At 67.7% G+C, this 220,017-nt stretch carries 225 protein-coding genes, 1 tRNA gene, 4 pseudogenes and 1 riboswitch (1 of these 231 only partly in view); of the genes and pseudogenes, 111 read left to right on the top strand and 119 right to left on the bottom strand.

Features of this window, described 5'->3' with window-relative positions; all coding sequences use genetic code 11:
- A partial coding sequence (locus tag ILP92_RS18320) for a hypothetical protein (RefSeq protein WP_214650023.1) occupies positions 1-185 on the top strand: 185 nt, incomplete at its 5' end.
- Positions 186-830: 645 nt separating this feature from the next.
- Here the strand turns inward: ILP92_RS18320 and ILP92_RS10200 are convergent.
- On the bottom strand, positions 831-1,340 hold the full coding sequence (locus tag ILP92_RS10200) for an NAD(P)H-dependent oxidoreductase (RefSeq protein ID WP_198916295.1): 510 nt from the start codon (positions 1,338-1,340) through the stop codon (positions 831-833).
- Between ILP92_RS10200 and ILP92_RS18840 the strand changes: the two are divergent.
- Both ILP92_RS18840 and ILP92_RS18520 read left to right on the top strand, forming a co-directional pair.
- Positions 1,305-1,397: pseudogene (locus ILP92_RS18840) on the top strand (helix-turn-helix domain-containing protein); the annotation flags it as partial. The gene ILP92_RS10200 and the pseudogene ILP92_RS18840 overlap by 36 nt on opposite strands.
- A 218-nt stretch (positions 1,398-1,615) precedes the next feature.
- Positions 1,616-2,050 (top strand): annotated as a pseudogene (locus ILP92_RS18520) (LysR substrate-binding domain-containing protein); the annotation flags it as partial.
- Between the two features lie 169 nt (positions 2,051-2,219).
- On the opposite strand, the gene ILP92_RS10210 reads toward ILP92_RS18520, so the two are convergent.
- Positions 2,220-2,774 carry a L,D-transpeptidase gene (locus tag ILP92_RS10210; protein WP_198916296.1) on the bottom strand — a complete coding sequence of 185 codons (555 nt, stop codon included), beginning with the start codon at positions 2,772-2,774 and terminating at the stop codon, positions 2,220-2,222.
- A gap of 224 nt (positions 2,775-2,998) precedes the next feature.
- On the opposite strand from ILP92_RS10210, the gene ILP92_RS10215 reads away from it, so the two are divergent.
- From ILP92_RS10215 to ILP92_RS10235, 5 genes are all read left to right on the top strand, one after another.
- Positions 2,999-3,565, top strand: a complete 567-nt coding sequence (locus ILP92_RS10215) for a L,D-transpeptidase (protein WP_198916297.1) — start codon at positions 2,999-3,001, stop codon at positions 3,563-3,565.
- 5 nt (positions 3,566-3,570) lie between these two features.
- A complete protein-coding gene (locus ILP92_RS10220; RefSeq protein WP_198916298.1) occupies positions 3,571-4,560 on the top strand; it encodes a stealth family protein in 990 nt (329 codons plus the stop codon).
- Between the two features lie 77 nt (positions 4,561-4,637).
- Positions 4,638-6,068, top strand: a complete 1,431-nt coding sequence (locus ILP92_RS10225; protein WP_198916299.1) for a cytochrome ubiquinol oxidase subunit I — start codon at positions 4,638-4,640, stop codon at positions 6,066-6,068.
- A gap of 6 nt (positions 6,069-6,074) precedes the next feature.
- Positions 6,075-7,094: a cytochrome d ubiquinol oxidase subunit II gene (gene cydB, locus ILP92_RS10230; RefSeq protein ID WP_214650024.1), complete on the top strand. Its 1,020-nt coding sequence runs from the start codon at positions 6,075-6,077 to the stop codon at positions 7,092-7,094.
- Positions 7,094-7,189 carry a DUF2474 family protein gene (locus ILP92_RS10235; protein WP_198916529.1) on the top strand — a complete coding sequence of 32 codons (96 nt, stop codon included), beginning with the start codon at positions 7,094-7,096 and terminating at the stop codon, positions 7,187-7,189. The genes cydB and ILP92_RS10235 overlap by 1 nt, the downstream gene beginning before the upstream one ends.
- 459 nt (positions 7,190-7,648) lie before the next feature.
- Here ILP92_RS10235 and ILP92_RS18845 read toward each other — a convergent pair.
- Together ILP92_RS18845 and ILP92_RS10245 are read right to left on the bottom strand one after the other, a co-directional pair.
- Positions 7,649-8,080 (bottom strand): annotated as a pseudogene (locus tag ILP92_RS18845) (EamA family transporter); the annotation flags it as partial.
- Between the two features lie 170 nt (positions 8,081-8,250).
- Complete coding sequence (locus ILP92_RS10245; protein ID WP_198916300.1) at positions 8,251-8,910, bottom strand: peroxiredoxin; 660 nt, start codon at positions 8,908-8,910, stop codon at positions 8,251-8,253.
- A 255-nt stretch (positions 8,911-9,165) separates the two neighbouring features.
- On the opposite strand from ILP92_RS10245, the gene ILP92_RS10250 reads away from it, so the two are divergent.
- Both ILP92_RS10250 and ILP92_RS10255 read left to right on the top strand, forming a co-directional pair.
- Entirely contained in the window at positions 9,166-10,092 is a 927-nt protein-coding gene (locus ILP92_RS10250) for a VOC family protein (RefSeq protein WP_198916301.1), read from the top strand.
- Positions 10,093-10,096: 4 nt separating this feature from the next.
- Entirely contained in the window at positions 10,097-10,687 is a 591-nt protein-coding gene (locus ILP92_RS10255) for an alpha/beta hydrolase (protein WP_198916302.1), read from the top strand.
- A 9-nt stretch (positions 10,688-10,696) separates the two neighbouring features.
- Here ILP92_RS10255 and ILP92_RS10260 read toward each other — a convergent pair whose 3' ends face one another.
- From ILP92_RS10260 to ILP92_RS10270, 3 genes are all read right to left on the bottom strand, one after another.
- A complete protein-coding gene (locus ILP92_RS10260) occupies positions 10,697-11,329 on the bottom strand; it encodes an RluA family pseudouridine synthase (protein WP_368667871.1) in 633 nt (210 codons plus the stop codon).
- A complete protein-coding gene (locus ILP92_RS10265; RefSeq protein WP_198916304.1) occupies positions 11,322-11,774 on the bottom strand; it encodes a GAF domain-containing protein in 453 nt (150 codons plus the stop codon). The genes ILP92_RS10260 and ILP92_RS10265 overlap by 8 nt, the downstream gene beginning before the upstream one ends.
- A gap of 74 nt (positions 11,775-11,848) precedes the next feature.
- Entirely contained in the window at positions 11,849-13,006 is a 1,158-nt protein-coding gene (locus ILP92_RS10270) for an acetyl-CoA C-acyltransferase (RefSeq protein ID WP_198916305.1), read from the bottom strand.
- A gap of 84 nt (positions 13,007-13,090) precedes the next feature.
- Between ILP92_RS10270 and ILP92_RS10275 the strand changes: the two genes are divergently transcribed.
- The 4 genes from ILP92_RS10275 (at position 13,091) to ILP92_RS10290 (ending at position 16,013) form a co-directional block, all read left to right on the top strand.
- The gene (locus ILP92_RS10275; protein ID WP_198916306.1) at positions 13,091-13,453 is read left to right on the top strand and encodes an STAS domain-containing protein; all 363 of its coding nucleotides are present in this window, start codon (positions 13,091-13,093) and stop codon (positions 13,451-13,453) included.
- On the top strand, positions 13,443-13,946 hold the full coding sequence (locus ILP92_RS10280; RefSeq protein WP_198916307.1) for an ATP-binding protein: 504 nt from the start codon (positions 13,443-13,445) through the stop codon (positions 13,944-13,946). The genes ILP92_RS10275 and ILP92_RS10280 overlap by 11 nt, the downstream gene beginning before the upstream one ends.
- Before the next feature lie 91 nt (positions 13,947-14,037).
- Complete coding sequence (locus tag ILP92_RS10285; RefSeq protein WP_198916308.1) at positions 14,038-15,615, top strand: gamma-glutamyltransferase family protein; 1,578 nt, start codon at positions 14,038-14,040, stop codon at positions 15,613-15,615.
- 11 nt (positions 15,616-15,626) lie between these two features.
- Positions 15,627-16,013, top strand: a complete 387-nt coding sequence (locus ILP92_RS10290; RefSeq protein WP_198916309.1) for a rhodanese-like domain-containing protein — start codon at positions 15,627-15,629, stop codon at positions 16,011-16,013.
- On the opposite strand, the gene hspQ is transcribed toward ILP92_RS10290, so the two are convergent.
- Positions 16,010-16,336 carry a heat shock protein HspQ gene (gene hspQ, locus ILP92_RS10295; RefSeq protein ID WP_198916310.1) on the bottom strand — a complete coding sequence of 109 codons (327 nt, stop codon included), beginning with the start codon at positions 16,334-16,336 and terminating at the stop codon, positions 16,010-16,012. The two genes, ILP92_RS10290 and hspQ, sit on opposite strands and share 4 nt — an antisense overlap.
- A 67-nt stretch (positions 16,337-16,403) precedes the next feature.
- On the opposite strand from hspQ, the gene ILP92_RS10300 reads away from it, so the two are divergent.
- Together ILP92_RS10300 and ILP92_RS10305 are read left to right on the top strand one after the other, a co-directional pair.
- A complete protein-coding gene (locus ILP92_RS10300; RefSeq protein WP_198916311.1) occupies positions 16,404-17,285 on the top strand; it encodes an AEC family transporter in 882 nt (293 codons plus the stop codon).
- 77 nt (positions 17,286-17,362) lie between these two features.
- Positions 17,363-17,947, top strand: coding sequence for a transglycosylase SLT domain-containing protein (locus ILP92_RS10305; protein ID WP_198916312.1), 585 nt, complete (start codon positions 17,363-17,365; stop codon positions 17,945-17,947).
- A 60-nt stretch (positions 17,948-18,007) separates the two neighbouring features.
- Here ILP92_RS10305 and ILP92_RS10310 read toward each other — a convergent pair whose 3' ends face one another.
- Positions 18,008-18,610 carry a LolA family protein gene (locus ILP92_RS10310; protein ID WP_198916313.1) on the bottom strand — a complete coding sequence of 201 codons (603 nt, stop codon included), beginning with the start codon at positions 18,608-18,610 and terminating at the stop codon, positions 18,008-18,010.
- A 146-nt stretch (positions 18,611-18,756) separates the two neighbouring features.
- Between ILP92_RS10310 and dps the strand changes: the two genes are divergently transcribed.
- The gene (gene dps / locus ILP92_RS10315; protein ID WP_198916314.1) at positions 18,757-19,236 is read left to right on the top strand and encodes a DNA starvation/stationary phase protection protein Dps; all 480 of its coding nucleotides are present in this window, start codon (positions 18,757-18,759) and stop codon (positions 19,234-19,236) included.
- 81 nt (positions 19,237-19,317) lie between these two features.
- Here dps and ILP92_RS10320 read toward each other — a convergent pair whose 3' ends face one another.
- From ILP92_RS10320 to ILP92_RS10330, 3 genes are all read right to left on the bottom strand, one after another.
- The gene (locus ILP92_RS10320) at positions 19,318-22,152 is read right to left on the bottom strand and encodes a DNA translocase FtsK (protein WP_198916315.1); all 2,835 of its coding nucleotides are present in this window, start codon (positions 22,150-22,152) and stop codon (positions 19,318-19,320) included.
- Positions 22,153-22,165: 13 nt separating this feature from the next.
- Positions 22,166-23,347 carry an aminotransferase class I/II-fold pyridoxal phosphate-dependent enzyme gene (locus ILP92_RS10325; RefSeq protein WP_198916316.1) on the bottom strand — a complete coding sequence of 394 codons (1,182 nt, stop codon included), beginning with the start codon at positions 23,345-23,347 and terminating at the stop codon, positions 22,166-22,168.
- Between the two features lie 116 nt (positions 23,348-23,463).
- On the bottom strand, positions 23,464-24,792 hold the full coding sequence (locus ILP92_RS10330) for an amidase (RefSeq protein ID WP_198916317.1): 1,329 nt from the start codon (positions 24,790-24,792) through the stop codon (positions 23,464-23,466).
- A 49-nt stretch (positions 24,793-24,841) separates the two neighbouring features.
- On the opposite strand from ILP92_RS10330, the gene ILP92_RS10335 reads away from it, so the two are divergent.
- Positions 24,842-26,098: a UbiH/UbiF/VisC/COQ6 family ubiquinone biosynthesis hydroxylase gene (locus ILP92_RS10335; RefSeq protein ID WP_198916530.1), complete on the top strand. Its 1,257-nt coding sequence runs from the start codon at positions 24,842-24,844 to the stop codon at positions 26,096-26,098.
- Here the strand turns inward: ILP92_RS10335 and ILP92_RS10340 are convergent.
- The 4 genes from ILP92_RS10340 to ILP92_RS10355 form a co-directional block, all read right to left on the bottom strand.
- On the bottom strand, positions 26,095-26,286 hold the full coding sequence (locus ILP92_RS10340) for a Trm112 family protein (protein WP_198916318.1): 192 nt from the start codon (positions 26,284-26,286) through the stop codon (positions 26,095-26,097). The two genes, ILP92_RS10335 and ILP92_RS10340, sit on opposite strands and share 4 nt — an antisense overlap.
- Positions 26,283-26,924: an LON peptidase substrate-binding domain-containing protein gene (locus ILP92_RS10345; RefSeq protein ID WP_198916319.1), complete on the bottom strand. Its 642-nt coding sequence runs from the start codon at positions 26,922-26,924 to the stop codon at positions 26,283-26,285. The genes ILP92_RS10340 and ILP92_RS10345 overlap by 4 nt, the downstream gene beginning before the upstream one ends.
- 26 nt (positions 26,925-26,950) lie before the next feature.
- On the bottom strand, positions 26,951-27,874 hold the full coding sequence (gene trxA, locus ILP92_RS10350; RefSeq protein ID WP_198916320.1) for a thioredoxin: 924 nt from the start codon (positions 27,872-27,874) through the stop codon (positions 26,951-26,953).
- Between the two features lie 63 nt (positions 27,875-27,937).
- Complete coding sequence (locus tag ILP92_RS10355) at positions 27,938-28,744, bottom strand: glutaredoxin family protein (protein ID WP_198916321.1); 807 nt, start codon at positions 28,742-28,744, stop codon at positions 27,938-27,940.
- Between the two features lie 136 nt (positions 28,745-28,880).
- Here ILP92_RS10355 and kynU point away from each other — a divergent pair, with 136 nt between their 5' ends.
- The 4 genes from kynU to pcaG are packed head-to-tail and all read left to right on the top strand — an operon-like array spanning position 28,881 to position 31,818.
- Entirely contained in the window at positions 28,881-30,071 is a 1,191-nt protein-coding gene (gene kynU / locus ILP92_RS10360; RefSeq protein ID WP_198916322.1) for a kynureninase, read from the top strand.
- A gap of 51 nt (positions 30,072-30,122) precedes the next feature.
- Complete coding sequence (gene pcaC, locus ILP92_RS10365) at positions 30,123-30,503, top strand: 4-carboxymuconolactone decarboxylase (RefSeq protein WP_198916323.1); 381 nt, start codon at positions 30,123-30,125, stop codon at positions 30,501-30,503.
- Positions 30,500-31,216, top strand: a complete 717-nt coding sequence (gene pcaH / locus ILP92_RS10370) for a protocatechuate 3,4-dioxygenase subunit beta (RefSeq protein WP_198916324.1) — start codon at positions 30,500-30,502, stop codon at positions 31,214-31,216. The genes pcaC and pcaH overlap by 4 nt, the downstream gene beginning before the upstream one ends.
- The gene (pcaG, locus tag ILP92_RS10375) at positions 31,216-31,818 is read left to right on the top strand and encodes a protocatechuate 3,4-dioxygenase subunit alpha (RefSeq protein ID WP_198916325.1); all 603 of its coding nucleotides are present in this window, start codon (positions 31,216-31,218) and stop codon (positions 31,816-31,818) included. The genes pcaH and pcaG overlap by 1 nt, the downstream gene beginning before the upstream one ends.
- 9 nt (positions 31,819-31,827) lie before the next feature.
- Here pcaG and gyrB read toward each other — a convergent pair whose 3' ends face one another.
- Both gyrB and ILP92_RS10385 read right to left on the bottom strand, forming a co-directional pair.
- Positions 31,828-34,245, bottom strand: a complete 2,418-nt coding sequence (gene gyrB / locus ILP92_RS10380) for a DNA topoisomerase (ATP-hydrolyzing) subunit B (protein ID WP_198916326.1) — start codon at positions 34,243-34,245, stop codon at positions 31,828-31,830.
- 78 nt (positions 34,246-34,323) lie between these two features.
- The gene (locus ILP92_RS10385) at positions 34,324-34,944 is read right to left on the bottom strand and encodes a LysE family translocator (protein WP_198916327.1); all 621 of its coding nucleotides are present in this window, start codon (positions 34,942-34,944) and stop codon (positions 34,324-34,326) included.
- 140 nt (positions 34,945-35,084) lie between these two features.
- Between ILP92_RS10385 and ILP92_RS10390 the strand changes: the two genes are divergently transcribed.
- Positions 35,085-35,528 (top strand): pyridoxamine 5'-phosphate oxidase family protein, encoded by a 444-nt coding sequence (locus tag ILP92_RS10390; protein ID WP_198916328.1) that lies wholly within the window; start codon positions 35,085-35,087, stop codon positions 35,526-35,528.
- On the opposite strand, the gene recF is transcribed toward ILP92_RS10390, so the two are convergent.
- The 6 genes from recF to mutM form a co-directional block, all read right to left on the bottom strand.
- A complete protein-coding gene (gene recF / locus ILP92_RS10395; RefSeq protein ID WP_198916329.1) occupies positions 35,507-36,592 on the bottom strand; it encodes a DNA replication/repair protein RecF in 1,086 nt (361 codons plus the stop codon). The genes ILP92_RS10390 and recF overlap by 22 nt on opposite strands.
- Positions 36,593-36,671: 79 nt before the next feature.
- Positions 36,672-37,790: a DNA polymerase III subunit beta gene (gene dnaN / locus ILP92_RS10400; protein ID WP_198916330.1), complete on the bottom strand. Its 1,119-nt coding sequence runs from the start codon at positions 37,788-37,790 to the stop codon at positions 36,672-36,674.
- 111 nt (positions 37,791-37,901) lie between these two features.
- Entirely contained in the window at positions 37,902-39,296 is a 1,395-nt protein-coding gene (gene dnaA / locus ILP92_RS10405; protein ID WP_198916331.1) for a chromosomal replication initiator protein DnaA, read from the bottom strand.
- A gap of 555 nt (positions 39,297-39,851) precedes the next feature.
- Positions 39,852-40,115: a 30S ribosomal protein S20 gene (gene rpsT / locus ILP92_RS10410; RefSeq protein WP_198916332.1), complete on the bottom strand. Its 264-nt coding sequence runs from the start codon at positions 40,113-40,115 to the stop codon at positions 39,852-39,854.
- Between the two features lie 149 nt (positions 40,116-40,264).
- On the bottom strand, positions 40,265-41,041 hold the full coding sequence (locus ILP92_RS10415) for an enoyl-CoA hydratase (RefSeq protein WP_198916333.1): 777 nt from the start codon (positions 41,039-41,041) through the stop codon (positions 40,265-40,267).
- Between the two features lie 62 nt (positions 41,042-41,103).
- Positions 41,104-41,955, bottom strand: coding sequence for a bifunctional DNA-formamidopyrimidine glycosylase/DNA-(apurinic or apyrimidinic site) lyase (gene mutM, locus ILP92_RS10420; RefSeq protein WP_198916334.1), 852 nt, complete (start codon positions 41,953-41,955; stop codon positions 41,104-41,106).
- A gap of 83 nt (positions 41,956-42,038) precedes the next feature.
- Here mutM and ubiE point away from each other — a divergent pair, with 83 nt between their 5' ends.
- Positions 42,039-42,794, top strand: coding sequence for a bifunctional demethylmenaquinone methyltransferase/2-methoxy-6-polyprenyl-1,4-benzoquinol methylase UbiE (ubiE, locus tag ILP92_RS10425; protein WP_198916335.1), 756 nt, complete (start codon positions 42,039-42,041; stop codon positions 42,792-42,794).
- Between the two features lies 1 nt (position 42,795).
- Positions 42,796-44,325 (top strand): 2-polyprenylphenol 6-hydroxylase, encoded by a 1,530-nt coding sequence (ubiB, locus tag ILP92_RS10430; protein ID WP_198916336.1) that lies wholly within the window; start codon positions 42,796-42,798, stop codon positions 44,323-44,325.
- On the opposite strand, the gene ILP92_RS10435 is transcribed toward ubiB, so the two are convergent.
- From ILP92_RS10435 to ILP92_RS10445, 3 genes are all read right to left on the bottom strand, one after another.
- Positions 44,305-45,174, bottom strand: a complete 870-nt coding sequence (locus ILP92_RS10435; RefSeq protein ID WP_198916337.1) for a phosphotransferase family protein — start codon at positions 45,172-45,174, stop codon at positions 44,305-44,307. The genes ubiB and ILP92_RS10435 overlap by 21 nt on opposite strands.
- Before the next feature lie 75 nt (positions 45,175-45,249).
- The gene (locus ILP92_RS10440) at positions 45,250-45,936 is read right to left on the bottom strand and encodes a flagellar hook capping FlgD N-terminal domain-containing protein (RefSeq protein ID WP_198916338.1); all 687 of its coding nucleotides are present in this window, start codon (positions 45,934-45,936) and stop codon (positions 45,250-45,252) included.
- Positions 45,937-45,946: 10 nt separating this feature from the next.
- The gene (locus tag ILP92_RS10445; protein WP_198916339.1) at positions 45,947-47,656 is read right to left on the bottom strand and encodes a flagellar hook-length control protein FliK; all 1,710 of its coding nucleotides are present in this window, start codon (positions 47,654-47,656) and stop codon (positions 45,947-45,949) included.
- A gap of 99 nt (positions 47,657-47,755) precedes the next feature.
- On the opposite strand from ILP92_RS10445, the gene ILP92_RS10450 reads away from it, so the two are divergent.
- The 10 genes from ILP92_RS10450 to ILP92_RS10495 all read left to right on the top strand — a co-directional run bounded on the left by ILP92_RS10450 (position 47,756) and on the right by ILP92_RS10495 (position 55,818).
- A complete protein-coding gene (locus ILP92_RS10450; RefSeq protein ID WP_198916340.1) occupies positions 47,756-48,040 on the top strand; it encodes a rod-binding protein in 285 nt (94 codons plus the stop codon).
- The gene (locus ILP92_RS10455; protein ID WP_198916341.1) at positions 48,037-48,375 is read left to right on the top strand and encodes a hypothetical protein; all 339 of its coding nucleotides are present in this window, start codon (positions 48,037-48,039) and stop codon (positions 48,373-48,375) included. Before ILP92_RS10450 ends, ILP92_RS10455 begins: the two co-directional genes overlap by 4 nt.
- Positions 48,376-48,477: 102 nt before the next feature.
- The gene (locus ILP92_RS10460; RefSeq protein WP_198916342.1) at positions 48,478-49,086 is read left to right on the top strand and encodes a CDP-alcohol phosphatidyltransferase family protein; all 609 of its coding nucleotides are present in this window, start codon (positions 48,478-48,480) and stop codon (positions 49,084-49,086) included.
- Positions 49,087-49,096: 10 nt separating this feature from the next.
- Entirely contained in the window at positions 49,097-50,281 is a 1,185-nt protein-coding gene (locus ILP92_RS10465; protein WP_198916343.1) for an ABC transporter substrate-binding protein, read from the top strand.
- Between the two features lie 7 nt (positions 50,282-50,288).
- Positions 50,289-51,974 (top strand): ABC transporter permease, encoded by a 1,686-nt coding sequence (locus ILP92_RS10470; RefSeq protein WP_198916344.1) that lies wholly within the window; start codon positions 50,289-50,291, stop codon positions 51,972-51,974.
- Positions 51,967-52,626 (top strand): ATP-binding cassette domain-containing protein, encoded by a 660-nt coding sequence (locus ILP92_RS10475; RefSeq protein WP_198916345.1) that lies wholly within the window; start codon positions 51,967-51,969, stop codon positions 52,624-52,626. Before ILP92_RS10470 ends, ILP92_RS10475 begins: the two co-directional genes overlap by 8 nt.
- A 165-nt stretch (positions 52,627-52,791) precedes the next feature.
- Positions 52,792-54,150 carry a flagellin N-terminal helical domain-containing protein gene (locus tag ILP92_RS10480; protein ID WP_198916346.1) on the top strand — a complete coding sequence of 453 codons (1,359 nt, stop codon included), beginning with the start codon at positions 52,792-52,794 and terminating at the stop codon, positions 54,148-54,150.
- Positions 54,151-54,245: 95 nt separating this feature from the next.
- Positions 54,246-54,608 carry a flagellar biosynthesis regulator FlaF gene (flaF, locus tag ILP92_RS10485; protein WP_198916347.1) on the top strand — a complete coding sequence of 121 codons (363 nt, stop codon included), beginning with the start codon at positions 54,246-54,248 and terminating at the stop codon, positions 54,606-54,608.
- Entirely contained in the window at positions 54,605-55,009 is a 405-nt protein-coding gene (flbT, locus tag ILP92_RS10490; protein WP_198916348.1) for a flagellar biosynthesis repressor FlbT, read from the top strand. The genes flaF and flbT overlap by 4 nt, the downstream gene beginning before the upstream one ends.
- Positions 55,006-55,818 carry a DUF1217 domain-containing protein gene (locus ILP92_RS10495; RefSeq protein WP_198916349.1) on the top strand — a complete coding sequence of 271 codons (813 nt, stop codon included), beginning with the start codon at positions 55,006-55,008 and terminating at the stop codon, positions 55,816-55,818. The genes flbT and ILP92_RS10495 overlap by 4 nt, the downstream gene beginning before the upstream one ends.
- Here ILP92_RS10495 and ILP92_RS10500 read toward each other — a convergent pair.
- A complete protein-coding gene (locus ILP92_RS10500) occupies positions 55,808-57,172 on the bottom strand; it encodes a FliI/YscN family ATPase (protein ID WP_198916350.1) in 1,365 nt (454 codons plus the stop codon). The genes ILP92_RS10495 and ILP92_RS10500 overlap by 11 nt on opposite strands.
- A gap of 87 nt (positions 57,173-57,259) precedes the next feature.
- Here ILP92_RS10500 and ILP92_RS10505 point away from each other — a divergent pair, with 87 nt between their 5' ends.
- Genes ILP92_RS10505 through ILP92_RS10545 form a run of 9 tightly spaced genes read left to right on the top strand, consistent with a single transcriptional unit; the run spans position 57,260 to position 61,818 of the window.
- Positions 57,260-57,637, top strand: a complete 378-nt coding sequence (locus tag ILP92_RS10505; RefSeq protein WP_198916351.1) for a FlgB family protein — start codon at positions 57,260-57,262, stop codon at positions 57,635-57,637.
- A 15-nt stretch (positions 57,638-57,652) separates the two neighbouring features.
- Positions 57,653-58,033, top strand: a complete 381-nt coding sequence (flgC, locus tag ILP92_RS10510; RefSeq protein WP_198916352.1) for a flagellar basal body rod protein FlgC — start codon at positions 57,653-57,655, stop codon at positions 58,031-58,033.
- Between the two features lie 29 nt (positions 58,034-58,062).
- Positions 58,063-58,341, top strand: coding sequence for a flagellar hook-basal body complex protein FliE (gene fliE / locus ILP92_RS10515; protein ID WP_198916353.1), 279 nt, complete (start codon positions 58,063-58,065; stop codon positions 58,339-58,341).
- A gap of 6 nt (positions 58,342-58,347) precedes the next feature.
- Positions 58,348-58,617 (top strand): flagellar biosynthetic protein FliQ, encoded by a 270-nt coding sequence (locus tag ILP92_RS10520; protein ID WP_198916354.1) that lies wholly within the window; start codon positions 58,348-58,350, stop codon positions 58,615-58,617.
- Between the two features lies 1 nt (position 58,618).
- Positions 58,619-59,335, top strand: a complete 717-nt coding sequence (locus ILP92_RS10525) for a flagellar hook-basal body complex protein (protein ID WP_198916355.1) — start codon at positions 58,619-58,621, stop codon at positions 59,333-59,335.
- A 15-nt stretch (positions 59,336-59,350) separates the two neighbouring features.
- Positions 59,351-60,136 (top strand): flagellar basal-body rod protein FlgG, encoded by a 786-nt coding sequence (gene flgG, locus ILP92_RS10530; RefSeq protein ID WP_198916356.1) that lies wholly within the window; start codon positions 59,351-59,353, stop codon positions 60,134-60,136.
- Positions 60,133-60,558: a flagellar basal body P-ring formation chaperone FlgA gene (gene flgA, locus ILP92_RS10535; protein ID WP_198916357.1), complete on the top strand. Its 426-nt coding sequence runs from the start codon at positions 60,133-60,135 to the stop codon at positions 60,556-60,558. Before flgG ends, flgA begins: the two co-directional genes overlap by 4 nt.
- Entirely contained in the window at positions 60,555-61,292 is a 738-nt protein-coding gene (gene flgH, locus ILP92_RS10540) for a flagellar basal body L-ring protein FlgH (protein WP_198916358.1), read from the top strand. The genes flgA and flgH overlap by 4 nt, the downstream gene beginning before the upstream one ends.
- Positions 61,293-61,305: 13 nt before the next feature.
- Positions 61,306-61,818 (top strand): flagellar basal body-associated FliL family protein, encoded by a 513-nt coding sequence (locus ILP92_RS10545; protein WP_198916359.1) that lies wholly within the window; start codon positions 61,306-61,308, stop codon positions 61,816-61,818.
- 3 nt (positions 61,819-61,821) lie between these two features.
- Here the strand turns inward: ILP92_RS10545 and ILP92_RS10550 are convergent, their stop codons facing one another.
- The 9 genes from ILP92_RS10550 to ILP92_RS10590 form a co-directional block, all read right to left on the bottom strand.
- Positions 61,822-62,178: a hypothetical protein gene (locus ILP92_RS10550; protein WP_198916360.1), complete on the bottom strand. Its 357-nt coding sequence runs from the start codon at positions 62,176-62,178 to the stop codon at positions 61,822-61,824.
- On the bottom strand, positions 62,175-63,266 hold the full coding sequence (locus tag ILP92_RS10555) for an EscU/YscU/HrcU family type III secretion system export apparatus switch protein (protein WP_198916361.1): 1,092 nt from the start codon (positions 63,264-63,266) through the stop codon (positions 62,175-62,177). The genes ILP92_RS10550 and ILP92_RS10555 overlap by 4 nt, the downstream gene beginning before the upstream one ends.
- Positions 63,263-64,015: a flagellar biosynthetic protein FliR gene (locus ILP92_RS10560; RefSeq protein ID WP_235971333.1), complete on the bottom strand. Its 753-nt coding sequence runs from the start codon at positions 64,013-64,015 to the stop codon at positions 63,263-63,265. Before ILP92_RS10560 ends, ILP92_RS10555 begins: the two co-directional genes overlap by 4 nt.
- 11 nt (positions 64,016-64,026) lie before the next feature.
- A complete protein-coding gene (flhA, locus tag ILP92_RS10565; protein ID WP_235971351.1) occupies positions 64,027-66,051 on the bottom strand; it encodes a flagellar biosynthesis protein FlhA in 2,025 nt (674 codons plus the stop codon).
- A 216-nt stretch (positions 66,052-66,267) separates the two neighbouring features.
- Entirely contained in the window at positions 66,268-68,310 is a 2,043-nt protein-coding gene (locus tag ILP92_RS10570; RefSeq protein ID WP_198916364.1) for a hypothetical protein, read from the bottom strand.
- Positions 68,307-69,170, bottom strand: a complete 864-nt coding sequence (gene motA, locus ILP92_RS10575) for a flagellar motor stator protein MotA (protein ID WP_198916365.1) — start codon at positions 69,168-69,170, stop codon at positions 68,307-68,309. Before motA ends, ILP92_RS10570 begins: the two co-directional genes overlap by 4 nt.
- A 33-nt stretch (positions 69,171-69,203) precedes the next feature.
- Entirely contained in the window at positions 69,204-69,809 is a 606-nt protein-coding gene (locus ILP92_RS10580) for a MotE family protein (protein WP_198916366.1), read from the bottom strand.
- On the bottom strand, positions 69,809-70,237 hold the full coding sequence (locus ILP92_RS10585) for a DUF6468 domain-containing protein (RefSeq protein ID WP_198916367.1): 429 nt from the start codon (positions 70,235-70,237) through the stop codon (positions 69,809-69,811). The genes ILP92_RS10580 and ILP92_RS10585 overlap by 1 nt, the downstream gene beginning before the upstream one ends.
- Positions 70,238-70,247: 10 nt before the next feature.
- Positions 70,248-70,751 (bottom strand): flagellar basal body-associated FliL family protein, encoded by a 504-nt coding sequence (locus tag ILP92_RS10590; RefSeq protein WP_198916368.1) that lies wholly within the window; start codon positions 70,749-70,751, stop codon positions 70,248-70,250.
- 134 nt (positions 70,752-70,885) lie between these two features.
- Between ILP92_RS10590 and fliF the strand changes: the two genes are divergently transcribed.
- The 4 genes from fliF (at position 70,886) to fliP (ending at position 74,098) form a co-directional block, all read left to right on the top strand.
- Positions 70,886-72,466 (top strand): flagellar basal-body MS-ring/collar protein FliF, encoded by a 1,581-nt coding sequence (gene fliF, locus ILP92_RS10595; RefSeq protein WP_198916369.1) that lies wholly within the window; start codon positions 70,886-70,888, stop codon positions 72,464-72,466.
- Entirely contained in the window at positions 72,463-73,062 is a 600-nt protein-coding gene (locus ILP92_RS10600) for a FliH/SctL family protein (protein WP_198916370.1), read from the top strand. Before fliF ends, ILP92_RS10600 begins: the two co-directional genes overlap by 4 nt.
- Positions 73,055-73,363 carry a FliM/FliN family flagellar motor switch protein gene (locus tag ILP92_RS10605; protein WP_198916371.1) on the top strand — a complete coding sequence of 103 codons (309 nt, stop codon included), beginning with the start codon at positions 73,055-73,057 and terminating at the stop codon, positions 73,361-73,363. The genes ILP92_RS10600 and ILP92_RS10605 overlap by 8 nt, the downstream gene beginning before the upstream one ends.
- Before the next feature lie 66 nt (positions 73,364-73,429).
- Positions 73,430-74,098, top strand: coding sequence for a flagellar type III secretion system pore protein FliP (gene fliP, locus ILP92_RS10610; protein ID WP_368667866.1), 669 nt, complete (start codon positions 73,430-73,432; stop codon positions 74,096-74,098).
- Positions 74,099-74,162: 64 nt separating this feature from the next.
- Here fliP and ILP92_RS10615 read toward each other — a convergent pair whose 3' ends face one another.
- The 15 genes from ILP92_RS10615 to bchF all read right to left on the bottom strand — a co-directional run bounded on the left by ILP92_RS10615 (position 74,163) and on the right by bchF (position 90,256).
- Positions 74,163-74,630 carry a c-type cytochrome gene (locus ILP92_RS10615; RefSeq protein ID WP_198916372.1) on the bottom strand — a complete coding sequence of 156 codons (468 nt, stop codon included), beginning with the start codon at positions 74,628-74,630 and terminating at the stop codon, positions 74,163-74,165.
- A gap of 103 nt (positions 74,631-74,733) precedes the next feature.
- A complete protein-coding gene (hemA, locus tag ILP92_RS10620; RefSeq protein WP_198916373.1) occupies positions 74,734-75,942 on the bottom strand; it encodes a 5-aminolevulinate synthase in 1,209 nt (402 codons plus the stop codon).
- A complete protein-coding gene (gene puhE / locus ILP92_RS10625; RefSeq protein ID WP_198916374.1) occupies positions 75,932-76,735 on the bottom strand; it encodes a putative photosynthetic complex assembly protein PuhE in 804 nt (267 codons plus the stop codon). Before puhE ends, hemA begins: the two co-directional genes overlap by 11 nt.
- Before the next feature lie 48 nt (positions 76,736-76,783).
- A complete protein-coding gene (acsF, locus tag ILP92_RS10630; protein ID WP_198916375.1) occupies positions 76,784-77,911 on the bottom strand; it encodes a magnesium-protoporphyrin IX monomethyl ester (oxidative) cyclase in 1,128 nt (375 codons plus the stop codon).
- A complete protein-coding gene (locus tag ILP92_RS10635) occupies positions 77,908-78,228 on the bottom strand; it encodes an O2-dependent cyclase accessory protein (protein WP_198916376.1) in 321 nt (106 codons plus the stop codon). Before ILP92_RS10635 ends, acsF begins: the two co-directional genes overlap by 4 nt.
- A 14-nt stretch (positions 78,229-78,242) precedes the next feature.
- Positions 78,243-78,722 carry a photosynthetic complex assembly protein PuhC gene (puhC, locus tag ILP92_RS10640; protein ID WP_235971335.1) on the bottom strand — a complete coding sequence of 160 codons (480 nt, stop codon included), beginning with the start codon at positions 78,720-78,722 and terminating at the stop codon, positions 78,243-78,245.
- An 11-nt stretch (positions 78,723-78,733) separates the two neighbouring features.
- The gene (puhB, locus tag ILP92_RS10645; RefSeq protein WP_198916377.1) at positions 78,734-79,384 is read right to left on the bottom strand and encodes a photosynthetic complex putative assembly protein PuhB; all 651 of its coding nucleotides are present in this window, start codon (positions 79,382-79,384) and stop codon (positions 78,734-78,736) included.
- Positions 79,385-79,456: 72 nt separating this feature from the next.
- On the bottom strand, positions 79,457-80,212 hold the full coding sequence (puhA, locus tag ILP92_RS10650; RefSeq protein ID WP_198916378.1) for a photosynthetic reaction center subunit H: 756 nt from the start codon (positions 80,210-80,212) through the stop codon (positions 79,457-79,459).
- A 12-nt stretch (positions 80,213-80,224) separates the two neighbouring features.
- On the bottom strand, positions 80,225-81,652 hold the full coding sequence (locus ILP92_RS10655) for a PucC family protein (protein ID WP_198916379.1): 1,428 nt from the start codon (positions 81,650-81,652) through the stop codon (positions 80,225-80,227).
- Positions 81,649-82,311 carry a magnesium protoporphyrin IX methyltransferase gene (gene bchM, locus ILP92_RS10660; protein WP_198916380.1) on the bottom strand — a complete coding sequence of 221 codons (663 nt, stop codon included), beginning with the start codon at positions 82,309-82,311 and terminating at the stop codon, positions 81,649-81,651. Before bchM ends, ILP92_RS10655 begins: the two co-directional genes overlap by 4 nt.
- A complete protein-coding gene (gene bchL, locus ILP92_RS10665; protein WP_198916381.1) occupies positions 82,311-83,231 on the bottom strand; it encodes a ferredoxin:protochlorophyllide reductase (ATP-dependent) iron-sulfur ATP-binding protein in 921 nt (306 codons plus the stop codon). The genes bchM and bchL overlap by 1 nt, the downstream gene beginning before the upstream one ends.
- A 103-nt stretch (positions 83,232-83,334) precedes the next feature.
- Positions 83,335-86,883, bottom strand: coding sequence for a magnesium chelatase subunit H (locus tag ILP92_RS10670; protein WP_198916382.1), 3,549 nt, complete (start codon positions 86,881-86,883; stop codon positions 83,335-83,337).
- A complete protein-coding gene (gene bchB, locus ILP92_RS10675) occupies positions 86,873-88,429 on the bottom strand; it encodes a ferredoxin:protochlorophyllide reductase (ATP-dependent) subunit B (RefSeq protein ID WP_198916383.1) in 1,557 nt (518 codons plus the stop codon). The genes ILP92_RS10670 and bchB overlap by 11 nt, the downstream gene beginning before the upstream one ends.
- 64 nt (positions 88,430-88,493) lie before the next feature.
- Positions 88,494-89,777, bottom strand: a complete 1,284-nt coding sequence (locus ILP92_RS10680; protein ID WP_198916384.1) for a ferredoxin:protochlorophyllide reductase (ATP-dependent) subunit N — start codon at positions 89,775-89,777, stop codon at positions 88,494-88,496.
- The gene (gene bchF, locus ILP92_RS10685; protein WP_198916385.1) at positions 89,774-90,256 is read right to left on the bottom strand and encodes a 2-vinyl bacteriochlorophyllide hydratase; all 483 of its coding nucleotides are present in this window, start codon (positions 90,254-90,256) and stop codon (positions 89,774-89,776) included. Before bchF ends, ILP92_RS10680 begins: the two co-directional genes overlap by 4 nt.
- Positions 90,257-90,553: 297 nt before the next feature.
- On the opposite strand from bchF, the gene ILP92_RS10690 reads away from it, so the two are divergent.
- From ILP92_RS10690 to ILP92_RS10700, 3 genes are read left to right on the top strand one after another with little or no spacing between them, the layout of a single operon-like run.
- Positions 90,554-91,267, top strand: a complete 714-nt coding sequence (locus ILP92_RS10690) for a cobalamin B12-binding domain-containing protein (protein WP_198916386.1) — start codon at positions 90,554-90,556, stop codon at positions 91,265-91,267.
- Between the two features lie 31 nt (positions 91,268-91,298).
- A complete protein-coding gene (ppsR, locus tag ILP92_RS10695) occupies positions 91,299-92,717 on the top strand; it encodes a transcriptional regulator PpsR (protein ID WP_198916387.1) in 1,419 nt (472 codons plus the stop codon).
- 28 nt (positions 92,718-92,745) lie between these two features.
- Positions 92,746-93,780, top strand: coding sequence for an NADP-dependent oxidoreductase (locus tag ILP92_RS10700; RefSeq protein WP_198916388.1), 1,035 nt, complete (start codon positions 92,746-92,748; stop codon positions 93,778-93,780).
- A 16-nt stretch (positions 93,781-93,796) separates the two neighbouring features.
- On the opposite strand, the gene ILP92_RS10705 is transcribed toward ILP92_RS10700, so the two are convergent.
- Both ILP92_RS10705 and ILP92_RS10710 read right to left on the bottom strand, forming a co-directional pair.
- Positions 93,797-94,912, bottom strand: a complete 1,116-nt coding sequence (locus tag ILP92_RS10705; protein WP_198916389.1) for an alkane 1-monooxygenase — start codon at positions 94,910-94,912, stop codon at positions 93,797-93,799.
- A 56-nt stretch (positions 94,913-94,968) separates the two neighbouring features.
- On the bottom strand, positions 94,969-95,970 hold the full coding sequence (locus ILP92_RS10710; protein ID WP_235971353.1) for an A/G-specific adenine glycosylase: 1,002 nt from the start codon (positions 95,968-95,970) through the stop codon (positions 94,969-94,971).
- A 125-nt stretch (positions 95,971-96,095) separates the two neighbouring features.
- Between ILP92_RS10710 and ILP92_RS10715 the strand changes: the two genes are divergently transcribed.
- Together ILP92_RS10715 and ILP92_RS10720 are read left to right on the top strand one after the other, a co-directional pair.
- Positions 96,096-96,620 carry a DUF721 domain-containing protein gene (locus ILP92_RS10715; protein ID WP_198916390.1) on the top strand — a complete coding sequence of 175 codons (525 nt, stop codon included), beginning with the start codon at positions 96,096-96,098 and terminating at the stop codon, positions 96,618-96,620.
- A gap of 5 nt (positions 96,621-96,625) precedes the next feature.
- On the top strand, positions 96,626-97,288 hold the full coding sequence (locus ILP92_RS10720; RefSeq protein ID WP_198916391.1) for a DsbA family protein: 663 nt from the start codon (positions 96,626-96,628) through the stop codon (positions 97,286-97,288).
- Here ILP92_RS10720 and lpxK read toward each other — a convergent pair.
- The 6 genes from lpxK to ILP92_RS10750 form a co-directional block, all read right to left on the bottom strand.
- Positions 97,285-98,271: a tetraacyldisaccharide 4'-kinase gene (gene lpxK, locus ILP92_RS10725; RefSeq protein ID WP_198916392.1), complete on the bottom strand. Its 987-nt coding sequence runs from the start codon at positions 98,269-98,271 to the stop codon at positions 97,285-97,287. The two genes, ILP92_RS10720 and lpxK, sit on opposite strands and share 4 nt — an antisense overlap.
- Positions 98,271-99,422, bottom strand: a complete 1,152-nt coding sequence (locus ILP92_RS10730) for a 3-deoxy-D-manno-octulosonic acid transferase (RefSeq protein ID WP_198916393.1) — start codon at positions 99,420-99,422, stop codon at positions 98,271-98,273. Before ILP92_RS10730 ends, lpxK begins: the two co-directional genes overlap by 1 nt.
- Before the next feature lie 12 nt (positions 99,423-99,434).
- The gene (locus tag ILP92_RS10735) at positions 99,435-99,680 is read right to left on the bottom strand and encodes a DUF4170 domain-containing protein (RefSeq protein ID WP_198916394.1); all 246 of its coding nucleotides are present in this window, start codon (positions 99,678-99,680) and stop codon (positions 99,435-99,437) included.
- A gap of 98 nt (positions 99,681-99,778) precedes the next feature.
- Positions 99,779-100,549 (bottom strand): 3'(2'),5'-bisphosphate nucleotidase CysQ, encoded by a 771-nt coding sequence (locus ILP92_RS10740; protein ID WP_198916395.1) that lies wholly within the window; start codon positions 100,547-100,549, stop codon positions 99,779-99,781.
- On the bottom strand, positions 100,536-101,882 hold the full coding sequence (locus tag ILP92_RS10745) for a TldD/PmbA family protein (protein ID WP_198916396.1): 1,347 nt from the start codon (positions 101,880-101,882) through the stop codon (positions 100,536-100,538). The genes ILP92_RS10740 and ILP92_RS10745 overlap by 14 nt, the downstream gene beginning before the upstream one ends.
- Before the next feature lie 78 nt (positions 101,883-101,960).
- Positions 101,961-103,385 carry a DUF2125 domain-containing protein gene (locus ILP92_RS10750; protein ID WP_198916397.1) on the bottom strand — a complete coding sequence of 475 codons (1,425 nt, stop codon included), beginning with the start codon at positions 103,383-103,385 and terminating at the stop codon, positions 101,961-101,963.
- A gap of 118 nt (positions 103,386-103,503) precedes the next feature.
- Here ILP92_RS10750 and ILP92_RS10755 point away from each other — a divergent pair, with 118 nt between their 5' ends.
- Together ILP92_RS10755 and ILP92_RS10760 are read left to right on the top strand one after the other, a co-directional pair.
- Entirely contained in the window at positions 103,504-104,262 is a 759-nt protein-coding gene (locus ILP92_RS10755) for an SDR family oxidoreductase (RefSeq protein ID WP_198916398.1), read from the top strand.
- Between the two features lie 25 nt (positions 104,263-104,287).
- Complete coding sequence (locus ILP92_RS10760) at positions 104,288-104,908, top strand: enoyl-CoA hydratase/isomerase family protein (protein ID WP_198916399.1); 621 nt, start codon at positions 104,288-104,290, stop codon at positions 104,906-104,908.
- Here the strand turns inward: ILP92_RS10760 and ILP92_RS10765 are convergent.
- Together ILP92_RS10765 and betA are read right to left on the bottom strand one after the other, a co-directional pair.
- On the bottom strand, positions 104,905-105,210 hold the full coding sequence (locus ILP92_RS10765) for an HNH endonuclease family protein (protein WP_198916400.1): 306 nt from the start codon (positions 105,208-105,210) through the stop codon (positions 104,905-104,907). The two genes, ILP92_RS10760 and ILP92_RS10765, sit on opposite strands and share 4 nt — an antisense overlap.
- 85 nt (positions 105,211-105,295) lie before the next feature.
- Positions 105,296-106,891 carry a choline dehydrogenase gene (betA, locus tag ILP92_RS10770; RefSeq protein WP_198916401.1) on the bottom strand — a complete coding sequence of 532 codons (1,596 nt, stop codon included), beginning with the start codon at positions 106,889-106,891 and terminating at the stop codon, positions 105,296-105,298.
- Positions 106,892-106,972: 81 nt separating this feature from the next.
- Here betA and ILP92_RS10775 point away from each other — a divergent pair, with 81 nt between their 5' ends.
- Together ILP92_RS10775 and ILP92_RS10780 are read left to right on the top strand one after the other, a co-directional pair.
- Positions 106,973-107,908 (top strand): DMT family transporter, encoded by a 936-nt coding sequence (locus tag ILP92_RS10775; protein WP_198916402.1) that lies wholly within the window; start codon positions 106,973-106,975, stop codon positions 107,906-107,908.
- A complete protein-coding gene (locus ILP92_RS10780) occupies positions 107,905-108,342 on the top strand; it encodes an EVE domain-containing protein (protein ID WP_198916403.1) in 438 nt (145 codons plus the stop codon). The genes ILP92_RS10775 and ILP92_RS10780 overlap by 4 nt, the downstream gene beginning before the upstream one ends.
- Positions 108,343-108,394: 52 nt before the next feature.
- Here the strand turns inward: ILP92_RS10780 and ILP92_RS10785 are convergent, their stop codons facing one another.
- The 3 genes from ILP92_RS10785 to ILP92_RS10795 all read right to left on the bottom strand — a co-directional run bounded on the left by ILP92_RS10785 (position 108,395) and on the right by ILP92_RS10795 (position 111,343).
- Positions 108,395-109,180 (bottom strand): ATP-binding cassette domain-containing protein, encoded by a 786-nt coding sequence (locus ILP92_RS10785; protein ID WP_198916404.1) that lies wholly within the window; start codon positions 109,178-109,180, stop codon positions 108,395-108,397.
- Complete coding sequence (locus ILP92_RS10790) at positions 109,177-110,244, bottom strand: ABC transporter permease (RefSeq protein WP_198916405.1); 1,068 nt, start codon at positions 110,242-110,244, stop codon at positions 109,177-109,179. Before ILP92_RS10790 ends, ILP92_RS10785 begins: the two co-directional genes overlap by 4 nt.
- Positions 110,245-110,320: 76 nt before the next feature.
- Entirely contained in the window at positions 110,321-111,343 is a 1,023-nt protein-coding gene (locus tag ILP92_RS10795) for a sugar ABC transporter substrate-binding protein (protein WP_198916406.1), read from the bottom strand.
- A 161-nt stretch (positions 111,344-111,504) separates the two neighbouring features.
- Here ILP92_RS10795 and ILP92_RS10800 point away from each other — a divergent pair, with 161 nt between their 5' ends.
- The 7 genes from ILP92_RS10800 to ILP92_RS10830 all read left to right on the top strand — a co-directional run bounded on the left by ILP92_RS10800 (position 111,505) and on the right by ILP92_RS10830 (position 119,032).
- Positions 111,505-112,719, top strand: coding sequence for an ROK family transcriptional regulator (locus ILP92_RS10800; RefSeq protein WP_198916407.1), 1,215 nt, complete (start codon positions 111,505-111,507; stop codon positions 112,717-112,719).
- Positions 112,720-113,042: 323 nt separating this feature from the next.
- Positions 113,043-115,895 (top strand): monovalent cation/H+ antiporter subunit A, encoded by a 2,853-nt coding sequence (locus ILP92_RS10805; protein ID WP_198916408.1) that lies wholly within the window; start codon positions 113,043-113,045, stop codon positions 115,893-115,895.
- 3 nt (positions 115,896-115,898) lie between these two features.
- Positions 115,899-116,276, top strand: a complete 378-nt coding sequence (locus tag ILP92_RS10810) for a Na+/H+ antiporter subunit C (protein ID WP_198916409.1) — start codon at positions 115,899-115,901, stop codon at positions 116,274-116,276.
- Positions 116,273-117,919 (top strand): monovalent cation/H+ antiporter subunit D, encoded by a 1,647-nt coding sequence (locus ILP92_RS10815; protein WP_198916410.1) that lies wholly within the window; start codon positions 116,273-116,275, stop codon positions 117,917-117,919. Before ILP92_RS10810 ends, ILP92_RS10815 begins: the two co-directional genes overlap by 4 nt.
- Positions 117,919-118,407, top strand: a complete 489-nt coding sequence (locus ILP92_RS10820) for a Na+/H+ antiporter subunit E (RefSeq protein WP_198916411.1) — start codon at positions 117,919-117,921, stop codon at positions 118,405-118,407. Before ILP92_RS10815 ends, ILP92_RS10820 begins: the two co-directional genes overlap by 1 nt.
- Positions 118,404-118,673, top strand: a complete 270-nt coding sequence (locus ILP92_RS10825) for a K+/H+ antiporter subunit F (RefSeq protein ID WP_198916412.1) — start codon at positions 118,404-118,406, stop codon at positions 118,671-118,673. The genes ILP92_RS10820 and ILP92_RS10825 overlap by 4 nt, the downstream gene beginning before the upstream one ends.
- Positions 118,670-119,032 carry a Na+/H+ antiporter subunit G gene (locus ILP92_RS10830; RefSeq protein ID WP_198916413.1) on the top strand — a complete coding sequence of 121 codons (363 nt, stop codon included), beginning with the start codon at positions 118,670-118,672 and terminating at the stop codon, positions 119,030-119,032. The genes ILP92_RS10825 and ILP92_RS10830 overlap by 4 nt, the downstream gene beginning before the upstream one ends.
- Here the strand turns inward: ILP92_RS10830 and ILP92_RS10835 are convergent.
- Entirely contained in the window at positions 119,029-119,811 is a 783-nt protein-coding gene (locus ILP92_RS10835; protein WP_198916414.1) for an exodeoxyribonuclease III, read from the bottom strand. The genes ILP92_RS10830 and ILP92_RS10835 overlap by 4 nt on opposite strands.
- 125 nt (positions 119,812-119,936) lie before the next feature.
- Between ILP92_RS10835 and ILP92_RS10840 the strand changes: the two genes are divergently transcribed.
- Positions 119,937-120,449 carry a hypothetical protein gene (locus tag ILP92_RS10840; RefSeq protein ID WP_198916415.1) on the top strand — a complete coding sequence of 171 codons (513 nt, stop codon included), beginning with the start codon at positions 119,937-119,939 and terminating at the stop codon, positions 120,447-120,449.
- Between the two features lie 48 nt (positions 120,450-120,497).
- On the opposite strand, the gene ILP92_RS10845 is transcribed toward ILP92_RS10840, so the two are convergent.
- Complete coding sequence (locus tag ILP92_RS10845; protein WP_198916416.1) at positions 120,498-121,184, bottom strand: response regulator transcription factor; 687 nt, start codon at positions 121,182-121,184, stop codon at positions 120,498-120,500.
- A 141-nt stretch (positions 121,185-121,325) separates the two neighbouring features.
- On the opposite strand from ILP92_RS10845, the gene ribA reads away from it, so the two are divergent.
- Entirely contained in the window at positions 121,326-122,405 is a 1,080-nt protein-coding gene (gene ribA / locus ILP92_RS10850; RefSeq protein WP_198916417.1) for a GTP cyclohydrolase II, read from the top strand.
- Positions 122,402-122,896 carry a L,D-transpeptidase family protein gene (locus tag ILP92_RS10855; protein WP_198916418.1) on the top strand — a complete coding sequence of 165 codons (495 nt, stop codon included), beginning with the start codon at positions 122,402-122,404 and terminating at the stop codon, positions 122,894-122,896. The genes ribA and ILP92_RS10855 overlap by 4 nt, the downstream gene beginning before the upstream one ends.
- On the opposite strand, the gene ILP92_RS10860 is transcribed toward ILP92_RS10855, so the two are convergent.
- Together ILP92_RS10860 and ILP92_RS10865 are read right to left on the bottom strand one after the other, a co-directional pair.
- Positions 122,893-123,546, bottom strand: a complete 654-nt coding sequence (locus ILP92_RS10860; RefSeq protein ID WP_198916419.1) for a YggS family pyridoxal phosphate-dependent enzyme — start codon at positions 123,544-123,546, stop codon at positions 122,893-122,895. The genes ILP92_RS10855 and ILP92_RS10860 overlap by 4 nt on opposite strands.
- 106 nt (positions 123,547-123,652) lie before the next feature.
- The gene (locus ILP92_RS10865) at positions 123,653-124,729 is read right to left on the bottom strand and encodes a porin (RefSeq protein ID WP_198916420.1); all 1,077 of its coding nucleotides are present in this window, start codon (positions 124,727-124,729) and stop codon (positions 123,653-123,655) included.
- Positions 124,730-125,237: 508 nt separating this feature from the next.
- Here ILP92_RS10865 and ILP92_RS10870 point away from each other — a divergent pair.
- On the top strand, positions 125,238-125,741 hold the full coding sequence (locus tag ILP92_RS10870) for a DUF3576 domain-containing protein (RefSeq protein WP_198916421.1): 504 nt from the start codon (positions 125,238-125,240) through the stop codon (positions 125,739-125,741).
- Here ILP92_RS10870 and ILP92_RS10875 read toward each other — a convergent pair.
- Positions 125,738-126,982 (bottom strand): glycosyltransferase, encoded by a 1,245-nt coding sequence (locus ILP92_RS10875; RefSeq protein ID WP_198916422.1) that lies wholly within the window; start codon positions 126,980-126,982, stop codon positions 125,738-125,740. The genes ILP92_RS10870 and ILP92_RS10875 overlap by 4 nt on opposite strands.
- A 148-nt stretch (positions 126,983-127,130) precedes the next feature.
- Here ILP92_RS10875 and leuS point away from each other — a divergent pair, with 148 nt between their 5' ends.
- The 5 genes from leuS to ILP92_RS10900 all read left to right on the top strand — a co-directional run bounded on the left by leuS (position 127,131) and on the right by ILP92_RS10900 (position 133,002).
- Positions 127,131-129,851, top strand: a complete 2,721-nt coding sequence (gene leuS, locus ILP92_RS10880; RefSeq protein ID WP_198916423.1) for a leucine--tRNA ligase — start codon at positions 127,131-127,133, stop codon at positions 129,849-129,851.
- Positions 129,838-130,377, top strand: coding sequence for an LPS assembly lipoprotein LptE (gene lptE, locus ILP92_RS10885; RefSeq protein ID WP_198916424.1), 540 nt, complete (start codon positions 129,838-129,840; stop codon positions 130,375-130,377). The genes leuS and lptE overlap by 14 nt, the downstream gene beginning before the upstream one ends.
- Entirely contained in the window at positions 130,374-131,396 is a 1,023-nt protein-coding gene (gene holA / locus ILP92_RS10890; protein ID WP_198916425.1) for a DNA polymerase III subunit delta, read from the top strand. Before lptE ends, holA begins: the two co-directional genes overlap by 4 nt.
- A complete protein-coding gene (locus ILP92_RS10895; protein ID WP_198916426.1) occupies positions 131,396-131,983 on the top strand; it encodes a glutathione S-transferase family protein in 588 nt (195 codons plus the stop codon). The genes holA and ILP92_RS10895 overlap by 1 nt, the downstream gene beginning before the upstream one ends.
- 62 nt (positions 131,984-132,045) lie before the next feature.
- Positions 132,046-133,002, top strand: coding sequence for an SDR family oxidoreductase (locus ILP92_RS10900; RefSeq protein WP_198916427.1), 957 nt, complete (start codon positions 132,046-132,048; stop codon positions 133,000-133,002).
- Here ILP92_RS10900 and ILP92_RS10905 read toward each other — a convergent pair.
- From ILP92_RS10905 to mbfA, 9 genes are all read right to left on the bottom strand, one after another.
- On the bottom strand, positions 132,999-134,531 hold the full coding sequence (locus tag ILP92_RS10905; RefSeq protein WP_198916428.1) for an alpha-amylase family glycosyl hydrolase: 1,533 nt from the start codon (positions 134,529-134,531) through the stop codon (positions 132,999-133,001). The genes ILP92_RS10900 and ILP92_RS10905 overlap by 4 nt on opposite strands.
- Entirely contained in the window at positions 134,521-135,378 is an 858-nt protein-coding gene (locus ILP92_RS10910) for a glucose 1-dehydrogenase (RefSeq protein ID WP_198916429.1), read from the bottom strand. Before ILP92_RS10910 ends, ILP92_RS10905 begins: the two co-directional genes overlap by 11 nt.
- A gap of 11 nt (positions 135,379-135,389) precedes the next feature.
- Entirely contained in the window at positions 135,390-136,184 is a 795-nt protein-coding gene (locus ILP92_RS10915) for an SDR family NAD(P)-dependent oxidoreductase (RefSeq protein ID WP_198916430.1), read from the bottom strand.
- A 65-nt stretch (positions 136,185-136,249) separates the two neighbouring features.
- Positions 136,250-137,143 carry an ornithine cyclodeaminase family protein gene (locus tag ILP92_RS10920; protein ID WP_198916431.1) on the bottom strand — a complete coding sequence of 298 codons (894 nt, stop codon included), beginning with the start codon at positions 137,141-137,143 and terminating at the stop codon, positions 136,250-136,252.
- Positions 137,140-137,763 (bottom strand): HAD family hydrolase, encoded by a 624-nt coding sequence (locus ILP92_RS10925; RefSeq protein ID WP_198916432.1) that lies wholly within the window; start codon positions 137,761-137,763, stop codon positions 137,140-137,142. Before ILP92_RS10925 ends, ILP92_RS10920 begins: the two co-directional genes overlap by 4 nt.
- On the bottom strand, positions 137,753-138,214 hold the full coding sequence (locus tag ILP92_RS10930; protein ID WP_438361552.1) for a YaiI/YqxD family protein: 462 nt from the start codon (positions 138,212-138,214) through the stop codon (positions 137,753-137,755). The genes ILP92_RS10925 and ILP92_RS10930 overlap by 11 nt, the downstream gene beginning before the upstream one ends.
- Positions 138,211-139,041, bottom strand: coding sequence for an S-formylglutathione hydrolase (gene fghA / locus ILP92_RS10935; RefSeq protein ID WP_198916434.1), 831 nt, complete (start codon positions 139,039-139,041; stop codon positions 138,211-138,213). The genes ILP92_RS10930 and fghA overlap by 4 nt, the downstream gene beginning before the upstream one ends.
- Before the next feature lie 59 nt (positions 139,042-139,100).
- Positions 139,101-140,021, bottom strand: coding sequence for an AEC family transporter (locus ILP92_RS10940; protein WP_198916435.1), 921 nt, complete (start codon positions 140,019-140,021; stop codon positions 139,101-139,103).
- Positions 140,022-140,203: 182 nt separating this feature from the next.
- Positions 140,204-141,181, bottom strand: coding sequence for an iron exporter MbfA (gene mbfA, locus ILP92_RS10945; RefSeq protein ID WP_198916436.1), 978 nt, complete (start codon positions 141,179-141,181; stop codon positions 140,204-140,206).
- 203 nt (positions 141,182-141,384) lie between these two features.
- Here mbfA and ILP92_RS10950 point away from each other — a divergent pair, with 203 nt between their 5' ends.
- The gene (locus tag ILP92_RS10950; protein WP_368667868.1) at positions 141,385-141,999 is read left to right on the top strand and encodes a TetR/AcrR family transcriptional regulator; all 615 of its coding nucleotides are present in this window, start codon (positions 141,385-141,387) and stop codon (positions 141,997-141,999) included.
- Between the two features lie 9 nt (positions 142,000-142,008).
- Here ILP92_RS10950 and ILP92_RS10955 read toward each other — a convergent pair whose 3' ends face one another.
- From ILP92_RS10955 to ILP92_RS10965, 3 genes are read right to left on the bottom strand one after another with little or no spacing between them, the layout of a single operon-like run.
- The gene (locus ILP92_RS10955) at positions 142,009-142,734 is read right to left on the bottom strand and encodes an NYN domain-containing protein (RefSeq protein WP_198916437.1); all 726 of its coding nucleotides are present in this window, start codon (positions 142,732-142,734) and stop codon (positions 142,009-142,011) included.
- Positions 142,735-142,742: 8 nt separating this feature from the next.
- Entirely contained in the window at positions 142,743-143,216 is a 474-nt protein-coding gene (locus tag ILP92_RS10960; RefSeq protein ID WP_198916438.1) for a GNAT family N-acetyltransferase, read from the bottom strand.
- A gap of 57 nt (positions 143,217-143,273) precedes the next feature.
- Positions 143,274-144,386, bottom strand: coding sequence for an S-(hydroxymethyl)glutathione dehydrogenase/class III alcohol dehydrogenase (locus ILP92_RS10965; protein ID WP_198916439.1), 1,113 nt, complete (start codon positions 144,384-144,386; stop codon positions 143,274-143,276).
- Between ILP92_RS10965 and ILP92_RS10970 the strand changes: the two genes are divergently transcribed.
- Positions 144,385-145,149: a DUF3108 domain-containing protein gene (locus ILP92_RS10970; protein ID WP_198916440.1), complete on the top strand. Its 765-nt coding sequence runs from the start codon at positions 144,385-144,387 to the stop codon at positions 145,147-145,149. The genes ILP92_RS10965 and ILP92_RS10970 overlap by 2 nt on opposite strands.
- A 19-nt stretch (positions 145,150-145,168) precedes the next feature.
- Positions 145,169-145,450, top strand: a complete 282-nt coding sequence (locus ILP92_RS10975) for an I78 family peptidase inhibitor (protein ID WP_198916441.1) — start codon at positions 145,169-145,171, stop codon at positions 145,448-145,450.
- Positions 145,451-145,572: 122 nt separating this feature from the next.
- Here ILP92_RS10975 and ILP92_RS10980 read toward each other — a convergent pair whose 3' ends face one another.
- The gene (locus ILP92_RS10980; protein WP_235971338.1) at positions 145,573-146,205 is read right to left on the bottom strand and encodes a glutathione S-transferase family protein; all 633 of its coding nucleotides are present in this window, start codon (positions 146,203-146,205) and stop codon (positions 145,573-145,575) included.
- Positions 146,206-146,328: 123 nt separating this feature from the next.
- Here ILP92_RS10980 and ILP92_RS10985 point away from each other — a divergent pair, with 123 nt between their 5' ends.
- Together ILP92_RS10985 and ILP92_RS10990 are read left to right on the top strand one after the other, a co-directional pair.
- A complete protein-coding gene (locus ILP92_RS10985; RefSeq protein WP_198916443.1) occupies positions 146,329-147,981 on the top strand; it encodes a Y-family DNA polymerase in 1,653 nt (550 codons plus the stop codon).
- A gap of 203 nt (positions 147,982-148,184) precedes the next feature.
- Complete coding sequence (locus ILP92_RS10990) at positions 148,185-148,529, top strand: DUF2794 domain-containing protein (protein WP_198916444.1); 345 nt, start codon at positions 148,185-148,187, stop codon at positions 148,527-148,529.
- Positions 148,530-148,604: 75 nt separating this feature from the next.
- On the opposite strand, the gene ILP92_RS10995 is transcribed toward ILP92_RS10990, so the two are convergent.
- The 3 genes from ILP92_RS10995 to ILP92_RS11005 all read right to left on the bottom strand — a co-directional run bounded on the left by ILP92_RS10995 (position 148,605) and on the right by ILP92_RS11005 (position 151,315).
- Entirely contained in the window at positions 148,605-149,444 is an 840-nt protein-coding gene (locus ILP92_RS10995) for a C40 family peptidase (protein ID WP_198916445.1), read from the bottom strand.
- Positions 149,441-150,832: a leucyl aminopeptidase family protein gene (locus ILP92_RS11000; protein ID WP_438361553.1), complete on the bottom strand. Its 1,392-nt coding sequence runs from the start codon at positions 150,830-150,832 to the stop codon at positions 149,441-149,443. Before ILP92_RS11000 ends, ILP92_RS10995 begins: the two co-directional genes overlap by 4 nt.
- Positions 150,833-150,928: 96 nt before the next feature.
- Positions 150,929-151,315 (bottom strand): hypothetical protein, encoded by a 387-nt coding sequence (locus tag ILP92_RS11005; RefSeq protein ID WP_198916447.1) that lies wholly within the window; start codon positions 151,313-151,315, stop codon positions 150,929-150,931.
- A 136-nt stretch (positions 151,316-151,451) separates the two neighbouring features.
- Here ILP92_RS11005 and ILP92_RS11010 point away from each other — a divergent pair, with 136 nt between their 5' ends.
- Entirely contained in the window at positions 151,452-152,099 is a 648-nt protein-coding gene (locus ILP92_RS11010; RefSeq protein WP_198916448.1) for a carbonic anhydrase, read from the top strand.
- Between the two features lie 223 nt (positions 152,100-152,322).
- Here the strand turns inward: ILP92_RS11010 and ILP92_RS11015 are convergent, their stop codons facing one another.
- The 3 genes from ILP92_RS11015 to ILP92_RS11025 form a co-directional block, all read right to left on the bottom strand.
- Positions 152,323-152,517, bottom strand: coding sequence for a hypothetical protein (locus ILP92_RS11015; RefSeq protein ID WP_198916449.1), 195 nt, complete (start codon positions 152,515-152,517; stop codon positions 152,323-152,325).
- 26 nt (positions 152,518-152,543) lie between these two features.
- Positions 152,544-152,699 carry a hypothetical protein gene (locus ILP92_RS11020; RefSeq protein ID WP_198916450.1) on the bottom strand — a complete coding sequence of 52 codons (156 nt, stop codon included), beginning with the start codon at positions 152,697-152,699 and terminating at the stop codon, positions 152,544-152,546.
- A 361-nt stretch (positions 152,700-153,060) separates the two neighbouring features.
- On the bottom strand, positions 153,061-154,083 hold the full coding sequence (locus ILP92_RS11025) for an aspartate-semialdehyde dehydrogenase (RefSeq protein WP_198916451.1): 1,023 nt from the start codon (positions 154,081-154,083) through the stop codon (positions 153,061-153,063).
- 209 nt (positions 154,084-154,292) lie between these two features.
- On the opposite strand from ILP92_RS11025, the gene ILP92_RS11030 reads away from it, so the two are divergent.
- Positions 154,293-154,493 carry a hypothetical protein gene (locus ILP92_RS11030; protein ID WP_198916452.1) on the top strand — a complete coding sequence of 67 codons (201 nt, stop codon included), beginning with the start codon at positions 154,293-154,295 and terminating at the stop codon, positions 154,491-154,493.
- Here the strand turns inward: ILP92_RS11030 and ILP92_RS11035 are convergent.
- The 3 genes from ILP92_RS11035 to ILP92_RS11045 all read right to left on the bottom strand — a co-directional run bounded on the left by ILP92_RS11035 (position 154,471) and on the right by ILP92_RS11045 (position 158,228).
- Positions 154,471-155,271, bottom strand: a complete 801-nt coding sequence (locus ILP92_RS11035) for a metallophosphoesterase (RefSeq protein WP_198916453.1) — start codon at positions 155,269-155,271, stop codon at positions 154,471-154,473. The genes ILP92_RS11030 and ILP92_RS11035 overlap by 23 nt on opposite strands.
- Before the next feature lie 105 nt (positions 155,272-155,376).
- Entirely contained in the window at positions 155,377-156,972 is a 1,596-nt protein-coding gene (serA, locus tag ILP92_RS11040; protein ID WP_198916454.1) for a phosphoglycerate dehydrogenase, read from the bottom strand.
- Positions 156,973-157,076: 104 nt separating this feature from the next.
- Positions 157,077-158,228, bottom strand: coding sequence for a phosphoserine transaminase (locus tag ILP92_RS11045; RefSeq protein WP_198916455.1), 1,152 nt, complete (start codon positions 158,226-158,228; stop codon positions 157,077-157,079).
- A 160-nt stretch (positions 158,229-158,388) separates the two neighbouring features.
- Here ILP92_RS11045 and serB point away from each other — a divergent pair, with 160 nt between their 5' ends.
- Positions 158,389-159,252, top strand: coding sequence for a phosphoserine phosphatase SerB (gene serB / locus ILP92_RS11050; RefSeq protein ID WP_198916456.1), 864 nt, complete (start codon positions 158,389-158,391; stop codon positions 159,250-159,252).
- A 49-nt stretch (positions 159,253-159,301) separates the two neighbouring features.
- Here serB and ILP92_RS11055 read toward each other — a convergent pair whose 3' ends face one another.
- Positions 159,302-160,288, bottom strand: coding sequence for an asparaginase (locus ILP92_RS11055; RefSeq protein ID WP_198916457.1), 987 nt, complete (start codon positions 160,286-160,288; stop codon positions 159,302-159,304).
- Between the two features lie 177 nt (positions 160,289-160,465).
- On the opposite strand from ILP92_RS11055, the gene ILP92_RS11060 reads away from it, so the two are divergent.
- From ILP92_RS11060 to ILP92_RS11070, 3 genes are all read left to right on the top strand, one after another.
- Complete coding sequence (locus ILP92_RS11060) at positions 160,466-160,984, top strand: invasion associated locus B family protein (RefSeq protein WP_198916458.1); 519 nt, start codon at positions 160,466-160,468, stop codon at positions 160,982-160,984.
- Between the two features lie 177 nt (positions 160,985-161,161).
- The gene (rlmN, locus tag ILP92_RS11065; RefSeq protein ID WP_198916459.1) at positions 161,162-162,349 is read left to right on the top strand and encodes a dual-specificity RNA methyltransferase RlmN; all 1,188 of its coding nucleotides are present in this window, start codon (positions 161,162-161,164) and stop codon (positions 162,347-162,349) included.
- A 176-nt stretch (positions 162,350-162,525) separates the two neighbouring features.
- The gene (locus ILP92_RS11070) at positions 162,526-162,744 is read left to right on the top strand and encodes a hypervirulence associated TUDOR domain-containing protein (protein WP_198916460.1); all 219 of its coding nucleotides are present in this window, start codon (positions 162,526-162,528) and stop codon (positions 162,742-162,744) included.
- A 10-nt stretch (positions 162,745-162,754) separates the two neighbouring features.
- Here ILP92_RS11070 and ILP92_RS11075 read toward each other — a convergent pair whose 3' ends face one another.
- Complete coding sequence (locus ILP92_RS11075; RefSeq protein ID WP_198916461.1) at positions 162,755-163,600, bottom strand: LOG family protein; 846 nt, start codon at positions 163,598-163,600, stop codon at positions 162,755-162,757.
- 57 nt (positions 163,601-163,657) lie between these two features.
- Positions 163,658-164,557, bottom strand: coding sequence for an endonuclease/exonuclease/phosphatase family protein (locus ILP92_RS11080; RefSeq protein ID WP_368667869.1), 900 nt, complete (start codon positions 164,555-164,557; stop codon positions 163,658-163,660).
- Positions 164,558-164,646: 89 nt separating this feature from the next.
- Here ILP92_RS11080 and dapD point away from each other — a divergent pair, with 89 nt between their 5' ends.
- The gene (gene dapD / locus ILP92_RS11085) at positions 164,647-165,471 is read left to right on the top strand and encodes a 2,3,4,5-tetrahydropyridine-2,6-dicarboxylate N-succinyltransferase (RefSeq protein WP_198916462.1); all 825 of its coding nucleotides are present in this window, start codon (positions 164,647-164,649) and stop codon (positions 165,469-165,471) included.
- 61 nt (positions 165,472-165,532) lie between these two features.
- Here the strand turns inward: dapD and ILP92_RS11090 are convergent, their stop codons facing one another.
- Positions 165,533-165,760 (bottom strand): N-(5'-phosphoribosyl)anthranilate isomerase, encoded by a 228-nt coding sequence (locus ILP92_RS11090; protein ID WP_198916463.1) that lies wholly within the window; start codon positions 165,758-165,760, stop codon positions 165,533-165,535.
- 87 nt (positions 165,761-165,847) lie between these two features.
- Here ILP92_RS11090 and ILP92_RS11095 point away from each other — a divergent pair, with 87 nt between their 5' ends.
- From ILP92_RS11095 to rnr, 6 genes are all read left to right on the top strand, one after another.
- Positions 165,848-166,876, top strand: a complete 1,029-nt coding sequence (locus ILP92_RS11095; protein WP_198916464.1) for a sodium:calcium antiporter — start codon at positions 165,848-165,850, stop codon at positions 166,874-166,876.
- 74 nt (positions 166,877-166,950) lie between these two features.
- Positions 166,951-167,205, top strand: coding sequence for a GlsB/YeaQ/YmgE family stress response membrane protein (locus ILP92_RS11100; RefSeq protein WP_198916465.1), 255 nt, complete (start codon positions 166,951-166,953; stop codon positions 167,203-167,205).
- A gap of 38 nt (positions 167,206-167,243) precedes the next feature.
- The gene (locus ILP92_RS11105) at positions 167,244-167,591 is read left to right on the top strand and encodes a DUF8846 family protein (protein WP_198916466.1); all 348 of its coding nucleotides are present in this window, start codon (positions 167,244-167,246) and stop codon (positions 167,589-167,591) included.
- A gap of 52 nt (positions 167,592-167,643) precedes the next feature.
- Complete coding sequence (gene dapE, locus ILP92_RS11110; RefSeq protein WP_198916467.1) at positions 167,644-168,777, top strand: succinyl-diaminopimelate desuccinylase; 1,134 nt, start codon at positions 167,644-167,646, stop codon at positions 168,775-168,777.
- Positions 168,774-169,193, top strand: coding sequence for a GNAT family N-acetyltransferase (locus ILP92_RS11115; protein ID WP_198916468.1), 420 nt, complete (start codon positions 168,774-168,776; stop codon positions 169,191-169,193). Before dapE ends, ILP92_RS11115 begins: the two co-directional genes overlap by 4 nt.
- Before the next feature lie 91 nt (positions 169,194-169,284).
- On the top strand, positions 169,285-171,540 hold the full coding sequence (gene rnr / locus ILP92_RS11120; RefSeq protein WP_198916469.1) for a ribonuclease R: 2,256 nt from the start codon (positions 169,285-169,287) through the stop codon (positions 171,538-171,540).
- A 66-nt stretch (positions 171,541-171,606) separates the two neighbouring features.
- Here the strand turns inward: rnr and arsJ are convergent, their stop codons facing one another.
- Genes arsJ through trhO form a run of 3 tightly spaced genes read right to left on the bottom strand, consistent with a single transcriptional unit; the run spans position 171,607 to position 174,835 of the window.
- The gene (gene arsJ, locus ILP92_RS11125; protein ID WP_198916470.1) at positions 171,607-172,872 is read right to left on the bottom strand and encodes an organoarsenical effux MFS transporter ArsJ; all 1,266 of its coding nucleotides are present in this window, start codon (positions 172,870-172,872) and stop codon (positions 171,607-171,609) included.
- Positions 172,873-172,885: 13 nt separating this feature from the next.
- Positions 172,886-173,878 (bottom strand): ArsJ-associated glyceraldehyde-3-phosphate dehydrogenase, encoded by a 993-nt coding sequence (locus tag ILP92_RS11130; protein ID WP_198916471.1) that lies wholly within the window; start codon positions 173,876-173,878, stop codon positions 172,886-172,888.
- A 27-nt stretch (positions 173,879-173,905) separates the two neighbouring features.
- On the bottom strand, positions 173,906-174,835 hold the full coding sequence (gene trhO / locus ILP92_RS11135; RefSeq protein ID WP_198916536.1) for an oxygen-dependent tRNA uridine(34) hydroxylase TrhO: 930 nt from the start codon (positions 174,833-174,835) through the stop codon (positions 173,906-173,908).
- Between the two features lie 206 nt (positions 174,836-175,041).
- On the opposite strand from trhO, the gene pncA reads away from it, so the two are divergent.
- Genes pncA through ILP92_RS11160 form a run of 5 tightly spaced genes read left to right on the top strand, consistent with a single transcriptional unit; the run spans position 175,042 to position 179,389 of the window.
- Entirely contained in the window at positions 175,042-175,644 is a 603-nt protein-coding gene (gene pncA / locus ILP92_RS11140) for a bifunctional nicotinamidase/pyrazinamidase (RefSeq protein WP_198916472.1), read from the top strand.
- The gene (locus ILP92_RS11145; RefSeq protein WP_198916473.1) at positions 175,644-176,516 is read left to right on the top strand and encodes a DMT family transporter; all 873 of its coding nucleotides are present in this window, start codon (positions 175,644-175,646) and stop codon (positions 176,514-176,516) included. The genes pncA and ILP92_RS11145 overlap by 1 nt, the downstream gene beginning before the upstream one ends.
- Positions 176,517-176,547: 31 nt before the next feature.
- Positions 176,548-177,570 (top strand): pyridoxal-phosphate dependent enzyme, encoded by a 1,023-nt coding sequence (locus ILP92_RS11150; RefSeq protein ID WP_198916474.1) that lies wholly within the window; start codon positions 176,548-176,550, stop codon positions 177,568-177,570.
- Complete coding sequence (locus ILP92_RS11155) at positions 177,567-178,697, top strand: M24 family metallopeptidase (protein ID WP_198916475.1); 1,131 nt, start codon at positions 177,567-177,569, stop codon at positions 178,695-178,697. The genes ILP92_RS11150 and ILP92_RS11155 overlap by 4 nt, the downstream gene beginning before the upstream one ends.
- The gene (locus tag ILP92_RS11160; RefSeq protein ID WP_198916476.1) at positions 178,694-179,389 is read left to right on the top strand and encodes a maleate cis-trans isomerase family protein; all 696 of its coding nucleotides are present in this window, start codon (positions 178,694-178,696) and stop codon (positions 179,387-179,389) included. The genes ILP92_RS11155 and ILP92_RS11160 overlap by 4 nt, the downstream gene beginning before the upstream one ends.
- 77 nt (positions 179,390-179,466) lie before the next feature.
- On the opposite strand, the gene ILP92_RS11165 is transcribed toward ILP92_RS11160, so the two are convergent.
- The 4 genes from ILP92_RS11165 to ILP92_RS11180 all read right to left on the bottom strand — a co-directional run bounded on the left by ILP92_RS11165 (position 179,467) and on the right by ILP92_RS11180 (position 181,604).
- Positions 179,467-180,024, bottom strand: coding sequence for a VOC family protein (locus ILP92_RS11165; RefSeq protein ID WP_198916477.1), 558 nt, complete (start codon positions 180,022-180,024; stop codon positions 179,467-179,469).
- A gap of 74 nt (positions 180,025-180,098) precedes the next feature.
- Entirely contained in the window at positions 180,099-180,776 is a 678-nt protein-coding gene (locus ILP92_RS11170) for a hypothetical protein (RefSeq protein ID WP_198916478.1), read from the bottom strand.
- Between the two features lie 257 nt (positions 180,777-181,033).
- Positions 181,034-181,240, bottom strand: a complete 207-nt coding sequence (locus ILP92_RS11175; RefSeq protein ID WP_198916479.1) for a cold-shock protein — start codon at positions 181,238-181,240, stop codon at positions 181,034-181,036.
- A 288-nt stretch (positions 181,241-181,528) separates the two neighbouring features.
- Positions 181,529-181,604, bottom strand: a tRNA-Lys gene (locus tag ILP92_RS11180).
- A gap of 135 nt (positions 181,605-181,739) precedes the next feature.
- Here ILP92_RS11180 and dapF point away from each other — a divergent pair.
- The 6 genes from dapF to ILP92_RS11210 all read left to right on the top strand — a co-directional run bounded on the left by dapF (position 181,740) and on the right by ILP92_RS11210 (position 187,446).
- Positions 181,740-182,540, top strand: a complete 801-nt coding sequence (dapF, locus tag ILP92_RS11185; protein WP_198916480.1) for a diaminopimelate epimerase — start codon at positions 181,740-181,742, stop codon at positions 182,538-182,540.
- The gene (gene mtaB, locus ILP92_RS11190) at positions 182,537-183,790 is read left to right on the top strand and encodes a tRNA (N(6)-L-threonylcarbamoyladenosine(37)-C(2))-methylthiotransferase MtaB (protein WP_198916481.1); all 1,254 of its coding nucleotides are present in this window, start codon (positions 182,537-182,539) and stop codon (positions 183,788-183,790) included. Before dapF ends, mtaB begins: the two co-directional genes overlap by 4 nt.
- 131 nt (positions 183,791-183,921) lie before the next feature.
- Positions 183,922-184,518 (top strand): glutathione S-transferase family protein, encoded by a 597-nt coding sequence (locus ILP92_RS11195; RefSeq protein WP_198916482.1) that lies wholly within the window; start codon positions 183,922-183,924, stop codon positions 184,516-184,518.
- Positions 184,519-184,686: 168 nt separating this feature from the next.
- Complete coding sequence (gene petA, locus ILP92_RS11200) at positions 184,687-185,262, top strand: ubiquinol-cytochrome c reductase iron-sulfur subunit (RefSeq protein WP_198916483.1); 576 nt, start codon at positions 184,687-184,689, stop codon at positions 185,260-185,262.
- A gap of 12 nt (positions 185,263-185,274) precedes the next feature.
- Positions 185,275-186,618, top strand: a complete 1,344-nt coding sequence (locus ILP92_RS11205) for a cytochrome b (RefSeq protein ID WP_198916484.1) — start codon at positions 185,275-185,277, stop codon at positions 186,616-186,618.
- A gap of 12 nt (positions 186,619-186,630) precedes the next feature.
- Positions 186,631-187,446, top strand: a complete 816-nt coding sequence (locus ILP92_RS11210; protein WP_198916485.1) for a cytochrome c1 — start codon at positions 186,631-186,633, stop codon at positions 187,444-187,446.
- Positions 187,447-187,535: 89 nt separating this feature from the next.
- Here ILP92_RS11210 and ILP92_RS11215 read toward each other — a convergent pair whose 3' ends face one another.
- Genes ILP92_RS11215 through thiB form a run of 3 tightly spaced genes read right to left on the bottom strand, consistent with a single transcriptional unit; the run spans position 187,536 to position 190,742 of the window.
- The gene (locus ILP92_RS11215) at positions 187,536-188,231 is read right to left on the bottom strand and encodes a thiamine ABC transporter ATP-binding protein (protein WP_198916486.1); all 696 of its coding nucleotides are present in this window, start codon (positions 188,229-188,231) and stop codon (positions 187,536-187,538) included.
- Positions 188,218-189,783 (bottom strand): ABC transporter permease subunit, encoded by a 1,566-nt coding sequence (locus ILP92_RS11220; protein WP_198916487.1) that lies wholly within the window; start codon positions 189,781-189,783, stop codon positions 188,218-188,220. The genes ILP92_RS11215 and ILP92_RS11220 overlap by 14 nt, the downstream gene beginning before the upstream one ends.
- Positions 189,759-190,742 (bottom strand): thiamine ABC transporter substrate binding subunit, encoded by a 984-nt coding sequence (gene thiB / locus ILP92_RS11225; protein WP_198916488.1) that lies wholly within the window; start codon positions 190,740-190,742, stop codon positions 189,759-189,761. Before thiB ends, ILP92_RS11220 begins: the two co-directional genes overlap by 25 nt.
- Before the next feature lie 32 nt (positions 190,743-190,774).
- Positions 190,775-190,875: riboswitch (TPP riboswitch) on the bottom strand.
- Between the two features lie 283 nt (positions 190,876-191,158).
- Between thiB and aroC the strand changes: the two genes are divergently transcribed.
- Positions 191,159-192,262, top strand: coding sequence for a chorismate synthase (gene aroC, locus ILP92_RS11230; RefSeq protein WP_198916489.1), 1,104 nt, complete (start codon positions 191,159-191,161; stop codon positions 192,260-192,262).
- Positions 192,263-192,382: 120 nt separating this feature from the next.
- Positions 192,383-192,772 (top strand): SH3 domain-containing protein, encoded by a 390-nt coding sequence (locus tag ILP92_RS11235; protein ID WP_198916490.1) that lies wholly within the window; start codon positions 192,383-192,385, stop codon positions 192,770-192,772.
- Positions 192,773-192,779: 7 nt separating this feature from the next.
- On the opposite strand, the gene ILP92_RS11240 is transcribed toward ILP92_RS11235, so the two are convergent.
- Entirely contained in the window at positions 192,780-194,129 is a 1,350-nt protein-coding gene (locus ILP92_RS11240) for a lytic murein transglycosylase (protein ID WP_198916491.1), read from the bottom strand.
- Positions 194,130-194,321: 192 nt separating this feature from the next.
- Between ILP92_RS11240 and ILP92_RS11245 the strand changes: the two genes are divergently transcribed.
- Complete coding sequence (locus ILP92_RS11245) at positions 194,322-194,783, top strand: CreA family protein (protein WP_198916492.1); 462 nt, start codon at positions 194,322-194,324, stop codon at positions 194,781-194,783.
- 55 nt (positions 194,784-194,838) lie between these two features.
- Here the strand turns inward: ILP92_RS11245 and yghX are convergent, their stop codons facing one another.
- On the bottom strand, positions 194,839-195,726 hold the full coding sequence (gene yghX / locus ILP92_RS11250) for a YghX family hydrolase (RefSeq protein ID WP_198916493.1): 888 nt from the start codon (positions 195,724-195,726) through the stop codon (positions 194,839-194,841).
- Positions 195,727-195,852: 126 nt separating this feature from the next.
- Here yghX and ILP92_RS11255 point away from each other — a divergent pair, with 126 nt between their 5' ends.
- The gene (locus ILP92_RS11255) at positions 195,853-197,028 is read left to right on the top strand and encodes an acetyl-CoA C-acyltransferase family protein (protein WP_198916494.1); all 1,176 of its coding nucleotides are present in this window, start codon (positions 195,853-195,855) and stop codon (positions 197,026-197,028) included.
- A 10-nt stretch (positions 197,029-197,038) separates the two neighbouring features.
- Here the strand turns inward: ILP92_RS11255 and pbpC are convergent, their stop codons facing one another.
- Both pbpC and ILP92_RS11265 read right to left on the bottom strand, forming a co-directional pair.
- A complete protein-coding gene (pbpC, locus tag ILP92_RS11260) occupies positions 197,039-198,976 on the bottom strand; it encodes a penicillin-binding protein 1C (RefSeq protein ID WP_198916495.1) in 1,938 nt (645 codons plus the stop codon).
- A complete protein-coding gene (locus ILP92_RS11265; RefSeq protein ID WP_198916496.1) occupies positions 198,973-204,354 on the bottom strand; it encodes an alpha-2-macroglobulin family protein in 5,382 nt (1,793 codons plus the stop codon). Before ILP92_RS11265 ends, pbpC begins: the two co-directional genes overlap by 4 nt.
- A gap of 135 nt (positions 204,355-204,489) precedes the next feature.
- Here ILP92_RS11265 and ILP92_RS11270 point away from each other — a divergent pair, with 135 nt between their 5' ends.
- Positions 204,490-206,991, top strand: a complete 2,502-nt coding sequence (locus ILP92_RS11270; protein ID WP_198916497.1) for a hybrid sensor histidine kinase/response regulator — start codon at positions 204,490-204,492, stop codon at positions 206,989-206,991.
- Between the two features lie 72 nt (positions 206,992-207,063).
- On the opposite strand, the gene ccoS is transcribed toward ILP92_RS11270, so the two are convergent.
- The 9 genes and pseudogenes from ccoS to fnrL form a co-directional block, all read right to left on the bottom strand.
- Positions 207,064-207,279: a cbb3-type cytochrome oxidase assembly protein CcoS gene (gene ccoS / locus ILP92_RS11275; RefSeq protein ID WP_198916498.1), complete on the bottom strand. Its 216-nt coding sequence runs from the start codon at positions 207,277-207,279 to the stop codon at positions 207,064-207,066.
- Positions 207,276-209,387, bottom strand: a complete 2,112-nt coding sequence (locus ILP92_RS11280) for a heavy metal translocating P-type ATPase (protein WP_198916499.1) — start codon at positions 209,385-209,387, stop codon at positions 207,276-207,278. Before ILP92_RS11280 ends, ccoS begins: the two co-directional genes overlap by 4 nt.
- Positions 209,384-209,860: a FixH family protein gene (locus ILP92_RS11285; protein WP_198916500.1), complete on the bottom strand. Its 477-nt coding sequence runs from the start codon at positions 209,858-209,860 to the stop codon at positions 209,384-209,386. The genes ILP92_RS11280 and ILP92_RS11285 overlap by 4 nt, the downstream gene beginning before the upstream one ends.
- Positions 209,857-211,568: pseudogene (gene ccoG / locus ILP92_RS18935) on the bottom strand (cytochrome c oxidase accessory protein CcoG). The gene ILP92_RS11285 and the pseudogene ccoG overlap by 4 nt, the downstream one beginning before the upstream one ends.
- Before the next feature lie 171 nt (positions 211,569-211,739).
- Positions 211,740-212,651, bottom strand: coding sequence for a cytochrome-c oxidase, cbb3-type subunit III (ccoP, locus tag ILP92_RS11295; protein ID WP_198916501.1), 912 nt, complete (start codon positions 212,649-212,651; stop codon positions 211,740-211,742).
- Positions 212,644-212,880 carry a cbb3-type cytochrome c oxidase subunit 3 gene (locus ILP92_RS18525; RefSeq protein ID WP_235971340.1) on the bottom strand — a complete coding sequence of 79 codons (237 nt, stop codon included), beginning with the start codon at positions 212,878-212,880 and terminating at the stop codon, positions 212,644-212,646. Before ILP92_RS18525 ends, ccoP begins: the two co-directional genes overlap by 8 nt.
- Before the next feature lie 10 nt (positions 212,881-212,890).
- Complete coding sequence (gene ccoO / locus ILP92_RS11305; protein WP_198916502.1) at positions 212,891-213,661, bottom strand: cytochrome-c oxidase, cbb3-type subunit II; 771 nt, start codon at positions 213,659-213,661, stop codon at positions 212,891-212,893.
- Between the two features lie 4 nt (positions 213,662-213,665).
- Positions 213,666-215,270: a cytochrome-c oxidase, cbb3-type subunit I gene (gene ccoN, locus ILP92_RS11310; protein WP_198916503.1), complete on the bottom strand. Its 1,605-nt coding sequence runs from the start codon at positions 215,268-215,270 to the stop codon at positions 213,666-213,668.
- Between the two features lie 80 nt (positions 215,271-215,350).
- A complete protein-coding gene (fnrL, locus tag ILP92_RS11315; RefSeq protein ID WP_198916504.1) occupies positions 215,351-216,082 on the bottom strand; it encodes a transcriptional regulator FnrL in 732 nt (243 codons plus the stop codon).
- A 70-nt stretch (positions 216,083-216,152) separates the two neighbouring features.
- On the opposite strand from fnrL, the gene hemN reads away from it, so the two are divergent.
- The 4 genes from hemN to ILP92_RS11335 all read left to right on the top strand — a co-directional run.
- Entirely contained in the window at positions 216,153-217,496 is a 1,344-nt protein-coding gene (hemN, locus tag ILP92_RS11320) for an oxygen-independent coproporphyrinogen III oxidase (RefSeq protein WP_198916505.1), read from the top strand.
- A gap of 31 nt (positions 217,497-217,527) precedes the next feature.
- Positions 217,528-217,926, top strand: coding sequence for a c-type cytochrome (locus ILP92_RS11325; RefSeq protein ID WP_198916506.1), 399 nt, complete (start codon positions 217,528-217,530; stop codon positions 217,924-217,926).
- 117 nt (positions 217,927-218,043) lie between these two features.
- The gene (gene pgsB, locus ILP92_RS11330) at positions 218,044-219,306 is read left to right on the top strand and encodes a poly-gamma-glutamate synthase PgsB (RefSeq protein WP_198916507.1); all 1,263 of its coding nucleotides are present in this window, start codon (positions 218,044-218,046) and stop codon (positions 219,304-219,306) included.
- Positions 219,306-220,017 carry the 5' portion of a poly-gamma-glutamate biosynthesis protein PgsC/CapC gene (locus ILP92_RS11335; protein ID WP_198916508.1) on the top strand. Its footprint extends 431 nt past the window's final position, so the window shows 712 of its 1,143 coding nt (coding positions 1-712); it begins with the start codon at positions 219,306-219,308; the stop codon falls past the right edge of the window. The genes pgsB and ILP92_RS11335 overlap by 1 nt, the downstream gene beginning before the upstream one ends.

Genomic DNA, 220,017 nt, shown 5'->3' on the forward strand with positions numbered 1-220,017 from the left:
TCAGGGCTCTCCGCTCGTTCCGCCAACCGAGCAATGTTGGCCCGGCACGTCTTCTGCGAAGAAGGAACCCGGAAAATCGCGCAAAATGCGGCGAGATGGCGAAAAAGCTAAGCCAAGTCAGCGCCTTGCGATATTATCTGCTTTTTCTCGTGGAAAAGCGGGATGTGTTTCATCTGCCTCGATGATCCCGGAAAAGGCCGTCTCTTCGCCCTGGCCGATGATCTATACCACCAGCATCCGCCATCGCCAGACCGTGTATTTATCGAGCCCAAGCTATCCCGCTAGCTTTCGCACCGACCGCGGCGCCGCAGTGCCCAGAATATCCCGATGCGCAACCATGAACAGGTCAGGTCTGTGGATACGGTCTATAACGGAGCTAGTCCGGTCCGAGTAGGTTTTCCCGAATCCCTGGCACCGGTAACGTTGAACACCGGTGCGCGTTCTTCCCCAATTCTATCGGTCGACGATACCGCAGAGCGGTCAAGGTGCTTCGTGGCTTGCGCGCGCTTCAATCCCAGAGATCATCTCCGTCTTTCGTCGGAGATCCATGATCTTCATTTGCGCATGCTCGGTCTGAGCAGGGTTCAGATCTTCCAGTGCATCCAGGAGACGTCGAAAATCGTGGTGTTGCAACGGGTGTCCTCCGTGGGCTTCACGGAAGAAGGTTGGCCGTTTTGCGCGAAGCCGAAGCGCGCCAACACAGAGCGCGGACCACCCTTTTTATTTGGGCGCATCGTTACGCCTGTTACGCGCACACAACCTATATGCGCCGATCATGAGTCTGCTGCCCTGCCCCGCCTCCCGCCGTGCTGCACGTGCCAACGGCAATGTTATCCGGTCGCACTGCCGTCCGGGTTCCAATCGGACCAGTCGGGAAACGACAGGGGCGCGACCTTCTCCAGCCCGGACAGGTGCGAGGTCCACGCCGCCAGGTTTCCCCTCAATCGCTCGTCCACGCGGCCCTGGTCCTCGTGGCTGTTGCCGTACCCTTGCACGCCATAGGACACGAAAGGCGGCAGTACCCAGAAGCCCATGTAGTGCATCGAATAGTTAAGGGGGCACAGCATCGTGTCGAAGTCGCCACCCCGGCAGCCGGGGCCGAACGCGGCGCGCGGCGCGCCCGTGGTCACGGAAACGATGGCGCGTCGCCCCCGGAAGTAGCCAGTGCCGTAGCGCATCCGGCTGGTGTAAAGGCCCCCGCTCACGAAGACCCGGTCCATCCAGCCTTTCAGGATCGCTGGCGGGCCGTGCCACCACAGCGGGAACTGAAGCTCGACTGGAACGACTACCAGACCGTCCTTCGGATCGCCGAGGCGGGGTCGCTTTCCGCGGCGGCCCATCGGATCGGGTCAAGCCACCCGACCCTGTTTCGCAGGATCAACGCGGTGGAACAGAAGCTGGCGGTGCGGCAATTCGAAAGGCTCCGCACAGGCTGTCGGCTGACGCCCGCGGGGGAAAAGGTCGCCGCGACCGCACGCGAGATGGAAGAGCTCACCAACGCGACCGAAAGGCGCGTGGAAGGCCGCGACCTGCGGCCTTCGGGCGTCGTGCGGGTGGGGCGACGAAGTATACTCATTTCTGGGGATTGCTGGCCCACGGGGTTGCTCGCCTTCGGGTGGCGGAGCCCGACAACACGCTCGATTTCGGCGTGTCGAACGAGATCTCCGACCTGTCGTTCCGCGAGGCGGATATCGCGATCCGTCCCGCTGCGGCCCCCGAAGAGCATCCTGTCGGACGCCGCATGGGCCGCATCCGGCAGGCCGTCTATGCGTCACGGACGTTCGAACTGGGCGACGTCGGTCAACGGGACTGGGCGGCGCTCCCTTGGATCGGCCCGAGCCCTTTCATGCCCTACCCCCAGCTCCACGCATGGATGCGCGGCATGGGCTTGGATCCTGCCTGCGTCTGCAAGACGGACAGTGTTCTGAGCATGCTTGCGGCTGTTCGGGCCGGTGTCGGCGTCGCACTTCTTCCCAGCTACCTGGCCGGGCAGGATGCCGACCTGCAACGCCTTGGGGCGACTACCGACGCGCTTGACGTGGACCTGTGGATGCTCACGCACCCGGATCTGCGCCGGACCGCCCGGGCGCGCGCCGTTCTGGATTTATTCGGCGGCACAGGTCGGGCGTTGCTGCCCGAGGGCGACGGCACCGACGAGCTGACACCTGCGGCGGCAAGAAGACCTGGAATGACCGGCGTGGCGCGGACCTGTGCCTGCGTCAGACGACCCACACCCGCGTGCCCACCGGCACCCGTTCGTAGAGATCCACGATCCAGTCGTTATGCGTCCTCACGCAGCCCGATCCCTGCGCGCGGCCCAGCGTCCAGGGCTGCGGCGTACCGTGGATGCGATACATCGTGTCGCGATCGCCGCGGTAGAGATACAGCGCCCGGGCGCCCATCGGGTTCATCTCGTGCCCGCCGGGCAGGCCCGACGCGTACTTGGAATAGATATGCGGCTCCATCCGGATCATGTTGCGGGTCGGGATCCACGACGGCCATTCGGCCTTGCGCCCCACCCGCGCCTCGCCCTTCAGGTTGCGCCCCGCGGCCCCCACGGCGATGCCGTAACGCCGCGCGCGCCCGCCCCCGAGCGTCCAGTACATGAACCGCTGCTCGGTCATCACGTAGACGCGGCCCGCGGGCAGCTCGGGCTGCACGTCCACCTCCTGCGGCATGAAGGCGCGCGGCAGGCGCACCACGCGCCGTTGCGCCAGCGCGGGCGTCGCCAGAAGACTTGCCGCGCACGCGGCGATGAAGTGTCGTCTTTCCATGTCATTGCCCCTTTTTGCCGCGATTTTAGCGATCCAGCGGCTTGTGTCGCGGTTGCCAAGCCGATACGCGACGATCGCGCCACAAATGCGGCACCGATGCCGCAGGCGCGCGTTTCGACCGTGCGAATCGGGGCGCGATCCGGTCAAATCGCCGTGAGCGCCGGGGAAAAGCGACGCGCTTTGCGTTACCCCCCGGATTGGGGACGACTTTTGGAGACGAGAAGATGAACAGACGCGATTTCATGATGACTGGATTGGCCGCCTTCGGTCTGAGCGCGACGGGGATGCGCGCCGAAGCACAGGCCGCGGCCATCCCGCCGCCCACGCTGGTGCAGATGCGCGTGCCGCTGCCCGCGGGCCAGATTCACGTCTTTCCCGACCATTTCAAGCTGTACCACACCCGGCCCGACGGCCTGGCGGTGCGCTATGCCTGCCGCGTGGGCCGCGACAGCCTGTACGAGCCGGGCAAATATTTCGTCGGCGCCAAGAAGGTGAACCCGTCCTGGAAGCCGACCCCCGGCATGATCGAGCGCGAGCCCGAGAAATATGCCCAGTACGAAGAAGACGGCATTCCCGGCGGTCCCGCCAACCCGCTGGGCGTCCGGGCGCTGTATCTGTTCCAGCCGGGCCGCGGCGACACGTTCCTGCGCATCCATGGCACCAACGAGCCGGGCACCATCGGTCGCGCGGTGTCGAACGGCTGCGCGGGCCTGACGAACGAGCACATCCAGGTTCTCTACGAACAGGTCCCGCTGCAGACGCCGGTGACGCTCTATCCCAAGATGGGCTGACGCCCTTGCAGATCGACGCCGTCATCGCCTGGGTCGACGGCGCCGATCCGGCCCACCGCGCCAAGCGCGCGGCCTTCGGCGACGCGGGCAAATCGGGCAGCGACCAGCGCTTCGTCGAGACGGGTGAGATCTATGTCGCCCTGGCGTCGATCCTGGAACACGCGCCTTTCGTGCGCCGGATCCACATCGTCACCGACGATCAGCGCCCCGCCCTGCTGCCCCATTTCGCGCAGGCGGGTCTCTGCGCACCGGACCGGATCCGCGTGGTCGATCATGACGCGATCTTCGCCGGACTGCCCGCCGCGCGCCCGAATTTCAACTCGCGCGCCATCGAAGCCGCGCTGCACCGGATCCCCGATCTTTCCGAGCGGTTCGTCTATCTCAATGACGACATGTTCTTCAACGGCCCCTGCGCGCCGGGCGACCTGTTCGACCCGGACGGGCGGCCCCTGCTCAGCGGTCGCATGGTGGCGTTTTCGGACAGACGGCCCGCCGCGCGGCTGAAATCCCTGGCCCGGCGGCTGATCGGCCGCCCTGACACGCGCCCCAGCCACCTTGTCGCCCAGGAAACCGCGGCGCGGCTGGCCGGGTTTCGGCGGACCTTCCTCAGGGTGCCGCACCGGCCCCATCCGCTGCGCGTCTCGACGATCCGGCGCGCGCTCGCGGCGCATCCCGGCCTGCTCGAACGTCAAGTCGGCTACCGGTTCCGCGACCGGGCGCAATACCTGCCCGTCGCCCTTGCCAACCACGCCGAGATCGCGGGCGGCGCCGAGCCCCGCCTGCGCGACGACGTGGCCTATCTGCGGGACCGGATGTCGGGCGATGTCGAGCCCGTGCTGTCCCAGATCCGCGACGGCTACACCCCCTTCGCCTGTGTCCAGGGTCTCGAATCCATGCCGCCCGCGTCCCGGGACCGGGTCCTGGCCGTTCTGGTCGACAAATTCGGCGACCATCTGCCCCCGGCGATCCGCACGGCGCTGATGGATCCCGCCTGAGCAAGTCATTGGGTCGCAGTGGAATTGTCGGGGCTTCGGCTTATTTGACGTGAAACACGATCATATGAGGGCTCGCAATGGATCTGTCTTTCGGTCTGGACGCCACGCTTTTGGCGCGCATTCAATTCGGCTTCACCGTTGCGTTCCACTTCATCTTCCCGGCGTTTTCGATCGGCCTTGCGAGCTACCTTGCGGTGCTGAACGGCCTGTATCTCTGGTCCCGGGACGAAGCGTATTTGCGGCTCTTCCGCTACTGGATCAAGATCTTCGCGATCTCGTTCGCCATGGGCGTCGTGTCGGGCATCGTCATGTCCTACCAGTTCGGCACCAACTGGTCCGTCTTCTCGGATCTGGCGGGCCCCGTGGTCGGGCCGCTCATGGCCTACGAGGTGCTGACCGCCTTCTTCCTCGAGGCCGGTTTCCTCGGCATCATGCTCTTCGGGCGCCAGAAGGTCGGCGACAAGCTGCACATGTTCGCCTGTCTCATGGTCGCGGGCGGCACGGCGGTGTCGGCCACTTGGATCCTGTCGGTCAACAGCTGGATGCACACGCCCGCGGGCTTCGTCATGGGCGAAAACGGCCAATTCCTGCCCGACGATTGGTGGGCCATCGTGTTCAACCCGTCCTTCCCCTACCGCCTGTGGCACACCCTGACCGCCGCCTACCTGACCACCGCCTTCATCGTCGGTGGCGTGGGCGCGTGGCACCTGCTGAAAGGTCGGCTCGAGAACCGCGGCGTCAAGATCATGTTCTCCATGGCCATGTGGATGGCCGCCATTGTGGCCCCCCTGCAGATCGTCGCGGGCCACGAGCAGGGGCTGAACACCTACGAATACCAGCCCACCAAGGTGCTGGCGATGGAGGGGCACTTCGAATCCCACGATGACGGCATCCCGCTGATCCTGTTCGGCATTCCGAACCAGGCAGAGCAACGCATGGATTACGAGATCTCGATCCCGCGTCTCGGCGGCCCGATCCTTGAAAAGGGGCTCGATGCGTCGATGGACGGGCTCGACACGGTGCCTATCGACCAGCAGCCGCCCGTGGCCATCGTGTTCTGGAGCTTCCGCATCATGGTCGCCATCGGCCTTGCCATGATGGGCGTGGGCCTCTGGTCGCTCTGGTCGCGCTGGCGCGGCAACCTCTACTACGACACCTGGCTGCACCGCGCGGCGCTGGTCATGGGTCCGTCGGGACTGGTCGCCGTGATCGCCGGTTGGATCACCACGGAAGTCGGTCGCCAGCCCTACGTCGTCTACGGCGAGCTTCTGACCGCCGACGCCGTGTCCCCGCTGGGCGCCAGTGCCGTGGGCGCGTCGCTGCTGGCCTTCATCGTGATCTACTTCGCCATATTCGGCGCGGGCATCGTCTATCTGCTGAAGCTCATGCGTAAGCCGCCCGAAACCTTCGAGCGGGGATACGAATCCGAGCCGGGTCCGACCCGTACCCAAGGCCTCACCCCCGCCGCGGTCGAGACGCCCGACGCCGACGTTCAACCCGCGGAGTAACCGGCCATGGATATCAGCTTCGATCTCACCGTCGCCTGGGCCGTCCTGCTGGCTTTCGCCGTCTATATCTACGTCGTGCTGGATGGCTTCGACCTGGGGATCGGGATTCTCTATCCCTTCTTCCCGGAAAAGGAAGACCGCGACCTGATGATGAACACGGTCGCACCCGTCTGGGACGGCAACGAGACGTGGCTGATCCTGGGCGGCGGCGGCCTGTTCGCGGCCTTTCCCATGGCCTACGCGATCATCATGCCCGCGGTCTATCCGCTGATCATCGCCATGCTGCTGGGGCTGATCTTCCGCGGGGTGGCGTTCGAGTTTCGCTGGCGCGCGGGCAAGACGTTTTCCAAGTTCTTCTGGGACTGGGCCTTCATCGGCGGCTCGGTCACCGCCGCCCTGACCCAAGGCATGATCCTGGGCACGCTTCTGCAGGGGATCGAGGTCGACGGCCGCGCCTATGGCGGCGGCTGGCTGGACTGGCTGACCCCCTTCACCCTGCTCTGCGGCGTCGCGGTCGTGTTCGGCTACGCGCTTCTGGGGGCCTGCTGGCTCAACTGGCGGATCGAAGGCCCCATGCAGCACAAGGTGCGCGTCCTGGCCCGGATCCTGGGCTTTGCGACGCTGGGCTTCATCGGCGCCGTCAGCCTGGCCACGCCATTCCTGGAACCCGCCTATTTCGATCGCTGGTTCGCGTGGCCGCAGATCCTGGAAGTCTCGCCCATCCCCATCGCCGTGATCGGGCTGACCTTCTGGCTCGCCAAGGAGCTCTTCGACGAGCGCAACGACTGGGCTCCTTTCGTCATCACGCTGGGCCTTTTCGGCCTGTGCTTCCTGGGCCTCGGCGTGTGCATGTGGCCCTACGTGATCCCGACCGAAGTCACGCTCTGGGATGCGGCGAGCCCCTATAAGTCACAGCTTTTCATGTTCGTGGGCGCGGTCGTCCTGGTGCCCGTGATCCTTGCCTATACCTGCTACGCCTACTGGGTGTTCCGCGGCAAGATGAAGGTCGGCGACGGATATCACTGATGCTCAAGCGGATTGGCTGGTTCGTCCTGATCTGGACCCTGAGCGTATCGGCGCTGGGGATCGTGGCCTACGGCATCCGGCTGATGATCCTGTGATCCCTTGCGGCGCCGGTGGTTCAGATAGACCGCCAGCGCCGCCACCACGATTCCGCCGCCCACGATGCCTTGGATCGGCACCGCCTCGCCCAGAGCCGCCCAGACGAAAACGGGGCCCAGCACCGTCTCGAGCAGCAGGAACAGGCTGACATTCGCACCGCTCGTGTGCCGCGACGCACTGGACAGCAGGAAGAAGGACAGGGGCAATATCACCAGACCCGTGAGCGAAATCGCCGCAAGCCGCGCGCCGCCCACGGCCAGCGTGTCGGACAGCGCGTATCCCACGCCCCCCGCGATGCCCGCGCCGATGCCCACGGCCAACAGGATCGGCAGGTCGGGGCGCGCGCGATAGATGTTGAAGCTGCCCGCCAGCGACACCGCGACCGCCAGCCCGCACAGCGCGCCGATCGCGGCATTGCCCCCGCCGCCGCCATGGGCGCCGCCGGTGACCGACAGGCCGATCCCGACCAGGACCGCCGCGCAGGTGGCCGCCGTCGCCCGGCCCACGCTGTCGCCCAGGAAGACCCAGCCCATGATCGCCGCCCAGATCGGGGTCGTGGCCACCGCGAACAGCACGACCGCCACCGGCGCCGCGGCGATGCCGGTCACGAACAGGATCGCGTTGAGCGCCTGCAACACGATCGCCAACCCGCCCGCCCCGCTGGCCAGCGCGCGCAGATCCGTCCTGCGATCGGTCGTGAACAGCACCCAGACCAGCACCATGACCGCGCCCATCAAAAGCCCGCGCCACGCCAACATCTGCACGCCGCTCAGGCCCGAGATCCGCATCAGCAGCGTGTCGGGCGACAGCAGAAGCGACGCGCCCAGCGCCAGCGCCAGCCCGTAAAGCGGATGCGTTCGCACGCGTGTCGGGATCAAGCGGTCGCCCATGCGCCGGACCCTGCCAGCACCGCCCGCAAATGTCCCGCGGGAAGTGACGGCGCGCCCGCCCCCTCTGCCGGAACGCGAAGGGGCCGCGCCCGATCCCCTCGCGCGCGGCCCCTTGCATCACTGGTCTTCAAATACCCGGCGCACCGCCCGCAGGGCAGCCCGGCGCCCGGTCACGACGTGGGCTGCTTCGTCGTCCGCAGATAGGGCAGCTTCTTGTCGAACCCGCCGAACTTCTCGTTCGCCTCTTCATCCGACACCGCCGCCGTCACGATCACGTCGCCGCCCTGGTTCCAGCCCGCGGGCGTCGCCACCTTGTGCTCGGCCGTCAGCTTGATCGAATCCAGAGCGCGCAGGATCTCGTCGAAATTGCGCCCGGTGGTCATCGGGTAGGTGAGCGACAGCTTCACCTTCTTGTCGGGCCCGATGATGAAGACCGTGCGCACCGTCTGGTTGTCGGCGGGCGTGCGGTTGGCAGGATCCCCCGACGCCTCTGCGGGCAGCATGTCGTAGAGCTTGGCCACCGTCATGTCCGGATCGCCGATCATCGGGTAGTCGACGCGGTTGCCGGTATAGCTGGCGATATCGTCCTTCCAGCGGACGTGATCCTCGACCGGATCGACCGAGATGCCGATGATCTTGGCGTTCCGCTTGGCGAACTCGTCGGCCATGCCCGCCATCATGCCCAGTTCGGTGGTGCAGACGGGGGTGAAATCCTTGGGGTGGCTGAACAGGATCGCGTAGCCATCGCCGATCCAGTCGTGGAAATTGATCTCGCCCTCGGTCGTGTTCGCGGTGAAGTCGGGTGCAGTGTCGCCGATACGCAGGGCCATGGTCGTCTCCTCCAATGTTGAACTCATGCCCCTCAATTAAACCCGATCGGCCCCTTTGCGAAGGGTGTGCCGACAATAAGTCCGCCCGTCTCGCGTCCGTGCGCGGCCTGTGATGTCCGTCCAGCACGGGCCGTGCCGCAGGGACGGCGTTCCGTGGTCCCTGTTCGATTCCGCACATGATCTGCGGGATGCGGGGCCTTCTGCGCGGCCCGCCGGGGCGCTATCTAACCTGCAGTCAATTTACCGGAGGCCGCCATGCTCGACCAAATCAAGGGCTTGCACCACATCACCTCGCTCGCGTCGGACGCGCGCACCAACAACGCCTTCTTCACGGATGCGCTGGGATTGCGGCGCGTGAAGAAGACCGTGAATTTCGACGCGCCCGATGTCTATCACCTCTATTACGGCGACGCGACGGGCGCGCCCGGCAGCGTGATGACCTATTTCCCGTTCCCCCACGCCGCCCCCGGCAGGCCCGGCGCGGGCGAGGTCGGCACGACCGCCTTCGCCATCCCGGCAGGCAGCGCCGACTGGTGGGGCGAGCGGCTCGCATTGCTTGGCGCCCGCGCGACCGCCGAAGACGACCCGTTCGGCGCGCGCCGTCTCGCCTTCGCTGGCCCCGACGGCGACGCCTTCGCCCTGGTCGAGGACGCGCACGACACCCGCGCCCCCTGGTCCACCGACGCGGTGCCCGAAGCCCATGCCATCCGCGGCTTCCACTCGGCAAGCCTGCGGGTCCGCGACCCCGGTGCCACGCGCGAGTTGCTGGGCTTCATGGGCTACGAGCCCGCCGAAACGCGCGACGGCACAATGCGCATGGTCCGACCCGGCGGCACCGCGAACGTCATCGACATCGACGTCCAGCCCGGCGCGCCCGATCCCCGTCCCGGCGCGGGATCGGTGCACCACATCGCCTTCGCGGTCGACAACCGCGCGCGCCAGCTGGAGGTGCGCGAGGCGCTGATGGATACCGGCTACCAAGTCACCCCGGTCATCGACCGCGACTATTTCTGGGCGATCTACTTCCGCACCCCCGACGGCATCCTGTTCGAAATCGCCACCAACGAGCCCGGCTTCGACCGCGACGAGGACCCGGCGCATCTGGGCGAAGCCTTGAAACTGCCCGCCCAACATGAACACCTGCGTGCAAAGCTGCAAAGCCACCTGCAACCGATCGAGTAAGCCCATGACCTACGACGCGAAACGCACCGACGGCACCGATCACCGGCTGGTGCTGACCTTCCACGGCACCGGCGGCACCGCCGCGCAGTTCCACGGCGCGGCCGAGGCGATGCTGCCCGGCGCCCATATCGTGTCGCCCGAAGGCGACGTGTCCGAGAACGGAGCCCAGCGCTTCTTCCGGCGCAAGGCCGAAGGGGTCTACGACATGGACGACCTCGCGCAGCGCACCGCGGCGATGGCGGCGTTCGTGGAAGGCGAAATCGCCCGGACCGGGTCGACCCACGTCACGGGCATCGGCTATTCGAACGGCGCGAACATCTTGGCCTCGGTCGCCATGGTGAAGCCCGATCTCTTCGACGCGCTGGCGCTCATGCACCCGCTCATCCCCTGGGTGCCCGAACCGCAGCCGGGCCTTGCCATGACCCGCGTGCTGATCACCGGCGGCAAGCAGGACCCGATCTGCCCGCCAGAACTGACCGAGGCGCTGGCTGCGTGGTTCGTCGCCCAGAAGGCGGATGTCACGACCGCCTGGCACCCCGGCGGCCACGAAATCCCGCAATCGGAAGTGGGCGCCCTGACCGAATTCCTGGTCTGATCGCATCGCTCAGAACGGGCACGGCGCCCGGAATGAAAGCACGGCACCCCCGGTCGGATGTCGCAAGCCAAGTTCCTCGGCATGCAGCATCATCCGCGCGGCCGCCCTGGTGCCGTAAAGCTGATCCCCCAGGATCGGGTGGCCCAGCGCCAGAAGATGCACCCGCAACTGGTGCGACCGCCCGGTTTCTGGCCAAAGCGCCACGCGGGTCACGTCGCCGTCGACCGCAAGGCGCTGCCACCGCGTCACCGCCCGCCTGCCATCCTCATGCACCATCTGCCGGGGCCTGTTGGGCCAATCCGCCATCATCGGCAGCGTGACCGTGCCGCCCGGTTCGGCCATCGCCCCGGCTACCAGCGCCACGTAGCGCTTCGTCACGTAGCGTTTTTCGAATTGCAGACCCAGGTGCCGCTGCGCCGCCCGGTTGCGCGCGAAGACCATGATCCCCGACGTGTCCCGGTCCAGCCGGTGCACCAGCAGGACCTGCGGATCGGCGGCGCGCAGGCGCGTCTCCAGGCAATCGGCCAGCTCTGGCGCCTTGCCCGGCACCGACAGCAGCCCCTCGGGCTTCACGACGATCAGCAGGTCGTCGTCGCGATGCAGAACCTCCGGCGGCGCATCCGGCGGCGCGTAGTCACAGATGGCCAAAAACGTCGTCCAGGATCGCCCGCATCCCGTCCGCATCCTTCCGCGTGAAGGCCGCGGGGCGGTCGCTGTCGATATCGAACACCGCGATCACCGTTCCCGCGGCGTCGAAGACCGGCAGCACCAGTTCCGAGCGGGTCGAGGACGCGCAGGCGATGTGGCCGGGAAAGGCGTCCACGTCATCCACCAGCTGCACCTGCCCCGTGCGCGCCGCGGCGCCGCAGACCCCGCGCGAGAACGGGATGGTCAGGCAGCCATGCCCGCCCTGGTAGGGACCGATCTTCATCAGCTCCGGGGCGACGACGCGATAGAACCCGGTCCAGTCGAAGCGCGCATCGGCGTGATGCACCTCGCAGGCGACCGTCGCCATCAGCGCGACCGGATTCGTCTCGCCCTCGCACAGGGCACGGATCGTCTTCGACGTGGACGCGTAGTCAATCATCTGAAGTTCTCCCCACGTGGGACGGCGGGCGGGGCGGCGTCGGCCGAAGGCCGACCAGCGCCGCGCGACCGGCCCTAGACCCGCTCTATGGCAATCGCCGTGGCCTCACCACCGCCAATGCAGATCGCCGCGACCCCGCGCGTCACGTCGCGGGCTTCCATGGCGTAGAGCAGCGTGCAGATGATCCGCGCGCCCGACGCCCCGATGGGATGGCCCAGCGCGCAGGCGCCTCCATTCACGTTCAGCCGGTCGTGCGCGACGCCCACCTCGTGCATGAATGCCATGGGCACCACGGCGAACGCCTCGTTCACCTCCCACAAATCCACGTCCCCCACGGCCCAGCCGACCCGCTCCAGAAGCTTGCGCACCGCCGGGACCGGTGCGGTCGTGAACCAGCCGGGCGCCTGCGCGTGGCTTGCATATCCGCGGATATAAGCGCGCCCCGCGGCACCGGGATCCCCCGAAATCACCAGCGCGGCCGCACCGTCCGAGATCGACGACGCGTTCGCGGCCGTCACCGTGCCGCCATCGCGGAAGGCGGGCTTGAGGTGCGGGATCCTGTCGGGCCGCGCCTTCAACGGCTGCTCGTCCCGCGCGACCACCGTATCGCCCGTGCGATCCTTGACGGTGACGGGCACGATTTCGCGCGCGAACGCGCCGCCCTCGCCAGCCGCAAGGGCCCGGTCCAGCGACGCCAACGCGAAGGCGTCCTGGGCGTCGCGGGTGAACTGGTAATGCGCGGCGCAATCCTCGGCGAACGTGCCCATCAGGCGCCCCTTGTCATACGCGTCCTCGAGCCCGTCCAGGAACATCGAATCCAGGACCCGCCCGTGCCCCAGCCGCGCGCCGCCGCGCATCTTCGGCAGCAGGTAGGGTGCTCCGGTCATGCTCTCCATGCCGCCCGCGACGACTGTCGTCGACTGGCCCGCAGCGATCCGGTCGAACGCCATCATCGCCGCCGCCATGCCCGAGCCGCACATCTTGTTCAGCGTTGTGGCAGGCACGTCTTCGCCCAGGCCCGCCGCGAAGCCCGCCTGGCGCGCGGGTGCCTGGCCCTGACCCGCGGGCAGAACGCAGCCCATGACCACCTCATCCACCGCCACGCCGGGTGCGTCGTCCAGCGCGGCCCTGATCGCGGCACCGCCCAGATCGCTTGCCGACAACGACGCGAAGTCGCCCTGCAACCCGCCCATCGGCGTGCGGCGCGCGGCCAGGATCGCGATATCCTTCATCTGATGTCCTTTCGCCGGGTCGCATTTACACATGCTTAAGAGCGGAGCGTTAATCTGGACCCAGAGCTATCATAGGACAAGACCATGCAAATCGAAACGACACGCACCGGGTCCGCATTGATCATCCGCATCCTGAGCGCGCGCGTCGACGCGGCCGAAGCCGTCCGGTTCAAGGACGTGATCCGCGATGCCGCCCTGGACGGTCCGGACAGGGTGATCCTGGACATGGGGGCGGTGACGTTCCTGGACAGTTCGGGTCTTGGCGCGGTGATCGGGACGATGAAGCAACTCATGCCCGACCAACAGCTGGAACTGGCCAACCTGACGCCTGCCGTGTCGAAAGTCTTTCGTCTGACCCGCATGGATTCGGTGATGCCGATCCATGACGCCCTGCCCCCGTGCGATGCCGCGCGGAACGGGGCCGTGGGCCAGGCCCATGCGGTCTGACCCGGATGCAGACCCGCGGGGCGAACCCTCGCACGTTATCCGGGAAAGCTGGCGCAACGAGCTGCGGATCCTGTTCCCGTCCGGTGCCCTTGCCGTGCGCGATGCGCTCGCCTCGACCATGGACGGGCTGCGCCATCTCAGGCTCGACCCCGAGGATCGCAGCACCATCGAGCTGGTCCTGGCCGAAGTCCTGAACAACATCGTCGAGCATGGCTATCCCGACAATGCGCCGGGCATGATCGAGCTGTACATCACCCACGATCCCGGCGGCCTGTCCTGTGTGGCGCTCGACAGCGGCCGCGCCATGCCCGGCAAGCGCCTGCCGATCCCGCACCCCCCCGATCCCGACCAGCCCCCGCCATCGCTGTCCGAAGGCGGGTTCGGATGGTTCCTGATCCGCGAGCTGAGCAGCGACCTGAGCTACCAGCGCGTAGGCAACCGCAACCGGCTTTCCTTTCGCCTGGACCTGACGCACCGGATCCAGAGCTGCTGACCGACGCCCCGTCGCCGGGCTTGCGCGAAGCCGGATTGCCTTCCGGGGGATTACCACTAGGCTCCTGCATCATTGCGATGAAGGACAAACCGTGCGCGATTATCACCTACCCGGACGCTCCGCCGTTTATGCCACCTATGGGATGTGCGCCACATCCCACCCGCTCGGCGCGAAGGTCGCGATCCAGATCCTCGAGGCGGGCGGCAACGCGGTCGATGCGGCCATCGCGGGCGCGGTCCTGCTGGGCATCGCCGAGCCGCAGATGACCGGGATCGGCGGCGACCTGTTCGCCCTGGTGAAGCCCGCGGGCCGCGAGGATATCATCGCGCTGAACGGCTCGGGCCGGGCGCCCGCCGGACTGGACGCCGCGGTCTTGCGGGCCGAGGGGCACGCCACCATCGCCCCGACCAGCCCCCACGCCGTGACCGTGCCCGGCGCAGTCGACGCCTTTTGCCGCCTGTCGCGCGATCACGGCCGCGCCGGTCTGGCCACGGCGCTGGCCCCCGCGATCCATTACGCCGACGCCGGTGTGCCCGTGGCCCCGCGCGTGGCCTTCGACTGGGCGCTGGCCACCGACACGTTGCAGGGCGCCGCGCGCGATTTCTACCTGCTGGACGGTGCGGCCCCGAAGCCGGGCCAGCTGTTCCGCGCGCCCGCCCAGGCCGAGGTGCTGCGCCGCATCGCGGCCGAGGGGCGCGACGCCTTCTACGAGGGCGAGATCGCCGAGGACATGGTCGACAGCCTGCGCGCGGCGGGCGGTAGTCACACGCTGGACGATTTTGCCGCCACGGCCTGCGACTACGTCGAGCCGATCCGGGGCAGCTACAAGGGCTACGAACTGGTCGAGCACCCGCCGAACGGCCAGGGCGCCTGCGCCATGCTGCTGGCCAACATCCTGGACGAATTCGACGTGGCCGCCATGGACCCGTGGGGCGCGGACCGCGCGCACCTGGAAGCCGAGGCCACGAAGCTGGCCTACGACGCGCGCAATCGCTTCGTCGCCGACCCGGCCCATATGACCCGGCTCGACCACATGCTGTCGCGCGACACCGCAAGGCGGCTTGCGGGTCTGATCGACATGGGCCGCGCCATGGAAAATCCCGCCGAGCTGAGCGAAACGGTCCACAAGGACACGATCTATATCACCGTCGTGGACCGCGACCGGATGGCCGTGTCGCTGATCTATTCGATCTTCAACAGCTTCGGGTCGGGCATCGCGTCGACCAAGTACGGCATCCTGATGCAGAACCGCGGATCCGGCTTCACCCTGCAGAAGAGCCACCCGAACGAAGCCGGGGGCGGCAAGCGGCCCATGCATACGATCATTCCCGGCATGCTGCGCGCGGGCGGCAAGCTGGTCATGCCCTTCGGCGTCATGGGCGGCTCGTACCAGTCCACCGGGCACGCGCGGTTCCTGTCCAACGTCGCCGATTTCGGGCTGGACCCGCAATCGGCCATCGACGCGCCGCGCAGCTTCTTCGACCAGGGCGAGCTGCGCGTCGAGCGCGGCTATCCCGACGCCGTGCGGGCCGATCTGTCCGCGCGGGGCCACAAGGTCGTCATCCCCGACACCGCCATCGGCGGGGCCCAGGCGATCCGCATCGACGGCGACGGCCTGCTGGAAGGCGCGTCGGACCCGCGCAAGGATGGCTGCGCGCTGGGCTATTGAAAGGACCGACCATGCCGATCACGCCCGTGTCGAAACTGGTGGCCGATGCCAAGGAGCAGATCACGACGCTGCCGCTCGACGATGCGCGCCGGGCGAGCGACGAGGCCCGCGCCCTGCTGGTGGACATCCGCGATATCCGCGAGCTGCAGAAGACGGGGCGCATTCCCGGCGCGATCCACGCGCCGCGCGGCATGCTGGAATTCTGGGTCGATCCGGAAAGCCCGTATCACAGGCAAGCCTTCGCCACCGACCGCACGATCGTGCTGTTCTGCGCGTCGGCCTGGCGCTCGGCGCTGGCGGTCAAGACGCTGCAGGACATGGGCATGGAAAATGTCGCCGAAATGTCGGGCGGGTTCTCGGCCTGGGAGCAAGCCGGATACCCGGTCGAGCGGAACTAGTTCATCTGGAATTGAAGCGGGTAGGTGCCGTCTTCGATCTCGCCGAACAGGTCGGGCAGATCGGGATGGCCCACAGGCTCGCCAGAGTAATCCGCGATCAGGTTCTGCTCGGACACGTAGGCCACGTAATAGCTTTGCTCGTTTTCGGCCAGCAGGTGATAGAACGGCTGGTTCTTGGCCGGACGCGCCTCTTCCGGGATCGATTCGTACCATTCGTCGGTATTGTTGAACTTCGCGTCGACATCGAACACCACACCGCGAAACGGATGCTTGCGATGGCGGACGATCTGTCCAAGATGGTATCTGGCGCGCGATTTGAGCATAGCCTCATCTTAATTCGAAGGCTCCGCCAACGCAATGAAACTTCACCAGAAATGATGGAAACACACTGTGAACCTGATCCTGACAGTGGGCGAAGTGGTCGCGCCCGTTTTCATCCTGGCGCTGGTGGGCTTTGCCTGGGTGCGCGCGGGCTTTGCCTACCAGATCGAATTCGTGACCCGCATGGCCATGACCCTGTCGATCCCGTGCCTGATCTTCGTGGCGCTGATGCAGACCGAGATTCCGCCCGCCGCGCTGACCACGCTGTCGGTGGCCACGGTCGCGACCTACGCGCTGGTGACGGTGGCGATGGTGGGGCTGGCGGGCGTCTTCGGGCTCGAGATGCGCACCTACCTGGCGCCGCTGATCTTCGGCAATACGGGCAATCTGGGCCTGCCGCTGGCGCTGTTCGCCTTCGGGGACGAAGGGCTGGGTTATGCCGTGGTCGTCTTCGCGATCATGGCGATCTATTCGTTCACCATCGGCATCTGGATGGTGTCGGGCGGCGGCTCGCCGCTGAAAGCGCTGCGCGAGCCCTTGGTCTGGGGCACGCTTCTGGGGGCTTTGTTCCTGTGGCAAGGCTGGCAGACGCCCACCTGGATCACCAACACGGTCGAGCTGATCGGGCAGATGGCGATCCCGCTGATGCTGATCACGCTGGGCGTGGCCGTGGCGCGGCTGTCGCCCAAGGGATTGCTGGCGCCACTGGCCTTGGGCGGCGTCAAGGTGGTGATCTGCGTGGCATTGGCCTGGGCCGTGGGGCTTTGGTTCGACATGCCCCCGGTGGCCTTCGCGGTGCTGGTCCTGCAGGTGGCGACGCCCGTCGCGGTCACGAGCTACCTGCTGGCCGAGAAATACGGCGCCGATGCGGATGCCGTGGCGGGGCTGGTGGTGGCGTCGACCACTCTGAGCGTCGTGTCCTTGCCGCTGATCCTTGCATTCGTGATCTGAACGGGCGTCATTGACGGTTTATCGAAAGCCCGAATTGGGCTACGCTCTCCGCAAAACAATAAACATATGAGCGGCAGATGAGCAGAACCTTCCGCGCTTTCGTCCTTTTGGTATTTGTCGCGGGATGCGGCAGCAGCGAACGGACCGCGCCCCGAAACCTAGAAAACGCGTGCGCCATCGTGGACGAGCGCCCGCAATACCTGAAAGCCATGCGCCGGACCGAGCGGCGTTACGGCATCCCCATCCCGGTGCAGATGGCGACCATCCACCAGGAGAGCAAGTTCATCGGCAATGCCCGCACACCGCTGCGCTACGCGCTGGGCGTGATCCCCATGGGGCGGCAAAGCTCGGCCTACGGCTATAGCCAGGCGTTGGACGGGACCTGGGACGAGTACCGCGAGCAGACCGGCAAGCGCCGCGCCAAGCGCGACGACATCGACGACGCCACCGATTTCATGGGCTGGTACATGGACCAGACCACCAAGCGGCTGGGCATCAGCCGCGGTGACGCGCGTAACCAGTACCTGGCCTACCACGAGGGGCGGACGGGCTATTCGCGCGGCAGCTACCAGTCGAAGCCGTGGCTGATCGATGTGTCGGGGCGCGTGGCCAGCCGCGCGGCGCGCTACGAAAGCCAACTGCGCGCCTGCCGGAAACTCTAGGACGGCCGAAATTCTCGAGAATTTCGTGACGATTTTCTCGAGAAAATCGGCCGCGGCGGGTCAGCCGCGCCGCGTGATTTCCTGCTGGATCGAGAAATAGCGCGACGGGAAATTGCCGCCCGTCTTCAGATCACCCAGCACCACCGTGGTGCGCTGGCCCTGTCCGTCCACGATCACCCATTGCCGCAGCTGCGTGGGGGCGGCGGTGAAGACCAGCTCGATCCGACCGTATTCAGGATGCGCGGGATCCTGTGCAACCACGATGGTCTTCACGCCGTCCTGGCGGTGTCCGACGACCATGTTGCGTTGTGCCAGGTTCACGTTGCGCTCGAGGATTATCTTCAGCGGCGTGCGCGCCAGCGGGTATTGCTCGGGCCGGTTGGTGTTGGACTTGCCGTCGAACACGGCCACCTGCCCGCCGCCCGCCATGACCAGCGTCTGCTCGGGCGGGTTGTAGTCGAAGCGCACCCGTCCGGGCCGCTGGATGTAGATCCGGCCGGTCGCGATCGTGCCGTCGGGATTGATCTGGGTGAACTCGGCCTCGGCCGTGCGCATCTGGTTCAGATAGGCCGACAAGGTGTTCAGCGGGATCGGCGCGGCCAAGGCGGGCGTTGCGATCAGCGCCGCGGCACCGGTGGCGAGGAACTGGCGTTTGCTCAGCATGGGGAACCTTTCCGTCTGCTAGGTTGGCAGTGATATAGTCAGCCTGCCCGCCAATCCCAATGTCAGACAATATCACGCACCCGTCATGGGGGAACAATCGGCGGGCACCTGCTGTTGTCGGGGCGACAGACTGAAGGAGAATACCCATGCCCGAAGCATTCGTTTCCGGAATAGACGATCAGAGCCGCCACAAGGTCATCGACCTTCTGAACGCGCGGCTGGCAGACATGACCGCGCTGACGCTGGCGGTGAAGCAGGCGCACTGGAACCTGAAGGGTCCCGGCTTCATCGGCGTGCACGAGCTTCTGGACGACGTGGCCGACCGGCTGCGGGACGGCCAGGACACGATCGCCGAGCGCTGCACCATCCTGGGAGGCCAGGCCAAGGGCACCGTGGAAGTGGCGGCGTCCGAAAGCTCGATGGAGCCCTATCCGACCGACATGGAAGCCATCGAGGACCATATCGTCGCGCTGAAGGACCGCTTCCTGAAAGTCGGCGAGATGATCCGCAAGGCCGCCGAGACGGCGGACGAGGCCGGCGATCCCGATACCGAGGACTTGTTCGTCGAGATCAGCCGCCAGATCGACAAGGATTGCTGGTTCATCGGCGCCAACGGCAAGCAGTAGCCCGGCCCACCGGCTCTTGAAACGGCCCGCCAATCGGCGGGCCTTTTTCGTGCGCCCCCATTCCTGGGAACGGATCTGGCGCTATTGCGGCTCGGGCACCAGGATTTCGCGCTTGCCGACGTGGTTGGCGGACGACACGACGCCCTCGTCTTCCATCTGCTCGACCAGCCGCGCGGCCTTGTTGTAGCCGATGGCCAGCTTGCGCTGGATGTAGGATGTCGAGCATTTGCGGTCGTGGATCGCGATCTTCACCGCGCGGTCGTAAAGCTCGTCTTCGGAATTGCCGTCGCCGCCCAGGCCCAGCACCGCGTCGATGTCGCTGCCCTTGTCGTCGGCCGGGCCTTCCACCACGCCCGACATGTATTCGGGCGGACCGAAGCCCTTGAGGTAGGTGACGATCTCCTCGACCTCTTCGTCGGAACAGAACGGCCCGTGGACGCGGGTGATCTTCGAGCCGCCCGCCATGTAGAGCATGTCGCCCATGCCCAGAAGCTGCTCGGCGCCCTGTTCGCCCAGGATGGTGCGGCTGTCGATCTTCGAGGTCACGCTGAAGCTGATCCGCGTCGGGAAGTTGGCCTTGATCGTGCCGGTGATGACATCCACCGACGGGCGCTGCGTCGCCATGATCAGGTGGATGCCGCTGGCCCGCGCCATCTGGGCGAGGCGCTGGATGCAGGCTTCGATCTCTTTGCCCGCGACCATCATCAGGTCGGCCATCTCGTCCACCACCACGACGATGAAGGGCAGGATCTCGGGCACGGTTTCTTCCGTCTCGAAGATCGGCTCGCCGGTGTCGTCGTCGAAACCGGTCTGCACCGTGCGCTCGAAAAGCTCGCCCTTCGACAGCGCCTCGCGCACGCGGCCGTTGAAGCCTTCGATGTTGCGCACACCCATCTTGGACATCTTGCGGTAGCGGTCTTCCATCTCGCCCACGACCCATTTCAGCGCGACGACGGCCTTCTTGGGGTCGGTGACGACGGGCGACAGCAGGTGCGGGATGCCGTCATAGACGGAAAGTTCCAGCATCTTCGGATCGATCATGATCATCCGGCATTCTTCCGGCGTCAGCTTGTAGAGCAGCGACAGGATCATCGTGTTGATCGCCACCGACTTGCCCGAGCCGGTCGTGCCCGCGATCAGCAGGTGGGGCATCTTGGCCAGGTTCGCCACCACCGGGTCGCCGCCGATATCCTTGCCCAGCGCCAGAGGCAGGCGCTGGTTGCCGTCGCCGAAATCGCTGCTCGACAGGATCTCGCGCAGGACGCACATCTCGCGGTGCTCGTTGGGCAGCTCGATGCCGATGACGCTGCGACCGGGCACGGTGCTGACCCGCGCCGACAGGGCCGACATCGACCGCGCGATGTCGTCGGCGAGGCCGATGACGCGGGATGCCTTCAGGCCGGGCGCCGGTTCCAACTCGTACATGGTGACGACGGGGCCGGGGCGGACCGACACGATTTCACCCTTCACGCCGTAATCATCCAGCACGTTTTCCAGCATCCGCGCGTTTTCTTCCAGCGCCTCGTCGGACAGGACGTGGCGGGTGATCGTCTCGGGGCTGGCCAGCAGCGACAAGGGCGGCGTTTCATACGCGGTCGAGCTGTCGTCGAAGGCCAAAGCGGGCTGCGCTTCGGCCTGCGCCTGGGCGGAGGGCTTGATGGGCTTGCGGATGTTGTTCTGCACCACCGGCTTGGCGATGGGGCGCTGGGTGGCGAAGCTTGCGGGCGGGGTCGGCTCGGGGGCGACCAGCTCGGGCTCGGGCATCTGCTGCGGCTCGGGGGCGGCGCTCAGGGGCGGCACGGCGTCGATGCGCAGGGGCTGGGGGCCGCGGGGGTGGCGGCCCGTCACGCGCGGTTCGGTGCGCGTCGCGCCGATCGTCAGGATCGGCTGGGCGCGGGCGCGCGACTTGATCGCGTCGCTGATCTTCGAGCTGATGCGGTCGTCGCCTTCCCCGTGGGTCACACCGGGCAGCGGCGGCATGTGACCCGCGGGCTCGGACGTGCGCAGGGCGCCGGTCAGGCGCCCCAGGAAGGACGGGCGCGGCTCGGCCACCGCGTCGTCCTCGTCCCAGGCCGGACCCGGCTGCGGGGCGGGCACGGACGCGGCGCGGCGGACCTGCGGCTGGAGCGCGGGATCTTCGGGCTCGAGCAGCGCGGCGTCGCGCTCGGCCCGCTGGGCCGCGGCCCGCAGGGCGCGCTTCTCGGCCCGGGCGGCGCGGGCGCTTGCGGCCCCGCGCGCGCTGGTCTCGAGACCCTGAAACAGCGCGGTCTTCACAAGGGCGAGTGCCGACAGGATCGTCGCATAGACCATGATCGTGCCGCGCAGCAGCCACGCCACGATCTGGCGCAGCTCGACGCGGGTCAGTCCCAGCACGAAGCCGCCCATGACCAGCGACGCGGCCATCAGGAACAGGGCCGTCACCTTCAGCCCGAAGGCCCCGCTGACCGACAGGACGCCCAGAAGCGTGCCCAGCGCCGTGTCGCCGAACAGACCGCCCAGGCCGAACGAGTGACCCCATTCCGCGCCCGGCACGTGGGTCGAGGCATAGATCGAGAAGATCGCGATGGCGATCGGCGCGAAGACGGCGCGGCTGATCGCGCGGTCGTCGCCGAAATGGAACAGGAAGCGCCCGCCCCAGACCAGGAAGGTCAGCGCGAAGCCCCACGCGCCCCAGCCGACGATGACGTAAAGCGGCGACGCGATGGAGGCGCCCATGCGGCCCAGCATGTTGCGCGCGGGTTCGGACGTGGCGGACAGCCAGCTTGGATCGTCGGGCTGGTAGCTGCCCAGCATCAGAGCGACCGTGATCCCAAGCCCGATCAGGACCATGCCGAACAGTTCGCGCCCGCGTTTTTCCAGCGCCGCCTGGGTGGTGCTGTCGAACAGGGGATCGCGCCCGCGTGTCTGATAAGCCATTGTTACCTCGTCCTCATTTATACAGGCTGTCGCGGATCAATCGCAGTCCGCGCGCCATTTCTTCTTCATCCGCCACCATCGCCACGCGGATGTATCCCTTGCCCGGATTGCCCGCTGGCGTATCGCGCGACAGGTAGGCGCCCGGCAGCACCCGCACGCCCGTTTCCTGCCACAGCTTCAGTGCCGCCGCTTCGCCGTCATCGACCGGCAGCCACAAAAAAAACCCCGCATCCGGCGCGGCACAGCCGGGGATGCCCCGGAACACCCGGTCGGCGATCTCGTATTTCGCGACGTATCGCGCGCGGCTGGCCTCCACATGCGCCTCGTCCGCCCAGGCGCGCGTGGCGACGGCCTGCAGCGGCGTGGGCAGTGGCGCGCCCGCGTAGTTGCGCAGGGTTTTCAGCGCGGTGATGCTTTGCACGCCCCCAGCCGCGAAGCCCGAGCGCAGGCCCGCCAGGTTGGACCGCTTGGACAGCGAATGGAAGATCACCAGCCGTTCCGGGTCGGCCCCCATATGCGACGCGACCTGCATGGCGCCGGGGGGCGGCGTGCCGCAGTAGATCTCGGAATAGCATTCGTCGGCGAAGATGCGGAAATCGTGCTTTTCGGCCAGCTCGAACAGTCTGCGCCAATACGCTTCGTCGGCCACCGCGCCCTGCGGGTTCGAGGGCGAGCAAATATAGGCGATGGCGGTCCGGTCCAGCACGTCCGCGGGCAGCCCGGCATAATCCGGCAGGAACCCGGTCTGCGCCGTGGCGGGCACGTAATGCGGGGTGGCGCCCATGGCAAGTGCTGCCACGGCATAGACCTGGTAGAAGGGGTTCGGCGTCAGCACCAAGGGCACGCGACCGTGTTTTTGCTCGGGGCAGAGTGCCACGGCGGCGTTGAACAGCCCCTCGCGCGTGCCGTTCAGCGGCAGGATCTGCGTCTCGGGCGCGACCTCGACCCCGTAGCGCCGCTTGAGCCACCCGGCGATGGACTGGCGCAGCGCCGGGGTGCCGTCGTTCTGGGGATAGTTGGCGAAGCTGGCCGCGTGGACCGCGATCTCGTCCATGACGAAAGGCGGCGGGTCGTGGCGCGGGTCGCCGATGGTCATGTGGATAATGTCGCCACCCGGCGCGTGCACGTCCAGAAGCCCCCGCAAACGCGGGAACGCGTAGTCCGGCAGGGTCTGAAACCGCGCTGGGAGCTGCATCTATCGCCTCAAATCAGGGGTCTTTTGCCCCATTTGCCAAGAGCGTAGCCGATGGGCGGGCGTCCGGTCCAGTGGCGCGTCGGGGTTTTTCGGGGCGGTGGCGGGCGCTGTGGCTTTTAGGCCAGCGCCCGTTCCGCCGCGTGCGCCAGGCGCAAGAGCTTGCTTTCATGGCCCTTTTGCACCTGCATCAGGATCCCGGTCGAGGGCACGCCGGTGGGCAGACTGATCGCCGCAAGCCCCAGCAGGTTGCCGATCCGGGTGTTGCGCAGGGTCATTAGGTTCTTCTCGACGTAATAGTCCCGGTCGTCCTGCAGCCGTGCGCGTTTCGGCGGCAGGATCGGGCAGGACGGCAGTATCACCGCGTCGAACCCCGCCGTCGCGGCGGAATAGTCGCGCCGCGCGTCTTCGAGCACCTGCCAGGCCGCGACGAAATCGGGGGCCGAGACATCCGCGCCAGCCCGGAAGCGGGTCAGGATCTGGTGGTACATGGCGTCGGGATCGGCCTCGATCGTGTCCTTCCAGAGGCCGTAGGCTTCGGGCGCGAAGACCAGCCCGCTCTGGTCTAGCGCGGTCGCGACGCAGGGGATGTCCCGCCGCTCGATCCTCGCGCCTGCGTCTTCCAGCGCCGCGACCGCGCGCGCGAACCCGTCCGCCACCTGCGGCGCCAGGTCCTGCATGGCGCCCGTCTCCAACAGCATCAACCGCCTGCCCGCCAGCGATGTCCCGCGCAGATCGGGCGCGCGCCAGCCGCCGAGCGCGGCGCAGACTTGGCCCGCGTCCTCGACCGAGCGGGCAAGCGGGCCGAGCGTGTCGAAGCTGGGACAAAGCGGCACCACGCGGCCCATGGGCAGCGCGCCGTGGCCGGGCTTGAAGCCCACCAGGTCGTTCCACGCCGAGGGCAGCCGGATCGACCCGCCGGTATCCGACCCGATGCCGCAGGGCGCCAGCCCGAACGCCACCGACGCCGCCGCCCCCGAGGACGAGCCGCCGGACACCGCGTCCGGGTCGTTCACGCAAGGCGGCGTCGCGGTGGACGGGTTCAGGCCCAGGCCCGAAAAGGCGAGCTCGCTCATATGCGTCTTGCCCAGGCACACCAGCCCCGCCGCCGTGGCGCGGCGCAGCACCTGGGCGTCGCGTTCGGGCACCCGCCCCGAAAGCAGGGCGCTTCCTGCTTCCGTCGCGACGCCCGCGCTGTCGAAAAGGTCTTTCCACGACAGCGGCACGCCGTCCAGAAGTCCCTTGCGCGTCCCGGCACGGGCGCGGGACGCGGCGGCTTCGGCTTCGGCCAGCGCGCGGGTTTCGGTGAGCCGCGCGTAGATGCGCGCGCTCAGCGGATGGGATTTCGCCGCGTCCAGGTAGCTTTCCGTGACCGTTACCGGATCAAGATCGCCCGCGCCGATCGCGCGCCCCAGGTCGCAGGCCGTCGCCGAAAGAATGTCGTCCATGAAAGACCCCGCGAAACCGAATGGCCTGACGGTAGCGGCACCGCGGCGCATGGACAACGCCCGCCCGAGCACCGATATCTGGCGCATGGATTACGATGTCATCATCGCGGGCGGCGGTCTGAACGGCTGCGCCCTGTCTTTGGCCCTGGCCCAGGGCGGCCTGTCGGTCGCGCTGGTCGATCCGGTGGCGCAGACCACGCGCGGCGCGGGCGGGTTCGACGGCCGGTCCTATGCCCTTTCAGTCGCCAGCAAGGCGATGCTGGGCGCGCTGGGGCTGTGGGCCGAGCTCAAGGCCGGTGCGCAGCCGATCCTGGACATCCGCATCACCGACGGGCGCGTGGGACAGGGGCCATCGCCGCTGATGCTGGAATTCGACCATGCCGAGATCGAGGAAGGCCCGATGGGCTTCATGGTCGAGGATCGCAACCTGCGGCCCGTTCTGCTTGCCGCCGTGCAGGCGAATGCGCGCATCACGGCGATCGACGGCGCGCGGGTGGTGGCGCAACAGCCCGCGGCGGACGGGATCACGGTTACGCTGGACACGGGCGACACGCTGAACGCCGCGCTGCTGGTGGGCTGCGACGGGCGCGGATCCGGCGTCGCCCGGCGCGCGGGGATCAAGCGGATGGGCTGGGAATACGGCCAGAACGCGCTGGTCGCCGCGATCCGGCACGAGCGTGACCACCACGGCGTCGCCCACCAGTTCTTCATGCCCGAAGGCCCGCTGGCGATCCTGCCGCTGCAGGACAATCGCAGCTCGATCGTCTGGACCGAGCAGCGCGCCCGGGCGCAGGCGCTGACCGACCTGCCCGACGACGCCTATCTGGACGTGCTCCGGCCCCGGTTCGGGGATTTCCTGGGGAAGATCTCGCTGGCGGGGAAGCGCTATACCTATCCGCTGGCTCTGAGCATCGCGCAACGCTTCTACGCAGACCGCACCGCGCTGGTGGGCGACGCGGCGCACGCGATCCATCCCATCGCGGGCCAGGGACTGAACGCGGGGCTGAAGGACGTGGCCAGTCTTGCCGAAGTCCTGACGCTGGCGCGGCGCCGGGGCGAGAATATCGGCACCGAAGCCGTGCTGGCCCGGTACGAGCAGTGGAGGCGCTTCGACGTGAACGCGCTGGCGCTGGCGACCGACGGGTTCAACCGCCTGTTTTCCAACGACAACCCGCTGCTGCGCGCGGCGCGTGACGCGGGGCTTGGCCTGGTGAACGCGCTGCCCGGCCTTCGCCGCCGGTTCATCCGCGAAGCCGCCGGTCTGACCGGGGATCGCCCGAAACTGCTTGGCGGTCGGCGGGTCTAATCCTCGAGCGAGCGGGCCTCGTCGATCAGCATGATCGGGATGCCGCCGCGGATCGGATAGGCCAGGTGCGCGGCCTTCGACACCAGCTCCTGCCGTTCGGGGTCGTAATGCAGCGGCGCCTGGGTCTGCGGGCAGACCAGCGCTTCGAGCATCTTGCGGTCGTGGCCGGTGTGGGGCGCGTCGGTCATTGGGGGCGGTCTTCGTCCCCGCCGCGCAGCGCGAATTCGATCAGCGTGACCAGGGTTTCGCGCCGGGTCGCAAGGGTCGGGGCCTCCAGCAGCGCCTGCTTGTCCTCGGGCTCGAACGGGCACAGCATCGACAAGGCGTTGATCAGCAGCTCGTCCTCGGCCTCGGTCAGCGACCCCCAATCGGTTTTCAGCTCTTCGGCACTGAAATACCGATCGAGAAGCTCCAGGAACTTGTCGCGGCGAAAGCCGGGATCGCGTTCGGGCTGGCCCAGGTCGCGCTCGAACCCGTCCCACGACACGTCGCACCGCATGTAGGGCTCGAAGCCTTCGACTTCGGCCTTGATGCGGAAGCGCGACATGCCCGACAGCGTGATCATGTAGCGTCCGTCGTCGGTCTCGGAAAATCCGCTGAGCCGACCCGCGCAGCCGATCGCGTGCAGCCGACGGGCGGCCCCTTCGGGAACGTCGCGGGGCTGCACCATGCCGATCAGGCGATGCGGGGTCTTCATGCAATCTTCGACCATCGCCAGGTAGCGCGGCTCGAATATGTGAAGGGGCAGCTTGCCGCGCGGCAGCAGCAAGGCTCCGGGCAGCGGAAAGACGGCCAGGGTCTGGGGCAGGTCTGCGGCATTGAACATGACCTTGAACTAGGCCGCGTCAGACCTCAGGCAAATATCATCGACGACAGCTTCCTGCGCCCTTTCAGCGCAATGGGATCCTGGGGCGGAAGTGCGTCGAAGATGGTGAAAAGCTGCGCCCGCGCGGCGCCGTCATTCCAGTCGCGGTCGCGGCGGAAAAGCTCGAGCAGCTGGTCCACGGCCTCTTCGGTCTGGCCGTGCGCGTGCAGCGCCTGCGCCAGCTCCAGCCGGGCCTGGTGATCGTCGGCATCGGCGTCGACGGCGGCGCGCAGATCGTCCACCGGACCGGCGCCTTCGGCCTGGCGGGCCAGTTGCAGCTGGGCGTGGGCGGCTTCCAGCTCGGGCGCGTGGCTGATGTCGGCATCGACGCCGTTCAGGATCGCCTCTGCCTGGTCGAGCTGGCCCATGGCGATATGCGCGCGCACCATGCCCGCATGGGCGGCGGCGTTCTTGGGGTCTTCGCCCAGGATCGCGGCGTAGGTCTGGGCGGCGTCCACGGCCTCGCCCGCCTCGAGCATTTCGTCGGCGGCGGCCACGGCTTCGGCCAGGCCGTCATCGCCGCCCCCCTGGGCGCCGCCCGATTGCTGCACCAGGCGATCCACGAAGGCCTTGATCTCGGATTGCGGGACAGCGCCCTGGAAGCCGTCGACGGGCTGGCCCTGGAAGAAGGCATAGACGGTCGGGATCGACTGGATCTGCAATTGCTGGGCGATGGATTGCGCCTGGTCCACGTTGATCTTGACCATCTTGACCGCGCCCTTGGCGGCGGTCACCGCCTGCTCGAGCATCGGGCCCAGCGTCTTGCAGGGCCCGCACCACGGCGCCCAGAAATCCACGATCACCGGGACCTGCTGGCTGGCCTCGACCACGTCTGCCATGAAGGTGGCTTCCGAGCCGTCCTTGATAAGGTCGGTGGCGGGGGCGGCGGTGCCCTGTCCCAGTTCGATCATGTCACATCCTCACGCACTTCGTTTGGGGCCTACATGGCGCCGCTCGGGGCCGGTTGCAAGCCGTCAGCCCGCGGCCCAAGCGCCCAGCATCCACAGCGCCATGCCCGCCATCGCCAGGTTTTCGCTGAGCGAAATGAAGCCCAGCGGCACGTTCGAGCCGCCGCCGACGCAGGCGCAGGTCAGCTCGCGCCGGTCGATATAGACCGCCTTGATCACGCTGATCGCACCGATCGTGCCGATGAAGAGGCCCACGGGCGCCACCAGCCAGATCAGCGGACTGCCGGTGCCGATCAAGGCCATCATGCCGATGCCGGTCCAGGCCTCGGCGAAGGGATAGACATAGCCGTAGGGCACGTAGCGCCGCGCCAGCAGGTCGTAGCCCAGGAAACCGTTCACGAAGCCTTCCACGTCCTGCAGCTTCTGGATCGCCAGCGCCACCATGGACAGGGCGAAGAACCACTTGAGCCATGTCAGGATCGGCAAGCCGTCGTACAGGTTCAGGACGATCGCCAACGCGGCCAGGGCCGTGGTGGCGAAGATGGCGATCACCGGGCGATAGGTGGTGTCGCCCTTGCCCAGCACGCGGTAGCCGAAATGCGCCTTCAGCTCGGTATAGCCGCCGATGCGCTGCCCGCCGATGAAGGTCTGCGGCGTGGTCGCCACGTCGTGCTCGGCCTTGAAGGCGTCGATCTGTTCGCGGGTTTCCAGCAGGTTGTCGTCGACGGTGAAGCCCCACCGCTCAAGCATGGATTTCGATTTCAGCCCGAACGGGCACAGGTGCCCCGGACGCGCCATCCGGTAGAGCGCCGCGCGCTTGCCGTCGCCGTGGCTTTTGTCCAAAGCGGTCTCGATGCTGTCGGCCGTTGCCATGATCCGTCCCCAGTGTTTTTCCGCACCTCAAGTGGCGCTTCGGGGCGGGAATTTCAACACCGGCGCCCCGGCGCGGCTGGCATCGCGTCCCGGCGCCGCATAGGGAGGTGGGAACGCTCAGCCAAGGGAACGCACCATGACATCACTGCCGCGCAAGGACCTGTTCGACCTTCCGCCGGGCGTGATCTACCTGGACGGCAATTCGCTGGGCCCCCTGCCCCGCGCGGCGGGCGCACGGGCGGCCCGCGTGCTGCAGGACGAATGGGGCACCCAGCTGATCCGGGCGTGGAACAGCGCGGGCTGGATGGACCTGCCCGCCCGCGTGGGCAACCGGATCGCGGGGCTGATCGGCGCGGCGCCGGGCTCGGTGGCGACCGGGGACACCCTGTCGATCAAGGTTTATCAGGCGCTGGACGCCGCGCTGAAGATGCGCCCCGAGCGCAAGGTGATCCTGTCGGACAGCGGCAACTTCCCGACCGATCTTTACATGGCGCAGGGCCTGATCGACACCATGGGTCGCGGCCACCGGATCGTCACGCCCGCGTCGCAGGACGTGGTGTCCGCGATCACGGACGACGTGGCGGTGGTGATGCTGACGCAGGTCGATTACCGCACGGGGCGTGTTCACGACATGCAGGCGGTGACCGAAGCGGCCCACGCGGCGGGCGCGGTGATGATCTGGGACCTGGCCCACAGCGCGGGCGCGATACCGGTGGACCTGACCGCAAGCGCCGCCGAGTTCGCCGTGGGCTGCACCTACAAGTATCTCAACGGCGGGCCCGGCGCGCCCGCCTTCATCTACGCGCGGCCCGACGTCATCGACGGCGTGGCGCCCGCGCTGGCGGGTTGGATGGGCCACGCCGAGCCCTTCGCCATGGCGCGGGACTACACGCCCGCCATGTCCACCGAACGGCTGCGGGTGGGCACCCCGCCGGTGATCCAGCTGTCGATCCTCGATGCCGCGCTTGACGCGTTCGACGGGCTGTCCATGGACGACATCCGCGCCGCATCCGTGGCACTCAGCGACCGCTTCATCGCCGAGGTCGAGCGGCGCTGCCCCATGCTGCGCCTTGTCTCGCCCCGCGACGCGGGGCAGCGCGGCTCGCAGGTGTCCTTCGCACACGAGCAGGGCTACGCCGCGATCCAGGCGCTGATCGCCCAAGGCGTGATCGGCGATTTTCGACCGCCCGACATCATGCGCTTCGGGATCACGCCGCTTTACCTGGACGAAGCCGATATCGTCGCCGCGGCCGAGCGGATCGAAGCGGTGTTCCGCGACGAGACGTGGCGCGCGCCGGAATTCAACGTCAGATCGCGCGTGACCTGACCCGTGGCCCTGGCGTAGTCTGAGCGCATCGACGCAAGGGACCCCTGCCAGATGAGCGACCGACACGACACCGGCATGAAGGTCCGCCGCGCGGTCCTGGGCGATGCCCACGTGGACCGCGCCGAGGCTGCGCGGACCGATCTGGACGCGCCCTTCCAGGACATGATCACCGAAGCCGCCTGGGGCACGGTCTGGGCATCGGACGCCATCAGCCGCCGCGAGCGGTCCATGCTGACCATCGCGCTGCTGGCGGCGACCGGTAACTTCGATGAAATCGCCATGCATATCCGCGCCACGGCCAACACAGGCGCGTCCCCGCGCGACGTGGCCGAGGCGCTGCAACACGTCGCCATCTACGCGGGCGTGCCGCGCGCCAACCACGCGCTGAAGATCGCCCGCGACACCTTTGCCGAGATGGGGATCGAGGTGTGAGCGCGCCCTACATCCCGCGCGATCGCCGCTGGCACCCCCCGGCCCATACGCCCGACTACAAGACGTCCGTAACCCGCAGTCCGCGCCTTCCGCTGCTGTCGGTCGAGCAATCCCTATCCGAGATCACCGGCCCCACCTTCGGCCACACCGCGCTGGGTCCGCGGGACGCGGATCTGATCCACAATTTCACCGGCGCGCCTGCCATCGGCGAGCGTATCCTGGTGCACGGTCGCGTCACCGACGAGAACCTGCGCCCCGTCGCGGGCGCGCTGCTCGAGGTCTGGCAGGCCAATGCCGCCGGGCGCTATCGGCACGTGAACGACGGCTACCTCGCCCCGCTCGATCCGAACTTCTCGGGCTGCGGGCGCTGCCTGACGGGCGCCGATGGCAGCTACACGTTGCGCACCATCAAGCCCGGCGCCTACCCGTTCCGCAACCACGGCAATTCGTGGCGCATGGCGCATATCCACTTCTCGATCTTCGGCGCGGGGCTAGCGCAGCGGCTGGTCACGCAGATGTATTTCGAAGGCGACCCGCTGCGCGACCAGGACCCGATCGCGCAGACCCTTCCCGATCCGGCGGCGCTGGACCGGCTGGTGGCACCGCTGGATTTGAACGCGTCGATCCCGCTGGACAGCCTGGCGTATCGCTTCGACATCACCCTGCGCGGGCGGCGGCAGACGCCGTTCGAAAACCGGCCCGAGGGCGCGTGATGCCGGTGGAATACCCCAAGGAAACCCCGTCCCAGACCGCCGGCCCCTTCGTGCACATCGGCACGATGCCGACGGTCGCGGGCTTTCGGGGGCTGGAGCCCGAACTGGGCCAGGCCATCGCCGGTCCCGCCTGCCCCGGCCAGCGGATCGGCGTCTCGGGCCGCGTGCTCGACGCGACGGGTGCACCGGTGCGCGATCTGCTGTTCGAGATCTGGCAGGCCGATCCGAACGGCATCTACAACCATCCCGAGGACCCGCGCGTCCGGGACATATCTCAGGATTTCAATGGCTTCGGCCGTGTCGCCGCGGATTTCGACGACGGCGCGATTCGGTTCGAAACCGTCAAACCCGGCCCCGTTCCCGGCCGCGACGCGCGGATGCAGGCCCCGCATCTGAACGTCTTCCTGCTGGCCCGCGGCATCAATGTGGGCCTGTCCACGCGGCTGTATTTCGGGGACGAGGACAACGCAGGCGATCCGCTTCTGGCGCTGATCGACCCGCCGCACCGGCGCGAGACGCTGGTGATGGCCGCCGATGGTACCGCTTACAGCTTCACCATCCGCCTGCAGGGCGCGCGCGAGACGGTGTTCCTGGACTTCTGAACACGCGGCTCAGGTGTCCAGGTTTTCCACCGACAGCGCGTTGGAGCGGATGAAATCGCGGCGCGGTTCGACCACGTCGCCCATGAGCTTGGTGAAAATGTCGTCGGCCTCGGCCACGTCGTCGATCTTCACCTGCAGCAGTGTGCGGGCTTCGGGGTCAAGCGTGGTTTCCCACAGCTGGTCGGGGTTCATCTCGCCCAGGCCCTTGTAGCGTTGCAGGGTCAGGCCGCGCTCGCCCTCGTCGGTGATGGCGTTCAACAGGTCCAGCGGGCCGTGGATCAGCTGGTCACGCTCCTTGCGCACCAGGTGCGCCGGGTCGCGATAGACACCCTGCAGCGCGCGGGTCTGCTCGCCCAGATGCCGCGCCTCGGACGAGCGCAGAACGGCCCCGTCCAGGGTGCGGATTTCCTCGACCCCGCGCAGGATCCGCGCCAGCCGGATGCCGTGATCCTGGGTGATGCGGCCCTGCCAGCCCTTTTCGTATTCCACCGCCACCTGGTCCAGCCGTTCGGCAACCCGGGTCGCGGTGCCCTGCAGGTCGGCATCGGCCTGTCCGGCCTCGAACGCGCCCGCGATGGCGGCCTGTTCCAGGATCCGCTGGGGGTAATGGGTCGGAAACGCCTGCAGGATGCGGCGGACCTGGCGCGCCTCTTCCACCACGCGCAGCAGGTCGTTGCCCGCGATCTCGGTGCCGTCCTTCAGGCGCAGGACGGCGCCTTCGACACCCTGCTGGATCAGGTAATCTTCGAGCGCGGGTTCGTCCTTCAGGTACACCTCGGACTTGCCGCGCATCACCTTGTAAAGCGGTGGCTGCGCGATGTAGAGATACCCTTTTTCAATGATTTCAGGCATTTGCCGGAAGAAGAACGTCAGCAGAAGCGTGCGGATATGGGCGCCGTCCACGTCGGCATCGGTCATGATGATGATCTTGTGATAGCGGATCTTGTCGATGTCGAACTCGTCGCGCCCGATGCCGGTACCGAAGGCAGTGATCAGCGTGCCGATCTCCTGGCTGCCCAGCATCCGGTCGAAGCGCGCGCGCTCGACGTTCAGGATCTTGCCCCGCAGCGGCAGTACCGCCTGGTTGAACCGCGCCCGGCCCTGCTTGGCCGAGCCGCCGGCGCTGTCGCCCTCGACCAGGAAGACCTCGCGTTGAGCGGGGTCCTTCACTTGGCAATCGGCCAGCTTGCCGGGCAGGTTCGCCACGTCCAGAGACGATTTCTTGCGCGTCATCTCGCGCGCCTTGCGCGCCGCTTCGCGGGCCAGAGCGGCCTCGACGATCTTGGTGACGATGTTGCGCGCCTCGGCCGGGTTCTCTTCGAACCACTCGGCCAGCTTCTCGTTCACCAGCCCTTCGACGGCGGGCCGCACTTCGGACGACACTAGCTTGTCCTTGGTCTGGCTGGAGAATTTCGGATCGGGCACCTTGACGCTGAGCACGCAGGTCAGCCCCTCGCGGGCGTCGTCGCCGGTGAAGCTGATCTTTTCCTTCTTCGCGATCCCGCTCGAGCCCGCGTAAAGGTTGATCGTCCGCGTCAGCGCGCCCCGGAACCCCGCCAGGTGGGTGCCCCCGTCGCGCTGCGGGATATTGTTGGTGAAGGGCAGCACCATCTCGTTGTAGCTGTCGTTCCACCACATGGCGACTTCGACGCCGATGCCGTCGCGTTCGCCGGTGATGAAGATCGGCTCGGCCATGACCGGATGCTTCGAGCGGTCGAGATACTTCACGAACTCCTTCACGCCACCTTCGTAGAACAGGTTGGTCTCGCGCAGCTCGGCGTGGCGTTCGTCGCGCAGGATGATCCGCACGCCTGAGTTCAGGAAGGCCAGCTCGCGCAGGCGCTTTTCCAAGGTCTCGAAGCTGTATTCGCGGTTGCTGAACGTGTCGGTGGACGCCAGGAACCGCACTTCCGTCCCCTTGCGGCCACCCGCATCGCCCACGACCTTCAGGTGTTCCGTCGTGTAGCCGCCTTCGAAGCGCGCCACGTGTTCCTTGCCGTCGCGCCAGACGCGCAGCTCCAGCCAGTCCGACAGCGCGTTGACCACCGACACGCCCACGCCGTGCAGGCCGCCCGACACCTTGTAGCTGTTCTGGTCGAATTTCCCGCCCGCGTGCAGCTGGGTCATGATGACCTCGGCCGCGCTGACGCCCTCTTCCTCGTGGATGCCCACGGGAATGCCGCGGCCATTGTCGCTGACCGACACGCTGTCATCGGCGTGCAAAATCACCGTCACGGCGTCCGCGTGGCCCGCCAGCGCCTCGTCGATGCCGTTATCCACGACCTCGTAGACCATGTGATGCAGCCCCGACCCGTCGTCGGTGTCGCCGATATACATGCCGGGGCGTTTGCGCACGGCTTCCAGGCCCTTGAGAACCTTGATGGAATCCGCGCCGTATTCCTCGGGGGGAAGGGTCTGTTCGGTCATGTGCGCCTGCGTGATTGTTGCTGACATTTTCTAGTGGTTTTTCGCCACCTTGTCACGCCATAGACACAATATTTGGTGTCACAGAAGCGGAATTGCCAGACCCACGCAGATCAGCAGGATCCCGGCGACGGTATTGGTCCGGCGCACGGCCGTCGGCGACGCCAGAAGACGGCGCACCCGCGCCACGCTCAGCGCCAGGACCAGGTTGCCCAGCAACGGCACCCCCGCCGACAAGCCGCAGATCACGGCGATGTCCCAGCCGGTCAATCCGCCCAGGTCGAAGAAGCCCGGCAGCATCCCGGCGTAGAACAGGATGGCCTTCGGGTTGCCCAGGATCACCACCAGCCCGGCGACGAAACCCGCCCCCATGCCCGGCCGCGTCAGGCGGCTGTCGCGCCCGATATCGGCATCGCGGTGGCGCAGGATCGCGGCGCCCATGCCCAAAAAGACCAGGCACGCTACCCATTTCAGAACGCCAAGGAAGCCGCCATAGACCGACACGGCCCAGCCCACGCCCAGGATCGCCGCCAGCGGCCACAGCACGTCGCCCACCACGACGCCCAGCGCCAGCGGCCAAGCCGCGTGAAACCCGCCCGACAAAGCCCGCGCCAGCAGCGCCACCCAGACGGGGCCGGGCGTCAGGAACAGGGCGAACAGGCCCGCGGCGTAAAGCGCCAGGTCGACGGGGGACAGGGTCATGGGGGCGAGCTAATGCAGACCGGCGAAGGCCCCACAAGACCCTTTCCGCCGATCCGCCAGGCGGCGGAAACAAAGCGCACCGCCCCCGCGTTCACCGAAGACGGCGCATGACGTGCCGCAGCAACCGGAGATTTCGCGCCATGGGCGACAAGACCCTGTCAGACCTGTCGGAGATGATGAAGAAGATCGACTTCTGCATGCTCGAGACGCATACCGACGGCGACCGCATCGCCGCCCGCCCCATGTCGACGAACAAGGACGTGGAGTACGACGGGTCCAGCTGGTTCTTCACCCGCGACGATACCCGCATGGTGGCCGATATCCGCCGCGACGACCGCGTGGGGATGGCGTTCCAGGGCTCGGGCGGGGTGCTGGGCCTGGTCGGCAAACCCGGCGCCATGCTGTCGGTGCAGGGACGCGCCCGGATCATCGACGACAAATCGACCTTCGCAGACCACTGGAACAAGGACCTGGAATACTGGTTCGAGGACGGCATCGACACGCCGGGCATGGTGATGCTGCGGGTCGACGCGGAACGGATCACCTGGTGGGACGGCATGGATCAGGGGTCGATCACGATCTGACTTTCGCCGTCTTCTTCGGTGACCCGGACGCGCAAGGCCCGGTCGCCGAGGGTGTCGAACAACTCGGGCCCCGTGCCCGTCATCCAGGCCTGCACGCCCAGCGCGCAGATCTCGTCGTAGAGTGCCGCGCGCCGAGCTTCGTCCAGATGGGCCGCCACCTCGTCGAGCAGCACGATGGGCGCCTGGCCCCGGTCGTCGCGCAGGGCGCGCGCATTGGCCAGGATCAGCGAGATCAGCAACGCCTTCTGCTCGCCGGTGGAGCATTGCGCCGCCTCCACGCCCTTGGCGCGGTAGACGGCCCGCAGATCGGCGCGGTGCGGCCCGACCAGCGTGCGCCCCGCGGCCATGTCGCGCCCGCGCCCCGCCGCCAGCGCATCCGCGCCGAAATCCGGCGCGCCCTCGGGATCCACCAGCGCGAGGTCCGAGACCGGGAACGCCGTCGCGGCATCCTCCTGCGCGGCCTGAACGCGCGCCAGCGCCAGCTTGCGCCCCGCGATGATGTCGGCGCCCGCATCCGCCATCTGCGCCTCGAGCGCGCCGTACCACGCCGGGTCGCGCACCTGGTCCTTCAGCAGCCGGTTCCGCTCACGCATGGCCTTTTCATAGGCCAGCACCGCCTCGCCGTGGCCGGGCAGGAAGCTCAGGGTCATGCGGTCCAGGAACCGCCGCCGCCCGTCCGCGCCCTCGATCCACAGACGGTCCATGCTGGGCACGAGCCACGTCATGGGCATCAGCCGACCCAGCGCCACCTGCGGCTGCGCCTTGCCGTCGATCCGGACGGTGCGCCCCTGCCCGGGCTCGGCGCGGGTGTCGACCTCGTGCACCGCGCCGGGTCCGGCGATCTCGGCCCCGATCCGCCAGCCCACCGATTGGGGCCTGCGCATCATGTCATCGGCCGCCGCGCGCCGCAGCCCGCGCCCGGGCGACAGCATCGACACCGCTTCGATCAGATTGGTCTTGCCCGCGCCGTTCGGCCCATAGATCACCACCGGCCGAGCATCCAGATCAAGGACCGCCCGCCGATGCGAGCGGAAATGCGACAGCTCCAGACGCGTCAGATACATCCGCGCGCCCGTCCTGCTTCATCTTTCCGGAAATACCTCAGGGGGGTCTGGGGGGCTGGCCCCCCAGGTCCCACCGAAATCACACGCGCATCGGCATGACCACGTAGACCGCCGACATGTCCGACCCCTCGCGCATCAGCGTGGGATCGCCGGACGAGTTGAACAGGAACACCGCGTTCTCGCGGTCCACCTGGCTGGCGATTTCCAGCAGGTATTTCGCGTTGAAGCCGATCTCGAGCCGCTCGTCGGAATAGGCGACGACCAGCTCTTCTTCCGCGTTGCCCGCATCGGGGGCGTTGACAGACAGGATCAGCCTGTCCTCGTCCAGCTGCAGCTTCACCGCGCGCGACCGCTCGGAGCTGACCGTGGCCACCCGGTCCACCGCGCGGGCGAAATCGGCGGCGTCCACTTCCAGCTTGCGGGTGTTGCCCTGCGGGATCACCCGCGTGTAGTCGGGGAACGTGCCGTCGATCACCTTCGAGGTCAGCGTGATCTCGTTGGTGGCGAAGCGCACCTTGGTGTCGCTGACCGACACGGCGATTTCCATGTCGTCGTCGTCCAGCAGCTTGCGCAGCTCGCCCACCGCCTTGCGCGGCACGATCACGCCCGGCATTCCATCGGCCCCTTCGGGCAGGGGCGCGTCGATCCGGGCCAGGCGGTGCCCGTCGGTGGCCACGCAGCGTAGCACCTGGCCGTCTTCGCCGTCGGCGACATGCATGTAGACGCCGTTCAGGTAATAGCGCGTCTCTTCGGTCGAGATGGCGAACTTGGCCTTGTCGAAGAGCCGCCGCAGCACCGGTGCGGCCACCTTGAAGTTCGAGCTGTACTCGGTCGAGGTCATGACCGGGAAATCCTGCTTCGGCAGCGTCGCCAGCGCGAAGTTCGACCGGCCCGCTTCCACGTTCATCCGCCCCGACGCGCCGTCATCGGTCAGTTGCACAAGGGCGCCGTCGGGCAGCTTGCGCACGATTTCGTGGAAGGTGACCGCGTTCACGGTCGTCGATCCCGCGCGTTCGACCTTGGCGGGGGCCTTGTCGACCACCTCGATATCCAGGTCGGTGGCGCGGAACGTGGCCTCGTCGCCCTCGGCTTCGATCAGCACGTTGGCCAGGATCGGGATGGTGTTGCGCCGCTCGACCACCGACTGCGCCCGGGCCACCGCGCGCAGAAGCGCGCCACGCTCGATGCTGATCTTCATGTCTGAACTCCAGGCAGGTGTCGGGGCGGTCACGCTATCCGCTTTCCGCCCCGATGCAACGTCATTTGCGCGCAAAGTGCCCGTATTGTTGCGGAATGGTCAAGCGCGCGGTCAGTTCCCACCCAGGGCGCGCTTGAGCATGGTCAGATCCTCTTCGATCTGGCGATCTTCGATGCGCAGCTGGTCGATCTTCTTGACGCCGTGCATGATCGTCGTGTGATCGCGCCCGCCGAACCGGCGCGCGATATCGGGCAGCGAGCGTTCGGTCAGGTGCTTGGCCAGGTACATGGCCATCTGGCGGGGCCGCGCGAATTGGCGGTTGCGCTTGGGGCCGAGCAGGTCCGACAGCTTGATGTTGAAATGATCGGCCACCTTGCGCTGGATCTCGTCGATGGTCACGCGCACGTCGCTTTGGCGCAGCAGGTCGCGCAGGCATTCCTGCGCCAGGTCCAGATCGACCTCGCGGTGCATGAAGGATCCGTGGGCGTAAAGCCGCGTCAGCGCGCCTTCGAGCACGCGGACGTTTCCTGTGATCCGGTGAGCCAGCAGTTCGAGCACGCCGTCGCCGATGGTCACGCCCGGAAATTGCTGGCCGAACGGGCCGCATTTGGATTGCAGGATGCCCAAGCGCAGCTCGTAGGACGTCGGATGCACGTCGACCACCAGGCCCGATTGCAGCCGGGACACGATGCGCTGCTCCATGCCCTCGATGTCGCCGGGCGCGCAATCGGCCGACAGGATGACCTGCTTGCCCTGGTCGACCAGCGCGTTGAATGTGTGGAAGAATTCTTCCTGCGTGCTTTCCTTGCCGGCGATGAACTGGATGTCGTCGACCATCAGCACGTCGACCGAGCGGAACAGCTCCTTGAAGCCCATCATGTCGCGGTCGCGCAGGGCCTGCACGAAGCGGTACATGAACTTCTCGGCCGACAGGTACAGGATCCGCAGATCGGGGCGGCGCGCGCTGAGCTCCCAGGCCATGGCGTGCATCAGGTGCGTCTTGCCCAGGCCCACGCCGCCATACATGAAGAGCGGGTTGAACGACACCGGCCCGCCTTCGGCCACCCGGCGCGCGGCGGCGTGGGCCAGTTCGTTGGGCTTGCCCACGACGAAGCTGGAAAAGGTGAACCGCTCGTCGAGCTTCGCGCCGGTTTCGGCGAAGGTGACCGACTTCGCAGCGGGGGCGGATTTCGCGGGGGGCGGCGCCGCGGCCGCCTTGGCGGGGGCCGTTTCGGAGGCCACCGGCGTCGCGGGGGCGTTCGCGGCGTCGCGCACCCGGTATTGCAGGCGGCGGACCGTGTGCCCGTTGGAATTCACTTCATGCAGGATCGAGTCGCGGAAGTAGCGGTCCACCCAGTTGCCCATGAAATTGGACGGCACCACGAAGGTCAGCACGCCGTCCCTGAGCTCGGAAAATTCAAGTGGTTCGATCCACGCCGCGAAGTTGTTGTGCCCGACCTTCGATTTAAGCTGCTCTCGTACCGCGCCCCAGGTTTCTTGCGTCATGTTCAAATGCCTTGTCCCCGTATCTATCCTTTTACGACGCCCTTCAGCATGTGGCGCCGCCTTGTGCCGTCACGGCACCGGATCGCGCAAGCCGACCGGCAGACGGGAATCGATCCCGCCCGTCGCGTCAGCTCACGAAACGCAATGCAAAAGTCCCCTCGCACCGAATAGGCGGCGCGGCGGTCGACCTCTGCAGAATACGAATGGACATTTCCGTTTTACACTGTGCGTCCCGGCAGCCGATTCTTGGCAGCAGCAAATCCGAGACGCTGTGATATGTACGGTTGGAAACGAAACGCCGACCTGAGTTGTCATAGGCCGATTATCCCGCTGGCTTTCGCCTTTCCATGTCCCCCCAGTCGTGAATCGCAGGATCAACGTAGCAAGGGGTTAAGCGACCTCGCAACAGGATTAAGACAGTTGACTCGGCGGTTTCCCGCGCCGAATCTTTTAGCCCGTTGAATCCGTGCGGAAACTCTTTTTTCGGGACGGTCGGGAACAAAAAAGCACGCCGTGGCGTGCTCTTTTTCTTAACCATTCGATGTGGCTTTCCGGTCAGCCCAGCGCCTTCACGCGGTTGGACAAACGCGACATTTTCCGCGACGCGGTGTTCTGGTGATAGACGCCCTTGGTGACGCCGCGCATCAGTTCGGGCTGGGCTTCGCGCAGCGCGGTGGCGGCCGCGTCCTTGTCGCCCGAGGCGATCGCTTCCTCGACGCGGCGCAGGTAGGTGCGGATGCGCGAGCGGCGGGCCTTGTTGATCTGGTAGCGGGCTTCGTTCTGGCGCGCGCGCTTCTTGGACTGGGGGGTGTTTGCCATGGGATCTGTTCCTTCGGACGGGTCTTGTTCAAAACTGGTTGCGTGGCAAAACCCGTCGCCCGGGTTTCAGCAACCGGGACATCCGACCAAGGCGGGTCTCACACGCATGTGGGCGGCGCTATACGGCACGCCGCCGGGTTCGTAAAGGCCTAGCGGTCGCGGAATTGCGCCTCGCGCTTGTCGAGGAACGCGCTCATCCCCTCGTTCTGATCCTCGGTGGCGAACAGCGACTGGAACAGGCGGCGTTCGTGCAGGATGCCTTCGCTGAGCGTCGTCTCGTAACTGCGGTTGACCGCTTCCTTCACCGCCATCGTCGCGATCATCGACTTCTCGGTGATCTTCTGCGCTGCCGACATCGCCTCTTCCATCAGCTTCTTGGCGGGCACGACGCGGCTGACCAGCCCGGCGCGCTCGGCCTCTTCGGCATCCATGAAGCGGCCGGTCAGGTGCATCTCCATCGCCTTCGACTTGCCCACCACGCGGGTCAGGCGCTGGGTGCCGCCGATGCCCGCGACCACACCCAGGTTGATTTCGGGCTGGCCGAACTTGGCGGTGTCGGCGGCGATGATGAAGTCGCACAGCATCGCAAGCTCGCAGCCGCCGCCCAGCGCGTAGCCCGCCACGGCGGCGATGATCGGCTTGCGCACGGCCTCGATCCGCTTGACGTCCGCGCCGAACAGGTCCGATGTGAAGACCTCGACGAAGCTTTTCTCGGCCATTTCCTTGATGTCGGCCCCGGCGGCGAAGGCCTTTTCCGAGCCGGTGATGACGATGCAGCGCACCTTCTCGTTGTGGTCCGCGTCGGTGACGGCCTGCGCCAGTTCCGACACCAGCTTCTGGTTCAGGGCGTTCATCGCGTCGGGGCGGTTCAGGCGGATCAGTGCGACGTGGTCGTCGATATCGACGACGATGGTCTTGAAGGCCATGGGGAATGCTTTCGCTGTTGCGTCAGTTCGCCAGCCTTACCAGCGCGAACGCACGGTTCAAGCTATCTTTGACATTGCGGACAGTGAAAAGTGGATCGTCCGGACTGCACGATCCGGCTGATTGTCCCGCCACATCTATCCGTGACGCAAGGCGAGCCTTCGCGGTCATAGACCCGGAACGTGTGCTGGAAATATCCAAGCGCGCCATCGGCTTGCCGGTAGTCGCGCAAGCTCGACCCGCCTGCCTCGAGCGCATCGCCCAGCGTGTCGCGGATGATCGGGACCAGCGCGCGCACGCGCCGGGCGGCGATCCGGCCCGCCTTGCGTCGCGGCGAGATCCCCGCGCGATGCAGCGCCTCGCAGACATAGATATTGCCCAGGCCCGCGACGATTCTCTGGTCCAGAAGCGCCGATTTCACCGGCGTGTTGCGCCCCGCGAAGGCCGCGACCAGGTGATCCTCGTCGAAGGCGTTGCCCAGCGGTTCCGGCCCCAGCTTGGCAAGCAGCCAATGGTCGTCCAGCCGGTCCGTCGCGACCAGGTCCATGGCGCCGAAGCGCCGCGGATCATTGAAGACGACGCGGCTTCCGTGATCCATGTGGAAGATGACGTGGTCATGCTGCGCGAGCGGCGCAGTTTCGTGGTGAAAGACGCCCAGTTTCTGGTGCTCGACCTGCATCCGGCCCGACATGCCCAGATGCACGATCAGCGTCTCGCCCCGGTCGAGATGAAGCAGAAGGTATTTCGACCGTCGCCCCAGCGCGTCGATGCGGGCGCCCGACAGCCGCTCGGCCATCGCATCGGGGAAAGGCCAGCGCAGGTCCGGGCGCCGCACCTCGGCCAGCGCGATGGTCCGACCGGCCATGGCGGGCTCCAGCCCGCGACGGACTGTCTCGACTTCGGGCAATTCGGGCATGCAAGGCTTTCACTGATCGGGCGTCTCGTTATATCGACGCGGGCGGGCTATATGACAAGCCACCCGATCCCGAAGGACCGAAGATGAGCGACGCCGACGACCAGAGCACCACCCATTTCGGCTATCAGACCGTGCCCGAATCCGAAAAAGCGGGCCGCGTGCACGGCGTCTTCTCGTCGGTGGCGTCGCGCTACGACGTGATGAACGACGTGATGTCCGTGGGCATCCACCGTCTGTGGAAGGACGCCATGATGGACTGGCTGGCGCCGCGGCGCGGCCAGCGCCTGCTGGACGTGGCGGGCGGCACCGGCGACATCGCGTTCCGGTTCCTCAAGCGCGCGCCTTCCGCGTCGGCCACGGTGCTGGACCTGACCGAGCCCATGCTGATCGAGGGTCGCAAACGGGCCGAGGCGGAGGCGCTGGCCGACAAGCTGGACTGGGTGGTGGGCGACGCGATGGCGCTGCCCTTCGACGCCAACAGTTTCGACGTCTACACGATCAGCTTCGGCATCCGGAACGTCACGCGCATCCCCGACGCCCTGTCCGAGGCCTACCGCGTCCTGAAACCGGGCGGCCGCCTGATGGTGCTGGAGTTCAGCCAGATCCCCAACGACCTGATGCAGCGGGCTTACGATCTTTATTCCTTCAACGTCATCCCGCGCATGGGCCAGATGATCGCGGGCGACCGCGACAGCTACCAGTACCTGGTCGAGTCGATCCGCCGTTTCCCGGATCAGGAAACCTTCGCCGACATGATCCGCGCCGCGGGCTTCGGGCAGGTGAAATACCGCAACCTTTCCATGGGCATCGCCGCTTTGCATTCGGGCTGGAAGCTCTGACGTGAGAGGCCCCCACAACATCTGGCGCCTGGTCCGCACCGGCGCCACGCTTGAGCGCACGGGCGCCATGCCCGTGGTGCTCGAAGCGTTCTCGGCCCCGCCATCGGTGCGGCTGGCCGCGCGCATCCTGGGCTGGCCGTTCAAGTGGCTGGGCTACAAGGGCGATCCGAACCAGCCCCCGGCGACCCGCGCGCTGACCGCGCTTGGCCCCGCCTACATCAAGTTCGGGCAGGTCCTGTCCACCCGCCCCGACGTGGTCGGTGACGAGCTGGCCGCGCAACTGCGCGTGTTGCAGGACAAGCTGCCGCCATTTCCGCGGGCCCAGGCGCGCGACATGATCGAGCGCGAGCTGGAAATCGAGCTCGACACCGTGTTCTCGCACTTCTCCGAACCCGTCGCCGCGGCCTCGATCGCGCAGGTCCACCGCGCCACGCTGCGCGAGTCGGGCAAGGACGTGGCGGTGAAGGTGTTGCGCCCCCGCATCGAACGCGACTTCCGCAAGGACGTGGACGCCTTCTACCTGGCCGCGCGCTGCGTCGATCTGCTGGCGCCCGGCGCGCGCCGCCTGAAGCCCATGGACGTGATCGAGCATTTCGACGGCGTCGTCAGGGGCGAGCTGGACCTGCGCATGGAAAGCTCGGCGGCGGCCGAATTCAAGGCCAACACCGAAAGCGACGATGGCTTTCGCGTCCCGTCGGTCGAATGGTTCGCCTCGTCGCGCCGGGTGATGACGCTGGGCTGGGCCGAGGGCATCCCCGCCAACGACATTGCCGCCATCGAGGCCGCGGGACACGACCGCCACGCGCTGGGTGAACGGGTGTTGCAGCTGTTCCTGAAACACGCGCTGCGCGATGGCTTCTTCCACGCCGACATGCACCAGGGCAACCTGAAGATCGCGGCGAACGGCGACATCATCGCGCTGGATTTCGGGATCATGGGGCGGCTGGATGAATACACCCGCCGCGTCTATGCCGAGATCCTGTTCGGCTTCATCCGCAAGGATTACCGCCGCGTCGCCGAGGTGCATTTCGAAGCCGGGTACGTGCCGCCGGATCGCGACGTGGACGAGTTCGCCCGCGCCTTGCGCTCGGTGGGCGAGCCGATCTTCGGCATGGACGCGTCGCGCATCTCGATGGGGCGGCTACTGTCATATCTGTTCGAGGTGACGGAACGCTTCGGCATGGAAACCCGGACCGAGCTGATCCTGCTGCAACGCACCATGGTGGTGGTCGAGGGCGTGTCCCGCTCGCTGAACCCGCAGATCAACATCTGGGAGGTCGCGCGCCCCATCGTCGAGGATTATATCCGCGACAACATCGGCCCCAAGGCCCTGCTGCGCGACCTGACCCGCACGGCGATCGTCCTGTCGCGCTTCGGGCCGAAACTGCCCGCCATGGCCGAAGCCGCGCTGATCGCCCAATCGGTTCCCGCCAAGGATCCGGTCCCGTCCCGCTGGCCTTGGGTGCTCGGGGGGATGGGCGCAGGCGCGGTCCTGATGGCGCTGGGCGTGCTACTGGCCGAGACGCTCTAGAAGCGCGATTTCGGCGCGAAACCCGGACGCGCGTCCCTCGCGGCCGTTCGCGCCGCACCACGCCGCGTAGCACGCGAAGCGCCACGCAAAGACCGCGCTCCAGCGGCGATATCTTCCGCCGGTTTCCTCGTCGCCATATCCCCGCAGAACCGCGTCGATTTCGCTTTCGGAAAAGGGTGTTCGGCCGCAGGACAGGCGCATGGACGGGGAAAGCGCGCAGGCGATATCGAAGACCGGATCGCCTGATGCGGGGCATTGCCAATCGACGAACACCGCCCGCCCATCTTTGGCAAGCACGTTCGACGCCACCGGATCGCCGTGCAGGAACGATGCCCGTCCGGGGCCCTCGGGCGCGGGCGGCTCGGGTGCCAGGGCGGTGAGCCGGGCGGCGCGGTCGACGTCGCAATCGTCGAGCATCGCGTGACCGGTCGCGATCAGGGCCGGTCCGTCCAGCGCCAGTCTGCGCAGCTCGTGCAACGGATCCCGGCCGTGCAGATCGCGCAATCCCGCCCCCAGTGCGTGTGGCCCGGGCTCGCCCGCGCTTGGCACGAAGGTCGAAAGGATGATCGGCCCCCATGGCGTCGTCGCGCGGGCGATCGGTGCGGGCGCAAGTCCGCTTCCTTGCAAAACGTCCAAGGCGCGCCACTCGGCGTCGGCATCGTTTGGGAACAGTGGCGTGGACCGCGTCGGGGCGAATAGCTTGACCACCACCGGGTTGCCGCCAGCGCCGGTGACCCGCCAGACAAGGTTGGTGCGCGTCGGGCCCAGACGCTGCCAGATCGCGCCGCGCTCGGACAGATCGCGGGCTTCGACCCATCGCGCCAATTCGTTCGTGATCGTATCGGACACGGTCTGCACCCCATATCAGGTGCGCGCCGTGTTACCCGCTCGGGCCCGACCTGCCCAGCCCCCTGACATGGACTGTCACTGGCCCCCCGCCTCGCGGATGGCGGTTACCGCCGATCCGGCGATCTCGACACCGCCCGCGAAGGCCAGGATCGGGCCGGACGTGCCCGAGCGCAATTCGGACACCCGCGCATAGGCGGGCACGGCTTCGCTTGCGACGAGGGTTCCCGCTTCGAAGCTTTCGACGGCGAAATTATAGATACCGGTGCCCGCCATGGGACCGGCCGTCGTGGTGCCCGCCCAGTCCAGCGGCGCGCCGGTGGACGAGACCTGGCGACGATAGACCTCGGCGCCGGTTTCGTTGAAGACGACCAGCTCCTGTCGGGACCCCGCTTTGGGCAGCGGCGGGTCCAGGCTGATCGGATCGCCCGAGAACTGCACCGGCATTGCCGCGCGCACGTCCCGGCCGATCCAGCTCGACATCGCCGTGAATTCATTGCCGCCGCCGCTGGCCAGGATGGCTTCGAGCAGGTCGTTCGATCGCACCGATTGTTCGACATTCGAGAACGTCGCCAGCTGGACCGCGAATTCCTCGGACTTCATCGGATCGAGAGGATCCTGGTTGCGGATCTGCGCCGTCAGGAGCTGAAGGAACGTGTCGAAGTCCGACGAGATCGTGGTGCTGGCCTCGGGGGACTGGCTCTTGTCCGGGCCGGGCGAAGGCGCTTTTTGGGATGGCGCGGCGACCGTTGAAGGAATGTCCACGATGATGCTCCTAGAGTTTGAGATCCAGCCTGCCGCCGGGCGCGGCGTGCAGGGCAGACCGGGGGGTTTGCTGTGACTGCGATCGGTCCGTCAGGGATTGCGGAACTCCGGCTGTGTCCGTCCCTTCGGTCATCGGAGTGCGACCTTGCTGCCGCTCGCGATGCTCGAAGCTGATATCGACATGCCCCAGATCGAGATCCTTGAAGGCCGCGTCCAGATCCTCGATGTGGCGCCGCAAAAGCGACATGGTTTCATCGCGCTCGGCGAAGATCGCGACTTGCATGGCACCGTCGGAGCGCTGCAGCGAAATGCGCACCGTTCCGAGTTCTTCTGGGGAAAGCGAGATCTCGATCACGCCCGTGTTCTGCGTCCGGATCGCCTGGGCAATCTGCGCGGCCGGAGGGGGCGCCAGACCCGGCAACCCGCGCATCGCGGGACCGAGCCCCGGCGCGGTCTGGGTCGGTCCCGGCGCCGCGCCGATGTCGAACTTCGTCGATCCCGGCTCGAAAAGCGCGGGCTCGTACCCCAAGGTCATCGGGCTCATTTGGGCAGACAAGGATCCCGTCGGCGCCGAAGCTGTCGCGATGGACGCCCAAACGGGGACCTGTTCGGTTCGGACGGCTGAGGGCGAAGGCGTTTGCGCCATCACGGGGGCCGAGGGGATACGGTCCTCGAGCCCCGTCAGGCGCGCGTCGATCCGATCGCCTTCGGAATTCGTCAGAGGCTTGCCCTGAGACTGCATGAAAGCGCCGCCCACGACTTGGGCCGGGGGCACCGCGTGGACGGACGCCGTTTGAGCGGATCGGGCGGATGCGATGTCGCTGTCGGATAGGCCGAAAGCCGCCGCGGATGTCGCGCGCGAGACGACAATCTCCGAAGCGCCCGCTTTTGCTGTGCCTGTATCGTCAGGCGTCGCGGCTCCGGGCGCCATCATCTGATCGGATCGCGACCTCCCAAGGCCCTCCACTTGCGCGGCATGGATAGACGGGCCCACATGCGAACCGGCCGACTGCGCGGCGGGAATTTGTGCGTTTTCCAGCCTTGTATCCCTGGCTGTCGGTCCAAAGCCCGTTGCACTGTCGGGCAGGGTCGGACCAGCCGAGATACGGGCGCCGGACAGCCGATCGGTGGCGGCGGTCGGCCCCGTGCGCGTTCCGTCTGCCGAGGAGCCAAAAGCGGCGGAAAGGCGACCCGAGGCATCGACTATGCTTGTTCCCGACGGCTCGTTAGCCGTCTGACCATCGGTGTCGCTTCGGAATAGCTGTGCGTCGGGCGGGATTTCTTCGCTGCGGACGCTCGTGGGGTCCGTCCCCTCATCACCTGCCACAACACCGGGGTCGGACAGGGAAATTCCTGAGCCAGGCAGTTCGGACGAAAGATCGAAATCGCCTTCATCGCTGTCCAGAGAGCCTGTCGCCGCGCCCATGGACTGACCAAACGTCTGGTCTTCGGACAAAATATCGCCGTCTTGCGAACCTTCGTCTTCCATCGCCGTCGTCGGGCCGTCTTCCGCCCTCGCGGATTTTGCCTCGTCCGACGCTGGTTCGATCGCATCGCGCGTGCTGGATCCGGTGCTGTCAGCCCGCGAGAGAAGCGCGGCGAGCACGGACGAGAAGGCTTCGGCCGCCGCGGAATTTCGCGAGGGCGCAGCCTGCGGCACAGCGGGCGAAGCGGACGACGCCGCGTCACCTTTGGGCGTTACAAAGCCAGGAAGAATCATGGGCGTCCTTTCGTGACTGAAGGTCAAAATCAGCCAAACAAGTTACGATTTCTTTACCGCGTTCGGCTTTTCTGTCCCGGCAACGAGAGGACCGTCCGCATGATTCCACAGATCTCACAGGCCACAGAAACATCCCAGCTGACCGCGGGCCGCCGCGAGCAGTTGCGCGACGTCGCCGAACAACTGGAAGCCGCATTCCTTTCGGAAATGCTGAAGGGCGCCGGTTTGGGCGCGCGCAAGGGCGCCTTCGGTGGCGGCGTCGGCGAAGATCAGTTCGCGTCGATGCTGCGCGACCGGCAGGCGCAACTGGTGGTCGAAACCGGCGGAATCGGCTTGGCCGAAAAGCTGTTCCAGACCCTGCTCAGCCGCGAGATGCGGACATGAGCGCGCGGGCCTGCCGACACCTGCTGAAACTTTTGGACCGCGAACGTGACTTCCTGATCGCGGGCGATGTCGCCAATGCCGCGCGGCTGGGCGACCTTAAGGCGCGCCTGCTGGGAAAGATCGAGACGGGGCCCGCCGATCCGGAGCAGATTTCCACGATCAAACGGGCCGCGGCCCGCAATCGCCTGCTGATCGAAGCGGCCGAGAGGGGCGTGAAATCCGCACACGCCCGGCTGCGCGCGTTGCGCGACGGGGTCGGTGTGAACGTCTACTCGGCGCAGGGCCAGCGTCAGATGATCACAAAGCCGAAGACCACGCTTCAGAAACGCGCGTAAACGCCTGATCGCAACACGCGCCGGACGCTCACTTTTTCGGCAATGCGATTGCACAAGACCCGCGGGTTCGGCTTTAAGATGGGCGACCTTCGGAGACCGGATGTGCTGGACGCTCGTGTGAGACCCCTTATCGATCCGCCCCTGAACCGCATGGGGCGTGGTCTTGCGAAGCTGGGGTTGACCGCAGATGGGGTCACGCTGATCGGCTTGGCGTTCGGGTTGCTCGGCGCCCTGTGCATCGCGGTGCATCTTTACGGACCTGCGCTGGCGCTGATCCTTCTGTCGCGGCTGGCCGACGGACTGGACGGCGCCGTGGCGCGGGCCACGCATCCGTCAGACTTCGGGGGATACCTGGATATCGTGTCGGATTTCCTGTTTTACGGCACGATCCCCTTGGCCTTCGCCATCGCCGCACCGGAGCAGAACGCGCTTGCCGCGGGATTCCTGCTGACCAGCTTTTACGTCAACGGCACCAGTTTCCTGGGCTTCGCCATCCTGGCCGAGAAGCGCGGCATCGAAACCGACGCGCAGGGCGAGAAATCGCTGTATTTCTCGAACGGCATCCTGGAAGGGACCGAGACCATCGCGTTCTTCGTCCTGATCTGCCTTCTGCCGCAGCTTTTCGCGCCCTTCGCCTGGATCTTCGGCACCTTGTGTTTCGCCACCGCGATCCTGCGCGTGATCGCCGCGCGCCGCATCTTCAAACCCTGAAAGGCCCCCCATGAAAAAGACCCTGCTTGCCCTGTCGTTGTGCCTGCCCGCCATGGCGATCGCCCAGCCCGATCCGTCCGACTGGGACGCGGTCCTGGCCGAGGCCGACGGCCAGACCGTGTTCTGGCATGCCTGGGGCGGATCCACGGCCACGAACGACTACATCGCGTGGATCGGAGAACAGGCGGCCGAGCACGGCGTCACGCTGGAGCACGTGAAGCTGACCGACACGGCCGACGCCGTCACCCGCGTGCTGGCCGAGCGCGAGGCGGGCGAGCTGGACGATGGCGCGGTGGACATGATCTGGATCAACGGCGCCAATTTCGCCGCCATGAAGGACGCGGATCTGCTGTTCGGTCCCTGGGCCACCGATCTGCCGAACTACGCGCTGGTGGCCGACGATGCCGCCGTGACCACCGATTTCGGCACCCCCGTGGACGGCATGGAAAGCCCATGGGCCAAGGCGCAATTCGTCTTCATGTATGACAGCGCCGATACCGAGCCGCCCGCCGACATGGCCGGGCTGCTGGAGTGGACGAAGGCCCATGCCGGCCGCTTCACCTATCCGCAGCCGCCCGATTTCCTGGGCACGACCTTCCTGAAGCAGGTGCTGGTGAGCCAGGTCGACAGCGACGCGCTGAGCCAGCCGGTGGACCAGGCCGATTTCGAAGCGGTGACCGCGCCGCTCTGGGATTATCTCGACGCGCTGCAGCCGAACCTGTGGCGCGGTGGCGCGGCCTATCCGGCGTCCGGCCCCGCCCAGTTCCAGCTGCTGACGGACGAAGAGATCGACATCGCGCCGTCGCTGTCGCCGTCCGAGGCATCGACCGCCATCGCCAACCTGCAACTGCCCGACAGCATCCGCACCTTCGTGCCCGCGGGCGGCACCATCGGCAATGCCAGCTTCGTGGCGATCCCGTTCAATTCGGGCTCGAAGGCCGGGGCCATGGTCGTCGCCAACACGATCCTGTCGCCCGAGGCGCAGCTGCGCGGCCAGGACCCGGACGTGCTGGGCTATGGCACGGTGCTGGACATCGACGTGCTGAGCCCCGACATGCAGGACGCCTTCGCATCGCTCGACCAGGGGATCGCCACGCTGTCGCCCGCCGAGCTGGGCGCGGTGCTGCCCGAACCCCATGCGAGCTGGTCCAATGCCATCGAAGAGGCGTGGATCCTTCGCTACGGCAGCCAATAGGCGCGCGATGTCCCCGCTGCTGCGGGCGCTGCCGGCGCTGACGCTGCTGGCCATGCTCGGCCCCGTGGCCGCGGGGCTGTGGGGCGCGCTGCTGCCCGCCTTCGGCCATCTGCCCGCGGCGGGGTTCACCGGCCCGTCCCTGGTCGCGTGGCAGAACCTGCTGGCCTGGCCCGGCATCCGGGCGGCCACCGCGTTGTCGCTGGGGACCGGGCTTCTGACCACGCTCGCCTCGCTGCTGATCGTCACCCTGATCACCGCGGGCTGGTGGGGCACGCGCAGCTTCCGCGCGCTCGAACGGCTACTGTCGCCGCTTCTGTCCGTTCCCCATGCCGCCGCCGCCTTCGGTCTGGCCTTCCTCATCATGCCGTCGGGCTGGCTGGTGCGCGCCGTGTCGCCCTGGCTGACCGGCTGGGAGCGTCCGCCGGATATACTGGTCGTCGGCGATCCCTGGGGCCTGTCGATGACGGCCGGGCTGATCGCCAAGGAGACGCCGTTTCTGCTGCTGATGACGCTGGCCGCGCTGGGCCAGGTCAACGCGACCCGGTCCATGGCGGTGGCGCGGTCCATGGGGTACGGGCGCGTTGCGGCGTGGCTGAAGGCGGTGTTTCCGGCGATCTACGCGCAGATCCGGCTGCCTGTCTATGTCGTGCTGGCCTATTCCATGTCGGTGGTCGACGTGGCGCTGATCCTCGGGCCGTCCACGCCCGCCACCCTGTCGGCGCAGATCGTGCGCTGGATGTCGGACCCGGACCTGTCCATGCGGCTGGTGGCCTCGGCCGGCGCGATCCTGCAGCTGGGGCTGGTGGTGGGCGCGCTGGCGGCCTGGCGGCTGGGCGAGCTGGCGGTCGCGTGGTGGGGCTGCGGCTGGGCATCGGGCGGGGGCCGCGGCCGGTCGCTGGATGCGACACGGCCCGTGGCACTGGGCCTGGCTGCCCTGTCGGCCTTCGCCATCCTTGCGGGATTGCTGGCGCTGACATTGTGGTCTTTCGCCGGGCTCTGGCGGTTTCCCGATCTCTGGCCCGACGGGCTGACCCTGCGCAGCTGGATGCGCCACGCGCGGGGTCTGAACGATGCGCTTGCCGACACGGTGCTGGTCGCCCTGACCGCCACCGCGCTTGCCATGGTGCTGACCATCGGCTGCCTGCAATCCGAGTTCCGATCGGGACGCGCCATGGGCCGCTACGGGCTGTGGCTGCTCTATCTTCCGCTGATCGTCCCGCAGACGGCTTTCCTGCCCGGCCTGCAGACGCTGCTGCTGCGCGTGGGGGCGGACAAGGGCGTGATGCCGGTCATCGCGGCGCACCTGGTTTTCGTGCTGCCCTACGTGTTCCTGTCGCTGGGCGATCCGTGGCGGGCCTGGGACCGCCGCCAGGCAACCGTCGGCGCCGCGCTCGGCGCGACGCCCACGCGCGTGCTGCTGGCCATCCGCCTGCCCATGCTGCTGCGCCCGCTGCTGGTGGCGGCGGCGGTCGGCGTGTCGGTCAGCGTGGGGCAATACCTGCCCACCCTGCTGATCGGCGGCGGCCGCGTCGCCACCCTGACGACCGAGGCGGTCGCGCTGGCCTCGGGCGGCGACCGGCGCGCCATCGGTGTGTTCGGCCTGTCGCAGACCCTGGCCGCGCTTCTGCCTTTCGCGCTGGCCACGCTGCTGCCATTGGTGATCTGGCGCAATCGGCGGGGGCTGCATGGCTGACGGGCTGCATCTGGACGACATCACGATCGGCAAGGACGACGAGACGCTGATCGCCATCGACGCGCGCGTCGCACCTGGCCAGGTCCTGTCGATCATGGGGCCGTCCGGGGTGGGCAAGTCCACGCTGCTGGCCTTCCTGACCGGGACGTTGCCGCCCGCCTTCGACGCCACCGGCCATGTCCGGCTGGACGGGCGCGATCTGACCGGGCTGCCGCCGGAAAAGCGCAACCTGGGCATCCTGTTCCAGGACGATCTGCTGTTTCCGCATCTCAGCGTCGCGGGCAACCTGGGCTTCGGGCTGCGCGGCGGCTCGCGCGCCGGGCGGCACGCGCAGGTCGCCGCCGCGCTGGACGAGGTGGGGCTTGCGGGGTTCGGGCCGCGCGATCCGGCAACGCTGTCGGGCGGCCAGCGAGCCCGCATCGCGCTGATGCGGATGCTGCTGGCCCGGCCCGATGCCCTGCTGCTGGACGAGGCGTTCTCGAGGCTCGATTCCGCGCGCAGGCAGGCGACGCGGCGGATGGTCTTCGACACGGCCCGTGCGCGCGGCTTGCCCGTCGTCATGGTGACCCACGATCCCGCCGACGCCGAGGCCGCGCAAGGCCCGGTCATCCGGCTGGGCGATGCGGATCCGTTAAGATCAAATCCAACATAAGCCGCAGTCGCGCCTTAGGAATTCCTTAGACGTTTGGTTGGAAGAAGGACCTTGTCCAGAAGGACAGATATCCCACCGGATATTTCGTCAGAATGACGCTGTCCCGCCGCCCTTCGGGTGGCCTTCGGGGCGCAAAAGCGCCCTTCGCATACAAGGAACGACAACATGTCTAGCATTCTGACGAACAACAGCGCGATGGTGGCCCTTCAGACGCTGAAGGGGATCAACAAGAACCTGGCCAACGTGCAGAACCAGATCTCGACCGGTAAAAGCGTCGGCACCGCCAAGGACAACGCCGCCGTCTGGGCCATCTCGAAAGTGATGGAATCAGACGTGTCGGGCTTCAAGGCGATCTCGTCGTCGCTGTCGCTGGGCGAATCCACCGTGTCGGTGGCCCGCCAGGCGTCCGAAACCGTCACCGACCTTCTGACGCAGATGAAGGAAAAGATCGTCGCGTCGCAGGAATCCAACGTCGATCGCGACAAGATCCAGACCGATATCGAAGCTCTGCGCAGCCAAATAGAATCAGTCGTTGGTGCGGCACAGTTCAACGGTCTAAACTTGCTCGATGCCACGCCCGAGAATATCGGCGCCACGAACACCATTGCCCAACAGATCGAAAACAGCACCAATGGCGACGTGAAAGTGCTGTCTTCGCTTGATCGATCGGCATCGGGTGTGACGTCGTCCTCGATCTCGGTCTCTAAGGAATCGCTGTCGCAGACCGCTCAGACCGCAGGAACCGTCGCGACCAGCGCCACCACGATGGCGGCCACTGCGGTCACCGCGAACACTGCCACCATTGCCAACAATGCAACCGAAAGCTTCGGCATCAACGGCGACACTGCGACCGCCGCACGCGGGGGAAATCGCGTTCTCGCCGGAGATACCTACACGATCGCCGCCAGCTTCTTCGACAAACTGGCTCCGGTCGCAGGTGCAGGTATCGCGACTGACATCAGCGACCCGGTCGCCTACGTGGCAAAGGCTGGTGACACAACGGCTGACATTGCAGAAAATCTAGCTCTGCGGGTCAATCAAGCTCTGACGAAGGCCGGATACGATGAAGATTATCAGGCTAGCTTCGTCGATAATGGCGATGGGACCGCCGAATTCCAGATCACCAACTCGTCTGGGTCTGCGGGCAACGCAGCTTTCGCCCCCGCCGACTTTGTGGTAACCACGGGTGGTACCGCAGGTGGCGGCCTTGAGATCTTGGCCGACATGGATGTTAGCTCCGCAAACGGCGCCAAAGCGGCACTTGCAGCGGTCGAAAATCTGATCTCGACCACGATTGACTCGGCGGCCTCATTCGGTTCGGCCCAGGGCCGTATCGAAATCCAATCCGAGTTCATCTCGGGTCTGACCGACGCCCTGAAGTCGGGCATCGGCACGCTGGTGGACGCCGACATGGAAGAGGCTTCGGCCCGTCTGCAGGCGCTCCAGGTGCAGCAGCAGCTGGGTGTCCAGTCGCTGTCCATCGCCAACCAGGCGCCGCAGTCGATCCTGTCGCTGTTCCGGTAAAGCGATCCGGACCGGGCGCGTCCTTCGGGTCGCGCCCGGTTTCCCCCGTCTACATATCGTGGCCCTGACCACGCCCGTCTCGAAAAGGACAAGACGTGAATACATCGCTGCTGGCACAGAATGCCTATTCCTCACCCCATTCCTCGGTACGCACCGCATCGACCCAGGAATACGATGCAATCGCCCGGATCACTTCGGCACTGCGCTCCGCCGAGACTGCGCCGTCGCGCGCCGCCGCAATTCACCGCAACCGCGAACTTTGGGCGACCCTGGCCACGGACGTCGCGACAGACGGCAACGGCCTGCCCACCGAGCTGCGCGCCGGGATCTTCTATCTGGCCGAGTTCACGCGCCAGCATTCCTCGAAGGTGTTGAACGACGAGGCCTCGCCGGACATCCTTGTCGAAATCAACACCTCGATCATGAGGGGATTACGCCAACAGGGACTGGGCAAATGACCGGGCTTGTCCTGAAGCTCGGCCCCAACGAGCGGGTGCTCATCAACGGTGCCGTGATCGAAAACGGCAACAGGCGCAGTCGCCTGAACATCATGACGCCGGGGGCGAATATCTTGCGGCTTCGCGACGCCATTCACCCCGAGCAGACGGGCACGCCGGTGCGTCGCCTGTGCTACATCGCCCAGCTGGTGCTTTCGGGCGACACCGATCTGGACACGGCGCGACCACAACTCTTGAAGGGGATCGACCAGGTTGCCCAGGCTTTGCTGGATCCAGTCAGCCAGGTGGCCCTGTCCGACGCGCGCCGCGCGGCCGAGGACGGGCAGGCCTATTATGTCCTGAAATCCCTTCGAAAGCTTCTTCCCACCGAAGACGTCTTGTTGAAGGGGGTGTCCCAATGACCTACCAGCCGGTCGTTCCGTTCGGCGGCAATGCCGGCTGGGAATTCCTGCAGCGCACCCGGGACCGTCAGCAGGCTGCGTTCGAATCGAGTGCTGTAATCGTCCGCAACACGGACAGGTTTCGCGAGCGCATCGGCACCATCGGCAGCGCCGAAGAGCTGATCCAGGATCGCGCCCTTCTGCAGGTCGCATTGGGCGCGTTCGGCCTGGACGAAGATCTGAACAACAAGTACCTGATTCAGAAGGTGCTCGAGTCCGACACCACATCGCGCGACTCGCTGACGTCGCGCTTTGCCGACAAGCGCTACCAGGCTTTTTCGGAAGCCTTCGGCTTCGGCAGTCCCCTTGGCCCGGCGACCGCGAATCCCGGCTTCGCCGACCGGATCATCGAGGCCTACAACACCCGCCAATTCGAGATCGCCGTGGGCAACCAGTCCACCGACCTGCGGTTGGCCCTGGGGCTCGAACGCGAGCTGGAAACCATCAACTCGAAGGCCGGGCTCAGCGATGACGCGGCCTGGTTCAGCGTCATGGCCAACAAGCCGCTGCGGTCCGTCCTCGAGAAGGCCATGGGTTTGCCCGTCGCCTTCGGCACGCTCGACCTGGATCGTCAGCTGTCGACCTTCCGGGAGCGCAGCGAGCAGATCTTCGGCGTCAGCGAGGTTTCGGGCTTCGCCGATCCCGAGGTCCAGGAAGAGCTGCGCCGCCTTTTCCTGGTGCGCGCTCAGCTGGAAGAGGGCAACACCGCGGCCGGATCCGCCTCCATCGCGCTCAGCCTTCTGACGCAGGCCGCCCAGTTCAATCGCTAACCTCCGACGCCCCGGCCTTCGCCGGCTCTGGGACGACCGGGCGGCGTGACAGGCATTTTGCGAGCCCGACGAAGCTGTCCTGTATCGTTTTGGTTTCCGTGCGTGCGATGAAGGGGTCCAATTTCGGCCACGCCGCGATGGCCGCATCCACGGTGCGGTCACTGCCAGTCGCGTAAAGTCCGGCCTGGATCATCAACTCGGCTTTCTCGTATGCTCCGATCAGGCGACGGCTTTCGGCGATCAGGGTGTTTTCCTGGTCCGACGCGGCGTAGGGCAACGCGCGGCTTACCGATCGCAACAGGTCGATCGCCGGAAACCGGCCGCGCTCGGCGATCGCCCGGCTGAGCACCACATGCCCGTCCAGAACGCCCCGCAACGTATCCGCCACCGGCCCATCCATGTCCGCACCCGCGACGAGGACCGTGAAGATCGCGGTGATGTCGCCCGTATCGTCCAGGCCCGGCCCGGCGCGTTCGCACAGCCCGGTGATCTGGGTCACCAGCGAGGGCGGATAGCCACCGAGGCTCGCCTGCTCGCCCCGGCTCAGCGCGATTTCCCGGTGGGCGTCGGCGAACCGCGTCACCGAATCGGTCAAGAGCAGCACCTGCCGCCCGGCATCGCGGAAATGTTCTGCGACCGCCATGGCGGCAGGTGCGCAGCGGCGGCGCAGCGATGCCGATTGATCCGAGGTCGCCGCCACGATCACGCTGCGGGCCATGCCCGCGGGCCCCAGGACGCGATCGATGAATTCGCGCAGTTCCCGCCCGCGCTCGCCCACCAGGGCGATGACGATCACGTCCGCCTCGACCTTCTGGGCCAGGCCCGCAAGCAACGTCGACTTGCCGACGCCCGACCCGGCGAAAAGCCCGATCCGCTGGCCCCGCACCAAGGGCAGCAGCGTGTTGAACGCACAGAACCCCGTCGACAGCCGCCGCCCGAGCCCGCGCCGCTGCGCGGGGGCAGGCGGCGCATCGTCGATGCCGCGCGGGCGCGTGCCCGGCAACAGCGGAGCGCCGTCCAGCGGGCGCCCCATGGGATCTATTACGCGGCCGATCCACGACGCGTCGGGGCTGAGCGTCGCCGGTCCCATATGGATGACCCGGTCGCCGACGCCCAACCCCTCGATGGACCCATCCGGCAGGATCGTCAGGGTGTCGCGATCGATGGCGATCACCTCGCCACCGACCGAATGGCCATCCGCATCCATCCGCACCAGATCGCCCAGCACCGCGATTCCCGAAAGGTTGCGCACCGACACGACACCGCCGCCGATCGCCTGCACGCGTCCCATCGCGCGCGACACGCGGACGGAGGTCACGCGCGCTTCCACATTTGCATAGCCAATCTGCGACATCGTTCGATCCCTTTCGATTTCTGAAACTGTTTCTAAAGGAATCAGGGTTAAGCCTTCGTTTCAGCAGAACGCAGGATGTGACCTTTCATGGATAATATCGGTTTGATGCGCATGGTGCATGATGCGGCCCGGCACGCCGCCGACCGCCAGGAGCATATCGCGCGCAATATCGCGAATGCCGACACTCCCGGCTATCGCGCGACCGACCTGCCCGACTTCGGCGAGCTGGTCAGCGCGCCCCCTTCCGCGATGAAGGCCACGCGTCCGACCCACCTGTCGGTGGACGACGATCCCACTGCGGGTGCGAGTTTCGAGCGCCCTTTCGAGTCCGCGCCCAACGGCAACAGCGTGTCGCTGGAATATGAAACCATGCAGGCGACCGGCGTCCAGGCGCAGCACGATATGGCGATTTCGATCTACACGAGCGCCCGGGAAATCCTGCGCACGTCGATGGGTCGCAAATAGGAAAGGTGAAACATTATGGCTGATCTTCTCGGCTCGTTGGCGGTGTCCAGTTCGGGCATGCAGGCCCAGGCGCAACGCTTGCGCCACGTCTCCGAAAACATCGCGAACGCGGATACGCCCGGCTATCGGCGCAAGACGATCCCGTTCAAGACGGCGCTCGAGCACGGGGGTGTTCGCACCGGCGATCCGTCCCTATCGAAGGCCGAGCTGCCGCAGATCCATGACCCGTCCCATCCGATGGCGGACGGGGCCGGAAACTACCAGGGATCGAACGTGGATCTGATCGTCGAAATCGCCGATTCGCGTGAAGCCCAACGATCCTACGAGGCCAATCTCAAGGCGTTCGACATGGCCCACAAGATGAACCAGGGGCTGCTTGAGCTCCTGCGCCGATAACCCCACCTCAGATAACCGGAGTATCCAGAATGGACATCAACGCCGCACTCGCCGCCCAGAAATACGCAGCCTCCCGCCCTGCAACGGCCCCCGATCCCACGATCGAGGCCGCGGGCGCCGCTGCTTCCGACTTCATGTCGACGCTGCAACGCACCGAAGAGACCGCCAAGGCGGCGCTGACGGGCGGGGCCGACACGCACACCCTGGTTCAGGCCATGGCCGAGACGAAATTCGCCGTCGACACGGCGGTGACCGTGCGCGACCGGGTCGTGGAAGCGTACCAGGAAATCCTGCGTATGCCGGTCTGATCGGCCATGATGAGCGATCTGATCTTCTACGACGTGCTGCGCGAAGGCCTTTGGGTCGCGGTCATCATGTCCACGCCCATCCTGGCGGTGGCCCTGGTGGCGGGCCTGACGGTCGGGCTTTTCCAGGCGCTGACCTCGATCCAGGAAATGACGCTGACCTTCGTGCCCAAGTTGCTCGCCATCGTGGGCGTCTTCTGGATCACCATGGGCTTCATGACCAAGACGCTGGTGTCGTATTTCGATGGCACCGTTGTGCCGATGATCGCCGGAGGCTGACATGGACAACGCTGGCTATACCTCGCTGACCCGCCAATCGGGGCTCATGCGCGAAATGCAGATGATCGCGCACAACATCGCCAATGCCTCGACCGGCGGGTTCCGCTCAAAGGGCATGGTCTTTTCGGAGTTCGTGAAGAAGCTCGACGGCGGCGCCCCGTCCCTGTCGATGGCGTCCGGAAACGCGCATTTCACGTCCGACTTGCAGGGTGGCATGGAGCAGACCGGCGGCAGTTTCGACTTCGCGATCGAAGGGCCCGGCTATTTCCTGGTCGAAACGCCCGACGGCGAGGCGCTGACGCGCGCGGGCAATTTCACCCCGTCGGCCGAAGGCGAGCTGGTCACGCCGGACGGGCTGCGCGTGCTCGACGCGGGCGGCGCCCCGATCTTCATTCCACCCGACGCGACGGGCCTTGCCGTGGCCTCGGACGGCACCGTGTCGGCCGATGGCCGCCCCCTGGCGCGGATCGGCGTATGGCAGCCGTCCGATCCCAATGATCTGTCCAGGCGCGAAGGGGTGCTGTTCGACGTGACCGCGCCCCCGATCCCGGTCGAAAACGGCGTCATCCTTCAGGGATTTCTGGAGAAATCCAACGTCGATCCCATCTATCAGATCGCCCGAATGATCCAGGTCCAGCGCGCCTACGAGCTTGGCCAGTCCTTCCTCGAAAAAGAGGACGGGCGCATTCGCAACGTGCTCTCCACCCTCAGCCGATAACAGGAGCTTCCCCCCATGCGTGCCCTTTCCATCGCCGCCACCGGCATGTCGGCCCAGCAGATGCGGGTCGAGGTCATTTCCAACAACCTCGCCAACATGAACACCACCGGCTACAACGCGCGCCGCGCCGAGTTTGCCGACCTTCACTATCAGCAGGTCAGCCGCCCCGGCACGATCGCGTCCACCACGGGGACGCAATTGCCGACCGGTGTGCAACTGGGCCTCGGCGTCCGGCCCGCCGCGGTGTCCATGAACGTGGCGCAGGGTGCGCTGATCCAGACGGGCGGCGATCTGGACCTCGCGATCGAGGGCGCGGGCTTCATCGAGGTGACGCTGCCGTCCGGCCAGGCGGCCTATACCCGCGACGGATCCTTGAAGCGCACCGGCGAGGGCCAGATCGTGACGTCCGATGGCCACCCGGTGACGCCCGACATCACCATCCCCGCCGACGCGATTTCCCTGTCGATCAGCACCGATGGCGAGGTTTACGGCTATTTCCGCGACCAGGTGCAGCCGCAGCTTCTGGGGCAGATCACCCTGTCGGGCTTCACCAACGTCAAAGGGCTCGAAGCGATCGGGTCGAACCTCTTCACCGAAAGCCCCGCGTCCGGTCCGCCCCTGGTGGCCGAGCCCGGAACCGACGGCTTGGGGACTTTCCGGCAGGGCTATCTGGAGGACAGCTCGGTCGATGCGGTGCGCCAGATCACCCATTTGATCGAGGCACAGCGCGGCTACGAGCTGAACGCCAAGGTCATCACCGCCGCCGACCAGATGCTCGGCGCGACCACGCAGATCCGATGACCCGGCTCTGCCTGATCCTGATCGCGCTTGCCTGTCCCGCGGCGGCCGACACGCTTGTCGCGGCGCAGACCATCCGGGCGAAAACCGTGCTCGGGCCGTCCGATCTGGCCCTCGTTCCGGGCCAAGTCACGGGCGGTCTCAGCGATCCGGCCCAGGTCGTGGGTCTTGAGGCGCGCGTCACGCTTTACGCGGGTCGCCCCATCCGGCCGGGCGATATCGGCCCGCCCGCCCTGATCGAGCGCAACCAGACGGTCGTTCTGAGCTATGCCACCGGCGCGATCGCGATCCACACCGATGGCCGTGCGCTCGAGCGGGCCGGAATGGGCGATCGGGTGCGCGCCATGAACCTGCATTCCCGGAAAACGATCCTGGGAACCGTGATCGCAAACGGACGCATCCGCGTCGAAGGAGGTCCAGAATGACCCGTACGACCAGCTTTATCCTTTTCTCCCTGGCGCTGGGCACGACGACCGCGTGTTCGCGTCTTGCCGATGTCGGCCAGGCGCCCGAACTCACGCCCATGGCCCAAAGCACCGAGATCGCCGCCATGCGCAGCCCCGGACTGCCGCGCTTCGTCGAGCCCGAGCGCCCGATCGACCAAGCGTCGCTCTGGACCGGCGCGCGCGGATCGCTTCTGGGCAATCGGCGTGCCGCCACGCGGGGCGACATCCTGACGGTGGTGATCGAGATCGATGATCGGGCCGAGTTCTCGAACACGTCCGAACGCTCGCGCTCGGGCTCCGAGAGCATGGGCATCCCGTCCTTGTTCGGCATCCCGCAACGGGTGAACGAAAGTTTGCCCGAGGGCGCGACGCTGGGGGATGCGGTATCGACGAACTCGAACAGCGCCAGCGCGGGGGATGGCTCGACCCGGCGCAACGAGCGGTTGACGTTGCGGGTCGCCGCGACGGTCACGGACGTGCTGGCCAACGGCACCCTCGCGATCGAAGGGCGCCAAGAGGTGCGGGTCAATTTCGAGCTGCGCGAACTTATCGTGACCGGTCTGGTGCGTCCCGAAGACATCGCCCGCCAAAACGAGATCACCTACGACAAGATCGCGGCCGCCCGGATATCCTATGGCGGACGTGGGCAGATCACCGATGTGCAGCAGCCGCGCTACGGCCAGCAGATCGCAGACATCCTTCTTCCCTTCTAGAAACGAGCGCGCCATGATCAAGAAACTGCTTCCCCTGGTGCTGATCCTGTCCGGGCTCGGCGCGGGCGTCGGCGCAGGCATCGCCCTGAAAAAGCCGAGCGACGAGCATGCGGATGCCGCCGCGAGCCCCTGCGGCGACCCGCTGGCCGCGGGGATGGATCCCACACCGGTCGCGGCCCCGCCGCCCGAGGACTCCGTCGCGACCACATTCCTGAAACTGCCCGAGCAATTCGTCGTGCCGGTCGTGGACGGGGATCGCGTCAAATCGCTGGTGGTGATGAGCATCACGCTGGAAATCTCGGAATTCCAGGAAGAACAGATCTTCTCGCGCCTGCCGAAACTGCGCGACGGGTTCCTGCGCGTCATGCTCGATCACGCCAATATCGGCGGGTTCGACGGGGCATTCACGTCGAACGGCTCGATGGACGCTCTGAGGCGCGGTTTTCGTGAAGTGGCCGCGGCCGAGTTCGCCGAAGGCATCCACGAGATCCTGATCCTCGATATCAACCGCCAGGATCTTGGCTGAGGCTCAGCGATTTCGCTCGGGATCCGCCAGCTTTCTCAGGACATCCGAACGTCCGAACGCTTTCGAGGCTGCGCGCAACGCAGCCTCGTGGGTCACCCGCAAGGCGGCGAGCTGCGCTTGATTGCGGGCAAGTTGCGCGTCGGTCCACGCCATCCAGGCAACCTCGGCCCCACTGAGACGTGCGGCGTCCAGGTCGGTCTGGTTTTGTCGCGTCTCCTTTGCACGCTCGATCTGCGCGACATCCGCCTTAAGCCTGTTCATGTGAGCAACGATATTGGCCACCTTGCCGAGCTCGCGCTCCTTGATCAGGTGGGCGAGATCGGCCAGGGATCGCAGCTGCTGTTCCCGAAGATCGCTCATTGCTGCGCTGCCTTGCGCCGCATGTCTTCGGCGTAGCGGATCGCCACCGCGATCGCCGCGTATTGTTCGGGCCGCACCTCGGCCCCGATCTCGACCGAGGCGTGAAGCGCACGCGCCGTCGGCGGGTCGGGATGGATCGGTACGCCAGACCGCTCGGCCACTTCGCGGATGCGCGCCGCCACCTGGTCCACGCCCTTCGCCACGCAGACGGGTGCCCCGGGCGCGCTGCGATCCCATTTCAATGCCACGGCGTAATGCGTGGGGTTCACGACCACGACCGCGGCCTCGGGCACATCGGCAAGCATCGTGTTCATCGCGATATCGTATCCCCGCTGCCGCCGTTGTTGCTTCATCATGGGATCGCCTTCGGACTGCTTCTGCTCATCGGTCAGGTCCTTGCGCGACATCCGGTTCTTGCGAATGTGCTCGGCGCGCTGCCACATGAAATCGACACCCCCGATGCAGATCGAGATCAGGACGATCAGCATCATGAACCGCACCGTCAGCTGCAGGAATTCGGCCACCATCGGGCGCGGCTCCAGCGGGATCGTCGACAGGATGTGCGGCATCTGCAGGGTCAGATACCACAGCAGGATCACGCAATAGATCGTCAGCTTCACCGCGCTCTTGGCGAACTCGAACAGACCGCTGCGGCCGAACTTGTTCTTCGCATTGGACAGGATCGAGATCCGGCTGACCTTCGGGGCCAGCTTGCTGGGGGTGACGGTGAATGCGCGTTGGGCAATGACCGACAGCAGCGCCATGACGAGCGGAACGATCGCCCAGGGTGCCAGGGCAATCGCGATTTCGCTCAGCACCGTGCCCCCCAGGACCGCACCGCCGCCGACCGTGCTGTGAAGGCCGTGCGCCGCGGCATGCACGAGTGCGGCCGAAAGAATGCTGAAGACACTTTGCAGCGAGTCCGGCCCGACGGTCACGGCGACCAGCACCATTCCGAAAAAACTTCCCGTGGTGATCAGATCGGCGGACCTGGCAACCTCGCCCTTGCGCCTGGCATCTTCGAGCTTCTTGGGCGACGGATCGAATTGCTTGTCGTCGTCGTCGTCCCCCCCCGATCCGCCGCTCATCGGTTTGCGACCGACGGGTTGGCGAAAAAGCCGTCCATCGCGGACAGCCAGATCTGCAGCATAAAGGGCAAGGCGAGCGCCAGAAGGATCAGGCCGCCCGCGGTGATAGCGGGCGCGCCGACGAAAGCCACCATCAATTGCGGCATGGCCCGGTTGATGGCGCCGAGGGCGAGGTTGTAGATGACGGATGTGATCACAAAAGGCGCCGCCAGCGTGAAACCCAGGCCGAACGCCTGCGCCGTGCGCGCGACCCCCCAGCTTGTCAGATCCTCGGGCTCGGGAAATCGGCCCAGGGGCATCAGTTCGTAGGAAAGGATAAGGAACTCGGCGACCTTCAGATGCAGTCCGGCGATGACGGCAATCGTCAGGCCTGAAAGTGTGATCACATGGCCGATCGCCGGCATCGCGTCGACCGCCTGCGTCCCGAAGATCTGCGCGAGCGAGACCGACTGAGCCGCGATCGAGCCCGCGATCTGCAGTCCGAGCACGAAAAGCCGGAGGATTGCGCCCAGTGCCAGACCGATGACGACCTCGGTGCCCAAGGCGAATCCCAGGACCTGCGACGGCACCGCATCTTGCGCGACTGCGGGCGTCACGATCGCGGTGAAGGCCAGCGTCAGGACCAGCCGGACCCTGAGCGGCACCATCCGCTCGCCGAAGGCGGGCAGCAACGCCATGGCCGCGCCGAGCCTGAGAAAGACGTAGAACGCGGACAGGATTTGCGCGCGGGCCAAATCGGTCAGGTCCATCAGGGATTCGATCATGCGGCGATGGTTCCGACCAGGGACGGCCGGGCCTCGCCGCCCAGTTCTTCGAAGCTCAGGACCGGGTTCGCGATCCCGCGTGCGGACAGGACAGTGTGCAGGAACCTGCGGCGGCGCGCCGAAGTGATCAGTGCCGCGAAAACTCCGTCGTTCGAGACCTGGTTCAGGCGGTCCGCGGCGTTCCCGGCTAGGCGATTGAAATCCTCGGGCGGCAGGGCGACGCCCAGTCCAGCTTCGTCGCCGTCGAGCGCGTGGTTGGCAAACAGCCGCTCCCAGGCGGGATCGAGCTGGATCAGCGGCACCGTGCCGTCATCGCGTTTCAACCCGGCGACCAGCTGAAAGCCCAAGCGCTGGCGAACGATTTCGCAGATCGCTTCCGCCGTGCCCGCGACCGTGCGCGCCGATGCGATCGCTTCGAGGATCAGGGGCAGGTTCCGGATCGAAACCCGCTCTTCCAGCAGCAGCCTGAGGACGGCCAGAAGCAGCTCGATCGGCACCTTGTCGGGCACCAGGCTGTCGATGAGCTTGCGGTTTGCCGCGGCGCGGTCGGGATCGCTGAGCTGCTTGAATTCATCGAGCAGCCGTCGGAGCGCTTTCAGGGTCAGCAGACGCGGGAAATCACGCTTGATGACCTCCAGAAGATGGGTCGCCAGCACTTCCGGCGGATTGATGATCGTCACGCCGGACAGCGCCAATTCTTCCTGCGATTCCGCACGCACCCAGCGGGCGGGCGCGCCATAAACAGGCTCGGCGATATCCTCGCCCGCCGGCAGACCGGAGGTATCGTCGGGCAGAAGGGCCAGGACGCGATCCGGCCACAGCCTGTCGCGGACCCGCTCCACGCCCTGGATGCGGATGATGTAGGTGCCGCTCGGAAGGCCCATATCGTCGGTCAACCGGATTTCGGGCAGTATCAGCCCGAAATGGGACGCGACATGATGGCGCATATTGCCGATCCGCGCATCCAGTCCCTGGGTCGGATCCAGCACCATCGGCACCAGGTCCGACGCGAATTCCAGGTGGATATCGTCCAGATCCAGCACGTCTCCCATGTTGAGCGCGGTGCCGTCGGGAAGATCCTGAACCGGGATTTCGTCCAGGCTCGCCGGATCGGGGCGACGTGCCGCTTTCACGGCGAAGAAGCCCAGCGCGACGGATCCGGCCATGAACGGCAAGAACGGCAAGCCGGGGACGAGGGCGAACAATCCCAAGAGAACGGAAACCGTCGCGAGCGCGGCGGGATACCGGCTGAGCTGGCTGAAAAAGGCCAGGTCGGTCGATCCGGTCGCCCCGCCCCGCGCAAGCAGCAGCGCCGACGCGATGGAGATGATCACGGCGGGGATCTGGGTCACCAGCCCGTCGCCGACGGTCAGTATGGCGTAGGTCTCGAAGGCGCGCCCAAAGGGCATGTCATGTAGGGTTACCCCGATGATCAGGCCCACGACCAGATTGAGCAAGGTGATGAGAAGGCCTGCGACAGCGTCGCCTTTCACGAATTTCGAGGCACCGTCGAGCGATCCGAAGAACGTGGTTTCCTGCTGCTCGGTTTCGCGCCTGGACTTGGCTTCGGCGTGGTCGATGGCCCCTGCGCTCATATCCGAGTCGATGGCCAATTGCTTGCCGGGCATGCCGTCCAGTGCGAAGCGGGCGCCGACCTCGGCCATGCGCGCGGCGCCTTTCGTGATCACCATGAAGTTCACGATCAGAAGGACGCCGAAGACCACCAATCCCAGCAGGAAGCTGCCATTCATGACGAAATTGGCGAAGCCCTGAATGACGTCGCCGGCCGCATCGGTGCCCGTGTGGCCCTCGCCGATGATCAGTTTCGTCGACGACACGTTCAGGGACAGTCGCAGCATCAGCGACGCCAGCAGGATGGTCGGGAAGGCCGAGAAATCCAGAGGACGCTCGATGAAGAGCGTCGTCGTGAACATCAGGATCGCCAGCGCGAACGACATGGCCAGACCGACATCCAGCACCCAGGCAGGGACGGGAAGAACCATCATGACGATGACGGCCATCAGCGCCAGCGCCAGCAGGATCGTCGGTTGGAAGACCGTGCGCAACGACAGGGTCAACGGACTGATCCCGACGCCAGGGCCAGGCCCGCTACATCACCGCACGCATTCGCGTCCGGTTGGCTGCAAATTCTTTGCATGATCCGACCTTCCGAGGGTGGCATTGATAGCAGGTTAGAGAATCATGCTTACCGAAAGGTTTCCGTCCGATCGAAAGCGTCAGGGATCGAGTAGCGCGTCGAGTTCCTGGCGAAGCTCGGCGCTGCGGCTCAGTGTCGTGCTGGCACGGTCGATCCCGGGGATCCGCGATGGTGACAGGCTCTCGGGTTCGACGGGCGCCCCTGCGACCGGGGGCGGTGGCGCGGCCTCGAGACGATCCAACACCTCGGCGACGTCGTCGCCCTCCAGGCCCGCCAGGTAGGATCGCGCGATGTCGGGCTTGCCCGCCTCGGCGGCGATCGCGGCTCTCACCAGGCGTTCTTCGCGGTTGGGAATGGCGCGGGATGCGTCGATGATCTGCTCGGCCTGGCTGTTGAGGCTTTGCGACATCAAGCGCCGCACGATGGCAAGGCGCGTCGCGTCATCGGTAATTTCCCGGTCCGCCAAGGGGACCATGACACGCAAGAAGTCGGCATCTTCCGGAATGTCGGCGATCGCCCTGAAGATCTCGCGCTCGATATCGTCATGGGGTCCGCGCGACCGGCCGCGCAGCCTGTCCAACTCGTCAATAGCGCGGCCGAACTGCCCGGCCCTGACGAAGGCCTGCAGGATCGTCCGTTCGAGCGACGCCCGTTCGGGATCCGACGTCTCGAAACTGAGCGCCAGGGCTTGTTCGATCATCTGGTCGGGGGGAACTTCGCCGCGAGCCATCCGCGACGACAGCACGAATTGCAGCGCCTCGGCCGCGCGTGGCATCCGCTCTTCCACGACCGGCTCGAGCGCGAGGGCGATATCGCCATCCTGCGGGTCGCTCAGCTTGGCATCGACGAAGGAGGCTTCGGCCGATGGCGCGGACTCGCGCCTGCTATAGCCGTTCCGGATCAGCTCCGCCTGCTCTCGCATGTTGAAATCCAGGAAGCGCTCGGCGATGCGGGGTTCCAGGTAGCTGCGCATCGGATCCGGAAGATTGGACAATCGGCGCAGGACGATATCGGGATCGGCCATGAGCGGCCCGTCCTCCGCGAGAAAGGCGAGCACTGCCGCGTTGCTGTCGCAATCGATCTGCTTTGCCAGACCGGTGGTTGCGCTGGCGGGATCCAGGCTGTCCGCGATCGCCAGGAGAAATGCGCGATCCGGCGTGTCCGACGGCGCATTTTTCAGGACCGCGCGGGCCTCTTGCGTGAAGGTCGCGAAAAGATAGGCGCGGGCAAGGGCGGCGTGCGCTTCGGCATCCGGCCTGTCGTTTTCATCGTAGATCTGCGGCAGCGTCGTGCGAATCCGCTCGAACGGAGCGGCCTCGTCCCCCCAGGTGGCGAAATCGGACATCTCGCCAGGAAGACAGACGCCCTTCGGGGGAGCCGTCGCGCCGGACGACGGACGGTCCCTGTCGAGCTGGGTTTCCACGCGCATGTTCGGATAGGGGATCCCCGCCTGCAACTCGTCCAGGACCGGGTCGTCGGCTTCGGTCTGGACCGGCGGTGGGTCCGAGAGCGTCGGCAGCGATCGGGCCCTGACCAAGCCTTGCGCCGAGCCGCGTGCGAATTGTTCGCTGATCTGGGCCCTGGCGCTGTCCACGGCCGCGCGGCGGTCTATGGCCGCGTCCGATTGATCGAGTGCCTGGCTGAGCGGTCCGGGCAACGGACCGTCCGGCCTGGGCAGCCGGATCGGAGTGTCGCGCAATTCATCCAGCATCGAAAGCCGCGGGCCGAAGCCGTTCCGCTGCGAACCAGCTGTCGCGTCCACGACAGAGCCGTCGTCGATCACGTCCAGAACGACCCACCCATTCGGCTGCTGCAGGCTTTCGACCCGGCAATCGCACGCCAGCTCGACCGTCAGCGTGCCCGGCTCGGATCCGGAAATGCGTTGCACGCGGGTGCGCGCGATCCGCTGATAGACGGCGCGCGTGTCGAAAGATGCCGCTTGCTGAGTGCTCAGGGTCAGGCTCTTGCCGTCGCGTTCCAGGTTCCACGTGGCGCCCGGGGGCAAGTCCGCGACGATCCGCGTGAATGTCGCGTGCTCGCCGGTGCGCACGAGGATTTCCTGCGCCGAGGCGGCAAAGCCGATTGCCTGAGCGACCAGGACTATCGTGGTCAGGATCCTCACGCCGCTTTCGCCTCTTTCAGGGCCTCTTCCAGTTCGTTGAAGCCGGGGCGGACATGATGCGGCGCATTTTGTCGTCCGACCTCAATGCAGATGTTGGGTGAATGGCTGTGCATGTTGGCCACCAGGACCTCGCGGATCAGCTGGTAGAAATGCGCGTCCTCTTCGGTCACGGTCTTGAGCTTCGACGCGAAGGGGCCAACGAAGCCATAGGCCAGAAACACGCCCAGGAACGTGCCGACCAGCGCACCGCCGATCAGCTTGCCCAGAACTTCGGGCGGCTGGTCGATCGACCCCATGGTCTTGATGACGCCGAGCACCGCCGCAACGATCCCGAGCGCAGGAAGACCGTCCGCGACGGTCTGCAGCGCGTGGCTGGGATGCATCGCGTGATGGAAATGCGCGTCGATGCGCTTGTCCAGGACCTCTTCGACCTGGTGCGGGTCGTCGTAGTTCATCGACGCCGAACGCAGCGTGTCGCAAATCAGCTCGACCGCCTCGTGATCCGCGAGAATGCGCGGATACCGGCCAAAAATGGACGAATCGGCGGGCGCTTCGATATGTTCTTCCAGCTCCAGCGGCGCGGACTTGGCCAGCCGGACAAGCTCGAAGAGCAGGCACAGCAGGTCACGGTAATCGTCCGGCTTCCATTTCGGGCCACTGAAGACCTTTTTCATGTCCTTGAGCGTATGTTTCATGGATGCCGTGTCATTGGACAGGATGAAGGCGCCCACCGCGGCCCCCACGATCATGGTCATCTCGAAAGGCAACGATTTCAGGATGATGCCCATCTTGCCGCCGGCGGCCAGATAGCCCCCGAAGACCATGACGATAACAACGATGATTCCGACGATACCGATCATTTCTTGGGTCCTGTCACTTCTGAGCGGAGATGTTCAGCCATCTTGGGCCAATGAGGCGTTGCGGCCCGCGATCATGACGCTGATCGAATAGGCGGTCTTGGGATCGAGTCCGGACATGATCGCCGCCGCCGATTCGGGCCGCATCCGGGCGAGAAAGCCGGCCGCGAAGATCGGCGACATCTCGGTGAAGACCGCCGACGCTTCCTTGGGGTTCATGTTCTCGTAAACCGTGGTCAGGCGGGTCAGATCGTCGTCGGCCGCGGATTGGGCGAGCTTCAGAAGCCCGGTCAGATCCTCTTCGGCCGCAGACAGTTCATCCATCTGCGCGCGGACCTTCTGTTCGATATTGGCCAACGTCGCCTCGCGCTTGGCAAGGCGGTCTTCGCGCGCATCGAGCTGGGCTTCGCGGTCCTTCAGGGCCGCCAAGATGATCGCCACTTCGTCCTGCGGCGCCGATCCATCGGCGGGCTCAATGGCCGTGGCCGCGCCTGCCGAAATCGCGCCGAACTCGCGGAGCAGGGATCCCGCCGGACCGTCGCCGATCCGGATCAGACCAGAGGCCATCAGGACGCCGGCCAGGACCGGAAGCGCACCGATCCCCGCGCGGCGCAGTCGGGCGGCAGCTGCACGACGCGCCATCAGCCCATCTCCGTCGCGCGAAGGCGCTGCGAGGAGAAATACGATCGCACGGAGGGCGCGACGGCGGACTTCGGCGCTTCGGGCGTCCGTGCTTCGGGCGCGGCGGGTTCAGCAGTCGGCGCCCGCGGCGGAGTTGCGGGCAGGTCCGGCAAGTCGTGCAGCGACGCGACGTGAAGTTCCAGCCGCCGGGCCACCGCGTCGGCGCGTTCGGTCAAGGCACGCAAATCGTCGCCCGCCCCTTCACTGGCGCTTTTCGCCCGCGCCACGGCCCTGTTCAGATCGTCGACCTGGGCAGACAGAACGGCCACCGCGCCGCCGACGCCTTTCTCCAGGTCGGTGAATCGGCTGAGCCGACGCGACAAAACAAAACAATAGAAGGCGACGGCAAGCGCGCCAAGGATCAGCAGCATATCGGCAATCAAGTCCATTCTGGACCTCTCATTTCAGGATGAATTCCATGATCAGAAGATCGCGCACGCGATTTTCGCCCACGACAAGGCGAATGCGGCGCAGCATCTGGGCGCGAAGCCGGGTCAGGATGTCCGACTGCTCGAGCATCGCGGGCTCGACCGCGCGCAAATAGGCGTTCAGCACGTCCACGATTCGCGGTGACAGATTGGCGACGGTCTGCTCTTCGCCCTTGGGGACTTCGAGCTGACCGCGGAACCGAAGATGTGCGGCCCCCGAGGCCGGGCCCAGCGATACCGTGATCGCTTCGAGCGGCACGAACTCGATGTCGGGCAGCGGATCGTCGGTGAGATCGGGCAGCATTTCTTCGGCCTGCATGGACGATTCGCCGCCCAGGATCAGGCCAGACGAAACGGCATAGAAACCGCCCGCCCCCGCCGCGACGGCAAGAACCAGGCCGATCAGAAGCCCCTTCTTCCCGGATGACTTCGCATCCGGAGCGTCCGTTTCATCGACGGCGTCCACGCTGGCCATAAGGCGAAACCCTTTCCACGAATTCTTCGCTACCGGGGTCACTTAACATCAGTTTGACTAACCGATTCTTAAGACCAAGCGATCAATAACGATCTCGGGACAGGGCAGAAGCCCAACGTGACAGGAGGTCGGTCTTGCAGCAGTTACAAACGGTCTGGTCGGAACTGACGCTTCAAAAGCGTCTGGTCGCGGGGCTGGCGGTCGTTGCCTTGCTCGTCGTGGCTGTCGGGTTGACGCGGCTGGCCACCCAGCCCGGCATGTCGCTTCTTTATGCGGGCCTGGAAAATGGCGCGGCGGGCGATGTCGTGGCCGCACTCGAAGCGCGCGGCGTCGACTATTCGGTGCGCGGCAGCTCGATCTTCGTGGATACCACGCGCCGCGACGAGCTGCGCATGACGCTGGCCAGCGAGGGATTGCCCGCCAACGCGTCCCAGGGCTACGAATTGCTGGACCAGATGACCGGGTTCGGCACCACCAGCCAGATGTTCGACGCCGCCTATTGGCGCGCGAAGGAAGGCGAGCTGGCGCGCACCATCGTCTCGAGCCCCGCCATCCAGAGCGCGCGGGTCCACCTGGCCAACCCGGCCTCGAAGCCCTTCCAGCGCGGCGGGACGCCGACCGCATCGGTGACCATCACGCCGTCGCAATCGGGGGTCAGCGCCGCCCATGCCCGCGCGCTGCGCTACCTGGTCGCGTCGGCGGTCAGCGGTCTTGCACCGGCGGACGTGTCGGTCATCGACGCCACCGGCGGCGTGATCCTGTCCTCCAGCGACGGTGACGCGACGAGCACCGATTCGTCCGATCGCGCTGCCGAGTTGAAGCGCAACGTCGAACGGCTGCTCGAGGCCCGGGTGGGCTACGGCAACGCCGTGGTCGAAGTGAACGTGGAAACCGTGACCGAGAGCGAGCAGATCACCGAGCGGCGCATCGACCCGGACAGCCGCATCGCGATCAGCGAGGACAAGACCGAAAGCACCAGTTCGGAGCAAGGCAGCTCGGGCGACGTGACGGTCGCAAGCAACCTGCCCGACGGGGATGCCGGGGGCGGCGGCGACCAGTCGCGCGCCTCCCAATCCGAAACCCGGCAGCGCACGAATTTCGAGGTCTCGGAAATCCAGCGCGAGGTCCTGCGCGCCCCCGGTGCAATCGGGCGAATCACGACCGCCGTTCTTGTGGACGGCCTGCGCACCAGCGATGCGGATGGCGAAGTCACGTGGCAGCCACGCTCGCCCGAAGAAATGGCCGCCCTGCGCGAACTGGTCTCGGCCGCCGTCGGCCTGAACGAGGAACGCGGCGATTCGCTTTCGCTTCAGACGATGGAATTCGAACCGGTGCCGCTGTCGGGCTCCGAGCCGGGGGCAGGCTTCGGCGGCAACCTCAATATCGACGCCATGCGCCTGGCCCAGCTTGGCATCCTGTCGCTCATCGCTCTTCTGATCGGCCTGTTCGTCGTGCGCCCGATCCTGACCCAGAAGGCCGAGCCATTGCCGGAACTGGGCCCCCCGCCGACCGGCGGGCCCGCCCTGACGGGCGAGATCGACCCCGAAGACACGCCCGAGGACATCGCCCGGCTCAACGCCGTCGGCTCGAGCGGGGATACGCTGCCCGATGGAGCCAGCGCGGTCGAGCGTCTGCGCGGCCTGATTGATGAGCGCAAGGACGAATCCCTGCAGATCCTGCGCAGCTGGATGGAAGAGGAAGAGGAAAAAGCATGACCGCGCGCGCGCTGGAACTCGAAGATTTCGATCGCAACATCGCGGGTTTCGGACCCGAAACGGACCAGGGCGGCGGCGCGGATCCCGACCGCATGGCCAGCTTCGACGAGGGCTACGCCGCCGGGTGGGAAGACGCCGAGACCGCGACCAGGGGCGAACAGGACCAGGCGCACGCAGCCATGCGCGCGCATCTGCAGGACCTGTCCTTCACCTATCACGAGGCGCGCGCCCACGTGATGCGGGGCTTGCAGCCGCTACTGGTCGCGATCGTTCGGCAGGCCGTGCCCGACATCCTTCAAAAAACCCTTGGGCAGCGCCTGATCGCCGAGGTCGAGGCCATGGCCGAAGACGTCGACGGCACCGATATGGAACTGCTGGTCGCGCCCGGCCAGGCCGCCGCGGCGAACGATCTGCTCGACGGGATCACCGCCCTGCCCTTCGCCGTCGCCGAGGATCCCACGCTCGCCGAGGGCGAAATACACCTGCGCATGGGCGCGCGCGAACGCGAGATCGACCTGAATGCCCTGCGCGATGGACTGGACGACGCGCTGCAGGCGCTGGACACACTTAACAAGGAGACCCTTGCCAATGGATGACGCCACCCTAGACGATACGACCGAAAACACGGACGCCACGGACCGCGCGCGCCATCCCTTCACCGATGTCCCGGTCGAGATCACCGTCGCCGTCGGCAAGGCGCGCCCCCGGCTGAGCGACCTGCTGCGCATGGGCCAGGACGCCGTTCTGCCGCTGGACAGCCAGGTGGACGATCCGGTCGAGCTTTACATGGGCGATCGTCTGATCGCGCGGGGCGAGTTGCAAGAGCTCGAAGGCAGCCAGACCGGACAATTGGCGGTGCGCCTGACCGAAGTGGCCGACCTGCGGACCGAGCTTTAATTCGTGGGGCGCTGCATCGCCTTTTTGTGCCTTGTCGCATTAACCACGATTGTCGGCGGACCGGCCGTGGCGCAGGAAGTGACGCTGGATTTCGGCGGCGACGGCACGTTGGCGGGGCGCGCCGCACAGCTGTTGGTTCTGGTCACGCTGCTCAGCCTGGTGCCGGGTCTTGCGATCATGATCACCTGCTTTCCGTTCATCGTGACGGTGCTGTCGATCCTGCGCCAGGGCATCGGCCTGCAGCAATCTCCGCCCAACATGCTGATCGTCACTCTGGCGCTTTTCCTGACCTATTTCGTGATGGAGCCGGTTTTCATCACCGCATGGACCGACGGCGTCACGCCGCTGGTCGATGGGCTCATCACCGTGGAAGAAGCCCTGCCCCGCGCGCTGAACCCGTTTCGCGAATTCATGGCCGGGCGGATCGATCCCGGCACGTATGAGACGCTCAGCACCCTGCGCCCCGACGACAACCCGGTGCTGTCGCCGCAATCGCCCCTGTCGATGATGGTGCCTTCGTTCCTGCTCAGCGAAATCGAACGCGCGTTCCAGATCGGCTTCCTGATCTTCATGCCGTTCCTGATCATCGACCTGGTGGTCGCCGCGGTCCTGATGTCTATGGGCATGATGATGGTGCCACCCGCCATCGTGTCGCTGCCCTTCAAGCTGGCCTTCTTCGCAGTCGCCGATGGCTGGACATTGATCTCGACCGCGCTGGTCAATTCGTACTTCTGAAGGCCCGGAAAGTGAAAAGGCCGCCCCCGAAGGGACGGCCTTTTTGAGTTCGATCGATAGATGATCAGCTGTCGCTGCTGGCTTCGCCTTCTTCTTCAGCTTCGCTGAAGGTGGCCAGGAACGCCGCCAGGTTGGCCGCGTCCTCTTCGCTGCGCACGCGGTAGCTCATCTTGCCGCGGGCGCGGTCGTCATCGAGCACCTCGCGCAGGTATCCGGTCGGATCCAGCAGGTAGGCGGCCAGCGATTCCTGGTCCCAGACCAGGCCGTTTTCGCCCGCTTCGACGATGCTGTCGCCGTAGCGGAAGTCCTCGACCGAGCCGGCCTGGCGACCGATCACGCCGTAAAGGTTCGGACCTTGGCGACCGTTGCGGCCGGCCAGCGTCTCGCCCTCGTCGTTCACGACGACGTGGCAGGCCGAGCACTGGCTGAAGGCATCCTCACCTGCCGACGCGTCGCCCATGGCGTGTTCGGCAGCGGTGACCGGCATCGCCAGAAGCCCGGCGGCGGCGATGGAATAAAAGACTGATTTCATTACGTACTCCCTGAGAGTTGGTTCGGATTGTTTCCACATCCTGACTTACATAAGCTAGCACGGATAGCGTCCGCAACAAGCCGTCCGCCGGTCGAAATTCACACTAGGCGACTTGTCGCGAAAGGGCGCATTGCGACCAGAGGTCGTTCAGCGCCGCGACCAGGTGGTCGATATCGGCGTCGCTGTGAAGCGGGCCGGGGGTGAAGCGCAGCCGCTCGGTCCCCTTCGGGACGGTCGGATAGTTGATGGGCTGGACGTAGATGCCCCAGTCTTCCATCAGGATGTCGCTGATCATGCGGCATTTGACCGGATCGCCGATCATCACCGGGATGATGTGGCTGGGATTGGACAGGTGCGGAATGCCGTGCGCGTCAAGCTTGGCGCGCAGCCGCGCGACCTGGCGCTTCTGTGCATCGCGCTCGACACGGCTTTGCTTCAGATGCGCGATGGACGCTTTCGCCGCCGCCGCGACCGATGGCGGCAGGGCGGTGGTGAAGATGAACCCGGACGAAAACGAGCGGATGAAATCGCACAGCGCGGTCGAGCCGGTGATGTAGCCGCCGAAGGTGCCGAAGGCCTTGCCCAGCGTGCCCTCGATCAGGTCGATCCGGTCCATCAGCCCTTCGCGCTCGGCCACGCCGCCGCCGCGGGGGCCATACATGCCCACCGCGTGGACCTCGTCGATATAGGTCATGGCGCCGTGCTTTTCGGCCACGTCGCAGATCTCGGCGATGGGGGCGATGTCGCCGTCCATGGAATAGACGCTCTCGAAGGCGACGATCTTGGGCCGGTCGCCGCAGGCCGCCAGCTTGCGGTCCAGGTCCTCGGGATCGTTGTGCTTCCAGATCACCTTGTCGGCGCGGGAATGGCGGATGCCTTCGATCATGGAGGCATGGTTCAGCGCGTCCGACAGGATCACCGCGTTCGGGATGCGGCTGCCCAGCGTGCCCAGCGCCGCCCAGTTCGACACGTAGCCCGACGAGAACAGCAGCGCGTCCTGCTTGCCATGCAGATCGGCCAACTCGGCCTCGAGCGCCACGTGGTGATGCGCCGTGCCGCCGATGTTGCGCGTGCCCCCCGCGCCGGTGCCGCTGGATTGCGCCACGTCGACCATCGCGCCCACCACGTCCGGGTGCTGGCCCATACCAAGGTAGTCGTTCGAGCACCAGACCGTCACCTTGTCGGGCCCCGGGCCATGGTTTCGCACCTTCGGGAAGGCACCGCAGCGCCGTTCGAGATCGGCGAAGACGCGATAATTGCCCTCGTCCTTCAGAGCATCCAACTGGGACTGGAACAGGGCGTCAAAATCCATGGGTCTTCTCACTTTCACAGGGCAGCGTCGAGTCGGGTTTGGGGGCGGGGATCATCCACCGCCAGAGTTTCGCGTCGGGCAGCGGCAGCACCATCAGCCAGTGCTCGAGCAGGGCCAGAGCGGTCAGCGTCAGCAGCAGGGCGAAGCGGGTCTCGCCGGTGAAGGCCAGCCGCTCGATCCAGCAGAACACCGCCAGCGTGAGCACCAGGATCGACAGCGGGAACAGCCAGCTGACGGGACCCTGGCGGAAATAGCTGGGCAGGTGGGCCAGCGGGCCGGGCAGGAATTCGGTATTGATGCGCGGCACGCCCAGGAAGATGTTCAGCTTGGCCGAGATCCGGGCGAAGAAGAGCACCGCGTAGGTCCAGAAGGCCAGCGTGTTGTCCGCGCCCCAGGTGAGCGCCGCAAGAAAGGCGAGGCCGAGCGCCAGCAGCAATTCGTGCCAGGCCAGCACCCGCCAGGCGGCGCGGAACCGCTGGCCATCGTTGACGCAAAAGGGCATCGGGCCGCGGCCGGGGCCGGTGACGGTGCCGGTCAGGAAGGCCAGCTCGATCCAGCCCCAGATCGCCAGCGCCGACAGGAAGCCGCCATAGAGCGCGGCGTTGCCGGTCGCATCGCGGGTCAGGACCGACGCCGCGATCCCGCCGATCAGCAGCGGCAGGCCCGCCAGAACCGTGCGCCCGTGGGCGCCCGGCCCCTGCCCGTCGGCGCGCTTGACCGCCCACAGGATCGCCCCGGTGGAAAACCACCAGGCGAAAAGCGCGATCAGCGCGGCGATCCAGGGGTCGGTCACTTCGGTCTCCTTCCGGTTTCGATTTTTCGACGAAAAATCGCGCCCCGCTCAATAGGCCGGTTCAAGCCGCACGTCGTCCGGCACGTCGTTCTTCTTCACCGGGATGGTGTAGAGATTGGCGAAGGCGAAGGCCGCGTTGGCCCCTGCCGCGATCCGGCCCATGAGGCCCGACACGCCACCGCGCGCCTTGGCGGCATCCATCGCCACCACCGCGCGGTTCATCCGCTTGCAGCCCGACACGAAGCGCGGGTTGTCGATGTCCAGCTCGAGCGGGAACACCTGGCGCGCGATCTCGGAGGTCTTGCGATAGACCTCCATGTCGTACCAGTCGATGTCGACGCCCAGGGCCTCGTGGAACTTCGGCCGGGCGTGGTCGCGCACCCACATGGTCGAATAGACCGCCGTCAGGAAGAACCGGATCCACAGCTTGTTGGCGAAGCTCTGGGTCAGCTTCGGGTCGGTGCGCATGAGCAGCGCAAAGGCTTCGCCGTGGCTGAACTCGTCGTTGCACCATTCCTTGAACCACTTGAAGATCGGGTGGAACCGCATCTCGGGGTTGGCTTCGAGATGGCGATAGATGGTGATGTACCGCGCGTAGCCGATCTTTTCGCTGAGGTAGGTGGCGTAGTAGATGAATTTCGGGCGGAAATAGGTGTACTTCTTCTCGCGCGTCAGGAAACCCAGGTTCACCGCAACGCCCGCTTCGCGCAGCGCGTCGTTGATGAAGCCCGCGTGCCGCGCCTCGTCGCGCGACATGAAGCTGAAGAGCTCGCAGATGTCGGGATTGTTGCCGCGCCGCTTCATTTCTTTGTAAAGGACGCAGCCCGAGAACTCGGCCGTGCAGCTCGAGATCAGGAAATCCAGGAACTCGGCCTTCAGCTCGGGCTCCATCCCGTCCCAGTCAACCTTGTCCCAATCTTCCGTCTTTCGGAAATGGCCCTTGTTGGGGTCGCTGCGCATCTGGGCGATCAGCTTGTCCCAATCCTCGCGCACCGGCTCCACGTTCACGGCGTCGAGCTCGTCGAAATCGGTGGTGTAGAAGCGCGGGGTCAGCAGGGTGTTCTGCATCGCCAGGTCGGTGGCGGCTTGGCTGTCGAATTTCGACTGCGCCTGCTGGATGGCCAGGCCTTCTTCGACCGTGGTGGCGTCGGCGGTGTGTTTCGCCTGGACGTTCATGCCGCGACCCCCCCGGTGCCGGTGGCGCGCGTTTCCTCGGAAAACGAGAATTCGCACAGCTCGATGAATTCCAGGTCCCCGGTCAGCCGGGTCCAGAGCTGTTCCAGCTTGGACGCGCGGGTGATCGTGGCCATGCGCTTTTCGCTGACGGCTTCGCCCCAGGCGGCCATGACCGGCGCGCCGTGCACCAGCACGGTGTCGCCTGGATTGATGACGGCCCCGTTGTCCAGCCGCACATGGGCGGACAGCTCTTCGAATTTATGCACCACTTCGACCGTGCAGGGCGCGGTTTCGGTGTATCTGGTCAGAAGTCCCATGGATCGGTTCCCTTTCAGTTCTCGAACAGCACGTTCCAGTGGCGGGCATTGCCCGCCCCGAAAGACGTGAGCTCGGCCATCCACCCCGTGGCGGGGTCAGACAGCGTAAGCCGCCCGTTGGCGAGACGGGACAGCGTGACGGGCGGATTGCCCTGGATGCCGTGGACCACCCGCTTGCGCACCAGCGCATCGTTGACCACGGCGATGAAGGCACCGTTTTCGGTGTCCAGTAGGACGGTGCCGTCTGGCTGGACGGCGCTGACGGCCACGCCATCGCCGTCCAGCACGAATGTGCGTTCCGCGAGCACCACGGCCGGTTCGGGTTGTCCCGAGGGCATCCGGTCGGTGATCGAGGCGTAGCTTGCCAGACCCAGCGCGCTGAGCGCAAGCGCCAGCATTCCCAGAAGGGCCGTGCGCGGGATCATCTCGCGGTCGCGGCGCTCCATCTCGCGGGCTTCGGCGTCGAAATAAAGTCCTGTATCCACGCGTTTCATGGCCATCCCCCCTACTCCGCCGCCATCGCCTGCGGCGCGCGCCGGGCGATTTCGGGCTGGCTGATGCGAGTCTCGGCGGCTTGGCCCAGGATGTCCGCGACGCTTGCGGCATCGGGGATGCAGCGCATGGCGGGCTGAACATGGCGCATGTGCCACGGCCGGACATGGGGCCAGAGCACCATGTAGCCAAGCCGCGTGTCGCCCAGCGTCTTGAAGACGATGGTGCCCGTGCCACCGGGTGCGTCGGTCATGTCGGCACTGGCGATCCGCTTGAAGGGCAGGTTCAGCGTCAGCGTCAGCGCCGCCCCGATGCGCATGGCGACGCGGTCGGTGGTGATCGTGTAAAGCGTGGCCCTCGCCTGCACCCGCGCGATCAGCAGCACGATGGCGCAGCAGATCACGCCCAGCACAAGGAACGGGATCGCCAGCGGCAAGGCGCCGAGCCATCCCATCGTGGCGCTCGAGGCCGCCACGCGCAGCCCCGCGAGAAACACGAAATATCCCGCGATCCAGCTCAGCCCCATCGACGCGCGCGCCAGTGCCAGCGTCTGGGGGCGTCCCTGCCAGAGCACCCGTTCCCCGGGCGGCAAGGCCTCGGGCAGGCCGGGGATCGGCTCGAAGGCGAAATCCGGGTCGTTCTTGTAGCTTTCGTCGTATGGCATGGCGGCGTGTCCTCTGGGTTCCCGGTGTCAAAGGTCCGCGCCCGGTGGCTAGGCCGGGCGCGGTGGTCTGTCTCAGTCGTAAAGCGTGCCGCCGCCGAAGAAGGTCATGATCTTCTCTTCTTCCAGCAGCGTGATCTGGCCCGGCGTCTTGATGTCGGGGATCTGCGTCATCCGGTTCGAGTTCAGCGACGTGATGTCCACCCAGCGCGGCTTGATCCGGATCATGAACATCGGCATCAGCTTCTTGGCGCCGCCGAACTCGGGCTCGAGCTCGAATTCCACGTAGCGGACCAGTTGCTCGGCCTCGTCGATCCAGAGATCGGTGACGGTGCCCACGACCTTGTCGTCCTTGCAGACCACCGGCAGCCCGCGCGGGTCGCGCCCGGCGCTGACGAAGAAGCCGTCATTGCCGCTCATGGGCTGGATCTTGGGATTGCCGTGGCCGTCCAGCTCGGGCGAGTCCTTGCGCGGCGTCCAGGACGCGGGGCCGACGCCATCGAGCAGCGGATCGCCCGTGGGCTTTTGCGGGAAGCCTTCGCTGACCGCCGTGCGCGCCAGGGCAAGATCTTCGCGGCGGTGAAACGCCTCGTTCTCTTGCGACGGCAGCACGACTTCGCCACCGCCATGGGGCAGCGAGACCGTCTTGGGTGCGGGCACCGGGAACGGGCCCTGGTTCGGCGCCGTGTTGCCGTCCTCGGTTTCCAGCGGATAGCCTTCGCGCATGTTTTCGGTCTGCAGGTAGTAGATCAGAACGGCAAAGAAGCCCCAGAACAGCCAGATCGCAAGGCTGGCCAGATCGAAGTTTCCGAAAAATGTGACACCGACCATGATGTGATCCTCTCAGGTTGGGAAATCGGCAAGACCGATCTTGCCGTCCGTGGCGTTCGGGTGAACGGGGTTGACGAAGCTCAGGCGCACCAGCGGTCCCAGGACCACCAGCGTGGCGAAAAGCAACGCGATTTCGATGTGATAGACAGTGGTGTAGCCCAGCGCCGGGGTGTCCAGAACCTCGCCCAGAGCGCCCGTGGCGGCCAGTTGCGACACGCCGTCCCGGATGGCGCCGCCCAGCGCGATGGACAGGCCCGCCGCCGTCGCCTGCGCGGCCCCCCAAGCGCCCAGCGCCAGGCCGCGCCCCGCGAGCCCGCGCGCGGGCAGCGTCATAGCGGCGGTCAGGGTGGCGACCGCGAAAAGCCCGCCGCCCATGCCGATGCCCGCCGCGCCGCCGTAGAACAGCGCGTTCGATCCCATGGGCGCGGCGAAGACCACGGCCGAAAATGCGGTGACGCCGATCAGGATGCCGCGTGCCGCCATGCGGAACGGGTCGAGCCCGCGCGCCAGCCACCGGGCGGCGCAGCCGAAGCCCACCAGCGCACCCAGCGCCCAGAGCGCCGACAGCCAGGTGGTGGCCGACACGCTCAGCCCCATGATTTCGCCGCCATAGGGTTCGAGCAGGACGTCCTGCATGTTGAAGGCCAGCGTGCCCACGAAGACCACGGCCAACAGGCGGCCCGCATCGCCGCCATCCGCGAAATCGGACCACGCGTCGCGGAAGCTGGGACGCGGGGCGGCGCGCTCTTCGCGGCTCATGACCCGCACGTGCTCCTGCTTCCACAGCGCGATCACGTTCAGGATGATGGTCGCCAGAGCGGCCCCCTGCACCACCCGGATCAGCGTCAGCGGGCTGAAATCGCGCAAGAGCCAGCCGAAGATCAGCGCGCTGACGCCCATGCCCACCAGGAACATCACGTAAAGCAGCGCCACGACCCGCGGCCGCGTCTCGTCGTCGGCCCGGTCGCTTGCCAGCGCCAGGCCGGCGGTCTGCGTCATGTGCAGCCCCAACCCGGTCATCAGGAAGGCCAGCGCCGCCAGAACCTCGCCCGCGAAGGGCACGTCGTGGACGGTGTCGCCACCCAGCACCAGCAACGCGAAGGGCATCAGCGCCAGCCCGCCCATCTGCCACAGGCTGCCGAACCACAGGTAGGGGATGCGCTTCCAGCCGATGGCGCTGCGGTGCGTGTCCGAGCGGAAGCCCAGCAGTGCCCGGAACGGCGCGATCAGGACCGGCAGCGCGATCATCGCGGCGACCAGCGTTGCGGCAAGGGAAAGCTCGACGATCATCACCCGGTTCAACGTGCCCAGCAGCATGACGCTGGCCATGCCGACGCTGACCTGGAACAGCGACAGGCGCAGCAGCTGGCCCAGCGGCAGACCGTCGCTGGCCGCATCGGCGAAGGGCAGCGCCCTGAGGGTCAGGTGCTTCACGCTCATGCCCGCAGCTCCAGGCAGTCGGCGATGTAGAAGCCCGAGTTCACCCGCGCGACCTTCTGCAGATCGCCCCGGACCCGGCGTCCCATCGCCCGCGCCGAATGCGGCACCATGACGGGCGACCGGTCGGCTTTCGGAAACAGCTTGCCCGCCTGCCACATGGCCAGCAGCAGCGGCGTGCGGGGGGCCACGGTGAACACGACCTGGTGGCTGCGCGCGGCAAGCGCGTCCAGCGCGGCCGTCAGATCGCGCGCGCCGTAATAGATCAGCGAATCCATCGCCACGATGTGATCGAAGGCGCCCAAATCGACGCTCAGCATGTCGCCCGCCGTGAAGCGCACATGCTCGCCCAGGTCCTCGGGCATGCGGCGGCGCGCGATGGCGATCAGCCGCGGCGAGATGTCGACGCCCACCACGTCCGCGCCGCGCCGCGCCAGTTCCTGCGCCATCGCGCCGGTGCCGCAGCCCGCGTCGAGCACGCGCGCCCCGGTCAGATCCTCGGGCAACCGTCCCAGCATCGTCGCGCGCATCCGCTCCCGGCCCGCCCGCACCGTGGCGCGGATGCGGCTGACCGGCGCGTCGCTGGTCAGCTGCTCCCACACCTGGGTCGCGGTGGCGTCGAAATAGCTCTCGACACGCTGAAGGGTCGGCTCGTAGCCCATCAATCGAACCCCAAAAGCTCGAAGATCTCGCGGTCGGGCAGCGGCGCGGGGGCCAGCGGATCGGTGCCCGCGTAGAGCGTCTCGGCCAGCCGGATGTATTCGGCGCGCGCCAGGACGATGTCTTCCTCGTCCGGCATCTCGAACAGGGTCTTCTTCTTCAGGCGGCTGCGCCGGATCGCGTCGATATCGGGCATGTGCGCGATGCGGTTGAACCCCACCGTGCGGCAATAGCGATCCACCTCGTCGGTGTCCTTGCTGCGATTGGCGATGCAGCCCGCCAGCCGCACGCCGTAATTCTTCGCCTTGGCCTGCACCGCGGCGATGATCCGGTTCATGGCGTAGATGCTGTCAAAATCGTTGGCCGTCACGATCACCGCGCGATCCGCGTGCTGCAGGGGCGCCGCGAACCCGCCGCACACCACGTCGCCCAGAACGTCGAAGATCACGATATCGGTGTCTTCCAGCATATGGTGCTGCTTCAAAAGCTTCACCGTCTGCCCGACGACATAGCCGCCACAGCCCGTCCCGGCCGGAGGGCCACCCGCCTCGACGCATTGCACGCCGTTGAAGCCCGTGGTCACGAAATCCTCGGGGCGCAGTTCCTCGGCGTGGAAATCGACCTCCTTCAGGATGTCGATCACCGTCGGCTGCAGCTTGCCGGTCAGCGTGAAGGTGCTGTCGTGCTTCGGGTCGCAGCCGATCTGCAGCACGCGCTTGCCCAGCATGGAAAACGCCGCCGACAGGTTGCTCGACGTGGTCGACTTGCCGATCCCGCCCTTGCCATAGACCGAAAACACCTTGGCCCCGGTCGAGCCCAGGTCCATGTCCTGGTGCACCTGGACCGAGCCTTCGCCGTCCTCGCCCAATTTCGGCACACCGGCCGCCGCGCGCAGCGTCGAAACTTCGTCTCTGGGGCTCATCGCTCACCTTCCCGAAGAACGTTGCGTTCTTCATCTTTCCAAAAATACCTCGGGGCTCCGGGGCAGAGCCCCGGCACGGCATGTCCGAATGTGCATCCTTCGCTCATTCCGCCGCGATCCCTTCCATTCGATCCTCAAGTTCGTCCGACGCGTTCTGCAATGCGTGCAGCGTGTCCGCGTCGGGCTGCCAGTAGTTGCGGTCCGACGCTTCCAGCAGCCGCCCGGCCATCCGGGCGCTGGCCACCGGGTTCAGCTCGGCCAGACGGCGGCGCATGGCGTCGTCCAGCACGAATGTCTCGCTCAGGCGCTGATAGACCCACGGCTCGACCTCGCCTGTGGTCGCCGACCAGCCCATGGTGTTGGTGACGTGGGCCTCGATCTGGCGCACACCTTCGTGGCCGTGCTTCAGCAGCGACTCGTAGAATTTCGGGTTCAGGCTGCGCGACCGGGTTTCCAGCGCGACCTGGTCCTGCAGCGTGCGGACCTTGCCCGCCCCGCGGGTCTGGTCGCCGATATAGACCGGCGCGGCACTGCCCCGCGCGCGCTTCACCGCCCGCGAAATGCCGCCCAGCGTGTCGAAATAATGGTCGACCGAGGTGACCCCCAGCTCGACCGATTCCAGGTTCTGATACGCCAGCTCCACGTCCTTCAGCGCATTCTGCAACAGCGCCGCGTTCGGCGCGGGCTTGCCATTGCGTCCGTAGGCAAAGCTCTTGCGCGCCTCGTAGGCATCGGCCAGTTCGTCCTCGTCGCCGAAGGCCGAACTGTCGACCAGCTGGTTCACGTTCGACCCATAAGCCCCTTCGGCGTTCGAGAACACCCGCAGCGCCGCCGTCTCCATGTCGACGCCCATGGCATCGGCGTAGGCCAGCGCGTGGGCGCGGACGAAGTTCTGCTCCAGCGGCTCGTCGGCGGTGGCGGCCTTCCACGCGGCCTCGGCCAGCATCCGGGTCTGCAGCGGCAGCAGGTCGCGGAAGATGCCCGATAGCGTCATCACCACGTCGATGCGCGGGCGACCCAGCTCGGCCAGCGGCACGAGATCCGCGCCACAGAGCCGCCCGTAGCTGTCGAAGCGCGGGCGCGCGCCCAGCAGCGCCAGCGCCTGCGCGATCGGGCCACCGTCGGACTTGATGTTGTCGGACCCCCACAGCACCAGCGCCACCGAACGCGGCAGGGCCTTGTGCGTATCGAGCAGCAACTGCGCCTGCCGCGCGCCGTCTTCCATGGCGAAGGCCGTCGGCATGCGGAACGGGTCGAAGGCGTGGATATTGCGGCCCGTGGGCATGATTTCGGGGCTGCGGATCAGATCCCCACCGGGAACCGGGGCGATGAAACGCCCGCCCAGAGCGCGCATCAGCGCGGGGATCTCGGTTTGATGCTGCAGCGCCGTGTCGGTCCGCGCGCGGCCGTCTTCGGACTGGTCGGGCAGCAGGTCCAGAAGGCCCGCGCGCTGGTCGGCATCCATGCCGCGACCCACCACGTGAAGCCCGTCGGGCATCAGCGCGTCTTCGGTCTCGAGCAGGCTCAGCCACAGCGCGTCGGGCGCGGTGCCGCCCATGTCGACCGCGTCTGCCTGGGCCGCGACCAGCGCTTCCAGCTCGGCCCGTGCCTCGCCCGGAGCCGTTTCGCGCCAGCGCTTCAGGCTGTCCTTCAACTCGGCCAGCCCCTTGTAAAGCCCGGCCTTGCCCAGCGGCGGCGTCAGGTGCGTCACGCAGACCGCGTTCGACCGGCGCTTGGCCAAAGTGGCTTCGCTGGGGTTGTTCGCGGCATAAAGATAGACGTTCGGCAGCCCGCCGATCAGCCGGTCGGGCCAGTCGCCAGGCCCCATCCCCACCTGCCGTCCGGGCATGAATTCCAGCGCGCCGTGCATGCCGAAATGCAACAGCACGTCGGCGCCGAAATCGTCGCGCAGCCAGCGATAGAAGGCAGCGAAGGCGTGGGTCGGCGCGAAGCCCCGCTCGAACAGCAGGCGCATGGGGTCGCCCTCATAGCCGAAAGCCGGTTGCACGCCGACGAAGACGTTGCCGAACTGCGCGCCCAGCACGAAGACGCCGCGCCCGTCGCTTTGCTGCCTGCCGGGCGCGGGGCCCCAGGCGGCTTCGATCTCGTCCAGCCAGGGCGTATTGCGCACCAGGTCGTCGGCGCTGACATGGGCGGCGACGTTGGCCTCTTGTCCGAACTGCGCGGCGTTGCCTTTCAGGACGGTCGCGCGCAGCGTCTCGACCGTTTCAGGCGGGTCCAGGTCGTAGCCCTCGGCCTTCATGGCGTGGAGCGTGTTGAACAGGCTCTCGAAGACCGACAGGTATGCCGCCGTGCCGATGGCCCCGGCATTGGGCGGGAAGCCGTACAGGATCACCGCCGCCTTGCGCGTGACCACGTCACCACGCCGCAAGGTCGCCAGCCGCGCGACCTTCTCGGCCAGCGCGTCCACCCGCTCGGGACAGGGCGCCATCTCGCGGCCCGCGGTGCTCCGGCACCGCAACGCGCAGCCGTCGCAGCCCGCGTCGCCATGGCGGCCGGCGAAGACGGTGGGGTTGGTCGCCCCGTCGATCTCGGGCAGGGCCACCAGCATCGTCGTCTCGACGGGACCCAAGCCCGTCGACGACCCGGCCCACTGGCCCAGCGTCTGGAATTCCAGCGGATGCGCGGCGATATAGGGGACGTCCAAAGCGGACAGTTCCGCGACGGCGGCGTCGCTGTCGTTATAGGCCGGGCCGCCGATCAGCGAGAACCCGGTCAGCGACACCAGCGCGTCCACGCGTCCGTCGCTGAAATATTCCCGCAGGGCGGGCCGCCCGTCCAGGCCACCGGCGAAGGCGGGGATGCAGCGCAGGCCCGCCGCCTCGAAGCGGCGGATGACTGCGTCGTAATGGGCGGTGTCGCCGGACAGGATGTAGCTGCGCATCATCAGCAGGCCGACCGTGGCGACGGGCTGACCGGGCGCGGGCAAGGCGGCGGCGTCTTCAGTGATGCGCGTGTCAAGATCGGGGTGATAAAGCCCCACTTCAGGATATTCGACCGGAGCGTTGGACACCGTGCCGCGCCAGTCGTCCTGCGCGGCATAGCGCGACAGCAGGAAGCGGATCATCTGCTCGATATTGTCGTCCGAGCCGCCCAGCCAGTACTGCATGGTCAGGAACCAAGCGCGCAGGTCCTGCGCCTTGCCCGGAATGAACCGCAGGATCTTCGGCAGACGGCGCAGCATGGTCATCTGCTTGGCGCCCGACGCGGCACCGGGCTTCGACGAGCCGCGCAGTTTCTTCAGCAGCTTGGACACGCCCGTCGCGGGCTTGCCCATGTCCAGGTCGCCCATCTTCGTCAGCTTCACGACCTGCGCATCGGCGATCATGCCGATGAGGGCGTCGCAGCGATCCCGGGCGGCCTGCAGCTCGGGCAGGATCGCCAGGATGTGCTCCTCGATGAACAGCAGCGACGAGATGACGATATCGGCCTCGTTGACCGCGCGCTTCGCATCCTCGAGCGCGCCCGCATCCTCGCCCCATTCGGCGGCGGCGTGGACGGTGACGCCCAGGCCCGGGAAGTCGGCTTCCAGCTTCGGCAAGACCCGCGCCGCGGGCCCCGCGCTGTGGGCGTCCAGCGTGACGATCGCGATCCGGTAGCCCGGCGCGGTATAGGCCAGCTCATCGCGCATAATGGGCCTTCGCTTCGTAAAGGGTGTCGACAGAAATCTCGCGCACGCCGCGCTCGGCCGCGAAGCTTTCGGTGTTGCGCCGCGCCTTGCCGCGCACGAAGAACGGAATTTTCTTCAGCTCGGCCTCGGCCTCGGCAAGCCAAGTCACCACGTCCGCGCCACGCTCTGCTTCATCTTTTTCCAAATATCCCGGGGTCCGGGGCAGAGCCCCGGCGCTGTCCTGCCGCGCGACGGCCTTGCCGCCGTGATGCGACGGGCCCGCCGCGTCGTGGAACTCGAAATCCTCGCGGAACATGTGCAGCAGGTGCTCTTCCAGCCCCATGACCAGCGGATGCACCCAGGTGTCGAAAATGACGTTCGCGCCCTCGAACCCCATGACGGGCGAATAGCGCGCCGGGAAATCCTGCACGTGGACCGGCGCCGAGATGACGGCGCAGGGAATGCCCAGGCGCTTGCCGATGTGACGCTCCATCTGGGTGCCCAGGATCATCTCGGGTGCAGCGTCCTCGATGGCGCGCTCGACTTCCAGGTAGTCGTCGGTGATGAGCGCCGTCAGGCCGTATTCCTTCGCCGCCGCCCGCATGGGTCGCGCGAATTCGCGGTTGTAGCAGCCCATGCCGCAAACCTCGAAGCCCATCTCGTCGCGGGCGATGCGCGCGGCGGCCATGACGTGGGTGGCGTCGCCGAACAGGAACACGCGCTTGCCGGTGAGGTAGGTGCTGTCGACCGACGCGGCGTACCACGGCAGGCGCAAAGCGTCTTCGGAGGGGCGCGTGGCGTGCGGGGCCAGCGCCATGACCTCGGCCACGAAATCGCGGGTCGCGCCGACGCCCATGGGCACGGTCTTGGTGAAGGCCTGGCCCAGTTCCTTTTCGCACCAGCGCGCCGCGGCCTCGCCCGTTTCGGGATAGAGCAGCACGTTGAAATGCGCGGCGCCCATCCGGGCAATGTCCGACGGCGTGGCGCCCATGGGCGCGCAGACATTCACCTCGACCCCCATATCGGCCAGAAGGCCGGTGATCTCGGTCACGTCGTCGCGGTGGCGGAAGCCCAGACCGGTGGGGCCCAGGATGTTGCAGGTCGGCCGCGCGGTGCGGTCCATGGGCACCGCGAGGCGGCGCACGATCTGGTAGAACGTCTCGTCCGCGCCGAAGTTTTCCTTGCGCTGGTAGGACGGCAATTCCAACGCGATGACGGGGATGCCGCCCAGGTCCATGGTCTCGGCCATGCCGCCGGGATCGTCCTGGATCAGCTCGGCGGTGCAGGACGCGCCGACGATGATCGCTTCGGGCTGAAACCGCGCGACCGCGTCCTGGCAGGCGGTCTTGAACAGATCCGCCGTGTCGGAGCCCAGGTCGCGCGCCTGGAAAGTGGTGTAGGTCACCGGCGGGCGGCGGTCGCGCCGCTCGATCATGGTGAAGAGCAGATCGGCGTAGGTGTCGCCCTGGGGCGCGTGCAGGACGTAATGCAGCCCGCGCATCCCGGTGGCGACACGCATGGCGCCCACATGGGGCGGGCCCTCATATGTCCAGACGCTGAGCTTCATGGGCGACCGCTGGGGGCGCTGCCCCCAGACCCCCGGGATACTTGTGAAAAGATGAAGAGGCGGGTCATTCTGCCGCCTCCAGCCGGAGCTTTGCCTTGCGGCGCAGGGGCCGGGCGAAAAGGGCGGCGAGGTCGCCCGCCTGCTCGTAGAAATGAACGGGCGTGAAGACCAGTTCGATGGCCCACTTGGTGGTCAGGCCCTCGGCTTCCAGCGGGTTGGCCAGGCCGAGGCCGCAGACGGTCAGGTCTGGACGCGCGGCGCGGGCGCGGTCCAGTTGCAGGTCGACGTCCTGGCCTTCGGAAATGGTGGGGCCCTCGGGCAGCAGGGCCAAATCCGGCCCGACGATGGACTGGTGGATGAAAGGCGCGCCGACCTCGATCGCGGTCATGCCGCACTCGCGGGTCAAGAAGCGCGCCAGCGGGATTTCCAGCTGGCTGTCGGGGAAGAAGAACACCGACTTGCCGTTCAGCGTCTCGGTCGCCGCGGCGATGGCGCGGCGGGCGCGGGCGCGGGGGGCGTCGGTGACCTCGGCGAAGCGCGCGGGCGCAACGCCCATCTCGGACGCGACTGCCTGGAGCCAGGCGGTCGTGCCCTCGTCGCCGAAGGGCAGCGGGGCGGGAATGTGCCGCGCGCCGCGGCGGGTCAGCGCGGCCAGGGTTTCGCCCAGGAAGGGCTGGACCAGCGCGAAGACGGTGTTCGGACCCACGGACGGGATGTCGTCGGCGCGGCGGGCGGGCAGGCAGCGGACCCGCTCGATGCCCATGTCGCGCAGCAGTCCCAGCATCTGGTCCTCGACCACGTCGGGCAGCGCCCCCACGACCAGCAATTCGCGCGCGTCGGTTTCCGGCAGGACCGGCACCATGGAGGCGAGGCAGGCGTCTTCGCCTTCGGTGAAGGTCGTCTCGATCCCCGAGCCCGAGTAGTTCAGCACCCGCACATGGGGCGCGTGGGCGACGCTCAGCCGTTCGGCGGCGCGGGCCAGGTCGAGCTTGATGACCTCGGACGGGCACGAGCCGACCAGGAACAGCTGGCGGATATCGGGGCGGCGGGCGAGCAGCTGGGCCACTTGCGCGTCCAGCTCGTCCTGCGCGTCGGCAAGGCCCGCCAGGTCGGTTTCTTCCAGGATCGCGGTGGCGAATCGGGGCTCGGCGAAGATCATCACGCCGGCGGCCGATTGCAGCAGGTGGGCGCAGGTGCGCGAGCCCACGACCAGGAAGAACGCGTCCTGCATCTTGCGGTGCAGCCAGATGATTCCCGTCAGCCCGCAAAACACCTCGCGCTGGCCGCGCTGCTTCAGGACGGGCGTGGCCGAACAGCCGGTGGCGGGGGGCGGCGGCATTTGGGTCATGCCACACCGCCCAGCCGCGCGCGGCGCAGCTTCAGCACGAATTGCGCCGCGTTCACGACGTAGAGCGCGTAGGCCACCAGCGCCGTGACCATCAGCGCGAATGGATCGAATGCGCCCGTGAAGAGCGCCCCCAGATACAGCGTGTGGACCGCGATCACCGCGAAGCTGACCATGTCTTCCCAGAAGAACGCGGGCGCCAGAAGGTACTGGCCGAAAACGATTTTTTCCCAGATCGCGCCGGTGACCATGATCGCGTAAAGCGCCATTGTCTTCGCGACGATCGACGCCGTCGCGATGGCGTAGCCGTCGCCGGTCGCAAGATAGCGCAGCACCAGGCCCAGCGACACGGCGAAGATGACGAACTGCACCGGGGCCAACACGCCCTGAACCAGCGTCCATCGGGTCGCATCGCGGCGCGCCCGCTCGTCCGCGGTGTAAAGCGGACGCATGGAAGACAAGGGAATCTGGGCTTGGCTCATGGATCGAGACAATCATTCGGACCACAAAGTGTCAATTCTAATTTACACATTGCCGCGCATCGCCTGACAGGAAACGTTGACGATTTCGCCATTATGCCGCCGCCCGGCACCCCGGCCCCCGACGCGAGACCCGCAATGTGTCAATACATTTTGACAATCTCGACTTGAAAGCGGACACTGGTGGCGTCTGCGGACTCCAGCCGGAGCGCAGATCATCCTTGGGGGGCTAGCTTGTCCAGATCACGGCAATCATCGGCGCGCACGGTTCAAGCCCGCCCGGACGAGCGCGATTCCGGCGTGAGCGCGCTTGCCCAGAAAGTCCTGTCGGTCATGGCCAAGCGACGATCCGCTGGCAAAGGGCTGTCCGAGACATTCCTGGCAGAGCTTTGCAACGTCGTGGGCCGCGCGGATGCCGAGGCCCGCGATCGCCTGATCGCGCAGATGGAGCAAGCCGGCATATTCCGCGACGAGATTTGCGATATCTACATCCCCGAGGCCGCGCGGCGCATGGGCGAAGACTGGTCCGAAGACCGGATGAGCTTCGCCGAGGTGTCGATCCGCTCGGCCCGACTGCAAGCCATGCTGCGCGACCTGGAAAAGGACGATGGCGACGACGTCAAACGCGGCGATCAGTCGATCATGGTCATCTCGTTCGAGACGCACACCCTGGGCGCCATGGTGCTGACCGCCCGCCTGCGCCGCAGCGGCGCGTCGGTGTGCCTGATGATGGGACGCACCGAGGCCGAGCTGGAAAAGGCCGTGTCCGGCACCGATTTCGACGGGATCTTCCTGTCGGTTTCCCAAGCGGATGACCTGACAGTCGTCAGCCGCATCATCGAGACGCTGCGCGGGGTCAAGCTGGACAAGAGCCCGCTGATCGTGGGCGGCGGCGTGGTCGAGAACGGCATCGACGCGGCGTTGCGCCTAACCGGTGCCGATCATGTCACCGATGACCTGATGGTCGCCTTGGAGCTGTGCGGATGCGTCATCGAGCGGGCGGACCGGAAATGACGCGCGCCATCTCATATGGGCGGTGGACGCCATGACGTCGCGCGGGGCCAAATACTGGTCGACGGGGGCCATTCCGCTGATCGCGCCGGACCTTCTGGGCTCGATCATCTCGTCGGCGTCGGACATTGCCGTCGTGATCGACGACATGGGCCAGATCCTGTCGGTGCTGGTCAATCCCCAGCAAGGCGGGATCGGTCCGTTCGACGACTGGCAGGGCCAGGACATCCGCGAAGTGCTGACGACCGAGTCGATCGCCAAGCTGGAAAAGCGGCTGGACGAGTTCGCGCGCGGCATCACGCGCGAGGCGCCGCTCGAGCTGAACCACCGCGCGTCCTCGGGGCTGAAATTCCCGATCCGCTACAGCTTCCACCGGGTCGGACCCGACGGCGCCATCATCCTTTTGGGCCGCGACCTGCGCCCCATCGCCGAGATGCAGCAACAGCTGGTCGACGCGCAGCTCGCGCTCGAGCGCGATTACGAAGCCAACCGCGAGATCGCCACCCGGATGCGGGTGCTCATGGACCTGACCCGCGACGCGATCGTCTTCGTATCCCTGAGCAGCGGCCGGATTTCCGGCCTGAACACGGCCGCCGCGGTCGCGCTGGGCGCCAAGGTGGCGGACCTGAAGGGCACGCCCCTGTCGGACGCGCTGCGCTCGGACACCGGGGCCAGCGCGCTTGACGTGCTGTCCGCGGCGGGCCGCAGCGAAGACAGCGCGGGCGTGCGGCTGACCGCCACCGGATCGGGGGTTGAGCTGGTCCTGCACATCACCTTGTTCCGCGCCGCCGGCGAACGGATGCTGGCCTGTCGCCTGGACCAGATCGAGGACGGCACCCAGTCCGAAAACGTGCTGGGCGACGCGCTGATGCAGCTGCATGATCACATGGCCGACGGCATGGTCTTCACAGACCGCGCGGGCATCATCGCGTCGGTCAATGACGGATTCCTGGATCTCGTCGACCTGGACAGCGCCGGGATGGCGCGGGGCCGCTCGCTGGCCGATTTCCTGGCGCGCGGCGCGGTGGACTTGAAGGTCATGTGCGAAAACGCGGTGCGCAACGGCCAGATCCGCCTGTATCCCGCCAAGCTCAGCACCGATGTGGGCACAGAACTGGCGACCGAGATCTCGGTGACGTACCTGTCCGACAGTCCGAAGGCGGCATTCGGCTTCGTGATCCGCGATGCCAGCCGCCAGGACAGCGGACGCGCGGCCACCCATCCGGGCATGGAAGACGAATCGATGCGCGCGATCCGCGAACTGGTGGGCACCGCGTCGCTGAAGGAACTGGTGGGCGAGACCAGCGACGTGATCGAGAAGATGTGCATTGAGACGGCGGTGGAACTGACCGGCAACAATCGCGTCGCCGCCGCCGAGATGTTGGGACTTTCGCGCCAGAGCCTCTATGTCAAGTTGCGCAAGCACGGGCTTCTGGCCCGCAGCGAAGACTGACAACCCCCACCGGTTCGGAGCCAATGACATGACCACAGAAGCGACCCGCGTCGTCCTTTCCGCACGTCCCCAAGGCGCCGCGACCCTGGACGATCTGCGCCACGAGCCCTTCGAGTGCCCCGATCCCGGCGACGGGCAGGTCCTGCTGCGCACGATCTGGCTGTCGCTCGACCCCTATATGCGCGGTCGGATGGACGACGCGAAATCCTATGCCACGCCGGTCGGCCTGGGCGAGGTCATGACCGGCCAGACCGTGGGCGAGGTCATCGCGTCGCGCCACAAGGATTTCGCGCCCGGCGACATCGCGACGGGCATGACGGGCTGGACCGATCACGCCGTGATCGACGGCGGTGAGCTGCGCAAGATCGACCCCGAGGTGGCGCCGATCCAGACGGCGCTGGGCGTGCTGGGAATGCCCGGTCTGACGGCCTGGACCGGGGTGAACCACATCCTGCGCGTCGAAAGCGGCAAGACGCTGGTCGTGTCGGCGGCGACGGGTGCGGTGGGCAGCGTCGCGGGCCAGCTTGCCAAGGCGAAGGGCCTGCATAGCGTCGGTGTCGCGGGCGGGCCCGAGAAATGCGCCTTCGCGACGGACGAGCTGGGCTACGACGCCTGCATCGACCACCACGCGCAGGCCGACGGCAAGGCCATGGCCGCCGCCATCGCGGACGCCGCTTCCGACGGCGTGGATTACTACTTCGAGAACGTGGGCGGCAAGACGCTGGCGGGCGTGATCGGCAACATGAACGACCACGGCGCCATCGCGATTTGCGGCATGATCGCCTGGTATGGCGGCAAGAACCTGGACGAGGGCCCGCAGATGCCGATGCTCTGGCGCAACATGCTGACCCGCAAGCTGCGCGCCGAGGGGTTCATCATCTATGACCACTGGCACCGTTTCCCCGACTTCCTGAACGAGGTCGCGCCGATGGTCGCCGATGGCCGCGTGAGCTACCGCGAAAGCGTGACCGAGGGACTGGAAAACGCGCCCGCCGCGTTCCTGGACATGCTCCAGGGCGGCAATTTCGGAAAGACGCTGGTGCGGGTCGGCGCGGATCCATAAACCCGCGGGCGGCGCGCTAGCGCGGCATCGGGGTGGCTGCCGTGTTGTAGCCGCTCCAATCGTCGATCTCGGGATAGAACTTCCGCCGCCACGCCCGCACGCGCGGATTCATGATCCGCCGCCACAGCGGCGGGATCATCGCCACCATCGTCATCACCGGGTAGCCCGCGGGCAGCTGGGGGGCGTCGTCCTGCGAATAGGTCTGCAGCAGCGGATAGCGGCGGTCGGGCTTGTAGTGGTGGTCGGAATGGCGCTGCAGGTTGATCAGCAGCCAGTTCGACGCCCGCTGCGCCGCGTTCCACGAATGGCGGGGCAAGACGCGCTCGTACTTGCCGTCGCCCAGGTGCTTGCGCGTCAGCCCGTAATGCTCGACGTAGTTCACCAGCTCGAGCTGCCAGATCGCCACGCCCGCCTGCACCAGCAGCCACATCAGCCCCTCGAGCCCGCCCAGCAGAAGCGCAAGACAGGCGAAGCCCAGCTGCAGCGCCCAGTAGCGCCAGAACGGGTTCGAGGCGTCCCACCACGGCCGGTCCCGCCGCGCCTGCATCGCGGCCTCGGCCCGGAAGGCCGAGCGGAAGCATTGCCACAGCACCCGCGGATAGTAGCGGTGGAAGCCTTCGTTGTAGCGCGCCGAAACCGGATCGCGCGGGGTGGCGACGTAGCGGTGGTGGACCAGCAGGTGCTCGGACCGGAAATGCGAATAGAACACCATGGCCAGCAGCAGATCGGCCATCCAGCGCTCCAGCCGCGAGCGTTGGTGCATCAGCTCGTGGCTGTAGTTGATGCCGACCGTGCCGGACAGGATGCCGACGCCGAAGAAGATGCCGAACTTCTCCCAGCCGTTCAGGCCCGCGTCGCGGGTGACGAACCAGATCAGGCCGAAGGTCACCAGGAACTGGACCGGGAACCAGACCAGTGTGATCGCGCGGTACCAGAACAGCTGGTCGTCGGGGGTCAGCGGGTCCTCGTTGGCCTCGTTCAGACCCGCGAAGCTGTCGATGATCGAGAACAGGTACCACGTCACCACGGGCATCAGCAGAACGGCCCAGCCGCCATGGGTCGCGGCATAGATCGCGACGGGCACCAGCAGAAGCGACAGCCAGAAGGGCAGCGCTTGGATCATGCGTGCCATGGATAAAACCCTTGTGTTCCGGCCCCTGCGTGCAGCTTTAGCGTAGGGCCGCGGGCCTACTCAAGCGGCGGCAGTGTCGCAGAGATCAGATCGTAGGCTTTGCGCATCACCGTGGGAAGATCGGCCGGGCGGAACCGGTGCGCAGGGACGAATGCCCCACGCGCGGGTTCGTTTTCGGTCGTATCGGCCACGCGTAGGGACAACCGCAGGTGAAAATGCGTGAAGGTATGGCGCACCTCGCCGCCCGGATCGCGCCAGTCGGCGTCGATGGGCGGGTCGTGCGCGGGCACCTTTTCTGCCCAGTCGCTGCCGGGCCAGCCCAGCATCCCGCCCAGCAGACCCTTGTCCGGTCGCGTCTCGAGCAGCCACGCGCCATCGCGGCGGCGGGCCAGATAGGCGATGCCGACCCGGGTGGGCTTGGCCGCCTTCGGCAGCTTCCGGGGCAGGTCGGCCTGCATCCCGCGGGCGTGGGCTTGGCAATCATCGCGCCAGGGGCAGATGCCGCAGGCGGGCCCGCGCGGCGTGCAGATGGTGGCGCCCAGGTCCATGACGGCCTGCGCGTAATCGCCGGGCCGCGCCTGGGGCGTCAGCCGCGCGGCGCGATCCATCAGCTCGGGCTTGGCCATCGGCAACGGCACCTCGACCGCGTGCAGCCGGGCCATGACCCGTTCGACGTTACCGTCCAGCACCGTCTCGGGCCGGTCGAAGGCGATGGCGGCGACGGCGGCGGCGGTGTAGGGGCCGATGCCCGGCAGTGCCAGAAGCCGCTCGCGCGTGTCGGGGAATGTGCCGCCATGCTCATGGGCGACCACCCGCGCGCATTTCAGCAGGTTGCGGGCGCGGGCGTAATAGCCAAGCCCCGCCCAGGCCGCCATCACGTCCGCATCGGCGGCGGCGGCAAGGTCCGTGACACGCGGCCAGATCGCCGTGAACTTGCGGAAATAGTCACGCACGGCGGCCACGGTGGTCTGCTGCAGCATCACCTCGGACAGCCAGACGCGATAGGGATCGGGGCGCACGCCCGCGCGCCGGTCGGCGGGCGACACGCGCCACGGCATGGCGCGCGCATGCACGTCGTACCACGCCAGCAGATCGTCGCTCAAATGGTCCGCGTCACGCAATCTTTATGCCCTTCCTGCCAAAACCTCTGGCCCGACCGGCCGCGCTTCCCTAGACAAGGCCCATGGCCGAGAAACCCTATCGTTCATCCTTCCGCAAAGGCTTTCAGCGCACCTCGACGCTGATCGAAAAGCAGATCCGCCGCGCGGGCGAAACCCGCGGATTCGCGGTCAGCCGCCTGCTCACCCACTGGGCCGAAATCGTCGGCCCCGACATGGCCGCCGTCGCGCGGCCTGTCAATGTCAGCTACGCGCGCCGCTCGATGGGTGCCACCCTGACGGTGCTGACCACCGGCGCCCAGGCCCCGATGCTCGAGATGCAGAAGGCCAAGCTGCGCGACCGGGTCAACGCCTGCTACGGCTACCAGGCCATTTCCGACATCCGCCTGACCCAGACCGCGCCCACGGGCTTCGCCGAGGGCGCCGCGCAATTCGGTCACGCGCCACGCCCCGCGGCCCGCCAGCCCGATCCCGCCACGCTTCAGGCGGCGCGACAAAGCGCCGCCCCCGTATCCGACCCCGACCTGCGCGCCGCCCTTGAACGGCTGGGCGCGAACGTGCTCGGTCCGCCCAAACACTCGCAAGGATGATCCCGATGAACAAACTTCCCCTCATCGCCGCCGCCATTGCCGTGCTCGCCGTCGGCGGCTGGTATTTCTCGTCCCAGTCCGACGGCACCCCCGGCGCCACGTCCTTCACCGCCGAGGCGCAGGACACCGCTGACGCGAACCTGTCGCTGGTCAGCGAGATGACGCTGGGCAATCCGGATGCGGACGTGACCGTGATCGAATACGCGTCTTTCACCTGCCCCCATTGCGCGACCTTCCACGACGCGGTCTTCCCGCAGCTGAAGGCGAACTACATCGATCCGGGCAAGATCAACTTCATCTACCGCGAGGTCTATTTCGACCGTTTCGGCCTGTGGGCGGGCATCACCGCGCGCTGCGGCGGGGCCGACAGGTATTTCGGCATCGCCGACATGCTGTACGAGCGCCAGAAGGAATGGGCGCAGGGCGAGCCTTCGGAAATCGCGGCCAACCTGCGCAAGATCGGCAAGACGGCGGGTCTGACCGAAGAGCAGCTTGATACCTGCTTTGCCGACGCCGAAAAGGCCAAGGCGATGGTCGCCACGTTCGAGCAGAACGCGGCCGAGGACAACATCCGCTCGACCCCCAGCTTCGTCATCGACGGCGAGCTGATGAACAACATGAACTACGATGATTTCGCATCCATTCTGGACGAGCGCCTGGGCGACTAGAGCAGCGCGTCCAGCGCCGCGTCCAGCGGTGCGGGATCGTCCAGGCACAGGCGCACGGCCAGGGTCAGCACCTTGGAGCGGTATTCAGGCGGCAAGCGCACCGCGTCCTTTTCGGTCGTGACCAGCTGCGCGCCCAGCGTCGCGGCCTCGCGCTCGAGCCGCGCCATCAGCGCGGGGCCCAGGGGCTGGTGATCGTCCAGCGCCTGCGCCGCCACGATATCGACGCCCAGGCCGCCCAGCGTGTCGAAAAACTTCTGCGGCCGCCCGATCCCCGCGAAGGCCAGGGCGCGCAGGCCGTTCCACGCCATGCCGGTCTGCAAGGGCTCGAGCGCACCGGTCACATGCGGCAGCCCGATGGCGGCGCCCCACGCGTCCCGGAACCGCGCCTGCGCGGGCGGGGCGCCGATGCTCAGGACCAGGTCCGCCCGCGCCAGCCCCGCCTGCACCGGCTCGCGCAGGGGTCCCGCGGGCAGGACGCGGCCATTGCCGAAACCCGCCTGCGCATCGACCACCACGACGGACAGATCCTTCGCCAGGTCGGGGTTCTGCAGACCGTCATCCATCACGATCACGTCCGCACCCGCCCCCACCGCGGCCCGCGCGCTGGCGGCCCGGTCGGCCCCGACCCAGGTGGACGCGAAGGCGGCCAGCAGCAGCGGCTCGTCCCCGACCTGGTCCGGGCCGTGACGGCGGGGATCGACCTGCAGCGTGTCGCGCTGCGCGCCGCCATAGCCGCGCGACACCACGTGCGGCCGACACCCCCGGTCGGCCAGCATCTGAAGGATCGCGATGGCGGTCGGCGTCTTGCCGGTGCCGCCCGCGTTGATGTTGCCCACGCAGATCACCGGCACGCCCACGCGCGTCCCGGCCCGCGCCACCCGGCGGGCCGTCGCAGCCGCATAGAGCGCCCCCAAAGGCGCCAGCGCGCGCGCCTGCCAACCCGGTGCGTCGGGCGGCCGGGACCAGAAGGTCGGCGGCCGCATCAGCCCGGCGCCTTTCGGGCAAGCGCGTCTTCCAGCGCCTGCAGCGCCAGGTTGCTCGCCTCGGCCCCGCGGGTGGCGATGTCCCACGCCTCGTGGGCGATCTCGGCGGCGCGTTCCGGCGACAGCAGGCTTTCGATCGCCGTGCCCAGGTGTTCCGGCCGGCCCACCAGGCGCGCGCCGCGGGTGCGGTCCAGCGTCGTGAGAATCCGCTCGTGGGCGCCCAGCTTTGGCCCGTGCACGATCACCGAGCCCAGCGAGGCGGGGATCATTGGGTCGCAAATCGGCCCCGAGGTCAGCGATCCGCCCAGGTAACACAGCGACGCGACACGCGCCCACAAACCGATCTCGCCGGGTTCATCGGCGACCAGCACCTGCGTATCGGGCAAAGGGTCGTCGCCGTCGGATCGGGTGACGAATTGCTGGCCGCGCCGGTCCAGGGCGGCGCGCAGATCGGGCAGCGCGGCGGGATCCGAGAGCTCAAGGATCAGCAGCAGCCGATGCGACAGCTTCGCCGCATCGGCATGGGCCGCCAGCACCAGGTCGAACTCATCTTCCGGGGTCATCGCCGCCAGCCAGGTGGGGCGCGACGCCAGCAGCGCCGACATATCCTCGAGATCGCTGTCGATGGCTCCGGGCGGTGGCGGCGTGCGCGCCAGTCGCGCCAGCGAATGGATCGGCACCTGAAGGCGCGGATCCGGCCCCCTGGCATGGACGAAATCGAACCCCGCGAGCGGCCGGATCAGGGCCAACGGATGCCGGGCGGGATCGGCTTCGACGGCGATCAGGGGGATGCGACGGGCCAGGGACTGGGCCCAAAGCACGGGATGCGGGTCCGGCCCCGAAAAGAGCATCGCATCCGGCGCCCAGCGATCGAGATGGGCGCGCACCGCCCGCGGCGTCTCGCGCGGCAAGTCCACGCGCAACGCGATGTCGGTCAGATCCTCGGCCGCGCCGCTGACGACGACGGCGAGGTCGGGATGCGCGCTGACCAGGTCGCGCAACAGCCGCGCGGTTCCGTCGGATTGCACGTCCGCGCTCAGATGCGCGCGCAGAAGGCGCCCCGGGGGGCGGGCGCCATCCAGCTCGGGCCTGGGGGCGCCGCCGCGGCGGGCGGCCAGCCGATGCCGCCAGAGTGCGAGCGAAAACGCCACCGGGCGCAGCGCCTAGCTGCCCAGCTCTTCGGTGGGGGAAGCCGGGGCCTTTTCGTCGCGCAGGCGATGGATATGGGCCAGGTAGTAGCGCATGTGGGCGTTGTCGACGGTCTTCTGCGCCCAGGTCTTCCAAGCACTGTAGGCGCTGGCGTAATCGGGGAACATGCCGACGATATGGATGTCGTCGACATTCTTGAACACGTTCTGCGTCGGGTCGACGAGTTCGCCCCCGAACACAAGATGCAGGCGCTGGGTCATGAGTGTGGCTCCTATGGATTTGGGCGCAGGGTATCGGGGTGGCGAACGTGGCTCAAGCGCGGGCTTGGGGGCGCGTGTCGCCCCCGCATCGAGCCTGCTCAGGCCAGCTGTTTCAGGATCTCGTCGTGCAGCGCGGGGTTGGCGGCGACGACGCCCGCGCTTTGTCGCGGGGCCGAGTTGAACCGCAGCGGTGCGCCGTGGCGGTCGGTGACGGTCGCCCCGGCCTCGGCCGCGATCAGGGCGCCCGCCGCGATGTCCCATTCCCACGCCTGGCGCAGGGTCATCATGGCGTCGAATCGTCCCGCCGCGACCACCGCCAGCCGATAGGCCATCGAGGGGCGGAAATGCTTTTCGAAATCCGGCGGCGTGCCGCGCCAGTGGCGGGCGGCATACGTGGCCTTGGACGTGATCAGCGCGGCCCCTTCGGCGCGGGCGATGGCGCTGGCCCGGATCCGCACGCCGTTCAGCCAAGCACCCTGCCCCAGCGCGGCGGTATAGGTCAGCCCCTTGGCGGGCATATGGATGACGGCGGCGGTGATGCGGCCGGCTTCGGCCACGGCCAGCGACAGCGCCCAGGTTGTGCTGCCGTCCAGGTAGGCGCGCGTCCCGTCGATGGGGTCCAAGATGAAACAATGGGCGCGCGACAGCCGGGCGCGGTCGTCGGGCGTTTCCTCGCTCATCCAGCCATAGGCGGGCCGGGCGCGGGTCAGCGTGTCGCGCAGGGCGTCGTCCACCGCCGTATCGGCGACCGACACGGGCGAGCCGTCGTCCTTGGTGCGCGTCGCGGGGTCGCTGCGCCAATGCGCCATGGCGATCTGCCCCCCGCCAAGCGCCGCGTCGATCAGAAGGGGCAGGTCAGTCGCCGGCAAGTGTCATGCCTTCGATCAGGATCGACGGGACCACGCGGCTCAGATGGGCGCGCGCGTCGTTGGCCAGCTGCATCCGGGCCAGCATGTCGCGCAGGTTGCCCGCGATGGTGATCTCGTTCACCGGATAGGCGAGCTCGCCCTTCTCGATCCAGAAGCCCGACGCGCCGCGGGAATAGTCGCCGGTGTTGGGATTGATCGTCGAGCCGATCAGCGACGTGACCAGAAGCCCGGTGCCGATATCGGCCATCATCTGTTCCTTCGAGCGCGCGCCCTGGGTCACGCTCAGGTTGGTGATCCCCGGTTGTGGCGGCGAGGACGGGCCGCGCGCGGCATTGGCGGTCGAGCGCATGCCCAGCTTGCGCGCGGTGGCCAGGTCCAGGGTCCAGCCCTGCAGGATGCCGTCCTCGACCACCATGCGCCGCGCGGTCGGAAGCCCTTCGGCGTCGAAGGGACGCGAGCCCGAGATGCGGGGGCGGTGCGGATCCTCGACCAGGTCGACGCCCTCGGGCAGCACCCGCTCGCCCATCAGGCCGCGCGCCCAGCTCGATCCGCGCGCGATGGCGCTGCCGTTGATCGCCATCACCAGGTGGCCGATCAGGCCGGACGCGATCCGCTCGTCGTAGAGGACCGGATAGGTGCCCGTCTTCGCCCGCCGCGCGCCCTGCAGGGCCACGGCCCGTTCACCCGCGATGCGGCCGATCTCGGAGGGGTCCGGCAGGTCGGCGCGGAACACGCGGCCTTCGCCGTTGTAATCCCGCTCCATCCCGGTGCCCGTCCCGCTGATCGCCACCGCCGACAGCGAGTGCGAGCTGCGCTGGTAGCCGCCCGAAAAGCCGTTGCTGGCCGCCAGGTGCACGTCGCGGTGGCCATAGGCGGCCGACGATGACTGGACCTGCGTCACGCCCGCGACCCCGCCCGCGGCCGCTTCCAGCGCCAGCGCGGCGTCCTGAAGCGCGGCGGGCTCGGGCTCGGGCGCGGGGTCGTGCATTTCAAGTGCGTCGGTATCCCAGCTGGTCGCCAGCTGATCGGGGTCGGCCAGGCCCACGCCCGGGTCTTCGGGGGCTTCGCGCGCCATGGCGACGGCGCGCTCGGCCATCTGGGCCATGGTCTCGGCGGTCAGGTCGGATGCCGACACGCAGGCCTGGCGCTTGCCCATCAGGACGCGCAGCCCGATCTCGGTGCCCTCGGCGCGCTCGGCCTGTTCCAGCGCCCCCACGCGCACGTCGATGGACAGCGACACGTCGGCGATGGCGATGGCGTCCGCCGCATCGGCGCCCGCACGGCGGGCGGCCCCCAGAAGGGCCTCGGTCAGATCGGAAAGCGGGCGGGCCATGTAATGTCCTTGCAAGCGCGACGTTTCCTTCGAGGTAGGCCGCACCCCCCCGTCCCGCAAGGCAAGGGCCGCGGAAAGCTAGCGAACCTGCATCCCGTTCAGACGGATCGCCCCGTCGGGGCCGAACACCAGCTCGGTCTTCAGACCGGCCCCGCCGGGCAGCGGCACGGTGGCGAAGGCCAGTCCCATGCGCGCGCCCAGTTCCTGCTCGGGCGGCAGGATCCCCAGCGCCGCAAGTGTCCCGATCAGTTCGAGCAGGCCGGTGGCGACCAGCGTCACCTGGCCTTCGGCGGCGCGCTGATCCAGCGGTTGGTCGACCTGTCCCGACCCGGTCACCTGGGCACCCAGGACCGACAGGTCGAGCTCTTGCAGCTCGAACGACCGGATATCGAAGGGCGACTGCGCGCCAAGCCCCGGCCCCGGCTCCGCGCTGGGGCGCGCGATGGCCGACAGCGACAGGGTCAGCGAGGCCGGATCACGCGGCAGTTCCTTGCCCGGATCGAGCAGGCTCCACAGCGTTTCGGCCGGGGCGATGGCATCGGCGGTCAGGCTCAGGCTCAGGGGCCCGTCCTGGTCCGCCGCCACGGGCAGCGTGAGCGAATAGGCCAGCGTGCCGATCGACAGCGCGTCGGGCATCGCGGGCATCCGCCCGCCAGTGGTGCCGATCACGATATCGCGGGTGTCCACGTCGCTGGTGAGGACGCCGCCCGTCGCCGCGGACGCGATCTGCCCCGCGCCCAGGTTGACCTCGGCCGTGACCGGACCCTGCGGACTGTCACCGTCGATCTGCAATTCCAGGTCGGTGAAGGATGTGGACGTTTCGAAATCCGCCAGCACCGACGACGGATCCCCACCGACCAGTTGATCGGGGCGGTCGGCCGCCATCGTGCCCTGCAGCTCGGTCGCGGTGAACGACACGCGGCTGCCGCCCGTTTGCCCCTCCCGCGCGGAGGTCTCGATCGTGCCGTCCACCCGCGCCACGCTGGACTGCACGGACAGCGGCTGGTCCAGGCGCGCGCCGGCCTCGAGCGCGGCGGTGACGTCCTCCAGCACGTAATCGAGCGCCGAGACCTGCGCCCCGCCGCCCGACAGCTCGACCGCGATCTGCGGCGCGTCCAGCGCGTAGCTGATCCGCGCACCGCTGCGGTCGGCGGTGATCTCGGCTTCCGAATAGTCCACGATCAGCGCGGCCATTTCGGGCAGGCCCGCGCCGGTGAAGCGCACCGGGTCGGGCACCGCGATCTCGACCGTCGCGGCATCGGTGTCGGTCATGTCCAGCCGCTCGATCAGGAAGGTGCCGCGCGTGTCGCCGTCGCCCAAACCGACCGTGACGCCCATCAGCGACAGCCCGTCGCGGCGCATCTCGACCTCGGCCGCGCGCATCGACAGCGCGCCGTCCCCCTGCCAGATGTCCCATAGCTGCGACGCGGTGATGTCGGCCAGCCCTTGTGCGGGCCAGGCCAGCGCAAGTGCGCCGAAGGTCAGGATGGCTTTGTGCGACATGGCAAGGTCTTTCGGCGTGGCAACGGGTTGGCGCGGAAGATGCGGGCGGCGGGACGTCTGGTCAAGCTGCCGAGGTCGGCATAGCTTGGGCGTCGTAACCTAGCAGAAAGGGACGCGGATGGGCAAACTCGACGGAAAGGTCGCCCTGGTGACCGGGGCAAGCCGCGGAATCGGCGAAGCCACCGCGCGCGAATTCGCGGCCGAAGGGGCGAAAGTGGCCCTGCTGGCCCGCTCGGGCGACGTGATCGCGGATATCGCGGGGGCGCTGGGCGCGGACAATGCCATCGCCATCCCCTGCGACATCAGCCGCTTCTGGGAGGTGCGCGCGGCGGTGGATGCCTGCGTGCAGACATTCGGCGCGCTGGATATCCTGGTCAACAACGCGGGCGTGATCGAGCCGATTTCGCACCTGTCCGACGCGGACCCCGACGCGTGGGGGCAGGTCATCGACATCAACCTGAAGGGTGTCTTCAACGGATTGCGCGCGGCGATGCCGGTGATGCAGGCGGCGGGCAGCGGGACGATCCTGAACATCTCGTCCGGGGCGGCGCATGGTCCGGTCGAAGGTTGGTCGCATTACTGCGCGTCCAAGGCCGGGGCGTTCATGCTGACCCGCTGTGCGGACAAGGAAGCGCGCGAGCACGGCCTGCGGGTGATGGGACTGTCGCCCGGTACCGTGGCGACCGAGATGCAGCGCGAGATCAAGGCGTCGGGCGTGAACCCGGTCAGCCAGCTGGACTGGAGCGAGCACATCCCCCCCGAATGGCCCGCCAAGGCGCTGGTCTGGATGTGCGGGCCCGAGGCCGACGACTACCTCGGCCAAGACGTGTCCCTGCGCGACGAGGACATCCGCGCCAAGATCGGGCTGTCCCGTTGAGCCGCGCGCGCGGGTCGATCCGGGCATGACGGGCGACCCCGGACACGGCGTTCTGACCGAGCGGCATGACGGCTGCCTGCGCATCGTCCTGAACCGCCCCGACAAGGCCAACGCGCTGACCGCCGACATGCTGGCCGACCTGCGCGATGCGGTGCGCGGCCATGACGGGCCGGGTCTGGTGCTGACCGGCGCGGGCAAGGTGTTCTGCGCTGGGGCCGACCTGGACGCCGCGCGCGCCGGGCTGGCGGTCTCGCCGCTGTGGGAAGAGCTGTCGGCGGCGGTCGCGGGGTTCGGGGGCCTGAGCATCGCCGCGCTCAACGGGTCCTGCGCGGGCGGGGCCATCGGCATGGTGCTCGCCTGCGACCTGCGCGTGGCCGTGCCGGGGGCCAAGCTGTTCTACCCGGTGATGAAGCTGGGCTTCCTGCCGCAGCCGTCCGACCCCGGTCGGCTGGTCGCGCTGGTGGGCCCTGCGCGCGCGAAGCTGCTGCTGATGGGCGGCGCCAAGCTGACGGCCGAGGACGCGCTGGCCATGGGGCTGGTGGACCGCATCGACGCCGACCCGGTCGCCGCGGCCGACGAACTGCTCGCCGACGCAATGGCCGCCGATCCGGACCATGTCCGCGCGATCAAGGCGATGCTGGCCTAGCGCCGGTTGCGCCCCGCGCGCCGTCCGCCCGGCGTTTTCGAGCGGAACCCCGGCGGGCGCTTCGACACCCAGGCGATGAACTTCTGGATCCGGGGATGGGCGCGCAGCGCATCGACGGTGGCGAAATTGCGCGCCAGCTCGGCCTCGGACAAGGTGGCGTGGATCTCGTTGTGGCAGATCTGGTGCAGCAGCACGGTCGGCCCGCCCTTGCCGCCGCGCAGCTTGGGCACCAGGTGATGCGCGCTCTGGGGCACGCCGGGCGGAATAGGCCGACCGCAAAGGGGGCAGATGGGATCGCTCATCCCCCTGATCTGCTTCGATTCCTGGCCAGCACAAGAGTGGTGCGGCATCCTTGCGCCGATCCCGGGCGCAGCTCATTCCCGAATGTCAGGCGGCGTCCGACAGGATATGCGCCGCCGCCTTTTCACCCACCATGATAGACGGCGCGTTCAGGTTGCCGTTGGTGATGCGCGGAAAGATCGAGCTGTCGGCCACGCGCAGCCCATCGACGCCGATCACGCGGGTCTCGGGATCGACCACCGCGTGCGGATCGTTCGCCGCGCCCATCCGGCAGGTGCCGCAGGGATGATAGGCGGATTCCACGTGGGCGCGGATGAAATCGTCCAGCTCGGCGTCGCTTTGCACCGCCGCGCCGGGCTGGATCTCGTCGCCTCGCACGCCGTCGAAAGCGGGTTGCGCGAAGATCTCGCGCGTCAGCCGGATCGCGCGGCGGAAATCGCGCCAATCCTGATCGTGCGCCATGTAGTTGAAGCGGATCGCGGGCTTGGCTTTCGGGTCGCCCGAGGTCAGCGTCACCGCGCCGCGCGACGGAGAGCGCATGGGCCCCACATGCGCCTGGAAGCCGTGCCCCTTCGCCGCCTTGCCGTCGTAGCGCACCGCCAGTGGCAGGAAGTGGTATTGCAGGTCCGGGTAGTCCGCCGACGCTTCGCTGCGCAGGAAGGCCACGCTGTCGAACTGGTTCGACGCCCCGATCCCGCGCCCGGTCAGCAGCCATTCCAGCCCGACGCGGGCCTTGCCCGCCAAGCTCCAGTGCGAATACAGGCTGATGGGTTGGCGCGACTGCATCTGCAGGTAAAGCTCCAGGTGGTCCTGCAGGTTCTGCCCGACGCCCGGCCGGGCCGCGCGGACCGGGATGCCGTGGGCGCCCAGCTGGCTTTCGGGGCCGATGCCCGACAGCATCAGCAGCTTGGGCGAATTGATCGCGCTGGCGGCCAGGATCACCTCGCGCCGGGCGTGCAATTGCCGGGTGCGGCCGTAGCGCGCGATCTCCAGCCCCGACGCCCGGTCGCCCCGGAAGGTCACGCGCAGGGCCAGGCCGCGGACCAGGCGGCAATTCGGCAGACGCAGCGCGGGACCCAGATAGGCGCGGGCCGTGGACCAGCGCTGGCCCTTCCAGATCGTGCGCTCCATGGCGCCGAAGCCTTCCTGCTGCGCGCCGTTGTAGTCGTCGGTTTCCGGAAAGCCCGCCTGCGCCCCCGCCGCGCGGAACATGGCGTGCAGCGGGTTGGAATGCCGGGCGCGGGTGATGTGCAAGGGGCCGTCGTCGCCGCGCAGGCCGTTGGGGGTGCCGCCGTGCCACGTCTCCATCCGCTTGAAATAGGGCAGAACGGACGCGAAATCCCAGCCCTCGGCGCCCGCGTCGGCCCAATGGTCGAAATCGGCGGGGTTGCCGCGCACGAAGACCATGCCGTTGATCGACGACGACCCGCCCACGACCTTGCCGCGCGGAACCGGCAGGGTACGACCGCCCAGATGCGGCTCGGGCAGGGTGTGAAAACCCCAATCGTAGCGGCGCATGTTCATGGGGTAGCTGAGCGCGCCCGGCATGCGGATCAGCGGCGAGCGGTCGCTGCCGCCATTCTCGACCACGATGACCTCGTGCCCGGCCTCGGCCAGCCGGAAGGCCAGTGCAGCCCCGGCCGAACCGGCGCCGAGGACGATGTAATCTGCGGTGTCTTTCATGCTTCGCAGATGGCGGTTATTGACTCGCGAGTCAATAACCGCCCTTTCGACCGATCGAGACGCGGCGCTAGATGCCCTTGGATGAACGATCGCACGACATCCCTTGCCAGCCTGATCGTCGCCGTCACCGGTGTGCTCTGGGGCTTTTACTGGCTGCCGGTCCGGCGGCTCGAAACGCTCGGCATGCCCGGAGCCTGGGGGACCCTTGGCATCGTCACGGCCGCCATGCTGCTGCTGCTGCCCTTCGCCTGGCGGGACCGGGCGGCGATCCGCGGCGCGGCGGCGGCGGCGCTGGGATCCATCCTGCTGGGGGGTGCGGCGTTCACGCTTTACTCGGTGGCCTTCGTCTACGGCCGGGTGGCCATCGTGATCCTGCTGTTCTTCCTCACCCCGGTCTGGAGCGTTCTGCTCGCCCGCTTCGTCATGGACTGGCCGGTGCCGCGGCTGCGCCTGGTCGCCATCGTCGTCGGGCTGGCCGGGCTGGCGGTGATGCTGGGCGGCGGCGGCCAGGGCGTGCCCGTGCCGCGCGGGATCGGGGAATGGCTGGCCCTGGCCTCGGGGCTGTTGTGGTCGGCGTCGACCACCGGCATCCGCAGCCAGCCGGTCCTGCGTGCGGGCACCGCCGCGTTCCTGTTCGCGCTGGGGGCGTCGACCTGCGCGCTGGCACTCGCACTCTGGCTGGCGCCCGTTCCGCCCCTGCCATCGGCCGCGGCGCTTACCACTGCCGTTGGCGCGGGCGCGTTGTGGTGGGGGCTGTCCATGGCCGGGCTGATGTGGGCGACCGGCCGACTGGACCCCGCGCGGGTGGGCATCCTGCTGATGGCCGAGGTGCTGGTGGGCGCCCTATCGGCCGCCCTGCTGGCGGGCGAGACGCTGGGCCCCTTCGAGCTGGCAGGCGGCGCGCTGGTCCTTGCCGCCGCCGTGCTGGAACTGTGGCCGGTACATCGCCCCGAAGGCCCAGATAGCCCCGCCGCGACGGGGAAACCGGAACCCTCAAGCACCGGAGCCCCCGAATGACCGACCGCAGATACTGGATCGCCGTCGCGTCGCAGCGCCATGTCGAGGCTGCCGTGAAATCGGGCCTGATGGTCTTCGGCCCGGGCCGCGACAGCGAGGCGTCCCGCCCCGCGAAGGGCGACTGGATCGCCTATTACGCGCCGGGCGAGACGATGGACAACGACAGTCCCTTGCGCCGCTTCACGGCCATGGCACAGATCGACGACACGGCCCCCGAAAGCCGCGAGATCAGCGATGGCGGACGGGCGATGTCGCGCAAGGCGACGTATTACGGCGACGCGTCGGCGGATGTGTACGACCTGCTCGACGACTTTTCCTTCGTGCAGGACAAATCGCACTGGGGCGTGCATTTTCACCGCTCGCTCTTCGAGGTGACGAAGGACGACATGCTGGCCATCGCCCGGAAGATGGGCGTCGACGGGCGGAAGCTCTAGGACGGGAATAGGACGCCCGCGGCGGGGCGCCCCTTGTCAGCGGCGGGACGGCTCAGGCCGCTTCCTGGCTGGCGTCCGGTTCTTTCGCGCCGGTCATGTAGGCCACGGCGTCCGACATGGTGCATTTCTTGGGGTCCACCACCGTCAACCGCTTGCCCAACCGGTGAACGTGGATGCGGTCGGCGACCTCGAATACGTGGGGCATGTTGTGGCTGATCAGGATGATCGGGATGCCGCGCGACTTCACGTCCTGGATCAGCTCGAGCACCCGGCGCGATTCCTTCACGCCCAGCGCCGCCGTCGGCTCGTCCAGGATGATGACCTTGGACCCGAAGGCCGCGGCACGGGCCACGGCGACGCCCTGGCGCTGGCCGCCCGACAGCGTCTCGACCGCCTGGTTGATGTTCTGGATCGTCATCAGGCCCAGGTCGCTCAGCTTCTTGCGCGCGAAATCCTCCATCTTCTTCTTGTCGAGCATCCGCAGATACTTGCCCAGGAAACCCTCTTTTCGGATCTCGCGGCCCATGAACATGTTGTCGGCGATGGACAGGGCGGGCGACATGGCGAGGGTCTGGTACACCGTCTCGATCCCCGCCTCGCGGGCCTCGATCGGGTTGTAGAACATAACCTTCTTGCCCTCGAGCCAGATCTCGCCCGCGTCGGGGACCACGGCCCCCGACACGGCCTTGATCAGGCTCGATTTGCCCGCTCCGTTATCGCCGATCACCGCCAGGATCTCGCCCGGGTAAAGGTCGAAATCGCAATGGTCGATGGCGGTGACCTTGCCGTAGCGTTTGACCAGGTTGCGCGCCTTCAGGATGGGTTCTCTGTCCGTCATGCCGATACCTTTCTGATCCATTGGTCCACGGCCACGGCGGCGATGATCAGGATGCCGATCAGCAGGAAGGTCCATTGCGCGTCGGCCCCTGCCAGTCTCAGCCCCATCTCGAACGCGCCCACGATCAGCGCGCCCAGGAACATGCCGATGATCGTTCCGCGCCCACCGAAGAGCGAGATCCCCCCGATCACCACGGCGGTGATGGCCTGGATGTTTCCCAGCTGCCCGGTCGAGGCCGATGGCGACACCGATCCGAAGCGGCCGATCATCACCCAGCCCGCCAGCGCGCAGAAAAAGCCCGCAAGCGTATAGACCTGTATCAATTGCCGCGACCGGTTCACGCCCGACAGTTGCGCCGCTTCCTCGTCGTCGCCCACGGCATAGACATGCCGCCCCCAGGCCGTCTGCCTGAGCACGTAGGCCATGATGGCGACGAGGGCGAGCAGCAGAACCACGCCGTAGGTGACCCGCGCGTCGCCCACGTTGAAGGTCGAGCCCCAGAATTTCAGCTGCGGCGCCTGCGCGTCCAGTTCCTGGCTGCGGATCGTCTCGTTGGCGGAATAGATGTAGTTCGCCGCCAGGAAGATCTGCCAGGTGCCCAGCGTGGTGATGAAGGGCGGGATGCGCAGCTTGGCGACCAGGATGCCGTTGAGCGAGCCCATCAGGCCACCCGCGGCCAGGCCGCAGGCGATGGCGACGGGGGGCGGAATGCCGTAGCGGAACGTGAACTGGCCCATGATGACCGAGCTCAGGACCGCGATGGCGCCCACCGACAGGTCGATGCCCGCGGTCAGGATCACCAGGGCCTGGGCGATGCCCAGGATGCCCACGATCCCGATCTGCTGAAAGATCAGCGACAGGGTCGAGACGCGCCAGAAATTATCGTTGAGAAGGCCGAAGATGATGACGGCCAGGACCAGGACGATCAGCGGAACGAGCGCCGGGGCCTGGTGCAGGATGTTGTGAAGGTGGCCAAGCAAGCCCTTGTGGGTGTCTTCGAACTCGGCCAACTGGTCGGCCTTGCCGCCCCGCGTGCTGGCTTCGTAGTCATCGGTCTGTGCCATGTCGCTCCTCCCAAAACGCGGCGCGCGGATGGCCCCGACCGGGCCATCCGCAATGGTTCAGTGCAGGGGCATCAAATCAACCCCAGCAAAGCTCGAGCCCTTCCTCGACCGAGATCGACTCGACCCCTTCGACGGGCTCGTTCGTCACCAGTGCGACACCGGTGTCGTAGAAGTCCTTGCCCTCGGTGGGCTCGGGCACGGTGCCGTCCTTGGCATAGGCCGCGATGGCCTCGATCCCCAGCGACGCCATGCGCAGCGGATATTGCTGCGACGTCGCGCCGATCACGCCGTCGGCGATGTTCTGCACGCCGGGGCAGCCGCCATCGACGGACGTGATGATGACGTCACCGCCGCTGCCCATCTGCTGCAGCGCCTGGTAGGCGCCCGCGGCGGCCGGCTCGTTGATGGTATAGACCACGTTGATGTCGGGGTTCTGCACCAGCAGGTTCTCCATGGCGGTGCGGCCGCCCTCTTCGTTGCCGGCGGTCACGTCATGGCCGACGATCCGCTCGTCGGTCTCGTCACCCCACTTGTTGGGATCGCCGATGTCGATGCCGAAGCCGGTCAGGAATCCCTGGTCGCGCAGCACGCCGACCGTGGGCTGGCTGATGGCCAGGTCCAGCATGGCGATCCGGGCGTCGGCGGCGGCGTCGCCCATCTTGGCGGCGGCCCAGCGGCCGATCAGCTCACCGGCCAGGAAGTTGTCGGTGGCGAAGGTGGCGTGGGCGGCGTCGATGGGGTTCAGCGGTGTGTCCAGCGCGATGACCAGCAGACCCGCTTCCTTGGCCTTTTCGACCGACGGCACGATGGCGGCGGTGTCGGACGCGGTGATCAGGATCCCCGACGCACCGTCGGTGATGCAGGTCTCGATCGCGGCGATCTGGGTTTCGGTATCGCCATCGATTCGGCCCGCGAAGGTCTTCAACTCGATGCCAAGCTCGTCGGCCTTCGCCTGGGCGCCTTCGCGCATCTTGACGAAGAACGGGTTGGTGTCGGTCTTCGTGATCAGGCACGCCGAGACGTTCTCATGGGCGGCGGCGAAAGCCTGACCGCCCAAGGTAATGGCGGCCAGCGCGGTTCCCGTCAGTAGCTTTTTCATCTATTCTCTCCCTGGTTGTCTCATTCCATGGGGCTTTTCGCCCGCTTTCCCGGATTCGGGGTAGAGCAATCAAACCGAATATTCGGGCACACGTCAATTAATCAATTTAGTTGATTAATGCGCCATAATTTGATACGACTCCTCCATTAAGGAGATTACCCTTGAATTCCGAATTTGCCACCTCGTTCGTCCTGGGTGCCGCTCAAAGCGGATTGCGCGAGTTCAACGAGCGCCTGCTGCTGACGATCCTGCGCCAGCTCGGCCCGCTCGCGGGCACGAAGCTGGCCGCCCACGCGCAGCTGTCGGCGCAGACGGTGTCGGTGATCCTGCGCAAGCTCGAATCCGAAAACCTGCTGATCCGGGGCGCGCCGCAACGCGGCAAGGTCGGCAAGCCGCAGATCCCCATGGCCCTGAACGCGGCCGGAGCGCTTTCGATCGGGCTGAAGGTCGGGCGGCGCAGTGCCGACGTGGCGCTGATGGATTTCACGGGCTGCGTCCGGGACCGGCGCACCCTGCACTACCCCTTTCCCCGCCCGGACGAGATCTTCGACTTCCTCGAAACCGCGATCACGCAGATGACCGGCCACTTGCCCGCGCCGCTGGCGGACCGGATATGCGGCATCGGGATCGCGATCCCGTTCGAATTGTGGAAATGGACCGACGTCCTGGGTGCGTCGGCGCAGGACATGCTGGCCTGGCGCGACCTGGACCCGTCGAAGCGGGTGGCGCAGTTCAGCGACCTGCCCGTGTCGGTGATCAACGACGCCACCGCCGCGTGCCACGCCGAGAACGCGCTGGGCAACCCGGCCGGGCTGGCGAACTACGCCTACTTCTTCATGGGCGCCTTCATCGGCGGCGGGATCGTGCTGGACCGCGCGGTCTATAGCGGGCACTTCAAGAACGCGGGCGCGCTGGGATCGCTGCAGATAAGCGACACACGCGGTGCGCCGCGCCAGCTGCTCGACAGCGCGTCGCTGAACGTCCTGGGCGATGCCATCCGGAAAGCGGGCGGCGATCCGTCCGACCTGCGCCGCAACATGGACGATTGGAGCGCCCACGCCCCGCTGGTCGACGCCTGGTGCGCCACGGCCGCCAAGGACATCGCCCGCGCGTCTCTGTCGGCCTGCGCGGTCATCGACTTCGAGGCGATCGTCATCGACGGCGCCATCCCGACGGACCTGAGATCGCAGCTGGTCGAGCGGGTGGGCCACGAGATCGCCAAGCTCGACGGGCGCGGCCTGGTGGTGCCCAAGATCCTGCCCGGCAGCATCGGCGCGGATGCCCGCGTGATCGGCGCGGCCCACGTGCCGCTGCAGGCGCGCTATTTCCTGCATTCGAACGCCACCCTGGCAGGCTCCGACGACGCGCAGACCTAGCCCTTTCGGATAGGTCCGCGCGAATTTCTTTTTAATCGCAAGCGTTTTGCTTAATATCTGGGCAGAATCGGTCTGGCCCTGGTGCCGGATCAAAGATGTCCGGCGACGATCTGGGTCCTGCCGCGCCTCGCCTGGCGCAGGGACCGAGACGCGCCGCGACGCGCAGGCAGCGGCGGCGGGGGGAGAGACTGCCGCCGCTGCCTGCGATCCCCTTCCTTGATTTCGAAGCACGGTCGCAACCTGACGAGCACGGTCTGGGGGAAAATCCGGATTTCCTCGGGATGTGCCATTGCCGAAACTGTGTCACGTGACATACTTGGCTGATGTCTTTGTTCCTGATCGTCGCCCTGCCCTTCCTTGGTGCCCTGCTTCCCGGTCTGATGAATCAGGCAGGCAGACAGGCGTGCTTCACCGCAACCTTCCTGGTCACGTTGCTGGCCACGCTGGGCCTGGCCACCCACGTTCCGGCCGTCATGGCGGGCGAGGTCATCACCGCCAAGCTGGACTGGCTGCCGGGCCTCGGCATGAACGTGAACCTGTTCCTGGACCCGCTGGGCCTGATGTTCGCCGGACTGATCCTGGTCATCGGCCTGCTGATCATCGCCTATGCCCGCGCGTATCTATCGCGCAAGGACAACATGGGCGAGTTCTTCACCTACCTGCTGCTGTTCCAAGGCGCGATGGTGGGCATCGTGCTTTCGGACAACGTCCTGATGCTGCTGGTCTTCTGGGAGCTCACGTCGCTGTCGTCCTTCCTGCTGATCGGCTACTGGAAGCACCTGCCCGAAGGCCGCCAGGGCGCGCGCATGGCGCTGGCCGTGACCGGCATGGGCGGGCTGGCGCTGATCGGGGGGATGCTGCTGCTGGGCCGGATCGTGGGCAGCTACGATCTGACGGTGATCCTGGAAAACCGCGACGTGATCCAGGCCTCGCCGCTCTACCTGCCGGCGCTGATCCTGATCCTGCTGGGCGCCTTCACCAAGTCGGCGCAGTTCCCGTTCCACTTCTGGCTGCCGCACGCCATGGCCGCGCCCACGCCGGTGTCGGCCTACCTGCACTCGGCCACCATGGTGAAGGCCGGTCTGTTCCTGATGGCGCGGCTCTGGCCGGTGCTTTCCGGCAGCGACTGGTGGTTCTGGATCGTCACCACCGCGGGCCTGACGACCATGGTGCTGGGCGCGGTGATCGCGCTCTTCAAGAACGACCTGAAGGCGCTGCTGGCCTTCTCTACCGTGTCGCACTTGGGTCTGATCACGTTCCTGCTGGGTACCGGGTCGGGCTACGCGGCGATGGCCGCTGTCTTCCACATCCTCAACCACGCCAGCTTCAAGGCGGCCCTCTTCATGACGGCGGGCATCGTCGACCACGAAGCCCACACCCGCGACATCACCCGGCTGGGCGGGCTGCGCAAGCTGATGCCGATCACCTTCGGCATCGCCACGATCGCGGCGCTGTCCATGGCGGGCATCCCGCTGCTCAACGGCTTTCTGTCGAAGGAAATGATGCTCGAGGAAGCCGCGCACACCAAGATCTTCGGCTCCTACTGGCTGGTGCCGGTCGCGGCGACCGTGGGCGCCCTGTTCTCGGCGGCCTATTCCTTCCGCTACATCGTCCACACCTTCCTGGGCGAGGGGCCGAAAGACGCGCCGTCGAAGCCGCACGATCCGCCCATGGGCATGTGGATCTCGCCCGCGCTGCTGATCGTGCCGGTGGTGCTGATCGGCATCATGCCCTTCTTGGCCGAGCCCTTCGTCAAGACCGTCACCTACGCCGTCATCGGCGGCGCGGTCGAGATGCCCGACGCCCATTTGAAGATCTGGCACGGCCTGACCCCGGCGCTTTACATGTCGATCATCGCCGTTCTGGGCGGTGCCCTTCTGCTGTCGCTGTTCGCCCCGCTGGCCCGCGGCTGGGCCGCCGCCCCCCGCCCCGAGGCGAAGGACATCTTCGACGGCATCGTCGCCTTCTTCGTGGGCCTGGCGCGGGGCATCACGCTGGGTCTGCACAACGGCGCCTTCACGCGCTACGCGGCGATCTTCACGGTCACCGTCACGGGTCTTGGCCTGCACGCCTGGATGACCGGCACCGGTGCCGCACCCACGCGCGAGATGCTTCCGATCACCATCAACGCGCTGGCCGCCTGGGCGATGCTGGTGGCCGCGGCGGGGATGATCGTCTTCGTCCACCGCAACCGTCTGGCCGTCCTGATCCTGATGGGCATCGTCGGGCTGTTCGTGTCGGTGGGCTTCAACTACTTCTCGGCCCCCGACTTGGCGTTGACCCAGATCAGCGTCGAGGTCGTCACGATCATCCTGCTGCTGCTGGCGCTGAACTTCCTGCCCAATCGCACCCCGAAGGAATCCGGCGTTGGCCGACGCCTGCGCGACGGTGTCATCGCCTTGCTGGGGGGGCTGGCCGTCTTCGGGCTGATCTATTCGATGCTGATGACGGATTTCGTGCAGCCGTCGATCTCGCAATACCACCTGGACAATTCCTACAAGGGCGGCGGTGGAGACAACGTCGTCAACGTGATCCTGGTGGACTTCCGCGGCTTCGACACCTTCGGCGAGATCATCGTGCTGGGCATCGCGGCCATCGTGATCTACGCGCTGACCGAGGCGCTGCTGTCGTCTCCGGTGCGCGCGCAGCTGCTCAACCGCGGCTATGAAAGCCGCCGGGCGGGCGACGCGCATCCGCTGATGATGGTCGTGCTCACCCGCGTGATGATGCCCATCGTGCTGATGGTCGGCGTCTACATCTTCCTGCGCGGCCACAACGAGCCCGGCGGCGGCTTCATCGCGGGGCTGGTCGTGGCCATCGGCGTGGTCATGCAATACATGGCCAGCGGCTTTGCCTGGGCCGATGCGCGGCAGCGCTATCCCTATCACGGGATCATCGGCGCGGGCGTGCTGGTGGCGGGACTGACCGGCATCGGCGCGTGGTTCTTCGGCGCGCCCTTCCTCAGCTCGGCCTTCGGCTATTTCCGCATCCCGCCGATGCAGGAATTCGAACTGGCCACCGCCATGGGCTTCGATCTGGGCGTGTTCCTGGCGGTCGTGGGCGCGGTCATGCTGTCGCTGGAAAGCTTTTCGCGCCTGGGACGCCGCCAGGGCGACAAGCCAAGTGAATACGCCATGGATATCGATCCGTCGCGTGACGAAGAAAAGGAGGGCTGAGGGATGGAGCTTCTCGTCGCCTCGGCCGTGGGCATCCTGACCGCCGCGGGCATCTACATGGTGCTGCGGCTGCGCACCTTCCCGGTCATCATCGGGGTGTCGCTGCTGACCTACGCGGTCAACATCTTCCTGTTCGCCAGCGGGCGGCTGGCCACCGACATGCCGCCGATCCTGCGCGACGGGGTCGACGCCTATACCGATCCGCTGCCCCAGGCGCTGGTTCTGACGGCGATCGTGATCTCGTTCGGCATGACCGCGGTGGTTGTCATCATCGCGCTGGGCGCTTGGCTCAGCTGCTCGGACGATTACGTGGACGACCCCGAGCTGCATTCCGGACAGCAAGCGGCCGACCCGAACCCGCGCGGAGGGTCGTTCCGTTGACGCACTGGATCATCGCACCGGTGGTGCTGCCCGCCATGCTGGCCGCCATCATCATCCTTGCGGCGCGCTTCCACCAGAACCTGGCGCGCGTGTTCTCGATGGCGGGATGCGTGGCGCTTCTGCTGGTCGCGTCGGGCCTGTTCTGGCGCGCCTCGGGCGGCCAGATCGACGTGTATCTGCTGGGCAACTGGTCGCCGCCCTTCGGCATCGTTCTGGTCGCGGACCGGCTGTCGACGCTGATGGTGCTGCTGACATCGGTGCTGGCGATCCCGGTGCTTCTTTACGCGATCGGATCGGGCTGGGACATGCGCGGGCGGCATTTCCACGCGCTGTTCCAGTTCCAGCTGATGGGCATCATGGGCGCGTTCCTGACCGGCGACGCGTTCAACCTGTTCGTGTTCTTCGAGGTGCTGCTGATCGCCAGCTACGGCCTGATGATCCATGGCGGCGGGGCGCCGCGCCTGCGGGCGGGCACGCAATACGTGCTCTACAACCTGCTGGGATCGACCCTGTTCCTGTTCGCGCTGGGCACGCTCTACGCCGAGACCGGGACGCTGAACATGGCGGACCTCGCGGGCCGCGTCGCCGCCATCGAGCCGGGCGCGGATGCGGGCATTCGCGTGGCATCGGTGCTGCTGCTGCTGGTCTTCGCCGTGAAGGCGGCGGTGCTGCCGCTGCATTTCTGGCTTCCCGCCAGCTATGCCGAGGCCCCCGCCCCGGTCGCGGCCCTCTTCGCCATCATGACCAAGGTGGGCGCCTACAGCATCATCCGCATGTATACGCTGGTCTTCCCGCCCGATCTCGAGCTGACCCAGGGGCTGTTCGGCACCTGGCTGCTGCCCGCGGCGCTGGCGACCACGGCCATCGGCATGATCGGTGTGCTGGGCACGCAGCGGATCGACCGGATGGTCGCGTTCTCGGTCATCGGGTCCATGGGCATGCTGCTGGTCGCGCTGGCGGGCTTCAGCGAAGCGGGGATCGCCGCCGCGCTCTACTACGCGCTGCATTCCACGCTGGCGACGGCGGCGCTGTTCCTGCTGGTCGACGTGATCCGTGACCGTCGGAAGGACGCGGGCGTGCATCTGGTGGACGCGCGGCCCATCGGCGGCGCGTCGCTGATCGCGGGGATGTTCTTCGCCGCGGCCATCGCCATGTGCGGGATGCCACCGCTGTCCGGCTTCGTGGGCAAGCTGCTGGTGCTGGACGCGTCCTTCGGCACACCGCTGGTGGTCTGGATCTGGTCGGTGGTGCTGGGCACGTCGCTTCTTTGCATCGTCGGCTTCGCGCGCGCGGGCTCGACCGTGTTCTGGAAATGCCACCAGGAGCCGGGCGAGCGTAACGATCCGCACACCGAAACCGACGCCCGCAACAAGCCCGATCCCGACGATCAGCACCCGGCCACGCCCGTCGTCGCCATCGGCGGCCTGATCGCGCTGATCCTGGCGATCACCGTGCTGGCCGGACCCATCAACCGGATGCTGGCGGCCACCGCATCGCAGCTGTTTTCGCCCACGCCCTACATCTCGGCCGTGATGGGCGCGCAGGGCAAGGTCATCACCTACGGTGGCTCGGACGGCTACGCCCAGGATGGCGCAAGCGACCACGCGGATGATGGCACCGAAGGCGAAGGGGAGGCTCACTGATGTCGCGCTTGTTGCCCCACCCGCTTCTGACCCTGCTGCTGGTCCTGGTCTGGTGCCTGCTGATCAATTCGCTGAGCCTGGGCACGGTCGTCTTCGGCGCGCTGCTCGGCCTGCTGATCCCCGCCGCCACCGCCGCCTATTGGCCCGACCGGCCGCGCATCCCGCGGCCCCTGCGCCTGGTGAGCTACATCCTGGTGGTGCTCTGGGATATTCTGGTCGCCAACGTGCAGGTCGCCATGATCGTGCTGTTCAAGCCCAACGCGGACATGAAATCCAACTGGGTGACGATCCCGCTGGACCTGAAATCCCCCGAGGCGATCTCGATCCTGGCGGGTACCATCACGCTCACCCCCGGCACGGTCAGCGCGGATCTCAGCGATGACGGGGTGGCACTTCTGGTCCACGCGCTCGATGCGCCCGATCCCGAAGCCACGGGCAACCAGATCAAGGACCGTTACGAGCGTCGGCTGAAGGAGATTTTCGAATGATCGACCTAGCGCTGAATTTCGCATTCGTTGCCGTCGGACTGGCCCAGGTGCTGGCCCTGGTCCGGCTGGTGCGCGGCCCCCATGTGGGCGACCGCATCCTGGCGCTCGACACGATGGTCATCAACGCCATCGGCCTGATCGTGCTGGTGGGCGTCAAATGGGGCACCCAGATGTATTTCGAATCCGCGATGATCTTCGCGATGCTGGGCTTCGTGTCCACCGTCGCGCTGGCCCGTTTCGTGCTGCGGGGGGACATCATCGAATGATCCTGGACCTGATCATCGTCGCGGCGCTGCTGATCGGCGGCTTCTTCACGCTGGTGGGCTCGATCGGCCTGCTCAAGCTCGACAGCCCCATGAAGCGGCTGCACGCACCCACCAAGGCCGCGACGCTGGGCGTGGGATCGCTGCTGATGGCGTCCATCGTCAATGCCTGGGCGCATCACGACGGGTCGCTGAACGAGGTGCTGATCATGGCGTTCCTGTTCATCACCGCGCCGATCACCGCGAATTTCATCGCCAAGGTGAACATTCACCGCCGCGACACCCGCGATCCGCTGCCCCAGCCGCCCAATGACGACATCTGGGCCACCCTGGACACGCCGCCCGACCGCAGCGACGGCTAAAGGTCGAAGGTCGCCAGGACCGGCGCGTGGTCCGACGGCTTTTCCCAGCCGCGGACGTGGCGCAGGATGCGGCTGGAATGGGCGGCGTTGGCGATGTCGGGCGTGGCCCAGACGTGATCGAGGCGCCGGCCCTTGTCGGCAGCGTCCCAGTCTGGCGAGCGGTAGGACCACCACGAATAAAGCTGGCCTTCGGGAATGTCGGCGCGGGTGACGTCGATCCACGACCCGGCCTCTTGCGTCTCGGCCAGGTGCGCGACCTCGACGGGGGTGTGCGACACCACCTTCAGCAGCTGCTTGTGGGACCAGACGTCATCCTCGCGCGGGGCGATGTTCAGATCGCCCACAAGTATCGCGCGCTCGGGCCGGTTGGCGCGGAAGTCGTCGCGCATGGCGGTCAGGTAGTCCAGCTTCTGGCCGAACTTCTCGTTCTGCGCGCGGTCCGGCACGTCGCCCCCCGCTGGCACATAGTAGTTGTGGATCGTCACGCCGTTTTCCAGCCGCGCCGCGACGTGGCGGGCGTGGCCCAGCGCGACGTGGTCATGGGCGCCCACCTCTTCCAGCGGCAGCTTCGACAGGATCGCGACGCCGTTATACCCCTTCTGCCCCCGTGCGACCGCGTGGCCGTAGCCGAGATCGGCAAAGGACGGGATCTTTTCGACCGGCGATTTGCACTCTTGCAGGCACAGCACATCCACCCCGGTCTGGGTCAGGAGATCGCGTACCAGGCTTTCGCGCAGACGGACCGAGTTGATGTTCCACGTGGCAAGGGTGAAGGGCATGGGCGGCTCCGGTTTGCGTGGATTCGCAGTCCTTATCCCAGATCGCGGGCGGGCGCGACAGGACGGCACGGGAACGCCGGTGGGGCGGAAACGTTGGTCGGGCGAAACGTTTTCCGGAGAGTTCAATGATACGCAAGACCCTGATGATTACCGCCGCCGCGATGGCCCTCCCCGCACTTGCCCAAGACAGCGACCCGTCGCAAACCACCGTCGGATCGCTGGATGGCACGATCGACGGCGTTCAGACCGCCTTCGTCGTGGTCGATGGTGAAGATGTGCCGACCGGCTGGAAAGAGGTCGAGAACGGGATCGAGGTCACCTTGCGCGCCTTTCCCGAGGACCAGCCCCAGTCCGACGACAACAGCCTGACCATCCGCCTGGTCGCCGACACGGCCAGCAGGCGCACGGCGCTGCAATCGGGCGAGGTTTCGTTCACGCGGAATGGCGAAATGCTCAGCGCGACCGACGACGCCATCGACCTGTCGATCAATTCGCTGGAAGTCACCGAAGACAGCCTGCTCTTCGAAGGCAATATCCGCACCACTTTGGCACCGGGTGACAAGGACGTGTCGGTCGTCTCGCCGGACGGCGTGACGCTTTCGGCCGATATCCAGGCGACGGTGATCCGCGCCGAATAGCCGCCCCGAAGATCAGCCGCCAGGCGGCCGACCCCCGGGCGGGGTCGGTCACACAGCCAGGCGGTAACCCCCGGATTCGGTAACCAGCAGCCGCGCGTTCGACGGATCGGGTTCGATCTTCTGGCGCAGCCGGTAGATGTGCGTCTCGAGCGTGTGGGTGGTGACGCCCGCGTTATATCCCCAGACCTCGTGCAGCAGCACGTCCCGCGGCACCACGCCTTCGCTGGCGCGGTAAAGGAATTTCAGGATGTTCGTCTCTTTTTCGGTCAGGCGGATCTTCTTTTCCGCCTCGTCCACCAGCAGCTTCTGCGCGGGCCGGAAGGAATAGGGCCCAAGCCCGAACACCGCGTCCTCGGACTGCTCGTGCTGGCGCAGCTGCGCCCGGATCCGGGCCAGCAGAACCGGGAACTTGAAGGGCTTGGTCACGTAGTCGTTGGCGCCCGCATCCAGGCCAAGGATCGTGTCGGCGTCGCTGTCCTGTCCGGTCAGCATCACGATCGGGCATTTCACGCCCTGCTTGCGCATCAGCTTGCAAAGCTCGCGCCCGTCGGTGTCGGGCAGGCCCACGTCCAGGATCACCAGGTCGTAGAGACCTTCCTTGACCTTCTCCATCGCGTGCGTGCCGGTGTCGGCCTCGAACACGTCGAAATCCTCGGTCAGGACCAATTGCTCGCTCAGCGCTTCGCGCAGATCGTCATCGTCGTCGACCAAAAGGATCTTCTTCAGGTTACTCATCGGAACACCTCCACTCGCTTCAACGTGAAAGGTGGGTCGCGGGTCCGTGCTCCGCAAGAATTGCTGCCGATCGCTCACGCGGACGTGTCACAGCGCCCGGAAATGTTTCACATTCCCGTCGGCGCAGCCTAATTGAAGCGGATGAAGACGCCCGACCCCTTCCTGCCCAGCGTGGCCGAGCGCCTGCACCGCGCCCGCACCGATCTGTCGCTGGGCCTGGCCGTCGGGATCGACACCGGGACGGCGCGCTGGCTTGTCCTGGCCGCGACCCGCGCCACGCCTGCCCGTCTGCGCGCGATGCTGGACGGCGGCGATGCGCAGCTCGTGCTGACCGCGCGCCGCGCCGAGACGCTGAAAATCCGGATCTACGACGATGACCTCGTCCGCCTGCCGCTGGCGCGGGATGCAACCGCGGCGCAGATCCAGGCCATCGTGGACCCGGCCCAGGATCTTGCCGCGCCGCTCAAAGGCCCCTTCGCACCGCTGCGCGGGGGCGATGCGTCGGCGCAGCGTGCGGGGCTGACGCTGGTGCGCCAGGCGCAGCTGCTGCCGGCCGTGATCGCGCGCCCGGTGCGCGATCTGCCCGAGGGCATCGTGACGGTCGCCCCCGGCGATCCGGACGCGGCCCCGCCGGACGCCTTGCGCGCCGCCATCGCCGCCCGCCTGCCCATCGCCGCGACGACGGGGGCCCGGCTGCACGTCTTCCAGCCCGAAAGCGGCGGGCCCGAGCATTACGCGGTCGAGATCGGCCAGCCGGATCGGGGCCGCCCGGTGCTGACACGGCTGCACTCGGCCTGCTTCACCGGCGACGTGCTGGGTTCGCTGAAATGCGATTGCGGCCCGCAACTGCAAGCCGCGCTGGCGCAGATGGCGGCAGAGGGCGCGGGCGTGCTGCTCTATCTCAACCAGGAAGGCCGGGGCATCGGGCTGGCCAACAAGATGCGCGCCTACGCCCTGCAGGACCAGGGCTTCGACACGGTCGAGGCGAATCATCGGCTGGGCTTCGACGACGACGAGCGCGACTTCGGCGTGGGTCTCGCGATGCTGCGCAAGCTGGGCGTCCGGCAGGTGCGGCTACTGACCAACAATCCGCGCAAGCTGGCGCTGTTCGAGGGCAGCGGGATCGAACTGGTCGCGCGCGTTCCGCTTTGGGTCGGCGAAAGCGCGTTCAACCGCGACTACCTGCGGGTGAAATCCGAGCGCTCGGGGCACCTGGAATGACCCCCGACGATATCGTCGTCACCCCGACCGGGGTCCGGTTCCGGGGGCGTCAGCTGCCCTGCACCTGGGGGCGTGGCGGCATCACCGACACCAAGCGCGAGGGCGACGGCGCCACCCCGCGTGGCATCCACGGGATCGTCGGCATGCTCTACCGTCCCGACCGGATCGCGCGCCCCACCGACTGGGCCGTGCCGATCCGCCCCGGCGATCTCTGGTCCGACGACCCGCGCGATCCCGACTACAACCTGATGGTCCGCGCGCCCACGCCGTTTTCGCACGAAACCCTGCGCAGGCCCGACCCGCTGTATGACCTGGTGATCCTGACCGACTGGAACTGGCCCCGCGCCGTCAAGGGGCGCGGATCGGCGATCTTCCTGCATCGCTGGCGCAGGCCGGGCTACCCCACCGAAGGCTGCGTCGCGTTCCGGCCCCGCGACCTGCTGTGGCTGGCCCGGCGCATCACCTACGAGACGCGGCTGATCGTGCGCTAGCCGTAGTCTCGGGGCCCGAAAATCGCCGAGCCCACGCGCACATCGGTCGCGCCCTCGGCGATCGCAACCTCGAAATCGCCGCTCATCCCCATCGACAGGCGGTCCAGCCCGTTGCGCTCGGCCAGCTCAGCCAGCCGACGGAAATGCGGCGCCGGGTCGTCATCGACGGGCGGGATGCACATCAGCCCCAACAGCGGCAGGTCCAGGTCGCGGCATTGCTGCACGAAGCCGTCGGTGTCCTTCACCGCGATGCCCGATTTCTGATCCTCGTCGCCGATATCCACCTGGATGAACAGGTCCGGACACGACCCGGTTTCCTGGGCGATGCGGGCGATGGTCTTGGCGATCTTGGGGCGGTCGACCGTCTGGATCGTGCCGAACAGCTCCATCGCGGCGCGGGTCTTGTTGGACTGCAAGGGGCCGATCAGGTGCAGGTCCAGGTCATCGTAGCGCTTGGCGAAGGCGGGCCATTTGCCTTCCGCTTCCTGCACGCGGTTCTCGCCGAAGGATTTGTGACCCTGTTCCAGCACCGCTTCGACGCGCGCTTCGGACTGCACCTTGCTGACGGCGATCAGCCGGACCGATCCCGGCGCGCGTCCGGCGCGGGCCTCGGCTTCGGCGATCCGGGACTTGATATCTGCAAGGCTCATGCGGGCGCTCCGTCCTGATGGTGCGGACCTTATCGCCCGACCGGGGCGCAAAAGAAAAGGGCAGGTCCGAAGACCTGCCCAATTCCGCGTTCCGATCCGGTTGGGATCAGAAGTTCATCCGGATACCGAACGAGTAGTTGTCGGTGTCTTCGAAGTCGTTGATGTCGTCGTAGTCGGCATGCGCGTAACCGGCCTGCAGCTCGGCGCCGCCGCCCAGGTCGTAGTTCGCGGTCAGCGCGTAACCCGTCACGTCACCGGCGGTGGTGTCGTACACACCGTAGTTGACGGCGACCAGGATCGCACCGACTTCGTAACCCAGGGCCAGACCGATGTGGTCGTTGATCGGGGCGTTGAACGGGATCTGGTCGGTCTCGGCATCCGAGTCGTTGTCGAAGGTGCCGACAGACAGCGGAACGTTGTCGTAGTCCGAGTAGTTCAGGATCGCGGTGATGCCACCGGCGGTGGCCATGTCCAGGCTCAGGCCGATGACGTCCGAGTCACCGGTCTGCTGGTAGCCAAGACCGGCGCCGAAGCCGAAGCCACCGAATTCGCCTTCGTAGCGAACACCAACACCCAGGACGGTGTCGTCTTCGATGTCGTCGATGGCCGCTTCGAAGTCGTCGAAGAGGTCAGCGTCAGCCGAGTCAGAGTCGTCGTCGATCTCGGCCGAAGCGGCGAACGAGAAGGCGCCGAACGAATAGTCGTAACGCGCGACCTGGCCGTCATAGGTGCCGTCGAGGCCCGAGTTGCCGTTGTAGCCGGCGTGCTCGTTCACGTCGTCGATGGTTCCGCCGATGATGGCTTCCTTCATCACGAAGTCCAGCGCACCGTCGGTGTCGCCCATCGACAGGTTGCCGTAGGCACCCGACACGTAGATGTACGAGTCGTCGCCGCCTTCGGAGGGCACGAACGCGCCGCCTTCTTGGGTCGAGTCCAGGTCGACTTCGGCACCGAAGGTCAGGCCGCCGTCGGTTTCGCCCGAAAGCGAGAAGTCAACGTCAACGTCGGTGTGGAACTGACCGTCGCGGTCGACCAACTCGTTGGCGTTATCGTCTTCGTTGAGCTGGTTGACCTCACCACCGACGACACCCATTTCGGCGAAGCCGCCAAGGCTGACTTCAGCAGCCAGCGCGAACGACGTGGACGCAACGAGCGCCGTGGTCGCAAGAAGAATATTTTTCATGGTTTCCCTCATGATCTCAAGTTCCGGCCCCATGAGGACGAGCGCCTCGTGGGTACAGCGTTGGAGTGCGCCTTTCACGCGGCCGTTTCAAGCAATCGCGGCCGCCCGAACTGTTTGCCGACCCGATTGGTGCATGCGTGCCACACCCGCTTTCGGGCGGCTAAAGGGGCCGGGTATAACGGAAAAGGCGCAACACTTGCCGATGGCCGCTGCCGCTGCGCGAGGTCCCATGCACACTCTGCGGTCAGCGCCAGGGCGGTCGGACCGCTCCACCAACGCCACTTCGAAGGCGGCGACACATCCTGTCTTTACAAGGGGCGCTGCGCACCGGGACAGGCCGCCATGCCCGACGCCCGAACGTGAAGGCGCGCCCGGATACGCCCGCCGCGACGCGTACAGTATAGAGTGGCATCCATCGCCGGGGCGGGGCGGGCAAACTGGTTTCTTGCCCGCGTCGCACCTCTGCGCTAGGGATGAGGCAGTTTTGACGGGCGGACGCGGGCAAACCATGGCTTATTCCAAGACGATCGCGATCATCGCGCTGACGGTCGCTGCCGTTGCGACCTCGGGCTGTGGCAACCGCACCGAGTCCGACGGGCTGATTCCCGACCGGTCGCGCGACTCGATCCTGCGCCAGCGCGCCAACACGGTGGCGGGTCAGCCGCGCCGGGAAACGATCTGGGATCTCTTTTCCAATGTCGACGATCCCGACACCAAGATCGAAGTGAACAAGTATATCTGGACCGCCGCGCAGCAGGTCCTGGATTTCCTTCCCATCGAAACCGCCGATCCGTTTTCGGGCGTGATCGTCTATGGCTACGGTCGGCCGCCCGGCGGCGGGCCCGCCTATCGCGCCACCGTCTATGTCCAGGATCCCGCACTCGACGCACGGTCGCTGAACGTGGCGCTGGCGACCAGTGGCGGCCCGGTCAACGCCGACACGACCCGCGCGATCGAGGATGCGATCCTGACCCGCGCGCGCCAGTTGCGGCTGGCCGACGCGCGGCTCTAGACCGCGCGGCCCGCGAACCCGGCGATCCAGTCGAACTGGGCGGGCAGGCAGACCTGCCGCAGATCGTAGGTCCGTTGCACGTGCTGCCGCGCCGCAGCCCCCAGGGCCGCGCGCCGCGAAGGATCGTCCAGCAGCGCGTCGATCCGGTCGACCAGGCCGGGGATGTCGAAGAAGTCGGACAGGATCGCCGTCTTGTCGTGAACCAGCGCCTCGCGCACGGGGGCGGTGTCGCTGGCCACGATCGCCGCTTCGCAGGCCATGGCTTCCAGCAGCGACCAGCTCAGGACGAACGGATAGGTCAGGTAGAGATGCAGGCGCGTCACCTGCAGCAGCCGGGTGAAGTCGTCGCGCGCGATGCGGCCGGTGAAATGCACCCGCGCCAAGTCCGCGTCCGAAATCCGGTCGCGCACCTCGGCAATCATCACATCCTTCCAGGTGCCGCCCTGCTTGGGCGCGCTGCCGTAGCTGACGCCGTCCTCGCCCACCACGATGATCTGCGCGTTCGGACGCCGCTTCAGCAGGTCGGGCAACGCGCGCATGAAGATGTGGAAGCCGCGATAGGGCTCGAGGTTGCGATTGACGAAGCTGATGACCTCGTCCGCCCGCGTCCATGAGCCGACCCCGTCCAGCGTCAGCCGGACGCCGGGGTCGGGACGGATCGCGTCGGTGTCGACGCCGTCATGGATCACCGAGATCTTTTCGCGCAGGCCGGGCGGGTGGCTGTCGGCCTGCCAGAAGGTCGGCGAAATCCCCGCATCGGCGCTTTCCAGTTGCAGCCGCATCCCGAGGTTCTTCATCGCGACCCGGTGGACGCGCCCAAGCTCGTTCGTGGCCTGGAACTCGGGGTCGAAATCCATGTCGGCATTCGCGGCCTGGTAGAAGTATTCGCAGAAGATGCCGATCTTCGCGTCGGGCCAGATGTCGCGCAGGAACAGCGCCTCGCCCCAGCCGGAATGGGCAATGATGACATCGGGCGTCAGCCCGCGCTCTTTCAGCGCTAGGCACGCCCGCAAAACCACGGCCCCGCGATCCACCGCGCGGTTGAGGGTATTGAGCCAGGGGTGCAGCTTGTGGTCCTCGGGCTCGGCGTATTTGTAGGGGACCAGTCGCACACCGCGCCAATCCTGCGGCTTTTCGAAGCGCGAGCTCAGCGCCACGACCCGGTGGCCGCGCTTTGCCAGCGCCGGGGCCAGATGGGCGAACTGGCCCGGAAAGTTCTGGTGCAGAAACAGAAAAACCATGCCATTCCCCGGGGCCCGACCACGCTGCCGCCCATCCATAGCGCAAATTCCGGCGCGCGTAAGGCGCGGGCGGTGCCTTCGCGCTGGACCCTGTCCCACGCGCTGCCTATCAATCACGCGAACCGAAAGATCACGTTAAAGGCCGCCCATGCCCCGCTATGACGCTTCCAAATCCGAGCCCTTCTGGCAGGACGCCTGGGCCAGGTCCGGCACCTTCACCGCCCGCCGCGACGACGCCAAGCCGAAATACTACGTGCTCGAGATGTTTCCCTACCCGTCGGGCAACCTGCATATCGGCCACGTCCGCAACTACGCCATGGGCGACGTGGTGGCGCGCTACAAGCTGGCCACGGGCCACGCCGTGCTGCACCCGATGGGATGGGACGCCTTCGGGCTTCCGGCCGAGAACGCGGCGATGGAGCGGGGCATCCACCCCGAAGGCTGGACCCGCGACAACATCGCCAACATGAAGGCGCAGTTCGCCCGGCTCGGCCTGTCGCTGGACTGGAGCCGCGAATTCGCCACCTGCGATCCGGACTATTACGGCCACCAGCAATCCATGTTCATCGACTTCCTGGAAAAGGGACTGGTCTATCGCAAGAACGCGGTGGTGAACTGGGATCCCGTCGACATGACCGTTCTGGCCAACGAACAGGTCGAGGACGGGCGCGGCTGGCGCTCGGGCGCGCTGGTGGAACGGCGCGAGCTGACCCAGTGGTTCTTCAAGATCTCGGACTACTCGGACGAGCTGCTGTCGGCGCTGGATACGCTCGACAACTGGCCCGAGAAGGTCAAGACGATGCAGGCCAACTGGATCGGCAAGTCGCGCGGCCTGCAATTCGCCTTCGGGCTGGTGGACGCGCCCGAGGGCCACGACCGGATCGAGGTCTATACCACCCGCCCCGACACCTTGCTGGGCGCCAGCTTCGTCGGCATCTCGCCCGATCACCCGCTGGCCCGCCAGCTTGAACAGGACAACCCCGACCTGGCCGCCTTCAGCGCCGAGTGCCGCAAGATGGGCACCGCCGAGGAGGACCTGGAAAAGGCCGAAAAGCGCGGCTTCGACACCGGCCTGCGCGTGCGCCACCCGTTCGACACGGCGTGGGAGCTTCCGGTCTATGTCGCCAACTTCATCCTGATGGATTACGGCACCGGCGCGATCTTCGGCTGCCCGGCCCACGACGCGCGCGACCTGGAATTCGCCCGCAAATACGGCCTGCCGGTCGTCTCGACCTTCGCGCCCGCCAAGGACGACGGCTCGGCCCTGCCCGAAGACGGCGGCGACGCCTACGTGCCGCCCAAGACGGAACCCGTGATCTACGTCCGCGGCTTCGCGGGCGACACCGAGCAGACCGGCAACGACGCCATCGACGCGGCCATCGCCTTTTGCGAGGAGAACGGCGTCGGGCGCGGCGTCACCAAGTTCCGCCTGCGCGACTGGGGCCTGTCGCGGCAACGCTACTGGGGCTGCCCGATCCCGGTGGTCCATTGCGACGCTTGCGGCGTGGTGCCCGAGCGCAAGGAAAACCTGCCCGTCCGCCTGCCCGAGGACGTCAGCTTCGACATCCCCGGCAACCCGCTGGACCGCCACCCCACCTGGCGCGACACGCCCTGCCCCGCCTGCGGCAAGCCCGCCCGCCGCGAAACCGACACGATGGACACCTTCGTCGATTCGTCGTGGTACTACGCGCGCTTCACCTCGCCCGGCGCTGCGACGCCCACCGACCCGGACGAAGCGGCCTACTGGATGAATGTCGACCAGTATATCGGCGGCGTCGAGCACGCGATCCTGCACCTGCTCTATTCGCGCTTTTTCGCCCGCGCCATGAACGAATGCGGCCACCTGCCCGACAAAGCGCGCGAGCCGTTCGACGCGCTGTTCACGCAGGGGATGGTGACGCACGAGATTTATACCAACAAGCTTTTCGGACCCGGCTATTCAGGAAAGAAAACAATACCGACCAATCCTGAAGCATCGGAGAAAGCGTGGATCAGGTCGTCGGTTGAAAAATTTTTCTTTCCCGAAGACGTCGTTTCGTTTTCACACGAAGGCAAGCGTATGGCCGTTCTCAAAGACACTCTCGAAGCAGCAGGAAGAGATCCTCAGAATATTGAGGATCTCGTAGATCAGGAAAGAGAGGACGAAGAGACTGAATTAGGAGTTCTTGTAATCCCGTCGGCCAAGATGTCGAAGTCGAAGAAGAACGTCGTCGATCCCGGCACCATCATCGATCAGTACGGCGCCGACACCGCGCGGTGGTTCGTCCTTTCCGACAGCCCGCCCGAGCGCGACGTGGAATGGACCGCCGCGGGGGCCGAGGCCGCGTCCAAGCACCTGGGCCGCGTCTGGCGCATCGCCGAGGCCGCCAGCGACGCCCCCGACACCGGCAAGGGCGACGACGCGTTGCTGCGCGAGATGCACAAGGCCATCCACGACGTGACCATGGGCATCGAATCCTTCGGCTTCAACACGTCCGTGGCCCGTCTCTATGCCTTCGCCAACGTGCTGCAGAAATCGCAGGCGGGCCGCGCCGCACGCACGCAAGCGGCGCGGACCATGGCGCAGCTCATGTCGCCCATGACCCCGCATCTGAGCGAAGAGATCTGGCGCCTGCTGGGCGGTGAGGGGCTGATCGCCAACGCCCCCTGGCCGCAGGCCGATCCCGCGATGCTGGTCGAAGACGAAGTGACCCTGCCGATCCAGGTGAACGGCAAGCGCCGCGCCGAAATCACGGTGCCCAAGGAGATGTCGAAAGAAGACGTCGAAGCCCGCGCCCTGGCGACGGACGCGGTGCAGAAGGCGTTGCAGGGCGGCTCGCCGAAAAAGGTGATCGTGGTGCCCGGACGGATCGTCAATGTGGTGGTCTAGGCGCCCGCGCCTGCGTGTCCTCGCCGCGCTGGGCTTCCTGCTGGCCGCGTCCTGCGGCTTCACGCCGGTCTATGGCCCCGGCGGTGCGGCGCAGGGCCTTTACGGCGATATCGCCGTGGCCACCCCGTCCGACGTGGCGGGCTACCTGCTGGTCGAGCAGCTCGAGCGGCGTCTGGGCCAGCCCACGGGCGCGCCGCGCTACGATCTGACCGCCGATATCGCGCTCAGCGAAACCGGTCTGGGCATCACGCCCGATCAGGAAACCACCCGCATCCGCCTGCTGGGGCGGCTCGACTACACGCTGACCGACGCCACCAGCGGCGCGCTTGCCAGGCGCGGCAGCGTGCAGAATTTCACCGCGTATTCCGCCCCGGTCTTCAGCGCCGCGCGCAACACGATCGCGGGCAACTCGGTCACCGTTCAGGCCGCCGAGGACGACGCCATCGCGCGGCTCATGGTGATCCTCGCGGACCAGCTGGTGGCCGAATTGCTGGCCACCGCACCCGACTGGCGCGCGGGCCCGTGAAGCTGAACAAGAACGACGCGACCGCCTGGATCGCCAAGCCGCCCGCGGATCGGCCCGGCACGCTGATCTACGGCGACGACGCCATGCGCGTCGCGCTGATTCGACAGGACCTGGTCGCCGCCCTGATCGGACCCAAGGGCGACGAGGAAATGCGCCTGACCCGCCTGCAGGCAGGCGATCTGAGCGGCGAGAAATCCGCCCTGTCGGATGCGCTGAAGGCCCAGGGCTTTTTTCCCGGCCCCCGCGCCGTGCTGGTCGAGGACGCGACCAACACCCACGCCAAGATCATCCTTGCCGCGCTCGAAGACTGGCAGTCGGGCGACGCGCACATGGTCGTGGTCGGCCGCGCGCTTCCGAAGACCTCGCCCCTGCGCAAGGGCTTCGAGACGCATCCAAGGGCCGCCGCCATCGCCATCTACGACGAGCCCATGGGCGTGGCCGAGATGCGCGACGCGCTTGCCAAGGCGGGTCTGACCCGGATCGACCGCGACGCCGAAGGCGCGCTGCGATCGCTTGCCGCCGGGCTGGATCCCGGCGATTTCCGGCAACTGGTCGAAAAGCTGGCGCTCTACAAATCCGGCGACGACGCGCCGCTCGGGGAAGACGACGTGCGCGCCTGCGCGCCTGCCTCGACCGAGGCCGACATGGACGAAATCGTCGCCATCGTCGCCGATGGCCGCTCCGACCTGATCGGCCCCGTCATGCGCCGCCTGTGGTCGCAGGGCGCGCAGCCCGTCGCCTTGTGCATCGCCGCCCAGCGCCATTTCCGCACCCTTCTGACCGCCGCCAGCGATCCCGGCGGCGCGGGCGCGGGCGTGGGACGGCTGCGCCCGCCGGTCTTCGGGCCCCGCCGCGACGCGGTGCTGCGCCGGGCGCAGGGCTGGGGAGCGCCGCGGCTGGAACAGGCCATGCGGCTTCTGACCGACACCGACCTGACCCTGCGCTCGGCCAGCCGCGCGCCGCACATGGCGGTGCTGGAACGGGCCTTCATTCGCCTTGCCATGATGGGAAAACACTGATGCTGACACTCTACGGAACCCCGAAGTCGCGCGCGTTCCGCCCGCTCTGGCTGCTCGAAGAGCTTGAACTGGATTTCGTCCACAAGCCCGTCCCGCCCCACGATTCGGCGCTGAAGAAGCTGAACCCGTCGGGCAAGGTGCCGGTCCTCGTGGCCAACGGCGTCACGATCACCGATTCGACCGCGATCCTGACCTATCTGGCCGACCGCGAGGGCAAGCTGACCCATCCTGCGGGCTCGCTCGATCGGGCCAAGCAGGACGCGGTGATGTTCCAGGCCCTGGACGAGCTCGACAGCTGCCTGTGGACCGCCGCGCGCCATTCCTTCGTGCTGCCCGAAGACCGGCGCGTGCCGGAAGTGAAGGACAGCCTGAAATGGGAATTCAGCCGCGCCATCGACCGCATGGCGACGCATCTGAAGGACCGCGAATTCGTCACCGGCGACGACATGACCATCGCCGATATCGTCGTGACCCATTGCGGCGGCTGGGCGGTGACGGCGAAGTTCCCGCTCGAGAACGATACCTTCCGCGCCTATCTCGACCGGATGCGGGCGCGCCCGGCCTATATCCGCGCGGCGGGCCGCTAGGCGTCGGAACGAAGCGCGGCGGCGGCGGTTGACCCTTCGACACGCAGCCCGGAGGATCCGTCTTGTCCCAGAAATCAGCTATCGTCTGCGGCGGCAGCGCCGGTGTTGGCCGCGCCGTGGTCGCGGCCCTTGTCGACCGCGGCTACAAGGTCGGCGTGATCGCGCGCGGGCAGGACCGCCTGGACCGGATGGCCCAGGACGACACCATCGTCACCGCCAGCGCCGACGTGGCCGATGCCGACGCGCTGGCCGCCGCCGTCGATACCCTGGTGGACCGGATCGGCACGCCGACGGTCTGGGTCAACTCGGCCATGCTCACGAGCTTTTCGCCCTTCGAGCAAGTCGGCGCCGACGAATTCCGCCGCATCGTGGACGTGACGCTGATCGGCCAGGCCAACGGCACGCGTCTGGCGCTTCGACACATGAAGCGGGGCAACATCGTCAATGTCGGATCGGGCCTGGCCTATCGCCCGGTGCCGTTCCAGGCGGCCTATTGCGCGTCGAAACACGGGATCAACGGCTTCTCGTCGTCGGTCCGGTCCGAGCTTCTGCGCGACAAGCGGCCCATCACCTTGTCGCTGGTGCAGCTTCCCGCGATCAACACGCCGCAATTCGACTGGGCGCTGAACCGGCTTAAGATGAAGCCGCAGCCCGCGCCGCCGATCTACCAGCCCGAGGTGCCCGCCCGCGCCGTCATGCAGGCCATCGACAAGAACGCGCGCGAGCTCTTCGTGGGCACGTCGGTGCTGAAGCTGGTGCTGCCGAACTTCTTCCTGCCCGACTGGCTGGACCGCAAGCTGGCGGATAGCGGCGCCGAGATGCAGAAATCCGACCGGGACGAGCCCGGCGGGCGGCCCAACAACCTGTACGATCCGGTCGATTACGACGCGACCGCCCATGGCAGCTTCGACGACCGCGCGAAGGACAGCGGGTTGATCGTCGACGCGGATCTCGTGCGCAAGGCGGCGCTCGCCGCGTTGGTGGGCGTGCCGTTCCTGCTGGGCCTGCTGATCGGCTAGACGCGGCTCAGGCGCGCGGCAAAGCGCGACGGGCCGGTCACCTCGACGATCGTCTCGCCGTCCTCGGGCAGCGCGATGCGGTCGCCGAAATCGAACACGCCGCGCCACGATGCGCCGCCCGCCTCGATCGCCAGGCGCAACACCGCGCCCTCGACATCCGCCGAAACCGTGTCGGGGTCGGGAAACCCCGCCTGCCCGCGCAACGCCAGCACGCGGCGATAGAACGACAGCACCGATTGCGGATCGCTGTCCTGAGCCGCCACCGACAGTCCCGCGGGCCAGCCCATCGGCAACCAGGGCGTCCCGCTGGAAAACCCGCCATTCGGCCCGTCGTCCCACGGAAGCGGCACCCGCGCGCCGTCGCGGCCCGGCCCGTCGGGCCAGTAGAGCAGGTCGTGCGGGTCGCGCGTGGCCTCTTTCGACAGCGTGGGATGGGGCAATCCAAGCTCTTCCCCCTGGAACAGCATCAGCGACCCGGGCAGCACCGACAACAGCAGCGCGAAGAACTTCGCCGCCTGCGCCGTCCCGTCGCCATGGGCCGAGACGTGGCGCGCCACGTCGTGGTTCGACAGCCACCAGGGCGCGATCCAGTCACCGTCCATCCGCGCGATCAGGTCGGCATAGGTCCGCGGATCGCCGCCGCCCTCGCCCAGCAACAACGGATAGGCCGCGTCGAGCCGTCCCTCATGGGTGAAATTCCGCGACAGCTCGATGGCGCGGTTGCCGGAATTGTTCTCGCCCACGATCCACTTGTCCGGCCCCGCCCAGTCGCGCACCGTGGCGCCGAAAGCCGCACCGTCGCCGGGCAGCATGTCGTAGACGTGGTCCTGCCAGGTATAGGGGTTGAAGTCCGCGCCACTGACCTTGGCCTTCACCTCGGGCGACGCGGGCGGGTTGTCCTTCATCGACGTGTCGAACAGGTAGGAGGTGATCGCGTCCATGCGGAAACCGTCGACACCCCGCGCGCACCAGAACTCCACCGTCTCGCGGTGGTCGTCCTGCACCGGCCCGTGGCGCAGGTCCAGCGATGGCTGGCAGGACAGGAACTGGTGGAAATAATACTGCCGCCGCTTGTGGTTCCAGGTCCAGGCGGGCTGGCCGAAGAAGCTGAGCCAGTTGTTCGGCGCCGTGCCGTCGGGCTTGGGGTCACGCCAGACATAGCGCGCCGCCGCGTCCTCGTCGCCGTCGATGGCGGCCAGGAAGTTCGGATGCTCGCAGGAGGTGTGGTTGAACACCAAGTCGAAGATCACCCCCAGACCCATCCCGTGCGCCGTCTCGATCAGCGCATCCACGTCGTCCAGCGTGCCGAAGCGCGGATCGACCGCGCGGTGATCGGCGATGTCGTAGCCACCATCGTCCATGGGCGAGACGTAGAAGGGCGCGAGCCACACCGCATCCACCCCCAAATCGCGAACGTGGCCCAGATTGTCGATCACGCCGCGCAGATCGCCCTCGCCCGTTCCGGTCGTGTCGCGGAACGAGCGTGGGTAGATCTCGTAGATTGTCGGGTTCTTCAGGCTACGCGCCAACCACCATGCCCCCGTTGGGATGCAGGCATTGCCCGGTGTAGTAATTGCCGTCGTCGCTGGCCAGGAACAGGAAGGCGGTCGCGACTTCCCACGGTTGCCCCGCGCGGCCCATGGGCACGCCCGAGCCGAAATCCTCGACCTGTGCGGCGGGCATGGTGCCGGGGATGAACGGCGTCCAGATCGGGCCCGGCGCCACGGCGTTCACGCGGATGCCACGCTCGGCCAGGTTCGACGCCAGGGACCGCGTGAAGGCCAGCGACGCGCCACGCGTGGTGGAATAGGTCACCAGCGATCCCATGCCCGCGAAGGCGTTGACCGACGACGTGTTCACGATGGCTGCCCCTTCGCCCAGGTGCGGCAGCGCGGCCTGGGTGCAGAAGAAATACGACATGACGTTGCTGTCCATCATCCGGCGCAGCTTGTCTTCGCTGATCTGCGCGAAATCCTCGTCGATCCATTGCTGGGCCGCGTTGTTGACCAGGATATCCAGCTTGCCGAAGCGGTCCACGGTCTTTTGCACCGCGGCTTCGCAATTGGCTTTCTCGGCCAGGTCGCCTTCGATCAGCAGCGCCTCGCCGCCCTCGTCTTCCTCGACGATGCGCTTGGTTTCCTCGGCATCCTGGCTTTCGTGCAGGTAGGCGATGGCCACCTTCGCGCCCTCGCGCGCGAACAGGGCCGCGACGGCGCGGCCGATGCCACTGTCGCCGCCGGTGATCAGCGCGACCTTGCCGTCCAGCTTGCCCGCGCCGGGATGGCGCGGCGTGTAGTCGGGTGCCGGGTCCATCTTGTATTCGTCCGCGGGCATCGCGTCCTGATGCTGGGCGGGGATCTTCACGGAATCTTGCATGGGGATCTCCTTCAGGTGTTCATCGTGGCGACGGCGCCGCCATCGACGCGATAGGCCGAGCCGGTCACGAAGCTCGCGCGGTCCGAGCAGAGCAGCGCGATCACGGCGGACACCTCTTCGGGCTGGCCGCGGCGGCCGATCTTCAGGAACGGACGCTCTTCCTTCAGGAAGCTTTCGACCGCTTCTTGCTTGCTGACGCCCAGCTCTTCCGAGCGCATGTCCATCATGTAGTCGGTCATGGGCGTCTCGATGAAGGCCGGGGCGACGGTGTTGGCCAGCACGCCATGGGGCGCGTAAACCTGCGCCAGACCCTTGATGAAGTTCAAAAGCGCGGCCTTCGAGGTGTTATAGACCGCCTCGTCCTCGTAGGGTTGCACGGCGTTTTCGGACGTCACGCAGACGATCCGCCCCCAGCCCTTGTCGGTCATCTGGGGCATCATCGCCCGGATCACGCGCACGGCGCTCAGGAAGTTGGTTTCCCACACGCGGTGGTATTCCTCGTCCGTCATTTCCAGCGGATCGCCCTTCTTGCCGGTAACGCCCGCGGCATGGACCAGGATGTCGATGCCACCCGCATCCGCCACGAAGGCGCGCAGGCGCTCGATATGGTCCGTATCCGTCAGGTCGGCCGCCATGTACGCCACGTCCCCGTCCAGCGATCCGGCGGCGTCCTTCAACTCGCCCTCGTCCAGGTCCGTCAGCGTCACCGTCACGCCCTCGGCGACCAGGTCGCGCGCGGCGGCCAGCGCCAATCCGCCGCTGCCACCGGTGACCAGCGCGTGTTTTCCCTTGATCTTCAGATCCATTCCGAAATCCTCGTTCTGTGTCTCGTTCGCCGGACAACGGACCGGGGCACCCCGTGTTCCGTATTTCAGAACTGGTCGAGAATATGTCGCGCCGTCATCAGGTCCAGATGCGCGCCACCGCCATTCTTGAAGACAGTGATCTCGTCGTCCGACGCGCGGGCGAAGGCGTCGGGCTGGTAGTAATCCGCCACGATATCGTCCTCGGCGATCTCGCCTGCCTCCAGCGGGATCTTCAATTCTCCGATATGCGCCAGCGTCGTGTCGCGGCTGTCGACGAAGATGCGCCCGCGCCGAAGCACTTCGGTATCGGCCTCGCGCATGTCGGGACGGTAGGCGCCGATCAGGTCCACGTGTTGGCCGGGCTGCAGCCAGGCGCCGTGCAGGATCGGCCGGGTCGCCATGGTGGCGCAGGCGATGATGTCGGCCGCGCCCACGGCGGATTGCAGATCGTCCGCCACCGCGACCCCGTAACGATCGGCGGCCAGGGCTTCGGCACTGGCGCGGGTGCGGTTCCAGACGGTGAACCGCGCGTCCGGGAACGCCGCGCCGTAAGCGTCGACCAGCGACCCCGCGACCGTGCCCGCGCCGACGATCAGGATCTTGCGGCTGCCCGGCCGCGCCAGCCTGCGCGCCGCCAGCAGCGAATCGCCCGCCGTCTTCCACTTGGTCAGCAGGTGAAAGTCGATAACCGCCTCGAGGGTGCCGTCGGTATCGGAATACAGACACGCGCCGCCATTCACGCTGGGCAAATCGCGGTTGCCGGGAAAGATGGTGGCCGATTTCACCAGCAGCCCCAACCCGTCGATCCACGCGGCCCGGTTCAGCAGCGTGTCGTCGCCGCGGTAGAGAAATCCGTCGGTGATCTGCGCCTTCGGCAGCTTGTGCCCCTCGGCCAGCGCGTCGGTCAGCGCCAGCCAGTCCAGCCGCGCCTCGCCTTCCTCGAAGTCGATGATCCTCATGGCGCGGCCTCGGCGGGCGACAGCAGTCCCTCGGCCACCAGCCGGTCGGCCCAGCCTTCGGGCCCGGTGAAGGGATGCGTCTGCCAGCCCCGCGCGGCGGCGGCGGTGATGTTGTCGGCGCGGTCGTCGGTGAAGAGCAGCCGGTCGGGCGCGAAAGGCGACGCGGCCTCGACCATCTCGTAGATGCGCGGATCTGGCTTGATGACGCCCATATGCCCCGACACGAAATCACGGTCGAACTCGGACAGGAAGTCGAATTGCGTCGCGGCATAGGCGAAGCTTTCGACGCCGAAATTCGTCAGCGACCAGACCGGCACCCCCTTCGAGCGCAGGCGCCGCATCAGCGCCACCGAATGGGGGATCACCGGGTGCGCCAGCTCGATCCAGCGGTCGTGCCACATGCGGATCTCGTCGCGCCAGTCCGGCGTCGCGTCCGCCACCTCGTAGATCACGTCGCGGAACGGCTCGCCCCGGTCCACCCGGTCGTTCATGCCGTGCAGGTCCACCTCGGCGAACATGGCCTCGCGCCGGTCGCGCCCGATCTCGCGGTCGTAGAACCGTTCGGGCTGCCATTCGATCAGAACGTTGCCGATGTCGAAGATCACCACGTCAACCGCCATCGGACACCTCTTTTGCCGCCGCGCGCATGGCCGCTTCCAGCGCGTTGGAAAAGCGCGACCGGTCCGCCTTGGAAAACGGCCTGCCGCCGCCCTGCCGGAACGGATCGGCGGCGCGCAGGTCGGTCATCAAATCGCGCGTCGCCAGAACGTTGCCGATGTTGACGGCCGTCAACGCCTCGCCATCGGGGCGCAGCACGCGCGCACCCGCCTCGACGCATTTCGCAGCCAGTGGGATGTCATTGGTCACCACCACGTCGCCCGCCTTCGCGCGCTCGGCGATCCACATATCGGCCACGTCGGGGCCATCGGGGACGAACACCATCTCGACCAACGGATTGCGCGACGGCCGCAGCCCGCCATTGGACACCATGTAGGCCTGGATGCGGTGGCGCGTGGCGACCGCTTCGACCTCGGCCTTCACCGGGCAGGCGTCGGCGTCCACGTAGATCACGCCCAAAGCGCCTCGGCATGCAGGGCCATGTGGTCGTCGATGAAGGACGACACGAAGAAATAGCTGTGGTCGTAGCCCTTCTGCATCCGGAACGTGGCGGGCTGGCGGCGCCGCGCGATGGCCGACGCCAGAGCTTCGGGCTTCAGCAGGTCCAGGAACTGGTCGTCGGTGCCCTGGTCGATCAGCATGGGTCCGCGGAAGCCGCGCTCTTCCACCAGCACGCTGGCGTCGTGCTTGCGGCGCTTCTCGCGATCCTCGCCCAGATAGGCGGTCAGTTGCGGCTTGCCCCAGTCGCTGTCCAGCGTGTTCGCCATGGGCGCGAAGGCCGACACGCTGCGGAACCGGTCGGGCAGGTTCATCGCGATGGTCAACGCGCCGTGCCCGCCCATGGAATGTCCGGTGATCGCCTGCCGGTCCATGTCCAGCGGGAAATTCTCGGCCAGAAGCGCGGGCAATTCGTCGGTGACGTAGCTCCACATCTTGAAGTGCTTGGCCCACTTGCCCTTGGTCGCGTCCACGTAGAAGCCCGCGCCCTGGCCCATGGCGAAATCGTCCGCGTCGGGCACGCCGTCGCCGCGCGGCGAGGTGTCGGGAAACACCACCGCCACGCCGACCTCGGACGCGAAAGCCTGCGCGCCCGCCTTGGTCATGGCGTTCTCGTGCGTGCAGGTCAGGCCCGACAGGAACCACAGCAGCGGCACCGGCCCCGACTGCGCCTCGGGCGGCAGGTACAGACCGAAGGTCATGTCGCAATTGCAGGCGGTGCTGGCGTGGGAATGGACGCCTTGCACACCGCCGAAGCTGACGTTTTCGGACAGGGTCTTCATCGCGCGCCTCCGGTTGGGTCACCCCATCAGCTAGCGCGCGGGCGCCGCCCCGTAAAGCGTCACACCAGCCACGCCAGCACCGCCGTCACGGTCGCCACCGACACGGCGGTCGAGATCAGGATCGCCGCCGACGCGCGCTGCGGGGCCACGGCATAGCTTTGCGCCAGGATGAACACGTTGCCCGCGACGGGTAGCGCGGCGGCGGCGACCATGACGCCCGCGGAGAAGGGCTCGACCGCGAAGACCCAGAAGGCCATCGCCGCCACGGCCGCCGGGTGCAGCACCAGCTTGCAGAAGGACAGCCACCCCGCGACCGACAGCCGCTCGGCGGACTTGTCGGCCAGCGACGCGCCGATAGCGAACAGCGCGCCTGGCGTCGCCGCGTTGCCCAAGATGCGCAGGAAGTCGTCGGCGGGCCCGGGAATGGGCAGCGCCAGGCCGGACCAGACCAGCCCCAGCGCGATGGACACGATCATGGGGTTCTTCAGCAGGCCCCGGGCGACCTTGCCCAGCACCGCGCCGGGCGAGCCACCCCCGCGCGACCAGGTGATCAGGATGACGATCAGCGAGCCGAACACGATCAGGTCCACCACCAGCACCTGCAACACCGGGCCCACCGCCGCGTCACCCAGAAGCTGGCCCAGCATGGGGATGCCCAGGAAGCCCACGTTGCCGATAACGGCGCATTGCGCCTCGACCGCGGTTTCGGCCATGCCGCGACCGCGCCAGATCCCCACCAGCGTCGCCAGCCCATAGATCGCCAAAGTGCCCGCCAGGTAGGCGGCCATGAAATCCACGCTCAGCACGTCGCCCAGGTCCAGCCCCGCGGTGAAGCGGAACAGCAGCGCCGACAGCGCGAAGTAGAACACGAACGCCGTCAGCGCGGCGGTCGCGCGGGCGTCGAACATGCCCGTTCGGCCCGCGCCGTAACCCAGCCCGATCAGCGCGAAGAATGGCAAGGTCTGGGCCAGCACGTCCATGGTGGCCCCTGCGCTAGCGCGGCCTATCGCGACGCGCAACCGCCCGTTGCACCTTCGAACCGTTCCGACCACGCCCCGCCCGGACTTCTTGCGCGATCCTTGTCATCACTGGTCTGCAAATACCTGACACACCGACTGCCGCCAGCGCAGCGTCGGCAAGACGCGTCCGTCGCTCTAAAAGCTCAACCCGACCCGATCAGGATGCCCGCCGCCAGCACCAGCCCACCGCCCGCCACCACCTGCAGCGCCGCGCGCACGAAGGGGGTTTCCATGTAGCGGTTCTGGATCCACGCGATGGCCCAGAGCTCGACGAAGACCACGATGCCGGCGATGGTCGTCGCGGTCCAGAAATCGGGGATCAGGTAGGGCAGCGCGTGGCCCAGCCCGCCGATCGTGGTCATGATCCCCGACGCGAATCCCCGCTTCCAGGGCGAACCGCGCCCCGAGATCGCGCCGTCGTCGCTGGCCGCCTCGGTGAAGCCCATGGAAATGCCCGCGCCCACCGACGCCGCCAGCCCCACCAGGAACGTCTGCCATGTATCGCCCGTGGCGAAGGCCGCCGCGAAGATCGGCGCCAGCGTGCTCACCGACCCGTCCATCAAACCCGCCAGACCCGGCTGCACCCAGGTCAGCACGAATTGCCGGTGGGCGTTGCGCGCCTCGCTGTCGCGCGCGTCCTCGCCCAGGTGTTCTTCGGCCAGTGTCCGGGCCAGCTCGCCGTGCCCCGCCTCGGCCGACGCCAGGTCGCCCAGCAGCGCGCGGGTCCGCGCGTCGGTGCTGCGCGCGGCGGCGCGGGTGTAGAAGGCTTCGGCGTCGTGCTCCATGCGCTCGGCCTCGTCGCGGATCCGCTCGATCCCGAGGTTGTCGATCAGCCAGACCGGGCGGCGGGCGTAGAACCCCGCCACGTGCTCGCGCCGGATCAGCGGGATCGTCGGGCCGAAGCGCGCCTCGTGCGCCTCGATCAGGCGGCGGCGGTGGCTGTCTTCCTCGACGGCCATGCCTTCGAAGACCCGCGCGCTGGCCGGGTACTCGTCGCGCAACCGCGCGGCATAGGTTCGGTAGATGCGGGCGTCGTCCTCTTCGCTGGAAATGGCCAGCGCCAGGATCTCCTGCTCGCTCAGATCGGCGAAGCGGCGGCGGTTGGACAGGGCCGGGATCATCGCAGGGCGTCCTTCATGCAAGGGGGCCGTGCCGCGACGATGCCGCCCGCGCGGCCCCGCGACAAACGAAAAATCACGCAGCGTCCCCGCGCGGCCCCGGTCGGCCCACCCTTCCAATCGGTCAGGCGGGTCGCCATCTAAGGGATGTGCTTGCCGGTGGCGTGATCCCACGCCTATGGTCGACGGAACGAAGTGGGGGGCGCGTGAACAAGCCTGCAGAGATCAAGAAGGGTCGCAAATACGACCAGGTCCTGAACGGGGCACGCCAGGTCTTCATGTCCGACGGGTTCGAAGGCGCAAGCGTCGACACGATCGCCAAATGCGCGGGCGTCAGCAAGGCGACGCTCTACAGCTACTTCGCCGACAAGCGCCTGCTCTTCATGGAAGTCGCCACCTGCGAATGCGGCAAACAGGCCGCCGCCGCCATCGACAGCCTGGACATGGACGACAAGCCCGAGCACGTTCTAAGCACCGCCGGATCGCACATGCTGCGCTTCCTTCTGTCCGAGTTCGGCCAGCGCGTCTTCCGCATCTGCGTGGCCGAAACCGACCGCTTCCCCGAGCTGGGCCAGCGGTTCTGGGACTCGGGCCCCGGCCAGGTCGAACGCACGCTCAGGCGCTATTTCGACCACGCCATCGCGCGCGGCGAGCTGAAGATCGACGACAAGTCGCTGGCCGCCCACCAATTCGCCGAGCTCTGCAAGGCCGAGCTGTTCCCGCGGCTGGTCTTCGGGATGCAGACCGAGTTCTCCGAGGCCGAGCGCGCCCGCGTGGTCAAGGGCGCGGTCGAAATGTTCATGGCCCGCTACGGAACCTGACGCGCGGGCTCAGTCCACCCGGCGCAGGTGCAGCTGGTTGCCGATCTTCTTTGTCTCGAAGCGCTTGAGGTCCTGCACCAGGTCGCTCAGCTTGCGCTTGCCATAGGTCCGCGTGTCGAAATCCGGTGTCTCGGCGGTGATGTACTGGCCCAGCTGGCCCAGCGCGTACCACTCGTCGTCCTGCTGGATCTTGTCCATGGCGCGCAGGATCAGCGGCACCGCCTCGACCGGGGCGACCTTGCCCGCGGGCGCGCGGCCGCTGTCCACGGATTTGGGCTGCACCGGCTCGTCGACGATGTTCTCGATCAGGATGAAGCGGTTGCACACGTTGCGCAGCGCCTCGGGGGCCTTCTTCTCGCCGATGCCGATGACGTCCAGCCCCTGCTCGCGGATGCGGTTGGCCAGCGCGGTGAAATCGCTGTCCGAGCTCACCAGCACGAAGCCGTCGAAACGGCCGGTATGCAGCACGTCCATGGCGTCGATGACCAGCCCGATATCGGACGCGTTCTTGCCCACGGTGTTGGCGGTCTCCTGGTGCGCCACCAGGCCCAGGTCGCGCACGGTCTTCGACCAGTTCGACAGCCGCCCCGACGACCAGTCGCCATAGACCCGGCGCAGCGCGGGCTCTCCGAACGACGTGATCTCGCGCAGGATCGGCTCGGCGAACTTTGCGGGAATGTTGTCGGCGTCGATCAGGACGGCGTAAAGCGGGCGGTCGCGGTCAGAGGTGGGCATGGGGCCTCTCAAAGGAAACGGTGCAGGATCAGCGCGTCGGTCATCCCGTGCGCGGGGTGGCGGAACGCCTGCGGCACGCGGCCCACGATGTCAAACCCGTAATCCGCCCAGATCTTCAGCGCCCGCGTGTTCGACGCCACCACGAAGTTGAACTGCATCGCCGCGAAACCGCGCTCCCGAGCCCGATCCAGCGCATGTTCCAGCATCGCCCGCGCCACGCCCTTGCCGCCCCCGCCCGGCGCGGTCACGAAGGCCGCGTTGCACACGTGGTCGCCGCCGCCCGCCTGGTTGGCGCGCAAATAGCACGTGCCCAAACCATCGCCCGCCATCCACACCTCGTGCGCCGCATCGCACCAATAGGCCAGCGCCGCCGCGCGCCCCATGTCGCGCGGCAGGCAATAGGTCTCGCCCGCCCGCAGCATCGGCTCCAGGATCGCCCAGAGCGCATCCGCATGATCCTCCGCGTATCGCTCCAGCTTCATCTTTTCCCAAGTATCCCGGGGGAGTCCGAAGGACGGGGGCAGAGCCCCCCGCCGCCCTCAGAACTCGACGACGGCCCGGATCGATTTGCCCGCATGCATCAGCTCGAACCCCTCGTTGATGTCGTCGAGGCTCAGCTTGTGGGTGATCATCGGGTCGATGTCGATCTTGCCCTGCATGTACCAATCCACGATCTTCGGCACGTCCGTGCGGCCCCGCGCCCCGCCGAAGGCCGATCCGCGCCAGCTGCGCCCCGTAACCAGCTGGAACGGCCGGGTGGAAATCTCCTGCCCCGCGCCCGCCACGCCGATGATGATGCTCTCGCCCCAGCCCTTGTGCGCGCATTCCAGCGCCTGGCGCATGACGTTGACGTTGCCGATGCACTCGAAGCTGTAATCGGCACCGCCCCCGGTCAGCTCGACCAGGTGCGCCACCAGGTCGCCCTCGACCTTCTTCGGGTTCACGAAATGGGTCATGCCGAACTGCTCGGCGAAGCTCTTCTTGTCCTCGTTCAGATCGACGCCCACGATCATGTCGGCGCCCACCAGCCGCAGCCCCTGGATCACGTTCAGACCGATGCCGCCCAGCCCGAACACCACGCAATTGCTGCCCGGCTCGACCTTGGCGGTGTTGATGACGGCGCCCACGCCCGTGGTCACGCCGCAGCCGATATAGCAGATCTTGTCGAAGGGCGCGTCGCGGCGCACCTTCGCCAGGCTGATCTCGGGCAGCACGGTGTGGTTGGCGAAGGTCGAGCAGCCCATGTAGTGGTGGATCATCGTCCCGTCGGGCATCGAAAAGCGCGAGGTGCCGTCGGGCATCACGCCCTTGCCTTGCGTCGCGCGCACCTTCTGGCACAGGTTCGTCTTGGGGTTCAGGCAGTATTCGCATTCCCGGCACTCTGCGGTGTATAGCGGGATCACGTGGTCGCCCACTTCCAGCGACGTCACGCCCTCGCCCACCTCGACCACGACGCCCGCGCCCTCGTGGCCCAGGATCGCGGGGAACAGGCCTTCAGGGTCATCGCCCGAGCGGGTGAATTCGTCGGTGTGGCAGATGCCGGTGGCCTTGATCTCGACCAGCACCTCGCCCTTGCGGGGGCCTTCCAGGTTGACCTCCATCATTTCCAGCGGTTTTCCGGCCTCGACGGCGACGGCGGCACGAGTCTTCATGGCAAATCTCCTTGCAAGCGGTGTCGCGCCGATCCTCAGACCCCGGCGCACGAATTGCAATGGCAAGCTGGCGGCGGGCCGGATTTCGCCCTACACCAAGCCGATGACAATACGCCTTCCCGCCCTGATCGCCCTGCTCGGGGCCCTTGCCGCCCCCGCCACGGCGCAAGAGGCGCGATTCGACATCCGCCTTGCGGGCGCGACCCTCGGCCAGATCGCCGTCGGCCGCGCGGGCGACAGCGCGACGCTGACCACCGTCATGGACAACACCCCGCTGGGCGTGGGCGATGGCCGTTTCGATGCGACGTTCACGAACGGCGCCTATCGCAGCCTGAGCGTGTCGTCGGATGAAAGCCGCAGGATCGACATCGACTTCGCGGGCGACCGCGTCGCGAATGTCGCCATCGTGCCCCCATCGGAAGCGACGGACGCGTCGGTCCCGGCCGCCGTGCCCGCGGGCGTCCTGGATCCCGCGCGCGGCTTCGCGCGGGTGGCGCTGGCCCCGGATTGCGTGGGCGCGTTCCGGATCTACGACGGGCGGCGGGTCGTGACGGTGTCGCTGGGCGCGCGCAGGCTCGGCGCAGAGAGCATCGATTGCATCTACGATTACCGCGTGACCGGCGGGCCCGGACACCTGTCGCCCTTCCGCTTTCGCAAGGTGTCGATGGTGGCCCGCTACGCGGTGACGAACGGCACGCAAGGGCCGCTTCAGGACATTGCGCTCGGGGCCGGGCCGTTTACGGTGCGCCTGATCCGCCGCTGACCCCCGAAAAGGACCCCCCATGCGCACAGCCCTGATCCTGCCGTTCCTTGCCCTGGCCGCCTGCCAGACCAGCCCCGCCGACGCCCCGTCGGCAAGCCCGGTCGTGGCCCCCGCCGCTTGTGGCGCGGACCGCTACCAATCCTTCGTGGGCGGCCCGGTCGCGGCGGCGCAACAGGCGGCGGGCCAGTCGATCACGCGGGTCTATGCCCAGGGAGATCCCGTCACGATGGACCTGATCCCCGAGCGGATCAATTTCGTCACCGATGGCAACGGCACGGTCGTGCAGATCGCCTGCGGCTGAACCGCATCGCGCGGGCCGGTGGCAGACGCCTTCCTTCCGTCCTCAGGCGTCCCACCACCCGACCCGCGAGCGCGCGGGCCGGGCAGCGGCGGGCCAGAGCATCACGACGTCCGCGCCGCGGCTCAGCCCATGGCGGGCTCGGTCTTTGCGAAATCGGGATCCGCGCTCAGCCGCTCCCACCAGGCGCGCAGGCCGCCGATATCCAGCAGTTCGTCCTTGTGCGGCGTCATGTTGGTGTAGAACAGGATCGGCCCCAGGTAGTAATCGGCCAGCGACACCGACCCGCCCGCCAGCCAGTCGTCGCCCGCCCGGATCTCGTCGATCAGGGTCAGCACCTTCTTGGCCTCGTCCAGCGTCTTGTGATGCTGCTCTTCGCTGGGATTGCCGATGAATTCGGGCATGATGTGATAGAACGCCGTGCCCACCAGCGCGTCGTAGCCGTAGGAACCGACGATCGACATGACCTCGTTCATGCGCGCCCGGTCCCAGGCGGATTCGGGGATCGCCGACGGTCCGCCCCGGCTTTGCTCGACATAGAAGACGATCGCGGTCGTCTCGAGGATGCGGTGGCCGTCGATATCCAGCACCGGCACCTTGCCGAACGGGTGGCGCTTCAGGTGCTCGTCCTGGTGCGTCTCGCCTTCGAGCACGTTGACCTGGACCTGGTCGTAATCCACGCCCTTGCGGTTCAGGATGGTCTTGGCGGTGCGGACATAGGTCGATCCGTCGAAGCCATAAAGTGTCGTGTCGGCCATGGGGCTCTCCTTCATTTGCGTTGCGCAACAGGTAGGCCACGGGGCCGATCTGGCGACTCGACTCGGGGGGGCGCGTGCCATATTAAAAAGAACGTAAAGTGAACATCTGCTGTCACAGGTGCCATGCCCCATCGTCGAATCCTGTCGCTCTGGTTTCCGCGCCTGGGCGCCGAACGCCTGCTGCGGCTGGAACGCCCGGTCGAGGACGCGCCCTTCGCCGTCGTGGCCGACCGGGGCCAGATGCAGGTGCTGTCGTCGCTGAACCGCGCGGCGTCGGCCGCCGGGCTGCGCCGCGACCAGCCGCTGGCCGACGCACAGGCCATGTGCCCCGGTCTGATCACGCGCTGGCAGAACGCCCGCGCGGAAGAGGCGTTCTTGCTGGTGCTGCGCCGCTGGGCGGGGAAATTCTCGCCCTGGGTGTCCACGCAGCCGCCCGCGTCGCTGATCGTGGACCTCACGGGCTGCGCGCATCTGTTCGGCGGCGAGGCGGAGCTGCTGGACCAGGTGCGCCAGGATTGCGACGACCTGCAGTTGACGGTGCTGTCCGGCATCGCCGACACGGTGGGCGCGGCCTGGGCGCTGGCGCGCTACGCGGGCCGCGCGGCGACATCGGACCGGACCGGCGACGCCATCGACCAGGAAGCCTATGCCACCCGATCGCGCGCCGCGAAACGGCGCAACTGGGAACGCGGCGGCCCCGCGCCCGCGCAATTCCAGACGCCGCCCGACGCCGCGCGCATCGCGGCGCCCGGCAAGACCTACCAGGCCATCGCGCCGCTGCCCGTGGCCGCGTTGCGCCTGCCCGCGGACCAGGTCGCCGAACTGGGGCGGCTGGGCCTGCGCCGCATCAAGGACCTGGCCGACCAGCCCCGCGCGGGGCTGGCGCGGCGCTTCGGGCGCCCGCTGGTGCAGCGGCTGGACCAGGCCATCGGGGCCGAGCCCGAGCCGGTGTCGCCCGCCGCCCCCGAGATCAGCTTCGCCATGCGCCTGACCCTGCCCGAGCCGATCGGGCTGGAATCGGACGTGCTGGCCGCCATCGACCGGCTGCTGATCCCGCTGTCGGACAAGTTGCGCAGCAATGGACGCGGCGCGCGCCGGGTGCGGCTGGAATGCCACCGCACCGACGGGACCATGGGCTTTGCCGAGGTCGGGCTGGCGCGGCCGTCATCCGATCCGGACCGCATCCGGCCCCTGGTGGCGATGAAGGTGGGCGACATCGACGCAGGCTTCGGCATCGACATGGTGCGGCTGGTGGCCAACCAGACCGAACCGGTGAGCCAGGGCCATCGCGGCCACATGGCCGCCGCCGACGCCGCCCGCGCGCGGCAGGCGGACCCGGCACCGCTGGATGACCTGGTGGGACGGCTGGGCGCGCGCGTGGGGCTCGAGGCGCTGACCCGCCACCACCCCGCCGACACCCATATCCCCGAGAAATCCGCCCGCGTCATGGCCGCCGCCTGGTCCGAGCCCGCCACCCACTGGCCCGCAGCGCCCACGCCGCGCCCGGTGTTCCTGTGGCCGTCCGAGCCGGTGAACGCGCCCGCCACGCCCGTCCTGGCCGCGTCGTTCCGGTGGCGCGGGCGCGACCTGCGGGTGGCCACGCGCGAAGGGCCGGAACGGATCGCACCGGAATGGTGGTTCGACGATCCCGAATGGCGCTCGGGCCTGCGGGACTACTGGCGCGTCGGCTGCGCGTCGGGCGATTGTCTGTGGATGTATTACGCCCACGGCGCCGATATCTCGCCCGGCTGGTATTGCCAGGGCAGTTTCGGCTGATGCTGGGCTGGGGTTGATCCCCGATGCCGCGCGCTGGTGGGGGCAATGTTGGCGCGACATCGGGGTCTAGCGGTTTCTCGCTATGAAGACCTTATGGCGGTGCCGCGTGGCTGTCGTGCGGCACCGCATAAACTTTTCAGCGGTCTTTTCGTGGCAGGAACGTGGCGCTTGCCAAACCCCGCCCGCGCGCCCAGTCTAGCGCCATGAACGCACCCACGCCCTTTCCCGGACGCCCCGATCCGGACGACCGGATCACCTTCGACCGCACGGAACTGGGCCTGATCCTGACGCTTTACGGACGCATGGTCGCGGCGGGCGAATGGCGCGATTACGGGATGTCGTTCCTGAAGGAAGTGGCGATCTTCTCGGTCTTTCGGCGCACCGCCGAGCATCCCGTCTATCGCATCGAGAAGCGCCCCCGCCTGCGCGCGCGGCAGGGCCAATACGCGGTGATCGGGATGGACGGCCAGATCTTGAAGCGCGGGCAGGACCTGCGGGCCGTGCTGCGCGTGCTCGAGCGCAAACTGATCCGCGCGGTGGGCGACTGAGCGGGCGACGGACGGGGGCTCTGCCCCCGCGCAGCAAGCTGCGTCCCCCGGGATATTTCCAAGAACAAAGAAGGATCAGGCGCCCGGAAGGCGGCGGCGCGCGGTGACCGGTCCATCGCCTTGCCCGGCGATGCGCGCGATGGCGTCGGCGATGGGCTCGTAGGCGGTGGCCATGTGGTGGGCATTGGCGTGGACCAGCACGGCGCCGTCGACCGCCATCGCCACGTGGCCCTTCCAGAAGTAGAGGTCGCCGCGCAGCACCGGGCTGTCGAGCGCGATCGCGTCGCCCACGACGCCTTCCTGCAGGTCGCTGTCGCCCGGACAGGGATGGCCGCAGGCCAGCAGCGCCGCCTGCACCAGCCCCGAGCAATCGATCCCGTCCGCGCTGTTGCCGCCCCAAAGATAGGGCACCCCGAAGAACAGCTGCGCCACGCTGGCGGGATCGGTGAAGGGCTTGTTCGCGGGCCGCAGATGCGGGCGCGGGACGTGGCTGCCGTCGTCGAGCTCGAAAAACCGCTCGGACGCGGCGACCACCCGCAGGCGGGCCCCGAAGGACAGCCGCGCGAGGGCGGGCATCTTGATGTCGGGCATCGGATAGAGATGCGAGGCGGGCACGCCCACGATATGGGTGATCGCGACCGGATCGCCCAGATCGCTTTCGCGCACGTATCCCACGTAGCCGTCCCGGTCGGCGCGGATGAAGGCCATGCCGCCGCGCCGCTCGTAGATCCGGACCGCTTCGCCGCGGAGCAATTGCCGGTCGCGCGCGGTGGCGTCGGGGGTCGTCCAGATGTCGGTGAGCGGTGCTGTCACCGCGGCGGGCGTGCCGTCGGTGAAGGTCATCGCCTCGACCATGCCTTTCAGATGCGCCGCCGCCACGCGCCCGTTGGCCGGTGTCAGACGCCGGTCGCTCATAGCTTCAGCACCTGTGGCAGCGCCGCGAGCAACGCCCGTGCCCCCTGCCCGACGCCGCCCTTCGGACGCGCCGGAGCGGCGGTGGGCTGCCAGCCATAGATGTCGAAATGCACGTAGCGCGCCGCGCCTTCGGTGAACCGGCGCAGGAACAGCGCGGCGGTGATCGCGCCCGCGAAGCCGCCTTTCGGGGCATTGTCGAGATCGGCGATGCCCGGCTCGATCATCGGCTCGTAGGGCTCCCAGAAGGGTAGGCGCCAGACCGGGTCGCGCACGCGGCGCGCGCCTGAATAAAGCGCGTCGGCCAGCGGATCGTCGTCGCAGAAGAAGGGCGCGAGATCGGGGCCGACGGCGACCCGCGCCGCCCCGGTCAGGGTGGCCATGGACACCATCAGGTCGGGCGCGTCTTCGGCGCCGAAGGCAAGCGCGTCGGCCAGCACCAGCCGCCCTTCGGCGTCGGTATTGTTGATTTCGACCGACAGGCCCTTGCGCGAGGGCAGGATATCCCCGGGCCGGAACGCGTCGCTGCCCACCGCGTTCTCGACGGCCGGGATCAGCACCCGCAGGCGCAAGGACAAACCGAGCGCCATGATCATGTGGGCCAGGCCCAGGACCGTCGCCGCACCGCCCATGTCCTTCTTCATCAGGCCCATGGACGATCCGGGCTTCAGGTTCAGCCCGCCCGTGTCGAAGCAGACGCCCTTGCCGACCAGCGTCAGGGTCGGCCCGGCACCGCCCCAGCGCAGGTCGATCAGTCGCGGTGCGCGATGCGGTGCGGCGGCGCGTCCGACCGTGTGGATCAGCGGGAAGTTCCGGTCCAGCAGCGCATCCGACCCGATCACGTCGATGGCGGCGCCGTGCCGGTCGGCCAGGTCGCGGGCCGCCTGCTCCAACTCGGCCGGGCCCATGTCGTTGGCCGGCGTGTTGATCAGGTCGCGGGTCAGCGCCTCGCCGTTGGCGATCGCCAGGACCCTTGCGCGGTCGCAGCTGCTCGGCGGGACAAGGCGGGTGTTCGGCGCCTGCGCCTCGGCGTAGCGGTCGAAGACATGGCCCGCCAGCAGCCAGCCCAGCGCGGCCTCGTTCGCGGCATCGGTGTCGAACTCGGTCAGAAGGCGCCAGTTGCCCTGGGGCAGCGCGGCGCGCGCCTGGGCCAGAAGAAAGCGGTGTCGTCCGTGCTTGTCGGGATCGCCCAGGCCCACCAGCGCACCGGCCAGGGTGCCATCCAGTGCCGGAATCGTCAGGACCCGTCCGGCCTGCGCCGTGAAGCCCGCATCTTTCACCCAATCGCGGGTCACGCTGTCCTGCTCTTTCATCCACGCGTCCAGCCCCGAAGGGTCGAGCATGTGGATCGGACGCGCCGAAGCATCGTCGGGCGCGAAGCCGCTGGACAGGTCTTGCATGGCGATGGCGGCTCCGCTGGAACAGGGTCGCGGCCAATTTATCCCGCCACGCCGGACGCGCAAGGCGGGCGTGATCGGAACCGTCGGCTAGAAGCAGCTGTCGCGCTGTTCCCAGACCGAGCTGAGCGCGGCGTCGCCCAGCCGCATCAGCCGCGCGATGTTGGCGGCCAGCGCCACGTCGTCGCCCTGCGTCGACAGCACCGATACGGCCTGGCCAACGCGGAAGGCGCGGTTCAGGCCCAGGTGGCGGGCCTGCTCCGCGGCGTCACGGGCCGCCTGGGCCACGACCCGCAGCTTGCGCGCGCGATAGGCGACCGCGATTCGGCTGAGCGTTTCGGCCCATTCCTCCATCGCGGTGTCCATTTCGGTCGCGACGATATCGGCCTCGTCCCCGGTGCGGTCGTTGACCGCCAGCAGTCTTTCCAAATCGCGGCTCATGCGCTCGCGCGGCATCAACATGACGACGTCACCCATCGGACACTCCCTTCATCCCCGGATCGAAGGTGCCACGATGCGGCTAACAAAGCGTCAAGTCGGACCGTCGATGGGGGGTCGAAATACCGCCAGTTTCAGATATTCAGGTGACAGTCGGATAACCAAGGTGGCCCCCATGATCCCAGCGAAACCGCTTCCGTCCTTCCTGACCCAACGGTTCGAGGGCTGGAAGGCGACGACCTTCGCCGAAAACAAGCACTGGTACAAACGCCTGGCCGTGGAAGGCCAGCGCCCGCGCGTCATGGTGATCTCGTGCTGCGACAGCCGGGTGCACGTGACGTCGATCTTCGGCGCCGAGCAGGGCGAGTTCTTCATCCACCGCAACATCGCCAGCCTTGTGCCGCCCTATCAGCCCGACGGCGAACAGCACGGAACGTCGGCGGCGGTGGAATACGCGGTCACGGCGCTGCAGATCACGAACCTTATCATCATGGGCCATTCGCGCTGCGGCGGCGTGCGCGGCTGCTACGACATGTGCTCGGGCAACGCGCCGGAATTGGAAGAGAAGTCCAGCTTCGTGGGGCGCTGGATGGACCTGCTGCGCCCGGGCTTCGAGGCGCTGGAAGACGGCGACGAGGCGACGCGCGTCGACGCGCTGGAAAAGGAAGCGGTGAAGGTGTCGCTGCGCAACCTGATGACCTTCCCCTTCGTCGCCGAGCGGGTCGATGACGGCCGTCTCAGCCTGCACGGGCTGTGGAACGACATCGCGGAAGGCGAATTGCACGGCTACAACGCGGCAAACGACCGGTTCGTGAAGGTCTGAAGTCTTCGGACGCGGCGATCCGTGGCCCACCCCTGACCCACGGATCGCCGCACCCGGTGCCCGGTCGCATCCCCATGCGACGGCTGACAAGAACCACGCGTCCCCACGCGCCGCGTTCTTGTCCATGATCCGGGCAGGTCGGCCTTCCCCAAGGCCGACCCTTTCCGGATATGCCGCGCGCCACTTGGGGCAGCGCGCGTCTGGTGCTTCGCCTTGGCGCGGCTCAGGCGGCGCGGCGCACGATGGCGCGTCCGCGGGCGCCGGACTGGCTGGGCAGGTTCGCCAGCATTTCCAGGACCGAGCCGCGGGCGCTGGGCTGCGCGTCGCCTTCGGGATCGAAGAACACATTGGCGCGCAGGCCTTGCGTGACCCGCAATGCGGCGGCGCGACGGTGACGGGCTTTTTCGATGAGTGTCATTTTCAGGCTCCTTTGCTTTTCGTGGTTCAGGCGGCCAAGGGCGGCAGCGCGCTCAGCTCTGCGGCCAGCAACGTCTCGATCTCGCGCCGCTCGACCTTGCGGGACCTGTCTGTCCCACCGCTCAGTTGCGTGTCGCTGTCGATCCGGCGCTTCAGGCCAGCGTTGAAAATCATCTGCATCATTTGGTTCACCCCTCTCCAAGGCGATGCTCGAAGATACGAACACCGTTGGGACCAAGTTTCACCACAAACAGGTTTTCACGGGATTTCCGAATTTTGCACGATTGAAAACGTTCGCGTTAACCATACTAAAATACGGATAAATAACGAACTTTAAAAATTTCGAGATCCGGAAAATTTATCTCAAATTTTTCGGATCACCCTGTGTTCCCCGACGTTAACCGCGTGGAAATCACGACCTGCCGAAATCTTTACCGCGCGCTAACCGATATGAGCCGGTGCGCGCCGCGCGCGATTCGCCCGGGGCCAAGAAAAAACGCGCCCGACGGAATCGGACGCGCTAAATCTGCCGAAGATCGTGGCGTCAGCCCTTCTTCAGGACCTCGCGGCCCAGCAGTTCCGCGATCTGCACCGCGTTCAGCGCAGCACCCTTGCGCAGGTTGTCGCTGACGCACCACAGGTTCAGGCCGTTGTCGATGGTGCTGTCCTGGCGGATGCGGCTGATATAGGTGGCGAAATCGCCCACGCATTCGATCGGCGTGACGTAGCCGCCGTCCTCGCGCTTGTCGACGACCATGATGCCGGGGGCTTCGCGCAGGATGTCGCGGGCCTCGTCCTCGTCCAGGTGATCCTCGAACTCGATATTGATCGCCTCGCAATGGCCGACGAAGACCGGCACCCGCACGCAGGTCGCCGTGACCTTGATCTTGGGGTCGACGATCTTCTTGGTCTCGACGACCATCTTCCATTCTTCCTTGGTCTCGCCGCTATCCATGAACACGTCGATATGCGGGATCACGTTGAAGGCGATCTGCTTGGTGAACTGGCGCGGCGGCTTGCTGTCGGTGGGGTTGTAGATCGACTTGGTCTGGTCCCACAGCTCGTCGATGCCGTCCTTCCCTGCACCGCTGACCGACTGGTAGGTGCTGACCACCACGCGCTTGATCGTGGCGCGATCGTGCAGCGGCTTCAGCGCCACCACCATCTGCGCGGTCGAGCAGTTCGGGTTGGCGATAATGTTCTTCTTGTCGTAGCCGTGGATCGCCTGCGGGTTCACCTCGGGCACGATCAGCGGCACGTCGTTGTCATAACGATAGAGCGAGCTGTTATCTATCACCACGCAGCCCGCCTTGGCGGCGCGCGGCGCGTGCACCTTCGTCGCCTCCGAGCCGATGGCGAACAGCGCGATATCCCAGCCCGCGAAGTCGAACTGCTCGAGATCCTTGGTCTTCAGGGTCTTGTCGCCGAAGCTGATCTCGGTCCCCTGCGACTTGCGCGACGCCAGCGCCACGATCTCGTTCACGGGAAACTGGCGCTCGTCCAGGATGTTCAGCATTTCGCGGCCCACATTGCCCGTGGCACCGACGATGGCGATCCGATAGCCCATAACGACCCTCTTTGCGATAAGACGGACCCCCTTAGACCAATTGCTGCAAGGGCGAAAGTCCCGGCGATGGACAAATCCGCGCGCGCGGCTATCCTTCACCAAATCAACAGGAGAGCTTCCGCATGTATTTCATCGTTCTGATCATCCTCATCGCGCTGCTGGCCCTGGCGGTCTTCAACTACATGGCCTCGGGCAACTAAGCCGGACGGATGCCGAACCACGGCCCCGGCAAAGGCGAGCTGGTTTTCCGGCTCGCCTTTTCGCTGGTCGGACTGGGTGTGCTGGTCGTCGCACTGCTCGTGCGCGGTATCCCCGCGGGCCCCGCCTTCTTCGAGGTGATCGTGCTCGCGGGCGGCTTTTTCGGCGCGTCGGCGATCTGGACCCTGCTCAGGCTGAAGAGCCGAGATTGAGCGCCACGCGCCCGCGCGGCGTCAGCGCGAATGCGTCGCGCCCCTCGATCGCGACCGGCACCAGCGGGTTGCCATAACCCGCCCCGGCATCGGTGTTCAGCCGGTTGCCGTAATGCTGCGGAAAATCCAGCGCGGTGTGGCCATGCACCACCAGCGGTCCGTGATCGCGCGGATCGTCCAGCCAGCCGTCCCGGATCCACAGCAGATCGTCCTCGTCCTGGTCTTCCAGCGCGACGCCGGGCCGAAGGCCCGCATGGACGAACAGCAGCCCCTCTTCGCGGTGCCACAGTGGCCGCTGCGCCAGGAACTGCTTGTGGGCCTGCGGCACGGCCTCGCGCGCGCGCATGACGAGCTCCTCGCGGTCCAGCGGAGATCCTGCCACGTCGTAGGATGCCAGCGTCTCGACCCCGCCATTGGCGGCTTGCAGGAACGCCGCGCCCTCGCCGCCCAGCCCGTAGCTGCCCAGCGTCGACGGTCCGCCCAGCCGCTTGTTCATCCACGACAGCCCCGACTTGATGCGGCTGTCGTTCTCGCGCCCCTCGGTCAGGAAGCGCAGGAACATCCGGTCGTGGTTGCCCTGGATCGCGATCCAGTTGCGCCGCGCGGTCAGCCCTTCGATCAGCCGGTCCAGCACGCCGCGGCTGTCGGGGCCGCGGTCGGTATAGTCGCCCATGAACACGATCCGGGCGTCCGGCCCGCCATCGGCCTCGATCAGGCCCAGCGCCCGGTCCAGCTCGTCGGCATAGCCGTGGATATCTCCTACCGCATAGATCGTCATAGCCCGGATCCTTCAATGAAACGGGGGGCGACACAAGCGCCGCCCCCCATCTTTGTTCTTCCAAATATCCCGGTGCGACACCCGCAGGCGCGCGCGACGGCGGCGTTACTCGACCGCGAATTGCAGGGGCCGGATCGACTGGAACAAGCCGGTCGCGTGCAACTTGTCCAGCACCGGCTGCGGCGGCTGCTCGTCGAGGTAAAGCAAAGCGATGGCGTCCTTGCCCCGCTCGGCCCGGCCCAGGGTGAAGTTGGCGATGTTCACGCCGTTCTCGCCCATGGTCTGGCCCAGTGCGCCGATGATGCCCGCGCGGTCCTCGTTGGTGGTATAAAGCATGTGCGCCCCCACCTCGGCGTCGATGTTGATGCCCTTGATCTGGATGAAGCGCGGCTTGCCGTCCGAAAACACCGTGCCCGCGATGGACCGGGTGCGATCGGGCGTCTTCACCGTCAGCTTGATATAGGCCTCGAACACGCCGGTCTGGTCCTGCGTGGTCGTGGACACGTCGATGCCGCGATCCTTGGCCAGAAGCGGCGCGCTGACCATGTTCACGTCCGGGTTCACCGACCGCATCAGTCCCGCGATGGCCGCCGTGTTCAGCGCGGCGGTGTTCATCCCGGCCACCGCACCGTCGTAGAGCAGGTTGATCTCGTCGATGCCCTCTTCCGTCAGCTGGCCGCAGAACGCGCCCAAGTGCTCGGCCAGCTTCAGCCACGGGCCCATGACCTTGGCTTCCTCGGCGGTGACGGAGGGCATGTTCAGGGCGTTGGTCACGGCGCCCGTCAGCAGGTAGTCCGACATCTGCTCGGCCACTTGCAGCGCCACGTTTTCCTGCGCCTCGGTCGTGGCCGCCCCCAGGTGCGGGGTGACCACCACGTTGGGCAGGTTGAAGAGCGGCGAGTTCGTCGCGGGCTCTTCCGCGAACACGTCGAAGGCGGCACCGGCGACGCGGCCGTCCTTCAGCGCCTCGGCCAGCGCCTCTTCGTCCACCAGCCCGCCGCGCGCGCAGTTGATGATGCGCACGCCCGGCTTCAGCTTGGCGATGGCCTCGCGGCTCAGGATGTTGCGGGTCTTGTCGGTCAGCGGGACGTGGAAGGTGATGAAGTCCGACTTGGCCAGAAGCTCGTCCAGCTCGACCTTGCGCACGCCCAGGTGGTCGGCGCGTTCTTCGTTCAGGAAGGGATCGTAGGCGATGACCTTCATGCGCAGCCCGTGCGCGCGGTCGATGACGATCGAGCCGATATTGCCCGCGCCGACGACGCCCAGCGTCTTGCCGGTGACCTCCACGCCCATGAAGCGCGACTTTTCCCACTTGCCCGCATGGGTGCTGGCATTGGCCTCGGGGATCTGGCGGGCGACGGCGAACATCATGGCGATGGCGTGCTCGGCGGTGGTGATCGAGTTGCCGAAGGGCGTGTTCATGACGATCACGCCCTTCTTGGACGCGGCGGCGATGTCGACATTGTCGACCCCGATCCCGGCGCGGCCGATCACCTTCAGGTTGGTGGCCTGTTCCAGCAGTTTGGCGGTGGCCTTGGTGGCCGAGCGGATGGCAAGCCCGTCATACTGGCCGATCACCTCGGCCAGCTTGTCCTTGTCCTTGCCAAGGGACGGCTCGAAATCCACGTCGATCCCGCGGTCGCGGAAGATCTGCACGGCGGTTTCACTCAGTTTGTCGGATACAAGTACTTTGGGGGCCATGATCGGCACTCCTGTCTGAAATCGGGGGAACGCACCCCGGACGTGCTCCGGGGTCGCGCGGGGATGGGAATGCCCCGGATCTGCGTCCGGGGCGCAGGGTCGGCTCAGGCGGCGCGGGCCTGCGCAAGCTCGGCGTGATAGGCCCAGTCGATCCAGGGCATCAGCGCGGCCAGGTCGTCGGCTTCGACCGTGCCGCCGCACCAGATCCGCAAACCGGCGGGCGCGTCGCGGTAGCTGCCGATATCGAAGGCCACCCCTTCTGCTTCCAGCCGCTTGGCCACCGCCTTGGCGAAGGCGGCATCACCGGCCACGGCGGGGTCGGTGAAGTGCAGGCAGACCGACGTGTTCGACCGCAGCTCGTCCGATACCGCCAGGTTGGCGATCCAGTCGCGCGCGGCGACGAAATCCCACACGACCTGCGCGTTGCGGTCCGCGCGGTCCATCAGGCCGCGCAGCCCGCCGACCGAGCGGGCCCAGGCCAGCGCCTGCAGGTAATCCTCGACGCACAGCATCGACGGCGTGTTAATCGTCTCGCCCCGGAAGATGCCCTCGATCAGCTTGCCGCCCTTGGTCAGGCGGAAGATCTTCGGCAGCGGCCAGGCGGGGGTGTAGGATTCGAGCCGTTCGACGGCGCGGGGGCTCAGGATCAGCATCCCGTGCGCGGCCTCGCCACCCAGCACCTTCTGCCAGCTGAACGTCACCACGTCGAGCTTGTCCCACGGCAGCGGCTGCGCGAAGGCGGCGCTGGTCGCGTCGCACAGGGTCAGGCCCGCACGTTCGGCGGGGATCATGTCGCCATGGGGCATCTTCACGCCGCTGGTGGTGCCGTTCCAGGTGAAGCACACGTCGCGGTCGTAATCGAGCGACGCCATGTCCACGATCTCGCCGTAAGGCGCCTCATGCACGCGAGCGTCGAACTTCAGCTGCTTCACCGCGTCCGTGACCCAACCCGCGCCGAAGGATTCCCACGCGACCATCTCGCAGGGGCGCTCGCCCAGCATGGTCCACATGGCCATCTCGTAGGCGCCGGTGTCGGACGCGGGCACGATGCCGATGCGGTAATCGTCGGGCACGCCCAGGATCTCGCGCGTCTCGTCGATGGCCTGGGCCAGCTTGGACTTGCCGATGGCGGCCCGGTGCGACCGGCCAAGCGGCGCGTCGGACAGGTTCGTCAGATCGAAAACGGGGGGCTTGGCACAGGGGCCAGAAGAAAAACGCGGATTTGCCGGCCGCGTGGCCGGAAGCGGGGTGCTCATGCTGGTATCCTTGCAGATATGTGCCCTTCGTTGGGGAAGGGTGTCCCGCCGCCGCACTTAGGGCCGCGTGCGGGTCTAGGCAAGCGGAATCTGGGACGCCCACATTGTGTTTGCGGCCGCATCCGGTCTATTCCGCGCGCGTCGCCCGGAAAGGACCGCCATGCTCGTCGTCACCCTGATCTCGCCCGCCCTCGATCCCGCCTTCGCCGACGCGCTGCGCAACGCCTGGGGCGGCGGCGACGCCCAGTGGCTGGCCCCGGATCGCGCGGTCGAATTCGCGGTCACCGCGCGCCCCGACAACCTGTGGGAGGTCTGGGCCGAGGCGCAGAAGATGCAGACCGACCTGGTGCTGCAACCCGCCGAGGGGCGGCGCAAATCCGTCCTTCTGGCCGACATGGACAGCACCATGATCGGCCAGGAATGCATCGACGAGCTCGCCGACATGGCGGGCGTGGGCGAACGGGTGTCCGACATCACGGCGCGCGCGATGAACGGCGAGCTGGATTTCGAAGGCGCGCTGCGCGAACGCGTGGGCCTTCTGGCAGGGCTCGACGCGGACGTGATCGACCGGGTCTGGCGCGAACGCATCACCCTGACGCCGGGCGGCGACGTGCTGCTTGCGACGATGAAGGCCCATGGCGGCTACACCGCGCTGGTATCGGGCGGCTTCACCGCCTTCACGACGCGGGTGGCCGAGCGGCTGGGATTCGACATGCACCGCGCCAACGAGCTGCCGCAGGAGGGGGGCAAGATCACCGGCGCGGTGGCCGAGCCGATCCTGGGGCGCGAGGCGAAGGTACAGGCGCTGAAAGATATCTGCGCGACCCGCGGGCTGACCCCCGACGACGTGATGGCGGTGGGCGACGGGGCAAACGACCTGGGCATGTTGCAACTGGCGGGCGCGGGTGTCGCGCTGCACGCCAAGCCGTCGGTCGCGGCACAGGTCGAGCGGCGGATCAACCACGGCGACCTGACGGCGCTGCTGTACCTGCAAGGCTATGCCGAGGACGAGTTCGTCCGCTAGGCACGTTTTCCTCGAGGAAAACGGACCGGAATTCTCGAGAATTCCGTGCCTAGCTGGGAAAGCCCGGCGCGGGCCTCATCCGTCCGACCTGGGCCCCCGCGCGGTTGACGATGGGCGTGTCGAGCATCGTTTGCGCCGTCGGATGCGCGCGGTCCAGCACGCCCAGCTCCGCCAGGATTGCCGCCACCGCCTGTGCCGCCGCCCGGTCCGCGCCATCGACGATCTTCACCGCGACGCCCAGCCGCTTTTCGGGCAGGATCGCGACGAAGACGCCCTCGGCCCCGCTTTTGGCGGCGACGCGCCCGTCCATGGCGCGCATCAGGTCCGTGGCCGGGTCCGCCTCGCCGCCCACCAGGTCGGGATGCAGGCACATGGCGTCGCGCAACGCGGCCATCGCGGTACCGCGCGCTCCCTGCCCGTCGCGCGCCGCCGCGAAGGCCGCCATGGCGCGGCCAAGGCCGGTCACGGTCGTCGCAAAATTCGGCGCCGCGCAGCCGTCGAAGCCGAAGGCGGGGCTGTCGATGCCCGTCAACTCGTCCTGCGCCGCGTGGATGGCGCGTTGCACCGGGTGATCGGGCTGCACGTAGTCGCGCCCCGCCTTAAGGTGCTGCGTGTAGGCCAGGAAGCCCACGTGCTTGCCCGAGCACTGGTTGTGGACCTGGCGCGGCGCGACGCCGTCGCGGATCATCCGGTGGCGCGTCTCGCGGTCGCGGCTGGCTTCGGTGCCGCACAAAAGGTCACCGTCGCCCAGTTCCAACGCGTCCAGCCACGCCTGCACCTTGGCGACATGCTTGGCGGCACCCCGATGCGACGAGCAGGCCAGCGCCAGCCGGTCGGTGGACAGGGGCAACCCCGCCTCGACCATCGGCAGCGCCTGGATCATCTTCACCGACGAGCGCGGGAAGATCACGGCATCCGCATCCCCCCAGGCCCGCACGACCTGGCCCCGCGCGTCGCACACCACCGCGTGCCCGGCATGGACCGATTCGCACAAGGGGCCGCGCCAAAGCTCGACCATGGGCTGTGGACCTGGCATCGGATCTATCCCTTCAACTCTGAGCGATTTATTGCCGCAGGGGCTTTCGTGTGTCGGCGATTTGCCGTTAAGGTCGCACCGCTTTAGACAGAAGAAACCGGGCTTGTCACGCGCTCCGAAGACGGGTGCTGCCAGGTCCGGCACAGAGGCAGTTGATGGCTGGAGGCCGATAGAGACATGAAAGCGATCGTGACAGGACTTATCGCGGGGGCGGCATTCGCGTTCGGCGCGGCAGCCCAGGATGAAAGCACCAACCGCGTCGCCGTAGAAACGGCCTGGAGCGTGTTCGTCGAAGAAGATCCCAAGGAATGCTGGTCGGTCAGCAGCCCCACCCAGACCGTCAACACCCGCGGCGGACAGGTCGTTTCGGTGCGTCGCGGCGATATCCTGCTGTTCGTGACCTTCCGGCCCGGATCGGGCTCCAACGGCGAAGTGTCGTTCACTGGCGGCTATCCGTTCGCCGACGGCTCGACCGTCGACCTGGACATCGGCGGCACCGTCTTCAACCTGTTCGTGGACGGCGAATGGGCCTGGCCCGCCTCGGCCGCGGACGATGCCAGGATCGTGGCCGCCATGAAGCGCGGCGCGGACGCATCGCTGACCGCGCGCTCGGCCCGCGGGACCCAGACGAAGGACACGTTTTCGCTGTTCGGCTTCACCGCCGCGCTGGACGAGGCGGCAAGCCGCTGCGAGTGATCCCGTCACTTCCGTGACACGCAAGGGCGGCCATCTGGGTCGCCTTTTTTGCGGGCCCCTGCCGACACGGCCGCCCGCGCCGCGCTTGCGGCGATCGCGCACAGCAAATAGCGCGGGGCTTTATCGATCGGCCAAGATAGCCTATATCGCGCGTGTTCCGACAAGAAGGTGACCCAGATGACCGCCGCCCCCGACGCGCCGATCACCCAAGACGTTCTGACCCTGCCGCGCAAGCCGGACGAGGGCGGGCCGATCAACCTGGTCGGCCTCACGCGCGACGCGTTGCGCGAGGCGCTGATCGCGGCGGGCACCCCCGACAAGCAGGCGAAGATGCGCGCCGGTCAGATCTGGCAGTGGATCTACCAGAAGGGCGTACGCGATTTCGACGCCATGACGAACCTGGCCAAACCCTATCGCGCCCTGCTGGCCGAGCACTTCACCATCGCCGTGCCCGAGATCGTGCGCCGCGAGGTGTCCACCGACGGCACCCGCAAGTACCTGCTGCGCATCGCGGGCGGGCACGAGGTCGAAGCGGTGTACATCCCCGAGGAAGGCCGCGGCACCTTATGCGTGAGCTCCCAGGTGGGCTGCACGCTGACCTGTTCTTTCTGCCACACCGGCACCCAGCGGCTGGTGCGCAACCTGACGGCGGGCGAGATCGTGGGCCAGATCATGGTCGCCCGCGACGACCTGGGCGAATGGGTGCCCAGCGGCACCGGCAGCGACGCGGCCCCGCGCCTTTTGTCGAACATCGTGCTGATGGGCATGGGCGAGCCGCTTTACAATTTCGAGAACGTCCGCGACGCCATGAAGATCGCCATGGACGGCGAAGGCATTTCGCTGTCGCGTCGGCGGATTACGCTTTCGACCAGCGGCGTGGTGCCGGAAATCCACCGCACCGCCGCCGAGATCGGCTGCCTGCTGGCGGTATCCTTCCACGCCACCACGGACGAGGTACGCGACCGGCTGGTGCCGATCAACAAGCGCTGGAACATCGCGGCCCTGCTGGACGCGCTGCGCGACTATCCCAAGGCCAGCAATTCCGAGCGGATCACGTTTGAATACGTGATGCTGAAGGGCGTGAACGACAGCGACGATGACGCGCGGCGGCTGGTCAAGCTGATCGAGGGCATCCCGGCCAAGATCAACCTGATCCCGTTCAACGAATGGCCCGGTGCGCCCTACGAGCGGTCGTCGGGCAACCGCATCCGCGCCTTCGCCGACATCATCTACAAGGCGGGCTACGCGTCGCCCATCCGCACCCCGCGGGGCGAGGACATCATGGCCGCCTGCGGCCAGCTGAAATCCGACACCGAACGCGCCCGCAAGTCCAAGCGCCAGATCGAGGCCGAGGCCAGGCTCTGATCCGCGGTTACCCTTCCCGCGCGCGCGTGGCAGGCCGGACGACATAGGTATTTGAAGACCAGTGATGCAAGGAGCGCGGTCGCGGGACGGCGGTGTGTCGCCACGTGTGATCCTGCGCGGGAACGGATCGGTGGCCCGGACGTAGATCAGGCGAGTGCAGCGAAAGGGCCCACGCGATGAGCAAGCATTACAGCGAAGGCGACAAGGTGGAATGGGATTGGGGCAACGGCACCGCCACGGCCACCGTGAAGCAGAAATACACCCAGAAGCGGACGCTGAAGATCGACGGCAACGAGGTCACGCGCGACGCGGACGAGGACAACCCCGCCTACCGGCTGGAACAGGACGACGGCAGCGAAGTGCTGAAATCCCATTCCGAGCTGCGCAAGGCCTGACGTCGCGCGCCTAGCGACCCGGGATCGACGCGCGTTTCGATCCGGTCGTGTCCCAGCCGTCGATCACCTCGACCGCTTCTTGCGCCGTCTCCACGAAGCGGAACAGCGCCAGATCCTCGTCCGCGATGGTGCCCGCCCGGGCAAGTGCATCGAAATTGATCACGCCGTCCCAGAAGTCGCGGCCGAAAAGGAGCACCGGGATCGGCTGCATCCGGCCCGTCTGGATCAGCGTCAGCGTCTCGAAGAGCTCGTCCATGGTGCCGAAGCCGCCGGGAAAGACGCACATGGCCTTCGCGCGCATCAGGAAATGCATCTTGCGGATGGCGAAATAGTGGAAGTTGAAGCACAGGCCCGGCGTCACGTATTCGTTGGGCGCCTGTTCATGCGGCAGCACGATGTTCAGCCCGATGGAATGCCCGCCCGCATCCACCGCGCCGCGATTGCCCGCCTCCATCACGCCGGGGCCGCCGCCGGTCGCCACCACGTGCTGTCGGCCGTACGTCTCCATGCTGCGCAGGGTCATCAGCCGGGCGAATTCGCGGGCCTCGGCGTAGTATTTCGACAGGCCCGCCAGGGTCTCGGTGCGCGCGTTGCCCTTGTGCTCGGGCGCGGGAATGCGGGCCCCGCCGAACATCACCACGGTGGATTCGATGTTCTGCTCGGTCAGCACCATTTCGGCCTTGAGCAGCTCCAGCTGCAGGCGCACCGGGCGCAGCGCGTCGCGGCACAGGAAGTCGTCGTCGGCGAAGGCCAGCCGGTAGGCGGGCGCGCGGGTCTGCGGCGTGTCGGGGATGTCGCGGGCGGTCTCGATATCCTCGTGCGCACCGCGAAACGGCGATTGGCGGTCGTCTTTCATGGATGGCTCCTTTGTCGCGCGCGACCATGGCGCGGGCGGCGCGGATAGACCAGCCTTTCAGTCCAATCGCACGTCGACCGCGACGGGATAGTGATCGGTCGGCCATTCCCCGTCGAACCGGCGGCGCAGCACGACCGGATCCGACACCAGCGTCACGTCGTCGGTGAAGGCGATATGGTCGATGGCGCGGAACAGGTTCAGACCGCGGTCGAAGTGATAGGTCGCCCCCCGCACCGGCGCGAAGGTCAAACCTGCGTTTTCCACGATCTCGAGCGTCCGGTCGCCCAGCCGCGCGTTCAGATCCCCGGTCAGGAACACGGTGTCGCCCGCCGCCACGCGCGGGGCGATCCGCCGGGCGATCAGCTCGGCCGAAAGCAGCCTGTTCTGGCGGCTGGCGTAATCGGTATGGGCGTTGACGACGGTGAAGACCGCGCCGTCGCGCTTGTCGCGGAACTGCCCCCAGCTGGCAAAAGCGGGATACGAGCCGTTGAAGGTCCGCGAATACAGCTGGTCCGGGGTTTCCGAGAAGAAGAACCACCCCTGGTCCAGCGGCTCGAGCCGGTCGCGGCGATAGAGCATGGGCTGGGTCGACGGGAACTCGGTCCAGTCGCCCGACACGTGCAGCCCGTAGCCGGGGTTGCGGTCCAGCAGCCAGTCGCGCGCCAGGTTGACCGACCCGTCGCTGCCGCTTCGGAAGCTTTCCATTTCCTGGAAGGCCACCAGATCCGCGTCGAGCGCCTTGAACGCCTGGTCGAGCGGGCCCTTGCGCCGCTCCCAGTCGCCCACGGACCAGGGCCCGGTCTGATCCGCCAGCACGATGTAATGGACGTTATAGGTGGCGATCCGCAGCGCAGAGCCGTCGCGGGCGCGCAGCTCCTGCTTGCCGGACAGGCGCAGGTTCTGGCATCCCACGACCAGCGCCGCCAGAAGTGCCATCAGCAGGGCGGTCTTGCTCACCAGTTTCACCATCTCTTTCCCTGTCGCCATCCGCCCCTTATAGAACGGCGCAACCCGATCCGACAGATCCCGCCATCCAGGAGCCGCCCATGTCCAACGCCCAGCTTGAAGCCGCCATCGAATCCGCCTGGGACAGCCGCGACCAGATCACCCCCGCCACCGGCGGCGAGACGCGCGCGGCCATCGAGGACACGCTGAACGCGCTGGATTCCGGCAAGCTGCGCGTGGCCGAGAAGCGCGGCGACGACTGGCACGTGAACCAGTGGGCCAAGAAGGCGGTGCTGCTGGGCTTTCGCATCAAGGACATGGAGATGCAGCCGGGCGGCCCGCAGGGTGCGGGCTGGTGGGACAAGGTGGACAGCAAGTTCCTGGGCTGGGGCGAGGCCGAGTGGAAGGGCGCGGGCTTCCGCGCGGTGCCCAATTGCTTGGTGCGCAAGTCCGCCTTCATCGCGCCCGGCGTGGTGCTGATGCCCAGCTTCGTGAACCTGGGCGCCTACGTGGACGAGGGCACGATGGTCGACACCTGGGCCACGGTGGGCAGCTGCGCGCAGATCGGCAAGAACGTGCACCTGTCGGGCGGCGTCGGCATCGGTGGCGTGCTCGAGCCCATGCAGGCGGGCCCCACGATCATCGAGGACAACTGCTTCATCGGTGCGCGCTCGGAAGTGGTCGAGGGCTGCATCGTGCGCGAAGGGTCCGTGCTGGGCATGGGCGTGTTCATCGGAAAGTCCACCAAGATCGTCGACCGCGAGACGGGCGAAGTGATGTACGGCGAAGTGCCGCCCTATTCCGTGGTCGTGGCCGGATCCATGCCGTCGAAGAACAACGTGAACCTCTATTGCGCGGTGATCGTGAAGCGCGTGGACGAACGCACCCGCTCGAAGACGGCGATCAACGAATTGCTGCGCGACTGAGGGCGGGGCGCGAAATTCTTGAGAATTTCGTCACGATTTTCTCGCGAAAATCGCGTCTCTCTCACGTCAGGCGCCGCAGGGGTTCGCGGTTGCAGAAGATCACCAGTTGATCGGCATTGGCCACCACGGTGAAACCGCGGCGCCGCATGTCCTGCAGAAACGGCTCCAGCCCGACATACCGCTCGATATCGCGGCGCTGGCGCCGCACGATTCCGCCCCGCCGCGCGGACCTGGTCTTGAACAGGTCTGCCAGGAACGCATCGGGGCTGAGATATGTCGGAACGCTCATCCGCGCAGCTTGCGACAGGATGGTTAACGCCCGGTTACGGAAACCATTCCGGCTCCAAGGGGTTCAGTCCCGACATGGATACCCTGCATGATCTCTGAACTACCGACCCTGTGGCTCTTCGCCGTCTTCGCAGTTGCGGGCGCCGTCGTCGTGCTGGCGTCGGTCAAGGCCACGGGGCTGGCCGACGTGATCGCCGACCGGACGCGGCTGGGCGAGGCGCTCGTGGGCGGCATCCTTCTGGGGGCCGCCACGTCGCTGGCGGGCGTGGTCGTCTCGGTCAACGCGGCGCTCGACGGCGACGCCAGCTTCGCCTTCTCGAACGCGGTGGGCGGGATCGCGGCGCAGACGCTGTTCCTGGCGCTGGCCGACCTGCTCTATCGGGGGCCCAACCTGGAACACGCCGCCGCCGAGCCCGCGAACCTGTTCCAAGCCGTCGCGCTGATCGTGCTGCTCAGCCTGCCGATCTGCGCCATCGCCGGGCCGGACATTGCTTATTTCGGGGTCCACCCCGTATCGGTCGTGCTGTTCCTCGCGTACCTGACCTGCGCCAAGGCGGCCACCGTCGTCGGCGAAAGCCCCATGTGGCAGGCGGTCGAGACCAGCGACACCCGCCACGACGAGCCCGAGGACGACAGTGAACCGGACAAGTCCGTGAAAGAGCCCGCGCTTTATTTCGTGGCCCTGGTCGCGCTCATGGGCATGGGCGGCTGGGTCATCAGCCAGGTGGGCGGGACGTTCATCAGCCGGTTCGGGCTGTCGTCCAGCCTGGTCGGCTCGCTCATCACCGCCGTCGTCACGTCCCTGCCCGAACTTGTGACGACGCTGGTCGCCGTGCGCCGCAACGCTTTGCAACTGGCCGTCGGCGGCATCATCGGCGGCAACACCTTCGACACGCTGTTCCTGGTGGCGTCGGACGTGGCTTACCGCGACGGCTCGCTGTACCATGCGGTCGATACCTCGAACCTCTACTGGCTGGGCACCGGATTGCTGATGACGGCGATCCTGCTGGGCGGCCTGATCCTGCGACAGCGCGAGGGACCGGCGCGGATCGGCATCGAGTCGGTGCTGATGATCGGGATCTACCTGACCGCCGTATCGGTCCAGGTCTGGTCATAAGTCTTTCATGCGTCTGGAACTTTCGGGCGGTGCGGCAGTTTGACACGGGAATGCACATCTAGAAAGGACATCGCATGGGCTGGCTTGCAGCTATCATCGTCGGGGGTCTTGCCGGTTGGTTGGCCGAGAAATTCATGAAGTCCAACATGGGACTTCTGATGAACATCATTCTGGGCATCATCGGTGCCATCGTGTTCAACTTCATCTTCGGCTCGCTTCTGGGCCTTTACGCCGCGGGCGCCAGTTTCAGCATCGGCTACCTGGTCGCGGGCTTCATCGGCGCCTGTATCCTGATCTTCGTCGTGCGCGCCGTTCGCGGGCGCGCCTGAGGCTTGTAAAAACCAGCCATGGCTGGCATCCGCCTGCCATGGCGAAATCCGAAAAACCCCACCACGTCTTCACGCTTCTGGTCGAAGTCGGCCGCGCGCCCGACGATGGCCTGCCCAAGGACGCGACCGGTGCGGCGCTGATGTGCTACGCCTCGGGCGTGGACGAGGCCGAGGCGGTGCGCGAAACGGTGGCCCTGCTGAAACAGGCGGACATGTCGCCGCTGGACGTGACCGGCTACGGCACCCTGGAAGAACGACTGGCCGACGGGCACGACATCGACGCGGACGAGCGCGGCCTGATGGAACGCGCGCGCGCCGAAAACGCGGTGATCGTCGCCCAGGTGACCCCTTTCTTCAACAACCCGGCCACGCGGGGCGAAGATTGAAGGCGCCCTGCGGCACACTATCATTTGCCGCACGATGCCCAGGAGCCCCGCGATGAACACCGACCCGGTCGAGCTGACCGCCCAGCTGATCCGCTGCCCGTCGGTCACCCCCGAAGAAGGCGGCGCGATCCAGCTATTGCATGGGCTTTTGCAGGACGCGGGCTTCACCTGCACGCGGGTCGATCGCAACGGCATCGCCAATCTCTATGCCCGCTGGGGCACCGAAGGTCCGGTGCTGGGCTTCAACGGCCACACCGACGTGGTGCCGACCGGCGATCCCGCGACCTGGCAGCACGATCCGTTCGGGGCGGCCATCGTGGACGGGTGCATGTACGGTCGCGGCGCGTGCGACATGAAATCCGGCGTCGCGGCCTTCGCGGCGGCGGCCATCGACCACGTGGCCGGGACGCCGCCCGGCTCGGTCGTGCTGGCGATCACCGGCGACGAGGAAGGCGACGGCGTCGACGGAACGGCGGCGATCCTGGACTGGATGCAGCAGACCGGCGAGCGCCTGGACGCCTGTATCGTGGGCGAGCCGACCTGCCCCACGAAGATGGGCGAGATGATCAAGATCGGGCGGCGCGGCTCGATGACCGTCTGGATCACGGCGCAGGGCAGGCAGGGACATTCGGCCTATCCGCAGAACGCGCGCAACCCGATCCATGCTTTGATCGCCCTTCTCGACACGCTGATCGCCTTCGATCTGGACGATGCGTCGGATCATTTCGAGCCGACCAGCGTGCAGGTCACCGGCTTCGACACCGGCAACACCGCCAACAACGTGGTGCCCGCCACCAGCAAGGCCATGCTGAACATCCGGTTCAACGACGCCCATACCAGCGCGGGTCTTCTGGACTGGATCGACGCGGCCGTCGCCGACGTCACCGCGCAGACGGGCGTGACCTTCACGCTCGAGACCAAGGTATCCGGCGAAAGCTTCGTGACGCCGCCCGGACCGCTGTCGCGGATGATCCAGGACGCGGTCGCCGCCGAGACGGGCGTGACCCCGGTGCTGTCGACCTCGGGCGGGACCTCCGACGCGCGGTTCATCCGCAGCCATTGCCCGGTGGTCGAGGTCGGGCTTGTGGGCCAGTCCATGCACCAGGCGGACGAGCACGTGCGCGTCGACGACATCCAGACGCTCAAAGCGATCTACAGCCACATCCTGCAGGATTTCGCCCCATGACCCGCCTCATCGCCGTGACCGAAGACGTCGAAACCTGCCGGGCGCTGCGCCGCGCGGTCTTCATCGAGGAGCAGCACATCTCCGAGGCCGACGAATGGGACGACCTGGATGCCGACGCCCTGCATCTTCTGGCCCGCGAGAACGGCTTGCCGGTGGGCACGGCGCGGATCTTCATCGAGGGCGACACCGGCAAGATCGGGCGCGTCTGCGTCCTGGCCACCCAGCGCGGATCGGGCCTGGGGCGGGACCTGATGGAGCACGCCCTGGACGTGCTGCGCAAGCGGGACGTGAAGATTGCGAAGCTGGGCGCGCAGCTGCCGGTGCTGGAGTTCTACCGCGCCCTGGGATTCGAGGCCGAGGGCCCGATCTACGACGATGCAGGCATCCCGCACCGCGACATGACGCGCGCGCTATGAGCGGCGGGCCGAAATTTTCGAAAATTTCGGACGGAAAACGCATGTTTTCCGCGCCCCTGTCGCCTGCCCGCGTGCCGTGGTAGCCGGGCGCATGGCCCAGATCCCTTCCAAGCAGCAGATCCTCGACTGGATCGCCGACAATCCCACCCAGACCGCCAAGCGCGACATCGCGCGGGCCTTCGGGATCAAGGGCGCGGACCGCATAGACCTGAAACGCCTGCTCAAGGAGCTGGAGGCCGAAGGCCACCTGGCCAAGCGCGGCAAGTCCTATCGCGACCCAGACACGCTGCCGCCCGTCACGGTCTGCGAGGTCACGGGCCCCGATGCGGACGGCGATCTCTTCGCGCGCCCGATGGAATGGCACTCGGACAGCCCCGCGCCGCGCATCCTTCTGGTGCTGCGCGACGCCGATCCGGCGCTGGGCCAGGGCGACCGGGTGCTCTTGCGCCTGCAAGCCATCGAGGGCGGCGATCACGCCTATCAGGGCCGCCTCATCCGCAAGATCGGCGCCACGGCGCGCCGCCTGCTCGGCCTTTACCGCGCGGGCGCCGAAGGGGGCCGGATCCAGCCCATCGACAAGGGGCAGGACCGCGAATGGAGCGTTTCGTCCCGCGACAGCCACGGCGCGAAGGACGGCGAACTGGTCGAGGCCGAGCAGGTCGGCCCCAAGGACCGCATGGGGCTGCCCCGGGCGCGCATCGTCGCGCGGCTGGGCGATCCGACCGCGCCCAAGGCCGTGTCGCTGATCGCCATCCACCAGCATGGCATCCCCGATCAATTCCCCGACGACGTCCTGGCCGAAGCCGAAGCCGCCGAGCCTGCCGGGCTGGACGGGCGCGAGGATCTGCGCGACCTGCCGCTGATCACCATCGATCCCAGCGACGCGCGCGACCGCGACGACGCCTGTTTCGCCCAGGCCGACGACGATCCGGCCAACGAGGGCGGCCATATCGTCTGGGTCGCCATCGCCGACGTGGCCCATTACGTCCGCCCCGGGTCCGAGCTGGACCGCGAGGCGCGCAAGCGCGGCAATTCCACCTATTTCCCGGACCGGGTGGTGCCGATGCTGCCCGACGCGCTGTCGGGCGATCTGTGCTCGCTGCACGAAGATGTCGATCGCGCCTGCATCGCCGTGCGCATGGTGCTGGACGCCAACGGCACCAAGATTTCGCACCGCTTCACGCGCGGGCTGATGCGGTCGCGCGCCTCGCTGGCCTACCAGGATGTCCAAGCCGGGCGGGACGGCCAGCCGTCGGACCGGGTGGCCCCCTTGATGGAGGGCGTGATCGCCCCGCTCTACGCCGCGTTCGAGGCGCTGCGCCACGCGCGCACCCAGCGCCAGCCGCTGGACCTGGACCTGCCCGAGCGCCGCATCGTGCTGTCGCCCGAGGGCCGCGTGACCAGCGTCGATTTCCGCGACCGGCTGGACGCGCATCGCCTGATCGAGGAATTCATGGTCTCGGCCAACGTGGCCGCCGCCGAAGAGCTGAACCGCCGCAAGTCCCCGCTGCTCTTCCGGGTCCACGAAGAGCCCACGACCGAGAAGATGGAAGCCCTGCGCGAAGTGGCGCAGGCCGCGGGCTTCAACCTGACCAAGGGGCAGGTGCTTCAGACCCGCCACCTCAACAAGCTGCTGGCCCAAGCCGAGGGCAGCGAGTTCGACGAGCTCATCAACCTGTCCACCCTGCGCGCCATGACGCAGGCCTATTACAGCCCGCAGAATTTCGGCCATTTCGGACTGGCGCTGCGCAACTACGCGCATTTCACCTCGCCCATCCGCCGCTACGCGGACCTTATCGTGCACCGCGCGCTGATCGCGGCCCATGGCTGGGGCGATGACGGGCTGGACGACGCGCAGGTCGAGATGCTGGACGAGACCGCGCAGCTGATCTCGGACACCGAACGCCGCTCGATGGTGGCCGAGCGCGACACCACCGACCGCTACCTTGCCGCGTATCTCAGCGAACGCGTGGGCAGCGAGATGACCGGCCGGATCTCGGGGGTGCAGAAGTTCGGGCTGTTCGTGAAGCTCGACGAGACCGGCGCCGACGGCCTAGTGCCGATCCGCTCGATCGGGCGCGAATTCTTCGTGTTCGACGCCGAGGCGCAGACCCTCATGGGATCCGACAGCGGCCGGAAACTGGGCCTGGGGCAACGGGTCACCGTGCGCCTGGCCGAAGCGGTGCCGGTCACCGGCGGGCTGATGCTGGAACTGCTCGAGGTCGAAGGCGACGCGCTGCCACGGGGCGGCGCGGGCCGGTCGCGCGGGGCACCGAAACGCGCGCGGGGCAAGGCCAAGGCGAAATCCGCCAAGGCGGCGCGCAAGGTCAAGCGCACGCGGCGCTGAGGCGTCGGTCTTCGCTTACTCGCGGAACAGGGATCGGGTAGCGGCACACCGCTCCGAGCCGCGCGCTCAGGCGGGCGCGGGTCGCGCGACCAGATCGGGCAGCTTGCGCGCGCCCCACCAGCTCATCAGCGCCATCGCGCCCGCCACGGCCAGGCACAGCGGCAGGCCGCCCAGCTGGTAGCTGAGCCCCGACAGCAGCGTTCCCGCCAGCCGCCCCGCCGCGTTCGACATGTAATAGAACCCCACATCCATCGTCACCCGCGCGTCGTTGCTGAAGGCGAGGATCAGGAACGAGTGCAGCGACGAGTTCACCGCGAAGATCGCTCCGAAGACGAAGAGGCCCGCTACGACCAGCGCGATCAGCGGCGCCCCGTCCATCAGCGCGGCGGCCAGCGCCAGCACCAGCGGCGGGATCGCCACCAGCAGCGCCCAGCGCGCCGCCAGCGACGCCAGCTCCGCCAGCGGCCGGTCCCGCGCCCGCAGCACCTTGGGCGCCACCGACTGCACCGCGCCGTACAGGATCACCCAGACCGCCATGAACCCGCCCACGGCGAAGAACGCCGCGCGCGGGTCCCAGCCCAGCGGGCCCGACAAGGTGGATTGGAAGAAGACCGGGATGCCCACCACGAACCACGTGTCGCGCGCCCCGAACAGGAACAGCCGCGCCGCCGACAGGCGGTTGATGGACGCATCCTTGCTGAACACCTCGGAAAACTTCGTGCCCTTGCGCCCCCGCGGCAGGCCGCCCGGCATCAGCGCCAGAACCGTCACCAGGATCGCGCCCAGCGTCGCCGCCATGACCCAGAGCGCTGGCGCGAATCCCAGCCAGCCCAGCAGCGCCGCGCCCACGAAGAAGCCCGCGCCCTTCACGGCGTTCTTCGATCCGGTCAGCACCGCCACCCAGCGAAACAGCGCCCGGTCGCCCGATGGCGCCAGCAGTTTCACGGCGCTCTTGGCCGACATCTTGGTCAGGTCCTTGGCCACGCCCGACGCGCCCTGGGTCAGCATCACGAAGGTGACCGACGCGGCCACCGCCCAGCCCGGATCCAGCCGGGTCAGCGCGGCCAGCGCCACCACCTGCAACCCCAACCCCAGGTACAGCGTCAGCGTCAGCCCGAACCGCGCGGCGATCCAGCCCGCGCCAAGGTTCGTCGCCATGCCCGCCACCTCGTAGAGCGTGAACAGGAACGCCAGCTGCACCGGGGTGAAGCCCAGCTCGTGGAAATGCAGCAGCACCAGCATCCTGAGCGCGCCATCGGTCAGCATGAAGGCCCAGTAGGCCGCCGTGACCGTGGCATAGGCGGCCAGCGGGCGGTCGGTCACCGCTGCCATGGCGCGCCCCCGCTCACGACATCATCGCCGCGATATCGGCCATCCGGCAGGCATAGCCCCATTCGTTGTCGTACCAGGCATAGACCTTCAGCTGCGTGTCATTGACGACCATGGTGGACAGCGTGTCGATGATGGCCGAGCGCGGATCGTTCACGAAATCGGTCGAGACCAGCGGCCGGTCCTCGACCCCCAGGATGCCCTTCAGCGCGCCTTCCGCGGCGTCGCGGAACAGGGCGTTGACCTCGTCTGCCGTCACCGCGCGCTGCATCTCGAACACGCAATCGGTGAGCGACGCGTTCAGCAGCGGAACCCGCACCGCGTGGCCGTTCAGCCGCCCCGCCAGCTCCGGGTAGATCACCGTGATCGCCGTGGCCGAGCCTGTCGTGGTCGGGATCAGCGCGTTCAGCGCCGAGCGCGCGCGCCGCATGTCCTTGGCGGGCCGGTCGACGATGGTCTGGGTGTTGGTCACGTCGTGCAGCGTCGTGATCGACCCGTGCCGGATGCCCACGCTGTCGTGCAGCACCTTGATGACCGGCGCCAGGCAATTGGTCGTGCAGCTCGCCGCCGTCACCAGCTTCTGCGTGCCGTCGTAAAGGGCGTGGTTGACGCCATAGACCAGGTTCAGCGCGCCCTCTTCCTTGATCGGCGCGCTGACCAGCACCCGGTCCACGCCCGCGTCGAAATAGGGCTGCACCCTGGCCACGCTCTTGAAGGTGCCGGTGCAGTCGATCACCAGGTCGATGCCCGCCAGGTCCATGTCTTCGATCTGGGCGGCATTCCCCAGCGCCATGGTGTGACCTTCGACCGTCAGGCGGCCCGGCGCGTGGCCGATCGCGCGCGGCCAGCGCCCGTGCACGGTGTCGAATTCCAGCAGCAGCGCGTGCTGCTCGGCATCGCCCATCCGGTCGTTCAGCGCCGCGATGCGCCCGCCCAGTCCCGCGTCGAACAGCGCCCGCAGCAACAGCTTTCCGATCCGGCCCAGGCCGTTGATGGCGATGTTCGTCATGGCGGCTCCCACGTTTCGATCCCCGTGCTAGCGGGTCTTTGTAACGGTTTTGCGAAACGCATCCGGTCCCAGATGCGCCGCGCCGCGCGCTTCGGCCAGAAGGACCTGCCGATGACGCTCGCGGAAGCGCGCGCGCTGGTCCTCGGTGAAGGCGTCGGCGCAACGGTGACAGCGCACGCCGTCCTCGAATTCGGGTCGCGCGCGATCCTCGGTGGTCAGCGGGCGACGGCACGCATGGCAAAGCGTGGCCGACCCCTGCGCAAGCCCGTGGCCCACGCTGACGCGCTGGTCGAAGACGAAGCATTCGCCTTGCCACAGGCTGTCCACCTCGGGCACTTCTTCCAGGTATTTCAGGATCCCACCCTGCAGGTGATGCACGTCCGCGACGCCCTCTGCCTTCAGGAAAGCGGTGGATTTCTCGCAGCGGATGCCGCCGGTGCAGAACATGGCGATGCGCTTGCCCGCCAGCCGGTCGCGGTTGGCCGCCCACCAGCCCGGAAAGTCGCCGAACGCGTCCGTGCCCGGATCGATCGCGCCCGGAAACGACCCGATCGCCACCTCGTAGGCATTGCGCGTGTCGATCAGCGCCACCTCGGGGTCGCGGATCAGCGCGTTCCAATCCGCAGGTGAGACGTAATCGCCGACCAGATCGGGGTCGATCGCCGCGCCCATGGTCACGATCTCGCGCTTCAGCCGCACCTTCAGCCGGCCGAAAGGCGTGGCCTCGGCGGTGCTTTCCTTCCAGTCCAGCGCGCCGCAGTCCGGCCATGACCGGATATGGTCCAGCACCGCCGCCACGCCCGCGCGTGGCCCCGCGATGGTGCCGTTCACGCCCTCGCCCGCCAGCAGGATCGACCCGCGCACGCCCTCTGCCTCGGCCAGCGCGCGCAAGGGGCCGCGCCGCGCGTCGGGCGCGTCCAGCGTGACGAACGTGTAGAAGGCGGCGACGGTGACCATGCCCGCGCTGATACCGCCGCCGCGCCACGCCCACAAGCCGGGGCAGCCCGCACCACGGTCTCCCCCCTCGCGCCAACACCCCCATCTTTGTTCTCATAAATATCCCGGCCCGGCGCCTGCCCCGCGCGCGCGGGCCCCCTGACGCGGGCCGCGGTTGACTTGGCCCCGGCCCCGCGCCTAGCTGAGCCGTGAAACAGGAGGCCGCCATGCACGACCGCACCCACGCCCTGATCGTCATCGACATGCAGAACGATTTCTGCCCCGGCGGCGCGCTGGCCGTCGCGGGCGGCGATGCCATCGTCGCGCCGATCAACGCGCTGATGGACGATTTCGCCACCGTGATCCTGACCCAGGACTGGCACCCGGCGGGCCATTCGTCCTTCGCGTCATCGCATCCCGGTCACTCGCCCATGACCATGATCGACATGCCCTACGGACCCCAGGTCCTGTGGCCCGACCATTGCATCCAAGGCTCGAAGGGCGCGCGGTTCCATCCCGACCTGCGCACCGATGGCGACCTCATCATCCGCAAGGGCTTCAACCCCGCCATCGACAGCTATTCGGCGTTTTTCGAGAACGACCACGCCACGCCCACCGGGCTCGAAGGCTATCTGCGCACGCGCGGCATCACCACGCTGACCATGGTGGGCCTGGCGCTGGATTTCTGCGTGAACTACTCGGCGGTGGACGGCGCGAAGCTGGGCTTCGACGTCACCGTCCGGCCCGATCTCAGCCGCGCCATCGACCTCGATGGATCGGAAAAAGCGGCGCTGGACGGCATGAAGAACGCGGGCGTCACGCTCGCCTGATGGACGCCCGCGCGCTCTTGCTGGGCCTCGCCTTCGCGGTGATGTGGTCCAGCGCCTTCACCTCGGCCAAGTTCATCGTCGCCGACGCGCCGCCGCTGACAGCACTGGCCTTCCGCTTCGCGCTGTCGGGCGCGCTGGCCGTCGGCATCGCCTGCGCCCTGGGCCAGTCCTGGCGGCTGACCCGCACCCAGTGGCGGCTGACCTTCCTCTTCGGCCTCTGCCAGAACGCGCTGTACCTGGGGCTGAACTTCATCGCCATGCGCAGCATCGACGCGGGCCTCGCGTCGATCATCGCGTCCACCATGCCGCTTCTGGTGGCCTTCACCGGCTGGACGCTGCTGGGCGAGCGGTTGCAGACCAGCGCCATCGCGGGGCTCTTCGCCGGGCTGGCGGGGGTCACGCTGATCATGGGCAGCCGCATCTCGGGCGGGGTCGATCCGCAGGGGCTGGCTTTGTGCATCGCCGGCGTGCTGGCGCTGACGCTGGCCACGCTCACGCTGCGCGGCGCGTCGTCTGGCGGCAACGTGCTGATGGTCGTGGGCCTGCAGATGCTGGTCGGATCGGCGCTTCTGGCTGTCGCCGCGCTGATGCTCGAGCGCTGGCAGGTCGATTGGTCGATCCCGCTGGCCGTCGCCTTCTTCTACACGACGCTGGTGCCGGGCCTTGCCGCGACGCTGACCTGGTTCGTGCTGGTGCGCCGCATCGGCCCCACCCGCGCGGCAACCTTCCACTTCCTCAACCCGTTTTTGGGCGTCGCCATCGCCGCCGCCGTCCTGGGCGAGCGGATCGGCCCGCTGGACGTGCTCGGTGTCGCCATCATCATGGTCGGAATCCTGGCCGTCCAGCTGTCGAAAGCGCAGGCCCCCGCTTGACCGGCGCGCCCATTGCGCGTCGAGTGAAGGCATGGAGATCCTTGAAAACCCGTTCCGAGGCTACGGCCTCGACCATCCCGATCTCGGCGACATGCCGTGGCCCAGCGTCGACGCCGCCCGCGCCGCCGCGCTGACCCGCCGCTGCCCGCGTCACGCCGAAACGCGGCTGCGCTGCTCCCCGGCACTTGCCTCCCGGATCGGCATCGGCGCGCTGCACCTGAAAGACGAACGCGACCGGATGGGCCTTGGCAGCTTCAAGGCGCTGGGCGCGGCCTATGTCATCGCGCAGCACGCCCAAGGAGGCCAGGCGAAGGGGCGCACCTACGTCACCGCCAGCGCGGGCAATCACGGCCTGTCGGTCGCGGCGGGCGCGCAGGCATTCGGAGCCCACGCGGTGATCTACCTGGCCGACACCGTGCCCGAAGCCTTCGCGGACCGGCTGCGCGGGCTGGGCGCCCAGGTGGTGCGCGCGGGCGCGGTCTACGAGCAGTCGATGGAAGCCGCGGCCGAAGCCGCCACGGCCAGCGGAGACACGCTGCTCTCCGACAGCTCGTGGCCCGGATACGCCGAGCTGCCGCACCTGCTGATGGAGGGATACCTGGTGATGATGTCCGAGGCCATCGACCAGATGCCCGCGCCGCCCTCGCACATCTTCCTGCAGGCGGGCGTCGGCGGCCTGGCGGCATCGACGGCGACGCTGGCGCGTGCGGCCTGGGGCGACACGCCCCGGGTCATCGTGGTCGAACCCGATGCCGCCCCCGCCCTGCACGGCTCGATCGCGGCGGGGGAGCCCACGCAATCGCAGGGTCCCGCGTCGGCCATGGGACGGCTGGACTGCAAGATGCCGTCGCTCATCGCGCTGAAGGGTCTCGCCCGCGACGCCGACGCCTTCGCCCTGATCTCGGAAGCCGAATGCGCCAACGCCGCCTACACCGCCGCCGAGCAATCGCTGCCCACGACACCCTCGGGCGCGGCCGGTCTGGCGGGTGCGCTGGCGATGGATCCCGATCCGGGCGCCCGCGTGCTCTGCATCCTCAGCGAAGGCCCCGAATGACACCGCGCGGCTTCGCGCCGGACGAAATCCGCGCCCGCGCCACCGCCGCGCAAGACCTGATGGCCCGGGCACGGATCGACGCGCTTCTGCTGACCACCGAGCCCGAAATCCGCTACTTCACCGGCTTCCTCACCCGGTTCTGGGAAAGTCCCACGCGCCCCTGGTTCGTGGTGCTGCCGCAAGGCGGCGATCCCATCGCCGTCATCCCGTCCATCGGGGCCGAGCTGATGGCGCGCGCGGGTGTCAACGACATCCGCACCTGGCCCTCGCCGCGCCCCGGCGACGACGGCACCACCCTTCTGGCCGCGACGCTGAACGCGCACGGCCCGCGCATCGGCCTGCCCATGGGCGACGAGACCCACCTGCGGATGCCGCTGGCCCAGTTCGACGCGCTGCGCGGCCTGTGCCCGGCGCTGGACTTCACCCATGACGCAGGCATCACCCGCACCCTGCGGATGGTGAAATCCGACGCCGAGATCGCCAAGATCGCCACCGCCTGCGCCATCGCCGACCGCGCCTTCGCCCGCGTGCCGGACATCGCCGCACCCGGCGTGCCGCTCGCGACCGTGTTCCGCGACTTCCAGGCGCTGTGCCTGGCCGAAGGCGCCGATACGGTGCCCTACCTGGCGGGCGCTGCGGGACAAGGTGGCTACGACGACGTCATCTCGCCCGCCACCGACGCGCCCCTGATGCCAGGCGACGTGCTCATGCTCGATACCGGGCTGACCTTCGACGGCTATTTCTGCGATTTCGACCGCAACTTCGCGCTGGGCGACACCGGCCTGGACGCCGATCACGACCGCCTGGTCGCGGCCGTCGAGGCGGGCCGCGCCGCTGCCATGCCCGGCGCGCGGGCCAGCGACGTCCACGCGGCCATGCGCGCCGCCGAAGCGCCCGCCCCCGGCGCGGCCGTGCGCCTGGGGCATGGCCTGGGGATGCAGCTGACCGAATGGCCGTCACTGTCGCCCTTCGACCAGACGGTGTTGCAAGCGGGGATGGTCCTGACGCTGGAGCCTTGCGTAGCGACGGAAGCGGGCCGGATCCTGGTGCTCGAGGAAAACATCGTCCTGACCGAAACCGGCAACCGGGCCTTGTCGACGCCCGCGACACGGATGGTGCGCCTATGATCCTGCAGCCGCGCTTTCGCGACACGGCCCGCACCGCCCTGGGGCTGGTCGTGCTTTCCGCCGAAGAAACGCTGGAACGCGTGGCCCGCGCCGCGATCCCACCCGACACCGACCTCTTCGTCAGCCGTGTGCCCTCGGGCACGTGGGTCACGCCCGACACGCTTGCCGCGATGGAGGCCGATCTGCCCGCCGCCGCCTCCCTTTTCCCGGCCGGTCGCAAGCTCGACGCGGTGGGATATGCCTGCACGTCGGGCGCGGCGCGGATCGGGCCCGCGCGCGTGGCCGAAATCCTGAAGGCGGCCACCGGGTGCCCGCGCGTCACCGATCCGCTCAGCGCGCTCATCACCGCCTGCCGCGCGCGAAAGCTGACCCGGCTCGGGATCGTGTCGCCCTATACCGAAGATGTCTCGGACTTTCTGCGCCGCCGCCTGTCCGACGCGGGCATCGCCACGCCCGCCTTCGCCAGCTTCGACACCGCCGAGGAAACGAAGGTCGCCCGCATCACCCCCGACGCCATCGCCGAAGGGGCCATCGCCCTTGCCGGAAGCGCCCGGATCGACGCCGTCTTCCTCAGCTGCACCAATCTCGACACCGCCGACGCGCGGCCCCAGGTCACGCGCGCCACCGGCCTGCCGTGCCTCTGCTCGAACTCGGTGCTTCTGGATCACCTGCTGGCACTGGGCGCGGGCTGACCGCCCCGGCGCCCTCATCCCCATCTTTGTTCTTCCAAATATCCCGGCGCAGCATCCGCAAGCGGCGGGACGGCCGCCTAGTCGCTCAGGCTGCGTTGGTTGCGCTTCGACAGCCGCTCGATCGCGATGGCCAGGTGCGCGTCGCCGATCGCCTTGTCGCCCTGCTCGACCCGGATCAGGTGCGCCTCGAACAGCACGTCCGTATGGGTCGCACCCACCGGCGGTTCGAAACGATAGGACGCAAGCTCGATCAGCGTGCCCAGCGGATCGCGGAAATAGATCGAGTTCATGAAGCCGCGATCCTTCTCGCCGGAATGCTTGATCCCGCGTTCGTCCAGTCGCGCGGCCAGTTGCGAATACATCGACTGGCTGACCGCGAAGGCGATGTGATGCACGTCGCCGGGATTGTCGGGCGCGGCCCTGCCGGTGGGCTTGCGGCTTTCGGCGCAGAAGATGGTGATCAGCCGCCCGTCACCGGGATCGAAATACAGGTGCGACTGGTCGGGATCGTCCAGGTTCGGCTGCTCGAAGACGAAGGGCATGCCCAGCACCCCCTCCCAGAAATCGATGGATGTCTGCCGGTCGGCCCCGTTCAGGGTGATGTGGTGGACGCCCTGGCTTTGTAACTTGTGCATGATCGCTCCCTTCGCAGTCCTCCCGGGAAAGGTAGGCCATGGGCACGTTTTTGACACGTCCATGGCCCTTCAGATCACAGCACCGCCTGGATGGCCTCGCGCAATTCCGGGTGGGCGATCCAGAGGTCCGGATCCCCCGCGCCTTCCGGCTCGGCCCGGAACCCCATGATCGATCGCGCGTCCGGATCGCCGGACGGATCGGTCGAACCCGCCTCCGACGACAGATACTCGGCGATCAGCAGGCCCGCGCTCGTGAAGGATCTCGCACCGGACGCCTGCGACTTGTAGCCCGCCGCGGACGCCATTTGCGTCTCGGTCAGCCCGGTCGCGCCGGACAAGGCCAACGCCAGCAGCATCGCGCGCTGCGGGCGCGTCAGGGCGACATGACCGATCGCTTCCACGTATTCCTCGACGCTCGGCACCGACGCGCCCGTGTGTTCGTCCGTCCTGCGGTCTTCGGCCCGGCGCTGCTCACGCGAGTCGAGCACTTCGTGCAAGGCGATGATCGCCGCTTCTTCCGTCGCGCCGCTGGCCTCGGCGATCAGGCCGCGCGCCTGCGTCGGCGGCTTGGGGAAGGCGCGCGCCACGAACGTGCCCGCAAGATTGCCGGACTTGATCTGGTATCGGTGATGTTCGCCCACCTGCACCGGGGACTGCTTGTCCTGCTTGCGATCCTTGGTCTTCTTCTTCGCCATGCCCTGGAAGACGCCATGGCCCATTTCCGATCGGGTTTCTGCACTCGAGCGTGTCATTGGAATCCTTTCAAGGATTGCGGAATATCTTGGTTCGAAATGGTCGGGTCGTGACCCCGTCCGCCGCGCGTCTGCGCCGCAGATATGGTGTTGGTGCGTCTCGCGCCCCCGACGCCAATCCCGTATCGCGACCAGCCGAGCCGCGCCCGCCCGGAGCCGGTTGCGTATCTGGACGGCTGGCCCAATCAAGACAGCGGCCGTCCAGCGGGCACCGTCAAAGCATTCGGGCGCCCCGTGGGAGCGCCCGATCGTTCAATTCAGGCGAGCGCCAGGTTGGTCGCGCTTTCGCGGCCATCGCGACCGGACTCGACGTCATAGGTCACTTTCTGATCGTCCGCGACGCTGGTCAGACCGGCCCGCTCGACAGCCGAGATGTGCAAGAACACATCCTTGCCGCCGGTTTCAGGCGCGATGAAGCCGAAGCCTTTTGAAGAATTGAACCATTTCACTGTGCCATTGGCCATGTGAGTTTTCCTTGATCTATCGCTGCCCACGAAATGCGGCAGCCCGGCTTCTCACGACTGAGGACGAGCGCTGTGAGCCGATGAAGGAAAACAGAGAATCGAAAAATGAAGTCAGTAGCAAACTACAGATGGCGATTTATCGACGGGGTTACAAGGTGCGAACGGGTTTCACCGCCACATTCCCCGTGCGCCGGATACGGCCCCGCGGACAGCTTGGACGCGAAACGTCACCTAACCGCGGCAGCGATCCGTCACGATCCGCCTAGGTGCCGTCGATGTGGGACAAGATGGTGAGCCCGCAGGGGTTCGAACCCTGGACCTACTGATTAAAAGTCAGTTGCTCTACCAACTGAGCTACAGGCTCACGAGGCGGGTGACTAAAGACCGGGCCATTCTGCGTCAAGACGAAAAAGCCCCGGCCCTTGCCGCCCCCTTTCGCAAGCCGATCGTCGGGCGTATATGCCAGCCGATGAACCAGGCTTCGACAGATGTGCCCTTCATGAAGATGCATGGGCTGGGCAACGATTTCGTGGTGATCGACCGCCGGGCGGCGCCGTTGGAGGTCACGCCCGACTTCGCCCGGATCCTGGGCGATCGGCATCGCGGCATCGGCTTCGACCAGCTGGCCACCATCGACACCTGCCCCGACACCGACGCGCGGCTGACCTTCTGGAATCGCGACGGCTCGCTCTCGGCGGCGTGCGGCAACGCCACCCGCTGCATCGCGCGCCTGTTGATGGAGGACGGACGCCAATCACTGGTCCTGCGCACCGAGCGCGGCGATCTCGCGGCCCGCGACGCGGGCGACGGGCTGACGGCGGTCAACATGGGTCCGCCCGTGCTGGACTGGCAGGGCATCCCCCTGCTGCACGATTGCGACACGCTGCACCTGCCGATGGACGGCGATCCCGTCGCCACCGGCATGGGCAACCCGCATTGCACCTTCTTCATGGACGATATCGACGCGGTCGACCTGACCAGTTTCGGCCATACCCACGAATATCACCCGTTGTTTCCCCAGCGCACGAATGTCCAGCTGGCCCAGCTCGTGGGCCGCGACCACCTGCGGGTGCGGGTTTATGAGCGGGGGGCCGGTCCGACGCTGGCCTCGGGGTCGTCCTCCTGCGCCGTGGCCGTGGCCGCCGCGCGGCGCGGCCTGACGGGCCGGGCCGTGCGCGTGGATCTGACGGGCGGCACACTGGACATCGACTGGCGCGACGACGGTGTGTGGATGACCGGGCCGACCGCCCACGTGGCCGATGGCGTCCTGCGCGCCGACTGGCTGGCGTCGGTGCTATGAGCGCGCCCGTCTTCTCGAACCATGGCTGTCGGCTGAACGCCTACGAGACCGAGGCGATGAAAGACCTCGCGTCCCGCGCCGGGCTGCGGGACGCGGTGGTGGTGAACACCTGCGCCGTCACCGCCGAAGCGGTGCGCAAGGCCCGCAAGGACATCCGCCGCCTCGCGCGCGAAAATCCCGGCGCGCCCGTGATCGTCACCGGTTGCGCCGCGCAGACCCAGGCCGAAACCTTCGCCGCCATGCCCGAAGTCACCCGCGTCATCGGCAATTCCGAAAAGATGCAGCCCGCCACCTGGGAAGCCCTGGTGCCCGACCTGATCGGCCGGACCGAGCGCGTGCAGGTGGACGACATCATGTCGGTGACCGAGACCGCGGGCCACCTGATCGACGGGTTCGGCACCCGCGCCCGCGCCTATGTGCAGGTCCAGAACGGCTGCGACCACCGCTGCACCTTCTGCATCATCCCCTACGGCCGCGGCAATTCCCGCTCGGTGCCCGCAGGGGTCGTGGTGGACCAGGTCAATCGCCTTGTCGCGCGCGGCTACAACGAGGTGGTGCTGACCGGCGTGGACCTGACGTCGTGGGGGGCGGACCTGCCGGGCGGGCCGCGGCTGGGCGACCTGGTGGCGCGCATACTGAAGCTGACCGACGTGCCGCGGCTCCGGATCAGCTCGATCGATTCCATCGAAGTCGACGACGCGCTGATGCGCTGCATCGCCGACGAGCGGCGCCTGATGCCGCACCTGCACCTGTCGCTGCAGCACGGCAGCGACCTGATCCTGAAGCGCATGAAGCGGCGCCACCTGCGCGACGACGCGATCCGCTTTTGCGAAACGGCCCGCCGCCTGCGCCCGGACATGACCTTCGGCGCCGATATCATCGCGGGCTTCCCGACCGAGACCGAGGACCACTTCATCGACTCGCTGCGCCTGGTCGAGGACTGCGACCTGACCTGGCTGCACGTGTTCCCCTACTCGCCCCGCAACGGCACGCCCGCCGCCCGGATGCCCGCCGTCGACGGGCGGGCGATCAAGGAACGCGCGGCCCGGCTGCGCGCCGCGGGCGACCGGGCCATCGCCGCGCACCTGTCGGCGCAGACGGACCGGACGCACCATGTCCTGATGGAAAGCCCCCGCATGGGCCGCACCGCGCAATTCGCCGAAGTGCACTTCGCCACCGACCGACCCGTGGGCCAGGTCGTCGAGACGCGCATCACCGGGCACACCGACACCCACCTGACCGCCGCCTGATCCGCCGGGCCGGAATTCGTGAGAATTCCGTCACGAATTTCTCAAGAAATTCGGCACGGAAAATTCGAATTTTGCGGCGCCGCGCGGTTAGACTGCCGCCGACTCACCCCCCCCCCCCCGAAGGATCTTCCATGGACCTCTATTTCGCCGCCGCCTCGCCCTTTGTCCGCAAGGTCATGGTGGTCCTGCACGAAACCGGCCAACTGGCCGACGTCAACGTGATCGACTCGGTCCAGACGCCGCTGGCCCCCAATCCCGCCAACAAGAACCCGCTGGGCAAGATCCCGAGCCTCACGCGCCCCGAGGGCCCCGCGCTCTACGACAGCCGCGTGATCTGCCGCTACCTGGCGGACCGCGCCGGGGCCGATCTGATCCCCCCCGCCCGGCAATGGGAGGTGCAGACCTTGGAAGCCACCGGGGACGGCATCATGGATGCGGGCGTGCTGATGGTCTACGAGCACCGTTTCCGCCCCGCGGAGCTGCAATACGGCGCCTATGTCGACGGCCAATGGGCCAAGATCGCGCGCGCACTCGACGCCTTGGAAGAGCGCTGGATCAGCCACCTGTCCGGCCCGCTCGACCTGGGACAGATCTCGGTCGGCTGCGCCCTGGGATACTTGGACTTCCGGCACCACGACCGCGGCTGGCGCGACGGGCGCGACGCCCTGGCGCGCTGGTTCGAGCGATTCGGTGCGCGTCCGTCGATGCAGGAAACGCGGCCCGTTTGACGAAAAAGGCGCCGATTTGGGTGCATCTGCGCGGGTTTGTCCGCTGGACCGGACCCGATCAAGGCGCTAGACACTTTCGCAAAGCCGCCGGGCGCACTCCGTCCGGCTTTGCGCGAATCGCCCGACCCCCTTACGCTTCGGGCATCTGACAGAACGGAGACGCAGACCTTGTCCCACGCAGACGATCAGGACGGCACACGCCGCGATTTTCTTTACTACGCCACCGCCGGCGCCGGGGCCGTGGTCACCGGGGCCGCAGTCTGGCCGCTGGTGAACCAGATGAACCCGACCGCGGACGTGCAGGCGCTGTCCTCGATCCGCGTCGATGTGGGCGGGGTCGAGCCGGGCACGCAGCTGACCGTGCAATGGCTGGGCAAGCCCGTCTTCATCCGCCGCCGCACCCAGGAAGAGATCGACGACGCCAACTCCGTCGACCTCTCCGACCTGCCCGATCCGCTCGCGCGCAATGCTAATATCGAAGACGGCGCCCCGGCGACCGATGCCAACCGCGCCCTGTCCGTCCCCGGCGAAGAGGGCAACGAGGAATGGCTGGTCCAGATGGGCGTCTGCACCCACCTCGGCTGCGTGCCGCTGGGCAATGCCGGTGATTTCAACGGCTGGTTCTGCCCCTGCCACGGCAGCCACTATGATACTGCGGGCCGCATTCGCCGCGGTCCGGCACCGGAAAACCTTCCGGTCCCCGTCGCCGAATTCGCCGACGCCTCCACCATCGTTCTGGGATAAGGAGACTACCTCATGGCCGGAATTCCCCACGACCATTACAAGCCCAATTCCAACGGCGAGCGGTGGCTGCACAAGCGCCTGCCCATCGTCGGGCTGCTCTACGACACGATCATGATCCCCACGCCCAAGAACCTGAACTGGATGTGGATCTGGGGCATCGTGCTGACCTTTACCCTGGTGCTGCAGATCGTCACCGGCATCGTGCTGGTGATGCACTACATCCCGTCGGTCGATCAGGCCTTCGCGTCGGTCGAGCACATCATGCGCGACGTCAACGGCGGCTTCATGCTGCGCTACATGCACGCCAACGGCGCGTCGCTGTTCTTCGTGGCGGTCTATGCCCACATCTTCCGCTCGCTCTACTACGGCTCCTACAAGGAACCGCGCGAAGTGACGTGGATCATCGGCATCCTGATGTACCTGCTGATGATGGGCACCGCCTTCATGGGCTACGTTCTGCCCTGGGGCCAGATGTCCTTCTGGGGCGCCACCGTGATCACCGGCCTTTTCGGCGCGATCCCCTTCGTGGGCGAGAGCTTGCAGACCTGGCTGCTGGGCGGACCGGCCGTGGGTGAATACACCCTGACGCGCTTCTTCTCGCTGCACTACCTGATGCCGATGATCCTGGTCGGACTGACGGCCGTGCACATCTGGGCCTTCCACACCACGGGCAACAACAACCCCACGGGTGTCGAAGTGCGCCGGACCAGCAAGGAAGACGCCCAGAAGGACACGCTGCCCTTCTGGCCCTACTTCGTCATCAAGGACCTGTTCGCGCTGGCGATCATCCTGGCGGTGTTCTTCGCCATCGTCGGCTTCATGCCCAACTACCTGGGCCACCCCGACAACTACATCGAAGCCAACCCGCTGGCGACGCCCGCACATATCGTGCCCGAATGGTACTTCCTGCCGTTCTACGCGATCCTGCGCGCCTTCACGTCGGAAGTCTGGGTGGTGCAGATCGCCAGCTTCCTGACCGGCGGCATCGTCGACGCCAAATTCTTCGGCGTGCTCGCGATGTTCGGCGCGATCCTGGTCATGGCGCTGGCGCCGTGGCTGGACACGTCGTCCGTGCGCTCGGGCCGCTACCGCCCCATGTTCAAGTGGTGGTTCGCGCTTCTGGTCGTCGATTTCTTCGTGCTGATGTGGGTGGGCGCCATGCCCGCGGAAGAGCCTTACGCCACGATCTCGCTGATCGCGTCGGCTTACTGGTTCGGCTACTTCCTGGTCATCCTGCCGCTGCTCGGCGTGGTCGAGAAGCCGCTGCCGCAGCCCGCGACGATCGAAGAAGACTACGCATCGCACTACGCGCCGCAGACCGGTGGCACCAAGACCATCGTCAACCCGGCCGAGTGAGAAAGGACCGACATGCTTAAGAAAATCGCTCTCGGCGCGGCGCTCTCGCTGGGTCTGGCCTCCGGGCCGGCCCTGGCCGCCGAATCCGAGGCTCATACAAACGATTACGACTTCTCGTTCGAGGGTCCGTTCGGCAGCTACGACCAGATGCAGCTGCAACGCGGCCTGCAGGTCTATACCGAGGTCTGCTCGGCCTGCCACGGACTGCGCTACGTGCCGTTCCGGACGCTGGGCTACGAAGGCGGGCCCAACCTGCCCGAGCCCCAGGTGCGCGCCTACGCCGAGTTCTACGAGGTGTATGACGAGTCGCTCCTGGACGGCGAAGGCGACTTCCGCCCCGCCAAGCCCACCGACCACTTCCCCGAATCGTCGCTGTCGAACGCACCGGACCTGTCGCTGATGGCCAAGGCCCGCGCGGGCTTCCACGGTCCCTACGGGCTGGGCATCAACCAGTTCGTCAAGGGCATGGGCGGCCCGGAATATATCGTGTCGCTGCTGAACGGCTATACCGGTGAAGACAAGGAAGAAGCGGGCGCGGTGCTTTACGAAAACACCGCCTATCCCGGTGGCTGGATCGCCATGGCACCGCCGCTTTACGGCGACGACGTGACCTACGCGGACGACACCGAGGCCTCGCTCGAGCAGGTGTCGAAGGACGTGGCCGCGTTCCTGATGTGGACGGCCGAGCCGAAGCTCATCGCGCGCAAGCAGGCGGGCTTTACCGGCGTGCTGATGCTGAGCGTTCTGGCGGTGCTTCTGTACCTCACCAACAAGCGGATCTGGGCGCCCCACAAGCGCAAGGTCAAGGACAGCGTTCCGGGCGAGTGATTGCCACCGCTGCACCCGGTTGATGGAAGCCGCCCTTCGGGGCGGCTTTTTTTAGGTATTTTTGGAAAGATGAAGCAAGGGGCCGCGCCCTAGCCCGCGAGATAGGCGCCAAGGGCGGGCGGCGGATCGGCGAGCAGCGCGTCGGTGTCCTGCGGCTGGTGGGCCCGCCCGTCGGCGACCACGATGGTCTGGCCCTTCAGACGCCGCGCATCGTCGGGGTCGTGGGTGATCATCAACAGGGTCAGATCCCGCGCTTGGGCCAGCCGCAGCACCAGGTCGATCATCTCGGATTTCAGCGCCGGTCCCAGGGCCGAAAACGCCTCGTCCAGCAGCAGGATCGGCTTGTCCTGCAATCCCGCCCGCGCCAGCGCCACGCGGCTTTGCTGCCCGCCGGACAGATCCCCTGGCTTGCGGTCGCCCATCCCGGCCAGCCCCACATCGCGGAGCGCGTCCGCGACGCGCGCCCGGTCGTCGGCGCTGAGCCGTCCGTTCGGCCGCAGGCCCAGGCCCACGTTCCGGGTCACGGTCAGGTGCGGGAACAGGTTGTTGTCCTGGAAGATCGTCGCCACCGGCCGCTCGGACGGGGTCAGGTCGGTGATGTCCGTGCCGCCCCAGGTGATCCGCCCGCTATCGGGCGTCAGGAACCCGCCCACCAGCGCCAGCAGCGTCGACTTGCCCGCGCCCGACGGCCCCAGGATCGCGATCCGCGCGCCCGTCTCGATCGCCAGATCGGCGCTCAGCGTGAAATCGCCGCGCGTGACGCGCACATCCTCAAACGTCAGCATCCACGCGTCCCCCGCGATCGAACAGCCAGAACGCGACCAGGCTGAGCGCCAGCAGCACCAGCGCGGCCCCCGCCGCATCGTCCATCCGGTAGGCGCCCATCAGGCGGTAAAGCTGCAGCGGCAAGGTCGCGGCGTCGGCATCGGCGAACAAAGCCACGACGCCCAGGTCGCCCATGGACAAAGCCGCCGCAAGGCCCAGCGCGAAGGCGAAGGGGCGGCGGATGCGCGGCAGGATCAGCAGGCGCAGGCGCGCCCAGCCGCGCAGTCCCAGCGACGTGGCCAGCGGGCCGAACTGCGCCTCGACCGCCTCCACCGCGGGCACGACGACGCGCAGCGCGAAGGGCAGCGCCATCACCGCGTTGACCAGCGCGGTCACCGGCAGCGTCAGCCGGTCGGGGGCGATGAACGGGAAGGTCACGATGAACAGGCCGGTGCCGATCACCAGGGGCGAGGCGGCGATGCCCAGCATCCCCGCGACCTCGAGCGTGCGGCCCCGGATGCCGCCCAGCCGCTGGATCGCCACCGCCAGCGGCAGCGCCAGCAGCGCCGTAAGAAACGCCGAGCCCAGCGCCACCAGGACCGAGCGCAGCGCCGCGCGCCAGACCTCGGGCGGCAGCGAAACGACATGCGGCGCGCCCCGCAGCGCCAGCGCGCCCAGCGGCACCAGCAGGAACGCCATGGCGACGCCCAGCGCGGCCACGTCGAAGGCCGGGTGCGGCTGGTCCCAGCGCCTGAGCGCCCGGTCCAGCCCCGCGCCCATGGCGTCGGGCGCGCTGACCCGCAAAGCCACCAGCGCCGCGGCGGCCGTCACGGCCAGTTGCAGCAGCGCCAGAAGCGCCGCGCGGGACAGGTCGAAATCGAATCGGAACGCCTGGTAGATCGCCAGTTCCACCGTCGTCGCGCGCGGCCCGCCCCCCAGCGTCAGCGCGACCGCGAAGGACGTGATGCAGATCAGGAAGATCACCAGCGCCGCACCGGGCAGCACGCGCGCCAGCATCGGCAGTTCGATCTGGCGAAAGATCGCGCGCGGGCGCATGCCCAGGCTGGCGGCCAGCCGGAACCGCTCGGACGGGACGTCCAGCCAGCCCTGCAGGATCATCCGCGTGGCCAGCGGCAGGTTGAAGAACACATGCGCCAGCACCACGCCCCAGGCGCCGTAGATGCTGACCATGGGCAGTCCCGCAGCGTCCAGCGCGGCGTTCACCCACCCGCTACGACCGAACACCATGATCAGCCCTAGAACCGCGACGATCACCGGTAGGATGAAAGGCGCGCCCAGCAGCGTGACCAGCAGCGTCCGCCCGCGAAACCGCCGCCGCGCCAGCGCGCGCGCAACCGGCACCGCCAGCGCGACGCTGAAGATCGCCGACAGCGTGGCCTGCCACAGGGTGAAACGCAGCGCCGCCCAGTCGGACGGGCGCAGGCCCGTGCCCCTCTCGGCCCGCCACGCCACTGCCGCGACGCTACCCAGCACCAGCGCCAGGACAAGCGCCCCCGCGCCAAGACCCAGCAGCGTCAGCGGACGGATCAGCGGCTGAGCGCGGTCAGCCATTCGTCCAGCGCCGCATCCCGGATCTCGGGCACCTCGTCCGAGGGGTAGAGCAGCGCGACCTGCGGCTCGATCAGCGTGTCGAAGCCGTCGGGCAGACCGCCCTCGGGGGTCACGGCCGGATACATCCAGTTCGTCGTCGGCAGGATCGACTGCGCCGTGTCACCGGCCATGAAGGCCACGAAATCGCGCGCCAGGTCCGGCTCGTCCGACGCCTCCAGCACGCCCGCGACCTCGATCTGCAGGTAGTGGCCTTCGACGAAGGACGCCGCTTGCTTGCTGTCGTCGTCCTCGGCGATCAGGTGATAGGCGGGCGAGGTGGTGTAGCTCAGCACCATGTCGGCCTCGCCTTCCAGGAACAGCCCGTAGGCCTCGGACCAGCCCTTCGTGACGGTCACCACGTTGTCGGCCAGGTCCGCCCAGATCCTGGGCGCGTCGTCGCCATAGGCGTTCTTGACCCACAGCAGCAGGCCCAGGCCCGGCGTGGACGAGCGCGGATCCTGGATCACGATGGTCGCGTCGCTGTCGGCGAGGTCGCGGAAGCTGTTGGGCGCGTCGAACCCCGCGTCGTGGACGAAGGCGAAATAGCCCCAGTCATAGGGCGCGAAGACCGGGTCGTCCCACGCGATCGGCAGATCCCAGGCCACGTCGGCAAGCCCCGCATCGGCGAAAAGCCCCGTGTCCTTGGCCGCTGCGATCAGGTTCTGGTCCAGCCCCAGCACCACGTCCGCGTCCGAGCGCGGGCCTTCCAGCCGCAGCCGCGACAGAAGCTCGGCCCCGTCGCCCAGCGCGGTGAATTGCAGGTCGCAGGCGCAGTTGGCCTCGAACGCCTCTTCGATGGCGGGACCGGGGCCCCAGTCGCTGACGAAGCTGTCATAGGTATAGACGGACAGGACGGGCCTTTCCTGCGCGATTGCAGGCGATGCAAGCAGTCCAAGCCCGAGGATGATAAGGGATCTCATGGCGTCTCCTCCTTGGCCGGACGGGGGTGGGGCAGCAGGAGCGCGACCTTCCCTCCGCCGGTGTTAACCGGTTCAGGTTCAACGGGTCCGCAGGATCGCGTCTCAGCCCAGAAGGGCACCCCGAGGTTGCGCAAAACCTAAGGCGGCGGCCCCGGTTCCGCAACCACCCGCAGCGCGCGGGCACTTCGCAGGGGGTGCACCGCAGGGGCGCAGATGCCGCAATCACGGAAAGAATGAGCCCTGCCCTTTCATTGTCACATTTTCGCAAAGCAGTTTTGCCATCAGGGCGCCATTGTAGTGCGTAACCGTTTCAATGACGTATGGGGCGGCGCTTTCGGGCGGCGCTCCTTTTTCGCGCCGCTGCTTGAGGCCGCGCGTCCCGCCCGCTAAACGGCGGGGCAAAGGAGCGTCCGCGCATGAGCCTGAACACCTACGGACACCTGTTCCGCGTCACCACCTGGGGCGAAAGCCACGGACCCGCTTTGGGCGCGACCGTGGATGGCTGCCCGCCGGGCGTGCCCATCGACGAGGCGGCGCTTCAGGTCTGGATGGACAAGCGCAAGCCCGGAACGTCGAAATACACCACCCAGCGGCGCGAGGCCGACGCGGTGCGCATCCTGTCGGGCACCTACGAGGGGCAGACGACGGGCACGCCCATCCAGCTGATGATCGAGAATACCGACCAGCGGTCGAAGGATTACGGCGACATCGCCGAGAAATTCCGCCCCGGCCATGCCGATATCACCTACTGGCAGAAATACGGCATCCGCGATCCGCGCGGCGGCGGGCGCTCGTCGGCGCGCGAAACGGCGGCGCGGGTGGCGGCGGGCGGCGTGGCGCGCGCGGCGCTGGGGATGCTGGCCCCGGAGGTCAATATCCGCGGATATATGGTGCAGATGGGGGCGCATCACATCGACCGGGACCGCTTCGATTGGGACCAGATCGAGCGTAATCCCTTCTGGGTGCCCGACGCGCGAGCCGCCGAGGATTGGGCGGGCTATCTCGACGGGCTGCGCAAGGACGGCCAGAGCGTCGGCGCGATGATCGAGGTCTGCGTGCGCGGCGCGCCCGCGGGTCTGGGTGCACCGGTTTACGGCAAGCTCGACACGGATCTGGCCGCCGCGATGATGAGCATCAACGCCGTGAAGGGCGTCGAGATCGGCGAAGGCATGGCCGCCGCGTCGCTGACCGGCACCGACAACGCGGACGAGATCTTCATGGGCGAGGACGGGCATTACTTCGGCTCGAACCACGCGGGCGGGATCCTGGGCGGCATCTCCACCGGGCAGGACATCGTGGTGCGCTTCGCGGTGAAGCCCACGTCGTCGATCCTGCAGACGCGCCGGACCATCACCAAGTCGGGCGAAGCCGCCGAGATCATCACCAAGGGCCGCCACGATCCCTGCGTGGGCATCCGCGCGGTGCCCGTAGCCGAAGCGATGGCAGCGGCGGTGATCCTGGACCACCTGCTGCTGCATCGCGGCCAGGTCGGCGACGGGCCGCGCGGTCGCATCGGCTGAGCGCCAGCCGCCGCACGGCTTGACCGCGCTGCTGGTCGCCGAGCATACTTTCGGCATTTCAAGGATGCCGCTACCGGTCGTTTCGGGCGCGGTTCATTTTCGATGCGAAAGGAATTGCCGATGCCGCGCGCGACCGTTTTCTCAGCCTGCCTTTTGATCCTGGCGCACTCCGCCGCCGCCGCGGATCTGGACGTGCCCATCACCGAAATGGCGGGCGACGGCCGTGCGGCCACCTGTGCCGGTTCGATTGTTGCCGGGCTGGATCCCGCCGGTGACGGGTTCCTGGCTGTCCGGTCCGGGCCGGGCACGAATTACCGAAAGATCGACGAGCTTCGCAACGGCGACGTCGTCAACGTGTTCGAGGGCGTTGGCCCGTGGGTCGGCGTCACCTATGGGCGGGTCAGCGACGGGTGGCCCGACCCCTGTGCCAATACGGGACCCGCGCGGCGGGTCCGTGACAGCCAGAAGGGCTGGATCCACTCGAACTGGCTTGAGGATCTGGCCGGGTGACGCGCCCCTAGCCGGAGCGATCGCGCAGCGTGTTGAGCAGCGACAGCGACGCGTAGCCGTCGGGCGACAGGCCACGGGCGCGCTGGAAGCCGCGGATGGCGGTGATGGAGTTCGGGCCGATCTTGCCGTCGGCACCGCGCGTGTTGAAGCCAGCCGCGGTCAGCAGTTCCTGCAGCTCGACCCGCTCGTCGAAGCTGAGCGCGCGCTCGTCGCGGGGCCATTCGGCCTGGAACGGATCGCCGCCCCCGATCCGGTCGGCCAGGTGGCCCACGCCGATGACATAGGCGTCGGCGGCGTTGTAGCGTTCGATCACCGCGAAATTCGGGAAGGTCATGAAGGCCACGCCCGCCGCGCCTGCTGGCAGCAGGATCGACGCCTCGCCGTAATCGTCCACGGGCTCGCCCGACACGGCCGTGACGCCAAGCCCGGCCCAGTCCGATGGCAGTTTCTTCACGCTGCGCGCGGCCAGGGCGTAGTCGAAATCGTCGGGCAGCTGCACTTCCACGCCCCAGGGCTGGCCGGTCACCCACCCGAAGCCCGACAGGTAGGCCGCCGTCGAGGCCAGCGCATCCGCCGGGTTGTCGCCCCAGATGTCGCGCTTGCCGTCGCCGGTGAAATCGACCGCGTAGGCGATGAAGGACGTGGGGATGAACTGGGTGTGCCCCATCGCCCCCGCCCAGGACCCCAGCATGTCGGGTGCCGTCACGTCGCCCGCCTGCAGGATCTGCAGCGCCGCGACCAGCTGGGCCTCGAAGAAGCGGCCGCGCCGTCCGTCATGGGCCAGCGTCGCCAGCGACGACATCACCGGCAGGTCGCCGCGGCGCGTGCCATAGGCGGATTCCATCCCCCAGACGGCGGCGACGATTTCCTTTTCCACGCCGTAGCGCGTCTCGATCGCTTCGAGCAGGCGGGCCTGCTTGGCCAGGGCGGCCTGGCCGGCCTCGACCCGCGCGTCCGAGACCGCCCGATCCAGGTAAGTCCAGATCGGCATGGTGAACTCGGCCTGGTTGCGATCCCTGTCGATCACGTCCGACAGGTAGGACACGTCGGTCATCGCCGCGTCGAACGTGGCCGAGCTCACGCCTTGGGTCAGCGCGCGCCCGCGGAACGCCGCCAGCCAGTCGCGGAACGCCGCATCGCGGGCCGCTTCGGCCTTGGCCTGGGCGTCGTTCAGGTCGGCGGGCCGGGTCTGGGGGCGCTGGATGTCTTCGGGCTCGGCCCTGGCCTCGGCATCCGGGGCCGCGGCGGCGGTGGGCGGCGTCGCGTCGATGCGCGGCGCCGGGCGCACGGTGTCTTCCTGGCCAAAAGCCGCGCCGCCCAGGGTCATGGACATCAGCGCCATCGTCATGCGTCGCATCGCGACCTCTCGTGGTGAACCTACGTGCGCAGACTATCAGAGCCGCGGCCCGGGCAGAAGCACCCCCGTTGCCGGGATGTTGACAATCGCGCGCGCTTTTTCGTGAGCGAAAGGAATGGGCGAAAAGAATGCAACCGCCGGGACGCGCCGTTTGTTACACTGATTACGCCAACCCCGTCGAAGGAACCTGCCATGCTGCGCCGCCTGATTGCCACGCTTTGCCTGCTGCCCCTGACCGTTCATGCCGAGCAGGTCGGCGAAGTCGGCGTCGACTGGATCGGCAACGACATCATCATCGAAGCCATCGCCGATCCCGACATTCCCGGCGTCACCTGCCACATCGCCTACTTCGAGCGTGGCCTGATCGACCGCCTGAGCCAGGGCAACTGGTTCGAGGATCCGTCCAACGCGTCGATCGCGTGCCGCCAGACCGGTCCGATCGACCTCGCCGACCTGGACGACATCGACAGGGGCGAAAGCGGCGAGCAGGTGTTCAGCGAACGCCGGTCGATCATCCTGAAATCGCTCAGGATCAAGCGCATCTACGACGAGGGCAACCGAACGCTGATCTACCTGGCGCACGCCGCCGAGTTGACCGAAGGCTCGGCCAAGATGTCCATGTCCACCGTGCCGCTTTACGTGCCGGGCCAGTAAGCGCGGCTTAGGGCGGCCCCCCGGGATATCCGGGGGACCAAGGTTCGGAAGGCGCTCAGGCCAGGTACACCCGGAACCACGCGATGGTCTGCTCCCACGCGGCCTCGGCGGCCTCGGGGTCGTAGCGGGGCGTGGTGTCGTTGTGGAACCCGTGGTTCACGTCGGGCCAGATCAGCGCTTGGTAACGCTTGTCGTTCTCTTCCAGCGCCTTTTGGTACTCCGGCCAGCCCGCGTTGATGCGCGCATCCAGCGCTGCGTATTGCAGCAGCAGCGGCGCTTCGATCTTCGGCACATCGGCGGCCGCGGGCTGCCGCCCGTAGAAGGGCACGCCCGCCGACAATTCGGGATAGGCGACGGCCAGCGCGTTCACCACGCCGCCGCCGTAGCAGAACCCGGTCGCGCCGATCTTTCCGTTGACGTCATCGTGCGCCATCAGGAATTCGAACCCGGCGAAGAAGTCGTTCATCAGCTTTTCGCCGTCGACCTGGCGCTGCAATTCGCGGCCCTCGTCATCGTTGCCGGGATAGCCCCCCACCGATGTCAGCCCGTCCGGCGCCAGCGCGATGAACCCGGCCTTGGCGACGCGCCGGGCCACGTCGCGGATATAGGGGTTCAGACCGCGGTTTTCGTGGACGACCAGCACGGCGGGCGCGGGCTCGGTCAGGCCCGCGGGCTTGACCAGATACGCGTTCACGTCGCCGTTTCCGTTGGGCGACTGGTAGGTGATGTCTTCGCCCAGGATATCGCCGTCGTCGGGCGCGACCTGCTGGGCCAGCGCGTAATCGGGCGCAAGCTGCGTCAGGATCGCCGCCGCCGTCAGGCCCCCCACGGCCCATTTGCCCGCGCGGTCCAGGAACTCGCGCTTGGTGATCTTGCCGTGGGCGTAGAAGTCGTAGAGATCCAGCAGCTCCTGGTCGAAATCCTTGGCGGTCATGCGGGTCATGGAAAAGCTCCTTGGTTGGGTCGGCTGCAGCGTAAGGCCGTCCCGCGATACGTCATCCCACTTTTGCGTGTGACCTGCGGCGATCGTCCGCTAGGTTCTGTCCGAACCATCAGGGCGGAGGACACCATGGACGATATCGTCATTCTCAGCGGCGCGCGCACAGCCATCGGAACATTCGGGGGCTCGCTGGCGGGCACACCCCCCATCGATTTGGGCACCACGGTCGCGAAGGCGGCGCTGGAGCGGGCGGGCGTCGACCCGGCACAGATCGGCCACGTGGTCTTCGGCCACGTCATCAACACCGAACCGCGCGACATGTACCTGTCGCGCGCCGCCGCCATGGCCGCGGGCATTCCCGAAACGGCGCCCGCGATGAACGTGAACCGTTTGTGCGGATCCGGCGCGCAGGCCATCGTGTCGGCGATCCAGAACCTGGCGATGGACGATTGCGGCTTCGCGCTGGCGGGCGGGGCCGAGAGCATGAGCCGCTCGCCCTATGCCCTGCCCGCCGCGCGCTGGGGCCAGAAGATGATGGACGTGAAGGCGCTCGACATGATGCTGGGCGCGCTGAACTGCCCGTTCGGCACCGGCCACATGGGCGTGACGGCGGAAAACGTCGCGGGCGAGCATGACATCAGCCGCGAGGCGCAGGACGAATTCGCCCTGACCAGCCAGACCCGCGCGCGCAAGGCCCAGGACGAGGGCCGTTTCCAGCGCGAGATCGTGCCGGTCGAGGTCACCGTCAAGCGCGACACGGTCGCCTTCGACAAGGACGAGCACCTGAAGGACACGTCGATGGAGAAGCTGTCGGGCCTGCGCGCCGCCTTCGCCAAGGACGGCACGGTTACCGCCGGCAATGCCAGCGGCATCAACGACGGTGCCGCGGGGCTGGTGCTGGCGCGCGCCGACGCGGCCGAGAAAGCGGGGCTGACGCCGAAATTCCGCGTGCTCGGCTACGCCCATGCCGGCGTGCGGCCCGAGGTCATGGGCATCGGCCCGATCCCGGCCTGCGAAAGCCTGTTCGCGCGGACCGGCCTTGGCGCGGGCGATTTCGACGTGATCGAATCGAACGAGGCCTTCGCCGCCCAGGCCATCGCGGTGAACCGGGCGCTGGGGCTCGACACCGACAAGGTGAACCCCAATGGCGGCGCCATCGCGCTGGGCCACCCGGTGGGCGCCACCGGCGCGATCCTGACCGTCAAGGCGATGTACGAGCTCGAGCGTATCGGTGGGGCGAAGGCGCTGATCACCATGTGCATCGGCGGCGGACAGGGCATCGCGCTGGCCATCGAGCGGCTGTAGGCGCGCGCGCTCAGTCCACCCGGACGCGCGCGCTGGCGGCCTGTCCCGCGCCGTCGATGACCGACACGCGCGCGAAGCCGGGCGCCACGCCCGGCAGCACCGCCTGGCGGTCCCGCACGCCGACCGCCACGGGGGCACCGTCCAGAAGCCAGGTGAAGGGCGGGCGCCCGCCCTCGACCTTGGTCGGCAGGCTGGCGTCGCGCAGGGTCAGCCGCGCGCCTTCGGGCGGGAAGGCGATGGTGGGGCCGGACGCCACCGCATCGGGCGCGTCGCCCCGGAACCACCTGAGCGCCGACGGCACTTCGTCGCCCACCCGTGTCGTCGGTGGCGGCGGCGGCAGGGCAACGGGCGCGGGCCGGACGCGCGACAGGACCTGTTCGAGCAGCGGCCGCGCCACGTCCCCGCCGAACGCACCGGGCACCGGCGTTCCGTCGGCGCGGCCGATCCAGACCCCGGCGACGTAGCGCCCGTCCCAGCCGATCGCCCAGGCATCGCGGTGCCCGTAGGACGTGCCGGTCTTCACCGCCATCCCCGCGGCTTCTGACCACAGGATGTCGCCAAGGTGCCAAGCCGCCCGGTCCGACAGGACGCGCTTGCCGTCCAAGCCGATCCCGCCGCGCGCGAAGCTGGCGTAGAGCGTCACCAGGTCGTCCAGCGTCAGTCCCAGCCCGCCCAGCGCCACGGCCAGTCCCGGCTTGCCGCCGGGCACGACCGCCGACGCGCCCGCGCGCTCGAGCCCCGCCATCAGCCGCGCGGGACCCAGCGCATCGGTCACCTTCACCGCCGGGACGTTCAGCGACAGCCGCAGCGCCTCCGAGATCGTGACGGGACCGCGAAAGGCGCCGTCGAAATTCTGCGGCGCGTAGCGTCCCAGGCGCGTGGGCGCGTCCGCGATCAACGTGCCGGGATGGGCCAGCCCGGCATCGAAGGCCAGCCCGTAGATCAGCGGCTTCAGCGTCGAGCCGGGCGAGCGCAGGGCGCGGGTCATGTCCACGAAGCCAAGCCGTTCGGCGCGATAGCCGGGCGAGCCGACGCTGGCCAGCGTGTCGCCGGTCGCGTGATCGCGCACCACGATCGCGGTCGAAACCGCATCGCCCGCCTGCGACGCGGCTTTGCGGGCCAGGCTTTCCAGCCTTGCCTGAAGCCCCGCATCCAGGGTGGTGACGATCCGCTCCTGTCCCGGCGCCGCCGCCTGCGCGCGATCCGCGACATGCGGCGCCAGCGCGGGAAGCGGGCGCATGTCCCGCGGCCCGAGCTCGGGGCCGGGCGGCAGCCCCATGCGCGCCAGCACCCGGTCGCGTGCCACCGCCGCGCGGGCCGCGAACCGGTCGGGGCGACGCGTTTCGGGCGATTGGGGCAGCGCGACCAGCAGCGCGGCCTCGTGCGCCGAAAGCCGCGCGGGCGGCTTGCCGAACCAGCTGAGCGACGCGGCCCGCACCCCTTCCAGGTTTCCGCCGAAGGGCGCGAGGTTGATGTAAAGCTCCAGGATCTGCGACTTGGTCAGCCGCCGCTCCAAAGCCATTGCCAGCCGGGCCTGCCGCAGCTTGCCCGCCCACGCACCGGTCGGCCCGCTTTCCAGCAGGCGCGCGACCTGCATGCTCAGCGTCGACGCGCCCGAGACGATCCGCCCCGCCCGCAAGGCCTGCCCCGCGGCGCGCAAGACGGCCAGCGGATCGACGCCGCCGTGATCGTGGAAGCGGCGATCCTCCCACGCGACGAGCATGTCCAGATAGAGCGGATCGACCGAGGCCAGCGGTGTCCGCAAGCGCCAGCGCCCGTCCTGGACCGGATAGGCGCGCAACAGCGTGCCGTCGCGGTCCACGACCTCGACCGAAACCTCGACCGACAGCGGCGGCACCGGCGTCGCCGCCACCCAGGCGTCGAACGTGTCGCGAGCGAGCGCCACGACGAACAAAGCCGCCGCCAGCCAGAGGGCAAGCACCCTCATGGCAGGACCGATACCGCCCCGGTCGCGGTATGCGCGCGGAACCGGGGGCGGTACATATCCTCGACGCTGGCGGCCGGGTGGCGATAGTCGCCCGGGCTCACCGCGCGCACGATATAGGCCAGCCGGAACGCGTCATCCGAGCGCCAGTCCACCGCCGCCAGGAACCGGTCGTCGCGGAATTCGACGTTTTGCGGGTCTTCCACCACGTCGAGCCAATCGAGCGCGGCGATGTCGCCCGAGCGCAGCAGCGCCGGATTGTCGATCTCGAATCCCGCGGGCAGCGGGTCGTCGATCATCAGCCGCGCGCCGGTGTCGTCGAAGGGCTGGACCGTCAGAAGCGTGACCAGCCGCGTGCCTTGCGCGACTTCGCGCGTGTCGGCGGGCAGACCGTCCAGCGTGAAATACTGCCGCTCGATCGCGTAGCCTTCGCCGCCCGCGGGACGCGGCGTGTCCGGCACGCCGAACGTGGTCAGCGTCAGCAGCGCGGGCGTGTCGCCCGGGTTGCCGATGGCGATCGGCGCCGCCTCCGTGTCGGCGGCGCGAAGCTGCAGGAGCGGCCCGTCCAGCGCCGCGCCATCGACGGTCAGGGGGGAGTCGGGCGCATCGGCCAGCGCGTGGGCGGCCAGCAGCGACCATGCCGCTTCCTGGGTCGACAGGCGCGTGTCGGATTGCAGGGATGCCGCCAGGGCCGCGCGGTCCACCGCGTCGCTGCCCGCCTCGATGGCAAGCGTCAGCACGCCCGCGCGGTCGCGCAGCGCGGTGCCGTAATCGTCGCGCCAGCCGTCGCCGCCGCTACCCAGACCCGCCGCGGCAAGGCCGAACATCGCGTCGGCGCGGGCGGTGTCGCCGTAGCTTGCCAGGGCCGCGCCGATCTGGGCGCGGGCCAGTGGCGTCGCGAAGGCGCGGCCCTTCACATCGGCGTAGTAGCGCAGATCGCCCATCGCCGCCGCGCCCTCGCGCGCCAAAACGTAGAGCGCGTAGGCCAGCCCTTCGCCGCCGCTGTCGAAATCCGCGGCGTAGTTCACGCGGTTGCGCAGGTTGTCGAGGGCGCGGGTAAAGGCCGCATCGGGCACCGCGACCCCTTCGCTGCGCGCGCGCGACAGGAAATCCGTCACGTACGCATCCAGCCACAGACCGCCGCCATCGGCGCGCCACATCCCGAAGCTGCCCGCACTGTCCTGCCGGGCCAGCACCGCCGCCACGGCGTCCCGCAGGCGCTGCGCGACGTCATCGCCGTCGTCGATCCCGAGCGACCGCGCGAGCTGCCCCAGGTAGAGCAGCGGCAGCGCGCGCGACGTCACCTGTTCCGAGCAGCCGTAGGGATAGCGGTCCAGCCCGGCCAGCAACCCCGCCACGTCGATGCGGCCGAACGCGCCCGCCGACAGCGTGGCCGAGCCGTCGCCGAGGCCCGCGAACACGTCCGCGCCGAAAGTGAAGGTGCCGCCGGGCGCCAGCTCGAAACGGGACGTGCGGTGGATCTCGGGGTCGAGCCGCCGGATCGGCAGGGCGTGATCCTGCTCGAGCCGGGTGCCGTCCGGCGTCACCAGCGCCAGTGTCACGCGCGCAAGACCCGTGTCGCCCGCGACGATGGGCACCGACAGGCGCCGGGTCTGGCCCTGGTCCAGCGCCACCCGCGCGGGCGGCGGCGTCGCGATGGCAAGGCCGTCCGCGGACAGCTCCACCTCGACAGCGCCGGTGGGGCCATCGGCGTGGGTCAGCTCGACCAGCATCCGGGACCGGTCGCCGGGCGCCAGGAAGCGCGGCAGCGACACCTGTGCGACGATGGGGTCGCGGACCAGCACGTCGCTCGAAGCCTGTCCCACCCCGGCGCGCGACCAGACCACCGCCATCAGCCGCAGCGTGCCGTTGAACGCGGGCAGGTCCAGATCGACTTGGGCCACGCCATCGCGCACCGTCAGCGGACCCGCGAACCGCGCCACCACGGCGTCGGGCGGGGGCGCCTGCATCGTCAGCCCCCGCGCCGCATCGCCGCCCGAGCGGACCTGTCCCATGGCGCCGCTGCGCCCGTCGATCAGGCGGCCGTAGAGGTCGCGCAACCCGATCCCCAGCTTGCGCTGACCGAAATAATGCGCCGACGGGTCCGGCGCGTCGAAGCCGGTCAGGTTCAGCACGCCCAGATCTACCGCGGCGATGGTGGCGAAGGCGGTGTCGCCTTCGGCCACGCCGTCGACGCGCAAACCGACACCCAGGGGCGCGCGGGGCCGGGCGCGGTCGGGCACCTCGAAGCGGGCGCCGAGCGCGGCCGCGCCGGGCTCCACCCCCGCATGGGCGAGGCCGATGGCGCGCGCCGGGCCCTGGTCGGTGTCCGCGGGTCTCAGATGCGTCGCCAGGACGTAGGCGCCCTGCCCCCAATCCTGGATGACCGGCAGGTCGACCGTCACGGGATCGGTGCCCACCGCGACCACGCGGCTGTCGATCACGCGGTCGGCGACCACGTGCACCAGGACCTGGCCCGCATCGCGCGGCACGATGCGCAGCCGCGCCGTGTCGCCGGGCGCGTAGCGTGCGGCATCCAGGGATACCTGCAGCAGGTCGGGGGTGTCGGTCAGCCCTTCGGGCGCGTACCAGCCCGCGCTGAAGGCCACGGACGCGGCCAGGTACGGGCCCGCGCCCTGCCGCTCGACCAGCAGTTCGTAGGTGCCCCAGTCGACCGGCACGGCGATTTCGGCCGGGGTGGGGCCCAGGGTCTGTTCGCCTTCGGCGACCAGCGTCCGGGTCGTCACCGGCTCCCAGTCCCAGCGGCCGTCCAGCGCGTACCACTGGAAGCGGGTTTCGACCTTGCTGAGCCGCCAACGCGCCTGGATCTCTCCATCGGTCGCGATCAGTCCGAACGTGGCTTCGCTGTTTTCTGGCAGCGTGCCGTCGAAGCGCGACAGGATGCCGATCATCGGCGTGTCGGGCAGGAGGGTGCGCGTTTCCTGCCGCTCGACCGGGCGCCCCGAGCCTTCGCGGATCGCCGCCGTCACCGTCAGCCGCGCGGGCTGCGTCGCGGCGATTTCGGGCAGGGTCAACGTCGCCTGCGCCCGTCCGTCCGCGCCGGTCCGAAGGGCGGGAAGCTGGCGCAATTCCGCGCCGGGCTGCTGGTCGTGCAGTCCGAAGGTGGCGCCCGGATAGGCATCGACTTGATCCTGCGGATCGACGCGCAGCGTGACGGCCACCGGCAGATCGGCCGCGGGCGCCCCGAAGAGATAGCGCGCGTCGACCTCCAGCGTCGGGCGCGCATCGGGGGCAAGCGGGCCGTCGGGAAGGGTCAGGTCCATGTCCAGACGCTCGGGCAGGAAATCCTCGACCAGCAGGCGCTGGGTGGCCAGAGCGGGCGCGTCCGGTTCGGCGTGGATCGCCAGCCGCCAGGTGCCGCGCGGGGCCTCGGGCGCGGTCCCGAGCGCGAAGACATGGCCCCCGGCGGGCGCATCGGTGCTGAGGGCCCGCGCGTATTCAACCCCGTCGGGTCGGCTGAGGATCGCGGTCAGCGGAACGCCTTCGATCGCGCGGGCCTGCGCGTCGCGCAGCAGCGCGGTCGCGTGCAGCGGGTCGCCCGCGCGATAGATCCCGCGATCCGTGGTCAGGAACACGTCCATCGGCCCCGCCGGATCGCGCCCTTCGACGCCGCGGTCGTCCAGGTCGAAGGCGGGGCCCGTCAGCGGCAGGAACGCCATATCCGCCTCCCCGTCGCGCGCCACGACCAGCGCGGGGGCCGCGGCCCCCACGCCCCGGGTCAGGCCCGCCCCGAACGTGACGCGGCCTTCGGCGTCGGTCACGGCGCGGCCGAGTTCGGCATTGGCCTGCGACAGCAGCGTGAGCGCGATCCCGCTCTTGGCGTCCGCGCTGGACAGCGACCGCGCGAAGACGTGCAGCCCGTCGCTGCCCTGCAGGGAAAGCAGGCCGATATCGCTGACCACGAACCATTGCGTGGCGGCGGGCTCGTCGTAAGGATCGGCGCCGGGGATGCGGGCCTGCAGCGCGTAGATGCCGGGCGCCAGGTCCCCCACCGCATCGCCCAGCGGCAGCCGGGTCGTCACGTCGCGGTTCAGCGCGGACTCGACGACGCCGTCGCCCTGCCAGACCGGCTCGGTCAGGGCGTCGCGAAACAGATCCTGCCGCCAGTTCGGCACGGGCCGGGCGAACAGATCCTCCTGCATGGCGCGCAGAAGGTTGCGATCCGACATCCTGCGCAGCTCCAACGCGACGCTGTCGAGGTTCACGGTCACGATGGGCACGGCGACCGTGCCCCCCGCCGGAAGCACGTAGCCGCGGCCGGGAAACCGGACAAGCGGCGCGCGGTCCCGCACATAAAGCGCCAGGTCGACATCGTCCTGCAGCACTTCGCCCGACGCGGCGGGCAGACCGCTACGCAGGGTCAGCGTGTAGCGTGTGCCATGATCCAGTCCGCCCAAGCACAGGCGCCGGTCTTCGGCTTCGACCGCGATGCCGCCCGCGTCGGTCCGCACGTAAAGCGCGTAATCCTGTCCCGACGCGATCAGCGGCTCGGAAAATTCCACGCAGATGCGCGGCGCGGCCAGGTCGCTTTCGACTTCGGTATCGGTCACGCGGAAACCGAAGAGGCCCAGCGCCCGGTCGAGCGCCGCGCGGGTGGATCCGCTGGGTGCCAGATCGAATGCAAGCCGCAGCGCGTCGATGCTGTCGCGGCCGCGCCTGTTGCGCTCGAACGCGGTGGCCAGGACGATCAGCGCCTCGGCCTGGCCCGCCGGATCGGCGGCGCGCAGATAGCCATTGATCGCGGCGCTGAGCGCCCGCGCCCGCAAGTCCTGCCGCGCGGCAGGGTCGTCCTCGGGCAGATCAAGCGCCAGCCGCGCGTAATCCGTCCAGAGCGCGGCGCTGTCGGCGATGCCCAGCGCTTCGCCGGTGTCCCGCAGGGCCTGGCCCGGATTTCCCTGCGACAGCGACGCGCGCGCGGCCTGCGCAAGCTCGACCGCCGACAGGCCCCGCCGCGGGTGGCGGAAGGGAAGCTGCCGCGCCTCTTGCAGCGCCGCCGACAGATCGGCGGACCGAAGGGCGCCCAGCCGCTCGGCCCGCAGGGCGGCGTCGCGCCGAAGCGGCTGGGCCACGTCCCTAAGCCTGCCGGAAAGCGCGCCGATATAGCCCTGCTGATCCTCGATCGTCGATTTCAGGAAGCACGAATCGGAGCGCGTGTTGAAGGTGAAGGCTTGGCAGGCGCCGTCGGCCAGGCAGGCCGCCGCGCAGGCATCGCGGGTGGTGTCGAAGACCGATCCCACGTCGCCGCCGAAGAAATCCGTATTCTCCCAGACCGTTATCCGCCGCTCGGGCAGCACGTCATCGGCAAGCAGCGGCGCGGCGAGCAGCACGGTGGACGCAATCAGTCCCACGAGGCGGATCATGGCACGCTCCTATCGAAACAAGACCGGTGGGCCGATGCTGACACGCGCCGCGCGGATCGGGCAAGTTTCGCGATGGGGTTAACCGCATCTTCACCCTGATTGGTCAAATTCGATCTGTCTGAAGGATGGATGCCCATGAATGTCGATGCGACGCGCCAACTGGCCCTGGAACGCCGCGCGCGCCTGGCGGCGGAACGCAGGCTGGTCCAGCGGCAGGCCGACCTGTCGCGCAGCAATGCCGAGATGGAAAAACGCGCGCGCGGTCTGACCGAATCGATCCTGCAGAAACGCGACGAGCTGGATCGGCTGAAGGGCGAGCTGGACGAGCAGCGCGACCGCACACGCGCCGCGCAGGCTGCCTGCCAGATCGCGCGGGACGAAAGGGCGCGGTCCGAAACCCACCTGTGGCTGGCGCTCGAGGCGATGCGCGACGGCTTCGCGGTCTATGACGCCGAGCATCGCATGATCAGCGCCAACCGCGCCTTCCTGACGGTCTTCGACGGGCTGGAAGAGGTCGCGCCCGGCATCGCCTACGAGCGGCTTTGCGAGATCCTGCTGGAAGAAGGCATCGTCGATCCCGGCCCCGATCCCGGCGCCTGGCTGTCCGCCATGAAGGCGCGCTGGCAGGCCGACCAGATCCCCGGCGAAACCCTGTGCCTGTGGAACGGCCAGTTCATTGCGCTCAATGACCGGCGCCTGCCCGATGGGGGCGTCGTCAGCCTGGGACTGAACCAGACCGAGCAGGAGCGCCTGGCCTCGGCGATTGAGGTCATTCCCGACGGGTTCGTGATCTTCGATCGCGACGACAGGCTTGTCATGTGCAACCGGAAATACCGCGAGCTTTACCCCGGCCCCGCCGACAAGATCCGTCCCGGCGTCGTGTTCCACGACCTGGTCCGGGAAGGCGTGGCAAGCGGCAGCTACCTGGACGCCATCGGCCGCGAAGACGCCTGGATCGAAGAGCGTTTCCAGGCCTACCAGGCGCCCGACGGGACCCCGTCGGAACATGCGCTGGCGGGCGGCGCGTGGATGCGCAGCCAGGAGGTCGAGATCCCCGATGGCGGTCGCGCGGGCGTGCGGATCGACATCACCCAGGCCAAGCGCAACGAGATCGAGCTGCAGGACGCGCGCGAGGCCGCCGAGGCCGCGAGCCACGCGAAGTCGCGGTTCCTGACCAACATGAACCACGAATTGCGCACGCCGCTGAACGGGATCCTCGGGATCGCGTCGCTGATGCGCGAGCGGGCGGCCGACGATGAGACCAAGACCATGGTGCGGATGCTCGACAATTCGGCGCGCGGCCTGCTGTCGATCATCGAGCATGTGCTCGACACGGTGTCCATGGGCAGCGGGCTGGTTTCGGTCGCGCGCCAGCCGTTCAACCTGATCGACACGATCGCGCAGGTCGTCCTGCTGCTGGGCCCGCAGATGCACCTGCGCGATGTCGACCTGGTCATCGCGTATCCCGAGACGTGCCCCAGCGATTTCATCGGCGACGACATGCGCCTGCGCCAGGTGCTGGCCGCCCTTCTGGGCAACGCGGTGAAGTTCGCGGGCGGCCGGATCGTGTTGCGCGTCGATGGATGCCGACGCGACGACAGCGACACCTGGGATCTGCAGATCGAGGTCGAGGATTTCGGACCCGGTATCCCGGACGCCGCGGCCGGGCGCATCTTCGGTGCCTTCACCCAGGGCGACGACAGCTGCGCGCGCCACCACGACGGGACCGGGCTGGGCCTGTCGCTGGCCCGCTCGCTGCTGGACCTGATGCAGGGCGGGATCGCGCTGGACCCCGCCAAGACCGACGGCGCGCTGTTCCGCGTGTCCCTTGCCTTGCCGGTCGCGCAAGGGGCGGACCATGGGCCGGACGCGCGCGGCTTGCCCGTCTGCACCTTCGTTCACGATGACGACGCGGTCGGGCATCTTCTGAAAAGGCGGCTCGTGGCGCTGGGCGTGCCCATCGACGGGCGCACGCTGGCTGCGTTGCCCGCGCCGGACGTGCCGCCGCGCCCGCTGATCGTCCAGACCGGCCTTCTGTCGGCCGATACCGACGCGCGCCTGCGGCGGCTTCGCGCGATCCCGCATACCGGCAGGGTGCTGGTCGGCTCGCACACCTTGGCCTCGACGCTCGATCTGCGGGACTGGGACTATGTGGCGGGTCCGCCAATCCAGACCGAGGCGCTTCTGGCGATCCTGTCGCGCGATCCTGGGACGGCGGGGCCCGATGGCGACACCGATCCGCCGCCGCGCAAGCTGCGAGTCCTTGCCGCGGAAGACAACATGACCAACCAGCTGATCCTGCGCAAGATGCTGGCCCAGTTCGACGTGGATCTGACGCTGGTGGGCAGCGGGGCCGAAGCGGTCGCCGCCGTGGCCGCCGATCCGCCCGACCTGGTGCTGATGGATATCTCGATGCCGGGGATGGACGGCACGGAAGCGGCACGGCGGATCAGGGCCTGGCAGGCCGAGCGGGAGCATCGCCATATCCCCATCATCGCGCTGACGGCCCATGCCGATCCGGGCACGCGCCAGAAGATCCTGGACGCGGGTCTCGACGCCTGCCTGGTCAAACCGTTGGACCGGGACAAACTGGACGCGGAGATCGCGCGGGCGCGTGCGGGGCTGACCGGCGCCTGAGGCCCGCGATCCGCGCCGCTGGGGGACGTGGTCTGCCCCGCGGCGGGGTCTCGTGCGCCGGATCGCGAGGCGTCACGACATTCGGCGCGATCCCGCGTGTTCGTCCCCGGCCTCAAAGTCCGATTGGCGGCCCGCATCGCCATCGCTGTCGTCTTCGTCCATCAGGATCCGCGCCGCGTCGCCTTCCAGATCCTCGTATTGCCCGTGGCGCAGGGTCCAGATGCAGGCCGCCAGGCCCAGCCCGCCCAGCAGGATGGAAACGGGGATGAGCACCACCAGGATGTTCATCGCCGCACCGCGTTCAGAACGACGCTGACCGACGACAGCGACATCGCCAGCGCCGCGGCCAGGGGCGTCGCGAAGCCCGCGATGGCCACGGGGATGGCGACCGCGTTGTAAGCCGCGGCCAGGCCCAGGTTCTGCCGGATGCGCCGCAGCGCGCGGCGCGCGGCCCGCAGGCTACGGGGCACGCTCGCCAGATCCGCGGTCAGGATCACCGCGTCCGACGCAACCCGCGCGGCATCGAGCGCCGAGGCCGGGGCCATCGAGACATGCGCGCCCGCCAGCGCCGCGGCGTCGTTCAACCCGTCGCCGACCATCAGGACCCGTCTGCCCGCCCGGGCCAGGTCCGAGACCAGCGCCGCCTTGCCCTCGGGCCGCATTCCGGCATGGACATGGGCGATGCCCAGGCGGTCGGCCAGTCTGCGGGCCGCGTCGGGGCGGTCGCCGGTGACCATGCGGACCTCGTACCCGTCGGAATGCAGCGCGGCGACCATCCGGGCCGCACCCGGGCGCAAGCGCTCGGTCATCGGCAGGGCGATCCTGCGGTCCGGCAGGGACAGTGTCGTGCCCTGCGCACCGCGGCCCAGAGACACTCGCGCACCGTGCCAGATGCCGTGGACGCCGTCGCCGGGCACCTCGCGCAGGTCGGTCACCGGGGCGGGACGCCGCTGAGCCAGTGCGGCGGCGATCGCGCGGGCGACCGGGTGATCCGATCCGCGGGCCAGCGTCAGCGCGACGCCCGCCGCGTCGTCGTCCAGGTCCGGCAGCCGCGGCGTGCCCTGGGTCAGCGTGCCGGTCTTGTCCAGCAGGACGCAATCGACCTCGGCCAGCCGTTCCAGCGCGGTGGCCGATTTCAGCAGGATGCCCGCGCGGAACAGCCGACCGGTGACGCTGGCCGTGACCGCGGGCACGGCAAGGCCCAGCGCGCAGGGACAGGTGATGATCAGCACGGCGGTGGCGATGCCGATGGCCAGGTGCGCGTCGCCCGAGGCCATGAGCCAGCCCGCGAATGTCAGCGCGGCCAGCCCGTGCACCAGCGGCGCGTAAAGCCGCGCGGCACGGTCGGCGATGCCGGAACAGCGGTGCCGCCCCGTCTCGGCCACCTCGACCAGCGCAGCCAGGCGGCGCAGGGTACTGTCTTCGGCCCGCGCGGTGGCTTGCATCACCAGGGGCGCGCCAAGGATCACCTCGCCCGCCGAGATCGCGGCCCGCGTCGCGACCGGCACCGGCAGGGCCTCGCCCGTCAGGGCCGAGCGGTCGACCAGCGCCGGTCCTTCGGCGATGCCATCCACCGGCGCGCGCGCTCCGGCCGAAAGGGCGATCCGCATGCCGAGCCGCAGGTCGGACACGGCGACCGAGCGGCGCGCACCGCCGTCGATCAGCGTCGCGCGGGGCAGTTCCAGCGCCGTCAGCTCGGCGGCGGCCGAGCGCGCGGCGGCGCGGGCGCGGTGGTCCAGGTAGCGGCCCGCCAGCAGGAAAAAGGTCAGCGACAGCGCGGCGTCGAACCAGGTGTCGGCCCCGGCTTCGTAGATCGTCTCGTAGAGCGAACTGCCTGCCGCCAGCGCGATGGCCAGCGCGATGGGCACGTCCATGTTGACCCGCCCACCCCGGATCGCGCCCCAGCCCGAGGCGAAGAACGGTTGCGCGGCGAAGGCCAGCGCGGGCAGCGCGATGGCGGCGGATATCCAGTGGAACAGCGCCTCGGTCGCTGCCGTGGCCCCGGACCAGACGGCGACCGACAGCGCCATGACGTTCATCATGGCAAAGCCCGCCACCGCGATGCGCGCCAGCAGCAGGCGACCGGGATCGTCGCTGTCGCTCAGCGCGTCCGCGTCCAGCTCATGGGCCTCGTATCCGGCCCGATCCAACGCGGCCAGTGCGGGGGCGGCGCCCGCGCCGGGGGACGTGACCACCCGGACGCGGCGACGGCTGAGGTTCACGCGGGCGGCCCGCACACCCGGTGTGGCGCCCAACAGCGTCTCGACCCCGGTGATGCAGGCCGCGCAGTGGATGCCCGGCAGCGAGAGATGGACCACGTCACCCGCCCCATCGCGGGCCGTGTCGCGCATGCCCGGCGCGGCGACGCAGCCCGGGCAGGAGACCACCGCGCTCATCTTGCGATCCGCAGGGGGATGCGGCGGCGGAAGAGCGCGCCGTCGGCGGCTTCCAGCACGACGCGCAGGTTCCAGTTGCCCGGCGCCAGATCGGCGGGCGCGGACAGCGCGCTGCCGTCCCACGCGAAGGCGGGCGTGCGATCCTGCGCCACCGTCGTCGCGCGGCCCAGCGTGGCCTCGACGATCCGGGGGTGCACGGGGCGGCCGGACGCGTCGACGATGGCCAGCCGCAGCAGGGCGCCATCGTGGGCCAGGGACACCGTCCAGCCCAGCGCGTCCTGCGCGGCGCGGTCGGCGTCGAAGGTTTGCGACGCGACATAGGCGCTTTCGGTCTCCAACCCCGGAAAGGTGCGCACGGCGTTGACCGCCAGCGCCAGGTTCACGGCGATGATGATGCCGAAGCCGCCCGCGAACATGGCAAGCACGTGCCACCCTGTCAGCGTCGGCCCGGCATGGGGATCGGATGGGGTCATTGCGGATCTCCGGTTCCGTTGAAGATGGTCTGGCGCGTGGCGCCCTCGCCCGACAGCGGCTCGTCCACGCGGATCTCGATGGCGGTGCGCTCAGAACGGGCGGCCGACGATCCCGGCGCGGCGGTGACGTAGACGCGCTGCAGGCGGGTCGCGTCGGGGGGCACGGTGACGGTGCGGGCCTCCTGCCCTTCCAGCAGCACCGAAAGCCCGTCGGCGCCCGCCGCCGAGATCTGGAACTCGCGCGCGTCGCCGTGCTTGTTGCGCAGGCGCACGTCGTAGGTGTTGCGGATCGTGCCGTCGGACAGCGTGACGTAGGTGGGATTTCGCACGGGCGACACGGTCAGCTCGATCTCGGGGCGGATGAACAGCGCCACCAGCAGCGCCAGCCCGAAGGCGGCCCAGGCGATGGTGTAAAGGATCGTGCGGCGGCGCAGGACGTGCCGCCAGGCGGGGGTGGGCTGCCAGTCGGTGCTGGACGGCGTGATGAAGGGCGTGTCGGCGGCCAGCGGCGCGGTCGCGACGGCGCCGCCGGTGGCCAGCGCCGTGAACTCGGCATCGACCAGCGTGAGGTCGGGGCGGCTGCGCGCGGTGGCCAGAGGCACGCCGGTCTCTGCCCCCCGCCCGTCGCCCGCAACGGTCGCGAAGGGGCGCACCGGCGCGTGTTCGCCCGGCGCGACCGGGGGCCGATCGTCGAGCGCCAGGTAGTCGATCAGCCCGCGCGGGCGGCCGATCTTTTCCATCACCTCGTCGCAGGCGTCGATGCAGAGCGCGCAGGTGATGCATTCCATCTGCTGGCCCTCGCGGATGTCGATCCCCATGGGGCAGACATTCACGCAGGCCATGCAGTCGATGCAGTCGCCCAGCCTCTGACCCGTGCGCGACAGGCGGGGGCGGCGGTGTCCTTCACCGCCGCGCCGTAGCGCGCGGTGGCGCCTTGCGCGTCGATTTGGTCGGCCACGGCGGCGCGGCGGGCGTTGCCCTTGCCGCGCGGCTCGCCCCGCCAGTCGCGGTAGCCCACGGTCAGCGTGCCCTCGTCCATCATCGCGCCCTGGATCCGCGGCCAGGGGCACATATAGATGCAGACCTGTTCGCGCAGGAAGCCGCCCAGCGTGAAGGTCGTCGCGGTCAGGATCGCGATGGTGGCATAGGCCACGGTCGGTGCCTGCAGCGTCACGAGTTGGCCCAGCAACGTCGGCGCGTCGGCGAAGTAGAAGACCCACGCGCCCCCGGTCAGAAGCGCGATCACCAGCCAGGCCGTCCACTTGGTCAGGCGCAGCCGCCACTTGCGCGCGTCCCACGGTGCCTTCCACAGGCGGACGCGGGCGTTGCGGTCGCCTTCGATCCAGCGCTCGACCAGCAGGAACAGGTCGGTCCAGACGGTTTGCGGGCAGGTATAGCCGCACCAGACCCGGCCCAGCGCCGAGGTGAACAGGAACAGCCCCAGACCCGCCATGATCAGGAGGCCCGCGACGAAATAGAACTCGTGCGGCCAGATCTCGATCCAGAAGAAATAGAAGCGGCGGTTGGCAAGATCCACCAGCACGGCCTGGTCGGGCAGGCTCGGGCCCCGGTCCCAGCGGATCCACGGCACCAGGTAGTAGATCGCCAGCGTGACGCCCATGATCCCCCATTTCAGCCTGCGGAAGAAGCCCGTCACCCGGCGGGGGAAGATCGGCTCTTGCGCGGCGAAAAGGGGAGCGTCGGACATGGGGGCTTTCCGTGGAACGGGATGGGGCTGCGGACCTGATGGCAGAGCGGCGCGCGCGGGGCCTTGACGTGGATCAAGATATGCGACCGCCGCGCCCCGGACGGGCGCGACGGTCGGGGGATCGGCCGCCACTCCGGTTCCCCGCGGCCGATCCCCGTCTCGGGACGCGCATCACTCGGGCGGCGGGGCGCCCGCGTCCTCCGTGCGCTGCGCAACCTCGCGCTCGCCGCCGCCCAGCCCGTGAACGTAGGCCGCGACGGCGCGCACCTCGGCTTCATCCAGCCGCCCGCCCCATGCGGGCATGACGCCGAAGCGCGACTGGCGGATGGTGTGCTCGACCGCTTCGGGCGAGCCGCCGTACAGCCAGATGGCGTCGGTCAGGTTGGGCGCGCCGATCTCGCGGTCGCCCATGCCGCCATCGCCGTGGCAGGACGCGCAATTGTCGGCGTAGAGCTGCGCGCCTTGCGCGTCGGTCTCGGCCAAGCCCGACAGGCTGCGCACATGGGCCACCAGCGCGGCGATCTCGGCATCTTCCAGCATGTCGCCGAAGGCGGGCATCTGCGACCAGCGCGCGTCGGGGTCGGTGTCGTTGCGGATGCCGTGGCGCACGGTATAGGCGATGTCGGTGATCTCGCCGCCCCAGAGCCAGGCGTCGTCCAGCAGGTTCGGATAGCCCGCCGCCTGCACGCCCGCCGCCCCCGCGCCGTGGCATTGCGAGCAATGGCTGGCGAAGACCGACGCGCCCGCCGACACGGCGAAGCGGTGCAGCGGCTCGTTCTGTTCCAGCGCCGCCAGGTCGATGGACACCAGGCTTTCGGTCAGCTCGGCATTGGCGTCGTTCACCGCGTCGATCTCGGCGGCGACCTCGGCGCGGGTGGAATAGCCCAGCACGCCTTGGGTGGCGCCCGAGACCAGCGGCCAGGCGGGATAGGCGATGGTGTAGAGGATCCCCCAGACCACGGTGGCGTAGAAGGTCCAGAGCCACCAGCGCGGCAGCGGCGTGTTCAGCTCTTGGATGCCGTCCCAGCTGTGGCCCGTGGTCTCGGTGCCGGTGGCTTCGTCGATCTGTTTGTCGTCAGCCATGATCGGCCCCTTTCAGGAAATCGGACGCGCCGCAGCGGCAGTCCGGGCAGGCGTTGGCACAGCCCGGCGCGGGGCGGTCGTCGTGCCGGAAGGGCACCGCCGCCGCGTCGTCGTGGAGCGGGCGCGAGCCGGGGCGAAATGCCCAGAAGATCACGCCCAGGAAGATCAGCGTCAGGATCAGCAGCACCCAGCTGTCGGCCAGTTCGCGCAGGAAGGAATATGTGTCCATCACGGGCTCCTCAGCGGCTGTCGTCGGGGGTGAAGGTCGAGAAATCGACCAGCGTGCCCAGCATCTGCAGGTAGGCGATCAGCGCATCCATTTCCGACACGCCGGGCTGGCCGTCGAAATTGCGCACCTGCGCGCCGGGATAGCGCTCGAGCAGCGCGTCGTAATCGCCGTCGGGATCGGTCTGGACGCGGAAGTCAGCGCGCGCCTCGGCCAGCATGTCGTCGCTATAGGGCACGCCCAGGAAGGCGTGCACGGCCATTTCCTCGCCGATATGCTCCCCGTCCAGCAGCCTGTCGGCCAGGAAGGCGTATTTCGGCATGACGCTTTCGGGCACCACCGATTGCGGGTCGTAAAGATGGTCCACGTGCCATTCGTCCGAATAGCGCCCGCCCACGCGCGCCAGGTCCGGCCCTGTGCGCTTCGAGCCCCATTGGAACGGGTGGTCGTACATCGACTCGGCTGCCAGCGAGTAATGGCCGTAGCGCTCGACCTCGTCGCGCATGGGGCGGATCATCTGGCTGTGGCAGACGTAGCAGCCTTCGCGGATGTAGATGTTGCGCCCTTCGAGCTCGAGCGGGGAATAGGGGCGCATGCCCGCCACGTCCTCGATCGTGTTTTCCAGCCAGAAGAGCGGCGCGATCTCGACGATGCCGCCCACCGTGACCACGGCGAAACTGGCGGCCAGCAGCAGCGTGGCGTTGCGTTCCAGCCGCTGGTGGAAGGTGATCTTCTGCGCGGGCTCGGCGGCATCGGTCGCGCGGGGATCTGTGGTGTCGGTCATGGTCTTACTCCGCGGGTTGGGCGATGGCGGCGGCCTGGGGCTGGCGGATGGTCATCCACATGTTCCAGACCATGATCAGCGCGCCGGTGAGGTAGAGAACGCCCCCCAGGCCGCGCACCACGTACATCGGGAACTTGGCGTCGACGGTGTCGGCGAAGGAATTGACCAGGAAGCCGTTCTGGTCGACCTCGCGCCACATCAGGCCTTCCATGATGCCCGTCACCCACATGGACGCGGCGTAGAGAACGATCCCCACGGTCGCGAGCCAGAAATGCACGTTGATCGCGGGGATCGAATACATCTCGCGGCGGCCCCAGAGCTTCGGCGTCAGGAAGTAGATCGCGGCGAAGGTGATCAGCCCGTTCCAGCCCAGCGCGCCGGAATGCACGTGGCCGATGGTCCAGTCGGTGTAGTGGCTCAGCGAGTTGACCGCGCGGATCGACATCATCGGGCCTTCGAAGGTGGACATGCCGTAGAAGGCCAGCGACGCCACCATCATGCGGATGATCGGGTCGGTGCGGATCTTGTCCCACGCACCCTGCAGCGTCATCAGGCCGTTGATCATGCCGCCCCAGCTGGGCATCCACAGCACGACCGAGAACACCATGCCCAGCGTCGACGCCCAGTCGGGCAGCGCGGTGTAGTGCAGGTGGTGCGGTCCGGCCCAGATATAGAGGAAGATCAGCGCCCAGAAGTGGATGATGCTCAGCTTGTAGCTGTAGATCGGTCGGCCCGCCTGCTTGGGGACGAAGTAATACATCATGCCCAGGAAGCCCGCCGTCAGGAAGAAGCCGACCGCGTTATGGGCGTACCACCACTGGGTCATCGCGTCCTGCACGCCCGAGAAGACCTGCACCGATTTCGAGCCCCAGATGCTGACCGGGATCGACAGGTTGTTGACCACGTGCAGCATGGCGACGGTGACGATGAAGGACAAAAGGAACCAGTTGGCGACGTAGATGTGCCGCTCGCGCCGTTTCAGGATCGTGCCCATGAAGACGGCGAGATAGACGACCCAGACCAGTGTCAGCCAGATGTCCACGTACCATTCCGGCTCGGCGTATTCCTTGGATTGGGTGGCGCCCAGCAGGTAGCCGGTGGCCGCCAGCACGATGAACAAATTGTAGCCCCAGAACACGAACCACGCGGCGTTCCCGCCCCAGAGCCGCGCGCCGCAGGTCCGCTGGACGATGTAGAACGAGCTGGCGATCAGCGCGTTGCCCCCGAAGGCGAAAATCACCGCCGACGTGTGCAGCGGCCGCAGCCGCCCGAAATTTGCGTAGGGTTGCGCCCAGTCCAGGTTCAGCACCGGGAAGGCCAATTGGAAGGCGATATAGGTGCCCACCAGGAACCCCGCGATGCCCCAGAAGGCGGTGGCGATGACGCCGTAGCGGACGGGGCCGTCCATGTAGCCTTCGGGCGTGGCGACGCGCGCGTCGGGGCCCGCGGGCTCTTCCATGTGGCGCAGGGTGTGGATCATCAAGCCCGCGGCCAGCGCCATGATCAGCAGCGCGTGGACCATGTACGCCAGGTCGCGCGCCCAGTTGGCCGCCAGGGCCGCGAAAAGCGCGATCGCCGCAAGGGCGATCAGTTTCAGATAGTCGGACATCTGCGGTCCCTTCCCGATCGTTCCGGGTTGGGACATGGCAGCCTGGCGCGCGCGCCGCCTTGATCCAGGTCAAGACGGGATCAGTCGATCAGGCGCCCGTCCTCGTCGTCGCCCGCCTCGATCAGCAGGGCCGACAGATCCGGGCAGGCGATGCCGCGCCGCCCTTCCAGCGCGATCAGCCCGGCCTTGCGCAGGCCGGTGATCTGGCGGCTGACGGTTTCGATCGTCAGGCCCAGATAGGTCGCCATCGCCTCGCGCGTCAGCGGCAGTTCGGCGCGCAGGGGATGGGTGTCGGTCGACGCGCGGCGCAGGATGTTGGCGAGCAGCGTCGCCACCTTTTCGCGCGCGGTCTTGCGGCCCAGCACCAGCATCCAGTCGCGCGCGGCGTCCAGCTCGTCCAGCGACATCTCGAGCAGGCGCTGGCCCACATGCGGCGTGTCGCGCAGCATCCGCTCGAACGCGTCGCGCTTGAACAGGCACAAGGTCAGGTCGGTGGCCGCGACCACCTCGTAGGCCGCGGCGGCGCGGCCCGGGCGGCCCACGAAATCCGACGGCATCAGCAGGCCCACCATCTGCATCCGCCCGTCTTCCATGGTGCGCGTCAGGGTGGCGCAGCCGGTCACGACCGAGCCCACGAAGGGCAGCGGCGCGCCTTCCATCACGATGGTCTCGCCCGCGTGCCAGCTGCGATAGGATTTCATCGCCGCCAGCCGGTCGATCTCGTCGCCTTCGCAGCTGGCGCAGACCGCGCGGTGGCGGATCGGGCACTGGATACAGGCTTCGGTCGCAAGGGACGGGTCGAACTGGCTCATATGGGTGTTGTCCCACCTCTTTTGACCTGCATCAAGGCAGAGCTGCGCGCGATCGCCACTCTGCCGTTGCATGACACATATTGATCCCGGCCCGGGTGCCGCAGCCCCGCCGCCGCGCGCGCCACGCTACACCAGCTATCCCCCGGCCACCCATTTCCACGATGGGGTCGGCCCGGACCGCGCACGGCACTGGCTGGGCCGGATCGCCCCCGGGACCCGCGTGTCGGTCTATGCCCACATCCCGTTCTGCCGCCGCCTTTGCTGGTTCTGCGCGTGCCGCACGCAAGGCACGCTCAGCGAAGCGCCGCTCGCCCCCTATATCGACGCGCTGGCGGCCGAGATCGACCTGGTCGCCGACGCCCTGCCCGGTGCGGTGGCAACGGCGCATCTGCACCTGGGCGGCGGCACACCCACCTTCCTGCCGCCCGCGCTTCTGGTGCGGCTGTTCGGCCTGCTCGACGCGCGGCTGCCGCGCATGCCGGATGCCGAGACGTCCGTCGAGGTGGATCCGACCGAACTGGACGCGGCGCGGCTGGATGCGCTTGCGGGGGCCCGCGTGACCCGGGCCAGCCTTGGCGTGCAGGATTTCGACCCGGCCGTCCAACGGGCGATCGGCCGACCCCAGAGCTTCGAGCGCACGCGCCAGGCCGTGGAAGGCCTGCGCGCGCGGGGCATCGACGCGATCAACCTGGACCTGCTTTACGGATTGCCGAAGCAGACCGCCGCCAGCCTGGAGCGCACGCTTGAGCTCGCGTTGTCGCTGCGACCCGACCGGTTGGCGATCTATGGATATGCGCATGTGCCCTGGGCGTCGAAGCGGCAGGTGATGATCCGGTCCGAGGATCTGCCCGACGCCACCGCGCGGCTGGACCTGTCCCGGCGCGCTGCCGCGCGGGCCCGCGCCGCGGGCTACCAGCCCGTCGGGATCGACCATTTCGCGCTGCCCGACGATCCGATGGCCCGCGCCGCGCGCGACGGCACCTTGCGGCGCAATTTCCAGGGCTACACCACCGACACCGCGCCCACGCTGATCGGGCTCGGGGCGTCGGCGATCTCGCGGCTGCCGGGCGGTTACGCGCAGAACGCCCCGCGCACCGCCGACTGGCGCGCGCGGGTGCTGCAGGGCCGTCTTGCCACCGTGCGGGGCCATGTGGCCACGCGCGACGACGCGGTGCGCGCCGCCGCCATCGAGCGGCTGCTGTGCGCGTTTCGCGTGGATCCCGGCGAGCTCGCCGACCCCGCGCTGATCGCCACGTTGACGGATCGGGCCGCGCGCGCCTGGCCGGACGCCGTCCTGCGCGACGCGACAGGCATTTTGACGATCCGGCCCGGCGCGCGTCACTTGGCGCGGCTTATCGCTATGGAATTCGACGCCTACGCCGTTTCGCCCGACCGCCACAGCGTCGCGGTCTGAGATTCCCTTGAACTCCCGGAAGGAGCATCGAATGATCCGATACATCGCCCTGAGCTTGCTTGTCGCGGCCTGCCAGACCACGCCCCGCGACGATATCGTGTCGTCGGGGCGCGTGCTTTACCAGGAAAATTGCGCCAGCTGCCACGGGATATCGGGGCGCGGCGACGGGCCGCTGGCCAGCAGCCTCAGCCGCCGTCCCACCGACCTGACGGCCTTCACGGATCTGGGCGAGCCGCTGTCCAGCGCGCAGATCATGGAAGTCGCCCATGGGGGCAACAGGGCAGGTCGCCCGGGCGAGCTGATGCCCGCCTTCGACGAGATCCTCGACGGCCCGCTGGTTCTGTTCGACAGCGGCGACGGCATCGCGACACCGACACCGCTGCCGCTGGTGCAGATCGCAGAATACGTGCGCACGCTCGGGGCGAACTAGGCCCGCCCCCGCACCGTCCGCGCCCGATCACGGATCGGGATAAGGCTTGCCTTAAGCAGTTTCGGTCACACTGGCCCGAAGGCGACGGACGTCGCGCGCAGAACGGATCGGGCCCGGATGAGCGACACCTTCCAGAACTGGGGACCGCTGGCATTGGCCACGCTGGCCGCTGCCTCGGTCATCGTGTTCTGGATCCTGCAGACCGCCCGGCACGAACGATTGCTGGCCCGCCTGCCGATCCGCGTCCATGTCAACGGCATCCGCGGCAAGTCCACCATCGTGCGCTACATCGCCGGAGCGTTGCGCGAAGGCGGCATCACGACGGTCGCCAAGACCACGGGCAGCGCGACCCGGCTGATCCATCCGGACGGATCGGAAGAACCGATCCGGCGGATCGGCGCGCCGACGATCATCGAGCAGATCGAGATCCTGGGACGCGCGACCGGCCCGGACACCCAGGCCATCGTGATCGAGTGCATGGCGCTCGACACCGAGTATCAGCGCATCTCGGAGCAGCGGATGATCCGGGCGACGGACGGCATCATCGCCAATGTCAGGCGCGACCACGTCGAGCAGATGGGGTACGAGCTGCCCGATATCGCCCGGGCGCTGTCGAACACGGCGCCCCTGAACGCGCCCCTGCTGACGGCCGAACGGGACCCCGAGCTGCGCGCGATCCTGTCGCAGGCCGCGCGCGCCCGGGGCGGCCAGCTGGTCGCGGTGCGCGGCGCCGATGTCTCGGACGCCGAGCTGGACGGCTTCGGCCCCCTGACCTTCCCCGAAAACGTGGCGCTGGCACTGGCCGTGGCCGAGCGGCACGGCGTCGATCGTGCGACTGCCTTGCGCGGGATGCGGGGCGCAAGGATGGATCCCGGCGCGTCCGGCGTGTTCCATCACGCCATCGACGGCCGCGATTTGTGGTGGATCAACCTGTTCGGCGTGAACGACGTGGACAGCGCCCGGATCAACCTGCGGCGGGTGATGGGCTGGGCCGAGCGGCGGGGCGACGTCGCGCTCGTGCTCAACAACCGCGCCGACCGGGAAAACCGGACGCTGCAATTCGCCGAGATGCTGTCTGAAATGGGCGCGGCAACACGCGTTTTCCTGTCGGGCGAAGGACTCGACAAGCTGCAGGACGCGCTCAGGCATGCGGGTCTGGACGACGCTAGCAGACTGGACCTGCCGAAGGATTTGTCACCGCGCGCGGTGCTGCACAGCGTGTCGGACAAGGGCTCGGTCGTGCTGATCGGACTGGCGAACATCCATACGCGCGACGCCGACCTGATCCGCGCGGTGCTGGAAGATCCCGCCGCCGCCTGGAGCGGCGACAGGGACACGGACGTGGCGCAAGCCCCCTGCACCGACCGGGACGCCGCCTGATGGCGCTCTACTACCATCCCGACCTGGTGCGCTTCGCCTTCGTCCTTGGGATCGTCGTGTCGATCCTTTTCTACGAGCGTCGCCACCTGACGACCGGGGGCATCGCCGTGCCGGGCTACCTGGCTTTCGCGATCTTCCAGCCCTTCATCGTGCCCGCCGTCTTTCTTGCGGCGCTGGCAAGCTACCTGGCCGTGCACAAGGGATTGGCGCGCCTGATGATCCTGCCCGCCGCCGCGAAATTCAGCCTGACGATCGTCTGCTCGTCGGTGATCCACCTGGCCGTGGACGCGACCCTGGTCGCACGGCTCGGCCTGCAGGAAAGCTCGCCGTTTCTCAGGGGTATCGGCTACGTGGTGCCGGGTCTGCTGGCGCATGACTTCTCGCGCCACGGCATCGCCAAAACGACCGTGAACGTGGGCGTCACCACCTGCATCGTCGCGGTCGCGCTTGTCGGCCTGATCTTCGCGTTCCCCGATCTGGCGCGGGTGCAGGCCAGCCCGGTGACTGACGTGTTCCCGATCCGCCTGGCCTTCTTGCCGCTTCTGGTGTTCCTCAGCCTGATCGCGTGGCTGGGTCTCGTGCGGATGCACGGGCTGCGATGCGGCGGCTTCCTGGGCGGGGCGTTCCTGACCCTGCTCGTGCTGCAACCGTCCGAGCTTGTCCGCTTCGCCCTTGCGGCGCTGGCGACGGGGTTGGTGGTGCGGCACCTGC

The organism is Palleronia pontilimi (genome assembly GCF_016412875.1).
In the GTDB taxonomy this organism is placed as follows: domain Bacteria; phylum Pseudomonadota; class Alphaproteobacteria; order Rhodobacterales; family Rhodobacteraceae; genus Palleronia; species Palleronia pontilimi.

Coding starts and splice junctions, on each gene's coding strand:
- ILP92_RS11045 (WP_198916455.1), bottom strand. CDS start 158,228: ATGAGCACCCCGCTTCCGGCCACGCGGCCGGCAAATCCGCGTTTTTCT.
- flgC (WP_198916352.1), top strand. CDS start 57,653: ATGGCTGATCTTCTCGGCTCGTTGGCGGTGTCCAGTTCGGGCATGCAG.
- pcaG (WP_198916325.1), top strand. CDS start 31,216: ATGCCGGTGGAATACCCCAAGGAAACCCCGTCCCAGACCGCCGGCCCC.
- kynU (WP_198916322.1), top strand. CDS start 28,881: ATGACATCACTGCCGCGCAAGGACCTGTTCGACCTTCCGCCGGGCGTG.
- ILP92_RS10215 (WP_198916297.1), top strand. CDS start 2,999: ATGAACAGACGCGATTTCATGATGACTGGATTGGCCGCCTTCGGTCTG.
- ILP92_RS11055 (WP_198916457.1), bottom strand. CDS start 160,288: ATGCCAGGTCCACAGCCCATGGTCGAGCTTTGGCGCGGCCCCTTGTGC.
- ILP92_RS10290 (WP_198916309.1), top strand. CDS start 15,627: ATGCCGATCACGCCCGTGTCGAAACTGGTGGCCGATGCCAAGGAGCAG.
- fliE (WP_198916353.1), top strand. CDS start 58,063: ATGGACATCAACGCCGCACTCGCCGCCCAGAAATACGCAGCCTCCCGC.
- ILP92_RS10475 (WP_198916345.1), top strand. CDS start 51,967: ATGGCTGACGGGCTGCATCTGGACGACATCACGATCGGCAAGGACGAC.
- ILP92_RS11095 (WP_198916464.1), top strand. CDS start 165,848: ATGATCTCTGAACTACCGACCCTGTGGCTCTTCGCCGTCTTCGCAGTT.
- ubiE (WP_198916335.1), top strand. CDS start 42,039: ATGAGCGACGCCGACGACCAGAGCACCACCCATTTCGGCTATCAGACC.
- ILP92_RS10505 (WP_198916351.1), top strand. CDS start 57,260: ATGGATAATATCGGTTTGATGCGCATGGTGCATGATGCGGCCCGGCAC.
- ILP92_RS10775 (WP_198916402.1), top strand. CDS start 106,973: ATGAACGATCGCACGACATCCCTTGCCAGCCTGATCGTCGCCGTCACC.
- ILP92_RS10340 (WP_198916318.1), bottom strand. CDS start 26,286: ATGACCGACGCGCCCCACACCGGCCACGACCGCAAGATGCTCGAAGCG.
- ILP92_RS10275 (WP_198916306.1), top strand. CDS start 13,091: ATGCAAATCGAAACGACACGCACCGGGTCCGCATTGATCATCCGCATC.
- ILP92_RS11270 (WP_198916497.1), top strand. CDS start 204,490: ATGAATGTCGATGCGACGCGCCAACTGGCCCTGGAACGCCGCGCGCGC.
- ILP92_RS10520 (WP_198916354.1), top strand. CDS start 58,348: ATGATGAGCGATCTGATCTTCTACGACGTGCTGCGCGAAGGCCTTTGG.
- ILP92_RS11235 (WP_198916490.1), top strand. CDS start 192,383: ATGCCGCGCGCGACCGTTTTCTCAGCCTGCCTTTTGATCCTGGCGCAC.
- ILP92_RS10705 (WP_198916389.1), bottom strand. CDS start 94,912: ATGGCACGCATGATCCAAGCGCTGCCCTTCTGGCTGTCGCTTCTGCTG.
- ILP92_RS10390 (WP_198916328.1), top strand. CDS start 35,085: ATGGGCGACAAGACCCTGTCAGACCTGTCGGAGATGATGAAGAAGATC.
- puhC (WP_235971335.1), bottom strand. CDS start 78,722: ATGAAACGCGTGGATACAGGACTTTATTTCGACGCCGAAGCCCGCGAG.
- ccoN (WP_198916503.1), bottom strand. CDS start 215,270: ATGTCCGACTATCTGAAACTGATCGCCCTTGCGGCGATCGCGCTTTTC.
- trhO (WP_198916536.1), bottom strand. CDS start 174,835: ATGGTCACCGTCGCCGCCTTCTACACGTTCGTCACGCTGGACGCGCCC.
- ILP92_RS11245 (WP_198916492.1), top strand. CDS start 194,322: ATGCTGCGCCGCCTGATTGCCACGCTTTGCCTGCTGCCCCTGACCGTT.
- ILP92_RS11170 (WP_198916478.1), bottom strand. CDS start 180,776: ATGACACGCTCGAGTGCAGAAACCCGATCGGAAATGGGCCATGGCGTC.
- rnr (WP_198916469.1), top strand. CDS start 169,285: ATGGCCCAGATCCCTTCCAAGCAGCAGATCCTCGACTGGATCGCCGAC.
- dnaN (WP_198916330.1), bottom strand. CDS start 37,790: ATGAAGATCAGCATCGAGCGTGGCGCGCTTCTGCGCGCGGTGGCCCGG.
- ILP92_RS10545 (WP_198916359.1), top strand. CDS start 61,306: ATGATCAAGAAACTGCTTCCCCTGGTGCTGATCCTGTCCGGGCTCGGC.
- ccoO (WP_198916502.1), bottom strand. CDS start 213,661: ATGACCGACACCACAGATCCCCGCGCGACCGATGCCGCCGAGCCCGCG.
- ILP92_RS10910 (WP_198916429.1), bottom strand. CDS start 135,378: ATGCAAGATTCCGTGAAGATCCCCGCCCAGCATCAGGACGCGATGCCC.
- ILP92_RS10755 (WP_198916398.1), top strand. CDS start 103,504: ATGGGCAAACTCGACGGAAAGGTCGCCCTGGTGACCGGGGCAAGCCGC.
- ccoS (WP_198916498.1), bottom strand. CDS start 207,279: ATGAACATCCTGGTGGTGCTCATCCCCGTTTCCATCCTGCTGGGCGGG.
- arsJ (WP_198916470.1), bottom strand. CDS start 172,872: ATGGCAGCGGTGACCGACCGCCCGCTGGCCGCCTATGCCACGGTCACG.
- ILP92_RS10335 (WP_198916530.1), top strand. CDS start 24,842: ATGGACAACGCCCGCCCGAGCACCGATATCTGGCGCATGGATTACGAT.
- ILP92_RS11030 (WP_198916452.1), top strand. CDS start 154,293: ATGCCGAACCACGGCCCCGGCAAAGGCGAGCTGGTTTTCCGGCTCGCC.
- ILP92_RS10580 (WP_198916366.1), bottom strand. CDS start 69,809: ATGGCGCGTCGTGCAGCTGCCGCCCGACTGCGCCGCGCGGGGATCGGT.
- ILP92_RS10790 (WP_198916405.1), bottom strand. CDS start 110,244: ATGGCACAGACCGATGACTACGAAGCCAGCACGCGGGGCGGCAAGGCC.
- pncA (WP_198916472.1), top strand. CDS start 175,042: ATGCACGACCGCACCCACGCCCTGATCGTCATCGACATGCAGAACGAT.
- fghA (WP_198916434.1), bottom strand. CDS start 139,041: ATGAAGACCCTGTCCGAAAACGTCAGCTTCGGCGGTGTGCAAGGCGTC.
- ILP92_RS11265 (WP_198916496.1), bottom strand. CDS start 204,354: ATGATCCGCCTCGTGGGACTGATTGCGTCCACCGTGCTGCTCGCCGCG.
- flgG (WP_198916356.1), top strand. CDS start 59,351: ATGCGTGCCCTTTCCATCGCCGCCACCGGCATGTCGGCCCAGCAGATG.
- ILP92_RS11285 (WP_198916500.1), bottom strand. CDS start 209,860: ATGACCCCATCCGATCCCCATGCCGGGCCGACGCTGACAGGGTGGCAC.
- ILP92_RS11280 (WP_198916499.1), bottom strand. CDS start 209,387: ATGAGCGCGGTGGTCTCCTGCCCGGGCTGCGTCGCCGCGCCGGGCATG.
- ILP92_RS10310 (WP_198916313.1), bottom strand. CDS start 18,610: ATGCTGAGCAAACGCCAGTTCCTCGCCACCGGTGCCGCGGCGCTGATC.
- ILP92_RS10710 (WP_235971353.1), bottom strand. CDS start 95,970: ATGCCGTGGCGCGTGTCGCCCGCCGACCGGCGCGCGGGCGTGCGCCCC.
- ILP92_RS10715 (WP_198916390.1), top strand. CDS start 96,096: ATGGCCGAGAAACCCTATCGTTCATCCTTCCGCAAAGGCTTTCAGCGC.
- ILP92_RS11005 (WP_198916447.1), bottom strand. CDS start 151,315: ATGGGTGACGTCGTCATGTTGATGCCGCGCGAGCGCATGAGCCGCGAT.
- ILP92_RS10780 (WP_198916403.1), top strand. CDS start 107,905: ATGACCGACCGCAGATACTGGATCGCCGTCGCGTCGCAGCGCCATGTC.
- ILP92_RS10245 (WP_198916300.1), bottom strand. CDS start 8,910: ATGGCCCTGCGTATCGGCGACACTGCACCCGACTTCACCGCGAACACG.
- ILP92_RS11240 (WP_198916491.1), bottom strand. CDS start 194,129: ATGCGACGCATGACGATGGCGCTGATGTCCATGACCCTGGGCGGCGCG.
- ILP92_RS10720 (WP_198916391.1), top strand. CDS start 96,626: ATGAACAAACTTCCCCTCATCGCCGCCGCCATTGCCGTGCTCGCCGTC.
- ILP92_RS10225 (WP_198916299.1), top strand. CDS start 4,638: ATGGATCTGTCTTTCGGTCTGGACGCCACGCTTTTGGCGCGCATTCAA.
- flgH (WP_198916358.1), top strand. CDS start 60,555: ATGACCCGTACGACCAGCTTTATCCTTTTCTCCCTGGCGCTGGGCACG.
- ILP92_RS10585 (WP_198916367.1), bottom strand. CDS start 70,237: ATGGACTTGATTGCCGATATGCTGCTGATCCTTGGCGCGCTTGCCGTC.
- ccoP (WP_198916501.1), bottom strand. CDS start 212,651: ATGGCTGACGACAAACAGATCGACGAAGCCACCGGCACCGAGACCACG.
- ILP92_RS11025 (WP_198916451.1), bottom strand. CDS start 154,083: ATGGGCTATCGGATCGCCATCGTCGGTGCCACGGGCAATGTGGGCCGC.
- ILP92_RS10670 (WP_198916382.1), bottom strand. CDS start 86,883: ATGCGCGATGAGCTGGCCTATACCGCGCCGGGCTACCGGATCGCGATC.
- ILP92_RS10920 (WP_198916431.1), bottom strand. CDS start 137,143: ATGAGGATCATCGACTTCGAGGAAGGCGAGGCGCGGCTGGACTGGCTG.
- ILP92_RS10445 (WP_198916339.1), bottom strand. CDS start 47,656: ATGATTCTTCCTGGCTTTGTAACGCCCAAAGGTGACGCGGCGTCGTCC.
- flgA (WP_198916357.1), top strand. CDS start 60,133: ATGACCCGGCTCTGCCTGATCCTGATCGCGCTTGCCTGTCCCGCGGCG.
- ILP92_RS10255 (WP_198916302.1), top strand. CDS start 10,097: ATGACCTACGACGCGAAACGCACCGACGGCACCGATCACCGGCTGGTG.
- lpxK (WP_198916392.1), bottom strand. CDS start 98,271: ATGCGGCCGCCGACCTTCTGGTCCCGGCCGCCCGACGCACCGGGTTGG.
- ILP92_RS10865 (WP_198916420.1), bottom strand. CDS start 124,729: ATGAAAAATATTCTTCTTGCGACCACGGCGCTCGTTGCGTCCACGTCG.
- hemN (WP_198916505.1), top strand. CDS start 216,153: ATGACACATATTGATCCCGGCCCGGGTGCCGCAGCCCCGCCGCCGCGC.
- ILP92_RS10325 (WP_198916316.1), bottom strand. CDS start 23,347: ATGCAGCTCCCAGCGCGGTTTCAGACCCTGCCGGACTACGCGTTCCCG.
- hemA (WP_198916373.1), bottom strand. CDS start 75,942: ATGGATTTTGACGCCCTGTTCCAGTCCCAGTTGGATGCTCTGAAGGAC.
- ILP92_RS10895 (WP_198916426.1), top strand. CDS start 131,396: ATGCTGACACTCTACGGAACCCCGAAGTCGCGCGCGTTCCGCCCGCTC.
- ILP92_RS10805 (WP_198916408.1), top strand. CDS start 113,043: ATGTCTTTGTTCCTGATCGTCGCCCTGCCCTTCCTTGGTGCCCTGCTT.
- ILP92_RS11130 (WP_198916471.1), bottom strand. CDS start 173,878: ATGACGAACATCGCCATCAACGGCCTGGGCCGGATCGGAAAGCTGTTG.
- mtaB (WP_198916481.1), top strand. CDS start 182,537: ATGAGCGCGCCCGTCTTCTCGAACCATGGCTGTCGGCTGAACGCCTAC.
- ILP92_RS10700 (WP_198916388.1), top strand. CDS start 92,746: ATGACCACAGAAGCGACCCGCGTCGTCCTTTCCGCACGTCCCCAAGGC.
- serB (WP_198916456.1), top strand. CDS start 158,389: ATGCTCGTCGTCACCCTGATCTCGCCCGCCCTCGATCCCGCCTTCGCC.
- mbfA (WP_198916436.1), bottom strand. CDS start 141,181: ATGATCCCGGCCCTGTCCAACCGCCGCCGCTTCGCCGATCTGAGCGAG.
- rpsT (WP_198916332.1), bottom strand. CDS start 40,115: ATGGCAAACACCCCCCAGTCCAAGAAGCGCGCGCGCCAGAACGAAGCC.
- leuS (WP_198916423.1), top strand. CDS start 127,131: ATGCCCCGCTATGACGCTTCCAAATCCGAGCCCTTCTGGCAGGACGCC.
- rlmN (WP_198916459.1), top strand. CDS start 161,162: ATGACCGCCGCCCCCGACGCGCCGATCACCCAAGACGTTCTGACCCTG.
- ILP92_RS11205 (WP_198916484.1), top strand. CDS start 185,275: ATGGCCGGAATTCCCCACGACCATTACAAGCCCAATTCCAACGGCGAG.
- ILP92_RS10915 (WP_198916430.1), bottom strand. CDS start 136,184: ATGGATCTGAAGATCAAGGGAAAACACGCGCTGGTCACCGGTGGCAGC.
- ILP92_RS10560 (WP_235971333.1), bottom strand. CDS start 64,015: ATGGACCTGACCGATTTGGCCCGCGCGCAAATCCTGTCCGCGTTCTAC.
- ILP92_RS10450 (WP_198916340.1), top strand. CDS start 47,756: ATGATTCCACAGATCTCACAGGCCACAGAAACATCCCAGCTGACCGCG.
- ILP92_RS10965 (WP_198916439.1), bottom strand. CDS start 144,386: ATGAAGACTCGTGCCGCCGTCGCCGTCGAGGCCGGAAAACCGCTGGAA.
- ILP92_RS10210 (WP_198916296.1), bottom strand. CDS start 2,774: ATGGAAAGACGACACTTCATCGCCGCGTGCGCGGCAAGTCTTCTGGCG.
- ILP92_RS11090 (WP_198916463.1), bottom strand. CDS start 165,760: ATGAGCGTTCCGACATATCTCAGCCCCGATGCGTTCCTGGCAGACCTG.
- ILP92_RS11220 (WP_198916487.1), bottom strand. CDS start 189,783: ATGGCTGACCGCGCTCAGCCGCTGATCCGTCCGCTGACGCTGCTGGGT.
- ILP92_RS10605 (WP_198916371.1), top strand. CDS start 73,055: ATGGATGACGCCACCCTAGACGATACGACCGAAAACACGGACGCCACG.
- ILP92_RS10280 (WP_198916307.1), top strand. CDS start 13,443: ATGCGGTCTGACCCGGATGCAGACCCGCGGGGCGAACCCTCGCACGTT.
- ILP92_RS11165 (WP_198916477.1), bottom strand. CDS start 180,024: ATGCACAAGTTACAAAGCCAGGGCGTCCACCACATCACCCTGAACGGG.
- ILP92_RS10835 (WP_198916414.1), bottom strand. CDS start 119,811: ATGCCCTTCACCCTTGCCACGTGGAACATCAACTCGGTCCGTCTGCGC.
- ILP92_RS11100 (WP_198916465.1), top strand. CDS start 166,951: ATGGGCTGGCTTGCAGCTATCATCGTCGGGGGTCTTGCCGGTTGGTTG.
- ILP92_RS11175 (WP_198916479.1), bottom strand. CDS start 181,240: ATGGCCAATGGCACAGTGAAATGGTTCAATTCTTCAAAAGGCTTCGGC.
- ILP92_RS10655 (WP_198916379.1), bottom strand. CDS start 81,652: ATGAGCGTGAAGCACCTGACCCTCAGGGCGCTGCCCTTCGCCGATGCG.
- ILP92_RS10960 (WP_198916438.1), bottom strand. CDS start 143,216: ATGAAGCTGGAGCGATACGCGGAGGATCATGCGGATGCGCTCTGGGCG.
- dps (WP_198916314.1), top strand. CDS start 18,757: ATGCCCGAAGCATTCGTTTCCGGAATAGACGATCAGAGCCGCCACAAG.
- bchL (WP_198916381.1), bottom strand. CDS start 83,231: ATGAGCCCCAGAGACGAAGTTTCGACGCTGCGCGCGGCGGCCGGTGTG.
- ILP92_RS10265 (WP_198916304.1), bottom strand. CDS start 11,774: ATGATTGACTACGCGTCCACGTCGAAGACGATCCGTGCCCTGTGCGAG.
- ILP92_RS10200 (WP_198916295.1), bottom strand. CDS start 1,340: ATGGGCCGCCGCGGAAAGCGACCCCGCCTCGGCGATCCGAAGGACGGT.
- ILP92_RS10855 (WP_198916418.1), top strand. CDS start 122,402: ATGACCCCCGACGATATCGTCGTCACCCCGACCGGGGTCCGGTTCCGG.
- ILP92_RS10845 (WP_198916416.1), bottom strand. CDS start 121,184: ATGAGTAACCTGAAGAAGATCCTTTTGGTCGACGACGATGACGATCTG.
- ILP92_RS10810 (WP_198916409.1), top strand. CDS start 115,899: ATGGAGCTTCTCGTCGCCTCGGCCGTGGGCATCCTGACCGCCGCGGGC.
- ILP92_RS11035 (WP_198916453.1), bottom strand. CDS start 155,271: ATGACGATCTATGCGGTAGGAGATATCCACGGCTATGCCGACGAGCTG.
- ribA (WP_198916417.1), top strand. CDS start 121,326: ATGAAGACGCCCGACCCCTTCCTGCCCAGCGTGGCCGAGCGCCTGCAC.
- ILP92_RS10990 (WP_198916444.1), top strand. CDS start 148,185: ATGAACGCACCCACGCCCTTTCCCGGACGCCCCGATCCGGACGACCGG.
- yghX (WP_198916493.1), bottom strand. CDS start 195,726: ATGACCCGCATGACCGCCAAGGATTTCGACCAGGAGCTGCTGGATCTC.
- ILP92_RS10480 (WP_198916346.1), top strand. CDS start 52,792: ATGTCTAGCATTCTGACGAACAACAGCGCGATGGTGGCCCTTCAGACG.
- ILP92_RS10785 (WP_198916404.1), bottom strand. CDS start 109,180: ATGACGGACAGAGAACCCATCCTGAAGGCGCGCAACCTGGTCAAACGC.
- ILP92_RS11155 (WP_198916475.1), top strand. CDS start 177,567: ATGACACCGCGCGGCTTCGCGCCGGACGAAATCCGCGCCCGCGCCACC.
- ILP92_RS11070 (WP_198916460.1), top strand. CDS start 162,526: ATGAGCAAGCATTACAGCGAAGGCGACAAGGTGGAATGGGATTGGGGC.
- dapE (WP_198916467.1), top strand. CDS start 167,644: ATGAACACCGACCCGGTCGAGCTGACCGCCCAGCTGATCCGCTGCCCG.
- ILP92_RS10985 (WP_198916443.1), top strand. CDS start 146,329: ATGCCCCATCGTCGAATCCTGTCGCTCTGGTTTCCGCGCCTGGGCGCC.
- ILP92_RS10745 (WP_198916396.1), bottom strand. CDS start 101,882: ATGGCCCGCCCGCTTTCCGATCTGACCGAGGCCCTTCTGGGGGCCGCC.
- dnaA (WP_198916331.1), bottom strand. CDS start 39,296: ATGACGCAAGAAACCTGGGGCGCGGTACGAGAGCAGCTTAAATCGAAG.
- ILP92_RS10465 (WP_198916343.1), top strand. CDS start 49,097: ATGAAAAAGACCCTGCTTGCCCTGTCGTTGTGCCTGCCCGCCATGGCG.
- puhA (WP_198916378.1), bottom strand. CDS start 80,212: ATGGTCGGTGTCACATTTTTCGGAAACTTCGATCTGGCCAGCCTTGCG.
- ILP92_RS11255 (WP_198916494.1), top strand. CDS start 195,853: ATGGACGATATCGTCATTCTCAGCGGCGCGCGCACAGCCATCGGAACA.
- aroC (WP_198916489.1), top strand. CDS start 191,159: ATGAGCCTGAACACCTACGGACACCTGTTCCGCGTCACCACCTGGGGC.
- ILP92_RS10305 (WP_198916312.1), top strand. CDS start 17,363: ATGAGCAGAACCTTCCGCGCTTTCGTCCTTTTGGTATTTGTCGCGGGA.
- ILP92_RS10635 (WP_198916376.1), bottom strand. CDS start 78,228: ATGGGACTTCTGACCAGATACACCGAAACCGCGCCCTGCACGGTCGAA.
- ILP92_RS10840 (WP_198916415.1), top strand. CDS start 119,937: ATGATACGCAAGACCCTGATGATTACCGCCGCCGCGATGGCCCTCCCC.
- pbpC (WP_198916495.1), bottom strand. CDS start 198,976: ATGAGGGTGCTTGCCCTCTGGCTGGCGGCGGCTTTGTTCGTCGTGGCG.
- ILP92_RS11160 (WP_198916476.1), top strand. CDS start 178,694: ATGATCCTGCAGCCGCGCTTTCGCGACACGGCCCGCACCGCCCTGGGG.
- ILP92_RS11195 (WP_198916482.1), top strand. CDS start 183,922: ATGGACCTCTATTTCGCCGCCGCCTCGCCCTTTGTCCGCAAGGTCATG.
- serA (WP_198916454.1), bottom strand. CDS start 156,972: ATGGCCCCCAAAGTACTTGTATCCGACAAACTGAGTGAAACCGCCGTG.
- bchF (WP_198916385.1), bottom strand. CDS start 90,256: ATGAGCCAAGCCCAGATTCCCTTGTCTTCCATGCGTCCGCTTTACACC.
- ILP92_RS10250 (WP_198916301.1), top strand. CDS start 9,166: ATGCTCGACCAAATCAAGGGCTTGCACCACATCACCTCGCTCGCGTCG.
- ILP92_RS10980 (WP_235971338.1), bottom strand. CDS start 146,205: ATGGCCGACACGACACTTTATGGCTTCGACGGATCGACCTATGTCCGC.
- ILP92_RS10470 (WP_198916344.1), top strand. CDS start 50,289: ATGTCCCCGCTGCTGCGGGCGCTGCCGGCGCTGACGCTGCTGGCCATG.
- ILP92_RS10925 (WP_198916432.1), bottom strand. CDS start 137,763: ATGGCGGTTGACGTGGTGATCTTCGACATCGGCAACGTTCTGATCGAA.
- ppsR (WP_198916387.1), top strand. CDS start 91,299: ATGACGTCGCGCGGGGCCAAATACTGGTCGACGGGGGCCATTCCGCTG.
- ILP92_RS10680 (WP_198916384.1), bottom strand. CDS start 89,777: ATGACCCAAATGCCGCCGCCCCCCGCCACCGGCTGTTCGGCCACGCCC.
- ILP92_RS11150 (WP_198916474.1), top strand. CDS start 176,548: ATGGAGATCCTTGAAAACCCGTTCCGAGGCTACGGCCTCGACCATCCC.
- bchB (WP_198916383.1), bottom strand. CDS start 88,429: ATGAAGCTCAGCGTCTGGACATATGAGGGCCCGCCCCATGTGGGCGCC.
- puhB (WP_198916377.1), bottom strand. CDS start 79,384: ATGCCATACGACGAAAGCTACAAGAACGACCCGGATTTCGCCTTCGAG.
- flhA (WP_235971351.1), bottom strand. CDS start 66,051: ATGGCCGTCATCGTCATGATGGTTCTTCCCGTCCCTGCCTGGGTGCTG.
- ILP92_RS10795 (WP_198916406.1), bottom strand. CDS start 111,343: ATGAAAAAGCTACTGACGGGAACCGCGCTGGCCGCCATTACCTTGGGC.
- thiB (WP_198916488.1), bottom strand. CDS start 190,742: ATGAGATCCCTTATCATCCTCGGGCTTGGACTGCTTGCATCGCCTGCA.
- ILP92_RS10385 (WP_198916327.1), bottom strand. CDS start 34,944: ATGACCCTGTCCCCCGTCGACCTGGCGCTTTACGCCGCGGGCCTGTTC.
- recF (WP_198916329.1), bottom strand. CDS start 36,592: ATGTATCTGACGCGTCTGGAGCTGTCGCATTTCCGCTCGCATCGGCGG.
- ILP92_RS10455 (WP_198916341.1), top strand. CDS start 48,037: ATGAGCGCGCGGGCCTGCCGACACCTGCTGAAACTTTTGGACCGCGAA.
- ILP92_RS11015 (WP_198916449.1), bottom strand. CDS start 152,517: ATGACACTCATCGAAAAAGCCCGTCACCGTCGCGCCGCCGCATTGCGG.
- ILP92_RS10615 (WP_198916372.1), bottom strand. CDS start 74,630: ATGAAATCAGTCTTTTATTCCATCGCCGCCGCCGGGCTTCTGGCGATG.
- bchM (WP_198916380.1), bottom strand. CDS start 82,311: ATGGGCTACGAGCCGACCCTTCAGCGTGTCGAGAGCTATTTCGACGCC.
- pcaC (WP_198916323.1), top strand. CDS start 30,123: ATGAGCGACCGACACGACACCGGCATGAAGGTCCGCCGCGCGGTCCTG.
- ILP92_RS10330 (WP_198916317.1), bottom strand. CDS start 24,792: ATGGACGACATTCTTTCGGCGACGGCCTGCGACCTGGGGCGCGCGATC.
- dapD (WP_198916462.1), top strand. CDS start 164,647: ATGTCCAACGCCCAGCTTGAAGCCGCCATCGAATCCGCCTGGGACAGC.
- ILP92_RS10870 (WP_198916421.1), top strand. CDS start 125,238: ATGGCTTATTCCAAGACGATCGCGATCATCGCGCTGACGGTCGCTGCC.
- ILP92_RS10555 (WP_198916361.1), bottom strand. CDS start 63,266: ATGAGCGGCGGATCGGGGGGGGACGACGACGACGACAAGCAATTCGAT.
- ILP92_RS10955 (WP_198916437.1), bottom strand. CDS start 142,734: ATGCCCACCTCTGACCGCGACCGCCCGCTTTACGCCGTCCTGATCGAC.
- ILP92_RS11105 (WP_198916466.1), top strand. CDS start 167,244: ATGGCGAAATCCGAAAAACCCCACCACGTCTTCACGCTTCTGGTCGAA.
- ILP92_RS10735 (WP_198916394.1), bottom strand. CDS start 99,680: ATGACCCAGCGCCTGCATCTTGTGTTCGGGGGCGAACTCGTCGACCCG.
- ILP92_RS11060 (WP_198916458.1), top strand. CDS start 160,466: ATGAAAGCGATCGTGACAGGACTTATCGCGGGGGCGGCATTCGCGTTC.
- flbT (WP_198916348.1), top strand. CDS start 54,605: ATGACCGGGCTTGTCCTGAAGCTCGGCCCCAACGAGCGGGTGCTCATC.
- gyrB (WP_198916326.1), bottom strand. CDS start 34,245: ATGACCGAACAGACCCTTCCCCCCGAGGAATACGGCGCGGATTCCATC.
- ILP92_RS10750 (WP_198916397.1), bottom strand. CDS start 103,385: ATGTCGCACAAAGCCATCCTGACCTTCGGCGCACTTGCGCTGGCCTGG.
- ILP92_RS10765 (WP_198916400.1), bottom strand. CDS start 105,210: ATGAGCGATCCCATCTGCCCCCTTTGCGGTCGGCCTATTCCGCCCGGC.
- motA (WP_198916365.1), bottom strand. CDS start 69,170: ATGATCGGTATCGTCGGAATCATCGTTGTTATCGTCATGGTCTTCGGG.
- ILP92_RS10760 (WP_198916399.1), top strand. CDS start 104,288: ATGACGGGCGACCCCGGACACGGCGTTCTGACCGAGCGGCATGACGGC.
- ILP92_RS10345 (WP_198916319.1), bottom strand. CDS start 26,924: ATGTTCAATGCCGCAGACCTGCCCCAGACCCTGGCCGTCTTTCCGCTG.
- pgsB (WP_198916507.1), top strand. CDS start 218,044: ATGAGCGACACCTTCCAGAACTGGGGACCGCTGGCATTGGCCACGCTG.
- ILP92_RS10820 (WP_198916411.1), top strand. CDS start 117,919: ATGTCGCGCTTGTTGCCCCACCCGCTTCTGACCCTGCTGCTGGTCCTG.
- ILP92_RS10860 (WP_198916419.1), bottom strand. CDS start 123,546: ATGAGCCTTGCAGATATCAAGTCCCGGATCGCCGAAGCCGAGGCCCGC.
- ILP92_RS10415 (WP_198916333.1), bottom strand. CDS start 41,041: ATGGCCTTCAAGACCATCGTCGTCGATATCGACGACCACGTCGCACTG.
- ILP92_RS10825 (WP_198916412.1), top strand. CDS start 118,404: ATGATCGACCTAGCGCTGAATTTCGCATTCGTTGCCGTCGGACTGGCC.
- ILP92_RS10500 (WP_198916350.1), bottom strand. CDS start 57,172: ATGTCGCAGATTGGCTATGCAAATGTGGAAGCGCGCGTGACCTCCGTC.
- ILP92_RS10830 (WP_198916413.1), top strand. CDS start 118,670: ATGATCCTGGACCTGATCATCGTCGCGGCGCTGCTGATCGGCGGCTTC.
- ILP92_RS10355 (WP_198916321.1), bottom strand. CDS start 28,744: ATGGCAACGGCCGACAGCATCGAGACCGCTTTGGACAAAAGCCACGGC.
- betA (WP_198916401.1), bottom strand. CDS start 106,891: ATGAAAGACACCGCAGATTACATCGTCCTCGGCGCCGGTTCGGCCGGG.
- ILP92_RS10940 (WP_198916435.1), bottom strand. CDS start 140,021: ATGGACGTGCTGGCCCAGACCTTGCCATTCTTCGCGCTGATCGGGCTG.
- ILP92_RS10235 (WP_198916529.1), top strand. CDS start 7,094: ATGCTCAAGCGGATTGGCTGGTTCGTCCTGATCTGGACCCTGAGCGTA.
- ILP92_RS11210 (WP_198916485.1), top strand. CDS start 186,631: ATGCTTAAGAAAATCGCTCTCGGCGCGGCGCTCTCGCTGGGTCTGGCC.
- ILP92_RS10495 (WP_198916349.1), top strand. CDS start 55,006: ATGACCTACCAGCCGGTCGTTCCGTTCGGCGGCAATGCCGGCTGGGAA.
- ILP92_RS10995 (WP_198916445.1), bottom strand. CDS start 149,444: ATGAGCGACCGGCGTCTGACACCGGCCAACGGGCGCGTGGCGGCGGCG.
- ILP92_RS10320 (WP_198916315.1), bottom strand. CDS start 22,152: ATGGCTTATCAGACACGCGGGCGCGATCCCCTGTTCGACAGCACCACC.
- ILP92_RS10875 (WP_198916422.1), bottom strand. CDS start 126,982: ATGGTTTTTCTGTTTCTGCACCAGAACTTTCCGGGCCAGTTCGCCCAT.
- ILP92_RS11325 (WP_198916506.1), top strand. CDS start 217,528: ATGATCCGATACATCGCCCTGAGCTTGCTTGTCGCGGCCTGCCAGACC.
- trxA (WP_198916320.1), bottom strand. CDS start 27,874: ATGATCGAACTGGGACAGGGCACCGCCGCCCCCGCCACCGACCTTATC.
- ILP92_RS10590 (WP_198916368.1), bottom strand. CDS start 70,751: ATGGCCAGCGTGGACGCCGTCGATGAAACGGACGCTCCGGATGCGAAG.
- ILP92_RS11115 (WP_198916468.1), top strand. CDS start 168,774: ATGACCCGCCTCATCGCCGTGACCGAAGACGTCGAAACCTGCCGGGCG.
- hspQ (WP_198916310.1), bottom strand. CDS start 16,336: ATGCTCAAATCGCGCGCCAGATACCATCTTGGACAGATCGTCCGCCAT.
- ILP92_RS10270 (WP_198916305.1), bottom strand. CDS start 13,006: ATGAAGGATATCGCGATCCTGGCCGCGCGCCGCACGCCGATGGGCGGG.
- ILP92_RS10550 (WP_198916360.1), bottom strand. CDS start 62,178: ATGAGCGATCTTCGGGAACAGCAGCTGCGATCCCTGGCCGATCTCGCC.
- ILP92_RS10975 (WP_198916441.1), top strand. CDS start 145,169: ATGCGCACAGCCCTGATCCTGCCGTTCCTTGCCCTGGCCGCCTGCCAG.
- acsF (WP_198916375.1), bottom strand. CDS start 77,911: ATGAACGTCCAGGCGAAACACACCGCCGACGCCACCACGGTCGAAGAA.
- dapF (WP_198916480.1), top strand. CDS start 181,740: ATGAAGATGCATGGGCTGGGCAACGATTTCGTGGTGATCGACCGCCGG.
- ILP92_RS18525 (WP_235971340.1), bottom strand. CDS start 212,880: ATGGACACATATTCCTTCCTGCGCGAACTGGCCGACAGCTGGGTGCTG.
- ILP92_RS11215 (WP_198916486.1), bottom strand. CDS start 188,231: ATGCTGACGTTTGAGGATGTGCGCGTCACGCGCGGCGATTTCACGCTG.
- fnrL (WP_198916504.1), bottom strand. CDS start 216,082: ATGAGCCAGTTCGACCCGTCCCTTGCGACCGAAGCCTGTATCCAGTGC.
- mutM (WP_198916334.1), bottom strand. CDS start 41,955: ATGCCCGAATTGCCCGAAGTCGAGACAGTCCGTCGCGGGCTGGAGCCC.
- ILP92_RS11020 (WP_198916450.1), bottom strand. CDS start 152,699: ATGATGCAGATGATTTTCAACGCTGGCCTGAAGCGCCGGATCGACAGC.
- ILP92_RS10600 (WP_198916370.1), top strand. CDS start 72,463: ATGACCGCGCGCGCGCTGGAACTCGAAGATTTCGATCGCAACATCGCG.
- ILP92_RS10970 (WP_198916440.1), top strand. CDS start 144,385: ATGGCAAATCTCCTTGCAAGCGGTGTCGCGCCGATCCTCAGACCCCGG.
- ILP92_RS11075 (WP_198916461.1), bottom strand. CDS start 163,600: ATGAAAGACGACCGCCAATCGCCGTTTCGCGGTGCGCACGAGGATATC.
- ILP92_RS11010 (WP_198916448.1), top strand. CDS start 151,452: ATGATCCCAGCGAAACCGCTTCCGTCCTTCCTGACCCAACGGTTCGAG.
- ILP92_RS10525 (WP_198916355.1), top strand. CDS start 58,619: ATGGACAACGCTGGCTATACCTCGCTGACCCGCCAATCGGGGCTCATG.
- lptE (WP_198916424.1), top strand. CDS start 129,838: ATGTGGTGGTCTAGGCGCCCGCGCCTGCGTGTCCTCGCCGCGCTGGGC.
- ILP92_RS11145 (WP_198916473.1), top strand. CDS start 175,644: ATGGACGCCCGCGCGCTCTTGCTGGGCCTCGCCTTCGCGGTGATGTGG.
- cydB (WP_214650024.1), top strand. CDS start 6,075: ATGGATATCAGCTTCGATCTCACCGTCGCCTGGGCCGTCCTGCTGGCT.